Origin of the sequence: Streptomyces sp. SudanB52_2052, assembly GCF_964272415.1 — a bacterium.
In the GTDB taxonomy this organism is placed as follows: domain Bacteria; phylum Actinomycetota; class Actinomycetes; order Streptomycetales; family Streptomycetaceae; genus Streptomyces; species Streptomyces olindensis.
The window spans coordinates 3,516,768-3,740,829 of sequence record NZ_OZ186796.1; the positions used below are offsets into that span (position 1 = coordinate 3,516,768).

The 224,062-nt window shown below is 71.4% G+C and carries 210 protein-coding genes, 4 tRNA genes, 4 pseudogenes and 2 riboswitches (2 of these 220 only partly in view); of the genes and pseudogenes, 67 read left to right on the plus strand and 151 right to left on the minus strand.

Going from position 1 to position 224,062, the window contains the following annotated elements; translation table 11 throughout:
• The 3 genes from ACSUPV_RS15390 to ACSUPV_RS15400 form a co-directional block, all read right to left on the minus strand.
• Positions 1-998: the 5' portion of an ABC transporter substrate-binding protein gene (locus ACSUPV_RS15390; RefSeq protein WP_436947673.1), read on the minus strand. Its footprint begins 559 nt before the window's first position; the window shows 998 of its 1,557 coding nt (coding positions 1-998); it begins with the start codon at positions 996-998; the stop codon falls past the left edge of the window.
• Between the two features lie 167 nt (positions 999-1,165).
• A complete protein-coding gene (locus tag ACSUPV_RS15395; protein ID WP_436947674.1) occupies positions 1,166-2,731 on the minus strand; it encodes a metallophosphoesterase in 1,566 nt (521 codons plus the stop codon).
• 23 nt (positions 2,732-2,754) lie between these two features.
• On the minus strand, positions 2,755-2,994 hold the full coding sequence (locus tag ACSUPV_RS15400; RefSeq protein ID WP_031119868.1) for an SCO4848 family membrane protein: 240 nt from the start codon (positions 2,992-2,994) through the stop codon (positions 2,755-2,757).
• A gap of 91 nt (positions 2,995-3,085) precedes the next feature.
• Here ACSUPV_RS15400 and ACSUPV_RS15405 point away from each other — a divergent pair, with 91 nt between their 5' ends.
• Positions 3,086-4,405 carry a D-alanyl-D-alanine carboxypeptidase family protein gene (locus tag ACSUPV_RS15405; RefSeq protein ID WP_382612926.1) on the plus strand — a complete coding sequence of 440 codons (1,320 nt, stop codon included), beginning with the start codon at positions 3,086-3,088 and terminating at the stop codon, positions 4,403-4,405.
• Here ACSUPV_RS15405 and ACSUPV_RS15410 read toward each other — a convergent pair.
• Genes ACSUPV_RS15410 through ACSUPV_RS15425 form a run of 4 tightly spaced genes read right to left on the minus strand, consistent with a single transcriptional unit; the run spans position 4,353 to position 7,165 of the window.
• Positions 4,353-5,270 (minus strand): YihY/virulence factor BrkB family protein, encoded by a 918-nt coding sequence (locus tag ACSUPV_RS15410; RefSeq protein ID WP_359791217.1) that lies wholly within the window; start codon positions 5,268-5,270, stop codon positions 4,353-4,355. The two genes, ACSUPV_RS15405 and ACSUPV_RS15410, sit on opposite strands and share 53 nt — an antisense overlap.
• Positions 5,258-5,710: a GtrA family protein gene (locus tag ACSUPV_RS15415; protein ID WP_051648246.1), complete on the minus strand. Its 453-nt coding sequence runs from the start codon at positions 5,708-5,710 to the stop codon at positions 5,258-5,260. Before ACSUPV_RS15415 ends, ACSUPV_RS15410 begins: the two co-directional genes overlap by 13 nt.
• Positions 5,707-6,651 carry a decaprenyl-phosphate phosphoribosyltransferase gene (locus ACSUPV_RS15420; RefSeq protein ID WP_031119872.1) on the minus strand — a complete coding sequence of 315 codons (945 nt, stop codon included), beginning with the start codon at positions 6,649-6,651 and terminating at the stop codon, positions 5,707-5,709. The genes ACSUPV_RS15415 and ACSUPV_RS15420 overlap by 4 nt, the downstream gene beginning before the upstream one ends.
• Positions 6,644-7,165 (minus strand): phosphatase PAP2 family protein, encoded by a 522-nt coding sequence (locus ACSUPV_RS15425; RefSeq protein WP_031119873.1) that lies wholly within the window; start codon positions 7,163-7,165, stop codon positions 6,644-6,646. Before ACSUPV_RS15425 ends, ACSUPV_RS15420 begins: the two co-directional genes overlap by 8 nt.
• A 133-nt stretch (positions 7,166-7,298) precedes the next feature.
• Here ACSUPV_RS15425 and ACSUPV_RS15430 point away from each other — a divergent pair, with 133 nt between their 5' ends.
• Both ACSUPV_RS15430 and ACSUPV_RS15435 read left to right on the plus strand, forming a co-directional pair.
• Entirely contained in the window at positions 7,299-8,681 is a 1,383-nt protein-coding gene (locus ACSUPV_RS15430; RefSeq protein ID WP_382612931.1) for an FAD-binding protein, read from the plus strand.
• Between the two features lie 104 nt (positions 8,682-8,785).
• Positions 8,786-9,541 carry a decaprenylphospho-beta-D-erythro-pentofuranosid-2-ulose 2-reductase gene (locus tag ACSUPV_RS15435; protein WP_031119875.1) on the plus strand — a complete coding sequence of 252 codons (756 nt, stop codon included), beginning with the start codon at positions 8,786-8,788 and terminating at the stop codon, positions 9,539-9,541.
• Positions 9,542-9,575: 34 nt separating this feature from the next.
• Here the strand turns inward: ACSUPV_RS15435 and ACSUPV_RS15440 are convergent, their stop codons facing one another.
• Both ACSUPV_RS15440 and trpS read right to left on the minus strand, forming a co-directional pair.
• The gene (locus ACSUPV_RS15440) at positions 9,576-10,157 is read right to left on the minus strand and encodes a 2'-5' RNA ligase family protein (RefSeq protein WP_037757448.1); all 582 of its coding nucleotides are present in this window, start codon (positions 10,155-10,157) and stop codon (positions 9,576-9,578) included.
• 142 nt (positions 10,158-10,299) lie between these two features.
• A complete protein-coding gene (trpS, locus tag ACSUPV_RS15445; protein ID WP_037757798.1) occupies positions 10,300-11,313 on the minus strand; it encodes a tryptophan--tRNA ligase in 1,014 nt (337 codons plus the stop codon).
• A 131-nt stretch (positions 11,314-11,444) separates the two neighbouring features.
• Here trpS and ACSUPV_RS15450 point away from each other — a divergent pair, with 131 nt between their 5' ends.
• The 3 genes from ACSUPV_RS15450 (at position 11,445) to ACSUPV_RS15460 (ending at position 13,735) form a co-directional block, all read left to right on the plus strand.
• Positions 11,445-12,005, plus strand: a complete 561-nt coding sequence (locus tag ACSUPV_RS15450) for an RNA polymerase sigma factor (protein ID WP_359791223.1) — start codon at positions 11,445-11,447, stop codon at positions 12,003-12,005.
• Positions 11,998-12,918, plus strand: coding sequence for a hypothetical protein (locus tag ACSUPV_RS15455; protein WP_436947676.1), 921 nt, complete (start codon positions 11,998-12,000; stop codon positions 12,916-12,918). Before ACSUPV_RS15450 ends, ACSUPV_RS15455 begins: the two co-directional genes overlap by 8 nt.
• Before the next feature lie 136 nt (positions 12,919-13,054).
• On the plus strand, positions 13,055-13,735 hold the full coding sequence (locus ACSUPV_RS15460; RefSeq protein WP_436947678.1) for a hypothetical protein: 681 nt from the start codon (positions 13,055-13,057) through the stop codon (positions 13,733-13,735).
• Positions 13,736-14,122: 387 nt separating this feature from the next.
• Here the strand turns inward: ACSUPV_RS15460 and ACSUPV_RS15465 are convergent, their stop codons facing one another.
• The 3 genes from ACSUPV_RS15465 to ACSUPV_RS15475 all read right to left on the minus strand — a co-directional run bounded on the left by ACSUPV_RS15465 (position 14,123) and on the right by ACSUPV_RS15475 (position 17,288).
• Positions 14,123-15,604, minus strand: a complete 1,482-nt coding sequence (locus ACSUPV_RS15465) for a glycine hydroxymethyltransferase (protein WP_359791226.1) — start codon at positions 15,602-15,604, stop codon at positions 14,123-14,125.
• A riboswitch (ZMP/ZTP riboswitch) is annotated at positions 15,604-15,689 on the minus strand. It overlaps the preceding gene by 1 nt.
• 45 nt (positions 15,690-15,734) lie before the next feature.
• Positions 15,735-16,916, minus strand: coding sequence for a glutathionylspermidine synthase family protein (locus tag ACSUPV_RS15470; RefSeq protein WP_382612942.1), 1,182 nt, complete (start codon positions 16,914-16,916; stop codon positions 15,735-15,737).
• 15 nt (positions 16,917-16,931) lie between these two features.
• Positions 16,932-17,288, minus strand: coding sequence for a hypothetical protein (locus ACSUPV_RS15475; RefSeq protein ID WP_031119884.1), 357 nt, complete (start codon positions 17,286-17,288; stop codon positions 16,932-16,934).
• A gap of 300 nt (positions 17,289-17,588) precedes the next feature.
• Here ACSUPV_RS15475 and ACSUPV_RS15480 point away from each other — a divergent pair, with 300 nt between their 5' ends.
• Genes ACSUPV_RS15480 through ACSUPV_RS15505 form a run of 6 tightly spaced genes read left to right on the plus strand, consistent with a single transcriptional unit; the run spans position 17,589 to position 26,061 of the window.
• Entirely contained in the window at positions 17,589-18,167 is a 579-nt protein-coding gene (locus tag ACSUPV_RS15480; protein WP_436947679.1) for an antibiotic biosynthesis monooxygenase, read from the plus strand.
• Between the two features lie 30 nt (positions 18,168-18,197).
• Complete coding sequence (gene pabB / locus ACSUPV_RS15485; protein WP_436947680.1) at positions 18,198-20,957, plus strand: aminodeoxychorismate synthase component I; 2,760 nt, start codon at positions 18,198-18,200, stop codon at positions 20,955-20,957.
• Positions 20,954-22,477 carry an AMP-binding protein gene (locus ACSUPV_RS15490; protein WP_436947681.1) on the plus strand — a complete coding sequence of 508 codons (1,524 nt, stop codon included), beginning with the start codon at positions 20,954-20,956 and terminating at the stop codon, positions 22,475-22,477. Before pabB ends, ACSUPV_RS15490 begins: the two co-directional genes overlap by 4 nt.
• Before the next feature lie 22 nt (positions 22,478-22,499).
• A complete protein-coding gene (locus tag ACSUPV_RS15495) occupies positions 22,500-24,071 on the plus strand; it encodes a class I adenylate-forming enzyme family protein (RefSeq protein ID WP_382612949.1) in 1,572 nt (523 codons plus the stop codon).
• Complete coding sequence (locus tag ACSUPV_RS15500; RefSeq protein WP_436947682.1) at positions 24,068-25,246, plus strand: FAD-dependent monooxygenase; 1,179 nt, start codon at positions 24,068-24,070, stop codon at positions 25,244-25,246. Before ACSUPV_RS15495 ends, ACSUPV_RS15500 begins: the two co-directional genes overlap by 4 nt.
• 11 nt (positions 25,247-25,257) lie before the next feature.
• Complete coding sequence (locus ACSUPV_RS15505; RefSeq protein ID WP_436947683.1) at positions 25,258-26,061, plus strand: aminotransferase class IV; 804 nt, start codon at positions 25,258-25,260, stop codon at positions 26,059-26,061.
• Between the two features lie 85 nt (positions 26,062-26,146).
• Here ACSUPV_RS15505 and ACSUPV_RS15510 read toward each other — a convergent pair whose 3' ends face one another.
• Entirely contained in the window at positions 26,147-26,614 is a 468-nt protein-coding gene (locus ACSUPV_RS15510) for a carboxymuconolactone decarboxylase family protein (RefSeq protein ID WP_031119893.1), read from the minus strand.
• Between the two features lie 49 nt (positions 26,615-26,663).
• Positions 26,664-28,055, minus strand: a complete 1,392-nt coding sequence (locus ACSUPV_RS15515) for a PLP-dependent aminotransferase family protein (protein WP_359792967.1) — start codon at positions 28,053-28,055, stop codon at positions 26,664-26,666.
• A 47-nt stretch (positions 28,056-28,102) separates the two neighbouring features.
• On the opposite strand from ACSUPV_RS15515, the gene ACSUPV_RS15520 reads away from it, so the two are divergent.
• The 3 genes from ACSUPV_RS15520 to ACSUPV_RS15530 are packed head-to-tail and all read left to right on the plus strand — an operon-like array spanning position 28,103 to position 29,789.
• Positions 28,103-28,630: a carboxymuconolactone decarboxylase family protein gene (locus ACSUPV_RS15520; protein WP_037757424.1), complete on the plus strand. Its 528-nt coding sequence runs from the start codon at positions 28,103-28,105 to the stop codon at positions 28,628-28,630.
• On the plus strand, positions 28,627-29,073 hold the full coding sequence (locus ACSUPV_RS15525; protein ID WP_436947684.1) for a carboxymuconolactone decarboxylase family protein: 447 nt from the start codon (positions 28,627-28,629) through the stop codon (positions 29,071-29,073). Before ACSUPV_RS15520 ends, ACSUPV_RS15525 begins: the two co-directional genes overlap by 4 nt.
• Complete coding sequence (locus ACSUPV_RS15530; RefSeq protein WP_436947685.1) at positions 29,070-29,789, plus strand: isocitrate lyase/PEP mutase family protein; 720 nt, start codon at positions 29,070-29,072, stop codon at positions 29,787-29,789. Before ACSUPV_RS15525 ends, ACSUPV_RS15530 begins: the two co-directional genes overlap by 4 nt.
• 6 nt (positions 29,790-29,795) lie before the next feature.
• On the opposite strand, the gene ACSUPV_RS15535 is transcribed toward ACSUPV_RS15530, so the two are convergent.
• From ACSUPV_RS15535 to ACSUPV_RS15555, 5 genes are all read right to left on the minus strand, one after another.
• Positions 29,796-30,752 (minus strand): ABC transporter substrate-binding protein, encoded by a 957-nt coding sequence (locus ACSUPV_RS15535; protein ID WP_031119898.1) that lies wholly within the window; start codon positions 30,750-30,752, stop codon positions 29,796-29,798.
• Position 30,753: 1 nt separating this feature from the next.
• Positions 30,754-32,703, minus strand: a complete 1,950-nt coding sequence (locus ACSUPV_RS15540) for an ABC transporter permease (protein ID WP_436947686.1) — start codon at positions 32,701-32,703, stop codon at positions 30,754-30,756.
• A complete protein-coding gene (locus ACSUPV_RS15545) occupies positions 32,703-33,773 on the minus strand; it encodes a quaternary amine ABC transporter ATP-binding protein (RefSeq protein WP_051648295.1) in 1,071 nt (356 codons plus the stop codon). The genes ACSUPV_RS15540 and ACSUPV_RS15545 overlap by 1 nt, the downstream gene beginning before the upstream one ends.
• A 32-nt stretch (positions 33,774-33,805) precedes the next feature.
• Positions 33,806-35,338 carry a GMC family oxidoreductase gene (locus tag ACSUPV_RS15550; RefSeq protein WP_031119902.1) on the minus strand — a complete coding sequence of 511 codons (1,533 nt, stop codon included), beginning with the start codon at positions 35,336-35,338 and terminating at the stop codon, positions 33,806-33,808.
• Positions 35,339-35,446: 108 nt separating this feature from the next.
• Positions 35,447-36,967 carry an aldehyde dehydrogenase family protein gene (locus ACSUPV_RS15555; RefSeq protein ID WP_037757413.1) on the minus strand — a complete coding sequence of 507 codons (1,521 nt, stop codon included), beginning with the start codon at positions 36,965-36,967 and terminating at the stop codon, positions 35,447-35,449.
• A gap of 228 nt (positions 36,968-37,195) precedes the next feature.
• Between ACSUPV_RS15555 and ACSUPV_RS15560 the strand changes: the two genes are divergently transcribed.
• A complete protein-coding gene (locus tag ACSUPV_RS15560) occupies positions 37,196-38,092 on the plus strand; it encodes a bifunctional helix-turn-helix transcriptional regulator/GNAT family N-acetyltransferase (RefSeq protein ID WP_031119904.1) in 897 nt (298 codons plus the stop codon).
• An 85-nt stretch (positions 38,093-38,177) separates the two neighbouring features.
• Here the strand turns inward: ACSUPV_RS15560 and ACSUPV_RS15565 are convergent, their stop codons facing one another.
• The 4 genes from ACSUPV_RS15565 to ACSUPV_RS15580 all read right to left on the minus strand — a co-directional run bounded on the left by ACSUPV_RS15565 (position 38,178) and on the right by ACSUPV_RS15580 (position 42,994).
• Positions 38,178-39,167: a malate dehydrogenase gene (locus ACSUPV_RS15565; protein ID WP_031119905.1), complete on the minus strand. Its 990-nt coding sequence runs from the start codon at positions 39,165-39,167 to the stop codon at positions 38,178-38,180.
• Between the two features lie 833 nt (positions 39,168-40,000).
• Positions 40,001-41,272: an XRE family transcriptional regulator gene (locus ACSUPV_RS15570; protein ID WP_382612965.1), complete on the minus strand. Its 1,272-nt coding sequence runs from the start codon at positions 41,270-41,272 to the stop codon at positions 40,001-40,003.
• Positions 41,273-41,658: 386 nt separating this feature from the next.
• Positions 41,659-42,150 carry a DUF3017 domain-containing protein gene (locus tag ACSUPV_RS15575; RefSeq protein ID WP_037757407.1) on the minus strand — a complete coding sequence of 164 codons (492 nt, stop codon included), beginning with the start codon at positions 42,148-42,150 and terminating at the stop codon, positions 41,659-41,661.
• Positions 42,140-42,994: a bifunctional methylenetetrahydrofolate dehydrogenase/methenyltetrahydrofolate cyclohydrolase gene (locus ACSUPV_RS15580; protein ID WP_031119908.1), complete on the minus strand. Its 855-nt coding sequence runs from the start codon at positions 42,992-42,994 to the stop codon at positions 42,140-42,142. The genes ACSUPV_RS15575 and ACSUPV_RS15580 overlap by 11 nt, the downstream gene beginning before the upstream one ends.
• 275 nt (positions 42,995-43,269) lie before the next feature.
• Between ACSUPV_RS15580 and ACSUPV_RS15585 the strand changes: the two genes are divergently transcribed.
• From ACSUPV_RS15585 to ACSUPV_RS15600, 4 genes are all read left to right on the plus strand, one after another.
• Positions 43,270-43,848: a hypothetical protein gene (locus tag ACSUPV_RS15585; protein ID WP_359792984.1), complete on the plus strand. Its 579-nt coding sequence runs from the start codon at positions 43,270-43,272 to the stop codon at positions 43,846-43,848.
• 132 nt (positions 43,849-43,980) lie between these two features.
• Positions 43,981-44,727: an FHA domain-containing protein gene (locus ACSUPV_RS15590; RefSeq protein WP_031119910.1), complete on the plus strand. Its 747-nt coding sequence runs from the start codon at positions 43,981-43,983 to the stop codon at positions 44,725-44,727.
• The gene (locus tag ACSUPV_RS15595; RefSeq protein WP_359792987.1) at positions 44,724-46,328 is read left to right on the plus strand and encodes a protein kinase domain-containing protein; all 1,605 of its coding nucleotides are present in this window, start codon (positions 44,724-44,726) and stop codon (positions 46,326-46,328) included. Before ACSUPV_RS15590 ends, ACSUPV_RS15595 begins: the two co-directional genes overlap by 4 nt.
• A gap of 176 nt (positions 46,329-46,504) precedes the next feature.
• Positions 46,505-47,245: a hypothetical protein gene (locus ACSUPV_RS15600; RefSeq protein WP_037757398.1), complete on the plus strand. Its 741-nt coding sequence runs from the start codon at positions 46,505-46,507 to the stop codon at positions 47,243-47,245.
• Between the two features lie 83 nt (positions 47,246-47,328).
• On the opposite strand, the gene ACSUPV_RS15605 is transcribed toward ACSUPV_RS15600, so the two are convergent.
• A complete protein-coding gene (locus tag ACSUPV_RS15605) occupies positions 47,329-47,892 on the minus strand; it encodes a peptidoglycan-binding domain-containing protein (protein WP_436947689.1) in 564 nt (187 codons plus the stop codon).
• A gap of 154 nt (positions 47,893-48,046) precedes the next feature.
• On the opposite strand from ACSUPV_RS15605, the gene ACSUPV_RS15610 reads away from it, so the two are divergent.
• From ACSUPV_RS15610 to ACSUPV_RS15625, 4 genes are all read left to right on the plus strand, one after another.
• Entirely contained in the window at positions 48,047-48,646 is a 600-nt protein-coding gene (locus tag ACSUPV_RS15610) for an ALF repeat-containing protein (protein ID WP_436947690.1), read from the plus strand.
• A gap of 58 nt (positions 48,647-48,704) precedes the next feature.
• Complete coding sequence (locus ACSUPV_RS15615) at positions 48,705-50,219, plus strand: serine/threonine-protein kinase (protein ID WP_051648293.1); 1,515 nt, start codon at positions 48,705-48,707, stop codon at positions 50,217-50,219.
• A gap of 203 nt (positions 50,220-50,422) precedes the next feature.
• On the plus strand, positions 50,423-50,818 hold the full coding sequence (locus tag ACSUPV_RS15620; protein WP_051648241.1) for a peptidoglycan-binding domain-containing protein: 396 nt from the start codon (positions 50,423-50,425) through the stop codon (positions 50,816-50,818).
• Between the two features lie 151 nt (positions 50,819-50,969).
• The gene (locus ACSUPV_RS15625; protein WP_436947693.1) at positions 50,970-52,700 is read left to right on the plus strand and encodes a protein kinase domain-containing protein; all 1,731 of its coding nucleotides are present in this window, start codon (positions 50,970-50,972) and stop codon (positions 52,698-52,700) included.
• Between the two features lie 114 nt (positions 52,701-52,814).
• Here ACSUPV_RS15625 and purH read toward each other — a convergent pair whose 3' ends face one another.
• Together purH and purN are read right to left on the minus strand one after the other, a co-directional pair.
• The gene (gene purH / locus ACSUPV_RS15630; protein WP_037757386.1) at positions 52,815-54,377 is read right to left on the minus strand and encodes a bifunctional phosphoribosylaminoimidazolecarboxamide formyltransferase/IMP cyclohydrolase; all 1,563 of its coding nucleotides are present in this window, start codon (positions 54,375-54,377) and stop codon (positions 52,815-52,817) included.
• Positions 54,374-55,012, minus strand: coding sequence for a phosphoribosylglycinamide formyltransferase (gene purN, locus ACSUPV_RS15635; RefSeq protein WP_031119921.1), 639 nt, complete (start codon positions 55,010-55,012; stop codon positions 54,374-54,376). Before purN ends, purH begins: the two co-directional genes overlap by 4 nt.
• A gap of 332 nt (positions 55,013-55,344) precedes the next feature.
• On the opposite strand from purN, the gene ACSUPV_RS15640 reads away from it, so the two are divergent.
• On the plus strand, positions 55,345-56,124 hold the full coding sequence (locus ACSUPV_RS15640; protein ID WP_037757381.1) for a hypothetical protein: 780 nt from the start codon (positions 55,345-55,347) through the stop codon (positions 56,122-56,124).
• Positions 56,125-56,137: 13 nt separating this feature from the next.
• Here ACSUPV_RS15640 and ACSUPV_RS15645 read toward each other — a convergent pair.
• Positions 56,138-58,080, minus strand: a pseudogene (locus tag ACSUPV_RS15645) (cell division protein PerM).
• 96 nt (positions 58,081-58,176) lie between these two features.
• Between ACSUPV_RS15645 and ACSUPV_RS15650 the strand changes: the two are divergent.
• Positions 58,177-59,562 carry a sigma factor-like helix-turn-helix DNA-binding protein gene (locus tag ACSUPV_RS15650; protein ID WP_436947696.1) on the plus strand — a complete coding sequence of 462 codons (1,386 nt, stop codon included), beginning with the start codon at positions 58,177-58,179 and terminating at the stop codon, positions 59,560-59,562.
• A 74-nt stretch (positions 59,563-59,636) separates the two neighbouring features.
• Here the strand turns inward: ACSUPV_RS15650 and sucD are convergent, their stop codons facing one another.
• The 7 genes from sucD to ACSUPV_RS15685 all read right to left on the minus strand — a co-directional run bounded on the left by sucD (position 59,637) and on the right by ACSUPV_RS15685 (position 68,936).
• Positions 59,637-60,521: a succinate--CoA ligase subunit alpha gene (gene sucD / locus ACSUPV_RS15655; protein ID WP_037757377.1), complete on the minus strand. Its 885-nt coding sequence runs from the start codon at positions 60,519-60,521 to the stop codon at positions 59,637-59,639.
• Between the two features lie 21 nt (positions 60,522-60,542).
• Complete coding sequence (sucC, locus tag ACSUPV_RS15660; RefSeq protein ID WP_037757371.1) at positions 60,543-61,724, minus strand: ADP-forming succinate--CoA ligase subunit beta; 1,182 nt, start codon at positions 61,722-61,724, stop codon at positions 60,543-60,545.
• 706 nt (positions 61,725-62,430) lie between these two features.
• Positions 62,431-63,738 (minus strand): hypothetical protein, encoded by a 1,308-nt coding sequence (locus tag ACSUPV_RS15665; protein ID WP_436947699.1) that lies wholly within the window; start codon positions 63,736-63,738, stop codon positions 62,431-62,433.
• Positions 63,739-64,032: 294 nt separating this feature from the next.
• Positions 64,033-65,199 (minus strand): VWA domain-containing protein, encoded by a 1,167-nt coding sequence (locus ACSUPV_RS15670; RefSeq protein WP_436947700.1) that lies wholly within the window; start codon positions 65,197-65,199, stop codon positions 64,033-64,035.
• A complete protein-coding gene (locus tag ACSUPV_RS15675) occupies positions 65,196-65,342 on the minus strand; it encodes a hypothetical protein (RefSeq protein ID WP_436947701.1) in 147 nt (48 codons plus the stop codon). The genes ACSUPV_RS15670 and ACSUPV_RS15675 overlap by 4 nt, the downstream gene beginning before the upstream one ends.
• Positions 65,339-67,771, minus strand: a complete 2,433-nt coding sequence (locus tag ACSUPV_RS15680) for a DUF5682 family protein (RefSeq protein ID WP_436947702.1) — start codon at positions 67,769-67,771, stop codon at positions 65,339-65,341. Before ACSUPV_RS15680 ends, ACSUPV_RS15675 begins: the two co-directional genes overlap by 4 nt.
• Positions 67,772-67,805: 34 nt before the next feature.
• Positions 67,806-68,936 (minus strand): ATP-binding protein, encoded by a 1,131-nt coding sequence (locus ACSUPV_RS15685; protein ID WP_359793015.1) that lies wholly within the window; start codon positions 68,934-68,936, stop codon positions 67,806-67,808.
• 145 nt (positions 68,937-69,081) lie between these two features.
• Here ACSUPV_RS15685 and ACSUPV_RS15690 point away from each other — a divergent pair, with 145 nt between their 5' ends.
• Both ACSUPV_RS15690 and ACSUPV_RS15695 read left to right on the plus strand, forming a co-directional pair.
• Positions 69,082-70,437 carry an SWIM zinc finger family protein gene (locus tag ACSUPV_RS15690; protein ID WP_037757778.1) on the plus strand — a complete coding sequence of 452 codons (1,356 nt, stop codon included), beginning with the start codon at positions 69,082-69,084 and terminating at the stop codon, positions 70,435-70,437.
• 130 nt (positions 70,438-70,567) lie between these two features.
• Complete coding sequence (locus ACSUPV_RS15695) at positions 70,568-72,241, plus strand: DUF5691 domain-containing protein (RefSeq protein WP_382617175.1); 1,674 nt, start codon at positions 70,568-70,570, stop codon at positions 72,239-72,241.
• A 125-nt stretch (positions 72,242-72,366) separates the two neighbouring features.
• Here the strand turns inward: ACSUPV_RS15695 and ACSUPV_RS15700 are convergent, their stop codons facing one another.
• Positions 72,367-72,786: a cobalamin B12-binding domain-containing protein gene (locus tag ACSUPV_RS15700; protein ID WP_037767652.1), complete on the minus strand. Its 420-nt coding sequence runs from the start codon at positions 72,784-72,786 to the stop codon at positions 72,367-72,369.
• 533 nt (positions 72,787-73,319) lie between these two features.
• On the opposite strand from ACSUPV_RS15700, the gene ACSUPV_RS15705 reads away from it, so the two are divergent.
• Together ACSUPV_RS15705 and ACSUPV_RS15710 are read left to right on the plus strand one after the other, a co-directional pair.
• A complete protein-coding gene (locus tag ACSUPV_RS15705) occupies positions 73,320-74,186 on the plus strand; it encodes a lipase family alpha/beta hydrolase (protein ID WP_031119939.1) in 867 nt (288 codons plus the stop codon).
• Between the two features lie 182 nt (positions 74,187-74,368).
• Positions 74,369-76,021, plus strand: a complete 1,653-nt coding sequence (locus tag ACSUPV_RS15710; protein WP_436947703.1) for a M23 family metallopeptidase — start codon at positions 74,369-74,371, stop codon at positions 76,019-76,021.
• Between the two features lie 60 nt (positions 76,022-76,081).
• Here ACSUPV_RS15710 and pcrA read toward each other — a convergent pair whose 3' ends face one another.
• Complete coding sequence (gene pcrA / locus ACSUPV_RS15715; protein ID WP_436947704.1) at positions 76,082-78,583, minus strand: DNA helicase PcrA; 2,502 nt, start codon at positions 78,581-78,583, stop codon at positions 76,082-76,084.
• A gap of 306 nt (positions 78,584-78,889) precedes the next feature.
• A riboswitch (cyclic di-AMP (ydaO/yuaA leader) is annotated at positions 78,890-79,043 on the plus strand.
• 8 nt (positions 79,044-79,051) lie between these two features.
• On the opposite strand from pcrA, the gene ACSUPV_RS15720 reads away from it, so the two are divergent.
• Positions 79,052-80,221 carry a C40 family peptidase gene (locus ACSUPV_RS15720; protein ID WP_031119942.1) on the plus strand — a complete coding sequence of 390 codons (1,170 nt, stop codon included), beginning with the start codon at positions 79,052-79,054 and terminating at the stop codon, positions 80,219-80,221.
• Between the two features lie 77 nt (positions 80,222-80,298).
• On the plus strand, positions 80,299-81,243 hold the full coding sequence (locus ACSUPV_RS15725; RefSeq protein WP_436947705.1) for a hypothetical protein: 945 nt from the start codon (positions 80,299-80,301) through the stop codon (positions 81,241-81,243).
• On the opposite strand, the gene ACSUPV_RS15730 is transcribed toward ACSUPV_RS15725, so the two are convergent.
• The gene (locus tag ACSUPV_RS15730; protein ID WP_031119944.1) at positions 81,221-81,574 is read right to left on the minus strand and encodes a hypothetical protein; all 354 of its coding nucleotides are present in this window, start codon (positions 81,572-81,574) and stop codon (positions 81,221-81,223) included. The two genes, ACSUPV_RS15725 and ACSUPV_RS15730, sit on opposite strands and share 23 nt — an antisense overlap.
• 422 nt (positions 81,575-81,996) lie before the next feature.
• Here ACSUPV_RS15730 and ACSUPV_RS15735 point away from each other — a divergent pair, with 422 nt between their 5' ends.
• Positions 81,997-83,064 carry an NlpC/P60 family protein gene (locus tag ACSUPV_RS15735; protein WP_436947706.1) on the plus strand — a complete coding sequence of 356 codons (1,068 nt, stop codon included), beginning with the start codon at positions 81,997-81,999 and terminating at the stop codon, positions 83,062-83,064.
• A gap of 151 nt (positions 83,065-83,215) precedes the next feature.
• Here ACSUPV_RS15735 and ACSUPV_RS15740 read toward each other — a convergent pair whose 3' ends face one another.
• Both ACSUPV_RS15740 and ACSUPV_RS15745 read right to left on the minus strand, forming a co-directional pair.
• Positions 83,216-83,956, minus strand: coding sequence for a LuxR C-terminal-related transcriptional regulator (locus tag ACSUPV_RS15740; RefSeq protein WP_031119946.1), 741 nt, complete (start codon positions 83,954-83,956; stop codon positions 83,216-83,218).
• Positions 83,953-85,245 carry an ATP-binding protein gene (locus ACSUPV_RS15745; RefSeq protein ID WP_037767640.1) on the minus strand — a complete coding sequence of 431 codons (1,293 nt, stop codon included), beginning with the start codon at positions 85,243-85,245 and terminating at the stop codon, positions 83,953-83,955. Before ACSUPV_RS15745 ends, ACSUPV_RS15740 begins: the two co-directional genes overlap by 4 nt.
• 178 nt (positions 85,246-85,423) lie before the next feature.
• Here ACSUPV_RS15745 and ACSUPV_RS15750 point away from each other — a divergent pair, with 178 nt between their 5' ends.
• Together ACSUPV_RS15750 and ACSUPV_RS15755 are read left to right on the plus strand one after the other, a co-directional pair.
• Positions 85,424-86,914: a PspC domain-containing protein gene (locus ACSUPV_RS15750; RefSeq protein ID WP_436947707.1), complete on the plus strand. Its 1,491-nt coding sequence runs from the start codon at positions 85,424-85,426 to the stop codon at positions 86,912-86,914.
• A complete protein-coding gene (locus ACSUPV_RS15755; RefSeq protein ID WP_382617195.1) occupies positions 86,901-87,140 on the plus strand; it encodes a hypothetical protein in 240 nt (79 codons plus the stop codon). The genes ACSUPV_RS15750 and ACSUPV_RS15755 overlap by 14 nt, the downstream gene beginning before the upstream one ends.
• Positions 87,141-87,191: 51 nt before the next feature.
• On the opposite strand, the gene ACSUPV_RS15760 is transcribed toward ACSUPV_RS15755, so the two are convergent.
• Together ACSUPV_RS15760 and ACSUPV_RS15765 are read right to left on the minus strand one after the other, a co-directional pair.
• Positions 87,192-87,722 carry a DoxX family membrane protein gene (locus ACSUPV_RS15760; protein WP_037767010.1) on the minus strand — a complete coding sequence of 177 codons (531 nt, stop codon included), beginning with the start codon at positions 87,720-87,722 and terminating at the stop codon, positions 87,192-87,194.
• Positions 87,723-88,085: 363 nt separating this feature from the next.
• Positions 88,086-89,378: a hypothetical protein gene (locus ACSUPV_RS15765; RefSeq protein WP_051649203.1), complete on the minus strand. Its 1,293-nt coding sequence runs from the start codon at positions 89,376-89,378 to the stop codon at positions 88,086-88,088.
• 292 nt (positions 89,379-89,670) lie between these two features.
• Between ACSUPV_RS15765 and ACSUPV_RS15770 the strand changes: the two genes are divergently transcribed.
• Positions 89,671-90,564 carry a DUF4429 domain-containing protein gene (locus tag ACSUPV_RS15770; RefSeq protein ID WP_436947708.1) on the plus strand — a complete coding sequence of 298 codons (894 nt, stop codon included), beginning with the start codon at positions 89,671-89,673 and terminating at the stop codon, positions 90,562-90,564.
• A gap of 58 nt (positions 90,565-90,622) precedes the next feature.
• Here the strand turns inward: ACSUPV_RS15770 and ACSUPV_RS15775 are convergent, their stop codons facing one another.
• The gene (locus ACSUPV_RS15775) at positions 90,623-91,417 is read right to left on the minus strand and encodes a class II aldolase/adducin family protein (RefSeq protein ID WP_031119952.1); all 795 of its coding nucleotides are present in this window, start codon (positions 91,415-91,417) and stop codon (positions 90,623-90,625) included.
• A gap of 191 nt (positions 91,418-91,608) precedes the next feature.
• Between ACSUPV_RS15775 and ACSUPV_RS15780 the strand changes: the two genes are divergently transcribed.
• Complete coding sequence (locus ACSUPV_RS15780) at positions 91,609-92,082, plus strand: pyridoxamine 5'-phosphate oxidase family protein (RefSeq protein WP_037767001.1); 474 nt, start codon at positions 91,609-91,611, stop codon at positions 92,080-92,082.
• 15 nt (positions 92,083-92,097) lie between these two features.
• On the opposite strand, the gene guaA is transcribed toward ACSUPV_RS15780, so the two are convergent.
• Positions 92,098-93,678: a glutamine-hydrolyzing GMP synthase gene (gene guaA, locus ACSUPV_RS15785; protein WP_031119954.1), complete on the minus strand. Its 1,581-nt coding sequence runs from the start codon at positions 93,676-93,678 to the stop codon at positions 92,098-92,100.
• Positions 93,679-94,033: 355 nt separating this feature from the next.
• Between guaA and ACSUPV_RS15790 the strand changes: the two genes are divergently transcribed.
• A complete protein-coding gene (locus ACSUPV_RS15790; RefSeq protein ID WP_031119955.1) occupies positions 94,034-94,315 on the plus strand; it encodes a chorismate mutase in 282 nt (93 codons plus the stop codon).
• Positions 94,316-94,871: 556 nt separating this feature from the next.
• Here the strand turns inward: ACSUPV_RS15790 and ACSUPV_RS15795 are convergent.
• Entirely contained in the window at positions 94,872-96,014 is a 1,143-nt protein-coding gene (locus ACSUPV_RS15795; RefSeq protein ID WP_436947709.1) for a hypothetical protein, read from the minus strand.
• Positions 96,015-96,228: 214 nt separating this feature from the next.
• Between ACSUPV_RS15795 and ACSUPV_RS15800 the strand changes: the two genes are divergently transcribed.
• Positions 96,229-97,209 (plus strand): LAETG motif-containing sortase-dependent surface protein, encoded by a 981-nt coding sequence (locus tag ACSUPV_RS15800; protein ID WP_037766996.1) that lies wholly within the window; start codon positions 96,229-96,231, stop codon positions 97,207-97,209.
• A 156-nt stretch (positions 97,210-97,365) separates the two neighbouring features.
• Here the strand turns inward: ACSUPV_RS15800 and ACSUPV_RS15805 are convergent, their stop codons facing one another.
• From ACSUPV_RS15805 to ACSUPV_RS15840, 8 genes are all read right to left on the minus strand, one after another.
• Positions 97,366-99,153 (minus strand): GMC family oxidoreductase N-terminal domain-containing protein, encoded by a 1,788-nt coding sequence (locus ACSUPV_RS15805; RefSeq protein WP_037766993.1) that lies wholly within the window; start codon positions 99,151-99,153, stop codon positions 97,366-97,368.
• A 50-nt stretch (positions 99,154-99,203) separates the two neighbouring features.
• On the minus strand, positions 99,204-100,841 hold the full coding sequence (locus ACSUPV_RS15810; RefSeq protein WP_031119960.1) for a succinic semialdehyde dehydrogenase: 1,638 nt from the start codon (positions 100,839-100,841) through the stop codon (positions 99,204-99,206).
• Positions 100,842-100,978: 137 nt separating this feature from the next.
• A complete protein-coding gene (locus ACSUPV_RS15815; RefSeq protein ID WP_436947710.1) occupies positions 100,979-102,754 on the minus strand; it encodes a serine/threonine-protein kinase in 1,776 nt (591 codons plus the stop codon).
• 61 nt (positions 102,755-102,815) lie between these two features.
• The gene (locus ACSUPV_RS15820; RefSeq protein WP_382617207.1) at positions 102,816-104,474 is read right to left on the minus strand and encodes a serine/threonine-protein kinase; all 1,659 of its coding nucleotides are present in this window, start codon (positions 104,472-104,474) and stop codon (positions 102,816-102,818) included.
• Positions 104,475-104,554: 80 nt separating this feature from the next.
• Positions 104,555-105,724: a serine/threonine-protein kinase gene (locus ACSUPV_RS15825; RefSeq protein WP_436947711.1), complete on the minus strand. Its 1,170-nt coding sequence runs from the start codon at positions 105,722-105,724 to the stop codon at positions 104,555-104,557.
• A gap of 92 nt (positions 105,725-105,816) precedes the next feature.
• A complete protein-coding gene (locus ACSUPV_RS15830) occupies positions 105,817-107,502 on the minus strand; it encodes a serine/threonine-protein kinase (protein ID WP_037767024.1) in 1,686 nt (561 codons plus the stop codon).
• Positions 107,503-107,678: 176 nt separating this feature from the next.
• Positions 107,679-110,276, minus strand: a complete 2,598-nt coding sequence (locus ACSUPV_RS15835) for a protein kinase (RefSeq protein WP_436947712.1) — start codon at positions 110,274-110,276, stop codon at positions 107,679-107,681.
• A 153-nt stretch (positions 110,277-110,429) separates the two neighbouring features.
• A complete protein-coding gene (locus ACSUPV_RS15840) occupies positions 110,430-112,535 on the minus strand; it encodes a serine/threonine-protein kinase (RefSeq protein ID WP_436947713.1) in 2,106 nt (701 codons plus the stop codon).
• 171 nt (positions 112,536-112,706) lie between these two features.
• Here ACSUPV_RS15840 and ACSUPV_RS15845 point away from each other — a divergent pair, with 171 nt between their 5' ends.
• On the plus strand, positions 112,707-113,750 hold the full coding sequence (locus ACSUPV_RS15845; RefSeq protein ID WP_436947714.1) for a serine hydrolase domain-containing protein: 1,044 nt from the start codon (positions 112,707-112,709) through the stop codon (positions 113,748-113,750).
• Between the two features lie 86 nt (positions 113,751-113,836).
• Here ACSUPV_RS15845 and ACSUPV_RS15850 read toward each other — a convergent pair whose 3' ends face one another.
• Positions 113,837-115,543, minus strand: coding sequence for a glycerol-3-phosphate dehydrogenase/oxidase (locus ACSUPV_RS15850; RefSeq protein ID WP_037766980.1), 1,707 nt, complete (start codon positions 115,541-115,543; stop codon positions 113,837-113,839).
• A gap of 272 nt (positions 115,544-115,815) precedes the next feature.
• On the opposite strand from ACSUPV_RS15850, the pseudogene ACSUPV_RS15855 reads away from it, so the two are divergent.
• Positions 115,816-117,023, plus strand: a pseudogene (locus ACSUPV_RS15855) (nucleotide sugar dehydrogenase).
• A gap of 385 nt (positions 117,024-117,408) precedes the next feature.
• Here ACSUPV_RS15855 and ACSUPV_RS15860 read toward each other — a convergent pair.
• From ACSUPV_RS15860 to ACSUPV_RS15875, 4 genes are all read right to left on the minus strand, one after another.
• Entirely contained in the window at positions 117,409-118,533 is a 1,125-nt protein-coding gene (locus ACSUPV_RS15860; RefSeq protein ID WP_037766974.1) for a GuaB3 family IMP dehydrogenase-related protein, read from the minus strand.
• A gap of 117 nt (positions 118,534-118,650) precedes the next feature.
• On the minus strand, positions 118,651-120,153 hold the full coding sequence (gene guaB / locus ACSUPV_RS15865) for an IMP dehydrogenase (protein ID WP_031119977.1): 1,503 nt from the start codon (positions 120,151-120,153) through the stop codon (positions 118,651-118,653).
• A gap of 139 nt (positions 120,154-120,292) precedes the next feature.
• On the minus strand, positions 120,293-120,880 hold the full coding sequence (locus tag ACSUPV_RS15870) for a sigma-70 family RNA polymerase sigma factor (protein ID WP_010036508.1): 588 nt from the start codon (positions 120,878-120,880) through the stop codon (positions 120,293-120,295).
• A 487-nt stretch (positions 120,881-121,367) separates the two neighbouring features.
• On the minus strand, positions 121,368-121,979 hold the full coding sequence (locus tag ACSUPV_RS15875) for a response regulator transcription factor (RefSeq protein WP_003948568.1): 612 nt from the start codon (positions 121,977-121,979) through the stop codon (positions 121,368-121,370).
• Positions 121,980-122,359: 380 nt separating this feature from the next.
• On the opposite strand from ACSUPV_RS15875, the gene ACSUPV_RS15880 reads away from it, so the two are divergent.
• Positions 122,360-122,689 (plus strand): WhiB family transcriptional regulator, encoded by a 330-nt coding sequence (locus tag ACSUPV_RS15880; RefSeq protein ID WP_031119978.1) that lies wholly within the window; start codon positions 122,360-122,362, stop codon positions 122,687-122,689.
• An 80-nt stretch (positions 122,690-122,769) separates the two neighbouring features.
• On the opposite strand, the gene ACSUPV_RS15885 is transcribed toward ACSUPV_RS15880, so the two are convergent.
• Complete coding sequence (locus tag ACSUPV_RS15885; RefSeq protein WP_031119979.1) at positions 122,770-123,666, minus strand: LysR family transcriptional regulator; 897 nt, start codon at positions 123,664-123,666, stop codon at positions 122,770-122,772.
• Between the two features lie 80 nt (positions 123,667-123,746).
• On the opposite strand from ACSUPV_RS15885, the gene ACSUPV_RS15890 reads away from it, so the two are divergent.
• Both ACSUPV_RS15890 and ACSUPV_RS15895 read left to right on the plus strand, forming a co-directional pair.
• Complete coding sequence (locus tag ACSUPV_RS15890) at positions 123,747-124,415, plus strand: MOSC domain-containing protein (protein ID WP_436947715.1); 669 nt, start codon at positions 123,747-123,749, stop codon at positions 124,413-124,415.
• 94 nt (positions 124,416-124,509) lie between these two features.
• Positions 124,510-125,283: an SDR family NAD(P)-dependent oxidoreductase gene (locus ACSUPV_RS15895; protein ID WP_031119981.1), complete on the plus strand. Its 774-nt coding sequence runs from the start codon at positions 124,510-124,512 to the stop codon at positions 125,281-125,283.
• Here the strand turns inward: ACSUPV_RS15895 and ACSUPV_RS15900 are convergent.
• Complete coding sequence (locus ACSUPV_RS15900; RefSeq protein WP_436947716.1) at positions 125,252-128,770, minus strand: hypothetical protein; 3,519 nt, start codon at positions 128,768-128,770, stop codon at positions 125,252-125,254. The two genes, ACSUPV_RS15895 and ACSUPV_RS15900, sit on opposite strands and share 32 nt — an antisense overlap.
• Positions 128,771-128,889: 119 nt before the next feature.
• Here ACSUPV_RS15900 and ACSUPV_RS15905 point away from each other — a divergent pair, with 119 nt between their 5' ends.
• Positions 128,890-129,597, plus strand: coding sequence for an ester cyclase (locus ACSUPV_RS15905; RefSeq protein ID WP_031119983.1), 708 nt, complete (start codon positions 128,890-128,892; stop codon positions 129,595-129,597).
• 72 nt (positions 129,598-129,669) lie between these two features.
• Here the strand turns inward: ACSUPV_RS15905 and groL are convergent, their stop codons facing one another.
• The 4 genes from groL to ACSUPV_RS15925 form a co-directional block, all read right to left on the minus strand.
• A complete protein-coding gene (gene groL, locus ACSUPV_RS15910) occupies positions 129,670-131,298 on the minus strand; it encodes a chaperonin GroEL (RefSeq protein WP_037766965.1) in 1,629 nt (542 codons plus the stop codon).
• 115 nt (positions 131,299-131,413) lie between these two features.
• The gene (gene groES / locus ACSUPV_RS15915; RefSeq protein ID WP_031119986.1) at positions 131,414-131,722 is read right to left on the minus strand and encodes a co-chaperone GroES; all 309 of its coding nucleotides are present in this window, start codon (positions 131,720-131,722) and stop codon (positions 131,414-131,416) included.
• 222 nt (positions 131,723-131,944) lie between these two features.
• Complete coding sequence (locus tag ACSUPV_RS15920) at positions 131,945-132,661, minus strand: polysaccharide deacetylase family protein (protein ID WP_436947717.1); 717 nt, start codon at positions 132,659-132,661, stop codon at positions 131,945-131,947.
• Entirely contained in the window at positions 132,658-133,536 is an 879-nt protein-coding gene (locus tag ACSUPV_RS15925) for a polysaccharide deacetylase family protein (RefSeq protein ID WP_037766962.1), read from the minus strand. Before ACSUPV_RS15925 ends, ACSUPV_RS15920 begins: the two co-directional genes overlap by 4 nt.
• A gap of 163 nt (positions 133,537-133,699) precedes the next feature.
• On the opposite strand from ACSUPV_RS15925, the gene ACSUPV_RS15930 reads away from it, so the two are divergent.
• Entirely contained in the window at positions 133,700-134,860 is a 1,161-nt protein-coding gene (locus ACSUPV_RS15930; protein ID WP_436947718.1) for a THUMP-like domain-containing protein, read from the plus strand.
• A gap of 3 nt (positions 134,861-134,863) precedes the next feature.
• Here the strand turns inward: ACSUPV_RS15930 and ACSUPV_RS15935 are convergent, their stop codons facing one another.
• The 4 genes from ACSUPV_RS15935 to ACSUPV_RS15950 all read right to left on the minus strand — a co-directional run bounded on the left by ACSUPV_RS15935 (position 134,864) and on the right by ACSUPV_RS15950 (position 138,959).
• Complete coding sequence (locus tag ACSUPV_RS15935) at positions 134,864-136,138, minus strand: RNA polymerase sigma factor (protein WP_436947719.1); 1,275 nt, start codon at positions 136,136-136,138, stop codon at positions 134,864-134,866.
• Between the two features lie 47 nt (positions 136,139-136,185).
• Positions 136,186-136,542, minus strand: a complete 357-nt coding sequence (locus tag ACSUPV_RS15940) for a YciI family protein (protein ID WP_031119991.1) — start codon at positions 136,540-136,542, stop codon at positions 136,186-136,188.
• 127 nt (positions 136,543-136,669) lie between these two features.
• Positions 136,670-137,725, minus strand: a complete 1,056-nt coding sequence (locus ACSUPV_RS15945) for an LCP family protein (protein ID WP_436947720.1) — start codon at positions 137,723-137,725, stop codon at positions 136,670-136,672.
• 175 nt (positions 137,726-137,900) lie between these two features.
• Positions 137,901-138,959 carry a LacI family DNA-binding transcriptional regulator gene (locus tag ACSUPV_RS15950; RefSeq protein WP_037766950.1) on the minus strand — a complete coding sequence of 353 codons (1,059 nt, stop codon included), beginning with the start codon at positions 138,957-138,959 and terminating at the stop codon, positions 137,901-137,903.
• A 183-nt stretch (positions 138,960-139,142) separates the two neighbouring features.
• Here ACSUPV_RS15950 and ACSUPV_RS15955 point away from each other — a divergent pair, with 183 nt between their 5' ends.
• Both ACSUPV_RS15955 and ACSUPV_RS15960 read left to right on the plus strand, forming a co-directional pair.
• Positions 139,143-141,452: a glycoside hydrolase family 3 N-terminal domain-containing protein gene (locus tag ACSUPV_RS15955; protein ID WP_436947721.1), complete on the plus strand. Its 2,310-nt coding sequence runs from the start codon at positions 139,143-139,145 to the stop codon at positions 141,450-141,452.
• A 10-nt stretch (positions 141,453-141,462) separates the two neighbouring features.
• Positions 141,463-141,999: a hypothetical protein gene (locus ACSUPV_RS15960; RefSeq protein ID WP_436947722.1), complete on the plus strand. Its 537-nt coding sequence runs from the start codon at positions 141,463-141,465 to the stop codon at positions 141,997-141,999.
• On the opposite strand, the gene ACSUPV_RS15965 is transcribed toward ACSUPV_RS15960, so the two are convergent.
• The 4 genes from ACSUPV_RS15965 to tsaB are packed head-to-tail and all read right to left on the minus strand — an operon-like array spanning position 141,950 to position 144,450.
• Positions 141,950-142,207 carry a hypothetical protein gene (locus ACSUPV_RS15965; RefSeq protein WP_037766943.1) on the minus strand — a complete coding sequence of 86 codons (258 nt, stop codon included), beginning with the start codon at positions 142,205-142,207 and terminating at the stop codon, positions 141,950-141,952. The two genes, ACSUPV_RS15960 and ACSUPV_RS15965, sit on opposite strands and share 50 nt — an antisense overlap.
• A complete protein-coding gene (gene tsaD, locus ACSUPV_RS15970) occupies positions 142,204-143,289 on the minus strand; it encodes a tRNA (adenosine(37)-N6)-threonylcarbamoyltransferase complex transferase subunit TsaD (protein WP_031119997.1) in 1,086 nt (361 codons plus the stop codon). The genes ACSUPV_RS15965 and tsaD overlap by 4 nt, the downstream gene beginning before the upstream one ends.
• The gene (gene rimI, locus ACSUPV_RS15975; protein ID WP_051649205.1) at positions 143,282-143,755 is read right to left on the minus strand and encodes a ribosomal protein S18-alanine N-acetyltransferase; all 474 of its coding nucleotides are present in this window, start codon (positions 143,753-143,755) and stop codon (positions 143,282-143,284) included. The genes tsaD and rimI overlap by 8 nt, the downstream gene beginning before the upstream one ends.
• Positions 143,756-143,796: 41 nt before the next feature.
• On the minus strand, positions 143,797-144,450 hold the full coding sequence (gene tsaB / locus ACSUPV_RS15980; protein WP_037766940.1) for a tRNA (adenosine(37)-N6)-threonylcarbamoyltransferase complex dimerization subunit type 1 TsaB: 654 nt from the start codon (positions 144,448-144,450) through the stop codon (positions 143,797-143,799).
• 113 nt (positions 144,451-144,563) lie between these two features.
• Between tsaB and ACSUPV_RS15985 the strand changes: the two genes are divergently transcribed.
• Positions 144,564-145,118 carry a hypothetical protein gene (locus tag ACSUPV_RS15985; protein WP_037767018.1) on the plus strand — a complete coding sequence of 185 codons (555 nt, stop codon included), beginning with the start codon at positions 144,564-144,566 and terminating at the stop codon, positions 145,116-145,118.
• Positions 145,119-145,130: 12 nt separating this feature from the next.
• Here ACSUPV_RS15985 and ACSUPV_RS15990 read toward each other — a convergent pair whose 3' ends face one another.
• The 6 genes and pseudogenes from ACSUPV_RS15990 to ACSUPV_RS16015 form a co-directional block, all read right to left on the minus strand.
• Positions 145,131-145,298 carry a hypothetical protein gene (locus tag ACSUPV_RS15990; RefSeq protein ID WP_359768063.1) on the minus strand — a complete coding sequence of 56 codons (168 nt, stop codon included), beginning with the start codon at positions 145,296-145,298 and terminating at the stop codon, positions 145,131-145,133.
• 199 nt (positions 145,299-145,497) lie between these two features.
• Positions 145,498-146,019: a tRNA (adenosine(37)-N6)-threonylcarbamoyltransferase complex ATPase subunit type 1 TsaE gene (gene tsaE, locus ACSUPV_RS15995; RefSeq protein ID WP_031120001.1), complete on the minus strand. Its 522-nt coding sequence runs from the start codon at positions 146,017-146,019 to the stop codon at positions 145,498-145,500.
• The gene (locus tag ACSUPV_RS16000; RefSeq protein WP_031120002.1) at positions 145,985-147,244 is read right to left on the minus strand and encodes an alpha/beta fold hydrolase; all 1,260 of its coding nucleotides are present in this window, start codon (positions 147,242-147,244) and stop codon (positions 145,985-145,987) included. The genes tsaE and ACSUPV_RS16000 overlap by 35 nt, the downstream gene beginning before the upstream one ends.
• Positions 147,245-147,371: 127 nt before the next feature.
• Positions 147,372-148,538, minus strand: coding sequence for an alanine racemase (gene alr / locus ACSUPV_RS16005; protein ID WP_436947723.1), 1,167 nt, complete (start codon positions 148,536-148,538; stop codon positions 147,372-147,374).
• Between the two features lie 61 nt (positions 148,539-148,599).
• Positions 148,600-149,366 (minus strand): annotated as a pseudogene (locus ACSUPV_RS16010) (L,D-transpeptidase).
• Positions 149,367-149,623: 257 nt separating this feature from the next.
• Positions 149,624-151,072 (minus strand): NAD(P)H-hydrate dehydratase, encoded by a 1,449-nt coding sequence (locus ACSUPV_RS16015; protein ID WP_436947724.1) that lies wholly within the window; start codon positions 151,070-151,072, stop codon positions 149,624-149,626.
• Positions 151,073-151,230: 158 nt separating this feature from the next.
• Between ACSUPV_RS16015 and ACSUPV_RS16020 the strand changes: the two genes are divergently transcribed.
• Entirely contained in the window at positions 151,231-152,385 is a 1,155-nt protein-coding gene (locus ACSUPV_RS16020) for a hypothetical protein (RefSeq protein WP_436947725.1), read from the plus strand.
• A 51-nt stretch (positions 152,386-152,436) separates the two neighbouring features.
• Here the strand turns inward: ACSUPV_RS16020 and ACSUPV_RS16025 are convergent, their stop codons facing one another.
• Complete coding sequence (locus ACSUPV_RS16025) at positions 152,437-153,441, minus strand: BtrH N-terminal domain-containing protein (RefSeq protein WP_031118762.1); 1,005 nt, start codon at positions 153,439-153,441, stop codon at positions 152,437-152,439.
• Positions 153,442-153,572: 131 nt separating this feature from the next.
• Between ACSUPV_RS16025 and ACSUPV_RS16030 the strand changes: the two genes are divergently transcribed.
• Positions 153,573-153,845 (plus strand): hypothetical protein, encoded by a 273-nt coding sequence (locus ACSUPV_RS16030; RefSeq protein WP_031118763.1) that lies wholly within the window; start codon positions 153,573-153,575, stop codon positions 153,843-153,845.
• Positions 153,846-153,861: 16 nt separating this feature from the next.
• Here ACSUPV_RS16030 and ACSUPV_RS16035 read toward each other — a convergent pair whose 3' ends face one another.
• Complete coding sequence (locus ACSUPV_RS16035) at positions 153,862-154,233, minus strand: holo-ACP synthase (protein ID WP_031118764.1); 372 nt, start codon at positions 154,231-154,233, stop codon at positions 153,862-153,864.
• Positions 154,234-154,308: 75 nt separating this feature from the next.
• On the opposite strand from ACSUPV_RS16035, the gene ACSUPV_RS16040 reads away from it, so the two are divergent.
• A complete protein-coding gene (locus ACSUPV_RS16040) occupies positions 154,309-154,965 on the plus strand; it encodes an ankyrin repeat domain-containing protein (protein ID WP_359784879.1) in 657 nt (218 codons plus the stop codon).
• A 101-nt stretch (positions 154,966-155,066) separates the two neighbouring features.
• Entirely contained in the window at positions 155,067-155,426 is a 360-nt protein-coding gene (locus ACSUPV_RS16045; protein WP_359784877.1) for a hypothetical protein, read from the plus strand.
• A gap of 106 nt (positions 155,427-155,532) precedes the next feature.
• Here ACSUPV_RS16045 and glmS read toward each other — a convergent pair whose 3' ends face one another.
• The 3 genes from glmS to ACSUPV_RS16060 all read right to left on the minus strand — a co-directional run bounded on the left by glmS (position 155,533) and on the right by ACSUPV_RS16060 (position 159,291).
• Entirely contained in the window at positions 155,533-157,380 is a 1,848-nt protein-coding gene (gene glmS, locus ACSUPV_RS16050) for a glutamine--fructose-6-phosphate transaminase (isomerizing) (protein WP_031118767.1), read from the minus strand.
• A gap of 97 nt (positions 157,381-157,477) precedes the next feature.
• The gene (locus tag ACSUPV_RS16055; RefSeq protein ID WP_031118768.1) at positions 157,478-158,287 is read right to left on the minus strand and encodes an ABC transporter permease; all 810 of its coding nucleotides are present in this window, start codon (positions 158,285-158,287) and stop codon (positions 157,478-157,480) included.
• The gene (locus ACSUPV_RS16060) at positions 158,284-159,291 is read right to left on the minus strand and encodes a daunorubicin resistance protein DrrA family ABC transporter ATP-binding protein (protein WP_031118769.1); all 1,008 of its coding nucleotides are present in this window, start codon (positions 159,289-159,291) and stop codon (positions 158,284-158,286) included. The genes ACSUPV_RS16055 and ACSUPV_RS16060 overlap by 4 nt, the downstream gene beginning before the upstream one ends.
• A gap of 193 nt (positions 159,292-159,484) precedes the next feature.
• On the opposite strand from ACSUPV_RS16060, the gene coaA reads away from it, so the two are divergent.
• Both coaA and ACSUPV_RS16070 read left to right on the plus strand, forming a co-directional pair.
• A complete protein-coding gene (coaA, locus tag ACSUPV_RS16065) occupies positions 159,485-160,453 on the plus strand; it encodes a type I pantothenate kinase (RefSeq protein WP_436949904.1) in 969 nt (322 codons plus the stop codon).
• Positions 160,454-160,484: 31 nt separating this feature from the next.
• The gene (locus tag ACSUPV_RS16070; protein WP_031118771.1) at positions 160,485-161,417 is read left to right on the plus strand and encodes a DUF389 domain-containing protein; all 933 of its coding nucleotides are present in this window, start codon (positions 160,485-160,487) and stop codon (positions 161,415-161,417) included.
• Between the two features lie 95 nt (positions 161,418-161,512).
• Here the strand turns inward: ACSUPV_RS16070 and glmM are convergent, their stop codons facing one another.
• The 4 genes from glmM to ACSUPV_RS16090 form a co-directional block, all read right to left on the minus strand.
• Complete coding sequence (gene glmM / locus ACSUPV_RS16075) at positions 161,513-162,871, minus strand: phosphoglucosamine mutase (RefSeq protein WP_359784870.1); 1,359 nt, start codon at positions 162,869-162,871, stop codon at positions 161,513-161,515.
• Between the two features lie 165 nt (positions 162,872-163,036).
• Positions 163,037-163,549, minus strand: coding sequence for a 30S ribosomal protein S9 (gene rpsI / locus ACSUPV_RS16080; protein WP_031118774.1), 513 nt, complete (start codon positions 163,547-163,549; stop codon positions 163,037-163,039).
• Between the two features lie 42 nt (positions 163,550-163,591).
• Positions 163,592-164,035 carry a 50S ribosomal protein L13 gene (gene rplM, locus ACSUPV_RS16085; RefSeq protein ID WP_031118775.1) on the minus strand — a complete coding sequence of 148 codons (444 nt, stop codon included), beginning with the start codon at positions 164,033-164,035 and terminating at the stop codon, positions 163,592-163,594.
• A 214-nt stretch (positions 164,036-164,249) separates the two neighbouring features.
• Positions 164,250-164,561 carry a hypothetical protein gene (locus tag ACSUPV_RS16090; protein WP_031118776.1) on the minus strand — a complete coding sequence of 104 codons (312 nt, stop codon included), beginning with the start codon at positions 164,559-164,561 and terminating at the stop codon, positions 164,250-164,252.
• A gap of 74 nt (positions 164,562-164,635) precedes the next feature.
• Between ACSUPV_RS16090 and ACSUPV_RS16095 the strand changes: the two genes are divergently transcribed.
• Positions 164,636-165,505, plus strand: coding sequence for a hypothetical protein (locus ACSUPV_RS16095; protein ID WP_037763675.1), 870 nt, complete (start codon positions 164,636-164,638; stop codon positions 165,503-165,505).
• 41 nt (positions 165,506-165,546) lie between these two features.
• On the opposite strand, the gene truA is transcribed toward ACSUPV_RS16095, so the two are convergent.
• From truA to map, 8 genes are all read right to left on the minus strand, one after another.
• A complete protein-coding gene (gene truA / locus ACSUPV_RS16100; protein ID WP_436947726.1) occupies positions 165,547-166,401 on the minus strand; it encodes a tRNA pseudouridine(38-40) synthase TruA in 855 nt (284 codons plus the stop codon).
• Between the two features lie 144 nt (positions 166,402-166,545).
• Positions 166,546-167,052 carry a 50S ribosomal protein L17 gene (rplQ, locus tag ACSUPV_RS16105; RefSeq protein WP_436947727.1) on the minus strand — a complete coding sequence of 169 codons (507 nt, stop codon included), beginning with the start codon at positions 167,050-167,052 and terminating at the stop codon, positions 166,546-166,548.
• A gap of 167 nt (positions 167,053-167,219) precedes the next feature.
• Complete coding sequence (locus ACSUPV_RS16110; RefSeq protein WP_003966937.1) at positions 167,220-168,242, minus strand: DNA-directed RNA polymerase subunit alpha; 1,023 nt, start codon at positions 168,240-168,242, stop codon at positions 167,220-167,222.
• A gap of 154 nt (positions 168,243-168,396) precedes the next feature.
• Complete coding sequence (gene rpsK, locus ACSUPV_RS16115) at positions 168,397-168,801, minus strand: 30S ribosomal protein S11 (protein WP_003956432.1); 405 nt, start codon at positions 168,799-168,801, stop codon at positions 168,397-168,399.
• Positions 168,802-168,865: 64 nt separating this feature from the next.
• A complete protein-coding gene (gene rpsM / locus ACSUPV_RS16120) occupies positions 168,866-169,246 on the minus strand; it encodes a 30S ribosomal protein S13 (protein ID WP_010036675.1) in 381 nt (126 codons plus the stop codon).
• Positions 169,247-169,444: 198 nt separating this feature from the next.
• Positions 169,445-169,558, minus strand: coding sequence for a 50S ribosomal protein L36 (gene rpmJ / locus ACSUPV_RS16125; RefSeq protein ID WP_004984509.1), 114 nt, complete (start codon positions 169,556-169,558; stop codon positions 169,445-169,447).
• 59 nt (positions 169,559-169,617) lie between these two features.
• Positions 169,618-169,839 (minus strand): translation initiation factor IF-1, encoded by a 222-nt coding sequence (gene infA, locus ACSUPV_RS16130; RefSeq protein WP_003948620.1) that lies wholly within the window; start codon positions 169,837-169,839, stop codon positions 169,618-169,620.
• 242 nt (positions 169,840-170,081) lie between these two features.
• On the minus strand, positions 170,082-170,918 hold the full coding sequence (gene map / locus ACSUPV_RS16135) for a type I methionyl aminopeptidase (protein WP_031118780.1): 837 nt from the start codon (positions 170,916-170,918) through the stop codon (positions 170,082-170,084).
• 234 nt (positions 170,919-171,152) lie between these two features.
• Between map and ACSUPV_RS16140 the strand changes: the two genes are divergently transcribed.
• Positions 171,153-171,539: a hypothetical protein gene (locus ACSUPV_RS16140; protein ID WP_031118781.1), complete on the plus strand. Its 387-nt coding sequence runs from the start codon at positions 171,153-171,155 to the stop codon at positions 171,537-171,539.
• Between the two features lie 123 nt (positions 171,540-171,662).
• Here the strand turns inward: ACSUPV_RS16140 and ACSUPV_RS16145 are convergent, their stop codons facing one another.
• From ACSUPV_RS16145 to ACSUPV_RS16270, 26 genes and pseudogenes are all read right to left on the minus strand, one after another.
• The gene (locus ACSUPV_RS16145) at positions 171,663-172,862 is read right to left on the minus strand and encodes a hypothetical protein (RefSeq protein WP_436947728.1); all 1,200 of its coding nucleotides are present in this window, start codon (positions 172,860-172,862) and stop codon (positions 171,663-171,665) included.
• A gap of 84 nt (positions 172,863-172,946) precedes the next feature.
• On the minus strand, positions 172,947-173,597 hold the full coding sequence (locus tag ACSUPV_RS16150; RefSeq protein WP_031118783.1) for an adenylate kinase: 651 nt from the start codon (positions 173,595-173,597) through the stop codon (positions 172,947-172,949).
• Positions 173,597-174,910: a preprotein translocase subunit SecY gene (secY, locus tag ACSUPV_RS16155; RefSeq protein WP_031118784.1), complete on the minus strand. Its 1,314-nt coding sequence runs from the start codon at positions 174,908-174,910 to the stop codon at positions 173,597-173,599. Before secY ends, ACSUPV_RS16150 begins: the two co-directional genes overlap by 1 nt.
• 236 nt (positions 174,911-175,146) lie before the next feature.
• Positions 175,147-175,602 carry a 50S ribosomal protein L15 gene (gene rplO / locus ACSUPV_RS16160; RefSeq protein ID WP_031118785.1) on the minus strand — a complete coding sequence of 152 codons (456 nt, stop codon included), beginning with the start codon at positions 175,600-175,602 and terminating at the stop codon, positions 175,147-175,149.
• A 2-nt stretch (positions 175,603-175,604) separates the two neighbouring features.
• Complete coding sequence (rpmD, locus tag ACSUPV_RS16165) at positions 175,605-175,787, minus strand: 50S ribosomal protein L30 (RefSeq protein ID WP_003974250.1); 183 nt, start codon at positions 175,785-175,787, stop codon at positions 175,605-175,607.
• A 2-nt stretch (positions 175,788-175,789) separates the two neighbouring features.
• Positions 175,790-176,395 (minus strand): 30S ribosomal protein S5, encoded by a 606-nt coding sequence (rpsE, locus tag ACSUPV_RS16170; protein ID WP_004984517.1) that lies wholly within the window; start codon positions 176,393-176,395, stop codon positions 175,790-175,792.
• A gap of 41 nt (positions 176,396-176,436) precedes the next feature.
• Positions 176,437-176,820, minus strand: a complete 384-nt coding sequence (gene rplR / locus ACSUPV_RS16175) for a 50S ribosomal protein L18 (RefSeq protein WP_031118787.1) — start codon at positions 176,818-176,820, stop codon at positions 176,437-176,439.
• A 3-nt stretch (positions 176,821-176,823) separates the two neighbouring features.
• Positions 176,824-177,363: a 50S ribosomal protein L6 gene (rplF, locus tag ACSUPV_RS16180; protein ID WP_031118788.1), complete on the minus strand. Its 540-nt coding sequence runs from the start codon at positions 177,361-177,363 to the stop codon at positions 176,824-176,826.
• Between the two features lie 23 nt (positions 177,364-177,386).
• Positions 177,387-177,785: a 30S ribosomal protein S8 gene (gene rpsH, locus ACSUPV_RS16185; protein WP_003992367.1), complete on the minus strand. Its 399-nt coding sequence runs from the start codon at positions 177,783-177,785 to the stop codon at positions 177,387-177,389.
• Positions 177,786-177,998: 213 nt separating this feature from the next.
• A complete protein-coding gene (locus ACSUPV_RS16190; protein ID WP_003956452.1) occupies positions 177,999-178,184 on the minus strand; it encodes a type Z 30S ribosomal protein S14 in 186 nt (61 codons plus the stop codon).
• Positions 178,185-178,189: 5 nt separating this feature from the next.
• Positions 178,190-178,747 carry a 50S ribosomal protein L5 gene (gene rplE, locus ACSUPV_RS16195; RefSeq protein WP_031118789.1) on the minus strand — a complete coding sequence of 186 codons (558 nt, stop codon included), beginning with the start codon at positions 178,745-178,747 and terminating at the stop codon, positions 178,190-178,192.
• A complete protein-coding gene (gene rplX / locus ACSUPV_RS16200) occupies positions 178,747-179,070 on the minus strand; it encodes a 50S ribosomal protein L24 (RefSeq protein WP_010036713.1) in 324 nt (107 codons plus the stop codon). The genes rplE and rplX overlap by 1 nt, the downstream gene beginning before the upstream one ends.
• Before the next feature lie 2 nt (positions 179,071-179,072).
• The gene (gene rplN, locus ACSUPV_RS16205; protein WP_003998823.1) at positions 179,073-179,441 is read right to left on the minus strand and encodes a 50S ribosomal protein L14; all 369 of its coding nucleotides are present in this window, start codon (positions 179,439-179,441) and stop codon (positions 179,073-179,075) included.
• A gap of 101 nt (positions 179,442-179,542) precedes the next feature.
• Positions 179,543-179,830 (minus strand): 30S ribosomal protein S17, encoded by a 288-nt coding sequence (gene rpsQ, locus ACSUPV_RS16210; protein ID WP_010036717.1) that lies wholly within the window; start codon positions 179,828-179,830, stop codon positions 179,543-179,545.
• Positions 179,830-180,054: a 50S ribosomal protein L29 gene (gene rpmC / locus ACSUPV_RS16215; protein ID WP_003974259.1), complete on the minus strand. Its 225-nt coding sequence runs from the start codon at positions 180,052-180,054 to the stop codon at positions 179,830-179,832. Before rpmC ends, rpsQ begins: the two co-directional genes overlap by 1 nt.
• Entirely contained in the window at positions 180,054-180,473 is a 420-nt protein-coding gene (rplP, locus tag ACSUPV_RS16220) for a 50S ribosomal protein L16 (RefSeq protein ID WP_004984526.1), read from the minus strand. Before rplP ends, rpmC begins: the two co-directional genes overlap by 1 nt.
• 5 nt (positions 180,474-180,478) lie before the next feature.
• Positions 180,479-181,303, minus strand: a complete 825-nt coding sequence (rpsC, locus tag ACSUPV_RS16225; protein ID WP_030233882.1) for a 30S ribosomal protein S3 — start codon at positions 181,301-181,303, stop codon at positions 180,479-180,481.
• Positions 181,303-181,650, minus strand: a complete 348-nt coding sequence (rplV, locus tag ACSUPV_RS16230; RefSeq protein WP_029380974.1) for a 50S ribosomal protein L22 — start codon at positions 181,648-181,650, stop codon at positions 181,303-181,305. The genes rpsC and rplV overlap by 1 nt, the downstream gene beginning before the upstream one ends.
• Positions 181,651-181,694: 44 nt before the next feature.
• Positions 181,695-181,976: a 30S ribosomal protein S19 gene (rpsS, locus tag ACSUPV_RS16235; RefSeq protein WP_004984529.1), complete on the minus strand. Its 282-nt coding sequence runs from the start codon at positions 181,974-181,976 to the stop codon at positions 181,695-181,697.
• A gap of 12 nt (positions 181,977-181,988) precedes the next feature.
• Entirely contained in the window at positions 181,989-182,825 is an 837-nt protein-coding gene (rplB, locus tag ACSUPV_RS16240; RefSeq protein ID WP_031118790.1) for a 50S ribosomal protein L2, read from the minus strand.
• 38 nt (positions 182,826-182,863) lie between these two features.
• Positions 182,864-183,283 carry a 50S ribosomal protein L23 gene (gene rplW, locus ACSUPV_RS16245; protein WP_031118791.1) on the minus strand — a complete coding sequence of 140 codons (420 nt, stop codon included), beginning with the start codon at positions 183,281-183,283 and terminating at the stop codon, positions 182,864-182,866.
• Positions 183,283-183,939, minus strand: coding sequence for a 50S ribosomal protein L4 (rplD, locus tag ACSUPV_RS16250; protein WP_031118792.1), 657 nt, complete (start codon positions 183,937-183,939; stop codon positions 183,283-183,285). Before rplD ends, rplW begins: the two co-directional genes overlap by 1 nt.
• Positions 183,940-183,943: 4 nt before the next feature.
• On the minus strand, positions 183,944-184,588 hold the full coding sequence (gene rplC, locus ACSUPV_RS16255) for a 50S ribosomal protein L3 (protein WP_010036739.1): 645 nt from the start codon (positions 184,586-184,588) through the stop codon (positions 183,944-183,946).
• A 17-nt stretch (positions 184,589-184,605) separates the two neighbouring features.
• A complete protein-coding gene (gene rpsJ, locus ACSUPV_RS16260; RefSeq protein WP_003948644.1) occupies positions 184,606-184,914 on the minus strand; it encodes a 30S ribosomal protein S10 in 309 nt (102 codons plus the stop codon).
• 441 nt (positions 184,915-185,355) lie between these two features.
• Positions 185,356-185,577, minus strand: a complete 222-nt coding sequence (locus ACSUPV_RS16265; protein ID WP_436949905.1) for a DUF397 domain-containing protein — start codon at positions 185,575-185,577, stop codon at positions 185,356-185,358.
• Between the two features lies 1 nt (position 185,578).
• A pseudogene (locus tag ACSUPV_RS16270) lies at positions 185,579-185,809 on the minus strand (transcriptional regulator); the annotation flags it as partial.
• Positions 185,810-185,958: 149 nt separating this feature from the next.
• Here ACSUPV_RS16270 and ACSUPV_RS16275 point away from each other — a divergent pair.
• From ACSUPV_RS16275 to ACSUPV_RS16285, 3 genes are all read left to right on the plus strand, one after another.
• Entirely contained in the window at positions 185,959-186,285 is a 327-nt protein-coding gene (locus ACSUPV_RS16275; protein ID WP_382618137.1) for an ATP-binding protein, read from the plus strand.
• 293 nt (positions 186,286-186,578) lie between these two features.
• A complete protein-coding gene (locus ACSUPV_RS16280; RefSeq protein ID WP_436947729.1) occupies positions 186,579-187,430 on the plus strand; it encodes a helix-turn-helix domain-containing protein in 852 nt (283 codons plus the stop codon).
• A 52-nt stretch (positions 187,431-187,482) separates the two neighbouring features.
• The gene (locus ACSUPV_RS16285; RefSeq protein WP_037763659.1) at positions 187,483-188,079 is read left to right on the plus strand and encodes a Uma2 family endonuclease; all 597 of its coding nucleotides are present in this window, start codon (positions 187,483-187,485) and stop codon (positions 188,077-188,079) included.
• Between the two features lie 99 nt (positions 188,080-188,178).
• Here the strand turns inward: ACSUPV_RS16285 and tuf are convergent, their stop codons facing one another.
• The 16 genes from tuf to ACSUPV_RS16365 all read right to left on the minus strand — a co-directional run bounded on the left by tuf (position 188,179) and on the right by ACSUPV_RS16365 (position 207,791).
• On the minus strand, positions 188,179-189,372 hold the full coding sequence (gene tuf, locus ACSUPV_RS16290) for an elongation factor Tu (protein ID WP_003992342.1): 1,194 nt from the start codon (positions 189,370-189,372) through the stop codon (positions 188,179-188,181).
• Between the two features lie 156 nt (positions 189,373-189,528).
• Positions 189,529-191,655 carry an elongation factor G gene (gene fusA / locus ACSUPV_RS16295; RefSeq protein ID WP_031118794.1) on the minus strand — a complete coding sequence of 709 codons (2,127 nt, stop codon included), beginning with the start codon at positions 191,653-191,655 and terminating at the stop codon, positions 189,529-189,531.
• 39 nt (positions 191,656-191,694) lie between these two features.
• On the minus strand, positions 191,695-192,165 hold the full coding sequence (gene rpsG, locus ACSUPV_RS16300; RefSeq protein ID WP_003998848.1) for a 30S ribosomal protein S7: 471 nt from the start codon (positions 192,163-192,165) through the stop codon (positions 191,695-191,697).
• A gap of 2 nt (positions 192,166-192,167) precedes the next feature.
• Complete coding sequence (gene rpsL / locus ACSUPV_RS16305; RefSeq protein ID WP_003948652.1) at positions 192,168-192,539, minus strand: 30S ribosomal protein S12; 372 nt, start codon at positions 192,537-192,539, stop codon at positions 192,168-192,170.
• Positions 192,540-192,899: 360 nt separating this feature from the next.
• A complete protein-coding gene (locus ACSUPV_RS16310) occupies positions 192,900-193,421 on the minus strand; it encodes a DUF1707 and DUF4190 domain-containing protein (protein ID WP_436947730.1) in 522 nt (173 codons plus the stop codon).
• Between the two features lie 275 nt (positions 193,422-193,696).
• A complete protein-coding gene (locus ACSUPV_RS16315; RefSeq protein ID WP_037763656.1) occupies positions 193,697-197,596 on the minus strand; it encodes a DNA-directed RNA polymerase subunit beta' in 3,900 nt (1,299 codons plus the stop codon).
• A 93-nt stretch (positions 197,597-197,689) separates the two neighbouring features.
• Positions 197,690-201,175: a DNA-directed RNA polymerase subunit beta gene (rpoB, locus tag ACSUPV_RS16320; protein ID WP_031118798.1), complete on the minus strand. Its 3,486-nt coding sequence runs from the start codon at positions 201,173-201,175 to the stop codon at positions 197,690-197,692.
• A 574-nt stretch (positions 201,176-201,749) separates the two neighbouring features.
• Positions 201,750-202,139, minus strand: coding sequence for a 50S ribosomal protein L7/L12 (rplL, locus tag ACSUPV_RS16325; protein ID WP_031118799.1), 390 nt, complete (start codon positions 202,137-202,139; stop codon positions 201,750-201,752).
• 115 nt (positions 202,140-202,254) lie between these two features.
• Positions 202,255-202,785 carry a 50S ribosomal protein L10 gene (rplJ, locus tag ACSUPV_RS16330; RefSeq protein ID WP_031118800.1) on the minus strand — a complete coding sequence of 177 codons (531 nt, stop codon included), beginning with the start codon at positions 202,783-202,785 and terminating at the stop codon, positions 202,255-202,257.
• 313 nt (positions 202,786-203,098) lie between these two features.
• Positions 203,099-203,932 carry a hypothetical protein gene (locus ACSUPV_RS16335; RefSeq protein ID WP_031118801.1) on the minus strand — a complete coding sequence of 278 codons (834 nt, stop codon included), beginning with the start codon at positions 203,930-203,932 and terminating at the stop codon, positions 203,099-203,101.
• 93 nt (positions 203,933-204,025) lie between these two features.
• The gene (locus ACSUPV_RS16340) at positions 204,026-204,883 is read right to left on the minus strand and encodes a hypothetical protein (RefSeq protein WP_436947731.1); all 858 of its coding nucleotides are present in this window, start codon (positions 204,881-204,883) and stop codon (positions 204,026-204,028) included.
• Positions 204,884-205,012: 129 nt separating this feature from the next.
• Positions 205,013-205,738 (minus strand): 50S ribosomal protein L1, encoded by a 726-nt coding sequence (rplA, locus tag ACSUPV_RS16345; RefSeq protein WP_037763649.1) that lies wholly within the window; start codon positions 205,736-205,738, stop codon positions 205,013-205,015.
• Between the two features lie 77 nt (positions 205,739-205,815).
• Entirely contained in the window at positions 205,816-206,250 is a 435-nt protein-coding gene (rplK, locus tag ACSUPV_RS16350; protein WP_003992325.1) for a 50S ribosomal protein L11, read from the minus strand.
• 170 nt (positions 206,251-206,420) lie between these two features.
• The gene (gene nusG / locus ACSUPV_RS16355) at positions 206,421-207,245 is read right to left on the minus strand and encodes a transcription termination/antitermination protein NusG (protein WP_031118804.1); all 825 of its coding nucleotides are present in this window, start codon (positions 207,243-207,245) and stop codon (positions 206,421-206,423) included.
• 80 nt (positions 207,246-207,325) lie between these two features.
• Positions 207,326-207,610: a preprotein translocase subunit SecE gene (secE, locus tag ACSUPV_RS16360; protein ID WP_030839741.1), complete on the minus strand. Its 285-nt coding sequence runs from the start codon at positions 207,608-207,610 to the stop codon at positions 207,326-207,328.
• 108 nt (positions 207,611-207,718) lie between these two features.
• A tRNA-Trp gene (locus ACSUPV_RS16365) sits at positions 207,719-207,791 on the minus strand.
• 306 nt (positions 207,792-208,097) lie between these two features.
• Between ACSUPV_RS16365 and ACSUPV_RS16370 the strand changes: the two genes are divergently transcribed.
• Together ACSUPV_RS16370 and ACSUPV_RS16375 are read left to right on the plus strand one after the other, a co-directional pair.
• Positions 208,098-209,324, plus strand: coding sequence for a pyridoxal phosphate-dependent aminotransferase (locus ACSUPV_RS16370; RefSeq protein ID WP_037763641.1), 1,227 nt, complete (start codon positions 208,098-208,100; stop codon positions 209,322-209,324).
• A 153-nt stretch (positions 209,325-209,477) separates the two neighbouring features.
• Positions 209,478-210,509, plus strand: a complete 1,032-nt coding sequence (locus ACSUPV_RS16375) for an adenosine deaminase (protein ID WP_359784841.1) — start codon at positions 209,478-209,480, stop codon at positions 210,507-210,509.
• Between the two features lie 316 nt (positions 210,510-210,825).
• Here ACSUPV_RS16375 and ACSUPV_RS16380 read toward each other — a convergent pair whose 3' ends face one another.
• From ACSUPV_RS16380 to ACSUPV_RS16415, 8 genes are all read right to left on the minus strand, one after another.
• On the minus strand, positions 210,826-211,881 hold the full coding sequence (locus tag ACSUPV_RS16380) for a UDP-N-acetylmuramate dehydrogenase (protein WP_037763633.1): 1,056 nt from the start codon (positions 211,879-211,881) through the stop codon (positions 210,826-210,828).
• 120 nt (positions 211,882-212,001) lie between these two features.
• Positions 212,002-213,438 carry an MFS transporter gene (locus tag ACSUPV_RS16385; RefSeq protein ID WP_436947732.1) on the minus strand — a complete coding sequence of 479 codons (1,437 nt, stop codon included), beginning with the start codon at positions 213,436-213,438 and terminating at the stop codon, positions 212,002-212,004.
• Between the two features lie 100 nt (positions 213,439-213,538).
• Positions 213,539-214,105, minus strand: coding sequence for a TetR/AcrR family transcriptional regulator (locus ACSUPV_RS16390; RefSeq protein WP_031118809.1), 567 nt, complete (start codon positions 214,103-214,105; stop codon positions 213,539-213,541).
• Between the two features lie 124 nt (positions 214,106-214,229).
• Entirely contained in the window at positions 214,230-214,658 is a 429-nt protein-coding gene (locus ACSUPV_RS16395) for a MaoC family dehydratase (protein WP_031118810.1), read from the minus strand.
• A gap of 8 nt (positions 214,659-214,666) precedes the next feature.
• On the minus strand, positions 214,667-215,119 hold the full coding sequence (locus tag ACSUPV_RS16400) for an FAS1-like dehydratase domain-containing protein (protein ID WP_031118811.1): 453 nt from the start codon (positions 215,117-215,119) through the stop codon (positions 214,667-214,669).
• Between the two features lie 100 nt (positions 215,120-215,219).
• Complete coding sequence (gene rpmG, locus ACSUPV_RS16405; RefSeq protein WP_003948671.1) at positions 215,220-215,384, minus strand: 50S ribosomal protein L33; 165 nt, start codon at positions 215,382-215,384, stop codon at positions 215,220-215,222.
• A gap of 89 nt (positions 215,385-215,473) precedes the next feature.
• A tRNA-Met gene (locus tag ACSUPV_RS16410) sits at positions 215,474-215,546 on the minus strand.
• A 45-nt stretch (positions 215,547-215,591) separates the two neighbouring features.
• A tRNA-Thr gene (locus ACSUPV_RS16415) sits at positions 215,592-215,664 on the minus strand.
• Between the two features lie 238 nt (positions 215,665-215,902).
• Between ACSUPV_RS16415 and ACSUPV_RS16420 the strand changes: the two genes are divergently transcribed.
• Positions 215,903-217,162, plus strand: a complete 1,260-nt coding sequence (locus tag ACSUPV_RS16420) for an amidohydrolase family protein (RefSeq protein WP_436949906.1) — start codon at positions 215,903-215,905, stop codon at positions 217,160-217,162.
• A 109-nt stretch (positions 217,163-217,271) separates the two neighbouring features.
• Entirely contained in the window at positions 217,272-217,928 is a 657-nt protein-coding gene (locus ACSUPV_RS16425; RefSeq protein ID WP_031118813.1) for an SDR family oxidoreductase, read from the plus strand.
• A gap of 30 nt (positions 217,929-217,958) precedes the next feature.
• On the opposite strand, the gene ACSUPV_RS16430 is transcribed toward ACSUPV_RS16425, so the two are convergent.
• Positions 217,959-218,171 (minus strand): hypothetical protein, encoded by a 213-nt coding sequence (locus tag ACSUPV_RS16430; protein WP_031118814.1) that lies wholly within the window; start codon positions 218,169-218,171, stop codon positions 217,959-217,961.
• 31 nt (positions 218,172-218,202) lie between these two features.
• On the opposite strand from ACSUPV_RS16430, the gene ACSUPV_RS16435 reads away from it, so the two are divergent.
• Positions 218,203-218,391, plus strand: a complete 189-nt coding sequence (locus ACSUPV_RS16435) for an MmyB family transcriptional regulator (protein WP_436947733.1) — start codon at positions 218,203-218,205, stop codon at positions 218,389-218,391.
• A 39-nt stretch (positions 218,392-218,430) separates the two neighbouring features.
• The gene (locus tag ACSUPV_RS16440; RefSeq protein ID WP_436947734.1) at positions 218,431-219,096 is read left to right on the plus strand and encodes an aldo/keto reductase; all 666 of its coding nucleotides are present in this window, start codon (positions 218,431-218,433) and stop codon (positions 219,094-219,096) included.
• Between the two features lie 332 nt (positions 219,097-219,428).
• On the opposite strand, the gene ACSUPV_RS16445 is transcribed toward ACSUPV_RS16440, so the two are convergent.
• Positions 219,429-219,510: transfer RNA gene (locus tag ACSUPV_RS16445), tRNA-Tyr, on the minus strand.
• Positions 219,511-219,729: 219 nt separating this feature from the next.
• Here ACSUPV_RS16445 and ACSUPV_RS16450 point away from each other — a divergent pair.
• Positions 219,730-220,218 (plus strand): YajQ family cyclic di-GMP-binding protein, encoded by a 489-nt coding sequence (locus tag ACSUPV_RS16450; RefSeq protein WP_031118816.1) that lies wholly within the window; start codon positions 219,730-219,732, stop codon positions 220,216-220,218.
• 116 nt (positions 220,219-220,334) lie between these two features.
• Here the strand turns inward: ACSUPV_RS16450 and ACSUPV_RS16455 are convergent, their stop codons facing one another.
• The 5 genes from ACSUPV_RS16455 to ACSUPV_RS16475 form a co-directional block, all read right to left on the minus strand.
• Positions 220,335-220,601, minus strand: coding sequence for a GlsB/YeaQ/YmgE family stress response membrane protein (locus ACSUPV_RS16455; protein WP_030234067.1), 267 nt, complete (start codon positions 220,599-220,601; stop codon positions 220,335-220,337).
• Positions 220,602-220,964: 363 nt separating this feature from the next.
• Positions 220,965-221,357, minus strand: a complete 393-nt coding sequence (locus ACSUPV_RS16460; RefSeq protein WP_031118817.1) for a YccF domain-containing protein — start codon at positions 221,355-221,357, stop codon at positions 220,965-220,967.
• Positions 221,354-222,217, minus strand: coding sequence for a zinc metalloprotease HtpX (gene htpX, locus ACSUPV_RS16465; RefSeq protein WP_359784828.1), 864 nt, complete (start codon positions 222,215-222,217; stop codon positions 221,354-221,356). Before htpX ends, ACSUPV_RS16460 begins: the two co-directional genes overlap by 4 nt.
• Positions 222,218-222,477: 260 nt before the next feature.
• The gene (locus tag ACSUPV_RS16470; RefSeq protein WP_031118819.1) at positions 222,478-224,001 is read right to left on the minus strand and encodes an NADH-quinone oxidoreductase subunit N; all 1,524 of its coding nucleotides are present in this window, start codon (positions 223,999-224,001) and stop codon (positions 222,478-222,480) included.
• A protein-coding gene (locus ACSUPV_RS16475; RefSeq protein ID WP_037763612.1) for a complex I subunit 4 family protein crosses the window boundary here: on the minus strand, positions 223,998-224,062 show its 3' portion. The gene runs 1,510 nt beyond the window's last position; only the last 65 of its 1,575 coding nucleotides appear in the window; its start codon lies off the right edge, out of view; its stop codon occupies positions 223,998-224,000. Before ACSUPV_RS16475 ends, ACSUPV_RS16470 begins: the two co-directional genes overlap by 4 nt.

Genomic DNA, 224,062 nt, shown 5'->3' on the forward strand with positions numbered 1-224,062 from the left:
GCGGTGTGGCCGGTGAGTCCGGCCGGGATCAGCGAGTACAGCGGGTCGACCGTCCCGTCGTACACGGTGGCGGCCAGCCGTTCCCGGTCGATGAGCCAGGCCATCGCCTGCCGGACCTTCGGGTTGTGCAGGGGCTTGCCCGCACGGGTGTTGAAGTACAGGTTCCGGGTCTCGGAGCCGTCCGCCTCGAAGACGCGCTGCGTGGGGTCGCTGGGGTTCAGGTCGGCCAGCACCCGCGGCGGCAGCTGCCGGGTGGCGACCTCGATCCGCTTGTCCTTCCAGGCGGTGTCCAGGGCGTCCGGGTCGCCGTAGTAGCGCAGTTCGACGGGCCGGTCGGCGCCGCCCTTGACGGCGCCCTGGTAGTGCCGGTTGGGCGCGAGGACCGCCGCCTTGTCCTTCGTGTACGAGGTGAGGGTGTACGGGCCCGTGCCGTCGACACCGTCGCCGGTGCGCAGCTTGCCGGCCGGGTAGGCGGTGCGGTCGACGATCGAGCCGGCGCCGGTGGCCACCTTGAACGGGAACGTGGCGTCGGGTGAGGACAGGTGGAAGGTGACGGTCATGCCGTCGGCGTCCACGGAACGCAGGGTCTCCAGCAGGGGCGCCGGGCCGACGGGGGACTTGATGCGCAGGATCCGGTCGAAGGAGTACTTCACGTCCTCGGCGGTCATCGTCCGGCCGCTGGGAAAGGTGAGGCCGGACCGCAGTCGGCAGCGGTACGTGGTCAGGTCGCCGCTCGTGAAGGAGCAGCTCTTCGCCGCGTCGGGCACGGGTGCGGTGCCGCCCGGCGCGAAGGTCAGCAGCGACTGGAAGACGTTGCTGAACAGGGCCCAGGAGCCGGCGTCGTAGGCACCGGCCGGGTCGAGTGAGGTGACGGCGTCCGTCGTGCCGACCGAGATGGTGCCGCCGTCGTTCTTCGACGGCACGAGCTGCCAGGCTCCCACTCCCACGGCCGCCAGGACGAGCAGCCCCGCGAGTATCCGCATGCGAACCGATCGCATCGGCCCTGTCCTTCCCCGGGCCCTCGGGCCCCTGTGCGTACGCCACACCCCTTCGTGGCGGCCTCACCCAATCACAGGTGTTTGACCCGGGGGAAGAGAGATCTGCCGAGTTGGGAAAGACCTTACCGATGGGCGGTTCGGTCCGTTTTCACAGGGTTCCCACAGCGTCAGGCCTGCTTCGACGCCAGCTCGATCAGCGTGACGTCCGAGGGGGCGCCGACCCGGGTGGGCGGACCCCAGGCGCCGGCGCCGCGGGAGACGTAGAGCTGGGTGTCGCCGTAGCGTTCCAGGCCCGCGACCGTGGGGTTGGCGGCGGCCGCGAGGAGGTTGCCGGGCCAGAGCTGGCCGCCGTGGGTGTGACCGGAGAGCTGGAGGTCGACGCCGTGCTCGACGGCGTCGTGGATCTGGACGGGCTGGTGGGCGAGGAGCACGCACGCGCGTGCCGTGTCCCGGTCGCCGAGGGCCCGGGCGAAGTCGGGGCCCTGCCCCTCGTCCTCGCCCGCCACGTCGTTGACTCCGGCCAGGTCGAAGTACGGCATCTCCCTGCGGGCGTTCTCCAGGGGGGTCAGGCCGAGGCGCCGGACCTCCTCGACCCACTGTCCGGCGCCGGAGAAGTACTCGTGGTTGCCGGTGACGAAGTAGGAGCCGTGACGGGCCTTCAGCTGGGCCAGCGGTGCGGCCGCGGGTCCGAGGTCCCGCACACTGCCGTCCACCAGGTCGCCGACGACCGCGATCAGGTCGGGCTGGGTCGCGTTGATCGTGTCGACGACCTTCTGGGCGAAGCCGCGGCCCAGGACCGGGCCGAGGTGGACGTCGCTGACCACGGCGATCCGGTATCCGTGCGCGGCGCGCGGCAGCTTGGCCAGCGGCACCGTGACCCGCTTCACCTTCGGCCCGCGCAGCACGCCGTACGTGCCGTAGCCCACGGTGCCGACGGCGGCGGCCGCGGCGGCACCGGCGACGACGCGGGAGACGAAGAGACGGCGGGAAGGATGGGAGGGCCCGGACGCGGGCGACGGCGAGGGCGCGGGGGTGGCGAGCGGCTCGGCCGAGCCCTGGGGGGCGGCGGGCACGGGCTCCGGCTGCGGAGGGGGCGCGGTGGCGGAGGCGACCGCGGCGCCGGACCCACCGGCACCGGTCTCCGCACAGGCACCGGCACCGGCACCGGAGGCACCCACACCGGCACCGACACCGCACGCGCCCGCACCCACCTGCGATCCGGCTGCCGCCGGGACGGCCGCTTCCCCGGGCGCGCCGGCGTCCACCAGGCCGTCGGCCGCTCCCACGGCGGCGGGTGCGGCCGGGGCGGTGCCCGGCGTGTCGGCGGGCCGTGTGCCGGTGTCCGGCTCCCCCGGAAGGCTCCGCTTGTCCGGCTCTCCCGGAAGGCTCCGCTCCGACGCCCGCGTCTTCGCCCGCCGTTCCAGGAACCACCGCAGCAGCGGCCGGACGACCTCGCCCGCCAGCACCCCGAGGAACAGGTATATCGACAGGGCCAGCCACAGGAAGCCCGGCCAGGCCAGGACCTGCTGGAGCCAGAAGGGGGCGCCCGAGCGCTCGGCGACCAGGGCCGTGATCGCGAGGGTCCAGCCGCCGGCGACCAGCACGGCGCCCAGGCGGCGGGTGAGCCCAGGGCCCCGGGTCGTGTCGCGGAACAGGCGGCGCCACACATACCAGTTGGCCGTCACGAGGACGGCCAGGACGAGTGTCGCGACGAGTACGAAAACGATGGCCACGGTGTCGTGTCTCCCGATTGCCGTTATGACGTCCGGCGCAGTGCGCGCAGACCACGCAACCCGATGGCCCCGATGGCCGTCCCCAATACGAAGGAAACGACGGCGAGCAACAGGTGCACGTAGAAGTAGGCCGTGGGATGACCGTCGTCGAAGGCGAGCCCGCTGCTGTCCTTGACAAGGTTCTTGACGAAAGTGATCCAGATGACCCAGCTCCACACCCCGAAGGCGAGCAGGAACCAGGAGACGGGGCGGCTGAGCTTCATGAGTCCAGTATCGCCAGAGCCTGTCCGGTTCCGTTCGCGGGGTGGGGCCGGAGGCGGGACTTCCCTGCGTACGGCATGTACGTTTCCGACCGTGCCCGCTCCGAAGAAGACCGCCAGGCGATCCCTGCTGGTCACCTCCGCCGCCCTGTCGTCCCTCGCCCTGGCCGCGCCCGCCGCCGTCGCCGCCCCGAGCCCCTCGCCGAGCCCTTCGGGCAGCCCGTCGGCGAGCCCCTCGGCCACTCCCCCGGCGTCGATGTCGACCGTGGGCGGCGCCCGGCTCGGGCAGCCGGGCACGCAGGTGAACCTCGCGAGCGGTGTGCCGGTGCTGCCGAAGGACGTCAGCGCCCGCTCCTGGATCGTCGCCGACGCCGAGACCGGTGACGTGCTGGCCGCGCACAACGCGCACTGGCGCCTCGCCCCGGCGAGCACGCTGAAGATGCTGTTCGCGGACACGCTCCTGCCGAAGTTCCCCCGAACCGCCAAGCACAAGGTCGCCCCCTCCGACCTGGCGGGCATCGGCTCGGGCTCCAGCATGGTCGGGATAAAGGAGAACGAGACCTACACGGTCCACGACCTCTGGCTGGGCGTCTTCCTGCGCTCCGGCAACGACGCCGTGCACGTGCTGTCCGCGATGAACAAGGGCGTCGAGAACACCGTCAGGGAGATGAACGAGCACGCCGAGGAGCTCCAGGCCCTCGACACGCACGTCGTCAGCCCGGACGGCTACGACGCCGAGGGGCAGGTCTCCTCCGCGTACGACCTGACGCTGATCGCCCGCTCGGGGATGCAGAAGAAGGACTTCCGCGAGTACGCCTCGACGGTCACCGCGAAGTTCCCCGGCGAGACCAAGAAGGACAAGAAGGGCAAGACGGTCCGCAAGTCCTTCGAGATCCAGAACACCAACCGGCTGCTGGCCGGGGACTCGGACGTCCCCGTCTACCAGGGCATCGCGGGCGTCAAGAACGGCAACACCACCAACGCGGGCGCCACCTTCACCGGCGTCGCGGAGCGGAACGGCAAGGTGCTGCTGGTCACGGTCATGAACCCGGAGAAGGACGAGCACAACGAGGTCTACAAGGAGACCGCCCGGCTGTTCGACTGGGGTTTCAAGGCGGCCGGGAAGGTGCAGCCGGTGGGCGAGCTGGTCCCGCCGAAGAGCGCCGCGCAGGCCAGTGCCCAACCCGGCGCGAACCCCTCCGGCGAGGCCGGTGGCTCCGGGGACGGCGGCAGCGGCACGGCCGGGACCGGCGCCAAGCCGGTGGCCAGCGCCCCGGCCGCGGACGGCTCCAGCGGCATCGGGGTCGCGCTCGGCATCACCGGGGGTGTGCTGGTGCTGCTCGCGGGCGGCGCGTTCCTGGTCAACCGCCGGTGGCCGCTGCCGGATCTGGTGCGCCGCCGGACTCGCCCGTGACGCCCGGGAGTTCGTCCTGCTTGCTCTGCGTCGCCGTCCAGGAGGCGCAGAACAGCACCAGCTTCGAGGTGAAGTTGATCCACAGCAGCAGCGCCACGGGCACACCGAACGCGCCGTACATGCTCTTCGCCGCCACGCCCTGGAGGTAGCCGCTGAGCAGCAGCTTCAGCAGTTCGAAGCCGACCGCGCCGGTCAGTGCCGCCACGAACAGGCGGTGGCGCGTCGGCTCGACGCCGGGCAGCAGCGTCAGCACGTAGAGCAGCAGCAGGAAGTCGGCGAGGACGGCGACCAGGAACGCGGCGACGTGCAGCAGGGCCCCGCCCCAGCCGCCCTCGTCGATGCCGAGCTGGCGGGTGATCCAGCCGATCATCGCGGAGGCGACGGCGGAGGCGGCGATGGTGACGAGGAGCGCGCCGCCGAGGCCGATCAGGACTCCCGCGTCCTTGGCGTACCGCAGGACGGGGTTCTCCTCCTCGTCGGGCAGCTCCCACACCGCGCGCAGGCACTCGCGCATGGAGCCGGCCCAGCTGATGCCGGTGAACAGCAGCACCGCGCCCGCGATCAGGCCGACCGTGCCGGCGTTGTCCACCAGTCCGGCGATGTCCAGCTGGTCGGAGATGCCGGGCACCTGCTCGGCGAGCTTGTCCTGCAGCGTGTCCTGCTGCTCCGTGCTGAGCGTGGCGGCGGCGATGGTGACGGCCACGGTCAGCAGCGGGAACAGCGCCACGAAACTGGTGAAGGTCATCGCGGCGGCCAGCCGCGTCCACTTCACGCGGTCCAGCCGCTCGTACGACCGCCACGCGTGGGTGATCATCAGCCGCTCCGCCCACGGTCCGACCACCGGGAGCCTTTTCAGCCAGTCCATGATCCGACTCTGCCCTCCGCCCGGAACACCCATGTACGGGTACCCCAGAACCGCAGGACCGTGGCAAGCGCCATGCCGACGACCGCGCCGGAGACGGTGTCCGCGCGCTGGGAGGTGAGCCCGAGGCCGTAGTGGCTGACGGCGAGGCAGAGCAGCTGGACGGCGGCCCCGGCGAGGTTCACCGCGAAGAACACGGCGAACGGGCGCAGGCCCCGGACCGGCGCGGTCCGGTAGGGGCCGAGGGCGTTGCCCGCGTAGGCGACGGAGCAGGCGGCCACGAAGGACAGGGCCTTGGCGGTGAGCGGGTCGAGTGCGGCGGGGCCGCGCAGGTACGTGAAGAGGGCCAGGTCCACGGCGTAGGCGAGGAGGCCGGCGGCGGCGAAGCCCAGCAGCTCGCGGCGGCCGGGGACGGTGGGGCGCGGCCACGCGCGCGTGGTCACCAGTTGGCCACCGCCAGGCCGTACATCGCCATCCACGCCAGGCCGATGAGGGCGAGCGCCCGGTCGCGCAGGACGACGTCCTCGGGTTCGCCGGCCGTGCCGCGGTCGGCGAACACGGCGTACCTGAGGATCGCCAGGATGAAGGCGACCATGGACAGTTGCCGCCAGGGCAGCACGCTGGTGTGCGGGACGCCGCCCTCCTCCATGGCCCACAGGCAGTAGCCGAGGACGGCGACACCGGCCGCGAGCTGCCAGACGAAGCGGAGGTAGCCGGTGGTGTACTCGGTGAGCAACGCGCGGGTGGCGCCCCCTTTTCCGGCCATCTGCACGGCCTCCGAGTAGCGCTTGGCCGACACCATGAACAGCGCGCCGAACCCGGTCGTGATCAGGAACCAGCGCGAGAGGGGAATGCCGAGGGCGAGTCCGCCGACCATGGCCCGCATCAGGAACCCGGTGGTGACGACGGCCAGGTCGACGACGAGGACGTGCTTGAGGCTGATGCAGTAGGCCAGTTGCATGGCGAGGTAGGCGGTCAGCAGGGCGGCGACGGCCGGGCCGCACAGGCGGGCCGCGGCGCAGGGCGCGAGGACGCCGAGGGCGCCGCCGACGGCGTAGGCGACGGGCACGGGGACCTGTCCGGCGGCGACCGGGCGGTGCCGTTTGACGGGGTGGGCGCGGTCGGCGTCGGCGTCGCGGGCGTCGTTGACGAGGTAGACGGCGGCGGCGCAGGCGGTGAACAGGACGAAGACCAGGGCGAGTCGGGTCAGGGCGTGCCGGGTGAAGAGCTCGCCCGCGGCGGCCGGGGCCGCGATCACGAGGACGTTCTTGACCCACTGCCGGGGGCGTGCGGTCCGGACGAGGCCGGCCAGGACACCGCCGCCGCGGGAGGGCGCGGACGGCTCCTCGGGGGCGCGCTGCCGCAGGATGGCCGTCTCACTCATGGCGGGCGCCTCCCTTCACCCAGCGGGCGCCCATGCGGGCCGTGAGTGCGCCGAGGGCCGCACCGGCCGCGACGTCGGAGGGGTAGTGGACACCGACGACGAGCCGGGAGACGCACACGGCGGCGGCGAGCGGCGGGACCGCGCGTGCCCCGAGGGCGCCGAAGGCCACGGCGGCAGCCGCGGCGGAGGTGGCGTGGGAGCTGGGGAAGGAGTGCCGGCCGGCGGTGCGCACCAGGGGTTCGACGTGCGCGGGGCGCGGGCGGCGCACGATCCGTTTCACCCCCATGCTGACGAGGTGCGCCCCGGCGGTGAGGGCCGTGCCGCGCAGCCAGGCGCCACGTCTCCTGCCGTCGACGGCGGCTCCGGCGAGCCCCGCCGCCAGCCACAGCGCCGCGTGCTCCCCCGCCCAGGACAGGGCGCGTGCGGCACCGGCCACGCGCGGGTCGGTGCCGCACGCCCTGAGCGCCGAAACGATCCGGTGGTCCATGTCGTGCAGGTCGTCGAGGTCGTCCATGTGGACTCACTGTTCACGCCCACCTGGCCCGAACTCCGGCAATATTGAGCGACATCCCATTAATCACCCGTTTCGGGGAGGGATGCCATGTTCTCGAACTAATAGCTCACACCAGGGCGATACGGTCACCGACATGTCTGCCGACATCGATTCCGCCCCGGACGTCATGGGCTTGGACCACACCACCGTCACCGGATGGGGACGCACCGCCCCCACCGCCGCCCGGCTGATCCGCCCGCGGACGTACGAGGAGGCCGCCGCGGCCGTCCGGGAGTGCGGGGCCCGCGGCGGGATCCCCCGGGGCCTGGGACGGGCGTACGGGGACGCCGCGCAGAACGCGGGCGGGGCCGTGCTCGACATGACGGGCCTGGACCGCGTCCACGCGATCGACGCCGACGGCGGCACCGTGCTGTGCGACGCGGGCGTCTCCCTGCACCGGCTGATGGAAGTGCTGCTGCCGCTGGGCTGGTTCGTGCCGGTCACCCCCGGCACGCGCTACGTCACCGTCGGCGGGGCGATCGGCGCCGACATCCACGGCAAGAACCACCACGTCTCGGGCTCCTTCGCCCGGCACGTGCTCGCCCTCGAACTGCTCACCGCGGACGGCGAGATCCGCACGGTGATCCCCGGCACGCCCCTGTTCGACGCCACCGCGGGCGGCATGGGCCTGACCGGGGTGATCCTCACCGCGACGATCCGGCTCCAGCCGGTGGAGACCTCGTTGATGTCGGTCGACACCGAACGGGCGGCGGACCTCGACGACCTGATGGCCCGGCTGGCCGCCACCGACCACCGCTACCGCTACTCGGTCGCCTGGATCGACCTGCTGGCCCGGGGCGCGGCGACCGGCCGCGCGGTGCTCACCCGCGGCGACCACGCGCCCCTGGACGCGCTCCCCGCCCGCCTGCGCCGCGACGCGCTGTCCTTCCGCACCTCCCGCCTCCCGTCCGCGCCCGCCCTCCTGCCCGAGGGCCTGCTCAGCCGCACGACCGTGGGCCTGTTCAACGAGCTCTGGTACCGCAAGGCCCCCCGCGCCCGGGCCGGCCGACTCCAGCGGATCTCCGCCTTCTTCCACCCCCTGGACGGCGTGCCCCACTGGAACCGCGTGTACGGCCAAGGCGGCTTCGTGCAGTACCAGTTCGTCGTCGGCTACGGCCAGGAGGACGCCCTGCGCCGCATCGTGCGCCGCATCTCCGAACGCCGCTGCCCGTCCTTCCTCGCCGTCCTCAAGCGGTTCGGGGAGTCCGACCCGGGCTGGCTGTCCTTCCCCGTGCCGGGCTGGACGCTGGCGCTGGACATCCCGGCGGGCCTGCCCGGCCTCGGCGCGTTCCTCGACGAGCTCGACGAGGAGGTCGCCGCCGCCGGCGGGCGCGTCTACCTCGCCAAGGACGCCCGGCTGCGCCCGGAGCTGCTCGCGGCGATGTACCCGCGCCTCGACGACTTCCGCACCCTGCGCGCCGAACTGGACCCGCACGGGGTCTTCGTGTCCGACCTGTCCCGCCGCCTCGGTCTCTAGGGGGTGTCCGCAAAGTCCCGTCGTCCGCCCGGAGGGCGGGGGGCAGGCGCGACTTTGCGGACACCCCCTAGGCACCGGAAACCAGGCAACCCCTAGGAGCTGTCATGAAGGACGCCTTCGGCCTCCCCCAGTCCCTGCTCGTCCTCGGCGGTACGTCCGAGATCGCGCTGGCCACCGCCCGCCGGCTGATCGCCCGCCGCACCCGCACCGTCTGGCTGGCGGGCCGCCCCTCGCCCGCGCTGGAGGAGGCCGCCGGGCAGTTGCGCGGACTTGGCGCCGACGTGCACACCGTCGCGTTCGACGCGCTCGACCCGGCCTCCCACGAGGCCGTGCTCGGCAAGATCTTCGCCGAGGGCGACATCGACATGGTGCTGCTCGCCTTCGGGTTGCTCGGCGACCAGGCCCGCGACGAACGGGAGCCGGAGGCGGCGGTGCGGGTCGCGCAGACCAACTACACCGGCGCGGTCTCGGCGGGCCTGGTGTGCGCCCGCGCGCTCCAGTCCCAGGGGCACGGCTCGCTGGTCGTGCTGTCGTCCGTCGCGGGCGAGCGGGCCCGCCGCGCCAACTTCATCTACGGCTCCAGCAAGGCCGGCCTGGACGCCTTCGCCCAGGGCCTGGGCGACGCGCTGCACGGCACGGGCGTGCACGTCATGGTCGTCCGCCCCGGCTTCGTCCGGACCCGCATGACCGCCGGCCTCCCCGAGGCGCCCCTCGCCACCACGCCCGAGGCGGTCGCCACGGCCGTGGAACTGGGACTGCGCCGCCGCTCGGAGACGGTGTGGGTACCGGGCGCGCTGCGCGTGGTGATGTCGGCACTGCGGCATCTGCCGCGGGGGGTGTTCCGGCGGTTGCCGATCTGAGAGGGGGGTGGGTGGGTGCGGACCCGCCGGCGGATCAGCGCGTGGGGACCGAGCCCCGTTCCACGCGGCCGGCCTGGGGCGGGACCACCGAGCCGCCGCCGAAGGTGAACTCGCGCAGCTTGCGCCACACTCCGTCGGCGCCCTGTTCGTAGAGGGCGAAGCCGGTGCAGGGCCACTCGGCCTCGTAGCCGGCGAGTTCCTCGAAGGCGCGGTCCATCGCCGCCTCGTCGATGCCATGGGCGACGGTAACGTGCGGGTGGTACGGGAACTGCAGTTCGCGCGCGACCGGCCCGGCGGGGTCGCGGACCTGCTGCTGCAACTCGGTGCAGGCCTCGGCGCCCGCGACGACCCGGACGAACACCACCGGCGACAGGGGCCGGAAGGTACCCGTGCCGGACAGCCGCATGGGGAACGGCCGGCCGGCCGCGGCGACCTCGGTCAGATGGGCCTCGACGGCCGGCAGGGCGGTCTCGTCGATCTCCGTCGGCGGCAGCAGGGTGACGTGCGTGGGGATGCCGTGAGCCGCGGCGTCGCCGAAGCCCGCGCGCAGCTGCTGGAGCTCGCTGCCGTGAGGCTCCGGGACCGCGATCGAGACACCGATCGTTACGGTCCCCACATCGTCTCCTGTCGGTTCAGTTAACGGGCCGCTGATACGACCACCCGGTTATCGACTGTACGGCCACGACCCGGTTACAGGCAGGCGCAACCGGAGTGATGTACAGCGCTGTGCGGTGGTACGGCTGCGCGCGGGAGCGGGTTCAGTGCTTGGCGGGCAGGAAGCCGACCCTGTCGTACGCCTGGGCGAGGGTCTCCGCGGCGACCGCGCGGGCCTTCTCGGCGCCCTTGGCCAGGATCGAGTCGAGCGTCTCGGGGTCGTCCAGGTACTGCTGCGTGCGCTCCCGGAACGGCGTCACGAACTCGACCATGATCTCGGCGAGGTCCGTCTTGAGCGCGCCGTACATCTTGCCCTCGTACTCCTGCTCCAGCTCGGCGATCGACTTGCCGGTGAGCGTGGAGTGGATGGTGAGGAGGTTCGACACGCCGGGCTTGTTCTCCGCGTCGTAGCGGATCACCGTGTCCGTGTCGGTGACCGCGCTCTTGACCTTCTTCGCGGTGGCCTTCGGCTCGTCGAGGAGGTTGATGAGGCCCTTCGGCGTGGACGCCGACTTGCTCATCTTGATCGACGGGTCCTGAAGGTCGTAGATCTTCGCCGTCTCCTTGAGGATGTACGGCTTCGGGACGGTGAAGGTCGGGCCGAAGCGGCCGTTGAAGCGCTCGGCGAGGTCGCGGGTGAGCTCGACGTGCTGGCGCTGGTCCTCGCCGACCGGGACCTCGTGGGCCTGGTAGAGCAGGATGTCCGCGACCTGGAGGATCGGGTACGTGAACAGGCCGACCGAGGCGCGCTCGGCGCCCTGCTTGGCGGCCTTGTCCTTGAACTGGGTCATCCGGCTCGCCTCGCCGAAGCCGGTGAGGCAGTTCATGATCCAGGCGAGCTGGGCGTGCTCGGGGACGTGGCTCTGGACGAACAGCGTGCACCGGTCCGGGTCCAGCCCCGCGGCCAGCAGCTGGGCGGCGGCCAGGCGCGTGTTCGCGCGCAGGTCCTCGGGGTCCTGCGGGATGGTGATCGCGTGCAGGTCGACGACCATGTAGAACGCGTCGTGGGTCTCCTGCAGGGCCACCCACTGGCGGACGGCGCCGAGGTAGTTGCCGAGGTGGAACGAGCCGGCGGTGGGCTGGATGCCGGACAGCACGCGGGGACGGTCAGAGGCCATGCTCACCATTCTCTCAGGTCCCGGAGGGCGATCCGGAACTGGTCCGAAACAGGGGGGAACCGATCCGTGCCCGGCGGTGTAACAAGCATGTGAGGACGCGGGAGGGGGGCCGCATCGTCGATGAGGCCGCGGTGATCGCACGCGTACGCGCCGGAGAGCCGGAGGCGTACGCGGAGCTGGTGCGGGCGCATACGGCGATCGCGCTCCGCGCGGCCACCGCGCTCGGGGCGGGGTCTGACGCGGAGGACGTGGTGCAGCAGGCCTTCGTCAAGGCGTACTGCGCGCTGGGCCGGTTCCGGGACGGCATGGCGTTCAAGCCGTGGCTGCTGGCGATCGTGGCCAACGAGACGAGGAACACAACGCGGACGGCCGCGCGGCAGCGGACCCTCGCCGTCCGCGAGGCGGCGCTGACCCAGGCCGAGCCATTGATACCGGAGTCGGCGGACCCGGCCGTGGCGACGGTGGAGGCGGAGCGCCGGGCGGCGCTGCTGGCCGCCCTGGAGAAACTGAGCGAGGAGCACCGACTGGTCGTCACCTACCGGTACCTGCTGGAGATGGACGAGCCGGAGACGGCCCAGGCCCTCGGCTGTCCCCGCGGGACGGTGAAGTCGCGCCTGAGCCGCGCCCTGCGCAAGCTGGCCAGGCTGCTGCCGGACTTCCGGCCTCGGGAGGGGGGTGAGGAGAGTGAGTGACGGACGGGGCGCGCACAGCGGCGACGACGAGCGGTTCCACGCCGCCGACGGCGAGGCTTGCCGCCGGGCGGAAGCCGCCCGGCTGCGGGAGGAACTGCGGGCGCTGGGGCGGTCGCTCGACGCGCCGGGCGGCGCGGGTCCGGAGTCGATGGCCGAGCGGGTGCTGGCGCGGATACTGGCCGAGCAGGTGCCGGTTCCCGTGCCCGAGCCACCCGGGGTCCGGGAACGGCTGCGGTCGGTCCGGCTCTGGGCGCGAGCGCGGTGGCGGTCGCTGACGGCGACGCTGTGCGGGCTGCTGGCCGTACTCGCGCTCACGCCCCCGGTGCGGGCCGCGGTGGTCGACTGGTTCGACTTCGGCGGGGTCGAGGTGCGCTACGACCCCTCGGCGGTGCCCAGCCCCGGCGCCGAGGTGCCCGGCTGCGGACGACCGGTTTCCCTCGCGGAGGCCGAGCGGCGGGCGGGGTTCACTCCACTGGTCCCCGAGGGGCTGGGGACGCCGGACGCGGTGACCGTGAGCAGCCGGCCACAGGGCCGGGTCCTGATGACCCTGTGCTGGAGCGAGCAGGGCCGGACGATACGTCTGGACGAGTACCGGGCGCGTCTGGACACCGGCTTCGTCAAGCGCGTGCGTGAGCAGCCGACGTGGGTGGCGCTGCGCGGTGATCCCGAGAGCGGCGACGTGCGGGACTGGGCCCTGTGGTTCCCACGGCCCCACCTGCTGAACTTCTGGCTGGTCGAAACCGACGGCGACCGCTACACACGCGAGGAGCGGACGGCCGGGCCGACCCTGCTGTGGACCTCCTCGGGCGGCGACGGTGGCGTCACGCTGCGGCTGGAGGGCGTCGCGTCGAAGGCGCGGGCCGTGGAGATCGCGAGGTCCGCCGCGGCTCCGCTCGGTGAATCCCGCGAGTAGCGCGGAGGGGGAACCCGGTCGGGCCGGGCGGTGTACCAGAAGTGACGGGCGGCTCGGGGCCGCGCGGATCGTCTGGTAGGGGGCTCGGATGGGGCAGGGCAAGGGCAGGGGCAGGGGTCGTGGGCTGATCGCAGGGGTGGGAGCGTTGGTGGCGGCGCTGGCGCTGCTGGTGTGGGGCGCGGCTCCCGCCTCGGCCGGGGGGCCGACCAGCGTCCTCGTGGTCTCGCCGGGGAGCGAGGAGGCGGCTGCCCTGTACTACGACGACGCGGAGTACCAGCAGCTGGAGCGGCTGCTCGGCAGCGCGGTGACGGGCACCCGCGGCAAGCCCTCGGAGGCCGACCTGGCCTCCGCCCGGCGGTTCACCGTCACATGGATGGTGCACGACATCTCGCCGTGGCGCGTGGACCAGATCTTCTCCGCGAGCGAGAGCGGGGAGACGTGGATACACACGGCGGCGAACCTGCCCCGGGCGGTGGACGGCCGCTGGCACCGTGCCGAGCGCCCTGACGAACTGCGCGCCCTCCTGGAAGAGCTCGGCGTGACGGGCAGGGCACCCGACGGCACGGGATTCACCGACGTCATGTCTGCGCCCTGGGCCACGGCAGGGCAGGAGCCCGCCGCTCCGGAGCCTGAGGCGACCACGGCCCGGGCCAAGGAGCCCACGGCCGACGACGGCGCGGACTGGTGGTGGGTGCTGGCCGGCGCGACGGGCGGGGCGGTACTGGCCCTCGCCTTGCGGCCGCTAGCCGTACGGATCCCGTTCCCTCGACGGGAGCGGGCCACCGGGGAGCCGAAACAGGAGCTGCTCGATGCGTGAGGCCGGGTGCGGGCGGAACAGGGGGCCTTCGATGTTCCGCACCGGTGAGGGTGTGCGGGCGCGGCTGAGGCCGGGGTGGAGGGATTGCCTCTCGGTGCTGCTGCCGCCAACGTGGCCTGCCCCGCCATGCCCTGCCCCACCCGTGCCCGACCGGAGTACCGGTACCGGTCCGCCGCAAGTGGGTCCGGCCCGGTCGACAGCGGTGTCTGGTGGGCGGCCGCGGACCTGCCCCTGGGGCTCGGCGGCAGTCATGTCCTACGCCGCGCGGCGGCCCGGCGCGAAGCCGGACCGCCGCCACGGAAGGAGCCACGACATGAGCTGATCGACGTGGGATCCCTGACGTCGGTGAGCGCGTCGAGATCCCGCCCGCGATGAGCCCGGCGGGTCTCAGCCGAGGTCGATCTCGGGGTAGAGCGGGAAGCCCGCCACCAGGTCCGTCGCCCTGCGGGAGATCTCGTCGGCGATCTTCGGGTCGAGGACGTGAGCCGCCTTGGAGGGGGCGCCCGACTTGGTCGTGCCCGGCTCCGTGGTGGTGAGGACGCGGTCGATCAGGCCCGCGACCTCGTCCATCTCCGCCGTGCCCAGGCCGCGGGTGGTGAGCGCGGGCGTGCCGATGCGGATGCCCGAGGTGTACCAGGCGCCGTTCGGGTCGGCGGGGATCGCGTTGCGGTTGGTGACGATGCCCGACTCGAGGAGGGCGGCCTCGGCCTGGCGGCCGGTGAGGCCGTAGGAGGAGGCGACGTCGATCAGGTTCAGGTGGTTGTCCGTACCGCCCGTGACCAGCGTGGCGCCGCGGCGCATCAGGCCCTCGGCCAGCGCCCGGGAGTTGTCGACGATGCGCTGGGCGTAGTCGCGGAAGGACTCCTGCCGGGCCTCGGCGAAGGCGACGGCCTTGGCGGCCATGACGTGCGGGAGCGGGCCGCCGAGGACCATCGGGCAGCCGCGGTCGACCTGGTCCTTCAGGGAGTCGTCGCACAGGACCATGCCGCCGCGGGGGCCGCGCAGGGACTTGTGGGTGGTGGTCGTCACGATCTGGGCGTGCGGGACCGGGTCGAAGTCGCCGGTCAGGACCTTGCCCGCGACCAGACCCGCGAAGTGGGCCATGTCCACCATGAGCGTGGCGCCGACCTCGTCGGCGATCTCGCGCATGATCCGGAAGTTCACCAGACGGGGGTACGCCGAGTAGCCCGCGACGATGATCAGCGGCTTGAACTCGCGGGCGGAGGTGCGCAGGGCCTCGTAGTCGATGAGGCCGGTGGCGGGGTCCGTGCCGTAGGAGCGCTGGTCGAACATCTTGCCGGAGATGTTCGGGCGGAAGCCGTGGGTGAGGTGGCCGCCGGCGTCCAGGGACATGCCGAGCATGCGCTGGTTGCCGAAGGCGCGGCGCAGCTCCGCCCAGTCGGCCTCGGAGAGGTCGTTGACCTGGCGGACGCCGGCCTTCTCCAGGGCGGGCAGCTCGACGCGCTGGGCGAGGACCGACCAGAAGGCGACGAGGTTGGCGTCGATGCCGGAGTGCGGCTGGACGTAGGCGTGGCGGGCGCCGAAGAGCTCCTTGGCGTGCTCGGCGGCGAGGGACTCGACGGTGTCGACGTTGCGGCAGCCGGCGTAGAAGCGGCGGCCGATGGTGCCCTCGGCGTACTTGTCGCTGAACCAGTTGCCCATCGCGAGGAGCGTGGCCGGGGAGGCGTAGTTCTCGGAGGCGATCAGCTTGAGCATCTCGCGCTGGTCGGCGACCTCCTGGCCGATGGCGTCCGCCACGCGGGGCTCCACGGCGCGGATCACGTCGAGGGCGGCGCGGTAGGCGGTGGAAGCGGTGGAGAGGGGCTCGGCTGGCATGTGGGACCTCCGGACGTTGCGTTCAGCGTTCACGGTACGGCCCAGGCGCACGACCCTGTTCGGCTGGGCCGCTCCCCGATGGTTCGTCCATCCCAGCGCGCCAGTCACGGCCCTCGGTCAGCCTACCGGGTCGCCCTTCGGTGACGGGTGCGGGTTTCGGCCCTCAGAGGATCACATGCGGCAGAAACCGAGCGTACTCGTCCGTGATCAGGCCCGAGCTCTCTCTGATGCCCAGGCCCGCCGACTCGTTCTCCACGACCCAGGCGCCGAGGACGACGCGGTTGCCGTCGAAGTCGGGGAGGGGGGCGAGTTGCTGGTAGCAGCAGGGTTCGTCACGCGGGGCGGGGTCCGTGCCGGGCTCGTGGATCGTGACGCCCGCGCCCTCCCGGCCGAGGAGGGGCTTGGCGACCCAGCCCGTGGCGGTGAGGTCCCGGGGGCCGTCCAGGTAGGCCGGGAGGAGGTTCGGGTGGTCGGGGTAGAGCTCCCAGAGGATGGCCAGGAGTGCCTTGTTGCTGAGAAGCATCTTCCAGGCCGGCTCTATCCACAGGGTGGAGCCCGTACCGCCGCCGTTGTCGAGGGTGTCCAGGACGTGGCCGGCGAAGCGGTCGGTGGTGAGCCACTCCCAGGGGTAGAGCTTGAAGATGCTGCGGATGAAGCGGAGGCGCTGGTCGACGAAGCGGCCGGAGAGGCGGTCCCAGCCGATCTCCTCCATCGAGATCCACTCGGTCGCGAGCCCGGCCTGCTCGGCCGTCTCCTTGAGGTAGGCGACCGTCATCAGGTCCTCGCCGAGTTCGTCGGCGGAGGAGTACGCGAAGTACAGGGGGTTGCCCGGCGGGAGGAGGGCGGACTGCTTCGTCCAGGCGTCGATGAGGCGTTCGTGGAGGGAGTTCCACTGGTCGGCGCCGGGGAAGCGCTCCTCCATCCAGAACCACTGGGGCGACGCGGCCTCGACCAGTGAGGTGGGGGTGTCGGCGTTGTACTCCAGGAGCTTGGCCGGGCCGGTGCCGTCGTAGCGGAGGTCGAAGCGGCCGTAGACGGAGGGGAGTTCGGCGCGGCGCTGCCAGGCCTCGGCGACCGCCCGGGCCACGCGGGGGTCGGTGATGCCCAGGTCGGCGAAGCGGTCCTCGGCGACGATGTGCTCGGCCGCCGCCAGGCACATGCGGTGGAGGTCCTCGACCACCTCCTCCAGGGCCTCGATCTCCGGGAGGGTGAAGACGTAGTACGCGCTCTCGTCCCAGTAGGGGCGCAGGGAGTCGTCGGGGTAGCGGGTGAGCGGGTAGATCAGGCCCTGTTCCTCGACGGTCTGCTGCCAGCCGGCGCGGGGCTCCGTGGTACGGCGTTCCATCTGCGTGCAGCCCGGTCAGCCGCCGCCGCTGCCGGAGCCGGAGCAGCCGAAGCCGCCCCGGTCGACGGCCTCGCTGCGGCTGAAGGTGCCGTGGTCGGCGTAGCCGCCGCTGACGTCGGCGTCGTAGTACCAGTCGGCGTCCACGGCCCCGGTCCTGCCGGTCTTCTTGCGGGCCTTGCCGGTGGTGGAGCCGGAGGAGGACGTGCAGTTCTTGTCGGCGACGATCTTGTAGCCGTTGATGTAGTCGTAGCTGTCCCGGTCCACACAGCGGCGGTCCGGGTCGGAGCCGCACGCGGACAGGGCCGCCGCGAGGACGCCCATGCCGCCCAGCACCACCGTGCTCGAACGCAGTCGTCGCCGTGTTTCCGCCATGTCCGTGTCTCCCCGTGGTGTCCCCGTGTGCACTGCCGAGCGGACAGCCTAGAGAGCGGTGGGAGCGGGCGTGCAGGAGGCCCCCGTCTGCCGCTCTCCCTCACCGGCGATTTGTGAAATTTGGAGTCGTGTGGGGTTTTGGTGTGGTGTGGGCTTTTGGCGCGGCGGCGGGGGCGGCCTGATCACGGTGGTGTGACCGCAAGTGCTTTCCCGGCTACATAGGGCCTTCACCTTCCGAACAACCGGAAAATTGTTTGTTGAATCTTGAACGCGGAGGGAGCGCTTTCCGTAAGGGACGGCGTGACCAGTAATCCCGTCACGGTCACCGTGGCCTATCACGTGACGCCGGGCCGTGCGGCCGACTTCCACTCCTGGGGGTGGGCCCTGCTGGGCGCGACCGCGCGGCAGCCGGGATTTCTGGGGGGTGGGGTACTTGTCGACGGAGGGGCGGAGTGGCATGTCGTCTATCGCTTCGCCAGCGAGGGTTCGGCCCTGGCCTGGGAGAAATCGTCTTCCCGGGCACAGTGGGACGCCCGGCTGGAAGGAGTCGCCCAAGAGGCCGAGCGCAGACGGGTGCGCGGCGCCCGGGCCTGGTTCGACGCGCAGACCCTGACGCCGGCGCCGCCTGCTCCGCCGTCGAAATGGAAACTTTGGTTCGTGAATATGAGCGCGGTTTTTCCGCCGGTGCTCCTGTTCAATCTGACGGTGCTTCCCTATCTCGGTGACCTCAATGCACTGCTGCGCACGCTGTTGTTGTGTCTGTGTGTGACGGCCCTTGTCACCTGGATTCTCATGCCGCGGCTCCAGCGTTTCTTCAGGAAATGGCTGTATCCGTCGCTCCAGGCGCTGCGCGGACGGCACAAACGCCGGGCCACCTAGGCCCGCGAACGAACAGAGGGAGGTGGGCGGGTGAAGACCCTGCTCATCGACAATTACGACTCGTACACGTACAACCTGTTCCAGCTGATCGCCGAGGTCAATGGCGAGGAGCCGGTGGTGGTCCGCAACGACGTGCCCGTCGACGACCTGCCGGATCTCCTGAAGTTCGACAACCTCGTGGTGTCCCCCGGCCCCGGACACCCGGGCGACGCGCGGGACTTCGGCATCGCGGCCAGGGTGCTCGCCACCTGCCCGGTGCCCGTGCTGGGCGTGTGCCTGGGGCATCAGGGCATCGCGCTCGGGGAGGCCGGGATGGTGGGGCCGGCCCCGGAGCCGCGGCACGGGCATCTGTCGACGGTCCGGCACGACGAACGGGATCTGTTCCGGGGCCTGCCGCAGCACTTCACCGCCGTCCGCTACCACTCGCTGGCCGTGCGCGAGCCGCTGCCCCAGTCGCTGGAGGCGACCGCCTGGGCGGAGGACGGCGTCCTGATGGGGCTGCGGCACCGCAGCCGGCCGCTGTGGGGCGTGCAGTTCCACCCGGAGTCCGTCCTCACGGAGTACGGCCACCGCATGCTGGTGAACTTCCGGAACCTGACCGCCGAGCGGGCCGGCAAGCTGCGCGCGAAGAACACGGCGGTGCCGTCCCACGAGCGTGCGCTGCGCCGACCCGGGGTGCCGGAGTGCGACGCCGGGGTCCGGCGGCCGGGAGCCGGGGCGGTCGTCGGGGCGGGGCCGGTCGCCGCCGGGAACAGGGCCGTTCCACGGCCTGCGGCCGCTGCGGCCGTGTTCCAGGTCGCCGCGGTCTCCCAGGGGGCGGTGAGCAGGCCCAGCGGGGCGGTGGCGCACGGCGGGGGCGTGGCGCACGGCGGGGGCGCGGCGCTCGGCGTGGCTGCCAGGTCCGACGGGGATGCCTCGACCGGAGGGGCTGCGGCGCCCGGCGGGGATGCGGCGCCCGTCGGGGATGCGGCGCCCTGCGGGGATGCCTCGACCGGAGGGGCTTCCCCGACCGACGGGACTTCCCCGGGCGACGGGGCCGTTTCGGTAGCCGGACACGCCTCGACCGACGGGGCCCTCCCGGGAACCGGACACGCCTCGGCCTACAGGGCCGTTCCCACGGCCGCGCAAGCCTCGTCCAGCAAAGCCACCCCCACAGCCGGACACGCCTCCCCCAGCAAGCCCGCCCCCGCCCCCGGACAAACCTCACCCGTCAAGCCCTCCCCGGCACCCGGGGCCGTCCCGGGGCGTGTCGTGTCCTCCGCCGCCATTCCCCGGCCCCGCCGCCCCGGCCGTGTCGGGTACCGGCTGCACAGTCGTCGGATCACCGGTGCCGTCGACACGGAGGCGGTGTTCAGTCGGATGTTCGCCGGGGCGCCGCGTGGGTTCTGGCTGGACAGTTCCCTGGTCGAGCCGGGACGGTCGCGGTTCTCGTTCCTCGGGGACGGCAGCGGGCCGCTCGCCGAGTTCGTGCGGTACGACGTCGGCACCGGGCGCTGCGAGATCGAGCGGGCGGGGCGACCGGTGCGGAAGGTCTCGGCGAGTGTCTTCGACTACCTGAAGCGGCAGTTGACGAACCGTCGCGTGGACGCCACCGGGCTGCCGTTCGACTTCACCGGGGGCTACGTCGGCTACTTCGGCTACGAGATGAAGGCCGACTGCGGGTCGCCCAACCGCCACCGCTCCCCGGCCCCGGACGCCGCCTGGCTGTTCGCCGACCGGGTCATCGCGGTGGACCACCAGGAGGGCTTCACGTACGCCGTCTGCCTGGCCGAGGACACCCCGCAGGCGGCCCGGGAGGCCGCCGACTGGCTGGAGGGCGCGCTGGCCGACCTCAGCTGCGTGGCGGCGGAGCGGCCGCCCCTGCCCGTGCCGCCGGCCCCGGCGGACCCCGGCGCCACCGAGCCGTGGCTGGTGCGCGACCGGGCCCGGTACCTCGCGGACATCGAGGCGTGCCGGCGGGAGCTGCGGGCCGGCACCAGCTACGAGGTCTGCCTGACCAACGCCGCCCGGCTGCCCGCCCCGCCCGACGCGTTCGAGTTCTACCGGACGCTGCGCCGCGACAACCCGGCGCCGTACGCGGCGTTCCTGAGGTTCGGGGAGCTGGAGGTGGCCGGCTCCTCGCCCGAGCGGTTCCTGCGGATCGGCCGGGACGGCACCGTCGAGGCCAAACCCATCAAGGGGACCGCGCCCCGGGGCGACGGCCCCGCACAGGACGCCCGGCTGCGGGACGCGCTCGCGTCGGACGCCAAGACGCGCGCCGAGAACCTGATGATCGTGGACCTGCTCCGCAACGACCTGGGACAGGTCTGCCGGACCGGGTCGGTGCGGGTGTCCAAGCTCATGGCCACGGAGACGTACGCCACGGTGCACCAGCTCGTCTCGACCGTGGAGGGCAGGCTGCGCCCGGGCACGGACGCGGTGGACTGTGTGCGGGCCTGCTTCCCGGGCGGCTCCATGACCGGTGCGCCCAAGCTGCGCACCATGGAGATCATCGACTCGCTGGAGACCGAGGCCCGGGGCGTCTACTCGGGGGCCCTCGGCTTCTTCGGGTGCGGCGGTGGCGCCGATCTCAGCATCGTGATCCGGACCGCCGTGGTCGCCGGCGGTGAGCTGCACCTGGGTGCGGGCGGTGCGATCGTCCTCGGCTCCGATCCGGAGGCGGAGTACGAGGAGATGCTGCTGAAGACGGCGGCCCCGATGCGGGCCCTGAACCAGCACACGGCCGACCGGATGCGGTGGCAGGCCCCTCCGGGCAGCCGGGCGGGGGCGGCCGAGGAGGCCCGGCGATGACCAGTCCGCAGGTCGCGCCGCACCCGGCCGAGGCCGAGGCGCCCGGGAATCTCGCGGCCCAGCTGGCCGGGCTGGCCGAGCGGCGCGGCTGGGGCGGGCGGGCCGCCTTCCACCAGGGCCACCGGTCCTGGACCCACGGGGAGGTGCACGACCTCGCGGCTCGGGCCGCGACCGTGCTGGCCGGGCACGGGGTCCGGCCCGGCGACCGCGTGCTGCTGGCGCTGCCCGACTCCCTCGCCTGGGTGACGGCGTTCCTTGCCACCGCCCGCCTGGGCGCCGTGGCGGTCCTGATCAACCCCGAACTCCCGGCGGCCGACCACGTGTTCCTCGCCGAGGACACCGGGGCCGTGCTGTGCGTGACGGGCCCGGGTCTGGAGGAGCGGTTCGCCGGCCGGTCACGCCTCGGCGCCGACCAGCTGATGGCCCTGGCCCCGGCCACCGCGCCCGCCCCCGCCCACCAGGTCGACGCGCGGACCCCGCTCTACGTGCAGTACACCTCCGGCACCACGGGCCGCCCCAAGGGCGTCGTGCACACGCACGGCGATCCGCGGACGTACCACGACCTGATCGGCCGACGGGTGCTGCGGATCACCGCGGACGACGTCACCCTGTCGGTGTCCAAGCTGTTCTTCGCCTACGGCTTCGGCAACGCCTTCGTCTTCCCGCTCTTCTCGGGCTCGTCCGCCGTCCTGGTGGACCGGCGCCCCACCCCCGCGACCCTCGACGAACTCGTCGCCCGGCACCGGGTGACGCTGCTCTACTCCGTGCCGTCCGCGTACGCCGCCCTGGTGGCCGAGCGGGGCAGCGGACACGAGGGGTGCTTCGCGTCGGTGCGGGCGGCGGTGTCGGCCGGGGAGAGTCTGCCGGAGCCGCTGGCCGAGCAGGTGGGCGCGCTGCTCGACGCGCCGGTGCTGGAGCAGATCGGCTCCACCGAGGCCGGGCACGCGTTCTGCGCCAACGGCTTCGCGCACCACCGCCCGGGCACGGTCGGCCGTCCGGTGCCCGGCTTCGAGGTGGAGCTGCGCGACCGGGACGGGCGCCCGGTGCCGGACGGCGAGGAGGGCGAGATGTGGGTGCGCGGGCCGACGGTGACGCCCGGCTATCTGAACCGGCCCGAGGAGACCGCCCGGACCCTGGTGGGCGGCTGGCTGGCCACGCGGGACCGGGCCCGCCGCGAACCGGACGGCACCTACCGGCATCTGGGACGCGTCGACGACATGGAGATGGTCGGCGGGATCACCGTCTCCCCGCTGGAGGTGGAGGCCGTGCTGCGCGGTCATCCGGCGGTGCGGGAGGTGGCGGTCGCCGCTGTCCCCGACGGGCGGGGCGCGAGCCGGCTGCGGGCCTTCGTGGTGCCGGTCGGGCCGGTGCGGGACGGGCTGGCGGACGAGCTCATCGCCCTGGCGCGGGAGAACCTGGCCGCGTTCAAGGTCCCCCGCAGCGTCAGCTTCGTCCCGTCGCTGCCCCGCACGGCGACCGGGAAGCTCCGTCGCCTGCTGGTCCGCCGGGGCGCCTGGTGAACCTCTCGGAAAGGAACGACCCATGAGACAGCCCCTGTTCGCCGACCGCGGTTTCTATCTGGGACCGGTCTTCCGGCGCGCCGCCGACCGGCACGGGGCCGTCTTCGTCACCCTCGACCGGCCGCTGGACGTCGCCCCCGCCCTCGGGGTCGACCTGACCTACACGGTCCTGGCCGAGCTGGTCGAGGAGCTGTCGGGGCGGCTGTGGGAGGCGGGGGTGCGGCCCTCGGAGCAGGTCGTCGTGCACAAGGCGGACAACGTCGACATCATGCTGCTGACCTGCGCGCTCTCCCGGATCGGGGCCGTGCCGGTGCTGCTGTCGCCGGCGCTGGCCCCCGCCGTGGCCGGGCAGCTCCTCGCACGGCTGCGCCGGCCCTGGCTGATCACCGACGGCGCGACGCTGGACGGACTGCGGGGCGTCGACCTGCCCGGGCTCGTGCGGCGGACGCTGACCGTGGACGACGCGCCCGGGGCGGAACCCCTGGCGCGGCACGCCGGCGCCGAGCCGCCCCCGCCCGTCCGGCTCCACCCCCGCGAACCCGCCCTGATCACCCACAGCTCGGGCACCACGGGCGTGCCCAAGCTGGCCGTGCACTGCGCGCAGGCGATGTGGAACCGGCTCGTGCCGCAGCAGGCGATGGGCTGGCCCACCCGGGGCGAGACCGCGGCCCTGCACATGTCGTTCGTGCACTCGCGCTTCTATCATCTGCTCGGCGTGCTGCTGTACTTCGGCAGCCCGCTCGTGCTGATCACCGACCCGGACCCGGCCGCGGTGGGCCCGCTGCTGGTCCGGCACCGGCCCGGCATCGTGGAGACGCACCCGAACACGTTCGTGCTGTGGGAGGAGCTGGCCGACGCGCCCGGCGCCCCGCTGTCCCGGGTCCGGTCGTACGGCTCGACGTTCGACGCGATCCATCCGCGTACCGTGCGGCGGCTGCTGGACGCGTCACGGCGCCGTACGCCCTGGCTGGTCCAGCTGTACGGGCAGAGCGAGACGGGTCCGGTGGCGTTCCAGGTGGTGACCCGGCGCAGTGCCGCCCGCGCGGACGGCCGCCGGGTCGGGTTCGGGATACCCGGTTTCACCCGGGTCCGGGTCACCGACGCCGAGGGCAGACCGGTCCCGCCGGGCACACCGGGCCGGATCGAGGCCCGCACCCGGGGCCGGATCCTCACCTACCTCGGCATGCCGGAGCGTTACGACCGTCAGCTCACCGACGGCTGGTGGGAGATGGGCGACATGGGCCACCGCAGCCGCCTGGGCGCGCTGTACCTGATCGACCGGGAGATCGACCAGATCGACGCCGTGCACAGCAACCTGGAGGTCGAGGACGCGCTGATGTCCCGGCTGGAGGAGCTGCGCGAGGTCGTCATCGTGCCGGGCGCGGACCGGGAGCCGGTGCCGGTGGTGTGCGTGCGCGGCGAGCGGCCCCTGGACCCGGAGCGCTGGCGGCGGGCCACGGCGGACCTGCCGGTGATGGCCGAACCGCGGCAGTGGCGGTTCGAGGACCTGCCGATGACCGCCACGTGGAAGGTGAAGCGGGTGGAGATCGCCCGGATGCTGGCCGGTACCCGGGCCGAAGGCGCCCGGGCATGACCCCGGTCCTGGTCGTGGGCGCCGGACCCGTGGGCCTGTCGGCCGCGCTCGGGCTGCGGGGGCACGGCCTCCCGGTCGTTCTGCTGGAGGCCGATCCCGAGGACCGGGAACGGCCGGGCAGCCGGGCCCTGTTCGTGCACCGGGAGACCCTCGCCCTGCTGGACGCGATGCTGCCCGGCCTCGCGGCGGAGATCACCGCGTACGGGCGGACCTGGCACACCCGGCGCACCCTCTACCGGGGGCGCGAGGTCTACGCCCGCACCTACCCGCCGCCCTCCGGCCCGCCGCCCTTCACGAGCCTGCGGCAGACGGACACCGAGCGGTTCCTGCGGGCCGCCTGCGAGCGGACCGGGGTGGAGTTGGTGTGGGGGGCGCGCGTGGCGGGCGTGCACGCCACGTCGAGCGGGGTCCGGCTGACGGGTGAGGACGGGCGGGTGTGGAGCGGCTCCCACGTCGTCGCCGCCGACGGGGCCCGCTCCACGGTCCGGCGCGAGCTGGGCATCGCGTTGGAGGGCACCCACGGCGAGGGCTTCCACGTCGTCGTGGACGTCGCCGACGTCCCGGGCGCCGAGCTGCCGCTGGAGCGGGTCTTCCACTACGAGCACCCCGGGGTCGGCGGGCGCAGTGTGATGCGGGTGCCGTTCACCGGGGGCTTCCAGGTCGACCTGCAGTGCCGGGACGACGACCGGCCGGAGGCGTACGGCACCGAGGAGGCCGTACGGCGGTGGCTGCCCGCGGTCGTCGGGGACGGCTACGGCGACCGGATCCTGTGGGTGTCGACGTACCGCTTCCTGCGCAAGGTGGCGGCCTCGTTCACCGATCCGCGGGGGCGGGTGCTGCTGGCCGGCGAGGCGGCGCACCTGTTCCCGCCGTTCGGGGCGCGCGGGATGAACAGCGGGATCGCGGACGCGGCGGCGGCCGCCGAGGCCATCGCCGCGGGGACCGGCGAGGCGGTCGCGCGCTTCGCCGAGGTGCGCCGCGCGACGGCCCTGTTCAACAGTGCCGCCGCCGGCACGGCCCTGGACCATCTGCGGCCGCGCCGCCGGATCGTGCGGGTCCGGCAACGGGCCGCGGCGGCACTGGCGCCGGTGCTGCCCTGGTGCGGATCCTGGCTGGAGCACGCGCCGTACGGGCCCCGGCGCGGGGCACCGGCCGTCGCGGGCCGCACGTACTGAAGGAGGAACTGGTGGAGACCGGACCGGTGGTGGCGGAGGGCCTGTGGACGTGGACGGCGGGCCGTGGCCTGGCCCCTGCCCCCGACCAGGCGGCAGGGGGACGGCTGCTGGTGGCGGACTCCTGGCTGCTGCGCGACGGCCGGGTGCGGGCCTACGCCCGGCACCGGGAGCGGTTCTCGCGGTCCTGCGCGGACTGCGGCGGGCCGGAGCCGGGCCGACTCGCCGCGTTCTGGCAGGACGTGACCGCCGTACTGCCGCGCTCGGGTGAGTGGTTCCCCCGGGTGGAACTCGCCGCCGGGTCGCTTCAGTTGCGGCTGCGGCTGCGGCCCGCGCCGCCGCTCGGCGCGGGGGTCCGCCTGTGGGCGGCGGGGCAGTCCGATCCGCGTACCGTGCCCCGCCGCAAGGGCCCGGACCTGGACACCCTGGCCCGGGTGCGCCGCCGTGCCAGTGGCGAGGGCGCCGACGAGGCGGTGCTGATCGCGCCCTCGGGCACGGTGCTGGAGTCGGCCACGGCCGGTGTCCTGTGGTGGGAGGACGACACCCTGTGCCTGCCGCCGCCCCGGCTGCCCGTCCTGCCGAGTGTGACCGCCGGGCTGGTCCAGGAGCGGGCGCTGCGCTCCGGGATCCGCATCGCGCACCGCGAGCGGACCGTGGCCGAGCTGGACGGCCGTGAGGTGTGGCTGGTGAACGCGCTGCACGGCATCCGGCCCGTGACGGAGTGGATCGGACGGCAGATGCGGGTGCCTCCGGCGGAACGGGCCGGGGAATGGCGGGCGTGGCTGGACGGAATGATGGAGCCGCTGCCGATGAGCTGAATCACGGGGAAACAGAAAAGCCGGGTCGGAATTCCCACCCGGCTGTTTCCCGATGCCTGGTTCAGTTTTCCGGCACCTGCCTGATTCAGTTTTTCGGCACCATGCGCGTCGCTATCGCGATCCGGTTGTACGCGTTGATGACGGTGGCCGCCCAGATGAGGGCCGCGAGCTGCGTCCCGTCGAAGACCTCGGCCGCCTCGGCGTAGACCGCGTCGGGGACGCGGCCGTCGTGGACCAGCGTCACCGCCTCGGTCAGCGCCAGCGCGGCCCGCTCGCGTGCCGTGAAGAAGGGCGTCTCCCGCCAGGCGTTCAGGGTGTGGAGGCGCTGCTCGGTCTCGCCCGCGCGGCGGGCGTCCTTGGTGTGCAGATCCAGACAGAACGCGCAGCCGTTGATCTGCGAGGCGCGGATCCTGACCAGTTCCAGCAGCTCCGGTTCGACTTTGGCGTCCTGCGCCGCGGAAACCGCGGCGGCGTGCAGGGAGCCCATTGCGGCGGAGACGTCGGGGGTGATTTCCTTCAGGGCGACACGCGACAGGGAGGGGATTTCGCTCATGGGGCGACCATATCCTTCCTGCGGCATTCCGGAGGGTGAATTCGCGTGATTATCCGGGGAGTACCGCGCACAGCGCGTCCAGCGCTCCCGACCAGGCGTGGTCCGGCGGTGTGCCGTAACCGACGACCAGGGCGTCGACAGGCTCGGCGAGCGCGCCGGGGCGCCGGTACTGGGTGAGTCCGTGGACCGCGAGGCCCCGCCAGCGGGCGGCCTGGACCACCGACTGCTCGGTGCCGGGCGGCAGCCGCAGCAGGACGTGCAGGCCCGCCGCGATGCCGGTGACGCGGGCCTCGGGGGCCCGGGCCGTGACGGCGGCGACCAGGGCGTCCCGGCGGCGCCGGTAGCGCAGGCGGGTCGCGCGGACGTGCCGGTCGTAGGCGCCGGACGTGAGGAACTCGGCCAGCGTCAGCTGGTCCAGCACCCCGCAGGTGTCGACGCCGCCCTTGGCCTCGGCGACCTGCTCGGTCAGGTCCGGCGGCAGCACCATCCAGCCCAGCCGCAGCCCGGGTGCGAGGGACTTGCTCGCGGTGCCCAGGTAGACCACCCGGCCGGGGTCCAGGCCCTGGAGCGCGCCGACGGGCTGCCGGTCGTAGCGGAACTCGCCGTCGTAGTCGTCCTCCAGCACCAGCCCGCCGGTGCGCCGTGCCCAGTCCACGACGGCCGCGCGGCGGTCGCGGTGCAGGGGCACGCCCATGGGGAACTGGTGGGCCGGGGTGAGCAGGACGGCGTCGGCGGCGGCCGGCCCGACCGGGTCCGTGCCCAGCCGGTCGAAGGGCAGCGGCACGATGTCCAGGCCTGACGTGGTCAGGAGCCTGCCGTGCACGTCGAGGCCGTACGACTCGACCGCGACCGTCCGTGCCCCGCACGCCCGCAGGGCCGTGCCGAGCAGCTTCAGGCCGTGGGCGAACCCGGCGCACACCACGATCCGTTCGGGGTCGGCGCGGACGCCCCGGGCCCGGGAGAGGTAACCGGCGAGCGCGGTCCGCAGCTCGGGGCGGCCGCGGGGGTCGTCGCCGTAGTCCAGCGCGTGGTGGGGGGCGGCGTTGAGGGCGCGCCGGGACGCCTTGAGCCACTCCGCGCGCGGGAAGGACGCGAGGTCGGGGCTGCCGGGGCGCAGGTCGTAGGCGGGGCGGGCGCGGGCCCGGGGGTGGGGTGCCGTGCCGGTGGGCGGGACGACCTCGCGCTCGGCGACCCGTGTCCCCGAGCCCTGCCGGGCCGTGAGCCAGCCCTCGGCGACCAGGTCGGCGTAGGCGTCGGCGACCGTGTTGCGGGCGATGCCCAGGTCGGCGGCGAGCGCGCGGGAGGAGGGCAGCCGGGTGCCGGGGGCGAGCCGGCCGGAGCGCACCGCCTCGCGCAGGGCGTCCGTCAGCCCCCGGCGCAGGCCCGGCCCGGTCGGCTCCACGTGCAGGTCGATGCCGAGAGTGGCCCACGGTTCCGCCATGGAAATGGACCATACTCCTGGGCTGCTTCCTTCCTAGGGTCGAGGTCATGACGACGCATACCGAGGAAACGGCGACCACGAGGACCGCGACGAGCGGGGAGTACGCCCCCGAGCGGCCCGCCCGGCTGGAGTGGGCCAGGCACGCGCCCGAGGTGTACCAGGCGATGATCCGGCTGGAGACCGCCGTCCGTAAGAACCTGAACCACACGCTGTACGAGCTGGTGAAGATCCGCGCCTCGCAGCTCAACCACTGTGCCTTCTGCATCGACATGCACACCAAGGACGCCCTCGCGACGGGCGAGAGCGTCGAGCGGATCATGCAGCTCAGCGCCTGGGACGAGTCGCGGCACTTCTACACGGAGAAGGAGCTCGCGGCGCTGGAACTGACGGAGGCCGTGACGGTCCTGACGGACGGTTTCGTTCCGGACGAGGTCTACGAGAACGCGGCCCGGCACTTCGAGGAGGCGGAGCTGGCGCACCTGATCGCCGCGATCACGACGATCAACGCCTGGAACCGGTTCGGGGTGACCTGCCGTATGGCGCCGGGCCACTACCAGCCGGGCCAGTACAAGTGACGCCCCGGACCCGGCTGCTGGACCCCGAGGTCGCCCGGGCCCTGTCCACCCTGAGCGCCACCACGAAACAGGGCCTCGGCGACCCGGCCCTGGCCGAACTGGTCGTGATCCGCGCCTCACAGCTCAACCACTGCGCGTTCTGCCTCGACATGCACCTGGCGATCGCCCGGCGGCACGGCGTGCCCGAGCGGCAGCTCGATCTGCTGGCCGCGTGGGAGGAGGCGGGGGACGTCTTCGACGAGCGGGAGCGGGCCGCGCTGGCGCTGACGGAGGCGGTGACCGTGCTGACCGAGGGCTTCGTGCCGGACGAGGTGTACGAGCGGGCCGCCCAGCACTTCGACGAGGTCCGGCTCGCGCACCTGATCGGGCTGGTCGTCGCCATCAACAACTGGAACCGGGTGATGGTGAGCCGCCGGATCCCGCCGGGGGGATACACGCCATGAGCGAAGCCGACACGTTCCGAGCCCTGCACCACCACCGGGCGCCCAGCGATCCTCTCGTCCTGCCAGGGCCCTGGGACGCGGCCAGTGCCCGGGTGTTCGCCGAGGCGGGGTTCCCGGCGCTCGCCACACCGAGTGCGGGGGTCGCCGCCTCCCTCGGGTACGAGGACGGGCAGGTCCCGGCCGACGAGATGTTCGCCGCGGTCGCCCGGATCGTCCGGGCCGTCGACGTGCCCGTGTCGGCGGATGTCGAGGGCGGGTACGGGCTCGCGCCGAAGGAGCTGGTGGAACGGCTGCTGGAGGCGGGGGCAGTGGGCTGCAACCTGGAGGATTCGGCGGGCGGGGTGCTCAAGGACCCGCGCGCGCACGCCGTCTGGCTGGCCCGGGTGCGGGAGGCGGCGGGTGACCGGCTCTTCGTCAACGCGCGCGTGGACACCTTCGCCTGCGGGGTCACCGACCCGGAGCGGGCCATCGAGCGGGCGGCGCTGTACGTCGCCGCGGGGGCCGACTGCGTCTACCCGATCGGCGCCCCGCCCGACGTGCTGCCGCTGCTGCGGGCCGGGATCCAGGGGCCGATCAACGTGGGGGCCGGGACCGACGAGGGCCCCTCGCCCGCCGAACTCGGCGCGCGAGGGGCCACCCGGATCACCTTCGGGCCGGGACTCCAGCGGCGGGCCACCCGCGCGCTGCGGGAGATCGCCGCCGGCCTGCGACGGTAGGGACGCTCAGGACAGCCACTTCTTCCACGTGGACTTGTGGCTGTCCACCCACTTCTTCGCCGCGTCCTCCGGCGACATCTTCTGTTCGGCGATCATCAGGGAGACCTCGTTCTGGTCCTCGGTCGTCCACTGGAACTTCTTCAGGAAGGCCGCCGCCTTGCCGCCGTCCTCGGCGAAGTCCGCGTTGAGGTACTTCTCCAGCGGCGTGTGCGGATAGGCGCAGGCGACCTTCTCCGGGTCGGCGTCGCAGCCCTCCTTGTACGGCGGCAGCTTCACCTCGGTCATCGGGACCTTCTTGAAGAGCCACTGCGGCGCGTACCAGTAGGTCAGGAAGGGCTTCTTCTCCTTGGCGAACTGCTTGATCTGCGTGATCTGCGCCGCCTCGGAGCCCGCGAACACCACCTGGTAGTCCAGCTTCAGGTTCTTCACCAGGGCCTTGTCGTTGGTGACGTAGGACGGCGAACCGTCCATCAGCTGGCCCTTGTCGCCGCTCTCGGGGGTGCGGAAGAGGTGGGAGTACTTGTTGAGGTTCTTCCAGTTCGTGATGTCGGGGTACTTCTTGGCGAGGTACGTCGGGACGTACCAGCCGATGTGGCCGGTGACGCCGAGTTCGCCGCCGCGGGCGATCGTCTTCTTGTCGTCGACGTACCGCTTCTCCTGCTCGGGGTGGCCCCAGTCCTCCAGGAGCGCGTCGACGCGGCCCTGGCTGAGGGCGTCCCAGGCGGGCACCTCGTCGACCTGGACGGTGTCGACGCGGTAGCCCAGTTCGTGCTCCAGGATGTACTGGGCGACGGCCACGTTGGCCTGGGCGCCCACCCAGGACTGCACGGACAGGGTCACGGTCCTGGCGCCCTGGGCGTTGGCGAAGGGCGAGGCCTGCTTGGTCATGTCGGCGGCACCGCAGCCGGTGAGCAGCGCCAGGGAGCTCACCGCGGCGATCGCGGCGGTCGTACGGACTCGCATGTCACGCTCCCTTCTTCGCGCGGCGTTCGGTGGGCTGGGTCACCCGGTCGAGCATCAGGCCGAGGCAGACGATCGCCACGCCGGCCACCAGACCGGTCGCCAGATCGCCCTGGGCGAGGCCGAAGACGACGTCGTAGCCGAGTGCGCCACCGCCGACCAGGCCGCCGATGACGACGACGGCGAGGACCAGGACGAGGCCCTGGTTGACGGCGAGCAGCAGGGCGGGGCGGGCCAGCGGCAGCTGGACCTGCCGCAGTTGCTGCCAGCTGGTCGCGCCGAGGGAGCCGGAGGCCTCCAGCGCGGCCGGGTCGACCTGGCGCAGGCCCTGGGTGGTGATGCGGACGACGGCCGGCAGCGCGTAGACGATCGCGGCGGCGACGGCCGGGGCGCGGCCGACGCCGAACAGGGCGACGACCGGGATCAGGTACACGAACTGCGGCATCGTCTGGAAGACGTCGAGGACCGGGCGCAGCGCCCGCTCCAGGCGGTCGCTGCGGGCCGCGGCGATGCCGACGGCGAAGCCGACGACCAGGGTGACGGCGACGGCCGCCAGGACCTGGGAGAGGGTGTCCAGGGACGGCTTCCACACGCCGAGGACGCCGATCGCGGCCATGGCGAGGACGGCGGTGAGCGCGGTGCGCCAGGTGCCGATCACCCAGGCCAGGGCGGCGACGATCAGCAGCAGGGACCACCAGGGCAGCCCCTGCAGGCCGTCGCGGACCGGGTCGAGGACCCAGGTCGTGAAGTGTCCCGCCCAGTCGGCCGTGCCGCCGATGACGGGGACGCCCGAGTAAAGGTGCGCGGTCATCCAGTCGACGGCGCGGTTGACCGGCTCGGCGATGTTGACGATCCAGGCGTCGGACCAGTCGAGGCGGCCCGCGAGCCGTCCGGCGACCGCCACGGCGACGACACCGGCCAGGGCGAGGAGCCCGCCGAGCCGGCCGCCGGACGCCGGTTCGGCGCCGAGCCTGTCGCCCGCCGCGCCGGTGACGCGGTCCAGGACGACGGCCAGCAGCACGATCGGGATGCCGGCGGCGAGCGCGGCGCCGATGTCGACCGAGGCCAGGGCCTGGTAGACGCGGTCACCGAGGCCGCCCGCGCCGATGACGGCGGCGATGACGGCCATGGACAGCGACATCATGATCGTCTGGTTGACGCCGAGGAGGAGTTCCTTGCGGGCCAGCGGGATCCGGGCGGTCAGCAGGCGCTGGCGTGCGGTGGAGCCGAGCGACGCGACGGCCTCCAGCACCTCCTTGTCGGCGCCGCGCAGCCCGAGCGAGGTCAGGCGGGCCATCGGCGGGGCGGCGTAGATGACGGTGGCCAGGACGGCCGCCGGGACGCCGATGCCGAAGACGAGGACGACCGGCAGCAGGTAGGCGAACGCCGGCATGACCTGCATGGTGTCCAGGACCGGGCGCAGCGCGCGGTCCATCCGGTCGGACAGCCCGGCGGCGAGCCCGAGCAGCGCGCCCACCACGACCGACGCGAGGACCGCGACGACCATGAGGGCGAGGGTCTGCATGGTCGGCACCCACATGCCGAGCAGGCCGCAGGCGAGGAACGCGGCGGCCGTGCCGAGTGCGAGCTTCAGGCCCGCCACCCGCCAGGCGACCAGGGCGCCCAGGGCCGTGACGCCCGCCCAGCCGATGGCCAGGAGGGTGAGGTAGACGGCCCGGACGGCGATGACGACGACGTTGCTGACGTGGCCGAAGAAGTACAGGAACAGCGGGTGGCTGTCGCGGTTGTCGATGATCCAGTCGCTGGCCTTGGCGAGCGGCTCGGAGAGGTCGACGGTCAGCGCGCCCGGCCAGGTGCCGCTGGCCCAGCGGGCGTCGGCCAGGGGGACGAGGATCGCGGCGGCCAGCGCGAGCAGCAGCAGCTTGCGGACGGCCGGGCGCTTGAGCAGTCCGGGCAGGCCGAGTCGGGGCGGATTCGCGGTGATGGTCGCCATCACACCGCCTCCTTGGGCTGGTCCGTGCCCGGCGGGGCGGGGTGCTCCGTGCCGGCGACGACGCCGAGGAGGGTGTCGGAGTCGACCATGCCCACGCACCGGCCCTGGTCCATGACCCGGGCCGGAGCGCCGGCGCGGGCGACCGCCTCGATGGCCTCGGAGACCGTCGCCTCGGGCCGGACCGCCGGTCCGCTGCCGTCCAGTTCGGCCGTGGGGCGGCGCATGGCGGTGCGGACGGTCATGACCTGCTCGCGCGGGACGTCCCGGACGAACTCGCGGACGTAGTCGTCGGCGGGCGCGCCGACGATCTCCTCGGGCGTGCCGAGCTGCACGACCCTGCCGTCGCGCATCAGGGCGATGCGGTCGCCCAGCTTGAGGGCCTCCTGGAGGTCGTGGGTGATGAAGACCATCGTGCGGCCCTCCTCGCGGTGCAGCCGGACGACCTCGTCCTGCATCTCGCGCCGGATCAGCGGGTCGAGCGCGCTGAACGGCTCGTCGAAGAGCAGGACCTCCGGGTCGACGGCGAGGGCGCGGGCGAGGCCGACGCGCTGCCGCTGGCCGCCGGAGAGCTGCCCGGGGCGGCGGTGCTCCATGCCTTCCAGCCCGACCTTGGCGACGACCGCGGCGGCCCGCTCGCGCCGCTCGGCCTTGCCCATGCCCTGGATCTCCAGGCCGTAGGCGACGTTGTCGAGGACCGTGCGGTGCGGCAGCAGGCCGAAGTGCTGGAAGACCATGGCGGCGCGGTGGCGGCGCAGTTCGCGCAGCCGGGAGCGGTCCATGGCGCGGACGTCCTCGCCGTCGATGGCGATCGTGCCGGCCGTGGGCTCGATCAGCCGGGTCAGGCAGCGCACGAGCGTGGACTTGCCGGAGCCGGACAGGCCCATGACGACGAAGACCTCGCCCTTGCGCACGTCGAAGCTGACGTCCCGGACGGCGGCGGTGCAGCCGGTGCGGGCGCGCAGCTCGGCGGCGTCGAGGGCGGTGAGTTCGGGGTCGCCCGGGACGCGGTCGGCCTTGGGGCCGAACACCTTCCACAGGCCGTCCACCGAGAAGACGGGGGTGGTGTCCATGGTCTGCTCCGTCGGGGGTTCGAGGGTCGCGGTCACTTGGCACCACCACCGATCAGCTCGGCGGCGCGCTCGCCGACCATGAGCACGCCGATCATCGGGTTCACGGTGGTCATGGTGGGGAACACGGAGGCGTCGGCGACGCGGATGCCCTCCAGGCCGCGGATGCGCAGCTCGGGGTCGACGACGGCGAGGTCGTCGTCGGGTGCGCCCATCTTGCAGGTGCCGGCCGGGTGGTAGACGGTGTGCGCGACCTTGCGGGCGTACTCGCTCAGTTCCTCGTCACCGGTGACGTCCGGGCCGGGGCAGACCTCGCGCTTGAGCCAGCCGGCCAGCGGCTCGGTCCTGGCGATCTCGCGGGCGATGCGGATGCCGTCGACGAGGGTCCTGCCGTCGTAGTCGTCCTCGTCGGTGAAGTAGCGGAAGTCCAGGGCCGGCTTGACCTCGGGGTCGGCGCTGGTCAGGTAGAGCCGGCCGCGGCTCTTCGGCTTGGGGATGTTCGGGGTCATGGAGACGCCGAACTCCGGCCGCCGGTAGCCCAGTCGCTCCGGGTTGTCCGTGAAGGGGATCTGGTAGAAGTGGAACATCAGATCGGGGTGCGGCAGTTCGGGGTCGCGGCGCACGAACAGGCCCGCGTCGGAGTCCATCGCGGAGTTCTCCGGGATGGGGCCGTTGGTCTCCCACACGATGACCGACTCGGGGTGGTCGAGCAGGTTCTCGCCGACGCCCGGCAGGTCATGGGTGACGGGGATGCCGAGCTTCTCCAGGTCGGCCTTGGGGCCGATGCCCGAGTGCATCAGCAGCCGGGGCGAGTCGACGGCACCGGCGCACAGCAGGACCTCGTTGCGGGCCCTGACGAGGATCTCCTCACCGTCCTTGGTGCGCACATGCACGCCCTCGGCGCGGTTGCCGTCGAGCTGGAGCTTGTACGCCCAGGTCTCCAGCAGGATCGTCAGGTTGGGGCGCTCGTCCATCACCGGGTGCAGGTACGCCACCGACGCCGAGGACCGCTTGTTGTTCTCGGGGTGGTAGGCGAGGTCGAAGAAGCCGACGCCCTCGGTGAACGGCTTCTTGTTGAAGCCCTCCACGCGCGGCACGCCGAGCGCCTCCTGGGCGGCGTCGACGAAGTCGCGGGCGATGGCGTTCCGGTCCTTCTCGTCGACCGGGACGATGTTGTTGAGCAGGCGCGCGAAGTACGCCTCCATCTGCACCGCGCCCCAGCCCTTGGCGCCGGCGGCCTCCCACTCGTCCCAGTCGGCGGGCAGCGGCTTGAAGGCGATGAGGGTGTTGTGCGAGGAGCAGCCGCCCAGCACGCGGGCCCGGCTGTGCCGGATGTGCGAGTTCCCGCGTGGCTGCTCGGTGGTGGGGTAGTCGTAGTCGAGCTCGCCGCCCAGCAGGCCCATCCAGCGGCGCAGGGTCAGCACGTCGTCGCGGCCCACGTCGCTGGGGCCGCCCTCGATGACGGCGACGGTGACATCGGGGTTCTCGGTGAGACGGGAGGCGATGACGGAACCGGCGGTTCCGCCGCCTATCACGACATAGTCGTACTCATGACTGGCGTGGGACATGGCGTGCTTGCTCCAGTGGGGATGAAGTGGACGAGCTCGGGGGACGGGGGGCGTCGGCCCGGGGCGCGGGGGTCGCCCCGGGGCGGGGTTCGGCGGCCCGAAGGGGGGTCAGCCCGCGAACCAGCGCACCGGCTTCGGCGCGAGGTTCTGGTAGACGTGCTTGGTCTCCCGGTACTCGGCGAGACCGGCCGGGCCGAGCTCGCGGCCCACTCCGCTCTTGCCGAAACCGCCCCATTCCGCCTGCGGCAGATAGGGGTGGAAGTCGTTGATCCAGATCGTGCCGTGGCGCAGCCGGCCGGCGACGCGGCGGGCGCGGCCCGGGTCGGCGGTCCAGACGCCGCCCGCGAGGCCGTACTCGGTGTCGTTGGCGAGGGCGACGGCCTCGTCCTCGGTGCGGAAGGTCTCGACGGTGAGGACCGGCCCGAAGACCTCCTCCCGCACGACGCGCATCTCGCGGTGGCAGTGGTCGAGGACGGTCGGCTCGTAGAAGTAGCCGTTCTCCGGGCGCTGCGGGGACGGTGCGGGGCGCTTGCCGCCGGAGCGCAGCACCGCGCCCTCCTTCAGGGCGGACTCGACGTACATCTCGACCTTGGCGCGCTGCTGCTCGGAGACCAGCGGGCCGCACTCGACGCCCTCCTCGGTGCCGCGGCCCAGGCGGATCTTCTCGGCCCGGCGGGCGAGTTCGGCCACGAACCGGTCCCGCACCGACTCCTCGATGATGAGGCGGGCACCGGCCGAGCAGACCTGGCCGCTGTGGATGAAGGCGGCGTTGAGGGCCTGGTCGACGGCGGTGTCGAAGCCCTCCTCGGTGGCGCAGGCGTCGGCGAAGACGACATTGGGGTTCTTGCCGCCGAGTTCGAGGGCGACCTTCTTGACGGTGGGCGCGGCGGCCTGGGCGACCTTGGTGCCGCTGACCAGGCCGCCGGTGAAGGAGACCAGGTCGACGTCGGGGTGCTCGGACAGCCGCGCGCCGACCGAATGACCGGGCCCGGTGACGATGTTGGCGACCCCGGCGGGCAGACCGGCCTCGACGAGCAGGTCGATCAGCGCGATGGTGGTCATCGGCGTGATCTCGCTGGGCTTGACGACGAAGGTGTTCCCGGCGGCGAGGGCGGGGGCGATCTTCCAACTGGCCTGGAGCAGCGGGTAGTTCCAGGGCGTGATCATCGCGCAGACGCCGATGGGCTCGTGCACGACGACGCTGTGGATGTCGGGCGAGCCCGCGTCCACGACCCGGCCGGGGGCCTCGCCCGCGACCAGGTCGGCGAAGTAGCGGAAGGCGTCGGCGACACAGTCGATGTCGACGCGGCCCTCCTCGACGGTCTTGCCCGCGTCCCGGGCCTCCAGCAGGCCCAGCTTCTCCCGGTCGCGCACGAGGAGGTCGGCGACGCGGCGCAGCAGCGCGGCCCGCTCGGTGACGGGGGTGTGCGGCCACGGCCCCTCGTCGAACGCCCGCCGGGCGGCGGCGATCGCCAGATCGGTGTCCTTCTCGTCACCCTCCGCGACCACGGCGAACGGCAGGGCGTCCGCGGGGTCGAGGATCTCGCGCGTGGCGCCGGAGACGGCCGCACGCCACTCCCCTCCCGCGTGGATGGTTTCGCGCGCCTGAAGTTCGGTACTTTCCGCCATGATCGCTTTTCGCCTTCCGTTCCTGATCAGCGCCTCTGTGTCACACACGTGTCATCAAGAGACCGAGTGCGCCTGCCCTACGCCCCCCGATGCATGCGCGATCCATGGCCGAAAGTGCGCTGTGTCACGGGAGATGCGGACAATCAGGGGCAAAAAACCCACTGATCCAAGGGGTGGTGCGCCGCAGACGGTCGACTCACCAGGTTCCTTTGACTAAAGTCAAAGAATATGGAGCCAGTGTCGACGGAGCAGGTGGCGGCCTTCCGCCGGTTCAACCGCTACTTCACACGCCGGATCGGTGTGCTGAACGACCACTACCTGGGGCAGGACCGCCCGCTCGGCGAGGCCCGGCTGCTGTTCGAGATCGCCGAGAGCCCGGCCGGTGTCTCCCTGCGCGAGCTCCGGAGCCGGCTCGGCCTGGACGCCGGGTACCTCAGCCGGATGGCCAAGGCCCTCCAGGCCCAGGGCATGGTCCGGCTGCGCACGCACCCGGACGACAACCGACTGCGCATGATCGAACTGACCCCGGCCGGCCGCGTCGAGGTCAAGGAGCAGAACCGCCGCGCCGACACCCTCGCCTCGGACGTGCTGAAGGGGCTGACCGCACCCCAGCGGCAGCAGCTCACCGACGCGATGGCCACCGCCCGGCGGCTGCTGCGCCTCGCGGCCATCACCGTCGAGTGGGTCGACGGCCACGCCCCGGACGCCCGCGCCTGCCTCGACGCCTACGCCGCCGACCTCGACGCCCGCTTCCCGGAGGGCTTCGACAAGGCGGACCTGGTCCGCCCCGAGCAGGTCTCCGGGGACGCGGGCGCGTTCTTCGTGGCGTACGAGGAAGGGCGGCCGGTGGGCTGCGGGGCGCTCAGGCGGCTGGAGCCGGGCATGGGCGAGATCCGCCATGTGTGGGTGCACCCGGACGCCCGCCGCCTCGGCCTCGCCCGCCGGCTGCTCGCCGCGATCGAGCGGGAGTCCCTGCGCCGGGGCTGGCACGTCGTACGGCTCGACACGCACGCCGTGCTCACCGAGGCGCGGGCGATGTACCGGGCGTGCGGCTACCGGGAGATCCCGGCGTACACCGACCACGTCTACGGCCAGCACTGGTTCGAGAAACGGCTGACCGGCTGACCCGGCTCCCGGGCGGGAAAGCCCGCAGGCCCCGTACCGGACGGAACCGGTACGGGGCCTGCGCGGCGATGCGGAGAGACTCCGGTCAGATGAGGCCGAGGCCGCGGACCGCCTCGCGCTCCTCCTCGAGCTCCTTGACGGAGGCGTCGATCCGGGCGCGGGAGAACTCGTTGATCTCCAGGCCCTGGACGATCTCGTACTTGCCGTCCTTGCAGGTGACGGGGAAGGAGGAGATCAGGCCCTCGGGGACGCCGTAGGAGCCGTCGGACGGGATGCCCATGGAGACCCAGTCGCCCTCGGCGGTGCCGTTGACCCAGGAGTAGACGTGGTCGATGGCGGCGTTGGCGGCGGAGGCGGCCGACGAGGCGCCACGGGCCTCGATGATGGCGGCGCCGCGCTTGGCGACGGTCGGGATGAAGTCCTCGGCCAGCCACTTCTCGTCGTTCACGACCTCGGCGGCGTTCTTGCCGGCGACCGTGGCGTGGAAGATGTCCGGGTACTGCGTGGCGGAGTGGTTGCCCCAGATCGTCAGCTTCTTGATCTCGGAGACCGGGGTACCGGTCTTCTTCGACAGCTGGGTCAGGGCGCGGTTGTGGTCCAGGCGGGTCATCGCCGTGAACCGCTCGGCCGGTACGTCCGGCGCGGCGGCCTGGGCGATGAGGGCGTTGGTGTTGGCCGGGTTGCCGACGACCAGGACCTTGATGTCGTCCGCGGCGTGGGCGTTGATGGCCTGGCCCTGCGGCTTGAAGATGCCGCCGTTGGCCTCCAGCAGGTCGCCGCGCTCCATGCCCTTGGTGCGGGGGCGGGCGCCGACGAGCAGACCGACGTTGGCGCCGTCGAAGGCGACGTTCGGGTCGTCCGTGATGTCGATGCCCTGCAGGAGCGGGAACGCGCAGTCGTCCAGCTCCATGGCCGTGCCCTCGGCCGCCTTCAGCGCCGGCGTGATCTCCAGGAGGCGCAGCTTCACCGGCACGTCCGCGCCGAGCAGCTGACCGGAGGCGATGCGGAAGAGCAGGGCGTAACCGATCTGGCCGGCCGCGCCGGTGACGGTGACGTTCACGGGAGTGCGGGTCATGGCGTTCTCCGTATGACAGCTGGCGGTGGGGCCGGGTTCCTGCCCCGGACGTTTGATCGATCTCTCGGCGTCAAGAGATCCATCCAGCGGTCAGGCTATCGCGCATCCGGGATCCCGGAGGGCCGGGTCGGTGTGGCCCACCCCACAGCACCCTCGGATGCCCGCGCAAAAGGCGGCCGCCCGTCCGGGAGAGAGGGACGAGGCGGCCGCCTGGGGGGAACCGACCGTGCCGGAATCCCGTGGGGGTACCGTTCGCGTGCCCGCGATTCCCGGCGGCATGCCTCCCTGTCGGAAATTCGTCCCGGACCGAGCACTTGGGGCTTCGCCCCCGGCTCCGGCTCCACGGGGCGCACTCCGGATCCGGCTGCCCGTGGGGCGCACTCAGGATCCGGCTCCGCGTGAGGCTCGCCCCGGGCCCCGGATCCGTGGGGCTCGCCCCGGCCGGGCTCGTGGAAGCTCGTTCCCGACCCGGCTTGTGGAAGCTGGCCCCCAGCCCGCTCGCAGGGTTCGTCCCGGGCCGGGCTCGTGTATCCGGTTCCGCAGGGCTCACTCCGGGTCCGGATCCGCGGTGCTTGCTCCGGGTCCGTCTCCGCGTGGGGCTCGCCCCGGGCCCGGATCCGTGGGGCTCGCCCCGGGCAGGATCCCTGGGGCTCGCCCCGGCCGGGCTCGTGGAAGCTCGCCCCCGGCCCGGCTCGTGGGTTCGTCCGCGGCCCGGCTCTGGAAACGCGTCCCCGCCCCGGCTCTGGTAACTCGTTCCCGACCCGGCTCGTGGATTCGTCCCCGCCCCGGCCCGTGCAAGCTCGACCCCGGCCCGGGCCGGCGTGCCGCCCGGGCTACTCGGTGCAGCCCTGCTGTCCGGACGCGAGCGTGGCGCAGGCCTTGGCGTCGGCGGCGGTCTTCACGGCGACCATCGGGGTGTACGCGATCGTGTCCCCGGCCGTCGTGATGCTGCCGCCCTGCTTCGCCTTGCCCGCGCTGACCTCGATCTCGTCGCCCTGCGCCGCCTGGGTTATCCGGCCCCAGGCCGCCTTGCAGGTCTCGCTGTAGCGGACCTCGACGACGGTCGTGCCGACGGTGGCGGTCTGCGCCGTGGTCACCAGGTCACCACTGCACCCCATGCTCTCCGCGTCCTTGCCGGTGCAACTGTCGCCGCTGCACTTCACGCCGGGCGGCAGATCGGGATCGGTGCTGGCGGTCGGCGCGGGCGGCTTGGCGCTGCCCTTGTTCTCGTCGTCGCCACCACCGGTGAGGTAGAACGCGCCGGCGATCACCACGAGCACGCCCACGACACCCGCGAGGAACGTCCCGGTCCGCCGCTTGCCGGCGGCGCCCCCTCCGGCACGGGCGGGCACGGCGTCCCGCGGGGGTTCGCCGTACGAGCCGACTCCGGCGCCCGGCGTCCGGGCGGGACCGCCCGGCGATCCGGCGGGGACCGCGGAGCCCGGGCCGGACCCAAATCCGCTGCCGGCGGGGCTTCCGGGGCCCGAGGCGGGCGTGGACCCGGTACCGGCGGGGCGTCCGCCCGTCGGCGAGGGGCCCTTGTACCCGGCGATGCCCCACGAGTTGACCTCGCTCGCCCCGCCCCGGACACCGTCCTCCCGCACGCCGGCGCCGGTGGAGTCCTGGACCTCGGGCGCCGTCGGCTGCGGCGGCACGGTCGGGGCCACTCCGGCCGGACCAGCGATGCCCGGCGTGACCGTGGCGCTGCCGCTCCGGCGGGCCGTCCCGCCGCCGGAGGAAGCCGTCTTGCCGTCGGCCGAGGAGCCGCCGAAGTCCTGCCCGCCGAACTCCCCGAGCGCGGCGCGCGCCTGGGAGATCCGGATGGCCTCCATCGTCATGTCGTGCCGCATCTCCGAGCGGCTCCAGGCGCGCTCGGCGAGCTCCCACATGGTCGTCAGGTGCACCGGGTTGGTCCCGGTGACCTCGGCCAGGGCGACGATCGCGCCCTTGGGCGCGAGCAGCCGGCCGTTCAGGTAACGCTCCCACGACGTCTTGCTGTAGCCCGTGCGGTCCGCCACCGACGCGATACTCAGACCGCTGCGGTCCACGAGTCTGCGCAACTGGCTGGTGAACTCCCTGATCTGTGGATCGAGCTCATCCGGCAAGGCCCTCCAACGAGGCATTGCTTCCCCCCTCTTCCCCCCGGTTCGTGCTGTTATGTCCCGCGCTGTACGCCCCGCGCGCGGCGGCCTTGGCCGAGTCCCCGTTGTGGCTACCCACAGGGATGCGCCCACTCAGGATCTCAGTTCCCTGACCGGGGGCGCACAGGAGCACGGGGACCGCGCGCGCTACACCCTGGACCGTCCCGATTGTCCACGCCAACGCCGTGTCGCACCAGTTCGTGCGAAATCGGAAGGAGGACGTACCGGAACCGTCACTTCCGTGCCACAGCGCACTGACAGCCGTTGAACAGGAAGTTCGCGGTGCACAAGGGTGGGTCGTGGGCGGCGGCCCGTCCTTCCTCGGGGGAGAGGACGGACCGCCGTCCTCGTCATTCGCTGGTGACCGTGAAGTGCAGCGTGTCCTTCAGGAACGGGATCTGCAGCCACGGCCTCGGCTGCGCCATCAGCGCCAGCATGACGATCACCAGGCCCAGCACCCCGTACGTGACGATGTCCGTGAAGCGGGAGCGGACGGCGAGCATGCCGACGTCCGGCAGCAGCCAGCGCAGCACGCCGCCGCCGAGCAGGGCAATGCCGATCAGCAGCGTCCCGAGCCGGAACTGGTCGAACGCGGTCACCAGCAGGCCCACTCCGGCCAGGCCGAGCACGGCGAGAACCGGCCACTGCCGCGCGGGCGCGGGCGCGTCACCGGAGGCGGCCCGGCCGCCGCCCTCGGGCCGCGCGGTGTCCTTGGTGAACAAGGGGAACCGCCGGGTGACCCGCCGCGGCCGCCCCTCGGCGTCGGGCGCGCTGACGGGGTCCCGGACGGTGATGTCCTCGGACGCGTCCTGCCCGCTGGGAGCCTGGTGCTCAGCCGACACTGCGCTCCGCCGCCTCCACCACGTTGACGAGCAGCTGGGCACGGGTCATCGGGCCGACCCCGCCGGGGTTCGGCGAGATGAAGCCGGCGACCTCGGCGACGTCGGGGTGGACGTCGCCCACGATCCTGCCCTCGGCGCTGCGGGAGACGCCGACGTCGAGGACGGCCGCGCCCGGCTTGACGTCCTCGGCGCGGATCAGGTGGGCGGAACCGGCCGCGGCGACGATGATGTCCGCGCGCTTCAGGTGCGCCGACAGGTCACGGGTGCCGGTGTGGCACTGGGTCACGGTTGCGTTCTCGCTGCGGCGCGTGAGCAGCAGCGGCATCGGGCGGCCGATGGTGACGCCGCGGCCGACGACGACGACCTCGGCGCCCTTGATCTCCACGCCGTACTGCCGCAGGAGGGTGAGGACGCCGTTGGGGGTGCAGGGCAGCGGCGCCGGCTCGTTGAGGACGAGGCGCCCGAGGTTCATCGGGTGCAGGCCGTCCGCGTCCTTGTCGGGGTCCATCAGCTCGAGGATGCGGTTCTCGTCGATGCCCTTGGGGAGCGGCAGTTGCACGATGTACCCGGTGCAGGCCGGGTCCTCGTTCAGCTCGCGCACGACCGCCTCGATCTGCTCCTGCGTCGCCGTGGCGGGCAGCTCCCGCTGGATGGAGGCGATGCCGACCTGGGCGCAGTCGCGGTGCTTGCCGGCGACGTACTTCTGACTGCCGGGGTCGTCCCCGACGAGGATCGTGCCGAGGCCGGGCGTGACGCCCTTCTCCTTCAGCGCCGCCACGCGGGCGGTCAGATCGGACTTGATCGCGGCTGCGGTGGCCTTGCCATCGAGAATCTGGGCGGTCATGGGCCCATCCTCGCGGATGACCCGCCCGTCGTTCCAATCCGGCCGCAATCCGGGCACCGCGGGGCCCCTCCCCCCGTATCCGCTCATGATCAGCGATGTTGCACTTGCACAACACATCGGGAATGCGGCTGGACAAGCCACTCAGTGGTGAAGAACGATGACCTGACAAGTGCCGCGGGCAGCTCAACGGGGGGACGGTCGCAATCTGAAGAACTCTCCTCCACGCGGATGCCACGCGTCGTCCCCGCACTCGGAACAACGGAGGAAAGTCCGCCATGAGCTACGGCGACCCGAACAATCCCTACGGCGCTCCCCAGGGGCAGCAGCCGCAGCAGCCGGGCTACGGCTACCCGCAGCAGCAGGGGCAGGCGCCGGGTTACGGCTACCCGCAGGCCCCTCCGGTCTCCCCCTACGGCGGTCCCCCGGCGCCGACCACGATGCCCGGCTCGGTGAGCGCGGCCCGCGTGATGATGTGGGTGATCGTCGGCCTCCAGGTCCTCGGCGTGGTGCTCTTCGCCTTCGCCGCCGCGGCCCTGAACGCCGCGAAGGACGACGAGTCCCTCAGGGACAACACCGCCTTCCAGGACCTGGTCGGTGATTCGACCGGCGTGATCTGGGGCTACGTGGTGTTCGGCGTGGCCTGGCTGGTGTTCGCGGCCGTCCTGGCGACGAAGTTCAAGAACGGCGGCAACGGCGCCCGGATCACCATCCTGGTCTTCGCCATCATCACGGCCGTCCTCGGCATCTACCCGTTCGTCATCGTGGGCCTGGTGCACACCATCCTGGCCATCCTGGTCGCGGTGTTCGTCGGCAACGCGAACGGCAAGGCCTGGTTCAACCGCCCCCGCTACTGAGCGGAGCCGGTCGACCGGACCGGTTCACGCCAATCACATCCAAGGGCCGTGTCTCACCCGTACGAGGGGGGCACGGCCCTGGTGCGTCGCCCTAGTCTGACGGTGGTAGCTGTCAGGCACGGGGAGAGCACCTTGTACAGCATCATCGTGGTACCTCCGCCGACCACGGAGGACGAGCGAAACCGACCCCAGATCAGACTCGCGCCCGGCGAACGCCTCACCTTCGGCCGGTCCGCGCACGACAACGACCTCCGCATCGCCCACGACGGAGTCTCCCGCCGGGCCGGTGAGATCACCGCGCAGGGCGCCTTCTGGATCCTGAGCAACCTCAGCCGCGAGCAGACCTACGTCGTGGAGAACCCGGAGGGCGCGGGCGAACACGTCAAGGTCGCGCCCGGGCGGCTGGACGCCCCCATCCCCTTCGAGTTCTCGCGGATCGTGCTGCCCGCCGCCGGCGACCTGCTGCCCCTGGAGGTGTGGGCGCCGCGCCACGACTACCTGAGCGGCACGGGCGGCCTCGACGGCGCCACGACCGCGCCGGCCTTCTCCGTCGACCGCACCAAGCGGTACTTCGCGGTCCTGGCCGCCCTGTGCGAACCGCGCCTGCGCGGCACCCCGCACGCGCCGCTGCCCACCGTCGACCAGGTCGCCGACCGACTGCGCCCCACCTGGCCGGCCGCGTCCCGCACGTCGGTGCAGTGGAACATCGACTACCTCGCCGTGAAGCTGCGCCTGAAGCCGGGCCCGGAGAGCGCGGATCCCGGCCCGCGGCTCAACGGCAAGAAGGAGTCCCTGGTCTCCCTGGCGCTCCGCTTCGACCTGGTCCGGGAGGACGACCTCGCCGTCCTGGCCGCCCCGCCGGGCCGGGTGACCCGGTGACCGAGCCCTACGCCGTGCCCGTGCCGAAGGGCTACCGGGTCGGCGTCTGGGAGGTGCGCGAGCCCATCGCGACCGGCGCCTTCGGCAGTGTGTACGCCGCCCGGCGCGCCGGTGACGCCCCCGGGCGGGGAGAGGGCCGCTCCCGTCCTCGCGCGGGCGAGCCGGAGCTGCCCCGGACGGCGGCCCTGAAGTTCCTGCCCACCGGCACGGCGACGCCCCGCAGGCTGAACCATCTGCGCGAGCTGATCGAGCGGGAGGTCGAGCTGTACCGGCGGCTGAGGCATCCGCGGCTGGTGCGGATGTACGAGACGCTGACGGTCGACGACCCGGACCGCCCGGAGCTGGACGGCGCCACCGTCCTCGTCCTGGAGCGGGCGCAGGGCTCCCTGTCCGCGCTGCTCACGGCCACGCCCCGCCCCGCCGCAGGGCCCGCGCTGCTCGCGCAGATCTGCGAGGGGCTGGCCCAGCTGCACAGCGCCGGCTGGGTGCACGGCGACCTGAAACCGGCCAACGTGCTGCTCATGGAGGACGGTTCGGTCCGCCTCGCCGACTTCAACATGGCCGCCGAGCTGGAGGGCACCCACGCCTACACCCCGGCCTTCTCCACGCCCGACTACACCCCGCCGGAACTGCTGTGGACCGAGATCGGCGAACGCGGCCGCCGCATCCGCCCGTCCGCCGACGTGTGGGCCTTCGGCGTCCTCGCCCACCTCGTCCTCACCGACTCCTTCCCGCTGCCCGGCGCCACCCCGACGGCCCGGCGCGACGCGGCGGCGGCCTACGCCCGCGGCACCGACGAACTGCGCCTGTCGCCCGACCTGCCCGAGGCCTGGCGGGAGATCGTCCGCGGGTGCCTGACCCGCACCCACACGGACCGCATCACCACCGATGCCCTGCTGCGCCGCGTCGAGGCGGCCACCGGCACGGGCCATCTCCCCTTCCGCCTGCCCCGGTTGCGCCCGCCCCGCCACCGCCTCCGCCGGCTGTCCCTCGCCGCGGCCGCTGCGGCCATCGCCACCGCCGCCCTGGCCTACGGCATCGGCGTCCGGGGCGACGACGCCCCGGGCGGCGGCAGCGGCGGCTCCGGCGCGACGGCGAACGTCTCCGCCGCCGCGTACGGCGCCGCCGAACTCCGCACCGACCGGGGCGTCCCGCCCGCCTACCGGCTGCTGATCGTCGAGACGGCGCACGACTGCGACCAGAAGGACGTCACCCCGGTGCTGATCGCCGCCATGCTGAAGGTGGAGAGCGACTTCGACCCGGACCTCGCCGACCCCGCCAACGACGAGTACGGCATCGCCCGCTGGACCCCGCGCGTGCTGCGCTGGTGGATGAACGAGGACGGCACCCCCGGGGAGACCGTCCCCCAACCCCCCTTCCCGCCCGCCGAGTCGATCCCGGCGATGGGCCGCTACCTGTGCTGGATCGCCCCGCGCCTGCACGAGGAACTGCCGGGCGACCGGCGGGTCCTGATCGCCGCGGCCTACCGCAGGTCGTACCGGACGGTGAACGCGGCCGGCGGCGTCCCCCCGGACGTACGCGCCTACGCCGACCGCGTCGCCCACTACCTCAAGGAGTACGCCCCGCCCGGGAAGAGGTGACCCTGAGAGGTCTGGGGTTCTCCGCCGCCCGGACCCCGGTCATCTTTCACGAACCCTTCACAGACGCGCTGTATCAGGCGCGATGCTTCGTACTCGTTCGAATACGTCCCATACCCTGCCCTTCGTCGGACAGGGGGCCGCATCCCCTGCCGTCACTGGAGGAGGGGGATGGCTCCATGTACAGCGTCATCGTCGTGCCGCCGACGGGCGGCAGCGCGCAGGGGCAGGTCAGGATCGCCCCGGGGGAACGGCTGGCGTTCGGCAGGGCCGGGACGGACGGCGGACTCACCATCGACCACCCAGGAGTGCCCCGGGTCGCCGGAGAGATCACGGCACACCGGTCCTTCTGGCTGCTGAGCAACCTCAGCGAGGACCAGACCTACGTGGTGGAGAACCCCGAGGGCGCCGGAGAACACCTCAAGATCGCGCCGGGCCGGCTCGAAGCGCCCGTGCCGTTCGAGTTCGCGCGGGTGGTCCTGCCCGCCGCGGGTGACCTGCTCAGCTTCGACGTCTGGGCCCCGCGCCACGCCTTCCGCAGCGCCGACCGCCAGGGCCTGGCCGGCCCCGTCACGGCGCCGGCGTTCGCCCTGGACCGCACCAGCCGGTACTTCGCGGTACTGGCCGCCCTGTGCGAGGCCCGGCTGCGCGGTGAACCGCACGCGCCGCTGCCCGCGGTGGAGCAGTTGGTGGAGCGGTTACGGGGCGTGTGGCCGACGGTCAGCCGGTCCGCCGTGTACTGGAACATCGACTACCTCGCGCTCAAACTCCGGTTGCGCCCCGGCCCCGACACCGCCACGCCCGGCCGCCGCGTCAACGGCAAGAAGGAGTCCCTGGTCTCCCTCGCGCTCCGCTTCGACCTGGTCCGCGAGGACGACCTGGTGGTGCTGGCCGCCCCGGCCGGAGAGGTGGTCCGATGACCGGCCGGTCGTACGCCGTCCCCGAGCGCGCTGCGCGAGAGCGGCACGGCGTGACCTGCCCGGGCCGGGGGCTGTTCTCCCTGTCAGCCGCAGGAGTGGTACTTGTACCCCGCCTGGCGCGAGTCGTCCTTGCGGTCCGGGAAGACGTACTTCCCGTCGGTGTTGCGGCTCAGGTCGAAGCTGTGCTTCTTGCCCTCGTACCTCAGATACAGCGTCCTGTTGCTGCTGGTCGACCCACCGGTCCGGTACATGTGCTTGTTGGCCCGGCTGAGGGTCTTCTCACCGACGATGCCGTCCGCGCTGACCCCCAGCTTCTTCTGCAGGTCCATGGTGGCGTAATGGGTGCGCCAACCGAAGTACCCGTCGATGTGCGACTTCTCGAAGATCTTGTTGTCGTAGTGCGTGGCGTAGGCCCCCTCTGCCCAGAGGATGCGCTGCCACAGGCACGTCGCGTTGGAGTCCCGCCAGGGGGACAGGTGGGACAGCTCGCCCTCGTCGTCCCAGTCGTCGGAGAACCTGTCGTACCCCCGCACCCACCCGTCGGACACCGCCGCCGAGGCAGGCGATGCCGCCAGTCCCAGCGAGGTGGCCATGGCTGCTCCCATGACCGCCGCGATCGCCCGTGAACGCTTCCCGTGAAAGCTCATGTGCTCCCCCCTCGTGTCGTGTTCGCCATCCGCATGGTCACCCCTGGGGTGTGCCGGGGGACCCTGAAAAGATCCAGGGTCGGTCACGGGCGCATGGATGATGAACACACGACCCTTCAACTGTCCGTATGACGTACCCGAGGAAGGTGCACACATGAGACCGACCCGTACCGCCCTGACCATCGTGGTCACCACCGCCCTTGCCCCGGCGCTCCTGATGACCGGCCCGGCCTTCGCCGCGGAGTCCGTCGCGTCGTCCGCCGTCACCGTGGCGAGCGCGGCCGGTTCCGACGACGACGACCTGTCCGACGACGACGTCCGCGTCGCGATCATGCGGATCATCGGCGACCCGAACACCGGTGGGGCCGTGTACGCCGCCGCGCAGCAGGCCATGGACGGAACCATCGACGACCAGCGGTACTTCCTGGAGACGGGCCGCTGGATCGCCCAGGCCGAGGACGATCGGGTCGCCGTCGCCCGTATCCTCGCCTCCGCCGACCCGAAGACCGACAGAGCGGTCATCCGGGAGGCCAACGAGGCCCTCGACGCCAATACCCCGCAAGCCCTGCGCGCCTTCCTGGAGACCGGCTACCGCCTGGCCGTCGCCGAGGACGACCGCGTCCGTGTCGCCCGCATCCTCGCCGACCCGACGATCAGCGACGCGCTGCGGGCCGCGGCGGAGGACGCCATCGACGGGACGCCGGAGGAGTTGCGGTACTTCATCGAGGTGGGCCAGTACGAGGTGGACGGCTAGGCCGTACTTCTGGAACGCCCTCGCTCCGCCCTCCGTTGGCGGGGCAAGGATGGTCCTCATGTCCGAGGGAGGGGACGGATTCGTGCACAGCGCGTCCGGACAGCAGCCGCACGCGGTGCCCGTACCGCGGGGCTACCGCGTAGGCCACTGGGAGGTGCGGGAGCCTCTCGGGTCCGGCGCCTTCGCGACCGTGTATGCGGGCCGGCCGACCGGCGAGGCGGATCCGGCCCTGCCGCGCCGAGCCGCCCTGAAGTTCCTGCCCACCGGCACCCGCACCCCACGCCAGCTGCGCCATCTACGCGAACTGGCCGAGCGCGAGGTGGAGTTGCTGGGCCGACTGCGCGCGCCCCGCCTCATCCGCATGCACGAAACGCTGACGGTCGACGACCCGGACCACCCGGAGCTGGACGGCGCCACCGTCATCGTCCTGGAACGGGCCGAGGGCTCCCTGGACGCCGTACTGGAACACGACCCGACACCCGAGTCGGGCCCGGCCCTGCTGGCCCAGGTCTGCGAGGGCCTGCACCAGTTGCACCACGCGGGCTGGATCCACGGCGACCTGAAACCGGCCAACGTACTGCTCATGAAGGACGATTCGGTACGGCTCGCCGACTTCAACATGGCCGCCGAACTGGAAGGCACCCACGCCTACGCACCCGCCTTCGCCACACCCGACTACACCCCGCCCGAGCTGCTGTGGCCCGAGGTCGACGAACGCGGCACGCGCATCCGTCCGACCGCCGACATCTGGGCCTTCGGTGTCCTCGCCCATGTCGTCCTGACCGGAGAGTTTCCGCTGCCGGGCGGGACGACCGAGGGGCGCGTCGACGCGGCGATGCGTTACGCACGCGGCACGGACGAACTGCGCCTGTCCCCTGAACTGCCCGAGGACTGGCGGGAGATCATCACCGACTGTCTCGCCCGCACACACGCCGAGCGCACCACCGCGGCGGCACTGCTGCCCCGCGTCACGAAGGCCGCGGGCGTCACCCCACCGGCCCGGCTCCCCCGACTGCGCCCCCGCTTCTGGCAGCGACGCCCCGTACTCACGGCGACGCTCACCTTGGCCCTGCTCATCACGACGACGTCGGCGGTCTCGGCCTACCGTCATGTCACCACGGACGATGGAACGCCGGTGTACGCGGCCCTGCCCAGAGAGCGGGCGTTCCCCACCAATGCGCGCGGCGAAGTGGTCTACGGCTACCACCGCTGCCCGGAGGACAGCGTCTGCTTCTTCAGCGAGCACAACGGCAACGGCGACATGTGCGTCTGGCAGGGCGACGACCCGGACTGGCAGTCGGGCGAGGACACCTGCACCTGGGCCGCCGACGCCCCGGTGCGTTCGATCTTCAACAACATCGACGACAGCCATGAGGAGAGTGCCGTCGCCTACTTCCGGGGCACCGACTTCTCCCCCGCGGACGCGGACCGCCGCCGCCTGGCGCAGCGCACCGGGTGCAGCGCGGTGAACAGCATGGGAAACCTGGCGGGCACGTATGCGCCGCGCTCGCACCGGCTGATCGACAGTTGCTCGTCGTTCACGGCGGTGGTGGATGTCCTGACGCCGTGGTGAGGGGTCCGGCCACAGCGACTTGGTGAGCCTCTCCCCTGACGACCCTGGAACATTTCAGGTTCATCCGCGGCCTGCCCCCACCCATGATTGCGGCGCGGACAAGCCAGAAGAGGCCCGCACGGCATAGGGAGAGCCACATGATCCAGAACCGCATGCTCCGCACCAGGGCAGCAGTCTTCGCAGGAGTCCTTACAGCAAGCCTCATGGGCGGTGCGATCGCTGCCGCACCGGCCACGTCCGCCGCCTCGTATCCGACGTGCAACGGCGTCAAGACCGTGAAGGCCGGCGGGACGGACACCGTCAAGCAGCCGTACCACAAGGGCAGCGACACCAGGAACTGCATCCTGAAGTACGGCAACGAGAGCTCGGCCGTCAAGGAGCTTCAGTTCAACCTGCTCCACTGCCACAACCTGAGCACAGGCGGGCTCGACGGCATCTACGGGGACAAGACACGTGAGGCCGTCGAGGCGGTGCAGAGGGACGCGAAGATCGACGTGGACGGGATCTACGGCCCTGACACCCGCAAGGCGATGGACTGGTACTTCTACCGGAACGGCGACCCCGGGCGCAGCTGCCTGCCCGGTAGCTTCATCGGCTGACCGGCCCCGCCCGCCATCGCACAGCCCCACTGCGCCCCCGCCTCGTTCCCGCCGCATCCAGGACGCACCCGGCGCCGGGACGATAGCCTCTCAACAACCAACTGGCTCGGTATGAGGGCACGTTGAGAAGGAAAGCAGGGCGGGGGGACCCATGACGGACCAGTCACCCGGGTCGCCGTACACACCGGTGTACGGCGGCACCGCGCTGCCGCAGGCGGGTGCCACCCCGCTGCGCCCCGCCGACCCCGGCCGCATCGGGCCCTATCTGCCCCTCGGCCTCCTCGGCAGCGGCGGCATGGGCCGCGTCTACCTCGCCCGCCCCGCCGACGGCGCCCCCGGCCTCGCCGCCGTCAAGGTGATCCGCCCCGAGTACGCCGAGGACCACCGCTTCCGGCGGCGTTTCGAGCGGGAAGCCGCCCTGCACGTCCGGGTGCGTACAGCGCGGGCGCCCCAGCTGCTCGGCACGGGATTCGACGACTCCCTGCTATGGATGGCGACGCAGTACCTGCCCGGCCTCAACCTCGCCGACGCCGTCCGCGAGTGCGGCCCGCTCGACGTCGCCGGGGTGTGGCGGCTGGTCGGTGATCTCGGGCAGGCTCTGGCAGCGCTGGCGGACGCCGGTGTGGTGCACCGGGATCTCAAGCCGTCCAACGTGATCCTCTCCCAGCAGGGCGCGCACATCATCGACTTCGGTATCGCGCGGGCCACCGACAGCAGCGTGATCACCTCGACCGGGAACCGGGTCGGCACACCCGCGTTCATGGCGCCCGAGTACCTGCGCGAGGGCCACTGCGACACCGCGTCCGACGTCTTCTCCCTCGCGGGAAGCCTGATCTACGCGGCCACGGGGCGCGCCCCTTTCGGTGACGGGACGGGCGTCGACGTGATGCACCGTGTCGCGTTCGAGGCACCCAAGTCCGAGGTCATGGCCGGACTCGCGGCCCGGGACGCCGGACTGGCCACGCTGCTTGCCGCCTGCCTCTCCAAGGATCCCGCCGACCGCCCCCTGCCTCGGCAACTGACCGAGGCCGCAGAGGCAGCCGGGGACCCCCACGCCGCCTCCTGGCACGAGCCGCTGGACGGCCGACTGCTCGCCCGACAGCAGGCCTGCGCCGCACTGGAACGATTCACCCTCCCGAAGGCCGCTCACGAGACCGTCCAGTTACGCGGACCGGCCCGGGGCACAGCAGGTCCTGCCGCCGGCCCTGACCCCGAGCAGAGTCCCGCGCGGGACGGCGGCGGGCGCACGAAACGGAAGGTGCACCTCGCCGTCGCAGCCGGTCTCACCGTGTGCGCCGTCTTTGCAGGAACCTTCTTCCTCTCCCGGCCGTCCGTCGGCGACACCGCCTCGGCCGTGCCGACAGCGGTCGCCACCAGCACCGGCGACGACGCCCGGACCTCCCCTCCGCCCGGTTCCTCCACATCACCCCCCGGCGAGGAGGAGAAGCAAGGCGCGTCGGGGGCGCGGGCGGACGAGGCGGCAACCGCTCCGAGGCCGGACGGGGGCGAAACCCGAGCCGAACCCAGCGCCGAGGCCTCCGGCGCCTCGGATGGTGGCGAAGAGGGCGGGGGCAGGGACGGAGGCGACCCGACCGCCGCACCCACCAGGACGGCTACCGCCCCCGGCGCCCCTCCCTGGATCTCCCGGTGCACGTACTACTCCGGCACCGAGCTCACCGTCCGCGGCGACAAGGGGCAGCGCGTGGTCCAGGTGCAGTGCATGCTCACCCAGCGCGGCCTCAAGGTCGGCGACGCGGGTGTGGACGGGCAGTTCGGCGGTGCCACGCAAGCCGCCGTCAAGAGGTTCCAGAGGGCCAAGGGCCTCTCCGCGGACGGCGAGGTGGGACCCGACACCTGGGCGGCGCTGCGGAGTTCGACGTAGCTCGACGTAGGCAGGGTGCCGGTTCAGTCGGGCCCGTGTTGCCAGCGGAAGGGCGCGAGGCCCGGGCCCGCCGGCCGACGACCGGCGGGCCCGTCCCTGTCATGGTGACGCGGCTCAGTGGAAGAAGTGCCGCGTCCCCGTGAAGTACATCGTGATGCCGGCCTTCCGCGCGGCCTCGACGACCAGCTCGTCACGGACCGAACCGCCGGGCTGGACGATGGCCCTGACGCCGGCGGCGCCCAGGACGTCGATGTTGTCGGGGAACGGGAAGAACGCGTCCGAGGCGACGTAAGAGCCCCGGGCCCGCTCCTCCCCGGCCCGCTCCACCGCCAGCTTGCAGGAGTCGACGCGGTTGACCTGGCCCATGCCGACGCCGACCGAGGCACCGTCCTTGGCGAGCAGGATCGCGTTGGACTTCACGGCCCGGCACGCCTTCCAGGCGAAGGCGAGCTGCCGCAGCTCCTCGGCGTCCAGCGCCTCGCCGGTCGCGAGCGTCCAGTTCGCCGGGTCGTCGCCGTCGGCCTGGAGCCGGTCGGTGACCTGGAGCAGCGCGCCGCCGTCGATCGGCTTGACCTCGACCGGGGCGGAGGGGCCGTCGGGGCAGCGCAGGACACGGATGTTCTTCTTCTTGGTGAGGGCCTCCAGCGCGCCGTCCTCGTAGTCCGGCGCGACGATGACCTCGGTGAAGATCTCCGCGACCTGCTCCGCCATCTCCTTGCTGACCGGGCGGTTGACCGCGATCACGCCGCCGAACGCCGACAGCGGGTCGCAGGCGTGCGCCTTGCGGTGCGCCTCGGCGACGTCCGAACCCACCGCGATACCGCACGGGTTGGCGTGCTTGATGATCGCGACGCACGGCTCGGCGTGGTCGTACGCGGCACGGCGGGCGGCGTCCGTGTCGGTGTAGTTGTTGTACGACATCTCCTTGCCGTGCAGCTGCTCGGCCTCGGCGAGGCCGCCCGTGCCGGAGACGTAGAGCGCGGCGGGCTGGTGCGGGTTCTCGCCGTAGCGCAGGGTGTGCTCGCGCTCCCAGGTGGCGCCCAGGAAGTCGGGGAATTGCGACTCGTCGACCGGCGCGTAGGAGGAGGCGAACCAGGAGGCGACGGCGACGTCGTAGGCGGCCGTGTGCTGGAAGGCCTCCGCGGCGAGCCGCTTGCGGGTGGCGAGGTCGAAGCCGCCGTCCTGGACGGCCTTGAGCACATCGGCGTACCGGGCCGGGCTGGTGACGACCGCGACCGAGGGGTGGTTCTTGGCGGCGGCGCGGACCATCGAGGGGCCGCCGATGTCGATCTGCTCCACGCACTCGTCGGGCGAGGCGCCGGAGGCGACGGTCTCGCGGAACGGGTAGAGGTTGACGACGACGAGGTCGAACGGCTCGACACCCAGCTCGGCGAGCTGCCGCTGGTGGTCCTCCAGCCGCAGGTCGGCGAGGATGCCCGCGTGCACGCGCGGGTGCAGGGTCTTCACCCGGCCGTCCAGGCACTCGGGGAAGCCGGTGAGTTCCTCGACCTTGGTGACGGGGACGCCGGCAGCGGCGATCTTCGCGGCGGTGGAACCGGTGGAGACGAGCTCGACCCCGGCCTCGTGGAGCCCGCGCGCGAGGTCTTCCAGACCGGTCTTGTCGTAGACGCTGACGAGCGCCCGGCGAAGGGGCCGCTTGTTGCTCTCGGCGGTCACTGGATAACTACCTTTCGTCCCTCAATGCGATAGCCGTTGCGGGCGAGCCGCCCCACGACCTCGACGAGCAGCCTTCGCTCGACTTCCTTGATGCGCTCGTGGAGAGCGCCTTCGTCGTCCTCGTCCCGGACCTCCACCACGCCCTGCGCGATGATCGGCCCGGTGTCGACGCCGTCGTCGACGAAGTGGACGGTGCAGCCGGTGACCTTGGCGCCGTACGCGAGCGCGTCCCGCACGCCGTGGGCTCCCGGGAAACTGGGCAGCAGGGCGGGGTGCGTGTTGACGAACCGCCCGCCGAACCGGGCCAGGAACTCCTTGCCGACGATCTTCATGAACCCGGCGGAGACGACAAGGTCGGGCTCGAAGGCGGCGACGGCCTCGGCGAGGGCGGCGTCCCACTCCTCGCGGGTTCCGTGGTCCTTGACCTTGCAGACGAAGGTCGGCAGCCCGGCGCGCTCGGCGCGGGCCAGCCCCTCGATGCCCTCGCGGTCGGCGCCGACGGCCACGACCTCGGCCCCGTACTCCTGCGCGCCGGTGGCGGCGATCTCGTCGAGCAGCGCCTGCAGGTTGGTGCCGGATCCGGAGACCAGCACGACGAGGCGCTTGGCGCGCGGGGCCACGGGCTTGGCGGCCACGGTGGTGGGCCTTTCTCGGGGGAGCGTCTGTCCAGGCGGCCGGACCTCGGCGTATGTGCCTTGGCGTATCACGCTTGGCGTTTGTACATTCATACGAATGCTTCGCGCCCCCGGATACGGGGAAGCCTACGAACCGGCCGACCGTCAGCAACGATACCGGCACACCGGACGGCCCCCACGGGACGGGGGCCGGGCCGGGGGGTAGCGTCTGGGCGGAGCCGGTTCGGGAACGCCGTCCGGACGCGGTGCGTTCAGGAGGTGTCGGACCCGGGCCCGACATCGTTCAGTTCTGTCCACTCATTCCTCCTCACCTACGGGAAGACGCTCACTTGATGCCGGACCGCAGCCTGCGACTCCTCACGTTCCCCCAGCTGTCGCCACAGGGAGGGGAGCGCGGCGCCGTGCTGCTGCGGGAGCGCCCCAGCTCACCGCCCGACGCGCCGTCGGACGGCGGCGACCGGGACGGGCGGGGGCGCGGCTCCCAGGAGGACAACCCCTTCGCCCCGCCGCCCGAGGGCACGCCGGACCGGCCCTGGCAGCCGCGGCGGCCGTCCGGCGACGACGCGCAGGACGGCGGGGAGCGCGACCGTTCGCCGTGGGGCAGCCAGTGGAGCGACCGCCAGCCCGGCCGCTCCCAGGGCGGCTTCGGCGAACGCCCCCGCGGCGGCCCCGAGGGCCCGGGCGGCCCCCAGGGCGGCGGCCCGAACATGCGCTGGGACCCCACGGACCCGGCCCAGCGCCGCGCGCGCTACGCCCTGCTGTCGGGCATGTGGGCCTTCTTCTTCGCCCTCTTCAGCTGGCCGTACGTGGCGCTGCTGCTGGGCGCGCTGGCCCTCTACTGGGCCATCAGCTCCCTGCGCGCCAAGCCCCGCAGGCCCGACCCGGACTCCCCGGCCCCCGAGCAGCAGGGCCGCCCCCAGACGACGGCGGCGGTGAGCGGCCTGGTCACGGCCTCGCTGGCCATCGCCCTGGTCGCCGCGACCTTCACCGCCCAGCTGGTCTACCGCGACTACTACACGTGCACGAACGACGCCCTCACGAACGAGGCGAGGCAGTCCTGCTCGAAGCTGCTGCCGGAGGAACTGCGCGGGGTGCTGGGGACGAACGGCTGACGCCTCGCGCACCCTAGGGGCGGCCCTGCCCGGAGGCGGGGGTGTCGGGGTTGTCGGGTGGGGGTGCGGTGGTTCGAGGGCGCGGCTCCGGGGCGGCCTGCGTGGGCGGCAGGGAGTCGTGTGGTTCCCGTGGCCGGTCGGACGGCAGCAGGAAATCGTAGGACTCGAAGTCCGTGTCGTCCTCGTCCCCGAGGCCGTACAGGGCGTCGTGGTCGAAGGGCGCGTAGGGGACGTAGGGCGTGTCAGGCGAGCCGGGTGTGTCCGGCTCGGGCTCCGGAGGGCGGGGCGGCGTCTTCTCGTCCGCCGATGAGGCCTCGACCCGGTGATGCCCAGAGGCCCCGGTACGCCCAGGAACGCCGGCATCCCCGGCGACTCCGGCACCCCCCGCGACTCCGGTGATCCCGGCGACTCCGGCGATCCCGGCGACTCCAGGGCGCCTGAACCAACCCCGGCCCCGACGCGGCCCGGTCCGCAGCCGCCCGTCCCGCTGCGTGCCCTCGGCCGTGTCCTCCCGCTGCCTGCCGATCGTCGGCTCCGCCGACCGGGGCGACCGGCATCGCCAGGCCCGTACCCCGACCGCCGTCGGGATCGCCACCAGCGCGAGCCAGGCCAGTGTCGCGGCGCCCACCTGCCACCACACCGGCCCGAAGCCGGCCAGGACGGCGGCCCCGAGCGGTCCGCCCGCCAGCGCGGCGAGCCCCGCGAGCACGGCCGCGCAGAGCACGGCCGTGAGACCGGCGGCACGGGCGGTGCGCCCCACCGACCAGACCACGGCACGCCCGCCGCCCGGCCTCGTCCCCCCGCCGCCCGGCCTCGTCGCCCCGCCCTCCGGCTCGGCCGCGCCTTTCGCGACCATCCAGCCGACGACGGCGCCCGCGACCACCGGCACGGCCCCGGCCGCCCAGTTCACCGGCGCCCCCTCCCCCGCCTCCGGCACCGCCGCCAGCAGCGGGAACGGCGGCAGCAAGGGAGCCGGCGCGGAGGACAGCGGGCTGACGACATGACCGGTGCCCAGGGCGAAACCGGGGCCGAGGGCGTAGGCGGCACCCCACACCGCCGCGTTCGGCAGCAGGGCCGCGCACAGCAGCAGCACCGCGAACCGCCCCGACCACGCCTCGGTCAGCCGGAGCAACGACGTCTGGGCCGCCGTACCGTGCCCCACGAGCGACACCGCCACGAGCAGCGCGCCGCCCCCGACCAGCACCGCCAGGCCGGCCCCCGCCGCCCGGGCGACGACACCCGGGCGGCCGTGCGGGCCGAGGACCAGCGGCCGTACTCCCGCCGGCAGCACGCCCAGCAGCCGTCGCAGCGGCCCGCCCGGACGGCCGTACGCCGACCACACCCCCGCTCCCGCGGCCACGACCGCGACCAGTGACACGGACACCCCCGTCCACACCCACGACGGCCGCAGCGCACCGCCCGCGGCGTACAGGGCCGCGGGCGCGGCGACGGCGAGGTAGCCGAGGACGACACCCGTCCAGGCGGTGCGGGCGGGAACCAGCGGCGGCCCGTCGCCCGCCCCCGCGGCGTCACCGAAGCCGTCGTTCTCGTAGCAGGCGTTCCCGGCGAAGTCGTCGTCCTCGCCTCCCGGGCCGCCGTCCGTGGCGTCCCGCGCGGCCCGGTGCAGCAGCCACACGGGCAGCGCGAGCAGCAGCAGCGGGGTGACGCCGACGGGGCGGGGACGCCGGAGAACGTGTCGGTGCGGACCAGTTCGGCTCCGTGGGCCAGCAGCCACAGCGCGGCCGCCACGTGCAGCGCGCCGCCGGGGCCGCTGTCGGGATACGGGGAGCTGATCCAGAGCATCATCACGAGCACGGCGAACGAGGCGAGCCCCAGGCCCGCCGCGACCGCACCGCCCAGCAGGCCGCCGGCCAGTCCGGGCGTACGGTCGCGCATCCGCGTGAGCAGGGGTGACGACGGACGTCGGCGAGCGGTCATCTCGATCACGCCCGCCATGCTCCCAACGACACGCGCTTTCCCGTCGTAACAGGCGAACCACCGCTGTGTCGCTCAATATACGTTTATGTGCTTTTCTGTTCGGAGGGGCGCCCTGTGACGCAGAGCCCTGCCATGCCGCTCCCCCCGCCGAAGGAACGCCGACGCCTGCGTGAGGCCGCCTCGCTGACGCGGGCTCAGCTGGCCTCCCAGGTGGGTGTCACCAGCGAGACGGTGCGCGGATGGGAGACCGGCCGCGTCACGCCGCGCGGCCGGAAAGGGGAGAAGTACGCGAAGTTGCTGAACTCCCTGGAAACGGGAGGGGAGCTGACTCCGCTTCATGCCGGTGCCGCCGATCCCTACGATCCGACACCCGACGAGGTGAAGTCCCGCCGCCCCCGCGGCCGCGCCCGCACCCGCGCCCGTGCTCAGCACGGGACTGCCGCCACGACGGAACACGGCCGGGCCTCCACGGCGGAGCGCGGCCGGGCCTCCACGGAGGAGCGGCGCCGGGCCTCCACGACAGGGCCGCGCCGTACCGCCGTCGCCGAGTCGGGCCGGGGACGCGCCTCGGCAACCTCCGACCGGTTCCACGGCCCGGCCTCGGTCCCCGTCCTCGACCGAGACCGTCCCCCGACGCTCGACCGGCGCACCGCCGCCCCCGGCCGGGCCGCGGGGTCGCGGCGGCCGGATGACGAGACCGGCGCCCTCACGCCGGACCAGGCCTTCGACGCGCTGTACGCCTTCTGCGCCCCCGCGCTCGTCCGGCAGACCTACCTGCTGACCGGGCGCCGGGAGCTGGCCCGGGAGGCGGTGGAGCGGGCGTTTCAGATCGCCTGGCAGCGCTGGCCCGAGGTGGCCCGTGACCGCGACCCGGCGAGTTGGGTGCGCGCGGCGGCGTACGAGTGCGCGCTCTCCCCGTGGCACCGGTTCCGTCCCCGCTACCGGCACTCCGAGCCGCCCCCTGCCGACCCGTTCGACCGGGCCCTGCTGGACACCCTGCTGAAGCTGCCGCCCTCGTACCGCCGCACGCTGCTGCTGTACGACGGCGTCGGGCTCGGCCTGCCCGAGACCGCGGCGGAGACCGAGGCGAGCACCCGGGCAGCGGCGAACCGGCTGGCGCACGCGCGTGAGGCCGTCGCCGAGCGGCTGCCGGAGCTGGCGGACCCGGAGGTGCTCCACTGGCGGCTGGTCGAACTGGCCTCCATCGAGCGGCTGCGCGCCGCCAAACCACTGGTGGTGCGGCGGGGCGGGGAACGCCGGGCCCGCTTCTGGACCCGGGCCGCCATCGCCTTCACGGTCGCCCTGATCGGCACCACGGCCCTCACTGTCCGCACCGCCCCGACGCGCTACGAGCCGCCCGTACCGCCGGGCGAGACGGTCCAGGGCGTGCCGCCACCGGTCGCGCCCGGGCCGCTGTCGGAGTCGGAGCGGGAACTGCGGGCGAAGCTGCGCGAGGCGGAGCAGAAGGGGCCGGAGCGGCTGATGCCGCAGCCGCGGTGACCGCAGTACGAGCCTGACATGGCGGTGGGCCCGCCCCCTGGCAGGGAGCGGGCCCACGGTCGGCCTGAGTGGCGTCAGCCGGCGAGGATCTCGCGGGCCAGCTTGGCCGTCTCGGTCGGCGTCTTGCCGACCTTGACGCCGGCGGCCTCGAGGGCCTCCTTCTTCGCGGCGGCCGTGCCGGAGGAGCCGGAGACGATGGCGCCGGCGTGGCCCATGGTCTTGCCCTCGGGCGCGGTGAAGCCCGCGACGTAGCCGACGACCGGCTTCTTCACGTTCTCCTTGATGAAGGCCGCGGCCCGCTCCTCGGCGTCGCCGCCGATCTCACCGATCATGACGATCAGGTCGGTGTCGGGGTCGGCCTCGAACGCGGCGAGCGCGTCGATGTGCGTGGTGCCGATGACCGGGTCGCCACCGATGCCGACGGCGGAGGAGAAGCCGATGTCCCGCAGCTCGTACATCATCTGGTACGTCAGCGTGCCGGACTTCGAGACCAGGCCGATGCGGCCCGGCTTGGTGATGTCGCCCGGGATGATGCCGGCGTTGGACTGGCCCGGGGTGATGAGACCGGGGCAGTTCGGGCCGATGATCCGGGTCTTGTTGCCCTTGGACACGGCGTAGGCGTAGAACGCGGCGGTGTCGTGGACGGCGATGCCCTCGGTGATGACGACCGCGAGCGGGATCTCGGCGTCGATGGCCTCGACGACGGCGGCCTTGGAGAAGGCCGGCGGGACGAAGAGGACGGACACGTTCGCGCCCGTCTTCTCCATCGCCTCGGCGACGGTGCCGAAGACCGGGATCTCGGTGCCGTCGACGTCGACGGTCGTGCCCGCCTTGCGCGGGTTCACGCCACCGACGATGTTCGTGCCGTCGGCCAGCATGAGCTTGGTGTGCTTCATGCCCGTGGCACCGGTCATGCCCTGGACGATGACCTTGCTGTCCTTGTTGAGGAAGATAGCCATGGCTGTGTAGTCCCTCGTCCCTTACTTCGCAGCAGCCGCGAGCTCGGCGGCCTTGTCGGCCGCGCCGTCCATGGTGTCCACGCGCTGTACCAGCGGGTGGTTGGCGTCGGAGAGGATCTTGCGACCCAGCTCGGCGTTGTTGCCGTCCAGACGGACGACGAGCGGCTTGGTGACGTCCTCGCCCTTGTCCTTGAGCAGCTGCAGCGCCTGGACGATGCCGTTGGCGACCTCGTCGCAGGCGGTGATGCCACCGAAGACGTTGACGAACACGGACTTGACGTCCGGGTCGCCGAGGATGATCTCCAGGCCGTTCGCCATGACGGCGGCGGAAGCGCCACCACCGATGTCGAGGAAGTTGGCGGGCTTGACGCCACCGTGCTTCTCACCGGCGTAGGCGACGACGTCCAGGGTGCTCATGACGAGACCCGCGCCGTTGCCGATGATGCCGACCTCGCCGTCGAGCTTGACGTAGTTGAGGTTCTTGGCCTTGGCGGCGGCCTCGAGCGGGTTGGCCGCGTCCTTGTCCTGGAGGGCCTCGTGCTCCGGCTGGCGGAACTCGGCGTTCTCGTCCAGGGAGACCTTGCCGTCCAGGGCGATGACGTCCCCGGAGGCGACCTTGGCCAGGGGGTTGACCTCGACCAGGAGGGCGTCCTCCTTGATGAAGGTGTCCCACAGCTTGACCAGGACGTTGACGACCTTGTCGGCGACCTCGGCCGGGAACTTCGCGGCCTCGACGATCTCGCGGGCCTTGGCCTCGGTGACACCCTCGTTGGCGTCGATCGGCGTCTTGGCGACGGCCTCGGGGCGGGTGGCCGCCACCTCCTCGATCTCCATGCCGCCCTCGACGGACGCGATGGAGAGGAAGGTGCGGTTGGCACGGTCCAGGAGGAAGGAGACGTAGTACTCCTCCACGATCTCCGGGGCCGTCTCGGCGATCATCACCTTGTGGACCGTGTGGCCCTTGATGTCCATGCCGAGGATGTTGGTCGCGTGCTCGACCGCCTCGTCGGGGGTGGCGGCGAGCTTGACGCCACCGGCCTTGCCACGGCCGCCGACCTTCACCTGGGCCTTGACGACGGACTTGCCACCGAGGCGCTCGGTGGCTGCGCGGGCCGCCTCAGGCGTGTCGATGACTTCACCGGCCAGCACCGGTACATCGTGCTTGGCGAAGAGGTCCCTCGCCTGGTACTCGAACAGGTCCACGCGCTTCCGTCCCTATCAGTGATCTCGCGGTTCGTTGTCTGCGTGGGCGTGCCGCGAGGGCAACGTGACGTCCGCTGTCTGTCACAAGGGAGGCGCACACGGTGTCCGAGCGCGCGGCATGTCCGTCTCGCAGGTTATCGCTGCTTCCGGGGGGCCTCTAAATCGAGGGTCACACCTGAGCGGTGATACCTGTCACATGATGCCGCCCTCTCTGGCACGGCGTGCCGGGGTGAGGGGCCTCACCGGGCTGGGGTTGACCCGGTGAGGCCCGCCGAACACCCCCGAAGGAGCACAAAGGCCCTGTTCAGGCCTGGCTCGTGCGGGGTGCGGGGTGGCTGGTCCCCACCCCGATGGGGACCAGCCACCCCCATCCACGAGGTTCGGCCCGACCGACCGACGGCTTTCGGCTGTCCGGGCCTGGTGCCTCGCGGAGCTTCCGGGGTGGCGGGGTGCGGGGGCACCCCTGGGTGGGTGGTGCGGAGGTTTGTGAGGGGCTTGTGCTTCACGGGTGGGTGCCGGGACCTCGCCGGTACCGGGAGTTCGCCGGTGTCCGGGCCTCGCTGGTGCCGGCGTGGGCTCTTCCCGTGCCGCCGTGGGGGCGATCCGGGCAAGCGAGGGCCGGTGGGACGGCCGACGGGGCTCCACAGACGGGGCGCGACTCCCCCGTGCGCGGTTCCGCGACGGGGTGCGACGGTCCGGCCGCGCGTTAACCGGGGAAGACGCTTACGTCCCGGTGTCTGTCCCGGGTCCCGTCGGCGTAGGAACGGGTCGCGGCCCCGGGGACGAGCCTCAGCGGGGCGCGCTGATCCAGGGTGACGGCGTGCATGTCGCCGTGACGCGGGGTGCTGTTGTCCGCCAGGGCCCGGTTGCCGAGCGCGCCGTCGGGACGACCGCCGGGCCCGTGCTCGACGGGGGCGTGACCGACGCGGGCGGTCCGGCCCACGTGGTCCTGGTCCGCCTGCCCGGCGCGGAGACCGCGGTGCTCGACTCCGTGTGCCGCGGCACCCGCGTCCGCAGGCTGCGTCGCCTCCGACCGCTCGGCGGGGGCGTGCACGCCGGACGGCGACGAGGCCGACTCCCCCGGTTCCGGCTGAACCCCGGCGTGGACGGGAAGGTGGCGGCTCGGCAGCGCCGGGCGACTGGGGAGCCAGGCAGAGCCGGGCTCTGCCGGGACGGCGACGCCGTCATCGGGCGACGCGGGGGGCTCTGGGAGTTCCGGCGGGCCCAAGGGATCCAGTGGGTTCAGAGGGTCCAAGGGATCCAGCGGGTTCGGCAGGTCTGGCAGCTCCGGCGGGTTCAGGAGGTCCGGCAGCTCCGGCGGGTTCAGGAGGTCCGGCAGTTTCGGCAGGTCGGGGAGTGTGGGCAGATCGGGGAGTGTGGGCCGGTTGGGGACGGTGGGCCGATTGGGGATTGTGGGGGGTGCCGGGCGCAGCGGCGCCTCGGGGAGCGTGGGCGGCAGCGCCACGTCCGGGAGTGCGGGGAGCTCGGGCAGCGCTGATGACGCGGCGGTCTCGGGCAGCACCGGCCGAGTCGGCAGCTCGGACAGGGTTGGGAGCTTGGGAAGCGCCGCCGACGCCGGCAGCTTGGGTAGCGCCGCCGGCGCCGGGGAGCCGGGCAGCTTGGGCAGCCCGGGCGGCTTCGGCTGAGCCGGCGCCGACACCCTCGCCCGCGCGTCTGCCCGGTCCCCCCTCACCACATGGTCCACCGCACCGGCCTCCCGCGCGCCCCACTCCCCCGTGCCCCGCTCGCCCACGGCCCGGCCGTGATGAACGGTGCCCGCCCCGGACACGATGTGAAGAACCGCCGATCCGCTCCGCCCGGCCGCGCTGTTCGCCGAGGCACGCGCACTGTTCGCCGAGGCACGCGCACCGTCCGCCGCATGCGCCCGCTCCCCGCACAGCAGCCCGATGAGGAGCACCCCTCCCACCAGCAGCCCCGCCTGGAGCGCACGCCACCCGGCCGCGGTGCGCAGCATGCGCAGCGCGGTACCGGGCAGGGCTGCTGACCAGGTCAAGAGGGGGAGCTTCCTCCCGTGCGACGGAACAAGTGCGGAACGCAGCACGCGTTACGGGCAACGAGTCGGCACAACGCGGTACTGCCCGGCGCAGCGCGACGCACCGCCGAGCAGGCGACCGATCCTCGCACGGGAGTGCGGAGGTTGCGCAAGCCCTTACCTACCGATGGGTCGTCATGTCCCTTTTGCTGCTGCGAGTCGGGCGATGACCCATCGAGAAGCCGTCACTCGTACCTGACTGCCCGTCATGGCGCTGACCCGTGTTCCACGGGAGTCCCCCTGGCCCCCGCTCCGTCACGCCGCGTCCGGTATCGGCAACGGCCGCTTCTCGATCGCCGCCGCCATCACCTCCGGGAAGAGGTCGGGCGTGCAGGCGAACGCCGGTGCCCCCAGCGCGGCGAGCGCGGCCGCGTGCTCCCGGTCGTACGCCGGTGCCCCTTCGTCCGAGAGCGCCAGCAGCGTCACGAACTGCACCCCCGACGCCTTCATCGCCGAGACCCGCTTGAGCATCTCGTTGCGGATGCCTCCCTCATAGAGGTCGCTGATCAGCACGACCACCGTCTCCGCGGGCCGGGTGATCTGCGACTGGCAGTACGCGAGCGCACGGTTGATGTCCGTACCGCCGCCGAGCTGCGTCCCGAACAGGACGTCGACCGGGTCGTCGAGTTGGTCCGTGAGGTCGACGACCGCCGTGTCGAAGACGACGAGTCGCGTGGAGATCGTCCGCATCGAGGCGAGCACCGCCCCGAACACCGATGCGTACACGACCGATGCCGCCATGGATCCCGACTGATCGATACAGAGGATGACCTCCTTCTTCGTGGACTGGGTCGCCCGCCCGTACCCGATGAGCCGCTCGGGCACGATCGTCCGGTACTCGGGCAGGTAGTGCTTGAGGTTGGCCGCGATCGTGCGGTTCCAGTCGATGTCGTGGTGGCGGGGCCGGTTGATGCGGGCGCTGCGGTCGAGCGCGCCGGTGAGGGTGGCCCGGGTGCGGGTGGCGAGTCGCTTCTCCAGGTCCTCGACGACCTCGCGCACGACGGCCCGTGCCGTCTCCTTCGTCGTCTCGGGCATCGCCTTGTTGAGCGACAGCAGCGTGCCGACCAGGTGCACATCGGCCTCCACCGCCTCCAGCATCTCCGGCTCCAGCAGGAGCGTGGCGAGTCCGAGCCGGTCGATGGCGTCGCGCTGCATGACCTGGACGACCGAGGACGGGAAGTACGTCCGGATGTCCCCGAGCCAGCGCGCGACGGACGGTGCCGAGGCCCCGAGTCCCGCCGAACGGTCCCTGCCGCCCTGCGCCTTGCCGTCCTTCTTGCCGTAGAGCGCGGTGAGGGCCGCGTCCATCGCCGCGTCCTGCCCGGACAGCGCGCATCCGGTGCCGTCCGCCGCGTCGCCGCCGAGCACCAGTCGCCATCGCCGCAGCCGCTCCTGCGCCGGGTCGGTCGCCTCGGCCGTCATCCGTCGCCTCCCCCGCGCAGCCGCTCCCACAGGGGGATCACCGGCACGGTCGTCGTCGGCCGGGCTTCCGCCCGGGCCCCGCTCCTGACGGTGTCCCCCTCGTCGGCCCTCGTCGTCGGTTCTCTCAGTCCGTCGGTCGTCATCCCGCCACCCCCGTCAGGTCCTTCTCGATGTCCTCTTCGTCCAGCCCGAGCAGCAGCCGCACCACCGGCAGCACGGCGTCCGCGCGTGCCGCGTCCGGTTCGGCCGCGAAGCCCGGTATGCCGGTACCGGCGGCTGCCGCACCTCCCCCGGCGCCGGGTCCGCGCCGGACCAGTTCGCCGAGAGTCCGGCGGATCCCGGGCTCGTACGCCGAGAACGTCCGCCGCAGCAGGGGCAGCACGTCCGTGAACCCCTCCGCCGGCACACCGGTCAGCCACGCGTCCACCAGCCCGAGCAGCCGTTCGTCGTGCACCAGGAGCATCCCGCCGCCGGAGCCCCCTCCGACGAAGCCCTCGATCCACGCGGCCGCGTCCGCGGGCGGCGTGCCCGGTGACAGGACGAGCCCCATCAACCGCGCCGCCTCGTCCTGCGCCAGCTCCCCGTCGTCGAGCAGCAGCCGCACGGCCCGCCCCCGGATCACCCCGGGCACGGTGTCCCGCCCGGCCAGCACCCGCAGCACCGACTGCCAGCGCGCTCTCAGGTGACCGTGTCCCGCTGCCGGGGCATCGCCCAGGAGCGCCACGGCTCCGTGCACCGCGTCCACGTGACGCCGCATCTCCTCGGCCGCGTCCGCGTCGAGGGCGGCGCAGGCCGGGGGCAGGCCGACGAAGACCCGCTCGGCCAGGCCGGCGGCGACCTCCCCCAGGGCCTGCGTGTCCGTGCCGCGCACATCGCCGTAGCGCAGGGAGCGGACCAGCGCCGGAAGCGCCTGGGCGAGGTGGCCGACGTCCGTGTCGAGGGCCGCCCGGTCGGCGAGGACGCGCATCACGGTCGGCAGCGCGTCGGGCAGTTCGGCCAGCAGGCAGCGCTCGGCGAGCGCGGTGACGTCGGCGAGGCCCTCCGCGGCGACGGCGTCGGCCTCGGCCTTGGCCGTCGCGGCGGACAGTACGGTCGTCCCCCACACCCCCGCCTCGGCCACCCGTACGGACAGCTCGGGCTCCCAGCGCAGCCGCCACGTCTCCCGGAACGTGCCCGTACTGCCCCGCGAGGCGGCCGGTTCGCCCCAGGCGACGCCGAGCAGCCGCAGCCGGTGCAGCAGCCTGCTGCGGGCCGAGTCGGTCTCCTTGCGGAGGTCGAGTTCCAGCTCCCGTTCCAGCGCCTCCGGTTTCAACCGCAGTCTGCGCTGGAGCCGGGCGAGGTCCCGCTGCAACGGAACCGCCGGCGCCGTCGAGGGCACCTCCCCCAGCACGTCCCCCACGACCAGCCGGTCCCGCACCAGGGCCAGCGGCACGTCCGAGCCCTCGCACATCACCGCCCGCACCGCGTCGGTCGTCTCGCTCAGGCCGGGCAGCGGACGCCCGCGCATCGCGGCGAGCGTCTCGGCCAGCCGCACCGCCTCGATGACGTGCGCGGAGGAGACGATCCGGTCCTCGTCGCGCAGCAGCCCCGCCACCTTCGTCATCCACCGCTCCACCGGCCGGTCCGGGGCGCTGAACAAGTGCCCGTACCAGCCCGGCGAGTCGATGCCGGCTCCGTACCCGCTGGTCCGGGAGAGCCTGCGGTGGGTCCACGGCACCCACGTCATGTCGGTCTTGACCTTGGGCAGCCCTTTGAGCAGCGCCTTGTCGGCGGCGACGGTCGCCTTCTGCCGCAGGGCGGGCACGTGCCAGGCTCCGCAGACGACGGCCACGCCGTCCTCGAACTCGCGCTGCGCGGCCCGCACCTGGAGCCGCATGTACGCCTCCCGGACCAGGTCCCGGTCGTGTCCCCCGCTGCCGTAGGTCTCCCGCAGGGCGCCCATGGCCTCCTCCAGCGCGGTGAACGGCGCGAGCGCGTCCCCCTCCCCCACGCCCCGGTGCTCGACCACGTCCTCCCACCAGCGCTCCGGGTCGTCGTAACCGGCGGCCTCGGCGAGCACGCCGAGCGGATCGATCCGAACGTCGGCGGAGCCGGGGGCGGTGTCCGGGCCGGAGCCGGGGCCGTTGTCGCCCTCGCCGTCCGCCGATTCCGCGTCGAGAGGGGACTCCCCCTCCACTCCCGCCTCGTCCTCCTGCCTCCCCCAGGCCAGGGTGTGCGTGGCCGGCAGGTCGATGAACCGGGCCGGGACACCCCGCTCCAGGGACCAGCGGAGGGCGACCCACTCCGGGGAGAACTCGGCCAGCGGCCAGAACGCCGAGCGGCCGGGCTCGTCCACGGCGTGGGCGAGCAGGGCGACCGGTGGCCGCATCTCCTCGTCGGCGGCGAGTGGGATCAGCGCGTCGGCCTCGGGCGGCCCCTCGATCAGCACGACCTCGGGTCGGGCCTCCTCCAGGGCCGCCCGCACCGCCCGCGCCGAACCCGGCCCGTGATGCCGCACCCCGAGCAGCACCGGCACGGCCCCGAGCCCCCGGCCCGCCGCACTTTCCGCAGCTGTCACTTGCTTCCCTCCCATCCCCTGTCCCGCGCCCGCGACCACCCCGCGTTGCTCACACGCTCACCTCGCGGCAGGCCCGGTAGAAGTCCTTCCAGCCGTCGCGCTCGCGGACGACGGTCTCCAGGTACTCCTGCCAGATGACGCGGTCGGCCGCCGGGTCGCGGACCACCGCGCCGAGGATGCCCGCGGCGACATCGCCCGGCCGCAGCACGCCGTCGCCGAAGTGCGCGGCCAGGGCGAGTCCGTTGGTGACGACGGAGATCGCCTCGGCCGTGGACAGCGTGCCGCTGGGCGACTTCAGCTTCGTCCGGCCGTCGGCCGTGACCCCGTCGCGCAGTTCCCGGAAGACCGTGACGACCCGGCGGATCTCGTCCAGGCCCTCGGGCGCGGCCGGCAGGTCGAGCGAGCGGCCGATCTGGTCGACGCGACGGGAGACGATGTCGACCTCGGCCTCGGGGCTCTCCGGCAGCGGCAGCACGACCGTGTTGAAACGGCGGCGCAGGGCGCTGGACAGGTCGTTGACCCCGCGATCGCGGTCGTTGGCGGTGGCGATCAGGTTGAAGCCGCGGACCGCCTGCACTTCCTGGCCCAGCTCCGGGATCGGCAGCGTCTTCTCCGACAGGATCGTGATGAGCGTGTCCTGCACATCGGCCGGGATGCGGGTCAGCTCCTCGACGCGGGCGGTCATGCCCTCCGCCATGGCCCGCATGACCGGGCTGGGCACCAAGGCGTCCCGGCTCGGGCCGTGGGCGAGCAGCTGCGCGTAGTTCCAGCCGTAGCGGATGGCCTCCTCCGGGGTGCCGGCGGTGCCCTGTACCAGCAGCGTGGAATCGCCGCTGACCGCCGCGGCCAGGTGCTCGGACACCCACGTCTTCGCCGTGCCCGGCACGCCGAGCAGGAGCAGGGCGCGGTCGGTGGCGAGCGTGGTGACGGCGACCTCGACGATGCGGCGCGGGCCGACGTACTTCGGTGTGATCAGGGTGCCGTCCGGCAGTGTGCCGCCGAGCAGGTATGTCGCGACCGCCCACGGCGACAGCTTCCAGCGGGCCGGACGCGGACGGTCGTCCTGCGCGGCCAGCGCGGCGAGTTCACCGGCGAAGGCGTCCTCGGCGTGCGGTCGCAATGCCTGGGCCGATCCCGTCTCCCCCGCTTCGACGGGCGTCGGCTCAACGGACACAGTCATGGCAAAGTCCCCCTCCAGCTCGGCCGGTTCGGATCTGCCGCCAACGTTGCACCACACCACTGACAATGCGTTCTGACCTGCGGAAATGGCGCGCCGAGGCCGTTCGCGGACCCGATTGTCAGTGGTGGGATCTACCTTCGACGACATGACTCAGCAGGGGGTGCGCTGGACCGCGGACCAGGTGCTGGCACTGGCGCCTGACGCCGCATCTCGCAAAGCGGGAAGCAAACTCGGAGCGGCGGGGCCGTGGTCCGAGGCGGGGAGTTCCGACGAGGGGACGGTGTGGGGGCTGTGCAAGGGCAGCGGAAGCAAGCCGTATCAGACGGTCGTGGACATCGCGGACGCCTCCGGGCCCGCGTACAAGTGCAGTTGCCCCAGCCGCAAGTTCCCGTGCAAGCACGCGCTGGGGCTGCTGCTGCTCTGGGCGAGCGGGGACGGGGCGGTACCGACGGCGGAGGTGCCGGAGTGGGCCGGGCAGTGGACGGAGGGGCGGCGCAAGCGCGCGGCGGAGAAGAAGGCCGAGGAGAGTTCGGGTTCGTCTCCGGCGTCCGCTGATCCGGAGGCGGCGCGGCGCCGGGCGGAGCGCCGGGCCGAGCGGGTCACGGCGGGCGCGGCGGAGCTGGAGCAGCGCCTGACGGACCTGTTGCGCGGGGGCCTGGCGTCGGCGGAGCAGTCCGGTTACGGCCTGTGGGAGGAGACGGCGGCCCGCATGGTCGACGCCCAGGCACAGGGCCTGGCCGCCCGTGTGCGGGAGTTGGGGGCCATACCGTCCACCGGCCCGGGCTGGCCGGTGCGGCTGCTGGAGGAGTGCGCGCTGCTGCACCTCCTCGGCCAGGGCTGGCTGCGCCGCGAGCGGCTGCCGGACGGCCTGGCCGCCACGGTCCGTGCCCGCATCGGCCTGCCCACCTCCGCGGACGGCCCGCCGGTCCGGGACCGCTGGCTGGTCCTCGCCCAGTACGACACGACGGACCCGCGCCTGACGACCCGCCGGATCTGGCTGTACGGCGCCGACTCGCACCGCACGGCGCTGCTCCTCTCCTACGGTGCCGCCGGCCGCGCCCCGGAGCTGGCGTTGCCGGTGGGGCTGGCCCTGGAGGCCGAGGTGTCCGCGTACCCGGGTGCCGGGCAGCTGCGGGTGTCCCTGGGCGAGCAGTTCGCACCGCCCGCGCCGGCGGCGATACGTCCGCCGGGGCTGACGACGTCGCAGGCGGCGGCCCGTTACGGCGACGCCCTGCGCGACGACCCGTGGCTGGAGTCCGTCCCGGTGACGCTGGACCGGGTCGTCCCGACCCCGGACGGCGACTCCTGGCAGCTGGCGGACGCCGACGAGGACGCCGCGCTGCCGCTCACTCCCGCCGCGCGTTCCCGTCCGGGCCTGTGGCGGCTCGTCGCCCTGTCGGGCGGTGCCCCGGTCAGGGTCTTCGGCGAATGCGGTCACCAGGGCTTCACACCGCTGACGGCCTGGCCCGAGGGCCCGGGCGACGCGGTGGCGCTGTGCTGACCCGTCGATCGCCCGGCCTCCTCCGGCAGATCCGCCCTTCTCGCAGATCCGCGAATCTTTCAGGCATCACGGGACAACCGGTAAGGGTGAGCCTTCAACCACCCCCGGGCGTCCCACGGAAAGGAAGCTCATGACCCGGACCTCCGCTCCTGTGGACGCGCCCGTCACGGGCGCCTGGGAGGGGCTCGTCACCACTGCGCTGCTGGGCACGGACCGGCGCACCCCGCCGGGCACCGCCCCGGGGCCGGACGCACCGGTGGCCCTGCTGGACGCGGCGGCCGTGGCGACCGTACGGCGGCGCGCCGGTCTGCGTCCGGCGCGGGCGGCGGAGCGGCCGCAGCCGGCCCCGGAGGACCCGCGTCCGCCCCTGCCGGCGGCGGCCGCACGCAGACTCGCGATGCTGCTGGCCGACCGCCCGGGCGCGTCCGCCGGCGGGCGGCGGGGCACCGCGCCCGATCTGATGGAACTGCTGCCCCAGTGGCTCGCGGCGGCGAACGCCCGTGGTTTCGCGCCGCCCCCGCAGGCGCTTCCCGCACTGCTGGACGCGGCCCGGGGGCGTACGGACCTGCGCCCGGCTGCGCTGGAGTTCGCCGGGCCGCGGGCCCTGTGGCTGGCGCGGCTGAACCCGGACTGGCGGTTCGCCCTGCGCTCGACACCGGGCGGCGGAGCGGCCCTGCCGCACCTCGAGGACGACGACAGGGTTCAGCAGCTGTGGCAGGAGGGCCTGTTCGCCGAACGGGTCGCCCTGCTGTCCGCGCTGCGCTCCCGCGAACCGGCCGCCGCACGCGCCCTGCTCGAGACGACCTGGGCGACGGAGCGGGCCGAGGACCGCCTCATGTTCCTCGACTCCCTGCGCACGGGCCTGACCCCGGACGACGAGCCGTTCCTGGAACAGGCCCTCGCCGACCGCAGCCGCAACGTGCGGGCGACGGCGGCGGAACTGCTGTCGGCCCTGCCCGGTTCGGCACTCGCCGCGCGGATGGCGGTCCGGGCAGCGGCCTGCGTGGCCATCGACCACACGCACTCCACCGGGTCCGCGCAGGACACGCGAACCTCGCGAACCTCGGAGGGAGCCCCCACCCCGGCGATCGTCGTCGAAGCGCCGCACGAGTGCGATCCGGGCATGGAGCGCGACGGCGTCGTGCCGAAGGCGCCTGCGGGGCGGGGCGAACGGTCGTGGTGGTTCGGCCAGTTGCTCGAGGCGGCGCCGCTCGGGACCTGGCCACGGCGGCTGGGCGGGCGAACCCCGAAGGAGATCGTGGCGCTGCCGGTGGCCGACGACTGGCAGGGCGAGCTGCACGCGGCGTGGTGCCGGGCCGCGGTGCGCCAGCGCGATGCCGAGTGGTCGCGCGCGCTGCTCGGCGAGCCCTCGGCACCGGAGGCGGGCGGTCCGGGTGCAGTCTCCCTCGCCGAGCGCGCCAAGCTGCTCGGCACGCTCGGCGCCGCCGAACGGGCCGAGTGGGTGGCCGGCTTCATCGCGACGCACGGTCTGTCCGAGGCCTTCCAGCTGCTCGGCGTGTGCGCGGTGCCGTGGGCTCCGCCGCTCGGCCGGGCCGTGGTGGACGCGCTCAACATCGCTCGGGACGCGGGGAGTTATCCATGGAGTTTCAGCGGAGTCATGGGCCTGGCGGAGCGCTGCCTCGACCCGTCCGAATCCGGCCGCCTCGACGCCCTGCTGGCCGTACCGGACGAACCGGAGAACGCGTCGCCGGGTGCCGGTGGCTACTGGGCGGAGGCTTTCCAGCGCCTGGTCACGACACTGCGTTTGCGCGCGGCGATGGCAGAGGAACTGAGCGCGCCATGACGGCCGTCGGCCCCACCGGCGGCCGGGTACCGGCCGCAGCACCGCACCCGCACCCGCCCACAGCAGCCAACGCCCCGAACAACACGGTCAGCTTCTCGAAGCGCTCCGGCCGAACCGCCGGAGGCCTACGCCTCGGCCGGCTGGCGGCGTACGTTCGCCCGGACCCAGTCCACGATCGACGCCGTCGTCGCGCCCGGCGTGAAGATCTCCGCGACGCCCTTCTCCTTCAGCAGGGGAATGTCCGCCTCGGGGATGATGCCGCCGCCGAAGACCAGAATGTCGTCCGCGTCCCGCTCCTTGAGCAGCTCGATCACCGCCGCGAACAGCGTGTTGTGCGCGCCGGAGAGGATGGACAGCCCGATCGCGTCGGCGTCCTCCTGGATCGCGGTGTCGACGATCTGCTCGGGAGTCTGGTGGAGCCCGGTGTAGATGACCTCCATACCAGCGTCGCGCAGGGCCCGCGCGATCACCTTGGCCCCGCGATCGTGGCCGTCGAGCCCCGGCTTGGCCACCACTACGCGGATCGGACCGGCTGCCACACCCATCACTGCCTCCATGAAGCGTCTACATCCATCCGTTCCGACAAGTACCGCACACATCGGACACGCCGTACATGCCGCACACACCGCACAGGTCCACCACGAACCACCCGGGCAAGTGAACGAACGTTATCTCCAGGATCCCGTAACCGGCAGTTTCGCGGTGCGGACCGAGGGGGAAATCACACGATGGGACAAGCGCAAGGGGAGCCGCAAGGAGGTCGCCGTACCGCCGCGCCACCCACCACGCACCGCGGCGGTACGGCACTTCGGCGAAGGCACACAGGGCACGCAGCACCAGCACCGCACGCACAGCACGCAGGGCAGGCACGGCGCAACGGCGGGGAGCCCCCTCACCTCACCGACGAGGGAACCCGTCGCACCACGGGCGTCACAGACGCCACACGCCGCGCACAGCTCCCGCAGCTCACGCGGCTCACGCCGCCCGCGCGGTCATCGCCGGCCGTCTTCGCAGCAGCTTTCCACGAGAGCACACGGGGGACGGAGCCGTCCTCCCGCGTGCCGACAGGAGGTCGGCCATGAAGGTCACCAGGGCTGCTCTGCCCTTTCTTCCGTTCTGCCAGCGCCTGCTGCCGAGCCGGCTGGCGGGACTCTCCATGGCCCTCCTGAAGGCCACCGCCCTGGAGATCGCGATCCTGGCCGGGCATCTCCTCCTCTACCCCTCCGGCATCACCCAGGAGCGACGAGCCCCCGCCCCACCCCTGCCCGCCGGGGACGGCACCGCCCAACTACCCACCCAGGCCAAGCCCCCCGTCGTCCTGCTGCACGGCTTCATCGACAACCGCTCGGTCTTCGTCCTGCTGCGCCGCAGCCTCGCCCAGCACGGCAGGCAGCAGATCGAGTCCCTCAACTACTCGCCCCTGACCTGCGACATACGCGCCGCGGCCGAGCTGCTGGGCCGGCACATAGAGGAGATCTGCGAGCGCACCGGAGCCCGCCAGGTCGACGTCGTCGGGCACAGCCTCGGTGGCCTGATAGCGCGTTACTACGTGCAGCGACTCGGCGGCGACACGCGCGTCCGGACGCTCGTGACACTCGGCACGCCGCACTCCGGCACCCGAGTCGCGCCACTGGCCGACGCGCACCCCATCGTGCGCCAGATGCGCCCCGGCTCACCGGTGCTCGAGGAGCTCACTCGGCCCGCCCCTGGCTGCCGTACGCACTTCGTCAGCTTCTGGAGCGACTTGGACCATGTGATGGACCCGCTGGAGACGGCCTGCGTCACCCATCCCGATCTGTCGGCGCAGAACGTACGGGTGACCGGCATCGGCCACCTCGCCCTACCCGTGCACCCCGCCGTCGCCAACGGAATACGGCAGGTCCTCGACACGGCCCGCCCGGGCGAACCGTCCGCCGGGCGCACCGACGGCCTCACGGTGGCCTGACACCGGCCCGGTCCGCTCGCCTCGTCCACCACCCGGTCGGGCGACAGTCGGCGCCACCCCGTCACAGACGGCTCACAGACTCGTCATACAGACGAAGGACCGCACCGCAGCACCCACCAGCATCGAACAAACCTCGAACACAGAGCCAAACCCGCGTCCGCAGTCCGCCGAAACACGGCCGAATGCCCGTTTCCTGCGCGCGCGAAACCTGCCGAAGATTGTCGTGCCCGCGTACCGCCGGGTACAGTCGCCGCACTGCTCTGGCAGCCCCTGTTGTCGAGGCGAAAGAGAAGTTGGTGAACGACCGTCACCCGTCGGGGACCATGACCCCGGCTCCGGCTTCCGACGCCGCCTCGGCGCACTACGCGTCATACGGCACCCAGGAAGCCCAGTACGGCGACTTCACCACGTACGGCGACTACGCCGCCACCGGTTTTGACCCCGGTACGGACGGCTCCGGTTTCAACGCCACCGGGCACGCCACGGCAAGCTTCGCCACGGACCCCCTCTTCGGCGACATGCCGGGCAGCGGCCACGACACGGGCACGTACGACACCGGCCACTGGCCCACGGGCGCGCACGAGAACCCGCACTACGACGGCTACACGGCCCAGCACCACGCCGCCTACGACACCGGCGTCTACGACACGACCTCCTGGACGGCCGAGCAGCAGCCGCTGTCGGCCATCCCGCCGCAGGCCACGTCCCCCGACAGCACCGGGCAGTGGGACAGCGGCGCCTGGCTCCAGCCGGACCAGTCCGGCAACCCCGCCGACCAGACCCAGCAGTGGGAATGGGGCACGCAGGCCTTCGACACCGGCACCTACGACGCCACGCAGTGGAACTCCGACGGCGCGGCCACCGCCCCGGCCCCCGACGGGTACGAGCACCACGGCGAGGCCTTCGACCAGCACGAGACCGCGACGTTCGAGCAGGTCTCCTACGACGAGTCCGCCGGGGCCGCCTACCACGACCCCGCCACGGACGGCGGTGAACCGGCCGCCACCGGCGAACTCCCCACCGTCGCCCCCCTCCTGGACGGCCAGGAAGAGGTCAGCCCGGCCCCTGGCTCACGCGCCGCCGCGCGCGCCGGGTCCCGTTCCCGGCGCCGTACGCCCCCCAAGCGCTCGGCGCTGCTGACCATCGCGGTGCCCTCTGCCTGTGTGATGGGCGTCGCCGGGATCGCCGCCGCCTCCGTCGGCAGCCTCACCGACGACGGTGCCGCGGAGGCGCACACCACCGCGGCGGACGCGCAGCCGGTGAAGCCGGCCGCCGCCAACAACAAACTGGACACGCAGCTGCAGAGCCTCGCCGCCGGCGCCGACGACTTCGCCGACCGGGCCAGCCGTACGCAGGAACGCATCGACCTCAAGGCCCAGCAGGCGGCCGAGCGGAAGCGGGCGGCGGAGGAGGCGGCCCGCAAGGAGCGGCTGCGGCCGAAGTTCGCCCTGCCGGTCGCGCAGCACGGACTCAGCGCCTACTACGGCCAGTCCGGCATCAACTGGATGTCCCTGCACACGGGCATCGACTTCCCCGTCTCGTACGGCACGACCGTGATGGCCGCGACCGACGGCACCGTGCGCACCCAGTGGAACAGCGCCTACGGCAACATGATGATCGTGACCGCGAAGGACGGCACGGAGACGTGGTACTGCCACCTCTCCACGTACACGGTGCCCTCCGGTACGACCGTCAAGGCCGGCGATCCGATCGCGCGCTCCGGCAACTCCGGCAACTCCACCGGCCCGCACCTGCACTTCGAGGTGCGCCCGGCCGGCGGCTCGCCGATCGACCCGCTGCCGTGGCTGCGCAGCCACGGCATCAACCCGACGTAACGTCCCGGCAGCCCCCGCCGGTCGAGCGGGCGGGGGCTCACCAGAGGTCACTTCACAGCCCTACAGCTTCTCCACCGGCGCGTACCGCAGCAGCAGCCGCTTCGGCTTCGTGTCGCCGAAGTCGATCGTGGCCTCGGCGTTCGCGCCCGTCCCCTTGACCGCGACGACGGTCCCGAGCCCGAACTGGTCGTGGGTGACCCGGTCCCCCACGGCGAGCGACACCACCGGCTTCTCGGCGGCGCGACGCGTGGCGAAACCGGACGCGCCCGATGCCGACGACCGCGAGCGTGACGAGGACAGCGAGGACGCCACCGCCGAGACCGGCCCGGAGGACGCGGGCGCGGTCGCTCCCGTCCGCTTCCACTCCACGTGGGCCGCGGGAATCTCCTCCAGGAACCGGGAGGGCGGGTTGTACGACGGCTGACCCCAGGCGCTGCGCAGCGTGGCCCGCGTCAGGTACAGCCGCTCGCGGGCGCGCGTGATGCCGACGTAGGCCAGGCGCCGCTCCTCCTCCAGCTCCTTGGTCTGGCCGAGGGCGCGCATGTGCGGGAAGACGCCGTCCTCCATGCCGGTGAGGAAGACGACCGGGAACTCCAGGCCCTTGGCCGTGTGCAGGGTCATCAGTGTGATGACGCCGTCGCCGTCCTCCTCGTCCGGGATCTGGTCGGAGTCGGCGACCAGCGCGACCTGCTCGAGGAAGTCGGCCAGCGTGCCCCCCGGGGCGGCGGCCCCCGCCGTCTCCGCGCCCTCGCCGCGCTCCTGCTCGAACTCCATGGCGACGGCGGCGAGTTCCTGGAGGTTCTCGATCCGGGTCTCGTCCTGCGGGTCGGTGGAGGCCTGCAGCTCGGCGAGGTATCCGGTGCGCTCCAGGACGGCCTCCAGCACGGTGGCCGGTCCGGCGCCGGACTCGACGATGGTCCGCAGGTCCTCCATCAGCGTGTTGAACCGCTTCACGGCGTTGGTGGAGCGCGCGGCCATGCCGTACGCCTCGTCGACGCGCTTGAGCGCCTGCGGGAAGCTGATCTTCTCCCGCTGGGCGAGGGCGTCGATCATCGCCTCGGCGCGGTCGCCGATGCCCCGCTTGGGGACGTTGAGGATCCGGCGCAGCGGCACCGAGTCCTCCGGGTTGGCCAGGACGCGCAGGTAGGCCAGGACGTCCCGGACCTCCTTGCGCTCGTAGAAGCGGACGCCGCCGACGACCTTGTAGGGCAGGCCGACGCGGATGAAGACCTCTTCGAAGACACGGGACTGGGCGTTCGTGCGGTAGAAGACGGCGACGTCGCCGGCCTTGGCCTCGCCCGCGTCCGTGAGGCGGTCTATCTCGTCGGCGACGAACTGCGCCTCGTCGTGCTCGGTGTCGGCGACGTAGCCGGTGATCCGCGCGCCCGTGCCCGCGTTGGTCCACAGGTTCTTGGGGCGGCGGGACTCGTTGCGCTCGATGACCGCGTTGGCGGCGCTGAGGATCGTCTGCGTGGAGCGGTAGTTCTGCTCCAGCAGGATCGTCGTCGCGTCCGGGTAGTCCTCCTCGAACTGGAGGATGTTGCGGATCGTCGCGCCGCGGAAGGCGTAGATCGACTGGTCGGCGTCGCCCACCACGCACAGCTCGGCGGGCGGGATCTCGGCCTCGGGCGGCACGTCGACGGGGTGCTCGGAGGTGCCGACCAGCTCGCGGACCAGGGCGTACTGGGCGTGGTTGGTGTCCTGGTACTCGTCGACCAGTACGTGCCGGAAGCGGCGGCGGTAGTGCTCGGCGACGTCCGGGAAGGCGCGCAGCAGGTTGACCGTCGTCATGATCAGGTCGTCGAAGTCGAGGGCGTTCGCCTCGCGCAGCCTCGACTGGTACATCGCGTAGGCCTGGGCGAGGGTCTTCTCGAAGCCGTCGGTGGCCTGGGCGGCGAAGTCCTCCTCGTCGATCAGCTCGTTCTTCAGGTTGCTGATCTTGGCGCTGAAGGACTTGGGCGGGAAGCGCTTGGGATCGAGGTCCAGGTCGCGGCAGACCAGGGCCATCAGGCGCTTGGAGTCGGCGGCGTCGTAGATCGAGAACGAGGACGTGAAGCCGAGCTTCTTCGACTCGCGCCGCAGGATCCGCACGCACGCGCTGTGGAAGGTCATCACCCACATCGCGTTGGCGCGCGGGCCGACGAGCTGCTCGACGCGCTCCTTCATCTCGCCGGCGGCCTTGTTGGTGAAGGTGATCGCGAGGATCTGGCCCGGGTGCACGTCCCGCTCGGCGAGCAGGTGGGCGATGCGGTGCGTGAGCACACGGGTCTTGCCGGAGCCGGCGCCGGCCACGATGAGCAGCGGGGAGCCGGAGTGGACGACGGCGGCGCGCTGGTTGTCGTTCAGCCCCTCCAGGAGGGCGGCGGTGTCCACGGCCGGGCGCGGGGCGCCGTCGCGGTAGTAGGCGTCCCGGTCCGGCGGCGCGTCGAACTTCCCGCCGAACAGATCGTCCGGGATCGACTCCGGAGCGTGATCGTCCTCGGGCGGTGGCGGGGGCTCGTCCGCAGGGCCCCGCTGGGCCTGGAGGTCCGCCAGGAAGCTGTCGTCAAAGAGGCTGCTCATCGCTCTCCGAGTCTAGGGCGCCCCACTGACAGCCCGCCGCCGCCCTGAGAACATCGCCGAAACGGCCCCCCTGTCACCCTCCAGGAGCGCACGATCACAGCCCGCAGCGGAGCGGCAAAAGCGGATGACTCGTGACCAAACTCCATCATCCCATCACTCTCAGCAATGGTCTCGAGTGAGGTCACGAAAATGTATCGGGCATATCACCCATCAACCTTCACAGAGGCCACACGAGTTGGCTACCGTGCGGGCAGGCCGTACGACCCCCACCGGCGAACGTCGCCGGGCCGCGCGGCCTCCGCCGAGTCCGGTGCGCCGCCGAGCAGCCGGAGCCGGGGACCCACCGAGACCTTGGGGTGAATCGGCCCGACTCCCCTAGCGGAGCAGGCCGTAGGGCAACCCTTCCGAGATACCCGCCCGAACCCGACAGCTAACCCGGTAGGCGGAACATGGAAGGAGTCGCCTCCCTTGGCGTCGCACCGCAAGTCGCGTCCTACGGGTACGCGCGTGGCAGGCATACGGACCCCCGCCCTCGCAACGGCGGCCCTCACCTCCGTGGCCCTGCTGTCCCAGTCGGCCAACGCAGCCCCCGACGCCGACGACAAGCCCAGCCTGGAGGAAGTCGAGAAGAAGGTCGACGACCTGTACCGCCAGGCCGAGTCGGCGACCGACAAGTACAACGCGGCCAAGGAGAAGACCGCGAAGCAGCGCAAGCGCGTCGACACCCTCCTCGACGACGTCGCCCAGCGCACCCAGAAGCTCAACGAGGCGCGGGAGGAGCTGGGTTCCTTCGCCGCCGCCCAGTACCGCACCGGCGCCTCCGCCCCGGACACCGCGACGTTCCTGCTCGCGGACACCCCGCAGGACTACTTCGACCAGACCCAGCTGATGGACCGGATGACCGGCCGTCAGAAGGTCGCGGTCGACGACTACGTCACCCAGCAGTCCGAGACGATGAAGAAGCGTCAGGAGGCCACGGAGAGCCTCGCGACGCTCACCGAGTCCCAGGGCGACCTGAAGACCGCCAAGGCCACCGTCCAGCGGAAGCTCGCCGACGCGCGCGAGCTGCTCTCGCAGCTGACCGCCGAGGAGAAGGCGCGGCTCGCGGCGATCGAGAAGGAGAAGCAGGAGGAGGCCGCCCGCAAGGCCGCCGAGCTGGCCCGGGAGCAGGCCGAGCAGCAGCAGGCCCAGGAGGAGGCCGCCCAGCAGCAGGAGAGCGGCTCCTCGGCGTCGGGCTCCGGCACCTCCACCTCGACGGCCCCGGCCGACTCCTCGTACGCCACCAAGGCCGAGAAGGCCCTCGCCTTCGCCCGCGCCCAGATCGGCAAGCCGTACGTGTGGGGCGCCGTCGGTCCCGGCTCCTACGACTGCTCCGGCCTCACCCAGGCCGCGTGGAAGGCGGCGGGGGTGACCCTGCCGCGCACGACCTACGACCAGGTCAACGCCGGCACCACGGTCCCGCTCTCCCAGGCCCAGCCCGGTGACCTGGTCTTCTTCTACGACGACGTCACGCACGTGGGCATCTACATCGGCAACGGCATGATGATCCACGCCCCGAAGCCCGGCACCTACGTGCGCGAGGAGTCGATCTACTACGACGGCGAGTCGTCGATCCACAGCGTGGTGCGGCCCGCCTGAGAAGTCCCGGACGTTTTTGAGGGGCACGCGCGCGTGCCCCTCTCGTCCTGTGCGCGGCGCTCTCTAGCATCGGCGCTATGTCCGACCCCTCCCCGTCTGTCACCTTGTGGGCGATGTACGCCCTGACGACCGGCACCTTGTCGGTCAGCCTCGACTCGGCGGGGTACGAGGTCCTGTCCCGGATCGCCCTCGTCCTGGCCTGCGCGGGCGGACTGGGGGCGGTCGCGCACGCCCTGCTCCTGCCGCCGCGGCCGGACTGGCGGAGGGATACGGCGGCGGCGCTCACCTGGGTGGCCGCGACCGCCGTCGCCGGCACCGGCTTCGCCGCGGCCGGCCTGCAGCGCCCGGCCGCGGCGCTGCTGGCGCTCGCCGCGCCGCTCTGGGCCGTGTCGCTCGTCGCGGCGGGCAGGGAGCGGCGCGGGACCGTGTTCCTGCGCTGTGTGGCCACCCAGGGCCTCGCCGCGCTCGGCGCCACACTCGCCGCCGCCGAGTCGGCGGCCTGGCTCGCGCACGCGGCCCTGACGCTGTTCTGGCTGGGGCTCGTGCTCTACTGCCTCGCCCTGTTCCGCTTCCAGCCGCGACAGGTGGCCGAGGGACCCGGGGATCACTGGCTCCTGGGCGGCGCGCTCGCCGTCTCAGCGCTGGCCGGGGCCAGGCTGATCAGCGCCGACAGCGACCGTCTGTACCTGTGGAACGACGACGACCACGCCGTCCTCACCAGGACCACCGTCACACTGCTCGTGCTCACCGCGGTCTGCTGCGTCGCCCTGTTCACGGCCGAACTCTTCTGGCCCCGGCGCCAGTACGACGTGCGGCGCTGGGCGACCGTCTTCAGCGCGGTCGGGGCGGCGGCCGCCGCCCTGGCGGTCGCGGCCGCCCTCGACGCCCCCTGGCTCGACGTCCTCGGGGAGGCGCTGCTGTGGATCGCCGTGGCCGCGTGGCTGGGATGCACGGCCTGGACGATCACCTCGGTCCGGACCGGCGTGCGGACAGGACGGGTCAGGTCCAGAGCACGGCGATGAAGACGTTCGCCGCGGTCAGCAGCCCGACCAGGCCGAACAGGCCCTTGTCCACCTTCTCGTCGTCGCGTTTGACGTAGACCAGGCCGAGGATCACGATCAGCAGGGCCAGCTTCACGCCGATCTTGATGTTGTTCACGGACTGGTCGTCGGCCTGGTTGAGACCGACCAGGATCACACCGGTGACCAGCATCGTCAGCGCGCCGTGCAGCATCGCGGGGGTGTAGCGGGCGGTGCCCGCGCCCATCGCCTTCATCTGGGTGAGGAAGCCGCCCAGGAGCGCGGCGATGCCGATGATGTGGAGACCGACGAAGAGGTGGATGAGTACGTCCATGAGGCCGGAGCCTAATGAGGACCCCGACGCCTTCCGACACCGGCCCATCGATGCATATATGCGGCCCCATACCACCCCATCACCGTCACTCGCCCACGAATCGACGCATCGGTCATCACGCTGAGTTAAGCCGACGACGTCTGAGCCGGATCACGGTCGCATACGGTCACCGCCGGTCCTCTCGGGACAGTTCCGCGCACCCGCCACCGGCCCGGGACGGCGCGGTTTAGCGTCCTCCACCAGGTGACCGGCTCCCCACCGCCGCCCGGGCCAGGGGCGGCAGTCGGGCACCACCGCCGAGAAGGTCCGGCGGCGGTCCGCTCCCCCTGTGCGGGCCGTCGCCGGACGCGCAGGCCGCCCGTCCGCTCCCCCAGGCGGCCGTACGCACCCAGCGGCGGTCGAGGAAAGGACGTGGCCTCCAGGTGGCAGCGCACCGCAAGCCCCGACAGCGCTCGGCGAGCGGCAACACGGCCCGTACGGCCGCCACGATCGCACTCGCCGGCGCGGCGACCGCGACGGGCTTCGACGGGACCGGACACGCCGAACCACAGCTCTCCCCCGGCCAGGTCAAAACCAAGGTGGACAAGCTGTACCAGGAGGCGGAGGTCGCCACCGAGAAGTACAACGGTGCGAAGGAGAAGGCCGAGGCGGCCGGACAGCGCCTGAAGGACCTCCAGGACCAGGCCGCCCGCACGAACGAACGGCTCAACTCGGCCCGCGAAGAACTGGGTTCGGTCGCCGCAGCGCAGTACCGCGCCGGCGGTCTCGACCCCGCTGTGCAGCTCGCCCTGTCCGCCGACCCGGACCGCTACCTGGAGAACGCCGAGTTCGTCGAGCGGGCCGGCAACCGGCAGAAGGCGGCCGTCGGCCGCGTACGCAAGCAGCTCCGGGAGATCGAGCAGCTGCGTGGGGCCGCCCACATCGAGCTGGCGTCCCTGAAGTCGCGGCAGGCGGAGCTGAAGCGGCACAAGAAGAGCATCACCGGCAAGCTGGGCTCCGCGCGGCAGTTGATGTCCCGGCTCAACGCGCAGGAACGTTCCAGGCTCGGGGAAGCGCCGGGCACCGAGCGCGCCTCACGCTCCTCGACGGTGCCGCGCGACCTTCTGACCGCGCCCGGATCCGCCACCGCGCAGGCACCCAACGCCCGGGCGGCCGCCGCCGTCTCCTACGCCTACCAGAAGCTCGGCAGCCCCTACGTCTGGGGCGCGACCGGCCCGAACGCCTTCGACTGCTCGGGCCTCGTCCAGGCCGCGTACCGCGCCGCGGGCGTCTCCCTGCCCCGCACGACGTACTCCCAGATCGACGCCGGCCGCCGTGTCTCCCGCTCCGAACTCCTCCCCGGCGACCTGGTGTTCTTCTACGCCGGCATCAGCCACGTCGGCATCTATGTGGGCAACGGCCGGATGATCCACGCCCCGAACCCCTCCGCGCCGGTACGGGTCGCCCCGCTCGACGAGATGCCGTACGCGGGTGCCACACGGGTCGTCTGACCGGCGGCGGCAGCACCGTGGCGCCGTCCCGTCCCGTCCCGGCTCGGCTCGGCTCGGCTCGGCTCGGCAGCACTGTCGCGCCATCCCGGCCCGGCAGCGCCGTCGCGCCGTCCCGGCCGCTCCCGCCGGTTTCAGGCCGCCCCGGCCCCCGTCACACCAGCCGGCGAGCCGTCGCCCAGCGCGTCAGCTCGTGCCGGTTGGAGAGCTGGAGCTTGCGGAGGACCGCCGAGACATGCGACTCGACCGTCTTCACGGAGATGAACAACTGCTTGGCGATCTCCTTGTACGCGTATCCCCGGGCGATGAGCCGCAGCACCTCGCGCTCGCGCTGGGTCAGGCGGTCCAGGTCCTCGTCGACCGGCGGCGCGTCCGTGGAGGCGAAGGCGTCGAGAACGAACCCGGCCAGTCGCGGCGAGAAGACCGCGTCGCCCTCCTGGACACGGAAGATGGAGTCCACGAGGTCCGTGCCGGTGATCGTCTTGGTGACGTACCCACGGGCCCCGCCGCGGATCACGCCGATCACGTCCTCCGCCGCGTCCGACACGGACAGCGCGAGGAAGCGGACCGGCTGCTCGGAGTCCGCCATCAACGGGGCACAGCGGCGCAGCACTTCCACCCCGCCGCCGCCCGGCAGGTGCACGTCGAGCAGGACTACCTCGGGCCGGGTCGCGGTGATGACCGTGACCGCCTGGTCGACGTCCGCGGCCTCGCCGACGACCTCGACACCGGTCTGCTCGGTCTGCCCGATCTCGGCCTGGACGCCCGTACGGAACATGCGGTGGTCGTCGACGAGGACCACGCGCACACGACGCCCGGTGCCGCCGCCCGACTCCGCGGGCCCGGCCGCCTCCGCCGATCCCGCCGTACCGTTCGCCTCGGTGGGGTCGCTCATGACGTCTTCTCCGCCCTCTCCATCTCCAGCTCGACCTCGGTGCCGCCGTCGGGCACCGCGCGCAGTCGCGCCGTGCCGCCGTTGCGCTCCATGCGGCCGATGATCGATTCTCTGACACCCATCCGGTCGGCGGGTATCGAGTCGAGGTCGAAGCCGGGGCCTCGGTCCCGGACGGACACGAAGACCGTCTTCCCCTCGACCTCGGCGTAGACCTGTACGGCGCCGCCCTCGCCACCGTACTTGGCGGCGTTCACCATTGCTTCGCGCGCGGCCTGCATCTGCGCGCCGATTCTCTCGTCGAGCGGGCAGTCGCCCACGACCACGACCTCGATGGGCACACCGTGCTTGTCCTCCACCTCGGCCGCGTTGCGCCGCACGGCGTCCGCGAGGGTCGTGGGTTCGTCGGCCTCGTCCTTGCCGGTGCCCTCCGGCTTGTAGAGCCAGGTGCGCAGGTCGCGCTCCTGGGCGCGGGCCAGGCGGCGCACCTCGTTCGCGTTCTCCGCGTTGCGCTGGATCAGGGTGAGGGTGTGCAGCACCGAGTCGTGCACATGGGCGGCGACCTCCGCGCGCTCCTGGGCCCGGATGCGCATCAGACGCTCCTCGGAGAGGTCCTGCGTCATGCGCACCAGATACGGCCCGGCGAGCAGAGTTATCCCGACGAGGACCGCGAGCGCCGCCTGGAGGACCGACCCGAGATGAGCGGCGGAGCCCTGCAGGACGAAGATGCCGGAGACGCCGGCCGTCACCAGCAGGACACCGCCCACCGAGCGCAGCAGCGTGACCGTGCGCCGGCGGCGGCCGACCTCGACCCAGCGGGCCCGGCGGGCGTTGTCCGCCTGCCGCCAGACCAGGGCGACGCCCGCGCCGACGAGGACGGTCGGCCAGAGGTACGCCCTGGCGCCGCCGCTGAGGTTCACGTTGCCCACGAAGACCATGGCCACCACGACCATGAGGAGCAGGGCCACTATCTGGCCCTTGTCGGGCCTGCGCGTGACGAGTCTGCGGCGACCGTCCGGCGAGGTCTCCGTCGTGACGAGGGAGGGCGGCTTCTGCGCCTCGACACCGCCGACGCCGAGCGGGACGAAGAACCAGAACGCGGCGTACAGCAGCGCACCGAGGCCGTCGGCCATGAACAGGCCGATGAAGACGAGCCGTACCCAGACCACGGGCAGCCCGAGGTGACCGGCGAGGCCTCGCGCCACCCCGCCCAGCCAGCGTCCGTCGCTGCTGCGGTAGAGCTTGCGCGGCGGCCGCGGTTCGACGAGTGGCGCTGCTGCGGCTTCCGACATGCCATTGATGGTCACATGTGCGGGAGGCCGGAGCATCAGGGTCGATCCCGGAGACGCCCCTGATCTCCGCGGACCGGTCCGTCGAACGCTTCCCGAGCCGTCACTCAGGGCCGATATCAGGGTCCGGCCAGGGTCGTTCCGACTGCCGCCGCGCCGCCGCGCCCGTCACCATGGACCCATGACCGATCACGAGCACGCCGCGACGGGTCCGGGACCCGGCTCCGGCCCGCGCCCCGCACCGGGCGCCGGGCCGCAGGATGCCGCGCCCGCCGCGGGCCCCACCGCGCCCCCGCGCGCGCACGGGCATGCGGACGCGGGAGAACAAGGAGGAGCACCGGACGCACCCGACGCGGCCGACCCCGCTGCCGGCCCCGCCGCGGAAGCCGCCCCGGCCGGCCCTCCCCACCGGTTCCGCCGCGACCGCCGCCACAAGACCCTGGCCGGCGTCTGCGCCGGACTCGGGCGGCAGTGCGACATGGACCCGGTGATCTTCCGCATCACCCTCGCCGTGCTCTCCGCCACCGGCGGTCTCGGCCTCCTGTTCTACGGCTTCGCCTGGCTCTTCGTCCCCTACGACGACGAAGAGCAGAACGAGGTGCGCAAGCTCCTCACCGGCCGGGTCGACGGTCAGGCCCTGACGGCCGTGCTGTTCGCGCTGGTCGGCTGCGGCGTCTTCCTGACCATGCTGAACAACGGCGGGGTGCTGACCTTCGCCGTCGTCCTCTCCCTCCTCCTCGCGGGCGCCGGCTACTGGTCGCGCCAGCGCGGCGCCCCCAGCCCCGACCCCCTCGCCGCCCAGGCGGCCGCCGACGCCCCACCGGAGCCCCAGGCCCCGCCGGTGCCTGCCGCCTTCCCCTCCTGGTGGCGCGACCCCATCGTCAAGGACGGCACCCACATCGGCGGCACGGGCTACCTCTGGGGCCCCCGTGACTCCCGCGACCTCGACGTGGCGGCGGCCATCAACATCAGCCTCGGCACCCAGCCGGGCGCCCGCGAGGACATACCCGCCCCGCACACCAGGCCGCCCAAGCCGCGCGGCCCTCGCTGGATCGGCGGCTGGGTCTTCCTCCTGGCCCTGCTCGCGGGCGCCCTGGGCACGAGCCGGACCTGGGACGGGCACCCGCTCGGCACCAGCCTCCAGACGGGTCTGTCCTGCGCGCTCGCCGTCCTGGGCCTGGGCATAGCGGTCAGCGCCTTCCTGGGGCGGACGGGGGCGGGCTCCATCTTCCTGGCGATCATCACGGCCGGCCTGCTCGCCGGCTCGGCGGCCCTGCCCAAGGACATCGGCACGCACTGGACGCGCACGACCTGGCAGCCCACCGCGGTGGCGGACGTGCGGGAGCAGTACGAGCTGGGCGCCGGAGTGGGCACCCTGGACCTGACCCGGCTGGACGTGCCCGAGAGACAGACGGTGACGACGCGCGCCGACGTGGGCGTGGGCCAGGTCAAGGTGCTCGTGCCGGAGGACGTGACGGTGCGGCTCAGCGTCGACGTGGGCGTGGGCGACCTCCAGCTGCCGGGTGACGACAAGAAGGACGTGGACGTGAAGCCGGGCCAGCACAAGCAGATAACCCTCTCCCCCGCCAAGGGCGTCAAGAAGTCCGGCACCATCGACCTGGACCTCCAGGTCGGTATGGGACAGGCGGAGGTGACCCGTGCTGCGTCATGAGTTCCAGCCCGGGAAGCTGGTCACCGGGGCCGTCCTCATCCTGGCGGGCGTCCTCTATGCCGGTGACGCGGGCGGCGCCTGGGAGACGCCGTGGTTCGTGGCGATCCCCCTCGTCACGGGCGGACTGTGCCTGGCGGGCGCGGTGGCGTTCGTGACGGGCCGCGTACGCCGACGCCGCGGGGCGGGCCGCACCACGGACGGACCCGGCCCGGACCTGGCGTCGTAGCCCGGGCGCGGCCACGTAACGGTGAGGCAGGGCGAGCCGCAGCCCGTCGCGCTACCGGTACCCGGCCCTTCGTTGCCGTCGCCGGGCCCGCAAGGCGGCGTCCAGGGACAGCAGAGGGGCCCCCGCCAGGATGAGGGGGATCCAGGCCATGAGGTAGGCGAGGTCGTTGCCGTAGTAGTACGGGTCGGAGGCCCAGCTCACCGTCAGCCACAGGCTGAGGGAGATCAGCGCGCCGCCGAGTGCGGCCAGCCGGGCGAGCAGGCCGAGGAGGGTGCCGATGCCGACGGCCAGTTCTCCGAAGGCGATGGCGTAGCCGAAGCCGACGGGGTTCTTCAGGGAGAGGTCGACCAGGGCGGGAATGGCGGAGGAGTCGCGGACGGCACGCATCATGTCGCCGATCGATCCGGACCCGGCCTCCTTCATGAAGGCACTGTCAGTGATCTTGTCCAGGCCGGCGTAGATGAAGGTGACGCCGAGGAAGATGCGGAGGGGAAGGAGGGCGTAGCGGACGGCCGTGTCCCGCCAGTCTCCTCCGCCGCCGGAGTGGGGGGTGTGCGTGTCCGTTCTCATGCTGTGAGTCATCGCTGCGTAGCCGCCTCTCGCCCGCCGGTGCCGAGACCCCCTCAACAGACCATACGTACGACAAACCGACCCGGCTCAATCCTGTGCGTCCCGACTTTTCCGAAGCGCACCGGGTGTTCACAGCTGAGCGAGACGCGCCCGCACGCCGCGGGACGGCGCAAGGGGACGTGTCGGGGGGTGTCCGCCCGCAGCGGTTGGCGCGTCAACGAACAGTCTCGGCGTCCGACCTCATCGCGCCGTTCCGAGGACGGACACCCTTCGGCGCGGCCCCGACCCACAGCCCGGCGCAGGCGAAGACGCGCACCCCAACCCAAGCAGCCACGGGCCGCCGCAGGCGTCCCGCCCCACCACCGGAGGCACCCGTCACTCCGTCACATCCACCACGTACCGGTTCGTCTCCACCCCCGCCGCGGTAACGACCTGCACCTCCACCCGCCCCGGCTCCACATCCGCCGGCACCGGCACCGTCAGCAACGTGTCCGTCGGATTGCGGAAACCGCCGGGCACCGGCACCAGAGGCACATGAACATGCACCGGCCCCACCCGCACGACCATCCGGGCCAGCCGATCGGCCGCCTGTGCCCCCGGCGGCACAAAGCCCGCACCCCGGATCTCGATGTCGTCCCCCGTACGGATCGGGGCGTCCAGGTCCCCCGCCTCCCGCGCCCGCACGACGGAGAGGATGACCGGGCGTCCGCCCTCCGCGTACTTGCCCGCCAGGTACGTCGCCGCCGACACCAGCACCACCACCGCCAGCCCCCACGGCAGGTCCGGCAACTGGTCCGGCCGCCTGGCCAGCCGTACCGCCGCGAAGACCAGGGCGACCCCGCTGATCACGACGTACTGGATGTCGGCGAAAGTGCCCCGCCCGGAGTCGTCGGTCAGCAGGTCGGCGGCGCGGGGCCGGTCGGCACGCACCTTCTGCAGCCGCTGCCCCAGGACCCGCAGCCCGACCACCCGCCGCACGAGGACGGCGATCCCGCACACCACGGCGAGCACGGTCACGACCCCGGCGCCGCGGGCGAGTTCCAGCCCGGAGATCAGCGCGTCCCGTTCCCGGTGCCGGGAGACGGCGGCGAGCCGCCCGGCCAGCACGAGCACCGAGTACGCCACGAAGAGCACCCATGCGGCGGCGACCGTACGGGAGGTGGACAGACGGTTGTCCTCACCGATCACGGGCGCCAGCGCACCGCCCTTCGCCCGGTGGAACCACGACGCCGCGGTCAGCGCACCCGCCACCACCAGCGCCGCGGCCAACCCGGCCGTCCGCGCCGACGTCCAGCCCGCGCCGACCGCGGTGAGGGCCTGCCCGAGCAGCAACAGCACCACGACGGCCCACACCACACCCGCCGTGCGACGCCACAGGCCGGTCAGCCAGGCCTGGCCCTCGGCCCGTCCGCGTTCGGCGACGAGTTCCGCGGACTGCGCGAGTTCCTCCGACACCCACTGGCGGGAGGCGGAGGCGGAGTGGGCCACGGCGGCGGGCAGCCCCTGCCCGGCCGCGAACTCGTCACGGCGACGCAGGAACGCGGCGACGGCGCGCCGATGCCCCTCGCGCGCCCCGTGCGGGCAGTCCCCGCAGGCGCACCCGCCCTCGTGGGATTCACCCGGGCCGACGCCGTGGCCGGACGCGTGACCACCCCCGTGGCCAGGCACGTGACCTGCGGCGTAGCCGCCCGTGTACCCGCCCGCATAACCACCGGCACGCGCACCCGCGTACACACCCGCATCCCCGCCGCCCTGCCCCGTCTCGCGCACCGCCACGCCCGACGCCCGCCTTCCCGCGACCCAACCACCGCCGGTCTTCCGGACCCCGGAAACACCGCTGTGCAACTCCCGTGCGACGAGGACGAATTGTGCCCTATACCACCCAGTCCGCGTCCGCCCTCTCTGGCCAACACGGGTGAAGTTCGGCGTGCCGTGTTGACCTGGCTGCGAGAATTCCCCTATGGCCGAGATCATCCAGCGTGACGGGACCTGGGCCTTCGACGGCAGCACGGTCCGGATCACGCCCGGTCTGCACCGGTCCGTGCCGCTGTTCCGGCAGACGTACGGCGAGATCGCGGTGCCGCTGGAGGCGGTCGCGGGGGTCGTCCTGGAACCCGAACGCAGGCGTGGCCGGCTCCGGTTGCGGCTGCGCGAGGGCGCCGACCCCCTGCTCCAGGCCACGGGCGGCCGGCTGCCGGACGCGGCGGATCCCTACCGGCTGTCGGTGGAGGTCGACCGGACGGGGGTGGCCGAGTACGTCGCCGAGGAGATCCGCCGCGCGCTGCTCCTGGAGCGGATACCGAAGGAACCGGCGCAGGCGTATCTGCTGCCCGGCCCGCCGGTTCCGGTCTCGGTGCGCTCCTCGGACGGGACGGTCTCCTTCGACGGCTCACAGGTGCGGATCGACTGGAGCGACACCTCCGAGCGGGTCAAGCGCGCCACCGGCCCGCGCATCATCGACCTGGGCGACCTGGTGCGGGTCGAGTGGCTGCCGAACTCCGGCCACGAGGACGGTTTCCTGCGCTTCGTGACGCGTGAGACGGTGTTCTCGAAGCTGCCCCCGGAGAAGGACCCGTACGCCCTGGACCTGTGGGGCAGCACCCGCCGCGATCTGCTCACGGCGCTCGTCGCCACGGCGGTCACGGCCCGGCTGCCGCACCCGTCGTCCCGGGCCCCGGCAGAGAGCGACGCGAGCGGTCACGCCTCCCGCCCGGCACCCGCCCTGCCCCGCACCGCCGACCACCACGACGTGCTGCTCCGTCGCCTGCGTGAGTTGGGCGAGTTGCACCGGGACGGCGTGCTCACGGACGAGGAGTTCGCACGGACGAAGGCCGTGGTGCTGCGCGGCTTCTGACTCCGCCGGCACCGGACAGCACCGTCCCTTCCCCGCGACCTGATCCGAACGACGGGCCCTATCCCAGCAGGTCCGGCTCACTCCGGCAGACGTCCTGCCACATCGGCTGGTAGTTGATCCACGCCACCAAGTCGCCACCCAGCTGCTCGCGCGTCGCCACCGCCATCCGGTGGTCGATGCGGACCGGCCGACCGGCCGCCTGCGCCGTCAGCTGCACCTGGCAGGACCGCTCCATGGACACGAACCACCAGGCCGCCGCGTCCACCGAGTCGCCGACGGTCAGCAGCCCGTGGTTGCGCAGCACGAGCGCCTTGCGGGAGCCGAGCACGGCCGCGATGCGCCGCCCCTCCTCGGCGTCGACGGCGACGCCGGTGTAGGTGTCGTAGAGGGCGTGGTCCTCGTAGAAGGCGCAGCTCTCCTGGGTGATCGGCTCCAGCAGGTCGCCGAGGGCCGCGAGCGCCCGGCCGTGCACGGAGTGGCAGTGGGCGACGGCGACCACGTCGGGGCGGGCGGCGTGGACCTGGGCGTGCACGGTGAACGCCGCCTGGTTGACGTGGTAGCCGCCCTCGACGACCTGGCCGTCCTGGTTGGCGAGCACCAGGTCGCTCACGGTGACGTGCCGGAAGGGCATTCCGAACGGGTTGACCCAGAAGCAGTCGCTGTACTCCGGGTCGCGGGCGGTGATGTGCCCGGACACGCCGTCCTCGAAGCCGAGCCGCCCGAAGATCCTGAGGGCGCCGGCGAGCCGCTCCTTGCGGTGCCGGCGCTCGTCCTCGACCGACTCGTGCATCGGCGGCATCGCGAACCGCAGTCGGTCGGTGGGCAGCGGCAGGGGCGGGGTGGGCCCGTGCATAGGTCCTCCAGCGCTGGTTCTTCGTAACGGGGCGGAAGCTACCGCCGGTCGGCCCGCGAAGGACAGAACCGTTTCGTAAAGACGAAACGAGCGCCCCTCCGAGCACCCTGCACACTCCCTTGTGCCCCCGGGCTCCCCGACCCCACGAATAGCCGACAGAAGATGTCCGGTTTCGGCGCCAGACTCTCCGTATGACAGCGAACTGGGCGGCTTTCGCCACCGCCGAACCGGACCTGGCCAGTACCGTCGAGAAGCGCTTCGGCGCCTACACGCACCACATCCTCGCCACGCTCCGCAAGGACGGCTCGCCCCGGACGAGCGGTCTGGAGGTGCGGTTCCTCGGCGGCGAGCTGTGGCTCGGCATGATGCCGAACTCCCTGAAGGCGCTCGACCTGCGCCGCGACCCGCGCTTCGCGCTCCAGACGAACCCCGGGGAGGGCACCGGCATGGGCGGCGGCGACGTCCGGATCAGCGGCCGGGCGTACGAGGTCGACGACGTGGAGACGAAGGCGGGATACGTCGAAGAGGTGGAACCGCCGGAGCCGTTCCACCTCTTCCGCACCGAGCTGACGGAGGTCGTGAGGACCTCCATCGAGGACGACACCTACCTCGTCGTCCAGATCTGGAAGCCCGGCGAGCCCTTGCGCACGATCAAGCGCACCTAGCGGCGACCCAGAGGATCACTCCCACTCGATCGTCCCCGGCGGCTTCGACGTCACGTCGAGGACGACGCGGTTGACGTCGCGCACCTCGTTCGTGATGCGGGTGGAGATCCGGGCGAGGACGTCGTACGGCAGGCGCGACCAGTCGGCCGTCATGGCGTCCTCGGAGGAGACGGGGCGCAGGACGATCGGGTGGCCGTAGGTGCGGCCGTCGCCCTGGACGCCGACGCTGCGGACGTCCGCGAGGAGGACCACCGGGCACTGCCAGATGTCCCGGTCGAGGCCGGCCGCCGTCAGCTCCTCGCGGGCGATGGCGTCGGCCTCGCGCAGCAGGTCCAGGCGCTCCTTGGTGACCTCGCCGACGATGCGGATGCCGAGGCCGGGGCCGGGGAACGGCTGGCGCTGGACGATCTCCTCCGGCAGGCCGAGTTCCTGGCCGACCATGCGGACCTCGTCCTTGAACAGCTTGCGCAGCGGCTCGATCAGCTTGAACTCGAGGTCCTCGGGCAGGCCGCCCACGTTGTGGTGGGACTTGATGTTGGCGGTGCCGGTGCCGCCGCCGGACTCGACGACGTCCGGGTAGAGCGTGCCCTGGACGAGGAACTCCACCGCGGGGCCCTGGTCGGCGATGATCTCGGCCTGGGCCTGCTCGAAGACGCGGATGAACTCGCGGCCGATGATCTTCCGCTTCTCCTCGGGGTCGGAGACCCCGGCCAGCGCCTTGAGGAACCGCTCCTCGGCGTCCACGACCTTCAGCTGCACGCCGGTCGCGGCGACGAAGTCCTTCTCGACCTGCTCGGTCTCGCCCTTGCGCATCAGGCCGTGGTCGACGTACACGCAGGTCAGCTGGGAGCCGATGGCCTTCTGCACGAGGGCAGCGGCGACGGCGGAGTCCACGCCGCCGGACAGGCCGCAGATGGCGCGCCGGTCGCCGACCTGCTCGCGGATGGCGGCGACCTGCTCCTCGATCACGTTGCCCGTGGTCCAGGACGGGGTGAGGCCCGCGCCCCGGTAGAGGAAGTGCTCCAGCACCTGCTGCCCGTGCGTGGAGTGCATCACCTCGGGGTGGTACTGGACGCCGTAGAGCTTCTTCTCGTCGTTCTCGAAGGCGGCGACCGGGACGACGTCCGTGGAGGCCGTGACGGAGAAGCCCTCGGGGGCGGCGGAGCAGGCGTCGCCGTGGGACATCCAGACGGCCTGCTCGGCCGGGGTGCCCTCGAAGAGGGTGGAGGAGGACTTGGCCACGTGCAGGTCGGTGCGGCCGTACTCGCGGGCGCCGGTGTTGTCGACGGTGCCGCCGAGGGTCTGCGCCATCAGCTGGAAGCCGTAGCACATGCCGAAGACGGGGACGCCGGCCTCGAAGAGCTCGCGGTCGAGGCGGGGGGCGCCCTCCTCGTAGACCGACGAGGGGCCGCCGGAGAGGATGATCGCCGCGGGGTTCTTGGCGAGGATCTCCTGGACCGGCATGGTGCTCGGCACGATCTCGCTGTAGACCCGCGCCTCGCGGACGCGACGGGCGATGAGCTGGGCGTACTGCGCGCCGAAGTCGACGACCAGGACGGTGTCGGCGGCGTTGGCAGCGGGAGACGCTGATGACACGAGGTGCCTTCCGGCGGTGGGGCGGGGGTCTTGTGCCACCCGATTCTACCGAGGTGCTCGTGGGCAGCGTCCCGGCCACGGATCGTCCGGGCTCCGGCCCCGTTCCGGCCCCCGGCGTCTCACCATGCGAACCCGTTTGGACACCGCACCGGCCCCGGGCATACTGAGCCCCATGCTCACGCACCCGACCTTCCGCTTTACCTATGGCACCCGGCCCGCCGGCTGCCATGGTCGTGCTGCTTGAGCAACTGACAAGCGACTTCCCAGGCGCCCCGGGCCGACAAGGCCCGGGGCGCCTGTCGTCGTCCGGGCCCTGTCGCCTCGGGGCACCCCTTGACGACGAGGAGCCCCTCCCATGACCGCCATCGACGTGACCGGCGCCCGTACCCCCGAGGCCGCCGACGTGATCACCGGCGCGCGCGAGCGGATCGACGCGCTCGACGACCGGATCATCGGCCTGATCCAGGAACGGGTGGCCGTCTCCGCCGTCATCCAGGAGGCCCGGATCGCCTCCGGCGGCCGGCGCGTGAACCTCTCCCGCGAGATGGAGGTGCTCGGCCGCTACAGGGAGGCGCTGGGCAAGCCGGGCACGGCGCTCGCGATGACGCTGCTGGAGCTGTGCCGCGGCAAGATCTGACCGCGCCGCCCGGGGAATCCGCGTTCGCGGGACACACCTCCGTACCGCCCTCACCCGTACGGCGCGTGACCGCCCCCCGGGCCGCCTCGCTGGTCCCGGTGTCCGTGCCAGCCAGGCGCGGGCCCGAGAGAACCACGCGTGGCTCACTGGAGCGATGAGACGTACGGATCGTGCCGTGCGTCGTGGGACCTCGCTCCAGGGATGTGACCGGACGGCAGGGGACAGCAGCCCGGTCACCCAAGAGAACGGTCGGCTCCGGGGACGCCCGGGGCCGACCGGCGGACCTTGCAAAAATGCACAAGGCTGGGTCAAACGGTTGCGGGCGCCGCGTTCATCCAGCACGATGCGTACACAGCCCAAGTCCCTCGGCGGGCACCCGCATTGCCCGACTGCCAGAGGTCGAGACCAGCGGCGCAACCCCCCGGCGCCGCTTCCAGGCACCGGCGCTGCCCTGACGTCGGTGCTGACGAGAAGAAGGGCCCCGCGGCTCCACCCCGCGGGGCCCTTCGCTCTGCTCACCGAGCCCCTCGCTCTGCTCACCGAGCCCTTCGCTTGCTCAGGTGCGGGTCACCGTCCCGCAGTCGCCGTCGTCGCCGTCGTCGATGTCCTTGCTCCGGTCGTACGGGTCCGTCGCCGGACCGCTCGGGTCCGCGCCCGTCGGGGTGCGCGACGAGAACTCCGGGTGCAGGTAACCGTCGTAGACGAAGCAGGACGAGTTGCCGATCTCCTGGTCGTACTCCAGGAGCAGCAGTCGGCCCTGGGTGACCTGGTACCGCGCCGGGTCGGCGAGTTCGACCTCGACGACCCGGCGCACGATGGTGCGGGTGACCTCGGTGGGGCCGTCCGCCCGCACGACGGGGTAGACGAAGGTGTAGTCGGCGCGCACCGCCACACCCCCGTGCGTTCCCTTCTCGAACGTCATGCGCCCGCGCGTCTTGATCACGTCGCCGACGGGTCGCACCTCGTCGGGGTCGAAGCGGCTGAACAGCGTCACCGGGTCGTGCTCGCGGCTCGGGGAACGCAGGGCGGTGTCGAGTTCGTCGAGGAGCTTCGGCTGCTTGGGGTCGAGCACGGCCAGCGCGGGCCCGGGGCGTCCGCCCCGCACCGTCTTCGGGTCGAGGTTGGCGCCGACCAGCAGCTTCTTCGTCAGCTTCAGCGCCTGTTCCACGCGGTCCGCGGGGACCGAGCCGACGGCCTTCGCCGCGGGCAGGACGATGCCGGCCTCGCCGTCGGCCCAGCGCAGGGCTGGGGAACCCGCGAACGGCTCGTCCAGGGTGGGGGTCTCGGGGTCCGGCCCCGCGGGCGGGGCGGTCGGCGCCGTGGTCTCGGCGGGCAGGGGCGAGGCCTCGGCGGCCTGGGACTCCCCGGTGCCGAAAGGGTCGCCGGGCAGCAGCGACGGCTTCAGGGCCACCACCGCCACGGCGACGGCGACGGTCACACCGAGGGCCGTCCACAGCTTGCGCCGCCGGGCCGCACGGCCGTTGATCTCCTGCCAGGCGGGGCCGGTACGCCACCCGGGAGGCACCTCGCCCCGGGCCTGCTGCCCGCGCAGCCGCTCGGTCACCATGCGCGCCCGCGCGGACGGCCCCTTCGGGGCGGAAGAACGGATGTCGCGCTCGGTGTCGCGGGTGAACTGCTCCCAGACGTCGTCGGGGATCTGCGAGGCCGACGGCTGATCGTCGGACGGCTTTTCAGACACGGGGTCCAGATCTAAGCCGGTGGCAAGCGCCTTCACAAGAAGGTCTTGAGTGTGACTCAGCCCACATAAGAATTCTGTGAATGTCAGCGCAACCATTCACAGGTTTCACGGATCAAACCTCGCGAACCAAGGGCCACACCCGCGCCCCACACGCGGAGGCCTCCCCCAACGTTCGTACCGCACCCCGCGGTACGCCGGACTTTCCGAGGTCTTCATGAAGCTTCGCCGCGCCATGGCAGCAGCGGCCGCCACGGCGGTCATAGCCCCGGTGGCACTGCTCGCGGCACCGGCCGCGTACGCGACCGACGAAACGACGCCCACGCCGAGCGCGTCGGTGAGCGAGTCCGCTCCCGAGACGTCTCCCTCGCCGTCGGTGAGCGAGTCCGCTCCGGAGACGTCGCCGTCGCCGAGCGCGTCCGCGAGCGAGTCCGCTCCCGAGACGTCGCCGTCGCCGAGCGCGTCCGCGACCGAGTCCTCCCCGTCGCCCTCCGCGTCGGAGCCCGAGGAGTCGGAGTCCCCGGACCCCGAGCCCTCGATCTGTGAGGACACCAAGGTCGACGTCAGCATCTCCGGTCTGCCCGGCAAGATCGCGGCGGGCAGCGGCTGGCACAAGTTCTCGCTGAACGTGCTCAACAACTCCGACTCGACGCTGAACGACCTCGACTTCTTCGCCGGGGCCTCCCCCGACAAGAACGGCGAGGAACTGTTCTCCAGCAAGCAGGTCCAGCTCCAGGCCTGGGACCCCCAGGACAAGATCTGGGTCGACCTCAACGAGGGTGGCTACGCGGTCGGCTACGTCGGTTACACCGACGAGCTGAAGCCCGACTACGAGGTCAACATCCCGCTGCGCCTCAACGTCAGCAAGTCCGCCCCGGTCGGCGCCGGCTTCTCGCTCGGCGCGACGATCTACGGCGACAACGACGCCGAGTGCACCGGCTTCGGCGACGTGTCGTACAAGTTCCAGATCGTCGCCGCCGGCACGGACACCGACGGCACCAAGCCGCAGGAAGGCGGCAAGGCGCCCGTCACCGACGAGAAGCCGAGCGGCAACACGCCGGAGGTCACCGGCAGCCTCGCCGAGACCGGCTCCAGCTCCGCCCTGCCGATGATCAGCCTCGTCGGCGGTGCCGCGGTCGTCGCCGGTGCCGGCGCGATCTTCGTGGTGCGTCGCCGCAAGGCCGGCGCGGAGGCGTAAGACGCAGCGCCCCCGCAAGGGGCGACGCCAAGCAGAAGAGGGACCTGCGCTCGGAGGGGGGTGCAGGTCCCTCTTCTGCTGTCCGCCGACGGTCAGTTCCTCGGCTTCCGCCGTCCGCCGCCGGTCAGTTCCTCGGCTTCCGCCGTCCGCCGCCGGTCAGTTCTTCGGCGGCACCGACGGCAGGCCCAGGAACGGCAGCCGCAGCGCGCCGAACGCCTCCGCCGGGACCGCCGGGGACTTCGGCTCGACCGGCTGCAGACGCTCGTAGGCGGCGCCCTGCTTCGGCCGCGGGTCGGGCTCGCCCTTGTTGGGCCAGTACGACATCGCCCGTTCGGCCTGGGCCGTGATGGTCAGGGACGGGTTGACGCCCAGGTTGGCGGAGACCGCGGCGCCGTCGACGACCGAGATGCCGGGGTGGCCGTAGAGGCGGTGGTACGGATCGATCACGCCGGTCTCGCGGGAGGAGCCGATCGGGCAGCCGCCGAGGAAGTGGGCCGTGAGCGGGGTACCCATCAGTTCACCGACGTTGGAGCCGGCGAAGCCGTTGATCTCGGCGGCCAGCGCCGACGCGCTCTCCGTGGCGGCCTTGATCTGCTTCGGGTTGGGGGCGCCGTGGCCCTGGCGGGCGGTGAGCAGGCCGCGGCCGGCACCCGACGGCTTCAGGTACGTCGTCAGGGAGTTGTCCAGCGACTGCATCACCAGGCCGATGATGGTCCGCTCCGACCAGCGGCGGTTGGACAGGGAGCGCAGCACCAGCCAGGGGTGTTTCGCCGCGTGGGCGAGGAAGCCCAGGACCCGTGAGGTGCCCGAGTTCGTCCCGGCGTAGGGGACCTGGAGGATGGACAGGCCGCCCATCGAGTTGGAGCCCTTGCCGTAGCGGACCGGCTCGATGTGGGTGCTGGCGTCGGGGTGGATGGAGGACGTGATGGCCACGCCCCGCGTGAAGTCGACCTTCGGCGCGCCGTGGGCCTTGCGGTAGCGCCGGTCGTCGGTCTGGGCGCCGACCAGGGCCTCGGAGTTGGTGCGGGTCAGCTCGCCCAGCCGGTCCGAGATGTACGGCAGCTGGCCGCCCGCCTTCATGCGGTGCAGCAGGGTCTGGGTGCCGTAGGTGCCGGCGGCCAGGACGACCCGGCGGGCCGTGTAGGTGCGGCCCTTGCCCTTGCGGCGGTCGTCGGTGGGGAGGGTGGCGACCGCGTACCCGCCGCGCGAGTCGTCGGTGACCGAGACGACCGTCGTCAGGGGGTGGACGACCGCGCCGGCCTTCTCGGCGAGGTACAGGTAGTTCTCGTTGAGGGTGTTCTTCGCGCCGTGGCGGCAGCCGGTCATGCACTCGCCGCACTCCGCGCAGGCCCTGCGGGCCGGTCCCGCCCCGCCGAAGTACGGGTCGGGCACCTCCTGTCCCGGCTCGGCCTTCACCGTGCCGTCGGCGTCCTCGCCGTCGCCGAAGAAGACGCCGACGGGCGCGAGGTGGAAGGAGTCGCCGCAGCCCATCCGCTCGGCGGCCGCCTTCAGATGGACGTCGGACGGGGTCATGGTCGGGTTGAGCCGTACGCCGAGCATGCGCCGGGCCTGGTCGTAGTACGGCTTCAGCTCCTCCTGCCAGTCCGTGATGTCACGCCACTGCGGGTCCTCGAAGAACGGTTTCGGCGGGACGTAGAGGGTGTTGGCGTAGTTGAGGGAGCCGCCGCCGACGCCCGCGCCCGCCAGGACCATGACGTTGCCCAGCAGGTGGATGCGCTGGATGCCGTACATGCCGAGTTTCGGGGCCCATAGGTAGTTCTTGAGGTCCCAGGAGTTCCTGGGGAGGGTCTCGCGGGTGAAGCGGCGGCCGGCTTCGAGGACGCCTACCTTGTAGCCCTTCTCCGTGAGGCGCAGGGCGGTCACGGAGCCGCCGAAGCCGGAACCCACGACGATGACGTCGTAGTCGTAAGCGTCCTGAGGCACGTGTTCTCCTCGTCGAGTGTCCGTGCGGGCCGGTGGTGGAGGAAGGGCGTCTACCGGAACCCGAACGCCTTCATCAGGCGGAGGCTCCTGCTCATGAACCGGGCGTACTTCTCGTCGTCCATGCCCAGGGAGGGGGCCATCGGAAGGACCCGCTGGTGAGCGACCGTCTGGGCCTCGGTGTACTTGAGGATGCCCTCGGAGCCGTGGCGGCGGCCGAGGCCGGAGTCCTTCATGCCGCCCATGGGCGACTGGGCGCTGCCGTACGCGGGGGCGTAGCCCTCGTTGATGTTGACCGTGCCGGTGCGCAGGCGGGCGGCGACCTCATGGCCGCGCCGGGCGTCCTTCGTCCAGACCGAGGAGTTCAGGCCGTACGCCGTGGCGTTGGCGCGCTCGATGGCCTCGTCCTCGCTCTTGAAGCGGTAGACGGAGACGACCGGGCCGAAGGTCTCCTCCGTGCAGACGGACATGTCCGTGGCGACGCCGTCGAGGATCGTGGGCTCGAAGAAGTACGGGCCGATGTCCGGGCGTGCCACACCGCCCGCGACGACTGTCGCTCCCTTGGCGACGGCCTCCTCCACGTGCCGGGTCACGGTCTCCAGTTGGCGTTCGCCGACCAGGGAGCCCATGTCGGCGCCGTACGCCAGGGACCTGCCGAGGCGCATCGCCTTGGTGCGGGCGGCGAAGCGCTGCAGGAAGGCGTCCGCGATCGACTCGTGGACGTAGAGCCGCTCGATGGAGATGCAGAGTTGGCCGGCGGAGGAGAAGCAGGCGCGCACGGCTCCGGCCGCGGCCTTCTCGATGTCGGCGTCCTCCAGCACCAGCATGGCGTTCTTGCCGCCGAGTTCGAGGGAGACGCCGACCAGCCGGGCGGCGGCGCCCTGGGCGACCTCGCGGCCGGTGCGGGTGGAGCCGGTGAAGGAGACGTAGTCGGCGTGCCGGACGACCTCGGGGCCGACGACCGGGCCCTCGCCGAGCACGACCTGGAAGACGTCGGCGGGCAGGCCGGCCTCGATCAGCAGGTCACGGGCCCAGAGGGCGGTCAGGCAGGTCTCCGTGTCGGGCTTCATGACGACCGCGTTGCCCGCGACGAACGCGGGGAGCGCGTCGCCGACCGACAGCTCCAAGGGGTAGTTCCAGGGGGCTATCTGGCCGACCACGCCACGGGGGTGGCGCAGTTCGGTGACCTTCGTGAGGGTGGGCATGGCACCGGCGTGCCGCTTCGGCCGGAGGTAGGCGGAGGCCCTGCGTCCGTAGTGCCGGGCGGCGACCGTGACGGCCTGGACCTCCTCGTGGGCGTGCAGGCGGGCCTTGCCGGTCTCCAGCTGGATCAGGTCGAGCACCTCGGCCTGGCGCTCCAGCACCAGGTCGTGGAAGCGGAGCAGGACGGCGGCGCGCTGCCGCACCGGGGTCTGCGCCCACACGGCCTGGGCGGCGCGGGCCAGTTCGAAGGCCCTCGCCACGTCCTCGGGCGTCGACTCGGGGAGGTCGGCCAGCTTCTCACCGGTGAACGGCGTGTGATTGGCGGTACGACCGGAGCCCACCACGCCCTTGGTGAGCTGGGCGACCAGCTCGGGCGTCACCACGTCGGCGGCGGTGCGGGCGCCCTCCGGGGCGGGGGCGAGGGGGTTCGTACCGGTCTGTGCCGTGCCGGTCTCTGCCGTCTTCTCGGCGGCCTGCGCGTCCGTCATGAGGCGCAGGGTATGCCGCGGCGGAGCCTTTGGGTACCCGTCGGTAATACGGCTTCACCGACTGCACACACGACGCCAGTGGCTGCTGGCAACAAACGTGCTGATCAGGGCGTGGGGCGGTGACAGACCGGTGTGATTCAGCCTTCGACGATTCCGAGGCGGTCCCGGGCGCCCTGGAACAGCGAGGTGCCCTCCTGCTCCTCCGGCGTGCCCTTGGGCATGTCGACGCGCAGTTCGTACATGCGGCCGTCGTCGGTGCGGATCATGACCTGCATGACCCGCCGGGTGTCCTCGTCCTGCTGGTAGGTGGTGTCGGCGATGGCGGCGTCGTAGGCCTGGACGCTGGTGCGGGTGTACTGCGTGCGGGCCTTCTCGCCCCAGGTGGCGTGCGCCTTCCGGGCCTCGTCCATCGGGGAGCCCGGGGCCCGGTCCCAGAGGAGGAGGCGGACCTGGACGGTGCCGCCCCGCGCGTCGCCGTAGAGGGCCATGCGGGGCTGGTCGGTCGCGCTGCCGGCTTCGGCGAGCCGACGGTAGTCGGCGGGGAGGTGGAGCACCGCCGACAGGTCCGGCTCGCGGTGCGCGGTCCACGGGCCGCCGGGGCCGGGGGCGGTGGGGGCCGGCGTGGTGCCGGCGGGGTGTTCGGTGGTGTCCGCGTTGCTGGTGTCGGCGAGATGGGTGGCCGTCCCGAGGCCACCGACGAGCAGGGCGCTCAGCAGGGCGAGGGGGCCGGGGCGGAGGAGGTGGTGGTGCTTCGCCTGTGCCGTCGTTCCGTCCGCGAGTCGCGGCGTGCCGGTGTCCTCCGCCGACTCCGGTATGTCCTCGGCCTCCTGGACCCGCTCCGGCACCGGCTCGGTCACGGAACGCCACTCCGGCACCGGCTCGGTCTCGGGCCGCCGCCCCGGCACCGACTCCGTCACGGGCCAACGCCCCGTCACCGACTCCGTCTCCGGCCGCCGCCCCGGCACCGACTCCGTCACGGGCCGCCGCCCCGGCTCCCGCTCCGTCTCCGACCGCCGCCCCGTCACGGCCTCCAGCGCCTTCGCGACCTCCTCGGCGTCCGGCCGCTGTTCGGGGTCCCGCGCCAGCAGCCGTACGATCAGCGGCCCGAGCGGTCCGGCCTGCTCCGGTTCGGGCGGCTCGGCGGCGAGGATCGCGGCGAGCGTGGCCTCCGGCGTGGTCCGGCGGAACGGGGACGCGCCCTCCACGGCGGCGTACAGCAGGACGCCCAGGGACCACAGGTCGGAGGCGGGCCCGGCGATCCGGCCGGACACCCGCTCGGGGGCGACGAACTCCAGCGAGCCGACGGACTCCCCACTGGCCGTCAGGGAGTCCTCGCCCTGCACATGGGCGATGCCGAAGTCGGTGAGGACGACGCGCCGGTGCGGGCCCAGCAGCACGTTGGCGGGCTTGACGTCCCGGTGCACGATGCCGACGGAGTGCGCGGCGCGCAGGGCGCCGAGGACCGCGAGGCCGATACGGGCGGCTTCGGGCACCTCGACGGGGCCGCGCCGGAGCGTCTCGTGCAGGGACTCGCCCCGGACCAGCTCCATGACGATCCAGGGGAGTCCGTCGAGCGCCTCGGCCGCGTCGAGTTCGTCGGGGCCCGTGGGCCGCGGGCGGTCGTCCGGCCGCTCCGCCTCGACGACCACGTCGTGGATGGTGACGGCCGAGGGATGGTCGACGCGGGCGGCGGCGCGGGCCTCGCGGTGGAGGCGGTGGGCGGTCCTCCGGTGGTTCTCGTCCTCCGGTTCCCCGGGCAACCGGGGCTGTTTGACGGCGACTTCGCGCTGGACGAGCTCGTCACGGGCCCGCCAGACGGTGCCCATCCCGCCGGAGCCGATACGCTCGATCAGCCGGTACCGCCCGCCGACCAGCCGGCCCTGGGCGCCCAGCCCGCCCCCGTCGTTGCTCATGCCCCATCAGTACCCTGCGAGGCACGGGCTTGTCGACGCGGGGCGGTGCCCGGGCGCCGGTTCAGGTCCCGTCGATGTCCAGGTTCGCGATCGCCGTCCGCGCCACCTCGCGCCCGCGGTCCGTGAAGTCGCCCTTCCCCGGGTAGCTGACGGTGAGTTTGTACATGTCGCCGCCGGAGGTCCGGTAGTAGAACATCCGCAGCTCGCGGGGGCGGGGGTTCTCGGTGTCGTCGGTGTCGTAGACGACGGTGTTCTCGGCGGCCTTCTTCCCCCGGTAGGTGGTCACCTTGGGGTCCGTGTCCGGGTTCTCCGGCATGTCCAGGTTGTAGTTGCCGCTGTCCTTGAACTTGCTGTCGTCGTCGTACATCTCGGCGGCCGCGGAGCCCGCGATGGCGCTGCCGGTGTCCTCCGCCTTCCTGTCCAGGGTGAGGCCGATCCAGATGCTGCCGCTCCAGTCGGTGTACGTGACCCAGTGCCCCTGGTCCGTCTGCCGGTCGGGCACGGTCCGCTGGTAGCCGTCGGGGACCGCCAGCGACGCGGCGAGGTCCTTCTCCTGGCGGACCTTCCAGCCCTCGGGCAGCGGCCCGGCGAACGGGTCCGCGACCACCAGGTACGCCGTCACCGCGGCGGCGACGACCGCCGCGGCGAGCCCCGCCCACGCCGGGCGGCCGAGCCGGACGCCCCGTCCGCCACCGCCCGCGCCGGGTGCCCGGTCGGCCTGTGCGGCCTGGGTGGGCGGCTCGGCGGGCGGGTTGGCGGCCGATTCCAGCAGGGCACGCACCTGCGCGGCGTCCGGTCTGCGGGCCGGGTCCTTGTGCAGCAGGCCGTTGATGGCCTCGGCGAGCGGGCCCCGGGCGGACATGGGCGGAGCGGGCGTGGCGTTGAGGACGGACTGGAGCGTGGCGGGGGTGTTGCTGCGGCGGAACGGTGAGACGCCCTCGGTCGCCGCGTACAGCACCACGCCCAGGGACCACAGGTCGCCCGCCGGGCCCGGGCGCTGGCCCAGCACGCGCTCGGGCGCGATGTACTCGGGGGAGCCGACGAAGCCGCCCGTGTCGGTGAGACTGGTCTCGCCCTCGATCTGGGCGATGCCGAAGTCCGTGAGGACGACCCGGCCGTGCCGGCCGAGCAGCACGTTGTCCGGTTTCACGTCGCGGTGCAGGATGCCCGCGGCGTGCGCGGCCTCCAGCGCGCCGAGCACCTCCAGGCCGATCCGGGCCGCCTCGCGGGCGGGCAGGGTGCCCTCCTGGAGCGCGTCGCCCAGCGAGCGGCCCCGCACGAGCTCCATCACGATCCAGGGCCGGTCGTCGACGACCGCGACGTCGTGGACGCCGACCACGGCCGGGTGATCGAGCCGGGCCGCGGCACGCGCCTCGCGGCGCATCCGCTCGAAGGCGTTGGCACGTTCGCGCTCGGGAAGGTGCTCGGGGACGCGGGGCTCCTTGACGGCGACCTCCCGGTCCACCGTCTCGTCCTTGGCCCGCCACACCGTGCCCATGCCGCCGTGTCCGAGCTTGGCGATCAGCCGGTAACGCCCGGCGATGAGGCGCCCGGCCCCGGGATCCGTGGCGGTCGCCACCGCCGCGGCCGGCTGGGGCGGCACGACCTGGGTGGGTGTCGCGTACGGATTACCGGGTACCGGTTCCGGCGCCTTCGGCGGTTGCAGAACAAAACTCGTCGGCTCGTCGGCCTCGGCTCGGGCTCCCCCATCGCTGCTCATGGGCTCATCCCTATCGCGCCAAGCGCTTCCGTTTCCACCACGGACGCGAGCAGTCACAGACCCGTGACTTCGGAGGCCGCCTATCCGCGCCCGGAGGTGCTGGGGGTGGCGGACCGGGTCGCGGGTGTCTCGGGTGCCGAACTCGTGGGCACGGGGCCGCCGTCGCCGTCGCCCTCGCCCCTGAGCAGCGCCGCCGCGGAGACCCCCGCCCCGGCCATCGCGGCGACCAGCAGCGCGGCGACGAGCACCCGCCGCGTGGGCTGCCGGAGGAACGGCTCCTCCCGCGGGTCTCCCGGGACGGGCCCGTCCGCCGCCGACCCGGCCGGTTGCCGGTCCGCGCTGTCCTGCGGCGGTGCGAAGGACCGTGCGCGCGGCGCGTCCGTCGGCACGTACCCGGGCGGCGGCGCCTGCGGCGTACGGCCCGTGTCGCGGAAGGCCCGCAGCATCCGCTCCGCCCGGTCCGCGTCCAGCCGCCGGTCCGGATCGCGTTCGAGCAGACCGCGTACGACGGGCAGGAGCGGCCCGGCCTGCACGGGCGGCTGGATGTCGCCGACCACGACCGCGTGCAGGATGCCGCCCAGCGAGTCGCGGTGGAACGGCGATTCCCCGCTCAGGGCCGCGCACAGCAGCGCGCCCAGCGACCACAGGTCGGACTCGGGCCCGGTCCGGGCCCCGGACATCCGCTCGGGCGCGGTGTACTCGGGCGAGCCGACGAAGGAGCCGTTCTCGGTGAGCGTGGGGGCGCCCTGCACCTGGGCGATGCCGAAGTCGGTGAGGACGACCCGGTCGGTGCCGGTCTCCAGCAGGACGTTGTCCGGTTTGAGGTCGCGGTGCAGGACCCCGGACGCGTGGGCGGCCCGCAGCGCGCCGAGCAGGGCGATGCCGATGCGCGCGGCCTCGGCGGCGTCGACCGGGCCGCTGCCGGCGAGCCGGTCGGCGAGCGAACCGCCCTCGATCAACTCCATGACGATGTACGGGCGTTCCTCGTGCTCGACGACGTCGTGGACGACGATGATGTGCGGATGGCTCAGCTGGGCGACCGCCCGGGCCTCGCGCAGCGTGCGGTCCCGCTGCCGGCGTGCCTCGGCCGCCGAGAGCGTTTCGTCGTAGGGGAGTTCCTTGACGGCCACGCCCCGGCCCAGCAGTTGGTCGGTCGCCCGCCAGACCACGCCCATGCCACCGCGCCCGAGCCTCTCCTCGAGCCGGTAACGGCCCGCGATGACACGCATGTTGTGCCTCTCGGTCCCCATACGGCCATCATGCCCCACCGGACGGGACCGCTCCGGGGCGGCGACCTGCGGGTGGCCGAAACCGACGGCCCCGGGTCAGAACCCCGGCCGCGTCAGGAGGTCTTCTCCTGCCAGCCTTGCAGCAGCGAGGTGAACTGCTTGCGGGCCTTCGCCCAGTCCGACGCCGGCGCGGACATGTAGAGGGCGTACTCGGTGCCGTCGCGGGCGATGTACGTCTCCTCGATGGCGCGGCGCGGCCCGGGGAACTTCGTGTCCTTCGCCTGCGCGGTCCAGGTGTACTCCCACACGGCGCTCTCCCGGTCCCGGTAGATGCTGCGCTTCAGCGTGAGGCGCTGGTAGTGGACCAGATCCTTGAGCTGCTGTTCCAGGTCGAGCTGGTGGGCGTACGGGTCGCCGAAGTCCGGGGAGGTGTCCACGGCGATCCGGACGAAGTGCCGCCCGCCGTCGGGTGTGTAGTCGATCTGCTTGAGCTCGCCCTGCGGTCCGAAGGGCTGACGCTTCCAGCCCTTCGGCAGGTAGAGGCTGAAACCGGCGGGGTCGTCGCGGCGGGTCCAGCCGGCGGGCACGGATCCGCCGGGGTGTGCCGTGCTCTGCGGGGCGACGGTCGAGCCGGACTCGGCGCCCGGTGTCTGCCGGCCCTCGTGCCACTGCTGCAGCACCACGGCCGTGCCTCCGCCGATGATGGCCGCGAGCGCCACGACGAGGGCGAGCGTGCGCAGTCGGCGGCGCCGTCCCGGGCCGCCGGGCCGCGGCCCGGTCGCCGTCGGGGCGGCCAGGGTGGGGTGGCCCGCCGGAGTGCCGGCCGTGGGTGTCCCGGCGGCCGGGGTGCCGGCCAGCGGCGGGAGCGGCGTGCGGGTGTGGGACGCCGAGTGGGAGCCGGCCGGGCCGGTGCCGCTGTGGGCCTCCTGGTACGGCGACGTCCCTCCGTACTGCGTCGGGACGTAGGCCTGCGCCGCGTTCGGCCGTCGTCCCTCCGCCGCCTCGGCGAGCATCCGCTCGGCCTCGGAGGGGTCGGGCCGGCTCGCGGGATCCTTGCGGAGCAGGGCGGTGATGACGGGCGCGAGCGGACCGGCGTGCCGGAGTTCGGCGGCCTCCTCCTCGACCACCGCCTGCATGGTGGTCAGCGGGGTGGTGCGGCGGAACGGGGACCGGCCCTCCACCGCCGTGTAGAGCGTCGCACCGAGCGCCCACAGGTCGGAGGACGGGCCCGGGTCATGGCCGCGCACGCGCTCGGGGGCCAGGTAGTCGACCGAGCCGACGACCTCTCCGGTCCGGGTGATGGTGGTGTCGCCCTCGATCTGGGCGATGCCGAAGTCGGTGAGCAGGACCCGTCCGTCGCGGCCGAGCAGGACGTTGCCCGGCTTGACGTCACGGTGCAGGACACCGGCGGTGTGCGCGGCGCGCAGGGCCCGCAGCACCCAGAGGCCGATGCGCGCCGCCTCGCGCGGCTCGACGCGCCCCTCCTCCTTGACCGCGTCGGCCAGCGAGCGGCCCTCGACCAGCTCCATCACGATCCACGGGCGGCCGTCGTGCTCCAGCACGTCGTGCACGGTGACGACGGCGGTGTGGCTGATCCGCGCGGCCGCCCTGGCCTCCGCCCGGGTCCGCGCCAGCAGGATCGCCTGCTCGCTCTCGGAGACGTAGAGGGCGGCCGTCAACTCCTTGATGGCCACGGACCGGTGCAGCACCTCGTCATGTGCACGCCATACCCGACCCATGCCGCCACTGCCGATGGAGTCGGCCAGCCGGTAGCGGCCCGCGACGAGCAGGCCCTGCATCTGATTCACGTTGCCCCGCAATGGTCTTGACAGGGTCAGCGTAAGGACCCGCTCCTCCTCAGGGAACAAGCGGGGTACCACGGTGACCGCACTGTGACGGTTGTGCCCTGTGGGACATTGAGGGAACAGTGAGGCGAACGTCGGCGCCCGACGGACACCTCAGAAGATCATTTAGATCATTTCGTCGCCCGGTACGTCGCCGCCGCCTGCTCGTACAGCCGCGTCACCTCGTCCCGCTCGGACTCCGGTCCGCGCACCTGGACCACGTGGTACCGCCCGTCGACCAGCATCGCGAGATTGCGCACATACAGCTCGCCCCCGTCCTCGCCGGTCCAGGTGAACTGCCCCTCGGCCATGGTCCGGCCACCGACCTCGATCGTCTTCAGGCCCGTGGAGGTGGCCCAGCTGGAGTCGCGGTACGGCTGCAACTCGCGCTGCCGCTCCCGCTGGTAGGCCATCGGGTCGCTGCCGTACTCCGACGCGCTGTCCCGGCCCGGTACGACGATGAGCTCGAAGTCGCCCTTCGCGTAGACGACCTGGCCGTTTCCGTTCCCCGGGGTGCGGTCCCAGCCCTTGGCCACGGCGACCTGGAAACCGGCCGGGTCCTTGCGGAGGGTGAAGCCGTCGCCGACGTCTGGACCAGTGGTCTGGGTCTCGCTGGAACCGGCCGACGTCGACGGGCTCTTCTCCGGCCCGGGCGACGTCTGGTCGGGGCGGGGCTCGCTACTGGCGTCCGGCTCGGGCGCCTGGCTGACCTCGCCGGCGGCACCGGTGCGGTCCGCGCCCTCCGCGCCGCCGGTTCCCGACTTGGGCATGAAGAGCGCGGCGTAGGCGATCGCGGCGGCCATCGCGAGCAGGACCAGCAGGAGCAGGGTGCGGCCGAGGCGGTGCGGCGAGCGGGACTCCTTGGCCCGCTTGTGCCGCCCGTGGTGCGCGGGCAGCCCGGCCCGCCGCCTGCGCACGAGCTCGCCCCGGCGGCGTACGACGGGCAGTCGGCTGGCGTCGGCGGGGGGCGCCGGGACCACGTGCAGCCCGGCCTCCGGCTCCGGCGCCGAGCGCACCAGCGACCGCAGCCAGCCGCGCAGTTCCTCGAAGTCGAGTCGCTCGGTCGGGTCCTGACGCAGCAGCGACTCCACGACCGGCCGGAGCGGCCCGCACTCCTCGGCGTACGCGGGCGGTTCCGCGCACACCATCTGCACCAGCTCGGCCGTCGACTCCTCCGGGTAGGGCGCGTGCCCCTGCACGGCCCGGAAGAGCAGCGCGCCGAGCGCCCACAGGTCGGTCGCCGGGCCGATCGGAGCGGCCAGCTGCCAGTTCTCGTGGACGGGTCCGGCCTGCTCCGGCGCCCAGCGCTCGGTCACCGGCCCGACGACCGCCATCCGCGCCTGCCGGGCCCGCTCGGCGGCCAGGGCCGTGGCCGGACCGCGCCGGGGGGCGGGGGTGTGGGCGACCAGGTCGTCCCACCGGGTGGTCGCGGAGCTGTCCGAGGCCGGGGGGAGGGCCGCTTGCTCCCGGTCCTGCGCCGGGGGCGCGTCGCCCGTTCCGCCGCGTGGCGTGGCGCCGTGCCAGGCCGTCGTCCGGGGGCTGCCGCCCACGCCGTAGGGGTCGGCTATCCGCCCCGGCGGGGCCGCCTCGGGTCCCGTGCCCTGACCGGGGATGTACGGGGACTGCGCCGAGCCGTTGCCGTGCGGCGCGGGCCCGCCGTCCGGGGCGGGGCGGGCGCCGGGCAGCGCCGCCCGGCCGTTCTGCTGCGCCTCCTGGACCCGGGCGGCAGCCCGGGCACCCGCCCGGTAGGCGGCGATCGCCCCGGCGCGCGCGGCCCGCGGGTCCCCGCTGTCGTCCACGCTGCGACGCGCCGGAACGGCCGGTCCCCCGCCGGTGTCGGCTCCGGCCGCCGGCAGCCCCCTGGCCTCCCGTGCTTCTATGGCGGCCCGTCGCGCGGCCTCGGGATCCCCCGAGCCACCGATCCCACCGGGGCCACCGGGGCCACCGATCCCGCCAGGGCCACCGACATCGGCCGGACCGCCGGGCCCGCCGAACCCGGCCGGACCACGCCCGCCGGCCGGACCGCCCACGCCGTTGACCAGTCCGGCGGAACCACCGGACCGCCCCGGGCCCCCGGCCGGTTCCTCCCCTTGCTCGGACTCCTCGAAGGCGGGAGGCGGCACCGGGTCGTACCCGCACAGCGCCTCTTCCGCCGCTCCCACCGCCAGCCCGGTCAGCATCACCCGGCCGTCGTCGCAGACGAGCACCGTCCGCGCGGTGATGTTCCGGTGCACCCAGCCGTGGGCGTGCAGCACCCGCAGCGCCATCAGCACGTCGGAGGCCACCTCGGCCGCCCGGTACGGCGTCAGCGGCTTCTCGGCGAGCAGCGCCGCCAGCGGGCGCGCGGCCACCAGCTCACTGACGATCCACAGCGAACCGCCCTCGGCGAACACGTCGAAGACCTGGTCGAGCCGGGGATGGTCGGGGATGGCCGCCGCGGCCTGCGCCGCCTCGACCGCGCGTCGCACCACCGGATCCGGGGGCCGCCGGGTGCCCGGCCGCGCGCCGGGCCGCCGCGCGCCCCCGTCCCGTGCCGTGAAGCCGTCGGGCAGGCCCTCCGCGTCGAGGACCTCCGCCTCGACCACCTCCGGCAACGGGACCTGCCTGACCAGGACTTCCTGCCCGCTGTAGGTGTCGAAGGCCCGGGTCTCGGTGAGTTGGTACTCGTCGGACGGCGGCAGCGGCAGGCGGTAGCGGTCGGCGAGTACCCGTCCCGCATAGTCGTCCACGTTGCCTCCCCCGGCAGCCTGGTCGGTCACATCCGTTCGCCCCACGGTCCGTTCCGGCTGCGTACGGTCCGCAAACATTTACGATACGTGCCGCAGGCAACCCGCATCGTGGGGATGCCAGATCTCACTCCCCAAACCCGGGGCGGCTCATGCTCAGGACTTGGGTTCGAAGGTCTTGGTCAGCGTCCGCCAAGTCCCCTTGCGCAGCTCGCCGTCCCAGTCGGCCGCCTTCGCCGTGTACATCAGCGCGTAGCCCTGCCGGTCGTCGACGACGAAACCACGGTCGATGGTCCGGTACTCGGTGCCGCTCTCGACGTAGGTGAACTCCCAGTCGGCCGTGTTCCATCCGCGGTAGTCCACCTGCTCTATTCGGATCCGCTTGTACTGGGCGCGCTGCATGTAGCGCTCCTGGTTCTTCCAGTCCGCCACCGGGTCGCCCTTGGGCGAGGACGTCCAGGCGATGAGCAGCTTCTGCCCGTCGGGCCCGGTGAACCGGTCTCCGGCCGCGCCCGTGGAGCGGTACTTCCACCCCTTCGGCAGCCCGATCGAGTACCCCTGCTTGCCCTGATGGGTCGACACCTCCGAGGTGCCCCCACCACCGGAGCCGCCCGAACCGCCGGAGCCGGCTCCGGCGCCGGACGAGCCGCTCGGCGTGCTGTTCGAGGCAGGTCCCGAGGGCGCCGGCTGGGTCGCCGCACCGTCCGTGCGTGTGCCGTCCTTCTCGTCGCCCTTGGTGTCGGCGCTGCCGGACGCGGTGGCGGCGGTCCTGCCGCCGCTCCCGCCGGCCGCTCCCTTCGAGCCGTTGTCGTCCCCGCTGAGCGCGATGGCCAGGACGGTCCCGATGACGGCGAGCACCACGACCACCGCGATGATCATCAGGGTCCGCCGCGGCACCACGTCGGTGAGCGGCGCCCTGGGCACGGGCCGGGGCGGCAGGTCCGGCGGCGGCATCACGGGCCACCCCGAACTACGGCCACCGCTCGGCGTCTTCGCTCCCTGGGCACCCCGCTCGCCGGCCCCGGCCGCGGCACCCGAGGCCGCCGCCGCACCCGACTGCGCCCCGGACGCCTCCGCGGTCCCGCTCCGCGCCGCCCCGCCCTTCGAGCCGAAGGAGCCCGAGCCCGAAGAAGCCGAACCAGCAGAGGCCGAGCCGGAAGAGGCCGGGCGGGAAGAGGCCGGGCCGGAAGTGCTCGATCCGGCCTCGGACTCGGCGGAGGCGGCGGCCGTTCCCGCCGCGGCCTTGCGCACGGAACGCAGCGCCCCGCGCAACCGCTCCCCGGCCTCCTCGCCCCGCTTGCCCGCGGAACCCGAGCCCTTCCTGCCCGAGGACCCGCCCGGCTGCGCCGGCAGCGGCACGACCTTCGTCGCGTCCAACGGCTCCGCCTCGGACGGCTCCGGCGCGTGGATGACCGCGTTCAGCAACGCCCGGGCGCCCGCGTCGTCGAGCCTCTTGGCCGGGTCCTTGGTGAGCAGCCCGTGGATGACGTCCTTCAGCGGGCCCGCGTTCTTCGGCTCCTCCAGCGGCTCGGTCATCACGGCGGTGAGGGTCGCTATGGCCGACCCCTTGTCGTACGGCGGGGTGCCCTCCACCGCCGCGTACAGCAGCCCGCCGAGCGACCACAGGTCGGCCGCCGGCCCGGGCTTGTGCCCGCGCGCCCGCTCCGGGGAGATGTAGGAGGGCGCGCCGACGAGCATGCCGGTCGAGGTGATGGACGGGTCGCCCTCGACCTGGGCGATGCCGAAGTCGGTGAGCACGACCCGGCCGTCCTCGGCGATCAGCACGTTCGACGGCTTCACGTCGCGGTGCAGGATGCCCTCGCGGTGCGCCGACCGCAGCACGTCCAGGACGGCGAGCCCGACCTCCGCGGCACGCTTGGGCTCGAGGAGGCCGTCCTCCCGGATGACCTCGGCGAGCGACTTGCCCTCGACGAGCTCCATCACGATCCAGGGCCGGTCGTCCTCCTGGACCACGTCGAAGACGGTCACCGCGCTGTTGTTGCGGATCCGCGCGATCGCCTTGGCCTCGCGCAGCGTCCGCGTGATGAGCCGCCGCTTCTCGTCCTCGTCGATGTTCGACGGGAACCGCAGCTCCTTGACGGCGACCGTCCGCCCCAGCGTCTCGTCCTCGGCCCGCCAGACCGTGCCCATGCCGCCGCGGCCGAGCACCTTGCCCAGCCGGTAACGCCCCGCGAGGAGACGCTCCCTGTTGTCCTGACGAGTGTCCTGACGAGATGTGCCCGCCCGCTCCGCCTCCGACATGCGTCCCCTCATACAACCCGCCCTGACAGAGCCTCCATTGTCTCTCACCCGACAAGTGCCCAGCGCCCAGGGGGCCCCTGGCGGGCGGGCACCGGCCCGCCCGCCCGGAACCCGGGTGCGGCCCGCCGCGCGCCGCCTTGCATGATGGGCCCCGATCAGGGAGGAGCCCGCATGCCGCCGTTTCGGACCTTGCTGGCCCTGCCTGTGTCCGTAGCCCTCCTCGGCCTGCCCCCGGCCGACTCCTCGGCTCTCTCGGCGCCGCCCACGGACTCCGTGCTGCCGCTGCTCGTGACCGAGGGCAGGGTCCCCGCCGCGGCCCTGCTGGCCCGGGAGGGAACCCTCACCCACTATGCCCACGCCGGGTCGGGAATCGCCCGGTCGGACCACTTCCGCGCGGGCAGCATCACCAAGACGTTCATCGCCACGGTCGTGCTGCAACTGGCCGCCGAGCACCGGCTGTCGCTGTCCGACACCGTGGAGCGGCACCTGCCGGGTCTGGTCCGGGGAGCGGGCAACGACGGCCGCGCGCTGACCCTGCGTTCCCTGCTCACCCACACCAGCGGCCTCTACGACTTCACCGCGGCCACCGACGGCACCGCGCCCGTGACCGCCCGTCAGGCCCTGCGCATCGCACTCACCCACCCTCCGGCCGCACGCGGCCGCTTCTCCTACTCGAACACCAACTACGTCCTGCTCGGCCTGGTCATCCAGCAGGTCACCGGTCACCCGTACGCCACCGAGGCCGAACGCCGCATCATCACTCCACTGGGCCTGACAGGCACCTCCTTCCCTGGCTCCCGCTCCTCGCTGCCCGCTCCGCACGGCCACGCCTATGCCTCCGACGGAACCGACGTCACCGATCTCGACCCGCGGGTGGCCGGAGCCGCGGGCGAGTTGGTGACCACGCTCGCCGACGTGGACACCTTCTACGGGGCCCTGCTCGGGGGGCGGCTGCTGCCCCCGCGCTGGCTGCGCGAGATGCTCGACACCCGTGCCGCACACGGCGCGTACGGCATGGGGCTGTTCCCCGAGAAGCTTCCGTGCGGCACGACCGTGTGGGGGCACAACGGGCACATATCCGGCAGCTATGTGCGCGCCGCCGCCAGTGCCGACGGCCGGCGTGTCCTCACCTTCCGCGTGAACACGGACGCGATCGCAGATCCCGGCCTCGAACCCGCGTTGCTCGCGGCCGAGTTCTGCCCCCGCGTCTCGTAGAACGACCGGGCCCCGAACGAAGATCCCGCTTCCCTACACCCGTTCGAGTGACATAGGGAACGAGCCGACAGGGCCCCCGCAGCCGCCTACAACGGCACGATGTCCGGCGCCCCCAGCCGTGCCGCGTCCGCCGTCAGGTCGTCCGGCTGCCGCTGCGACTCCCGCTCGGCCTCCACCCGCTTCTCGTAGTGCTGGACCTCGCGCTCGATCTGGTCCTTGTCCCAGCCGAGCACCGGCGCCATCAGCTCGGCGGCGTCGCGCGCGCTGCGCGTGCCGCGGTCGAAGGTCTCGATGGAGATGCGCGTCCGCCGGGTCAGCACGTCGTCCAGATGCCGCGCCCCCTCGTGCGAGGCCGCGTAGACGATCTCGGCACGCAGGTAGTCGTCGGCCGCCGGCAGCGGCTCGCCCAGCGACGGGTTCTCGGCGATGAGGTCGAGGAGTTCCTCGGCCATCGCCCCGTACCGGTTGAGCAGGTGCTCCACGCGCACCACGTGCAGTCCGGTCCGGGCGGCGATCCGGGCCCGCGCGTTCCACAGCGCCCGGTAACCCTCGGCACCGAGCAGCGGCACCTCCTCGGTGACGCACTCGGCGACCCGCATGTCGAGGCCGTGCACCGCCGCGTCCACCGCGTCCTTGGCCATGACCCGGTACGTCGTGTACTTGCCGCCCGCCACGACGACCAGCCCGGGCACCGGATGGGCGACGGTGTGCTCGCGCGACAGCTTGCTGGTGGCGTCCGACTCGCCGGCGAGCAGCGGTCGCAGGCCCGCGTAGACACCCTGGACGTCGTCCCTGGTGAGCGGCACCGCGAGGACCGAGTTCACATGTTCCAGCAAATAGTCGATGTCCGCGCTGGAGGCGGCCGGGTGGGCCTTGTCGAGGTCCCAGTCGGTGTCCGTGGTGCCGACGATCCAGTGCCGGCCCCAGGGGATGACGAACAGCACGGACTTCTCCGTGCGCAGGATCAGCCCGGTCGTGGAGTGGATCCGGTCGCGCGGCACGACCAGGTGGATGCCCTTGGACGCCCGGACGTGGAACTGGCCGCGCTCCCCGACCATGGCCTGCGTGTCGTCCGTCCACACGCCGGTGGCGTTGACGACCTGCTTGGCGCGGATCTCGTACTCGCCGCCCCCCTCGACGTCCTGCACCTTCGCGCCGACGACCCGCTCGCCCTCGCGCAGGAAGCCCGTCACCCGCGCGCGGTTGGCGGCCTTCGCGCCGTACGCCACCGCCGTGCGCACCAGGGTCGCCACGTATCGGGCGTCGTCCATCTGGGCGTCGTAGTACTGCAACGCCCCCACCAGCGCGTCCTTCTTCAAGCAGGGCGCCACCCGCAGGGCGTGATTGCGCGTCAGGTGGCGGTGCATCGGCAGGCCCCGGCCGTGCCCGCGCGCCATGGACATGGCGTCGTACATCGCGACGCCCGACCCCGCGTACAGCCGCTCCCAGCCCTTGTGCTGCAACGGGTACAGGAACGGCACCGGCTTCACCAGGTGCGGGGCGAGCCGCTCCAGCAGCAGGCCGCGCTCCTTCAGGGCCTCGCGGACGAGCGCGAAGTCGAGCATCTCCAGATAGCGCAGGCCGCCGTGGATGAGCTTGCTGGACCGGCTGGAGGTGCCGGACGCCCAGTCCCGCGCCTCGACCAGGCCTGTGGACAGGCCCCTGGTCACGGCGTCGAGCGCGGTGCCCGCACCGACCACGCCGGCACCCACGACCAGCACGTCCAGCTCGCGCTCGGCCATCGATGCGAGTGACTCGGCGCGCTGCGCCGGCCCGAGTGTCGCTGTCCTCACCGCTGCCTCCCGCTCATCGGTCGCGCCGGCCGCACCCTGCGGGCGCAGCCCCGTCCGTATCCCCCATGCCCAAATTCTGACCGGGTTGCCCGACTTCAGCCACCACGGGCCCTCAGCCTGTGGACAACGGTCACGGAACACTCACCGAAACTCGGCCAGCCAATCCCGCATATCGGTCATATTTACTCCTAGTCTGACATTGCGCTCGCCCGTCCTGTCCACAGGGCTTGCGCACCTGTCCCACTTCGGCTATCGGGAAGGACGGCCACGCCATGCCCGCAGATCTCGCCGTCATCGGACTCGGCCCGTACGGCCTGCCCCTGGCCCAGGCCGCCGTCGCCGCCGGCATCCCCACCCTGGGGTACCGGACCGGCCCCGAGGCCGGCTCGCTCAGCCCCGCCGAACTGCGCCGGATGCTCTCGGGGGGCTTCCGGCCGACCACCACCCCGGCCGAGCTGGGCCGGGTGCGCACGGCGGTCATCTGCGCGCCGACCCCGCCGGGTGCGGACGGTGACCTGGACCTGAGCCGCCTGGAGGCCGCCGCCCGGACCCTGGCCGAGCACCTGCGCCCGCACACCACCGTGATCCTCGAGTCCCCTGTGTACCCGGGACGACGGAGGAATTCCTCCGTCCGCTGCTCGAAGAGGGTTCCGGCCTGCGCGCGGGCCGTGACTTCCACCTCGCGTACTCCCCCAGCCGCGTCGACCCCGGCAACCGCGACGTCACGCCCGCCACCACCCCGAAGGTCATCGGCGGCCTCACCCCGGCCTGCACGGAGTCGGCCGCCGCGTTCTACGGCAGGCTGACCGACAAGGTGGTACGCGCGCGTGGACTCAGGGAAGCGGAGACCGTGCAGCTCCTGGAGACCAACTACCGGCATGTGAACATCGCCCTCGTCAACGAGATGGCGGTCCTCTGCCACGACCTGGGCGTCGACCTGTGGGACGTCATCCGCTGCGCGGAGACCAAGCCGTTCGGCTTCCAGGCCTTCCGCCCCGGCCCCGGTGTGGGCGGCCACTCGGTCCCCCAGGACCTGACCGCGCGCGGCGGCCGCGGTCTGCGCATGGTGGAGCTGGCCCAGCAGGTCAACAGCCGCATGCCCGGCTACGTCGTCCAGCGCGCGGCCACGCTCCTGAACGAACACGGCAAGTCGGCCCGGGCCGCGCGCGTGCTGCTCCTCGGCGTCACCTACAAGCCCGACCTCGCCGACCTGGAGGGCACCCCGGCCCAGGAGATCGCCCTGCGCCTGATGGAACTGGGCGCCTCGGTCAGCTACCACGACCCCCACGTCCCCGCCTGGAGCGTCCTCGACCGCCCCGTCCCCCGCGCGGACTCCCTCTACGAGGCCGCCGCCGACGCGGACCTGACCATCCTTCTCCAGCAGCACCGCACGTACGACCTCCAGGGCCTGTCGGTGAAGGCCCAGCTGCTGCTGGACACGCGGGGGGCGGCACCCATGGGGGCGGCGCATCGGTTGTGAAAGGGGGCGCGTGAGGTGCGTGCCCCCATGGGCTGGTGGCATGCGAGCACGGCCCGGGTACCTTACGGAAACAAGGTGGAGCCCACCGCAGTGGTCGCTGCGGCAGGCTCCTGGATGGATCACGGAGTGTCCGCCCCTAGTCCTCTTGGGGGCGGACACTCACCATCCGAAAATCCGCAAGATCCACCTCCTCCGGCACTGCACCATCCGAAGACGGAGTCGGTCCCAGCGGGTGGGCTTGCGGTGGCGTCCCATGGGCGCCCCCTTCCACGACGCCGCCCATTTCCCCCCGTGGCAACACGCGCCCCACCAACGCCAGTTGGGCCAGCAAAAAGGGCCCGGCCACTCCCCCGAGTGACCAGGCCCTTCTCCGCGTCGGGACCGATTACCGCCGGTGCTGCGAGTCCGCCACCGTCACCTCGACCCGCTGGAACTCCTTGAGCTCGCTGTAGCCGGTCGTGGCCATCGCCCGCCGGAGCGCGCCGAAGAGGTTCATCGAGCCGTCGGGCGTGTGGGACGGGCCGGTGAGGATCTCCTCCAGCGTGCCGACCGTGCCGAGGGCGACCTTCTTGCCGCGGGGCAGCTCCTCGTTCACGGCCTCCATGCCCCAGTGGTGGCCCTTGCCCGGACCGTCCGTCGCACGGGCCAGCGGGGAGCCCATCATCACCGCGTCCGCGCCGCAGGCGATCGCCTTGGGCAGGTCGCCGGACCAGCCGACACCGCCGTCCGCGATCACGTGCACGTACCGGCCGCCGGACTCGTCCATGTAGTCGCGGCGGGCGGCGGCCACGTCCGCGACCGCCGTCGCCATGGGGACCTGGATGCCGAGCACGTTGCGCGTGGTGTGCGCGGCGCCGCCGCCGAAGCCGACCAGCACACCGGCCGCGCCGGTGCGCATCAGGTGCAGGGCCGCGGTGTACGTGGCGCAGCCGCCGACGATCACCGGGACGTCCAGCTCATAGATGAACTGCTTCAGGTTCAGCGGCTCGTGCGAACCGGAGACGTGCTCCGCCGAGACCGTCGTACCGCGGATGACGAAGATGTCCACGCCCGCGTCCACGACCGCCTTGGAGAACTGGGCGGTGCGCTGCGGGGAGAGCGCGGCAGCGGTGACGACGCCGGAGTCGCGCACCTCCTTGATGCGCTGCCCGATCAGCTCCTCCTTGATGGGGGCCGCGTAGATCTCCTGCAGGCGCCGGGTCGCCGCCTCGGCGGGCAGCTCGGTGATCTCGTCGAGCAGCGGCTGCGGGTCCTCGTAGCGCGTCCACAGGCCCTCGAGGTTCAGCACGCCGAGGCCGCCGAGCTCGCCGATGCGGATGGCGGTGGCCGGGGAGACGACCGAGTCCATGGGGGCGGCCAGGAACGGCAGCTCGAAGCGGTAGGCGTCGATCTGCCAGGCGATCGAGACCTCCTTCGGGTCCCGCGTACGGCGGCTGGGGACGACGGCGATGTCGTCGAAGGCGTACGCCCGGCGGCCGCGCTTGCCGCGCCCGATCTCGATCTCAGTCACGTCTGTGGCCTTTCCCTGATGCGTTTCAGCGTCTTCCAGTATCGCCGACGGGCACGACGAGGGCGGCCCCGGATGCTCCGGGACCGCCCTCGGGTACGCCTCACGCGCGCGTGCGCGTCACTTGGTGCTGTAGTTCGGCGCCTCGACCGTCATCTGGATGTCGTGCGGGTGGCTCTCCTTGAGGCCCGCGGAGGTGATCCGGACGAAGCGGCCCTTGGACTCCATCTCCCCGATGGTGGCGGCGCCCACGTAGCCCATGGTCTGGCGCAGACCGCCGACGAGCTGGTGCAGCACGTTGGCCAGCGGACCGCGGTAGGGCACCTGGCCCTCGACGCCCTCGGGCACGAGCTTGTCGTCGGAGGCGACCTCCGCCTGGAAGTAGCGGTCCTTCGAGTACGACCGGCCTTGGCCGCGGGACTGCATGGCACCGAGGGAGCCCATGCCGCGGTACGACTTGAACTGCTTGCCGTTGATGAAGAGCAGCTCGCCCGGCGACTCCTCACAGCCCGCGAGGAGGCTGCCCAGCATGACCGTGTCGGCGCCGGCGGCGAGCGCCTTGCCGATGTCGCCGGAGTACTGCAGGCCGCCGTCGCCGATCAGCGGGATGCCCGCCGGACGGGCAGCGAGGGACGCCTCGTAGATGGCGGTGACCTGGGGGACGCCGATGCCGGCGACCACGCGGGTCGTGCAGATCGAACCGGGGCCCACGCCCACCTTGATGCCGTCGACACCGGCGTCGATGAGGGCCTGCGCGCCGTCGCGCGTGGCGACGTTGCCGCCGATCACGTCGACGGAGACGCTGGACTTGATCTTCGACATCCAGCTGAGGGCGTTGCTGTTGTGGCCGTGGGAGGTGTCGACGACCAGGAAGTCCACCCCGGCCTCGGCGAGGGCCTGGGCGCGCTCCATGGCCTCGGGGCTGGCGCCCACCGCGGCACCGACGAGCAGCCGGCCCTCGGCGTCCTTGGCGGCGTTCGGGTACTTCTCCGCCTTGACGAAGTCCTTGACGGTGATGAGGCCCTTGAGGACGCCCGCGTCGTCGACCAGCGGCAGCTTCTCGATCTTGTGCTTGCGCAGCAGCTCCATGGCCTCGACGCCGGAGATGCCGACCTTGCCGGTGACCAGCGGCATCGGGGTCATGACCTCGCGCACCTGACGGGAGCGGTCCGTCTCGAAGGCCATGTCCCGGTTGGTGACGATGCCGAGCAGCTTGCCGGCCGGGTCGGTGACCGGGACGCCGCTGATGCGGAACTTGGCGCACAGGGCGTCCGCCTCGGCGAGCGTGGCCTCCGGGTGCACCGTGATGGGGTCGGTGACCATGCCGGACTCGGACCGCTTCACCAGGTCGACCTGGTTGACCTGGTCCTCCACGGAGAGGTTGCGGTGCAGGACGCCGACGCCGCCCAGACGGGCCATCGCGATCGCCATGCGCGACTCGGTGACCTTGTCCATGGCGGCGGACAGCAGGGGGATGTTCACCCGGACGTTGCGGGAGATGCGGGACGAGGTGTCGACCGCGTTGGGCAGCACCTCGGATGCGCCCGGCAGCAGCAGCACGTCGTCGTAGGTCAGCCCGAGTGTCGCGAATTTACCGGGCACTCCGTCGACGTTGGCAGTCATGACACCTTCCCCAAATGGCCTTGATCGGTGCGGATGTCCATGCTAACGGGAAGCAGGGCTGTCTCATTCCACGGTTCCGGCCCGCACCGGGCTTCGTATGTTCGTACGGAAGCGGCGCACCGCCTGTTCAATGAAGGGGCTACTGCTCGGCCAGCGCCCGCAGCCGGCTCAGTGCCCTGTGCTGCGCCACCCGGACCGCCCCGGGTGACATTCCCAACATCTGGCCCGTCTCCTCGGCCGTGAGCCCCACCGCGATCCGCAGCAGCAGCAGCTCCCGCTGGTTCTCGGGCAGGTTGGCCAGGAGTTTCTTGGCCCACTCCGCGTCGCTGCTGAGCAGGGCGCGCTCCTCCGGGCCCAGCGAGTCGTCCGGCCGCTCGGGCATCTCGTCGGACGGGACGGCCGTCGAGCCGGGGTGGCGCATCGCCGCGCGCTGGAGGTCGGCGACCTTGTGGGCGGCGATGGCGAAGACGAACGCCTCGAAGGGGCGCCCGGTGTCCCGGTAGCGGGGCAGTGCGAGGAGCACCGCCACGCAGACCTCCTGGGCGAGGTCCTCCACGAAGTGCCGGGCGTCGCCCGGGAGGCGGGACAGGCGGGTGCGGCAGTAGCGCAGCGCCAAGGGGTGGACATGGGCGAGCAGATCATGCGTGGCCTGCTCGTCCCCGTCGACGGCGCGGTGGACGAGCGCGCCGATCGCCCCTTGGGCATTGACCGCCTCGTCGTCGCGCATCGGTCCATGGTGCCTTGCGGCCGCCGGGTCCGTGGCACCGCGCCCGTTGTTGTGCACCGAAGCGTTATGAGCAGGTGCGCCGGAACTCATCCCCTGCGCCCTCCCCTTCCGCTCGACCGACTCGTCCCCGAGGAACTCCACACCCTCAAGGATGCGGCATCCGCGGCGAAACGAGCAGCGGGCACCCGACGGACCCCCGGCCCGACCCCGCCCACCTGGCTTTCCGTGCCCTCACCGCGACCGCCACGACCTGCGCGGTCGCCCATGGGGCCTGCCGTTCGGATCATCTCGGGGGCGTGGGTCGTCAGCCGCACCCTCCCGGGCTCTCGACCTCGCCCGGGCGGGGACGGGACCCCACCGGCGGTGCCGTCGGCCGCCGGCTTCCGCACACGCGCGTACGGCTCGCGCGGGGGCATCCGCGTGCCCCCGCTCTCCGGCCCGCGCCGGATGCCGCGTGCCGAAACCGGCCCGATCCAAACGACAGGCCCTAGCGCACCAGACCCCACCGGAAGCCGAGCGCCACGGCGTGGGCCCGGTCCGAGGCGCCGAGCTTCTTGAACAGGCGCCGGGCGTGCGTCTTGACGGTGTCCTCGGAGAGGAACAGCTCGCGGCCGATCTCCGCGTTCGAACGGCCGTGGCTCATGCCTTCGAGCACCTGGATCTCACGCGCCGTGAGCGTGGGCGCGGCGCCCATCTCGGCCGAGCGCAGCCGACGCGGGGCGAGCCGCCAGGTCGGGTCGGCCAGGGCCTGCGTCACCGTCGCGCGGAGTTCCGCGCGGGAGGCGTCCTTGTGCAGATAGCCGCGGGCCCCGGCCGCGACCGCGAGGGCCACGCCGTCCAGGTCCTCGGCGACGGTGAGCATGATGATGCGCGCACCGGGGTCGGCGGACAGCAGCCGCCGGACCGTCTCGACGCCGCCCAGTCCGGGCATGCGTACGTCCATCAGAATCAGGTCCGAGCGGTCGGCCCCCCAGCGGCGGAGGACTTCCTCGCCGTTGGCCGCCGTCGTCACGCGCTCGACGCCGGGCACGGTCGCGACCGCGCGGCGGAGCGCCTCTCGGGCAAGCGGGGAGTCGTCGCAGACGAGGACGGAAGTCATGGCCGCCCTCCGCAGCTGATGCGCGTCACCTTGAGCCTCCAGGCTGGTACGAAATCGTCACCTGTGCGGTCGACCGTCTCGGACGCCTGCCCGAGCGCTTGTTCCTTCAACCGCCTCGCACTCTCAACGACGGTCACTCGAAAGAGTTACGGGGCCGGCTGCCATCTTCGGCACTCTACGTGAGGGGGCGGACACGGTGCAGACATGCGCAACAGACCCTCGAACTTTCATCACAACCTATGCCCCATTCAGACCCTTTTCTTCCGCTTTGGCAGTGTCTGGAGCTAGATTCGCAATGAGTCATATTTTCATCTCCTTAGATCGTAGTTGTACGGTCATGGACACCGGATCCGCCAAGAACGGCTACAAGGGGTCACGTAATGGCAGATTTCTCCCGCCTTCCCGGACCGAACGCGGACCTGTGGGACTGGCAGCTGCTGGCTGCCTGTCGTGGGGTGGACAGCTCGCTCTTCTTCCATCCGGAGGGCGAGCGCGGTGCGGCTCGGAGTGCTCGCGAGAACTCGGCCAAAGAGGTCTGCATGAGGTGCCCGGTGCGTGCCGAGTGCGCTGCCCACGCGCTGGCGGTGCGTGAGCCGTACGGCGTGTGGGGCGGACTGACCGAGGACGAGCGCGAAGAGCTGATGGGGCGGGCGCGCAACCGGCTGGTGTCGGCGTCGACATCCGGCGGGCACGCCGCCTCGAACAACTGAAGGAACGTTTCTGCGAGACAGGCACGCGTACGCGTGCCCTTGGTTTTTGGCGTGCGGTTTTCGGCGTGGCTGAGCCGCCGCTAGCGACGGGCGGCCCGTGTCAGCTGGTCCAGGGTCGCCGCCACCGCCGGGACCTGCGCGAGGTCGGGCAGGGTGAGCGCGACGATCTCCCGCCGCACCGCCGGCTCCAGCGTCACCGTGCGTGCGCCCCGGGGCCGTACCGACTCGACGGCCAGCTGGGGCAGTACGGCCACGCCGAGTCCGGCCCCGACGAGGCCGACGACCGCCGGGTAGTCGTCGGTGGCGAAGTCGATGCGCGGGGTGAACCCGGCCGCCGCGCACACCTCGACCAGCTGCCCCCGGCAGCGCGGGCAGCCCGCGATCCACGACTCCTCGGCCAGTTCCCCGATGGCGACGGACTCCGCGCCCGCCAGCCGATGCCGTTCCGGCACGAGCGCGACGAGCCGGTCGGTCAGCAGGGGCCGTACGACGAGGTCGTCCCACTCCCCGGCGCCCGCCGCCCCCTCGTAGCGGAAGGCGAGTGCCACGTCGCAGTCGCCCTCGCGCAGCAGGCCGACCGACGCGGGGGGCTCGGCCTCCTCCAGGGAGACACGGGTGCCCGGGTGCGCCGCGCGCAGGGCGGCGAGGGCCGTGGGCACGAGCGTGGAGCTGCCGCTGGGGAAGGAGACGAGCCGGACCCGGCCCGCGCGCAGCCCGGCGATGGCGGCGACCTCCTCCTCCGCGGCCGTGAGCCCGGCGAGGATCCCGGCGGCGTGCCGGACCAGGGCCTCGCCGGCCTGGGTCAGGCGCATCTCGCGTCCGGTGCGGATCAGCAGAGGGGTACCGACGGACGTTTCCAGGGCCTTCATCTGCTGGCTGACGGCGGGCTGGGTGCAGCCCAGCTCGCGGCCCGCGGCGGAGAAGGAGCCGGTGGCCGCGACGGCGCGCAGGACGCGGAGGTGACGAGCTTCGATCACGCTTCGAGGATAAGTGACCCTTTGGCGATGTTCCGAATAATGCGTCGACGCTTTGAGGTCCGGTCCCCTACCGTGCGGACATGAAGCTTCTGTCGGTGAATCTGGGCCGTGCCAAGGCTGTGCCGTACACGGACAATCCGGAGGGTGTGACCGGGATCGACAAGCAGCCGGTGGCAGGGCCCGTGCGGGTGTCGGCGCCCGGGCCCAAGGGCATCGGCGGCAGCGGACTGGCCGGGGACGCGGTGTGCAAGCTGGAGCACCACGGCGGCGACGACCAGGCGGTGTACGCGATGGCCCGCGAGGACATGGACGAGTGGGAACGCGAGCTGGGCCGACCCCTGCCCGACGGCGCGTTCGGCGAGAACCTCACGACGTCGGGCCTGGACGTGTCCGGCGCGCTGATCGGCGAGCGCTGGCGCATCGGGCCCGAGGTGGTGCTGGAGGTCACCTCCGGGCGGATCCCGTGCCGTACGTTCCAGGGCCATCTGAGTGAGAAGGGCTGGGTGAAGCGGTTCACGCGGCGCGGTGCGCCGGGGGCGTATCTGCGGGTGATCGAGCCCGGGGAGATCCGCGCGGGCGACCCGGTCGAGATCGTCCACCGGCCGGACCACGACGTGACGGTGGCCCTGCAGTTCCGGGCGGTGACGACCGAGCGGACGCTGCTGCCGCGGCTGCTGGCGGCGGGCGAGGCGCTCCATCCGGAGCTGCTGAGGACCGCGCGGGAGTACGAGGAGAAGTACGGGGCCTGACGGCGGCTCACCACGCCGGTCTCCACGGACCCTTCACCACGGACGGCCCCTCTGGGCAGCGGACCTGCACAGTCCAGGTCACTAACCTTCTGCCATGACAACGGCTCTGATTACGGGATCGACGGCAGGCATCGGAGCCGCGTTCGCGCGGCGACTGGCGGCCGACGGGCACAACCTGGTGCTGGTCGCCCGCGACACCAAGCGGCTGAGGGAACAGGCGACCGAGCTGCACGACCGGCACGGCATCGAGGCGGAGGTGCTGACGGCCGACCTCGCCGAGGACAAGGGCATCGAGGCGGTGGCCGACCGCCTGGGCGACCGCAAGAACCCCGTCGACCTGCTGGTCAACAACGCCGGCTTCGGCAACAAGGGCCGTTATCTCGAGGTCCCCATGGCCGACGAGCTGCGGATGCTGAAGGTGCACTGCGAGGCGGTGCTGCGGCTGACGTCGGCGGCGACGGAGGCCATGCGGGAGCGCGGCCGCGGCGGCGTCGTCAACGTCGCCTCGGTGGCCGCGTTCGTGCCGCGCGGCACCTACGGCGCCTCCAAGGCCTGGGTCGTGCAGTTCACCCAGGGCGCGGCCCGCGACCTGGCCGGCAGCGGCGTACGCCTGATGGCGCTCTGCCCCGGTTTCGTCCGCACCGAGTTCCACGAGCGGGCCGGCATGGGCACGGACAACATCCCGAGCTGGATGTGGCTCGACGCGGACAAGCTGGTGGCGGCGGCGCTGCACGACCTGGCGCGCGGCAAGACGCTGTCGATCCCGGACCCGCGGTACAAGGCACTGATGGGGGCGGCGAAGCTGGTGCCGCGGGGGGTGCTGGGGGCGGTTTCCTCTAAGACGGGGCGGAAGTACGGGCCGCAGTAGGCGCGGGACGGAAGGCATCGACGAGGAACGGCACGGCTGAGGGCTCGAGATGCAGCACGGCGGGGAGAGCCTCCTGCCACCCTCCGTGCCGGAGTGCGTGGACGGCGAGAACGCGACCTCGGGACGGATCGACCACGGGGACGAGGGCCACGGCGGTTTCGGCGTAGTCGTCGAGTGGCCTGACCCAGTTCAGGGCGGCCGCGGTTTCGCCGGCTTCGGCGAAGGCCTGGGCGAGTTCTCTGCGGGCCGCCTCATGGGCATCGCCCTTCGGGATGCTGCGCACGAACCACCTGGCCTCGTCGTACAGCCCCGCGTCCACGAGGGCGCGCACCATGCGCCAACCGGTGATGATGGCGGTACCGACCTCGCGACGACGCAGCGCCTCACGGGCCACGGCTCGGGCTGGGCCCCACTCCCCGAGAGCGGCCCAGGCCCCTGACACCTCCACCAGGACCAAGGCCGACGAGGGCGCCTCCCCCAGGGCGGGGCTTCCGTTCGCCGGTGGGAGATCGGCCAGCAGGGCGCGCGCCTCGTCCTCGCGTCCGTTCAGGGCCAGGGCACGGGCGGTCCTCGCCCGCGCGGAGATCCGCGAGGGACCGTGCCGTACGGCGGACGCGTGGTCCGCCGCCCTGGTCGCATCACCGCGCCCGGCCAGCGCTACCGCCATCTCCGCCAAGAGGTCGTCCTCGTACGGACCACCCCTCGCGGCCCGTACCAGTTTGGCGGCCCGGTCGTCCTGACCCGCTTCCACCCAGGCTCGCGTGACCGCCGCCCATGCCTCCACCCCGGCCCGTCCGGGCGGCCCGGACGCACGGAGCAGGGCGTCGGCACGCTTGGTCTCGCCGGCCCGCACCAACGCGAGCACGACATCGCCGAGCTCTTCGTCGTATCCGTACCCGCTGTCCGGTTCAGCGGTCGAGGGAGCCGCTGTCGGCGCGTCCTCGATGCCGGCCAGGACCTCGCGAGCGGCAGCGGTGAAGCCGGCGTCGGCCAGGGCACGGGCCACACGGGCGCGGTCCGACACGGAACGCCGCGCCATGGCCTCCCGGCGAGCCCGGTCCTCGACCCGGGCCAGGAAAGCCGCCGCCTCCTCCCGGTGCCCGGACCGCGCCCGGGCGACGGCGCCGCGCGCGAGCGAGTCGAGCTTGTCATGGGAACCGCTCGACTCCGCGAGGGACTCCGCCTCCCTCAGTCGCCCGGTCGCGGCGCAGCCCTCTGCCGCCGAAGCCAGCACCTTCGCACAGGTGGTCGCCGAGCCGACACCGTCGGCGAAACGCCGCACTCGATCGACTTCGCCACGGCGGGCGAGCGCGTCCGCCAGGAGGCAGGCGGCCTCGGAGATCTCGTCGCCGGACTGGCCCTTCAGTATCGCTTCCGCGTGGTCGAGGTCACCCCGCCGGACCAGCCCGGTGGCCAGAGCACGGCCGATCCGCTTCCGGAGAACCCCCTTGTCATCGGGGATCTGGAGCCAGTCGCTGAGTACGTCCCACCGTCCCCCCTCCACCAGTGCGCAGAGATAGTCGTCGGCGTCCGCGGCGGCTTCGGCGAGGCCGGCGGCCCCGCCCGCGAAGCCCGACCCGGGCGCGGGAGCGTTGTCCAGCAGTGCCTCCGCTTCCGCCGGCCGGCCGGCGTCCCACAAGGCGAGAGCGAGGCGCAGCACCGTGCTGCTCGGTGCCTCGTCCCCGGCCTCCCGCACAGCGTCGTAAGCCGCCTCGATCTGTCCTCGCGCGAGCGACGAGGTGACGAGTGACCGCAGGCAGGCCGACCGGTGCGACGGGTTCGTCTGTGCGACGACCACCGCCCGTGCCCGATCGTGGTCCCCGTGCTCCACCCAGGTCCGGACGATGCGCGGCGCCGGCTGGGCGTCGGAGAACGGGTGGGCACTGATCCGCAGGGCGTCCGCCCGTTCGCTCAGGCCGACGGCGACGAGGGCCCGGTGCACGACGACGGAGCGCTCGGTCGCGAGATGCCAGGACGCCTCCCTGCTCAGTGCCGTCTCCGCCGCGCCCGCCAGTTCCCTCGCCTGTTCGGTCAGACCCTGTTGCGCCAACTCGTGCGCCACCAGGGCCAGCGCCGGCGTCCGGTGCATCGGCGCCAGACCGCGGGCCACGGCCTCCGCACGGGACGGCTGCCCGAGGGCGGCCCAGGCCCAGGCGAAGGCCGAGGTGAAATCGTGGCTTCGGCCCTTGATCGCGTCCCTGTGAAGGCACAGCTTGAACAGGGAGAGAACAAGTCCCGGGGCGGGGGGAGCCGCGGCGTCCCCGGTCTCCGGGACGGCTCCGGAGGTGATCGCTTCGGCGAGCAGCCGCTCCGCGGCATCGATCTCCTCCAGTGCCGCACCGTCCGCACCCGTCACGGCGAGCATCCGGTCGTGACGGGTGGTGTCGAGCGCGCAGCGCACCGCGCGGGTGAGGTCGCCGAGATCCAGCACCCTCTGGAGGTATCCGCGCAGCAGGTAGTCGGGGGTCTCCGGCGGCCAGCCCCGTGCGCGCCAGCCGTCGGCCCAGACGTCCAACCTGCCTCGGAAGCGGGCCAGTTCGGTGTCACCGAGCATCTCCAGGGCCCGGGACTGCAGGCCCTCGTGCGCGAGCAGCCACGTGTGCGCCCGGATGCGGAAGGTCCTTCCCGCATACGTGCTCAGTGTGTCCCGCACGTCGTAGCGAGCAGCTCCGGTGAGTTCCGTCAGGTCCTCCGTCGTCAGGCCACCGTCCGCCGCCGTCACCAGCGCCAGCAGCTCGTACGCCAGTCCCCCGGTCTCCCGCAGCCGCTTCAGCTCGCGTTCCGCCTCAGCACGCACCAGCTGGGCGTACGGCGACGGATCCAACCTCCGTACGACGGCCTGACGGAGCGGATGCTGCGGGGGGACGTCGCTCGGCAACGGTGGGTTCAGGCGGCCGGTGACCAGCACCCGCATTCCGGCCTCCGGCCGGGAGGGCAACAGGGCGGCGATGCTGTGCGCCGCGGAACCCGTGGTGACACCGCGGTCCTCGTCGAGACCGTCGAGCAGGAGGACGAGGCGCTCCCCGCGTCGCGCGCAGGCCCGGGCCGCTTCCCGGTACAGGCGGAGCAGATGGCCGCGCCGTGTCTCCTCCGTGAGCTGCGGCAGACCTTCACCGACCAGGTCGGCCAGCTGCTCCAGCACATTGACGGCATACGGGCCGACATGGTTGTACCCGCCGTCGCGGGCCGTGACGAAGAAGGCGACGACACGTACGCCGGGGGGCGGATGGAGTGCGAACCAGGACATGAGGGCGCTCTTGCCCGCCCAGGCCTCGGCTCTCCACCAGGCGTACGCCGGGCCCGAAGCGGCGGTGCAGAAGGCGGCCAACTCGGCCAGCTCGCGTTCGCGACCGACCAGTTCGGTCGGCACGATCTCGCGGATGTGCTCCCAGTACGCCGAGCGCGGGGGCGATGCGAGGAGGAACTGGTTGACGACCTGGTTTCCGTCCCCCGTGACGGCGGCGCCGACGTTCCCCGTGACGGTCACCGACCGCTTCCCCCACCACCGCATCCCGTCATGATGCCAAAGGGCCGGGAGGCGACGAGCGGCTCCCGTTGGGACAATGGTGCTGTTCAGCCGGACCCAGGGGAGCCGGAGGCGAGGCCATGACCTTCGTACAGCTCATCGAATGCAGGACCAGTCGGCTCGACGAGATGAACCGGCTGATGGACCGGTGGGTCGAGCAGACCAAGGGGAAGCGGACCGCGACGCACAGTGTGGTGGCGAAGGACCGGGCCGACGCCTCGCACATCGTGGAGATCGTGGAGTTCCCGTCGTACGAGGAGGCCATGCGGAACTCCGGGCTGCCGGAGACCGACCGGATCTTCCAGGAGATGGTGGCGCTCTGCGACGAGGAGCCCACCTTCACGGATCTGGACGTGGTGCGGGACGAGCAGCTCAACGCGGCCACCGCGCGCCGGTTCTTCGAGCTGGCGCCCGGCCGGGGCGACGCGCCCCCGCTGAACGACGTGTTCATCGAGGGTTACCACGACCACGACCCCGCGAACGTGCAGGACGTCATCGGGCTGGACGCGGTGCGGCGCGAGCTGGAGGTCTGGCGGGGCGGGTTCGACTTCTCGTTCACGGTCGAGGACCAGGTGGCGCAGGGTGACCGGGTGTGCACCCGGTGGACCTGGCGGGGCCACCACAAGGGCGAGTTCCTCGGGATCCCGCCGACCGGGAAGGACGTCACCATGACCGGGACGGTCATCCACCGCTGCACGCCGGACGGGAAGATCGCCGAGGGGTGGTGGCAGTACGACCGGCTGGGGCTGATGCAGCAGCTCGGGGCGCTGGATCCGCTGGAGCTGTGACCCTGCCCGGGCACGAGGAAAGCCCCCGTTCCGCGCGAGGCGGGACGGGGGCTTCCGGCAGAGGTCGGTGCCTCAGTGGGCGTGGCCGTGGCCGTGGCCCGCGGCGGCGGCCGGCTCCTCCTCTTCCTTCTTCTCGACGACCAGGGTCTCGGTCGTGAGGAGGAGGGAGGCGATGGAGGCGGCGTTCTCCAGGGCGGAGCGGGTGACCTTGACCGGGTCGATGACGCCGGCCTTGATCAGGTCGCCGTACTCGCCGGTGGCGGCGTTGTAGCCGTTGCCCTTGTCGAGCTCGGCGACCTTGGAGACGATGACGTAGCCCTCCAGGCCGGCGTTCTCGGCGATCCAGCGCAGCGGCTCGACGGCGGCCTTGCGGACCACGGAGACACCGGTGGCCTCGTCGCCGGTCTTGTCGAGGTTGCCCTCCAGGACCTTGACGGCGTGGACCAGGGCGGAGCCACCACCGGAGACGATGCCCTCCTCGACCGCGGCGCGGGTCGCGGAGATGGCGTCCTCCAGACGGTGCTTGCGCTCCTTGAGCTCGACCTCGGTGGCGGCACCCACACGGATGACGCACACGCCGCCGGCCAGCTTCGCGAGGCGCTCCTGGAGCTTCTCGCGGTCCCAGTCGGAGTCCGTGGTCTCGATCTCGGCCTTGATCTGGGCGACGCGGCCCTGCACGTCGTCCTTCTTGCCGGCGCCGTCGACGATGGTGGTGTCGTCCTTGGTGACGGTGACGCGGCGGGCGGAGCCCAGGACGTCCAGGCCGACCTGGTCGAGCTTGAGGCCGACCTCCTCGGAGACGACCGTGGCGCCGGTGAGGACGGCCATGTCCTGCAGCATCGCCTTGCGGCGGTCGCCGAAGCCGGGGGCCTTCACCGCGACGGCGTTGAAGGTGCCGCGGATCTTGTTGACGACGAGGGTGGACAGGGCCTCGCCCTCGACGTCCTCGGCGATGATCAGCAGCGGCTTGGAGGAGTTGGACTGGATGACCTTCTCCAGCAGCGGCAGGAGGTCCGCGATGGCGGAGATCTTGCCCTGCGTGATGAGGATGTAGGGGTCGTCCAGGACGGCTTCCATGCGCTCCTGGTCCGTCACGAAGTACGGCGACAGGTAGCCCTTGTCGAAGGCCATGCCCTCGGTGAAGTCCAGCTCCAGGCCGAAGGTGTTGGACTCCTCGACGGTGATGACACCGTCCTTGCCGACCTTGTCCATCGCCTCGGCGATGAGCTCGCCGACCTGCTGGTCCTGGGCGGACAGCGCGGCGACGGCGGCGATGTCGGACTTCTCGTCGATCGGGCGGGCCGAGGCGAGCAGGTCCTCGGAGACCGCGGCGACGGCGGCGTCGATGCCCTTCTTCAGGGCGGCCGGGGAAGCGCCGGCGGCGACGTTCTTCAGGCCCTCGCGCACGAGCGCCTGGGCGAGCACGGTCGCGGTGGTCGTACCGTCACCCGCGATGTCGTTGGTCTTGGTCGCCACCTCCTTGACCAGCTGGGCACCGAGGTTCTCGTACGGGTCCTCGACCTCGACCTCGCGGGCGATGGTCACACCGTCGTTGGTGATGGTGGGGGCGCCGAACTTCTTGTCGATGACGACGTTGCGGCCCTTGGGGCCGATCGTCACCTTGACCGTGTCGGCAAGCTTGTTGACGCCGCGCTCGAGGGCGCGACGGGCGTCCTCGTCGAACTTCAGGATCTTCGCCATGGGAGCGTGAGCCCTCTTCCGGAATCTGAGTCAAAGGCACTGCGCCCCGGGCGCCCGGCTTCTTATGTGTCGCGGGGGGCCAGGGGCGCAGCTCAAAGCAGTGTGCTGGGGTGAATTACTTCTCGACGATCGCGAGGACGTCGCGGGCCGAGAGGACGAGGTACTCCTCGTTGTTGTACTTCACCTCGGTGCCGCCGTACTTGCTGTAGAGCACGACGTCGCCGACCTTGACGTCGAGCTCGACGCGCTTGCCGTCCTCGATACGGCCCGGGCCCACGGCCAGGACGACGCCCTCCTGGGGCTTCTCCTTGGCGGTGTCCGGAATGACCAGGCCCGAGGCCGTGGTCTGCTCGGCGTCCAGCGGCTGGACCACGATGCGGTCCTCGAGCGGCTTGATGGCAACCTTGCTGGCGGTCGTCACGATCCGACCTCCCCCTTCGGAGATCTCACGGGGTTAACTGTCTGAGGTGGCGACCAGGTGGATCCGTCGTCGCGGGTGCCGGACCTGCCCGTCGCTGTGTTGGCACTCTCCTTCGTCGAGTGCCAGAGCCGAGACTATGACCGTGATTAGCACTCGGTCAAGCGGACTGCTAATTGCCGACGGCGCGTCGGCCAGGTGAGTTCTCCGCGCGGGGTCCGCGGCCGCCTACAGGTAGTCCTCCAGCCGTCCCACCCGCAGGCCCTTCCCCTCGATCTCCCGCAGCAACCGCACCGTCCGTTCCGTCAGGGTCAGGGACGCGTCGCCGGACGGCACGGAGACGATGTCGCCGGGGCGCAGACCGGGCCCGCCCCGCCGGTAGGTCAGGTCGCCGTCGGCGCCCAGGGAGGCCCGCCAGAGCACGACCGTCGTGATGCCGCAGTCGGCGGCGGCGCGCAGGGTCGTGGCGTCGTAGGTGCCGTAGGGCGGGCGGAAGAGGCGGGGGCGGATGCCGAAGCGGGAGTGGAGCTTGTGCTGCTGGCCGCAGATCTCGGCGCGCTGGCCGGCGTAGGGCAGGCCGCGCAGGGCGGGGTGGTCGAGGGTGTGGTTCTGGACGGACGCGCCGACCGCGCGCAGCCGGGCGAAGTGGCCGTAGCCGGGTCCGACGACGCTGTCCGTGAGGAACATGCTGACCGGGAGCCGCCGTTCGCGGACGAGGCCGACGAAGCGGGGGTCGCGTTCGGCGCCGTCGTCGTAGGTGAGGAAGACGACCGGGTCGCGGGTGGGGACGTGGTCCACGACGGGCGGGAGGGGATGGCTCGCCGCGGGGAGCGGGTCCTGGGCCCGGCCGTCGGCGGTGCCCGGGCGCTGGTCCGCCGCGCCGGCGCAGCTGGCCAGCAGGATGACGCCCGCGCACAGGGCGGCGGCGGCCGGTCGCCGCCTCACAGGTAGTCCTCCAGCCGTCCCACCGCGTATCCCTCGGCCGTGACCTTGTTCAGGAAGCGGCGGACCATGTCCGGCATCGTGCCCTTCCACTGCTCGGGGCCCCGGAAGTGGGTGAGGACGATGTCGCCCGGGCGCAGCTCCCGGTCCGCCTCGCGGTACTCCCAGCGGTCGGCGAAGACCTCCTCGTTCCAGAGCGGGACGTGGGTGATGCCGCAGGCCTTGGCGGCGCGCAGGGTAGCCCGGTCGTAGCTGCCGTAGGGCGGGCGGAAGAGGCGGGGGCGCTTGCCGAACCGCTTCTCCATGTAGCGCTGCATGCCGCAGATCTCGCGCTTCTGCGCCCGGTACGACAGGCCCGGGAGATAGGGGTGGTGGAGGGTGTGGTTGTTCAGCACGACGCCCCTGGCCTGCATCTTCCGGAAGTAGCGGGGGTTGTCCTTCACCAGGTAGCCGCTGAGGAACGCGGTGTACGGGACGTCCAGGTCGCTCATCATCCGCAGGAACGCCCGGTCCTTCTCGGCGCCGTCGTCGATGGTGAGGAAGACGACCTTGTCCCGGGTGGGGATCCTGGTGAACACGGGCGGGAGGTCCGACTCCCGGTGGCCTGCCACCTCGAAGCCCTCGCGGGTCCTGATCCTGGGCTTGCTCTCGGGGGGTCGCGAAGCGGTCAGCGGGACGTTCCTCAGCCCCCAGCGGTGCGCGGCGGCGACCCGCGCGGCGTGCGCGGCGCCCAGTTCGGAGGCGTACGAGTCGAGCGCGCGGGCCGGGGGCGCGTCGAGGGGCTGCTGTCCGCCGGCCGGGGTGACCTGGTCGCTGCCGCCCTGCGCGCACCCGGAGGCGATGGCGGCGAGGGCGAGCACGGCGAGACCGGCCCGCACACGGCCAGATGCCCGGCTTTTGTCATTTAGTACGACTGCTCGCATGGTGCCGGATCCTCGCAGCCGGGCCCGGCGAACCCGCCCCGACACCGCGGCCGGCGGCCCACCATCCACCGACTGGCCCACACGCCTCCCCCGTGCCGCCGTGGCCGACAATGAACCGGTGAACGACCTCGCCCTCCTCCTCACCCCAGAAGGCCGCGCCCTCCTCGACGAGGTGCGCGACACCGACCCGGCGCGGGAGCTGGCCGTCGCGACCCGGCTGCGCCGCGAGCACCCCGCCGAGCTGGTGTCGGCGGCGCTCGGCCAGGCGCGGCTGCGGCAGCGGGCGGCGGTGAAGTTCGGGGCCGAGGACGCGGGGCGGATGTTCTTCACGCCGAACGGGGTGGAGCAGTCGACCCGGGCGAGCGTGGCGGCCTACCGGGCCCGGCGCATGGCCGACTCGGGCGTGACCTCGGTGGCCGACCTGTGCTGCGGCATCGGTGGGGACGCGATCGCGCTGGCGCGGGCCGGGATCCGGGTGCTGGCCGTGGACCGGGACCCGCTCGCGGCCGCGGCGGCGCGGGCGAACGCCGACGCGCTGGGGCTGGCCGGCTTGATCGAGGTGCGGGAGGCGGACGTCACGGAGGTGGACACGGCCGGCTACGACGCCGTCTTCGTCGACCCGGCCCGGCGCGGCGGCCGCGGCCGGATCTTCGACCCCGAGGCGTACTCGCCCCCGCTGTCCTGGGCGGTGTCCGCCGCCCGCCGGGCCCCTCACGCCGCGCTGAAGATCGCCCCGGGCATCCCGCACGAGGCGGTCCCCGAGGACGCCGAGGCGGAGTGGATCTCCGACGGCGGCGACGTGAAGGAGGCGGTGCTGTGGTTCGGCACCGAGCCGGGCGCGGTACGCGCCACCCTGCTGCCCGGCCCCCGCACCCTGCTCTCCCGCGCCCTGCCCGATCCCCCGGTCCGTCCGCCCGGCCGCTACCTCTACGAGCCCGACGGCGCCGTCATCCGCGCCCACCTGGTCGCCGAGGTCGCCGACCAGGTCGACGGCGGCCTGCTCGACGCGACCATCGCGTACGTGACGGCCGACGCGCCGCGCCCGACGCCGTACGCCACGGCCTACGAGATCACCGACCACCTCCCCTTCAACGTCAAGAAGCTGAAGGCCCTGCTGCGGGAGCGGCAGGTCGGCACGCTGACGGTGAAGAAGCGGGGCTCGGCGGTCGAGCCGGAGGAACTCCGCAAGAAGGTCAAGCCGCAGGGCCCGAACGCGGCGACGGTGTTCCTGACCCGGGTGGCGGGGGCACCGGCGATGCTGATCGGGCACCCGGCCTGACGTTCAGGGCTGTTCCGCGGCCCGCCGCAGCAACAGCTCCCTCTCCCTCTCGTTCCTCGTCAGTGACGCCGCCCGTGCGAACTCCGCGCGGGCCTCCGTCGTGCGGCCGAGGCGGGCGAGGAGGTCGCCGCGCACGCTGGGGAGCAGGTGGTAGTCGCGCAGGGCGGGCTCCGTGGCGAGGGCGTCGACGAGCGTCAGGGCCGGGCCCGGGCCCTCGGACATGGAGACGGCGACCGCGCGGTTCAGTTCCACGACCGGGGACGGGGAGCGGGCGGCCAGGAGGCCGTAGAGGGTGGCGATGCGGGACCAGTCGGTCTCCTCGTACGTGTGGGCGTGCGCGTGGCAGGCGGCGATGGCGGCCTGGAGGGTGTACGGCCCCGGGGCGCCGGAGGCGGTGGCCTCGGCCCGGCCCAGTGCGGCGATCCCGCGGGCGATGAGCATGCGGTTCCAGCGGGAGCGGTTCTGGTCCTTGAGGAGGACCGGTTCGCCGGAGGGGCCCGTGCGGGCGGCCGTGCGGGACGCCTGGAGCTCCAGGAGCGCGGTCAGGCCGTGCACCTCGGGTTCCTTCGGCATCAGGGCCGAGAGCACCCGGGCCAGCCGCAGGGCGTCCTCGCACAGGCCCGGGCGGAGCCAGTCGTCGCCGGCCGTGGCGGCGTAGCCCTCGTTGAAGATGAGGTAGATGACGTCGAGGACCGAGCCGAGGCGGGTCTCGCGGTCGGGGCCGTAGGGGACCTCGAAGGCGATGTTGCGGGTCGCCAGGGTGCGTTTGGCGCGCACGATGCGCTGGGCCACCGTCGCCTCCGGGACGAGGAAGGCGCGGGCGATCTCGGCCGTGGTGAGGCCGCCCAGGAGACGCAGGGTGAGGGCGGTGCGGGCCTCGGTGGACAGCACCGGGTGGCAGGCGGTGAAGACCAGGCGGAGCAGGTCGTCGTCGATGTCGTCCGGATCGGCGGGTTCCTGTGGCGGGGTCGTGTCCGGCAGGGCCCGGCCGATCTCCGCCAGCTTGCGGGCGTAGTTCTCGCGGCGGCGGACCAGGTCGACGGCCCGGTTGCGAGCGGTGGCCATGAGCCAGGCACCCGGGTTGTCGGGCACGCCGTCGCGCGGCCACTGCTCCAGCGCCGCGACGAGGGCGTCCTGCGCGAGTTCCTCGGCGATGCCGACGTCCCGGACGACACGGGTGACGCCGGCGATGATCCGGGGCGACTCCATGCGGAAGACGGTCTCGATGGCCTGGGCGGTCCGGGAGGTGCCGGGGCCGGCGGTGGGCTGCGGTGTCACAGCCCACCATCAGACACCCCTGGCACCTCCCCGCCAAGCGGGGCCGGTCAGCCCTCGGCGATCTGCCGGACCTCCGCGGTGATCGTCCAGTAGTCCTCGTGCAGGGACAGGAACCGCTTGGTCCACTCGATCGCCTCGGCCTTGTCCTTGCACTGGCTGATCGAGTAGCCGCCGATGACCTCCTTGGTCTCGGTGAACGGCCCGTCGGTGACGGACAGCTGCCCGCCCTCCCAGGTCACCCGGGTGCCGTCCGAGGTCGGCGTGAGCCCGGCCGTGTCGAGCATGACCCCGGCCTTGGTGATCTCCTCCAGCAGCTTGCCCATGCGCTCCTGGAGCTCGGGGCTCGGGCCCTCGGCGGGGGCGTTCTTCTCGTCGATGCGGATCAGGGTGAGAAAGCGCGGCATGGTGACTCCTCGGGTCTGCGGAGCGGGTTTCTCCCCGCTCTCACCCCTGCGTCGATCGGGAGACCTCCGGATCGACACGCTCGCCGGACTTTTTCCCGGATATTTTTCCGGCGGGCATCTGCGCAGGTCAGCGCAGCGACTCCCACAGTTTCCGGGCCTCCGGCTGCTCCGCCACCACCCGGTTGGGGTCCGACGGCGCCCGCACCACCGGCATGGTCACCGTCGTCACGCTGCTCGCGGACAGTCCTCGCAGGCTCTGCCCGAACCGGGTCAGCTCGCTCAGGGAGTCCAGGCCCGTGTCGGTGGTGAGGCCGGCGGTCACCGCGTCGGCGACCCGGTAGAGCTTCGCCGGGTCGGTGAGCAGGTCCTGGGCGGCGATCTGCTCCAGCAGGGCCTTCACCAGTTTCTGCTGGAGCCCTATGCGGCCGAGGTCGCTGCCGTCGCCTATGCCGTGGCGGGTGCGGGCCAGGGCGAGGGCCTGGGTGCCGTTCAGGTGGTGGGTGCCGGCCTTCAGGCGCAGATGGCTGTCCTCGTCGGCGATGTCCTCGTCCGTGGTGACGGTGACGCCGCCGAGCGCGTCGACCAGCTTCGCGAAACCGGAGAAGTCGATCTCCAGGTAGTGGTCCATGCGGACGTTCGTCATCGACTCGACCGTCTTCACCGCGCAGACCGGACCGCCCACCGCGTACGCGCTGTTGAACATGGAGTGGTGGGCGACCGCCGTCGACCCGCCGGACGGGCGCGGGCAGGACGGGCGGGTGACGAGGGTGTCGCGCGGGATGCTCACCACCGTCGCGCTGGTCCGCCCGGCGTCGAGGTGGACGACCATCGCCGTGTCCGAGCGGGCGCCGGCGCTGTCGCCGCCGCCGAGCCGCTGGTTCTCCCTGCCGCTGCGCGAGTCCGAGCCCAGGACCAGGATGTTGAGGGCTTCGCCGGGCAGCGCCGGGGCCGAGGGCGACGGCATGCTCAGCGGCCTCGGCGGGCGGTTGTCGCCCAGCGCGTTGTCGATGTCGACGCCGGTGATGTTGTCGTTGAGATGCCAGTAGGCCCAGCCCGCCGTCCCGAGGCCCAGCACCAGCGCACCCGCCAGGGCGAGGCCGGCGATCCTCAGGGCTCTCGTCCGCCGGCCCGCCTCCCTGCCCTCGTCCCCGTTCCCGTCGAGTCCCGTCACGGACAGGAACATAAGTCCGAATTATTACGAGCAGGCTCCCCCGGCCGATTTTCTTCGGAAATTCTCAGACTTCCCGGCCTCGGGCACCCCAGGGCCGCCCCGCCCCGAAAGTTTCGGCGGTGTAACCGATTGACTTCGGTGCAGTGTGGAGGGGCTCGCATCACCCGTCAATACAGCAACAGGCCTTTCACGCGGGGGTCGCCGTGCTGCTGCGCACCACCAGGCTCGTCGCCAGTTCCACCCGGGTCGCCGCGGGGGCGTTCTCGTCCCGCCCCAGGTCCAGGACCAGCCGGGCAGCCGCCTCGGCCATCTCGGTCAGCGGCTGCCGCACGGTCGTCAGCGGCGGCCCGACCAGCGGGGCCACCGGCAGATCGTCGAAGCCGACCACGCTCAGGTCCTCGGGGATGCGTAGCCCCAGCTCGCGCGCGGCCTCGTACAGCCCGAGCGCCTGGAGGTCGTTCCCGGCGAAGACGGCGGTCGGCCGGTCCGGGCGGCGCAGCAGTTCCAGGCCCAGCCGGTAGCCGGCCTCGTGGTGGAAGTCGCCGCCCGCGATCAGCGCCGGGTCCACCGGCAGCCCGGCCGTCTCCAGCGCGGCCCGGTAGCCGTCGATGCGGGCGCGGCTGCACATCATCTGCGACGGCCCGCTGATCGCGCCGATCCTGCGGTGCCCCAGCTCGACCAGGTGCCGGGTGGCCGCGAGACCGCCCTGCCAGTTGGTGGCGCCGATCGACGGCACGTCGGCCCCCGGGTCGCCGGCCGGGTCCATCACCACGAACGGGATGGAGCGGCTGGTCAGCAGCGCGCGCTGGGACTCGTCGAGCCCCGACAGGACCAGGACGACGCCGTGCGGCCGGCGCGCGGCGACCTGGTCGGCCCAGGTCCGCCCGGGGGTGAGGCGCCCGGCGCTCTCCGACAGCACGACACTCAGCCCGGCGTCCCGGGCCACGTTCTCCACACCCCGGATGACCTCCAGCGCCCAGGCGCTCTCCAGCTCGTGGAAGACCAGGTCGATCAGCGGCGAGCGGGTCGCCTCCGCACGCCGCCGCCGGTAGCCGTGGGCGCGCAGCAGTTCCTCGACGCGGGCCCGGGTGGCCGGGGCGACGTCGGCCCGGCCGTTCAGGACCTTCGAAACAGTCGGCGCCGACACGCCGGCCTCACGGGCGATCTCGGCGAGCGTCGCGGTCTGCGCGGTGCGCCCCTGCGTCCGGGTTTCCGTCCGGCTTTCAACCGGCTCCGGGGATGTCATGGCGGCGATCGTATCCCTGCGGGCCCCCTTGACGAAGTCCTCGTAGCCCCATAGGTTCCCGGAACATTCGACATGCATATCGAAACATTCGAAGAAGCGGGTGCGGGAAGCGGCCGTCGGCACGGTTCACGCGCTCGTCAGCACCGTTCGTGAGAGGGCCGTCCGTCCACCGACAGGAGCTTCATGACCACCGCGCCCTGGCGTGACCCCGCGCTGCCCGCCGCCGCCCGCGTCGACGACCTGCTCTCCCGGATGACCCTGGAGGAGAAGACCGCCCAGCTGTACGGCGTGTGGGTGGGCGCCTCGGCGGACGGCGGCGGAGTCGCTCCGCACCAGCACGACATGACCGTCGAGTACGACTGGGACGAGCTGATCACCCACGGCCTGGGGCAGCTCACGCGCTCCTTCGGCACCGCCCCCGTGGACCCGGCGCTGGGCGCGCAGGCTCTGGCCCGCGCCCAGCGCCGTATCACCGAGGCCGGCCGCTTCGGCATCCCGGCGATCGCGCACGAGGAGTGCCTGGCCGGCTTCACCGCCTGGCGGGCGACGGCCTACCCGGTCCCGCTGGCCTGGGGCGCGACCTGGGATCCGCCGCTGGTCGAGGAGATGGCCCGGCGCATCGGCGACGACCTGCGCGCGGTCGGCGTCCACCAGGGCCTCGCGCCGGTCCTGGACGTCGTGCGCGATCCGCGCTGGGGCCGGGTGGAGGAGACCATCGGCGAGGACCCGTACCTGGTCGGCACGATCGCCACGGCCTATGTGCGGGGCCTGGAGTCGGCCGGGATCGTCGCCACGCTCAAGCACTTCGCCGGGTACGCCTCCTCGGCCGGAGCCCGCAACCTCGCCCCCGTACGGGCCGGTGTCCGCGAGTTCGCGGACGTCACGCTGCCGCCGTTCGAGATGGCGGTGCGCGAGGCCGGGCCCCGCTCGGTGATGGCCGCGTACACCGAGACGGACGGCGTCCCGGCCTCCGCCGACCCCGAGCTGCTCACCCGGCTCCTGCGCGAGGAGTGGGGCTTCACCGGCACGGTCGTCGCCGACTACTTCGGCATCGGCTTCCTGCACACCCTCCACCGCGTCGCCGGCACCCCGGCCGAGGCGGCCCACGCGGCGCTCGCGGCCGGCATCGACGTCGAACTGCCCACGGTCAAGTGCTACGGCCCGCCGCTGCTGGACGCCGTCCGCGCGGGGCAGGTCCCCGAGGAACTCGTGGACCGGGCGGCCCGCCGCGTGCTGCTCCAGAAGTGCGAACTGGGCCTGCTCGACGAGGACTGGAACCCCGAGCCGGCCGCGAAGGTCGACCTGGACTCCACGGGCAACCGGATCCTGGCCCGCCGCCTGGCCGAGGAGTCGGTGGTCCTGCTCGACAACCCCGACGCCCTGCTCCCGCTGGCCCCCGACACCCGGATCGCGGTGGTCGGCCCGAGGGCGGCCGACGCCCTGGCCATGCTGGGCTGCTACTCCTTCCCGTCCCACGTCCTCACCCACCACCCCGAGGTTCCGACGGGCATCGAGATCCCGACCGTCCTGGACGCCCTGCGCACCGAACTCCCCGACGCCAAGGTGACGTTCGCGCAGGGCTGCGACGTGACGGACCCGGACACCTCGGGCTTCGAGGAGGCCATCGCCCGCACCGCCGAGGCGGACGTGTGCGTGGCGGTCCTCGGCGACCGGGCGGGCCTGTTCGGCCGCGGCACCTCGGGCGAGGGCTGCGACGCGACGGACCTGGCCCTGCCGGGCGTCCAGGGCGAGCTGCTGGACGCGCTGGTCGCGACCGGCGTCCCCGTGGTGCTGGTGCTGCTGACCGGCCGCCCGTACGCCCTCGGCCGCTGGCACGGCCGGCTCGGCGCGGCCGTCCAGGCATTCTTCCCCGGGGAGGAGGGCGGCCCGGCGGTCGCGGGAGTGCTGTCGGGCCGCGTGAACCCCGCGGGCCGCCTCCCGGTGAGCGTGCCGCGGGAGCCCGGCGGCCAGCCCTGGACGTACCTCCAGCCGCCCCTCGGTCTCGCGGGCGAGGTCAGCAACCTCGACCCGACGCCGCTGTACCCCTTCGGCCACGGTCGCTCGTACACGACGTTCGCCTGGGAGGACTTCACCGGCGGCGAGCGCACGGAGATCGGCACGGACGGCACGTACGACCTCTCCGTGACCGTCCGCAACACGGGCGACCGCGCGGGCGCGGAGGTCGTCCAGTTGTACCTGCACGACCCGGTGGCCTCCGTGACCCGGCCCGATGTGCGCCTGATCGGCTACCAGCGCGTGGAGCAGGCGCCGGGCGAGGCGAGCCGGGTGACGTTCCGGTTCCACGCGGACCTCTCGGCGTTCACCGACCGTACAGGTCGCAAGGTGGTCGAACCGGGCGCCCTGGAACTACGGTTGGCCGCGTCCAGCACAGACGTACGCCACACGGCGCACCTCACGCTCACGGGCCCGGTCCGGGTCACCGGGGGCGACCGGCGGCTGCGGTGCGAGGCGGAGGTGTCGGGGGTGGGGTGACCCTCAGGGGGTGGCGGTGGACAGGCTGGTGCACCACGAGGTGCGGGCCGTGCTGTCGGTCCTGGCGGCTCTTGCCGTGGCCCTGACGGTACTGGGTCTCGTGCGCGGGTTCTCCGCACCGGACAGGCCCGGCGCCCCGGCGCTGTACGTCGGCGCCCTGCTCGCCCTCCTGGTCGTGTGGACCCTCCTGAAGGCGACCCGGATCAAGTGGCTCGGCCATGTACGGGAGTTCGAGAAGGCCGTCCCCACCGAGGACCTCGACGTCGTCGTGCCCACCGACCGCTTCCTGCGCGACCGGCCGTTCAGCCCGGGGCTCTTCGGGCTCTACCTGGTCTTCGCGCGGCCCGTGTCCTTCTGGGAACCCTGGGCGGTGGGAGTGCTCCTGTGGTCGCCCCTGGAGTGGCTGGGCCAGGCCGCGCTGGTCGCCCACTGGGAGCGCCGCAACGGCCTGCTGCTGTGGCGGGGCCACGTCGGCGGCAGGCCGTGGGAGCTCTCGGTCAGCCGACGCCCAGCGACTCGAACCGCCACCGGTGCACGGCCCGCGTGACCAGCTCCCCGTCCGGCTCCGGCAGCTCGGGCAGCTCCGCGTCGTAGGGCGCGTCCCACCAGGTGATGACGAGGACCCGGTCCTGCGGAGCGCGCAGGGTCTCCCGGCGCAGCGGCTCGGCCGGGAGGTCCTGGGCGCGGGCCCAGGCCAGCAGTTCCTCGCCCCGCCCGGGCACGGCCCGCGCCTCCCACATCAGCGCGACGGTCACGAGTAGAGGTTCTCCTTGCTGACCTCGTGCACGTGGTCGTGTCCCGGCACGTGCGGCTCCGTCACCGGCAGCGAGGAGTCCGCCGGCAGGTCCCAGCCCGACGCGGCGCGGTTGCGCGCGACCATCTCGGCGCCGAGCGCGGCGACCATCGCGCCGTTGTCCGTGCACAGCTTGGGCCGCGGCACCCGCAGCCGGATCCCGGCCGCCTCGCAGCGCTCCTGGGCCAGGGCGCGCAGCCGGGAGTTGGCGGCCACGCCGCCGCCGATCATCAGGTGGTCGACGCCCTCGTCCTTGCAGGCCCGGACGGCCTTGCGGGTCAGCACGTCCACGACCGCCTCCTGGAAGGAGGCCGCCACGTCCCGCACCGGCACCTCCTCCCCCGCCGCCCGCTTGGCCTCGATCCAGCGCGCCACGGCCGTCTTCAGCCCCGAGAAGGAGAAGTCGTAGGCCGGGTCGCGCGGGCCGGTCAGGCCGCGCGGGAACGCGATCGAGTTCGGGTCGCCCTCCTTCGCGTACCGGTCGATGACCGGGCCGCCGGGGAAGCCGAGGTTCAGCACCCGGGCGATCTTGTCGAAGGCCTCGCCGGCCGCGTCGTCGATGGTGGCGCCCATCGGGCGGACGTCGGAGGTGATGTCCGAGGAGAGCAGCAGCGAGGAGTGGCCGCCGGAGACCAGCAGCGCCATCGTCGGCTCGGGCAGCGGGCCGTGCTCCAGCTGGTCCACGCAGATGTGGGAGGCGAGGTGGTTCACGCCGAAGAGGGGCTTGCCCAGCGCGTACGCGTACGCCTTCGCCGCGGAGACGCCGACGAGCAGGGCCCCGGCGAGACCGGGACCGGCGGTGACCGCGATGCCGTCGAGGTCGCGGGCGCTGACCCCGGCCTCCTTCAGCGCACGGTCGATGGTGGGGACCATCGCCTCCAGGTGGGCGCGGCTCGCGACCTCCGGGACGACGCCGCCGAAGCGGGCGTGTTCGTCGACGCTGGAGGCGACGGCGTCGGCCAGCAGCGTGGTGCCGCGGACGATGCCGACGCCGGTCTCGTCGCAGGAGGTCTCGATCCCCAGAACGAGGGGTTCGTCAGCCATGGATCTCGGTTCCTTGTACGGAGTTCTCGGGGGCGGTCAGGCGCATCACCAGGGCGTCCACGTTGCCCGGCTGGTAGTACCCCCGCCGGACCCCGATGGGCTCGAAGCCGAAGCGCTCGTACAGCTTCTGCGCGCGCACGTTGTCCACGCGGCACTCCAGCATCACCTCGGCGCACTCGAAGGCGGTGGCCGCGCGCAGCAGTTCGGCGAGCAGCCGCGCGCCGAGGCCGGTGCCCCACAGGTCGCGGGCGACGGCGATGGTCTGCACGTCGGCCTGCTCACCGGAGGAGACCAGACCGGCGTACCCGACGATCCGGGAGCCGGCCTCGGCGACCACGTACCGCCGATTGGCCTCGGGCCCGCGCGCATGGGCCAGCTCGGACCAGAACATGCCCCGCGACCAGGCGTCGTCGGGGAACAGGTCCCGCTCCAGCTCCAGCACGGGGTCGATGTCCCACCAGCGCATCTCGCGCAGCACGCACGTCTCGGGATCGGTCACGGGCTCGGTCACTTGGGGGTGACCACCTTGTAGTTCTTGGGGACCTGGGCGTCGGGGCGGCGCAGGTAGAGCGGCCGCGGCGCGGGCAGCTCCTCGCCGGCCGCGAGCCGCTCCGCGGCCAGCCGGGCCAGGGCCGCGGCGGACACGTGCTCGGGCTCGTGCGCCTTCGGGAAGGTGTCCGGGTAGAGCAGCGCGCCCGCGCCGACCGCGGGCAGGCCCGCGACCTGCTCGGCGATGTCGGCGGGCCGGTCGACGGCCGGATCGGTGACACGGGTGCGGGAGTCGGCGTAGCGGGCCCAGTACACCTCCTTGCGGCGGGCGTCGGTCGCGACGACGAACGGGCCCTCCAGGTCGGCGGCGTAGGCGAGGCCGTCCAGCGTGCACACGCCGTGCACGGGGACGCCGAGCGCGAGCCCGAAGGTGTCCGCGGTCATCAGACCGACCCGCAGCCCGGTGTAGGGGCCCGGGCCGATCCCGGCGACGATGCCCGTGACGGCGTCCAGCCGCAGGCCTGCCTCGGCGAGGACCCGGTCGATCGCCGGCAGCAACAGTTCCCCGTGCCGCCGCGCGTCCACCTGACTTGACGAGGCGATGACGTCCTCGCCGTCGTGCAGGGCGACGGTGACAGCGGGTGTGGCGGTATCCAGAGCGAGCAAGAGCACGCAAACAGCCTACGGCTCCCCGGGGCCCGTGTCGGACGTACCTGCCGGGCCGTCACCTGCTGCTACCGTCACCTTCCGTCACGACAGGGACGTACGACGTGAGGTGGGTGCCGGTGGCAGTCAGCAGCTCGGGAATCGTGGCCGGGCTCACCGCCGCGGCCCTCGCGACGGTCGGCTACCTCGCCCACCGGGCCGCGGAGACCGTGCCGGCCGGTCTCGGCCGGGCACAGGCGGGCGTCTCACCGGCGGTCGGCGCCCCGAAGGCGCCCCAGGTGAAGCGGGACCCCGCCGCGCTGCCCCCGGGGTCCGGCAAGGGCGCGCGGGTGGTGTACTCGCTGCGCGGCGACCGCGTGTGGCTGGTCGGCGGGGACGAGACGGTGACGCGGACGTTCGAGGTCGACCCGAGCGTGGTGGATCCGGCCCCGGGCAGCTACACGGTCACGTCCCGCTCGAACGCGGTCACCGGCTCCGACGGCGTCCCGGTCGAGCACGTCGTGCGCTTCACCAGCGTGGACGGCGTGGTCATCGGCTTCAGCGCGGCCGTGGACGGCTCGACCGCCGCACCCGACCCGAAGGTGCGCACCGGCGGCATCCGCGAGTCCCGCGCGGACGGCGACGCGATGTGGACGTTCGCGACGATCGGCCGCAAGGTCGTGGTGGTCCGCTGACCGCTCACGGTCCTAGGCGGCCTCGCGGTGGTCCTCCACCGGCTCGGAGAAGTCCGGCTCGGGAGCGCGCGGCGGCGTGGAGATCAGCGCCGCGGCCTCGCCCGCCGCCAGCAGGTCACGCATGGACACCCCGGCGACCGCGAACGGCAGCGGCTGCCCCTTGCTCTCTGTAGCCGACATGGACGCCTCCTGAAAGGCCGGGGGCGGACGTAGTTAGGTACACCTAACTACGGACTGGATACCATGTGACCACGCCCCGGACGCCGAACGCAACATCTTGCCGACGTCTTGTCGGAACGTTCATCAAAAGACCGCACACCGGGAAACCACACCCGCCCGGCACGGCCGCCAGGACCTGGTGGACGGCGGGCGGCCGGGCTCAGGCGGCGAGCACGCTCAGGTCCGTGGCGGCCCAGCGTTCCCCCAGACCGGTGACCGTCATGTGCCGGACCTCGTCGGTCGTGTCGCCCACCGCCCGGTGGATGACGACCTGGAGCCGGTCCTCGGTCAGCTCCTCGACCTTGCCCTCGCCCCACTCCACGACGACCACGGACTCGGGCAGCGAGACGTCCAGGTCCAGGTCCTCCATCTCGTCGAGACCGCCGGAGAGCCGGTAGGCGTCGACGTGGACCAGCGGCGGTCCTTCGCCCAGGGAAGGGTGCACCCGGGCGATGACGAAGGTCGGCGAGGTGACGGCCCCGCGCACGCCGAGCCCCTCGCCCAGCCCGCGGGTCAGCGTCGTCTTGCCCGCGCCGAGCTCCCCGCTCAGCATCACCAGGTCGCCCGCGCGCAGCAGTTTCGCGAGCCGGCGGCCCAGCTCCCGCATCTGCTCGGGGGACGTGACGACGATCTGGACGGATCCGGGCTCAGCCGGGTTGTGCGGTGCTGCTGGTGCTTCCATAGCCCTTCACGGTAGCCCCTGCGGGCACGGCACCCGTGCGGGTGAGCAGGTCGGCGAGGCGGTCGGTGACCACTTCCGGGTGTTCCAGCATCACCAGGTGCCCCGCGTCCGGCACCAGCACCAGTTCCGCGTCCGGCAGCAGATCGGCGATCGCCTCGCTGTGCTCACTGGGCGTGACCAGGTCCTGCACACCGGCCAGGACGAGGACCGGCAGGTCCGCGAAGTACGCGAGCGCCTCGGTCTTGTCGTGGTCGTTGAACGCCGGGTAGTACTCGGCGACGACGTCGATCGGCGTGCTCTCGATCATGCGCTCGGCGAACCGGGCCACGGCCGGGTCGACGTCCCGGGACGCGAAGGAGTACCGCTTGATGATCCCGGCGAACAGGTCCGCGGTGGCCCGGCGCCCCTTCTCCACCAGCTCGGCCCGCTGCCCCAGCGCCTTCAGCACCCCGGGCAGCACCCGCCGCACCGCGTTGACGCCGGCGACCGGGAGCCCGTAGTTGACCTCGCCGAGCCGCCCCGACGACGTCCCCACGAAGGCGACCCCGACGACCCGCTCGCGGATCAGCTCCGGGTACTGGTCGGCCAGCGCCATCACCGTCATGCCGCCCATGGAGTGCCCGACGAGCACGATCGGCCCCTCGGGCACGGCCGCGTCGATGACGGCCTTCAGGTCGCGGCCCAGCTGCTCGATGGTGACCGGCTCGTCGTCCCGGTTCTGGGCGACGCCCCGCCCGGACCGGCCGTGGCTGCGCTGGTCCCAGTGCACGGTCCGCACGACGCCCCGCAGGGCCGCCCGCTGGAAGTGCCAGGAGTCCTGGCTGAGGCAGTAGCCGTGGCTGAAGACGACCGTGACGGGCGCGGGTGCCTTGCGGCCGAAGAGCCGCCGGCGGCGTGAGCCGATGGCCGGGGCGGCCTCCGGGTCGAGGTCGTCGACCTCGTAGTACAGCTCCGTGCCGTCGTCGGCGAACGCCTTGCCGGGCATGCCGCGCAGCGAGCCGTAGGGGCCCGCCGAGTCCAGGGCGAGCCGGGCCTTCTGGCGCATGCCCCGGCCCACGGTCATCCGCTCCAGGGCGACACCGGCGGCCGCGCCCGCGGCCACCACGCCTATCGCGACGCCGGCGATGCCGGTCGCCCGGCGCCAGCCGCCCGCCGCCCCCGCGGCGGAGGCCGCGACGGCCGCGGAGGCGACGTCCGCGACGACCTCCGCACTGCTCTCGCTCACGTACCGCTCCTCTTCGCCGGGCTGCCGATCGGGTGACTCACTGGGTCGGATGATGCCGTGTGGCTGGTGTTGCTGCTGTTACCCGGGTGCCTTTCGTTCCCCGGGTGACCAGTCCCACTGGTTCGAGTTACCCGTCCTGTTCCTCATTCACATAGACGCGGGGAACGCGCGTTCCGATCCGGGTCACGATCTCGTAGGCGATGGTTCCGGCCGCCTGCGCCCAGTCCTCGGCGGTGGGCTCCCCACGGTCCCCGGGCCCGAAGAGAACGGCCTCGGCGCCCGGCGCGGGCGCGTCGCCGCCCAGGTCGACGACGAACTGGTCCATGGCGACCCGCCCCGCGATCGTCCGCCACTTGCCCTCGACCAGCACCGGGCCGGCCGAGGAGGCGTGGCGCGGGATGCCGTCGGCGTAGCCGAGCGGGACGAGGCCGAGGGTGGTCTCCCCGGGCGTGACGTACCGGTGCCCGTAGCTGACGCCGTGCCCGCCCGGGACCTGCTTGACCAGGGCCAGCGAGGCCGACAGCGTCATCACCGGGCGCAGTCCGAAGTCGGCCGGGGTGCCGAGCTCGGGGCTGGGCGAGATGCCGTAGGTGGCGATGCCGGTGCGGACCAGGTCGAAGTGGCTCTCCGGGAGGGTGAGCGTGGCCGGCGAGTTGGCGATGTGCCGGACCTCGGGCCGGACGCCCTGCCGCTCGGCGTGCGCGACCATCTCGCGGAAGCGGTCGAGCTGGGCGGCGATGGAGGGGTGGCCGGGCTCGTCGGCACAGGCGAAGTGCGACCACAGCCCCGTGACGCGCAGCAGCCCCTCGGACTCGGCGCGCAGCGCAGCGCGGACCAGGTCGGCCCAGTCGCCGGGCGGGCAGCCGCCCCGCCCGAGCCCCGTGTCGGCCTTGAGCTGCACGCGAGCGGGCCGATCGGCCCCCCGGGCGGCCCGGGTGACCTCCTCCAGGGCCCACATCCCGCCGACGGACACGTCCAGATCGGCCTCGATCGCCTCGCGCCAGGGCCCGCCGGGCGTCCACAGCCAGCACATGATGCGGCCCGGCAGCCCGGCGGCCCGCAGGGCGAGGGCCTCCTCGGGCGTGGCCGTGCCCAGCCAGCTCGCCCCCGCGGCGACGGCGGCGCGGGCGCACGGCACAGCCCCGTGGCCGTACGCCTCGGACTTCACCACGGCCATCAGGGCAGCGCCCGGCGCGTGGGCGCGCAGGGCCCGCACGTTGGCCCGCAGGGCGGCCAGGTCGATCTCGGCGCGGGCCCGCAGGGTCGCGGTCCGCGGGGCTGTTCTCTCGCTCATCGCGCCCAGTGTCTCAGAGGGCCCCGACACCCCCGAGGCAGCGGGCCCGCCAGCAGGTCGCCTACGTCCCCGGCCGCCGCCCCCACACGAACACCCGGTCGCCCTTCTTCAGCACGCCCCACAGCCGCCGGGCGTCACCCACGGTGAGGTTCACGCAGCCCATCGAGCCGACGCCGGTGTGCAGGCTGCCGTAGACGCCGTGGAAGGCCTGCCCGCCGCTGAAGAACCGGGAGTACGGCATCGGCGTGTTGTACAGCGTCGACCAGTGGTTCTTGTGCCGCCAGTAGATCTTGTGCCACCCGGCCCGCGTCCGGTACCCGGCCCGCCCGCTGCGGATGGGCGCCGCCCCGAACACGACCGTCCTGCCCTTCTGCACCCCCATCAGCTGCCAGCTGAGATCCACGCAGGTCACCGGCCCGGCGAACCCGATGGCCGGCTTGATCCCCTGCCGCACCTGGAACGCCCGGATGGCCCGGCAGTCCGCCGCCGACTGCCTCCCGTCCACCCGCAGCCCCAGCCACCGCTCGACCTGCCGCTGATACGGCCCCGCCTTCCGCGTACAGCTCACCTGCGCGACCGCCTCCCCAACGGCACGTACTCGACGAGCGCGTACGTCCCCGGCACCGCCCGGCGCGGCTCGACGGCGTCCTCCTCGGCCGACGGCGCGTACACCACCGGCGCCAGCGCCTGGTCGGGCGTGTCCACGGACCAGGGCTGCGCCGGCCCCGGCGCGACCCCCGGGACCAGCTCGCCCAGGGGCCCGGGAGCGGGCGGCACGGAAGCGGCACCGGCGACACCGACGGGCAGCGCGGCGACGAGAGCGAGCAGGAGGGCGAGGGCACGGCCGGTGGCGTCCGGGGGCCATACGATCAGAGAAACGCGCGCCGCAGGAGCCGCCGGGTCGCCGCGCGGCAGGGGTCACCCAGAGGCATCAGCCCACACCAGAGGCTGCCCGGGCCCGCTCAGCCACATTCAGCCCGTCCGGCGCTTGAGGACGAGGCCGTTCAGGCCGAAGCGGGGGTCTGGGGGCGGCAGCCCCCAGAGGTCACCTCAGCGGGGGCCTGGGGCCGCCCCCAGACGTCACCTCACCCCAGGACATTCCGCCAGGCCTCCGGAATCGCCGCCGCCACATCGTGCGCCCCCACCGGCGCCCCCTCCGCCGCCAGCCGCCCGGCGAGCCCGTGCACATACGCCCCCGCACTCCCCGCGTCCACCGCCGAGAGCCCCGCCGCCAGCAGCGATCCCGCCAGACCCGACAGCACGTCCCCGCTGCCCGCCGTGGCCAGCCAGGACGTCCCCGTCGGATTCACCCGCACCGCCCCGCCCCCCGAGTCGGCGACCAGCGTCGTCGATCCCTTCAGCAGCACCGTCGCCCCGTACTGCCCCGCCAGCTCCCGCACCGCCGCCAGCCGGGCCCCCTCGACCTCCCCGCGCTCCACCCCCAGCAGCGCCGCCGCCTCCCCGGCGTGCGGCGTCATCAGCGTCGGCGCCCGGCGCCCCCGTACGACCCCCGCGTCCGCCAACCGCAACCCGTCCGCGTCGATGAGCACCGGCACCTCCGCCGCCAGCACCTCCCCCACCGTCGCCGCGTCGTCCCCGGCCCCCGGCCCGACGACCCACGCCTGCACCCGCCCCGCGTGCTTCGGCCCCTGGTCCGACACGAGCGTCTCGGGAAACCGCGCGATGACCGCGTCCGCGGCCGGCCCGACGTACCGCACGGCCCCGGCCCCGCCCCGCAGCGCCCCGGCGACCGCCAGCACGGCGGCCCCCGGGTACCGCGCCGACCCGGCGGCGATCCCGACGACCCCCCGCCGGTACTTGTCGCTCTCCGCCCGCGGCACCGGCAGCAGCCGGGCCACGTCCACGTGCTGCAACGCCTCCAGCTCCGGCTCGACCGGCAGCTCCAGCCCGATGTCGACCAGCCGCACCGACCCCGCGTACTCCCGCGCCGGGTCGATGAGCAGCCCCGGCTTGTGCGTCCCGAACGTCACCGTCAGATCGGCCCGGACGGCGGCGCCCCGCACCTCCCCGGTGTCGACGTCGACCCCGCTCGGCAGGTCGACGGCGACCACGGCGCCCCGCGACCGCTCGGCCGCGGCGGCCAGCGGCACCGCGTCCGGCCGCAGCCCGCCCTTCCCGCCGATCCCGACGATGCCGTCGACGACGAGATCGGCCCGCTCGACCAGCTCCTCGACCCCACCGGCCCCGACCGCCTCGCCGGCCCCCACGGCCCGGCCCCCGGCCCGCCGCAACGCCGCGAGCCCCGCCGCATGCGCCCGCTCCGGAGCGAGCAGCACCGCCGTGACCCCGGCACCGCGCCGGGCCAGCCGGGCCCCGGCGAACAGCGCGTCACCTCCGTTGTCGCCGCTGCCGACCAGCAGGACGACCCGGCTGCCGTACACCCGCCCCAGCAGGTCGGCGCAGGCCGCGGCGAGCCCGGCGGCGGCGCGCTGCATCAGCGCCCCCTCCGGCAGCCGCGCCATCAGCTCCCGTTCGGCGGTCCTGACCGTCTCCACGCTGTACGCACTCCGCATGCGGTCGAGTTTCCCGTACGACCGCCCGGCCACTCCCCCGCATCCCGCGCAACTCCGGTCCGTGTCGCATCCATTGACGCTTTGCCGTCCCTTTGCCAGACTCCCGGCGCGCAGAAAGCGCTTGCACACCCCCCACGTTCGACGAAACCGAGGCCCTCATGGGACGCAGAGCCGCATTCCTCGCCGCCGCCGGTGCCACCGCCCTCCTCACCGCCGCCGGCACCCTCACCGCCCCCGCCACGGCCGCCCCCACGCGAGCGCTGGCCTGCGGGGACGGCTCGTACCAGGCCGAGGCCGTGCAGAGCGGCAGCAACTGGACCGCCCGGCGCGGCGGCAGCACGGTCTACACCGGCACCGACATGCGCGCCGCCGTCCAGGCGGCGGTCAACAGCCTCTCCGCCGGGCGCACGTCGAAGGAACGGGTCGTGGTCCGCGGCTCGGGCTCGATCTCGGCGGGCTCCCGCATCTCGCTCCCGAGCTACACCGTCCTCGACGTCTGCGGCACCATCAACGTCACCGGCACCGGCTCGGGCGACCAGGCGCCGGTCTACTCGCGCGGCACCCGTGACGTCGAGGTCCAGAACCTCAAGCTCACCGGCACCCCGCTGTACGGCATCTTCCTGCGCAACGTCCAGAACGTGGTGCTCGGCCAGATCGACATGCGCCTCTCCCGGGGCCTGGGCGTCCGCATCGACAACCGCGGCGACACCAGCCAGTGGACGCGCAACGTCCGCATCGACAACGTCTACGTCTCCGGCGCGTCCAGCCACGCGGTCGAGACCTACGGCGTCGACGGCATCACCATCGGCACGGTGACGGCCCGCAACGTCGGCGAGTCGGGCCTGCTCCTCAACCAGACCATCAACGCCAACGTCACCAAGGTGGACGCGGAGAACGCGGGCACGGGCACCGGCTACGCCGCCTTCCGCATGGCCAACCGCAACGGCCGGGTCGGCAGCGGCTACCCCACCAACATCCGGGTCGGCGAGGTGATAGCGCGCGGCGGCGGACGCGGCGTGTTCTGCGTGTCGGAGAGCGGCGGGGCCGTCATCGACAAGGTGACGCTCTCCAACACCGGCAACAACTCGGTCCTGATCGAGAACTGCTACAACGTCAACCTCGCGGCGCACAGCGGCACGATCACGGGCGGCGGCGAACTGCGGCTGGCCGCGCGCTCGGAGTTCCCGAACAACAGGGACATCACCATCCAGAACCTGACGGTCACCAACTCGTCCATCCGGGAGAGCCCCTGTGGCGAGAACACGACGTTCCGCAACATCACCCGGGTGAACAGCAGCCAGTCGATCTGCTGACCGGGCCCGGCCGCCCCGGAGCCTCCGCCCTGCCCGGCGCAGGCTCCGTCCTCACCCGGCGGAGGCTCCGTCCCCGAGGAGGCTCAACGCCCGCATGGCGTCGCGCTCCACGCGCGCGATGTCCCCGAGGACGGCGCCCGCCTCCACGAGGCACCGCTCGTCCCCGGACGTACCGGCGCGCGCGACGAGCGCGGCGACGTCCGTCCACAGGCCGGCCGCCTCGGCGTACAGCCGGTGACCGGTGCGCAGGTGCCGGCTGTCGAGCGATGCGGCGCACTCGGCGAGGAAGTCGCGGTAGAGGTTCCGGAACAGGGCGCCGCCGGTACCGGCCTTCTCCATCAGGGCGGCGGCCTGCGGCAGGTCCCGCCCGGGGTCGTCGGCGCGCCGGAGCCAGGTGCGCACGAGCTTGCCGGCCTTCTCGATGCCCCGGTGGCCGAGGTTGGCGATCGGCGGGTGGAGGAAGGCGTGCGCGCAGGCGGTGACGGCGGGCACGATCCCCGCCTCGGGGGAGGGCGCGTTCTCCGGGACGGCGAGCGTGAAGGACCGGTGCCTGGCGGTCATCGGCCCGCGCGCGGCCCTGGCCCGGGCGAGACTGTCCCGGCTGGTGGAGACCGCTCCGCCCTGCTGCTCGGTGTCCACCAGGAAGGCGTCGCGCTCGTCGTATCCGTACAGGGCGACGACATGCCCGCCGAAGTGGACCTTCGAGGTGAAGTAGTCCAGGTGGTGGCTGTCGAGCTGCAGTCCGACGGGCCGCCCGGCGTCCACCGGGCCCGCGACGTTCTCCCAGGCCCGGCGTGGGGACGAGGTCTCCCTGACGAGCAGTTCCAGGCCGAGCCGGTCCGCGAGGTTCCTCGTGAGCTCGAACGGCTTCACCCGTCCCCCGAGGAACGGGAAGTCCATGGCCTTGCCGTCCCAGTAGACGAAGGAGAGGCCGGAGCCGAGGCCGAAGAGCATGGGCTCCGACAGATCGAGCCCTTCGTGCCGCAGCAGCACGCCCAGGGCCGTCGTCTCGCAGTGCTGCGTCCCGCGCGCCTCGACGCCTTCCACGGTCGTCATACCGCGCCCTCCCGGACGGGGACGGTGAGCAGGGTCATCGATTCCTCCTGCGGGGTTTCGGCCGGGCCGCGGCCCTGCGGCGGTATGCTCGACGTACGATTTGAACTTGTTCAAAAGTAGGGGGAACGAGCATGTCCGGATCCACCGCACCCACCGGCACCGACACACCCGCCACCGCCCTCGGCCCCACGTCCCTCGTCCTCGGCGCCTTCTCCGCAGCCGGTACCTGGGCGTTCCTCATCCCATGGACGGTGATCGCCGGGGCGCTCGCCATCACCTTCGGGGCGATGGGCGTCCACCACGCCCGCCAGGGCACGGGCCGCATGTGGACGGCGGCGGCCGGTACGACCCTGGGCACGGTGGGCCTCCTCGGCACGGTCCTGCTCCTGTGGGGCATGGCCTAGAACCGGAGGAAGCCGCTCACCCCTCCGCGATCACGACGGCGGAGGCCACCCCCGCGTCATGGCTCAACGACACGTGCCAGGACCGCACCCCCAGCTCGGCGGCCCGGGCGGCCACCGTCCCGGCCACCCGCAGCCGGGGCTGCCCACTGTCCTCGACGAACACCTCGGCGTCGGTCCACAGCAGCCCGCCCGGAGCGCCGAGCGCCTTGGCCAGCGCCTCCTTGGCGGCGAACCGCGCGGCCAGCGAGGCGACACCCCGCCGCTCCCCGCTGGGCAGCAGCAACTCCCGTTCCAGGAAAAGCCGCTCGGCCAGCGCGGGCGTGCGCTCCAAGGACGCCGCGAACCGATCGATCTCGGCGACGTCGATCCCGACCCCGATGATGCTCATGCCCAGCACCCTACGGTCCTGCCGGGGCGTTCCCCGCCCGCACCGCCTCCCCGCCCGCCGCCTAGCATGATCGGCATGGAATGGGACGGCCTCACCGACCGCGGGCGCTACAACGACTGGTACCTGAAGGAGCGCGACCGGTTCGCGGACCTGGCCCGGGACGCCGACTGGGACGGCGTGTTCGGGGAGCTGGCGGAGCATCCCGAGCGGGTCAACCTCGCCCGCCCCGGCAACCGCAGCGGATTCGCGCCGCTGCACCAGGCCGCCTGGCACGGCGCCGGCATCGGGGTCGTCTCCCGGCTGATCGCGCACGGCGCCTGGCGCACACAGCGCACCCGGGACGGACGGCTCCCTGTGGACATCGCACGGGATCGGGGCCACACGCAGCTGCTGGAACTGCTGGAGCCGGTCGCGGTCCGGCAACTCCCCGCCCCCGCCGACGCGTTGGAGCGCCACTTCCACGCAATGCTGCGGGAGCGCACCGGCAGCTGCTTCGACGAGATCGAGCACCTCCTGCCACCACTGGCCCCTCTGACGGAGGGCATGGACGTGCGGATCTTCTTCCGGGTGGTCGGCATGATGGGCGGCTTCCACTACCGCCTGCACGCGGACATGGTGCACGTGCACGGCAGTTCGCGGATGGACTCTTACCTCGGGGACTTCTACCAGGTGACCCCGGACGGCTGGACCAAGCTCCCCTTCAGCCCGAAGCCACCGCTGCCCTGGACCTAGCCGTATGCCGAGCCCCCGATCTTGAACTCCCCCTCCCCCTTGTACAGTTCGCGATGACCGCGATGTGCAAACGGCATCGCACGCAACGGGAGGAAACAGCTTTGCAGTTGAAATCTCTGGGCTCCGCACTGACCACTGCGGCCCTCGTGGCCACGGCCTTCACCGGCGCCGTCGCCACCGCCGGCACCGCCACCGCGGCGACGAAGCCGGACTGCAGCAGCGCGCTGGTCAACGTGAAGCCCAAGGCGACCGTCAACCTCCGCAGCGCGCCCAAGACGAGCGCCACCGCTGTCGGCACCTGGAACAAGGGCCAGAAGGGCGGGGTCTGCTTCGGCGACCGCAAGCCCACCACCGGTGGCAGCTACAAGGCCTGCGGCAAGAAGAGCAACAAGTGGTACTTCGGCGGTCCCAACAGCACCAGCAAGGAAGGCTGGGTCCCGGCGACCTGCCTGCCCATCTGAGTCGGAGCGGCTGAGGCCTGACCGGCTGACCGAGGGGGGCGAACGGAACCGAGCCGTTCGCCCCCTGTTCACGCGCCGGGCACGGCGGCGCGCTCGCTCCCCCGCCTCACTCCACCGTCACCGACTTGGCCAGGTTCCGAGGCTGGTCCACCTCGTTCCCCCGCGCCGTCGCCAGCTCGCACGCGAACACCTGGAGCGGCACCGTGGCCACCAGCGGCTGCAGCAGGGTCGGCGTGGCCGGGATCCGGACCAGGTGGTCCGCGTACGGCACGACCGCCTCGTCCCCCTCCTCCGCGATGACGATCGTCCGTGCCCCCCGGGCCCGGATCTCCTGGATGTTGGACACGATCTTGTCGTGCAACACGGACCGTCCCCGGGGCGAGGGGACGACCACGACCACCGGCAGATCCTCCTCGATCAGCGCGATCGGCCCGTGCTTCAGCTCACCCGCCGCGAACCCCTCGGCGTGCATGTAGGCGAGTTCCTTGAGCTTCAGCGCTCCCTCCAGGGCGACGGGGTAGCCGACGTGCCGCCCGAGGAACAGCACCGTGTTCTTGGAGGCGAGCGTGCGCGCCAGCTCGCGGACGGGCTCCATGGTGCCGAGCACCCGCTCCACCGCGCCGGAGATCGACGACAGGTCCCGGATCACCGCCCGGATCTCGTCGCCCCACTTGGTGCCCCGCACCTGGCCCAGGTACAGCGCGACCAGGTAGCAGGCCACGAGCTGCGTGAGGAACGCCTTGGTGGAGGCGACGGCGACCTCCGGCCCGGCGTGCGTGTACAGCACCGCGTCAGACTCGCGCGGGATCGTCGAGCCGTTGGTGTTGCAGATCGCCAGCACCTTGGAGCCCTGCTCGCGGGCGTGCCGCAGCGCCATCAGCGTGTCCATGGTCTCGCCGGACTGGGAGATGGCGATGACCAGGGTCTGCGCGTCCAGGATCGGGTCCCGGTAGCGGAACTCGCTGGCCAGCTCCACCTCGCACGGGATCCGCGTCCAGTGCTCGATGGCGTACTTGGCGATCATCCCGGCGTGGAAGGCCGTACCGCAGGCGACGACGACGATCTTGTCGATCTCGCGCAGCACCCGCGGCGGGATCCGCACCTCGTCCAGGGTCAGCGAACCGGAGCCGTCGATCCGGCCCAGCAGGGTGTCGGCGACCGCCTTGGGCTGCTCGGCGATCTCCTTCAGCATGAAGTAGTCGTAGCCGCCCTTCTCGGCGGCCGAGGCGTCCCAGTCGACGTGGTAGGAGCGGACGTCGGCCGGGCGGCCGTCGAAGCCCGTCACGGTCACGCCGTCCCGGCGCAGCTCCACCACCTGGTCCTGGCCCAGCTCGATCGCGGAGCGCGTGTGGGCGATGAACGCGGCGACGTCCGAGGCGAGGAAGGCCTCGCCCTCGCCGACGCCCACCACCAGCGGGGAGTTCCGCCGGGCGCCGACGACCACGTCGGGCTCGTCGGCGTGCACCGCGACCAGCGTGAACGCGCCCTCCAGCCGTCGGCACACCAGTCGCATCGCCTCGGCGAGGTCCGCGCAGGAGGAGAACTCCTCGGCGAGCAGATGCGCCACGACCTCGGTGTCGGTCTCGGAGGACAACGCGTGCCCCCGCTCCTCCAACTCGGCCCGCAGGGCGGCGAAGTTCTCGATGATGCCGTTGTGCACGACGGCGACGCGGCCCGCGTTGTCGATGTGCGGGTGGGCGTTGGCGTCCGTCGGGCCGCCGTGGGTGGCCCACCGGGTGTGGCCGATGCCCGTCGCGCCCGTCGGCAGCGGCCTGCCGTCCAGTTCCTTCTCCAGGTTGAGGAGCTTGCCGGCCTTCTTGGCCGTCGCGAGCCCGCCGTCGGCCAGGACGGCGACACCCGCCGAGTCGTAGCCCCGGTACTCCAGCCGCTTCAGCCCGGCCATCACGACCTCGAGCGCCGACTGCGGCCCCACGTATCCCACGATTCCACACATGGGCGGCAGCTTAGGGTCGATTCCCGTGCCGAACGGGCCGTTGCGTGCCCGAAATCGGAAATTCCCACCGGGGTACGAACAGCTCGGTGCCCCGCTGTCAGACCTTCGCGCGATACGCCCTCATGGCCAGCGGATAGAAGACGAGGGCGATCCCCGCCGCCCAGACCAGGGACCACAGCACCGGTTCCGCCACCGGCCCGCCGAGCAGCAGCCCGCGGAAGGCGTCGGACAGATGCGTGACCGGGTTCACGTCGCTCCACGCCTGGAGCCAGCCCGGCATGGTGTCGACGACGACGAACGCGCTGCTGGTGAAGGTGATCGGGAAGATCAGGGTGAAGGCGAACGCCTGCACCTTCTCCGCGTCACCGGCCAGCATCCCGATCAGCACGGCGCTCCACGACACGGCCGCCGCGAACACCACCACCAGCAGCACCCCGAGCAGGAACCCGCCGAAGCCGCCCGTGACGCGGAAACCGAGCGCCAGTCCGAGGCCGATCATCAGCAGCATCGCCCACACGTGCTTGGCGAGGTCCGCAGTGATCCGCCCGATGAGCGGGGCGGAGCGGGCGATGGGCAGACTGCGCAGCCGGTCGAAGACGCCCTTGGTGAGGTCGGTGTTGAGGGCCATCGCCGTGTACATCGTCATGAACAGGGTGTTCTGCACGATGATCCCGGGCAGCGCGTACTTCAGGTACGCGTCGGGCGACCCCGCCATCTGCCCGCCCAGCACATAGGTGAAGAGGAACACGAACATGATCGGCGTGATGCTGTAGTCGACCAGTTCGAGCGGGTTGTGCTTGACGGCGACCAGGCTCCGCCAGGCCATGGTGAAGGTCTGCCGCAGTCCGGCCAGGGCGGGCACCCGGCCCGACCCCGTGACCGGGGCGGTGATCGTGGTCGCGGTCATGACCGGCTCACCGCCTTCTCCAGCTCGCCGTCGTCCCGGACGGCCGCGCCGCCGTCCTCCTGGGGGTCGCCCGGTTCGGCCCGGTGGCCGGTCAGCGCGAGGAAGACCTCGTCGAGCGAGGAGCGGCGCAGGGCCAGCTCGCCGACGGCGATCCCCTCCCGGTCCAGCGCGCGCACCACGGCCGGCATCAGCTCCGGGTCCTTCACCGGGGCGGTGACCGTCTCGCCCTCGATCCGGGCCTCGGAGCCGGCGGCCCCCGCCACCAGCGCGTGCGCCCGTTCCAGGTCCTGCCCGAGGATCGGCCGCAGCTCCAGCACCTGCCCGCCGACCTGCGCCTTCAGCCGGTCGGGCGTGCCCTCGGCGATCACCCGGCCCTTGTCGATCACCACGATGTCGTCGGCGAGCACATCGGCCTCGTTCAGGTACTGCGTGGTCAGCAGAGCGGTCGCCCCGTCCGCGATCAGGCCGCGCAGCAGGTCCCACAGCTCACCGCGGCTGTGCGGGTCGAGGCCGGTGGTCGGCTCGTCGAGGAAGAGGATGCTGGGCCGGCCGACGAGGCTGGCCGCGAGGTCCAGCCGCCGGCGCATGCCGCCCGAAAAGGTCTTCGCGGCCCGTCCCGCCGCGTGCGTCAGCTGGAAGCGCTCCAGCAGCTCACCCGCCCGCGCCTTGGCCTCCCGCCTCGGCAGCCCCAGCAACCGCCCGATGAGCAGCAGGTTCTCCGTGCCGGTGAGGTTCTCGTCGACCGCCGCGTACTGCCCGGTCAGCCCGACCAGGGAGCGCACCACCCCGGCCTCCCGGACCACGTCGTGTCCGGCCACCCTGGCCCGGCCCCCGTCGGGCCGCAGCAGCGTGGCGAAGATCCGCACCGCCGTCGTCTTCCCCGCACCGTTGGGACCCAGCAGCCCGAGCACCGTGCCCTTGCGGGCCGCCAGATCGACACCGGCCAGCGCCTCGGTCTCCCGGAACCGTTTGACCAGGCCTTCCGCCTCTATCGCATACGTCATGGGTCACCCCTCGGGGTCGGTGGACCCCGGGCTGGGCCCACCCTCCCCACAACTGTGACGCACGCCACTGACATTCCATCCCTTGGCCGGATTTCTCCCCCAGGGAAGGCCTGAAAAGCCCGCGTGACGGATCCCACCTCACCGTCCGTTCGTACGCCCGTAACAATGGACTGTGATCTCTCCGGTCTCCTCGATGCCCCGGAGCGCCCACCGGCCCCGCCCGGAGGCGACTCCCTACGTCGACCTCACCCGAGCCGAGTGGAGCGCGCTGCGCGACAAGACGCCGCTGCCGCTGACGGCCGAGGAGGTCGAGAAGCTGCGCGGTCTCGGCGACGTCATCGACCTCGACGAGGTGCGGGACATCTATCTCCCGCTGTCGCGGCTCCTCAACCTCTACGTGCGTGCCACCGACGGCCTCAGAGGGGCGCTGAACACGTTCCTCGGCGAGCAGGGCTCCCAGTCCGGCACCCCGTTCGTCATAGGCGTCGCCGGTTCGGTCGCCGTGGGCAAGTCGACGGTGGCCCGCCTCCTCCAGGCCCTGCTCTCGCGCTGGCCCGAGCACCCGCGCGTCGAGCTGGTCACCACCGACGGCTTCCTGCTGCCCACCAAGGAACTCCAGGTCCGCGGCCTGATGTCGCGGAAAGGTTTCCCCGAGTCCTACGACCGCCGGGCGCTGACCCGCTTCGTCGCCGACATCAAGGCCGGTAAGGACGAGGTCACCGCCCCCGTCTACTCCCACCTGATCTACGACATCGTCCCCGACAGGCGGCTCACGGTCCGCCGCCCCGACATCCTGATCGTCGAGGGCCTGAACGTCCTCCAGCCCGCCCTGCCCGGCAAGGACGGCCGCACCCGGGTCGGCCTCGCCGACTACTTCGACTTCAGCGTGTACGTCGACGCCCGCGTCGAGGACATCGAGCAGTGGTACCTCAACCGCTTCCGGAAACTGCGCGCCACCGCCTTCCAGAACCCCTCCTCGTACTTCCGCAAGTACACGCAGGTCTCGGAGGAGGAGGCCCTCGACTACGCCCGGACGATGTGGCGCACGATCAACCGGCCCAACCTGGTCGAGAACATCGCCCCCACCCGCGGCCGCGCCACGCTCGTGCTGCGCAAGGGCCCGGACCACAAGGTGCAGCGGCTGAGCCTGCGCAAGCTGTGAGATCCGGCGGAAGGCCGCTTAGATGGTCGCCATGCTCCATCTGCGCCTGATCACTCCGCACGAGAAGACCGACGACGTGGTGCGGCTGATCGAGAAGACGGTCGGCACCACGCACCTCGTCGTGCTTCCGGACTGCGCCCGCGACCCCGCCGGGGACGTGGTGATGTGCGACGTGGCGCGCGAGGCCGGCGACGACCTGCTCGCCGGGCTGCGGGAGCTGGGCCTCGACACCAGCGGTTCCATCGCCGTCGAGTCCATCGACCTGTCCCTGTCCGAGCGGGCCGAGAAGGCCGAGGCCGACGCGCCCGGCGAGGGCGCGGACGCGGTCCTGTGGGAGCACCTGACCGACGCGACGCACGAGGAGTCGACGCTCTCCGTCACGTACCTGGCGTTCATCACGCTCGCCACGATGATCGCGGCCTGCGGCGTGGTCCTGGACAACGCGATCCTGATCGTGGGCGCCATGGCGGTGGGCCCGGAGTTCGGCCCGCTCGCCGGCATCTGCACGGCGATCGTCCGCCGCCGGCCACACCTCGCCGCGCGCTCGCTGATCGCCCTGCTCGTGGGTTTCGCGGCGGCGATGGCGGTGACGGTCGGCTTCAGCCTCTTCATGGACGCGGTCGACCTGTTCAGCAAGGACCTGCTGAGGGCCGACCGCCCCAACACCGGCTTCATCTACGCCCCCGACTGGTTCTCCTTCGTCGTGGCGGTCCTGGCCGGCATCGCCGGCACCCTCTCCCTGACGTCGGCCAAGTCGGGCGCCCTGGTCGGCGTGGCCATCTCCGTGACCACGGTCCCGGCCGCCGCGAACGCGGCCGTGGCCCTGAGCTACGGCAACATGAAACAGACCTGGGGCTCCACGGAGCAACTCCTGCTGAACCTGCTGGGCATCATCCTCGCGGGCACGGCCACACTGGCGGCCCAAAGGTGGTTCTGGTCCGGACAACGCAAGAACACGCCCTGAGGAGCAGCTCCCTCAGGGGCGCGGGGAACTGCGCGACCAGCCACACACAACCCGCAGCCCGCCCACCACAGAACCCCCCACCCCAGACCCGCTCATCACCCCAGCGCGGACTTCACCGCATCGGCCAGCCGCCCGGCGACAGACCGAGCCTGCTCGATATCCGCCGCCTCGACCATCACCCGCACCAACGGCTCGGTCCCGGAGGGACGCAACAGCACCCGCCCCGTAGCCCCGAGCTCCCGCTCGGCATCGGCCACCGCCGAAGCCAGCTCCGCGGACGTCTTCACCCGCGACTTGTCCACGTCCGGCACATTGATCAGCACCTGCGGCAGCCGCTCCATCACGGAGGCCAGCTCCCGCAGCGAACGCCCGCTCCCGGCGACCCGGGCGGCCAGCAGCAGCCCGGTCAGCGTGCCGTCCCCGGTCGTCGCGTGGTCGAGGACGATCACGTGCCCGGACTGCTCGCCCCCGAGGGCGAACCCGTGCTCCTTCATCTCCTCCAGCACGTACCGGTCGCCCACGGCGGTCTGCACCAGCCGGATGCCCTCGCGCTCCATGGCCAGCTTGAAGCCCAGGTTGGACATCACGGTGGCCACGACCGTGTCGGACCGCAGCGCGGACTGCTCCCGCATGGCGAGGGCGAGCACGGCGAGGATCTGGTCCCCGTCCACCTCCTCGCCGGTGTGGTCCACGGCGAGGCACCGGTCGGCGTCACCGTCGTGCGCGATGCCGAGGTCGGCCCCGTGCTCGAGGACGGCGGCCTTGAGCAGGTCCAGGTGGGTGGAGCCGCATCCGTCGTTGATGTTGAGCCCGTCCGGCTCGGCCCCGATCGTGACGACCTCGGCACCGGCCCGCCGGAACGCCTCGGGCGAAACCCGGGCGGCGGCGCCGTGCGCCTCGTCGAGGACGACCTTCAGCCCTTCGAGCCGGTTCGGCAGGACGCCCAGCAGGTGCTCGACGTAGCGGTCGAAGCCCTCGCCGTACTCGCGCACCCGGCCCACGCCGGCACCGGTCGGCCGGTCCCACGGGGCGCCGGTGCGGTGCTCCTCGTAGACGGACTCGATCCGGTCCTCCAGCTCGTCGGCGAGCTTGTGACCACCACGGGCGAAGAACTTGATGCCGTTGTCGGGCATGGCGTTGTGGCTCGCGGAGAGCATCACGCCCAGGTCGGCGCCGAGCGATCCGGTCAGGAACGCCACCGCGGGCGTCGGCAGCACACCGACCCGCAGGACGTCCACGCCGGCGCTGGCGAGGCCCGCGACCACGGCGGCCTCCAGGAACTCCCCGGACGCGCGCGGGTCACGCCCGACGACCGCCGTCGGCCGGTGTCCCTCGAACGTGCCCGCCTCGGCCAGTACGTGCGCCGCGGCCACGGAGAGGCCCAGGGCCATCTCCGCCGTCAGATCCGCGTTGGCGACACCGCGCACGCCGTCCGTGCCGAAGAGTCGTCCCACTGTGCTGTCCTCCGAATTGCTGAAGAGAATGCGGCTCACATCCCCAAGTACATCCCTGAGACTGTCCGGGGGCGGTAGGGGTTGTGTAAACGAACCGCCCCGGCAGCACAGTCCGTGCCGCCGGGGCGATCGTTGCGAAGCCAGTCGCCAGGACAGGCGACGCGATTAGCGCTTGCTGTACTGCGGAGCCTTGCGGGCCTTCTTCAGACCGGCCTTCTTGCGCTCGACCGCACGGTCGTCGCGGCGGAGGAAGCCGGCCTTCTTCAGCGGGCCGCGGTTGTTGTCCACGTCGGCCTCGTTCAGCGCGCGGGCGACACCGAGACGGAGCGCACCGGCCTGACCGGAGACACCGCCACCGGCGATGCGGGCGACGACGTCGTAGCGGCCCTCGAGCTCCAGCACCTTGAAGGGCTCGTTGACTTCCTGCTGGTGCACCTTGTTCGGGAAGTAGTCCTCGAGGGTGCGACCGTTGATCTTCCACTTGCCGGTGCCCGGGACGATCCGGACGCGGGCGATGGCGTTCTTGCGACGGCCCAGGCCGGCGGCCGGCTGGGGCTCGCCGAAGCGGGACGCCATGGACTCCGAGGTGTACTCGCCCTCCACGGGCACCTCGGACTCGGTGGTGTAGCTGTCGATGTCAAGCTCTTCGAGCGGCTGCTCGGCAGTGGTCTCGGCCACGATTCTCCTCAGATTCTCTTCAGTCTTAGGGGGTGGCCGGACTTACTGCGCGACCTGGGTGATCTCGTACGGCTGCGGCTGCTGCGCGCCGTGCGGGTGCTGGTCACCCTTGTAGACCTTCAGCTTCGAGAGCATCTGACGGCCCAGGGAGTTCTTGGGGAGCATGCCCTTGACGGCCTTCTCGATGGCCTTCTCGGGGTTCTTGTCAAGCAGCTCGTCGTAGCGGACGGAGCGCAGACCACCCGGGTAGCCGGAGTGGCGGTACGCCATCTTCTGGGTCCGCTTGTTGCCGGAGAGGTGCACCTTGTCGGCGTTGATGATGATGACGAAGTCACCAGCGTCGACGTGCGGCGCGTAGATCGGCTTGTGCTTGCCCCGCAGAAGGGTGGCCGCGGTGGAGGCGAGACGGCCCAGGACGACGTCCTGAGCGTCAATGACGTGCCACTGGCGCGTCACATCGCCGGGCTTGGGGCTGTACGTACGCACGGTTCGTAGCCTTCGCTTCGAGTGAATGGTCCTGAACAGGTCACCGAAACGATCACGACAGCCTTGACCGCACTGCGGTGACGCAAACCGCGTGCTGGTCGCTGGTCATCGGCCCGGTGGACCGGTGTAAGGGCCCGTCCCGTGAGAATGAGCAAGCCAATACACAACGAACAAGCAGAATACCGGGGTGTTCGACAAGGGTCAAAACGCGGGATCACCGCCCCCGGTCGGCCACGGACAGGCACAGGACGGCACACACGGTGACGGCTCTCCGCAGCGTCCGCCGCCGCACCGGCCGCACGAACGGCGCCACCGACGACAGCACCACGTCGGCGCACATCCCGGCTCCCCACCGCAGCAGGGAACCGCCACCGCGCGGGCGACGGGACGCCCGCACCACCCCGACCAGGACCGACGGCCACACCCCGAGTCCGGCCGGCAGCCACGCCGACAGGCACACCAGCAGCACCACAGCCGGCAGCAGTCGCCCCAACCACCCGCAGATGTCGCCTTTGCCCGTTGTCATGGGAGGAACGCTAGGGGCTCCGGGGTCGCTCGGGGCGGACCAGCACACCCCATGTCCCGTCTAAGATGCGCCCCATGAGCTTTGGGCAGGGGGGACCTCAGTCCCAGTGGGATCCCTGGAAACCGCAGTCGCAGCAGCCGTGGAACAGCGGCGGCGGCCAATCTCCGGACTGGGCCGCGCTCGCCGAGGCGTCCGAGGCCCGCAACAAACGACGCCGGCTGCTGCTGGTCGGCGGTGGCGCGCTCGCCACCGTCGCGATCGGTGCCGCCGTCGCCGTGGCCGTGGTCTCGGCGGGCGGCGACGACCAGGCGAACAACCCCGCCTCCCTGCCCTCCGCGGACATCCCGAGCGGCTCGCCCTCGGCCCCGTCGTTCGCCCCGACCAGCGCCCCGCCCCCGCTGGACCCGAAGGACTTCATCTCCAGCGCGAAGAAGGACAAGGCCCCGCTCAGCCCGGACACCCTCTTCCCCGGTACCCAGCTGACCATGGCCGGGACGTTGTACAAGAAGGGCCCCACCGCCGACACCAGGAACTGCGCCTCGGCGACCGGCGGCACGCTCCCCAAGGCCCTCACCGGGAACGGCTGCACCCGCCTGATACGTGCCACCTACTCCAAGGACGGCATCGCCGTGACGGTCGGTGTGGCGGTCTTCGACACCGAGGCCCAGGCCGCCAAGGCCAGGAGCCAGACCAACAAGAGGAGCTTCGTGAAGTCGCTCTCCGGCGGCGGCGTGAAGCCCTTCTGCGAGTCCGGCTTCTGCCGCACGACCGGCAACTCCTACGGCCGCTACGCCTACTTCACCAACGCCGGCTTCACCAACGGCAAGGACGTGACGCCCCAGGACACCGCGGTCTTCAAGGCCGGCAACGACCTGGCCCAGTTCACGATCGACCAGATCCACCGCCGCGGCCAGGTCCAGGCGTCCGCCGCCGCCGACCAGTAGGCCTCAGCAGCACCCCACCGCCTCAGCAGCACCCCACCGCCTCAGCAGCACCCCGCCGACGGCAGCGACCGCTTGTTCCGCGCCTCCTTGTTGCGCGCGGCGAGCAGTTCGTCGGCCGGGTAGCCGACCTCCTCCAGCGTCAGGCCGTGCGGCCGTACGACGTGCACGGCGGAGTCCCGGACGCCGGCGTCGAGCACCTTCCGGGGCCAGTCGGCGGGGCGGTGTCCGTCGCCTACGAACAGCAGCGCCCCGATGAGCGAGCGCACCATGTTGTGGCAGAAGGCGTCGGCCCGCACGGTCGCGGTGATGATGCCGTCGCCGCCCTTGACGAGACTCAGCTCCTGCAGCGTCCGGATCGTCGTCGCGCCCTCCCGCTTCTTGCAGTAGGCGGCGAAGTCGTGCTCCCCGAGCAGCCGCCGCGCCGCCTCGTTCATGGCGTCGACGTCCAACGGCCAGTCGTGCCACAGCACATGGTTGCGCAGCAGCGGGTCGACGCCCCCGGGGTTGTCGGTGACCCGGTACGCGTATCGCCTCCAGACCGCCGAGAAACGGGCGTTGAAGCCACTGGGCGCCTCCCTGAGGGCCCAGACCCGCACGTCCCGGGGCAGCCGCCCGGCGAGCCTCTTCAGGAGCTTCTGGTGGTGCTCGGCCCACACCTCACGCGGCAGGTCCACATGCGCGACCTGCCCCCGGGCGTGCACCCCGGCATCGGTGCGCCCCGCCACGGTCAGTTCGTACGTCTCCCGCGACCGCGTCACGGTCCGCAGGGCGTCCTCGATCTCCCCCTGCACGGTCCGCCGCCCCCCGGCCTGCTTGGCCCACCCGGAGAACTCGCTCCCGTCGTACGACAGATCGAGCCGTACCCGGACATGACCGGGTGCCACTTCCTCACTCACCCCTGGATCCTCTCACCAACGCAAAGACGGGCCCGCCCCCTCGAAAGGGAACGGACCCGCCAACGCCCTCGAAGGGGCGCGGGGAACTGCGCGACAAGCCACCACGAACCCGCGGCCGCCCACGCTCAGCCCCCGGGCAGACGCTCAGGCGTCCTTCGACTCCTCGGCGGGAGCCTCGGCCTCGGTGCCCTCGTCGGTCTTGGCCTCCGCGGCCTCGTCCTTCTTGAGGGCGTCTTCCTTGACCGCGCGCTTGGTCGCGGCCTCGGCCTCGCCGGTCGCCTCCTGCGCCACCGTCAGACCCTCGACCAGCTCGATGACGGCCATGGGCGCGTTGTCGCCACGGCGGTTGCCGATCTTGGTGATGCGGGTGTAGCCACCCGGACGGTTCTCGTAGCGCGGGCCGATCTCGGTGAAGAGCGTGTGGACGACGCTCTTGTCCGTGATGACCTGGAGCACCTGACGGCGGTTGTGAAGGTCGCCCTTCTTCGCCTTGGTGACCAGACGCTCGGCGTACGGCCGCAGCTTGCGCGCCTTGGCCTCGGTGGTGGTGATACGACCGTGCTCGAACAGCGACTTCGCGAGGTTCGCGAGCATCAGCTTCTCGTGCGCGGCGCTGCCGCCCATACGGGCACCCTTGGTGGGCTTCGGCATGGTGTTTCTCCTAGGTGTCTGCCCCGGCCGTATCAGGTACCGGGGTCAGTATCTGAGCAGACGGTTGTCTGTCAGAGATCCGGGGTTCTTTTCAACTCCGGAAGGGACCGCGCCCCGTAAGGGGCGCGGGGAACTGTGCGACCAGCCACAACGGACCGGCAGCCGAATCAGTACTGCTCGGTCTCCACGAAACCGGCGTCAGCGTCGTCATCGGCACCGAACGCGTCCGCCGCAGCGGTCGGGTCGAACCCGGGAGGCGAGTCCTTCAGCGCCAGGCCCATACCCGCCAGCTTCGCCTTGACCTCGTCGATCGACTTCGCACCGAAGTTACGAATGTCGAGGAGGTCGGCCTCGGAACGAGCGACGAGCTCACCCACGGAGTGGATGCCCTCACGCTTGAGGCAGTTGTACGACCGAACGGTGAGCTCGAGCTCCTCGATCGGCAGAGCAAGATCCGCGGCGAGCGCAGCGTCCGTCGGGGACGGACCCATGTCGATGCCCTCGGCGTCGATGTTCAGCTCGCGGGCGAGACCGAACAGCTCGACCAGGGTCTTACCGGCGGAGGCCATGGCGTCACGCGGACGCATCGCCTGCTTCGTCTCGACGTCGACGATCAGCTTGTCGAAGTCGGTGCGCTGCTCGACACGCGTGGCCTCGACCTTGTACGTGACCTTCAGAACCGGCGAGTAGATGGAGTCGACCGGGATACGGCCGATCTCCTGGCCGACCTGCTTGTTCTGCACGGCGGAGACGTAACCGCGGCCGCGCTCGACCGTCAGCTCCATCTCCAGCTTGCCCTTGCCGTTGAGCGTGGCGAGGACGAGGTCGGGGTTGTGCACCTCGACACCGGCCGGGGGCGCGATGTCGGCGGCGGTGACCAGACCCGGGCCCTGCTTGCGCAGGTACATCACGACCGGCTCGTCGTGCTCCGAGGAGACGACCAGCTGCTTGATGTTGAGGATCAGGTCGGTGACGTCCTCCTTGACGCCCGGCACGGTGGTGAACTCGTGCAGGACACCGTCGATGCGGATGGACGTGACCGCCGCACCCGGGATCGAGGAGAGGAGGGTCCGGCGCAGGGAGTTGCCGAGGGTGTAGCCGAAGCCCGGCTCCAGCGGCTCGATCACGAACCGGGAGCGGAACTCGTCGACGACCTCTTCGGTCAACGAGGGACGCTGAGCGATCAGCATGTGTGGATCAGATCCTTCAGTCGGGGGCGCCCGCTATTTGACGCCCGACTTGAACCGTCCCCGACAGAAAGGGACGGGTACTGCAAGGGTACGGGCGATACGGCCCTTTTACGGAGCCGTACCGCCCGAAAACCGTGAACCCGAAGGCGACGCGTCAGACGCGGCGGCGCTTCGGCGGACGGCAGCCGTTGTGCGGGGTCGGGGTGACGTCCTGGATGGAGCCGACCTCGAGGCCCGTGGCCTGCAGGGAGCGGATGGCGGTCTCACGACCGGAACCCGGGCCCTTGACGAACACGTCGACCTTGCGCATGCCGTGCTCCTGGGCGCGGCGGGCGGCCGACTCGGCGGCCATCTGCGCGGCGAACGGCGTGGACTTCCGGGAGCCCTTGAAGCCGACGTGGCCGGCGGAGGCCCAGGAGATCACGTTGCCGGACGGGTCCGTGATCGAGACGATCGTGTTGTTGAACGTGCTCTTGATGTGCGCGTGGCCGTGAGCGACGTTCTTCTTTTCCTTGCGGCGCACCTTCTTGGCAGCGCCCTGACGTCCCTTGGGGGGCATCTATAACTCCTACGGGAGGTGGTCGGTCCTGCAGCGAAGACCGCTGACGAGCGTCCGCTGAGGACTACTTCTTGCCCGGCTTCTTCTTACCGGCGATGGCGCGACGCGGGCCCTTGCGGGTGCGGGCGTTGGTGCTGGTGCGCTGACCGCGGACGGGCAGACCGCGGCGGTGACGCAGACCCTGGTAGGTACCGATCTCGACCTTGCGGCGGATGTCGGCCTGGATCTCGCGACGGAGGTCACCCTCGGTCTTGATGTTGTTGTCGACGTACTCGCGGATCGCGACCAGCTGCTCCTCGGAGAGGTCACGAACACGGGTGTTCGGGTCCACGCCGGTGGCGGCCAGCGTCTGCTGGGAGAGGGTCCGGCCGATGCCGAACACGTAGGTGAGGGCGATCTCCACGCGCTTGTCGCGCGGGATGTCAACACCGGAAACGCGTGCCATTCAATGGCTCCAGTTACTTGTCGGAGGTCTTCCGCAGAACCGACTCCCAGCCGCCGTACCAGGTACGAACTGGGTCCCCGGCCTCCGAACCGGGGGTGTCAGACGGACAGCCGTCCGCCTGGATCCTGCGTATGAACATATTCAGCTTGCGTCGCGCGAAACTCTGCGATGGATGCAGAGGGAGCGATCGATCGTGCGTCAGCCCTGGCGCTGCTTGTGGCGCGGGTTCTCGCAGATGATCATGACCCGGCCGTGACGGCGGATCACCCTGCACTTGTCGCAGATCTTCTTGACGCTCGGCTTGACCTTCATGGGTGTGAGGTTCTCCGGGTCAGTGCCACCACCCCGGGAAGCCGGGGCACAGGCAAGATCTACTTGTAGCGGTAGACGATCCGCCCACGCGTCAGGTCGTACGGAGACAGCTCCACCACGACCCGGTCGTCAGGGAGGATGCGGATGTAGTGCATACGCATCTTGCCGCTGATGTGTGCCAGGACCTGGTGGCCGTTCTGGAGCTCGACCTTGAACATGGCGTTCGGCAGAGACTCGACGACAGTGCCCTCGATCTCGATGGCACCTTGCTTCTTGGCCACGCTTCGCCCTTCGAATCGACTACCTTGATCGACTCCGTGCGAGCGCATGCAGGCATGCGGGTACACAAGAGCCGACGAGTCAGTCTACGTCAGGCCCCTCGGAAACACGAATCGAGACAGTCTGCCCGGATCACAAGAGCTTTAAGCGCGCCCCGTAAGGGGCGCGGGGACCTGCGCGACCAGCCCCCAAGCAGCTGCAGCCGCCATCCGGCCCGACCGCCCTCCCCGAAGGGCGTCGGCGCTCAGCCCAGCGGGTCCGGCGCCGCGGTGATCCCCAGCTCGGCGAGCTTCGCCTTCCCCCCGTCGGGAGACGTCAGCACCAGCGGCCCCTGCTCCGTCAGCGCCACCGAGTGCTCCCAGTGCGACGACCACGTACCGTCCGTGGTGACGACCGTCCAGTCGTCCTCCAGGACCTCCGTCTTCGGCGTCCCCAGCGACACCATCGGCTCGATCGCGAGGCAGAACCCGGGCACCAGCTTCGGCCCCTTGCCCCGCCGCCGGTCGACATAGTTCAGCAGGTGCGGGTCCATGTGCATCTCGGTGCCGATGCCGTGCCCGCCGTAGTCCTCGATGATCCCGTACTTGCCGCCGCCCGGCTTCGGCTGGCGGCGGATGTACGTCTCGATCGCCCGGGAGACGTCGACCAGGCGGTTGCCCTGCTTCATGGCCGCGATGCCGGCCCACATCGACTCCTCGGTCACCCGGGAGAGCTCGATCAGCTCCGGGGCGTGACCGGAGCCGACGAAGGCGGTGAAGGCCGCGTCGCCGTGCCAGCCGTCGATGATCGCGCCGCAGTCGATGGAGATGACGTCCCCGTCCTTGAGGACGACGTCGTCGGAGGGGATGCCGTGGACGACGACCTCGTTCACGGACGTGCAGATGGTCGCGGGGAAGCCGCCGTAGCCGAGGAAGTTCGGCTTGGCGTCGTGCTCGGCGAGCACCTTGCGGGCGACCTGGTCCAGATCCTTCGTCGTGGCCCCGGGGACGGCGGCCTCACGGGTCGCCGCGTGGATGGCGGCGACGACCAGCCCCGCCTCACGCATCTTGGCGATCTGCTCGGGGGTCTTGATCTGCACCATCTGGGCTGCCGCCTCCTGCCGCGGGTTTACGTGAACCCCTCCACGATACGCGTCCACGCGAGCCGAAGCCGGGGCACCGGGGCGCAGTCACACCTGCACCCTCAGCAACAAAATCGTTGACGAACCCAACCAGCCACTCTAGCCTCGCAGTTGCCACCCGGCGATGTCGGGTCGAGCACTCAGCTCCATACATTCCGGACCGGATACACGGTCCTCAAAAAACGGGGGGTACAAGTGATCAAGAGAGCTCTGTCCCGCATGGCCGCGGCCGGTGCCGTCGCCGCTCTGATCGGCTTCACCGCGGCCTCGCCCGCCATGGCCGACGACGAGGGGCCCCTCTGGTACGGCAACCGGGGCACGGTGACGTTCAACGACGATGGTGACGACATCACCGTCTGCGACAAGCTGGCTGACGGCTACGGCGTCACGGGGTACCTGGAGCGACTCAACAGCAGTGGCACCGGCCTGGTGTGGGTCATCAAGGAAGACGACGGCGGAGACGCCGGCTGCGACCGCTCCGACAACGGCTACGACATGATAGGCAACATCTCGCACGGCCTGGCCATCTGCTGGAACGGCAGCGGCTCCTGCGTCCGCTCGGACTGGTACTTCGACGAGTAGGCCCGTTCGGCACCGAGAGCTCAGCTCCGGCCGGTGCAGACGATCAAACGATTCGTCTGCACCGGCCGGAGCTTTTGGTGTGGCCGGTCCCAGGTGCGCATCCACCTGGGACCGCGGCGACGGTCAGCGCCTGGTGAAGACCGGGTTCCAGCGGCCGGCGTAGTCGACCTGGGCTTTGCGGAAGCCCGAGAGCGGTGTCACCTTGTCGTCGTCCAGGCTGACCAGGACCAGCTGGTTGCGGAACTCACCCTTGCCGGGCTGGCACTGGCCGGGGTCGCACCGCCAGGCGATGAGGTGGGTGTTGTCCGCCCACGCGAGAAGCTGCTGTCCGGGTACGACCGCGCTCCGCTTGCCGGTCTTCGCGTCCAGAACCGCGGAGACGATCTGGCCGTCCTTGCTCCCCGCGAAGCCGCCGGTCACCAGTTTTCCGTCCGGGGACGTAGCCACCGGCGGAAAGATCTGATCGGTCTTCTGCTGCGGAAGCGACTTCAGCCTGCCGTTCACGTCGTAGTAGTTCCTGCCCGGCCGGTCGAGCCTCTGCTCCCACAGCGTCTTGCCGTCACGGCTCCAGGTGAAGTCCTGACGCCCGGTGCCGGCCATGGCCGCGAGACTGTCCTTCTTGGCCGGCCGCTCACTGAATGCCGCCCGGCCGGAGTCGACATCGATGACATAGAAGCCGGTACGGCTCTGCTTCGGCCCCGGCATCTCCTGACCCTTGCCACCCCCCGACGCACGTTCCACACGCACCGGCGCGTCCTGGAAGAGGCCGTCCGGGTGGTGGTTGTACGTCGTCGCCACCAGGCGCTCGCCGTCCGGCGAGAACTGCACACCGCCCACGCCCTTGTCGACCTCGATCCAGCGTTGGACCTTGCCCGTGGACAGGTCCATCAGGCCTATGCGTTTGACGGGCAGATCGCCCTCCAGCACCGCGGCCGTCTTCATCCCGGGAGCGACATCGAGCCAGGCCCAGTCGGTCTTCTCGTACCGCTTGGTCGCGGTGTTGTACAGAGTCCACTCACGCGCGTTCACCGCGTCCCCGCCCGGCTGCTGCACGAGCTTCGTCGTGTAGTACGCCGAGACGGCGACCTGCCCTGCGGCTATCAGCTCGCGCGGCGGGGACTGGTCCGGACGGGCCACCACGTCCGGGGCCTCGGACTGCGCTTCCGGGTCACCGCCCGTCAGGGCCAACGACGCCCCGATGACTGCGGCGACCACGACGACCACGGCGACCACCAGGCTGCGACCCCTGCGGCGGAGCAGCGACGGCTGCTCCCGCTCGGTGGAATCGTCGGGCCGTGGCAACTGTTCGAGCTTGATGGCCATACCTCCTCGGCAGAGCACTTTCGGGGTCCCCAAGAAGCAAGGCAGCGGCCCCCGTCGGGGGCCGCTGCCTTGCTTTGCGAGCTGTTACGAACCGGGTAGCGCCGACATGGCCCGCTTCGTGACGTCCGCCACCTTCCCCATCGCGGAGACCGTGGTCACCAGGCCCTGGGCCTTGTAGTAGTCGATGATCGGCTCGGTCTGCGTGTGGTAGACCTCCAGCCGCCGACGCACCGTGTCCTCACGGTCGTCATCACGTTGGTAGAGTTCACCACCGCACACATCGCACACGCCCTCCGCCGCAGGCGGGTTGTAGGTGACGTGGAACACGTGCGCCGAGTCGTTGCGGCAGATCCGCCGGCCGGCGATCCGCTTGACGACCTCGTCCTCGGGGACCTCCAGGTCCAGCACCGCGTCGATCTTGATGTCTGCTTCACGCAGCATCTCGTCGAGCGCTTCCGCCTGGGCGACGTTCCGCGGGAAGCCGTCGAGGAGGAAGCCCCCGACCGCGTCCGGCTGCTGCATACGGTCGCGCGCCATGCCGATGGTGACCTCGTCGGGCACCAGCTGTCCCGCGTCCATGTAGGACTTCGCACGCAGCCCGAGCTCTGTGCCCTGGCTGATGTTCGCGCGGAACAGGTCGCCCGTGGAGATGTGCGGGATCGACAGGTTCTTGGCGAGGAACGCGGCCTGCGTTCCCTTACCGGCACCCGGCGGCCCGACGAGGACGATACGCATCAGCGGAGGAACCCTTCGTAATTGCGCTGCTGGAGCTGGCTCTCGATCTGCTTCACCGTTTCGAGGCCGACACCCACGATGATCAGGATGCTGGTCCCTCCGAACGGGAAGTTCTGGTCTGCTTCGAAACCAGCCAACGCCATCGTCGGGACAAGAGCGATCAGACCCAGATACAGCGAACCCGGCCAGGTGATCCGGTTGAGCACGTACGACAGGTACTCAGCGGTCGGTCGGCCAGCCCGGATGCCCGGGATGAAGCCACCATACTTCTTCATGTTGTCCGCGACTTCCTCGGGGTTGAACGAGATGGCCACGTAGAAGAAGGCGAAGAAGACGATCAGGAGGAAGTAGAGGGTGATGTGCGCCGGAGCGTTCGGCTTCGCGAGGTTCTGTTCGATCCAGGTCTTCCAGTCGGCGCTGCCACCGGCGAACTGCGCGATCAGTGCCGGGATGTAGAGCAGCGACGAGGCGAAGATCACAGGGATGATGCCCGCCTGGTTGACCTTCAGCGGAATGTACGTCGACGTGCCGCCGTAGGACCTCCGGCCGATCATGCGCTTCGCGTACTGCACCGGAATACGCCGCTGGGCCTGCTCGACGAAGACGACCAGGCCGATCATCACCAGGCCGATGGCACACACGATGCCGAACTCGATCCAGCCGCCGGCCAGGGAGCCCTGCGTCTTGATGGCCCACAGCCCTGCCGGGAAGGTGGCGGCGATCGAGATGAACATCAGGATCGACATGCCGTTGCCGATGCCGCGGTCGGTGATGAGCTCACCGAGCCACATCACGGTCGCCGTACCGGCGGTCATGGTGATGACCATGGTGACGGTGACGAAGATCGACTGGTCGGGGACGATCTGGCTGGCCACCGGGCAGCCCTGGAAGAGGGCGCCGCTGCGGGCGGTGGCGACGAGGCCGGTGCCCTGGAGGATGGCGAGCGCCACGGTCAGGTACCGGGTGTACTGCGTGATCTTCGCCGTGCCGGACTGCCCCTCCTTCTTGAGAGCTTCCAGACGCGGGATCACCACGGTCAGCAGCTGAAGGATGATGCTCGCCGTGATGTACGGCATGATGCCGAGCGCGAAGATCGTGATCTGCAGCAGCGCGCCACCACTGAACATGTTGATCAGGCCGAAGATGCCCGAGGTGGCGTTCGCCTGGTCGACACAGGTCTGAACTGCCCTGTAGTCGACGCCGGGGATCGGAATGTGGGTACCGATCCGGTAGATCACGATGATGCCGAGCGTGAAGAGCAGCTTCTTGCGCAGGTCGGGCGTCTTGAACGCCCGGGCGAACGCGGTGAGCACGGTGCCTCCTGCGACCCCCGCGCAACTGCGTCAAGGGTGACGGTCTTGAGGTTCGACGAATAGGTAACGGTCAACTGCCGCTCAGAGTGCCCGAAGTGAAGCACCCTGTGAAAAGAGGGCAGTGCAAGCCACCTTACCGGCGAGACTGCCGCCCTAGGAACGACCAACCGGGGATACCCCATTTTGTGGGGTATCCCCGGTCGGGACCGCTCAGGTCATCGAGACGCCTGTGAGGTTCAGACGAGCTCGGTGACGGTGCCGCCGGCGGCGGTGATCTTCTCCTTGGCGGAGCCGGAGACGGCGTCGACCGTCACCTGCAGCGCCACGGAGACCTCGCCCTGGCCGAGCACCTTGACGAGGCTGTTCTTGCGAACGGCGCCCTTGGCGACCAGGTCCTCGACCGTGACCTCCCCACCCTCGGGGTAGAGGGAGGCGAGCTTGTCCAGGTTCACGACCTGGTACTCGGTCTTGAACGGGTTCTTGAAGCCCTTCAGCTTCGGGAGGCGCATGTGGAGCGGCATCTGGCCACCCTCGAAGCGCTCCGGAACCTGGTAACGGGCCTTGGTGCCCTTGGTACCACGACCGGCCGTCTTACCCTTCGACGCCTCACCACGACCGACACGGGTCTTGGCGGTCTTGGCGCCCGGGGCGGGACGGAGGTTGTGGATCTTCAGCGGGTTGTTCTCCGCCATGATCAGTCGACCTCCTCGACCGTCACGAGGTGGCGGACGGTGTGCACCATGCCGCGGAACTCGGGACGGTCCTCCTTGACGACCTGCGTGTTGATCCCCTTGAGACCAAGGGAGCGCAGGGTGTCACGGTGGTTCTGCTTGCTGCCGATGTAGGACTTGACCTGCGTGATCTTGAGCTGTGCCATGATCACACACCCGCCCCGGCACGAGCGCGCAGCAGAGCCGCGGGGGCGACGTCCTCCAGGGGCAGACCGCGGCGGGCCGCGATCTCCTCGGGACGCTGCAGGCCCTTCAGGGCCTCCACGGTCGCGTGCACGATGTTGATCGCGTTGTCGGAGCCGAGCGACTTCGACAGCACGTCGTGGATACCGGCGCACTCGAGCACGGCACGCACGGGACCACCGGCGATCACACCGGTACCCGGCGAAGCCGGCTTGAGCAGCACGACGCCAGCAGCCTTCTCACCCTGGATCGGGTGCGGGATGGTGCCCTGGATGCGGGGGACCTTGAAGAAGTGCTTCTTGGCCTCCTCAACACCCTTGGCGATGGCGGCCGGCACCTCCTTGGCCTTGCCGTATCCGACACCCACGGTGCCGTCACCGTCGCCCACCACGACCAGCGCGGTGAAGCTGAAGCGACGACCACCCTTCACAACCTTGGCGACGCGGTTGATCGCGACGACGCGCTCAACGTACGCGGTCTTCTCGGCGGCAGCTGCGCCGCCGTCACGGCCCTTCCGGTCCCGCCGCTCGCCGCCACCGGCACCGCCACCGCGGCGCTGGGGTCCAGCCATTGGAATTACCTCTCTCTGTCTCCGCTAGCTACGGAACCGACTCAGAACTTGAGTCCGGCTTCGCGGGCGGCGTCTGCCAGGGCGGCGATGCGCCCGGCGTACTGGTTGCCACCACGGTCGAACACGACGGCCTCGACACCGGCGGCCTTGGCGCGCTCGGCGACCAGGGCACCGACCTGCTTGGCCTGCGCGGACTTGTCGCCCTCGCCACCGCGGATCGACGCGTCCAGGGTGGACGCCGACGCCAGGGTGTGGCCCTTCAGGTCGTCGATCACCTGCGCCACGATGTGGCGGTTGGAGCGGGTCACGACCAGACGGGGACGCTCCGCCGTACCGTTGATCCGCTTGCGGATCCGGATGTGACGGCGCTTGATCGCGGCGCGCTTGTAGGCGTCGCCCTTCAGGATCTTCTGCCCGTATGCCATGGCTTACTTACCCGCCTTTCCGACCTTGCGGCGGATGACTTCGCCCTCGTACTTGACGCCCTTGGCCTTGTACGGGTCGGGCTTGCGCAGCTTGCGGATGTTGGCCGCAACCTCGCCGACCTTCTGCTTGTCGATGCCCTCGACCGAGAATCGGGTCGGGGTCTCCACCTTGAAGGTGATGCCCTCGGGGGCCTCGACCAGGATCGGGTGGCTGTAGCCCAGGGAGAACTCCAGGTTGGAGCCCTTGGCCTGGACGCGGTAACCGACACCGCTGATCTCGAGCTTCTTGACGTATCCCTGGGTCACACCGGTGATCATGTTCGCCACCAGCGTGCGGGACAGGCCGTGCAGGGCCTTGCTCTGCCGCTCGTCGTTCGGGCGGAGCACCTGGAGGGTGCCGTCCTCGCCCTTAGCGATGTCGATCGGCGCGACAACGGTGTGGGTCAGTTCGCCCTTGGGGCCCTTGACCGAGACCGTACGGCCGTCGATGGTGACGTCCACGCCGGCGGGAACCGGGATGGGGAGCTTGCCGATACGCGACATTGTGTCTCTCCTCCGTTCCCGAATTACCAGACGTAGGCGAGGACTTCCCCACCCACGCCCTTCTTCTGCGCCTGCTTGTCGGTCAGGAGTCCGTGGGACGTGGAGATGATGGCCACGCCCAGGCCGCCCAGAACCTTCGGCAGGTTGGTGGACTTCGCGTACACCCGGAGACCGGGCTTGGAGATCCGCTTGATGCCCGCGATGGAGCGCTCACGGTTGGGGCCGAACTTCAGCTCCAGGACGAGGTTCTTGCCGACCTCGGCGTCCTCGACCTTCCAGCCCGTGATGAAGCCCTCCTGCTGGAGGATCTCCGCGATGTGCGACTTGATCTTCGAGTGCGGCATCGCCACGGAGTCGTGGTACGCCGAGTTCGCGTTCCGCAGACGCGTCAGCATGTCTGCGATCGGATCAGTCATGGTCATGAATTGGCCTTCGGCCTCTCTCGCCGGGGTTTCCTGGTGCGCCATCCCTCTCCCCGATCCGAGACGGGACGGGTGCGGCGCGGTGGACCTACGGCGTAGTAAGTCTTAAGGGCGGCGGCAGACGCCCAACCCCACAAGCCTAAGGCATGTGGGCTGGACGTCCTGCCGCCCCAGATGCTTACCGAGAGCCCTGCGAATCCCTTTTTAGGGGGATTACCAGGAGCTCTTGGTCACGCCCGGCAGCTCGCCACGGTGAGCCATCTCACGAAGGCACACGCGGCACAGGCCGAACTTGCGGTACACGGAGTGCGGACGACCGCAGCGCTGGCAGCGGGTGTACGCACGCACGCCGAACTTGGGCTTGCGGGCAGCCTTCGCGATCAGAGCCTTCTTCGCCATCTCGCTCACGCCTCCTTGAAGGGGAAGCCGAGGTGACGGAGGAGCGCGCGGCCCTCAGCGTCGTTGGTCGCCGTGGTGACCACGGTGATGTCCATACCCCGGACGCGGTCGATCTTGTCCTGGTCGATCTCGTGGAACATGACCTGCTCCGTGAGACCGAAGGTGTAGTTGCCACGGCCGTCGAACTGCTTGGGGGACAGGCCGCGGAAGTCGCGGATGCGCGGGAGCGCCAGCGACAGGGTGCGGTCCAGGAACTCCCACATGCGGTCGCCACGGAGCGTGACGTGGGCACCGATCGGCTGACCCTCACGCAGCTTGAACTGCGCGATGGACTTGCGGGCCTTGGTGACGGCCGGCTTCTGACCGGTGATCGTGGTGAGGTCGCGGATGGCGCCCTCGATCAGCTTGGAGTCGCGGGCGGCGTCGCCCACACCCATGTTGACCACGATCTTGACGAGACCGGGGATCTGCATGACGTTCTCGTACTTGAACTCGTCACGCAGCTTGCCCGTGATCTCCTCACGGTACTTCTGCTTCAGACGCGGAGTGGTGGTGGTAGCCATCAGATGTCCTCACCCGTCCGCTTGGCAACGCGGATCTTGTTGCCTTCGTCGTCGAAGCGGTAACCGACGCGGGTCACGACCTTCTTGCCGTCCTTCTCCACGACCAGCTGGACGTTGGAGACGTGGATCGGCGCCTCGGTGGTGACGATGCCGCCGGCCTGCGAACCGCGAGCCGTCGGACCGGCCTTGGTGTGCTTCTTGACCCGGTTGACACCCTCGACCAGGACACGGTCCTCGCGGGGGAAGGCCGCGATGACCTTGCCCTGCTTGCCCTTGTCCTTACCGGTGATGACCTGGACCAGGTCGCCCTTCTTGATCTTCATGCTCACAGCACCTCCGGCGCGAGGGAGATGATCTTCATGAACTTCTTCTCGCGCAGCTCACGGCCGACCGGGCCGAAGATACGGGTGCCACGAGGGTCGCCGTCGTTCTTCAGAATGACGGCGGCGTTCTCGTCGAAGCGGATGTACGAGCCGTCCGGACGGCGGCGCTCCTTGACGGTGCGAACGATGACCGCCTTGACGACGTCACCCTTCTTCACGTTGCCACCGGGGATCGCGTCCTTGACGGTGGCGACGATGACGTCACCGATACCCGCGTAGCGGCGACCGGAGCCGCCGAGCACACGGATGCAGAGGATCTCCTTCGCACCCGTGTTGTCGGCGACGCGCAGTCGCGACTCCTGCTGGATCACGTCTATCTCCTGGTTGTCTGCCGGTTCCCGGGGCGGGTGCGCCAGTGCACACCCGCCCCGAGCCTGGCGGAACGATTCCTAGGGAGTCCCCCTAGGAGGGATTACTTGGCCTTCTCGAGGATCTCGACGACGCGCCAGCGCTTGGTCGCGGACAGCGGCCGGGTCTCCATGAGGAGGACGCGGTCGCCGACACCCGCGGCGTTCTGCTCGTCGTGGGCCTTGAGCTTGTTCGTACGACGGATGACCTTGCCGTACAGCGCGTGCTTGACGCGGTCCTCGACGGCGACGACGACGGTCTTGTCCATCTTGTCGCTGACGACCAGACCCTCACGGGTCTTGCGGAAACCGCGGTCCGTCTTGGTCTCTTCAGTCACGTTGCTCTCGCTCATCAGGCGCTCTCCACCGTCTCGATGCCCAGCTCGCGCTCACGCATCAGGGTGTAGATCCGCGCGATGTCCTTGCGGACGGCCTTGAGCCGACCGTGGTTCTCGAGCTGGCCCGTCGCCGCCTGGAAGCGGAGGTTGAACAGCTCTTCCTTGGCCTCGCGGAGCTTCGCCAGAAGCTCCTCGTTGCCCAGCTCGCGCAGCTCGGACGCCTTGGTACCGGCCGACATCACGCTTCACCTGCCTCGCGCTTGACGATCTTGCACTTCATCGGCAGCTTGTGAGCCGCACGGGTCAGGGCCTCGCGCGCGATCTTCTCGTTGGGGTACGACAGCTCGAACATCACGCGTCCGGGCTTGACGTTGGCCACCCACCACTCCGGCGAACCCTTACCGGAACCCATGCGGGTCTCGGCCGGCTTCTTGGTGAGGGGGCGGTCCGGGTAGATGTTGATCCAGACCTTGCCGCCACGCTTGATGTGGCGGGTCATGGCGATACGAGCGGCCTCGATCTGACGGTTCGTCACGTACGCCGGGGTCAGCGCCTGGATGCCGTACTCGCCGAACGCAACCTGCGTGCCACCCTTGGACATGCCGTTGCGCTTGGGGTGGTGCTGCTTGCGGTGCTTGACCCTACGGGGGATCAGCATGTCGGTCAGGCCTCCGTTCCGGTGCTCTCAGCCGGAGCGGCGGACGCGGGAGCCTCGGCCTTGGGGGCCTCGGAACCAGCGGCCTGCTGCGGCTTGCGACCGCGCCGCTCGCCACCGCGGCCACCACGGGCCGGGCGGTCGGCGCCACCGCGGGCCGGGCGGTTACCCGCACGGGCGGCAGCGTTCTCGGCGCGGACCTCGGCGATGTTCTTGACGTCGCCCTTGTAGATCCAGACCTTCACACCGATGCGGCCGAAGGTCGTCTTGGCCTCGAAGAAGCCGTAGTCCACGTTCGCGCGGAGCGTGTGCAGGGGCACGCGGCCCTCGCGGTAGAACTCCGAGCGGGACATCTCGGCGCCGCCGAGGCGGCCACCGCACTGGATCTTGATGCCCTTGGCGCCGGCCTTCATGGCGGACTGCATGCTCTTGCGCATGGCCCGACGGAAGGAGACGCGGGAGGAGAGCTGCTCGGCGACGGCCTGGGCCACGAGCTGAGCGTCGGTCTCGGGGTTCTTGACCTCGAGGATGTTCAGCTGGACCTGCTTGCCCGTGAGCTTCTCGAGGTCGCCGCGGATGCGGTCGGCCTCGGCGCCACGGCGGCCGATGACGATGCCCGGACGCGCGGTGTGGATGTCCACACGCACACGGTCACGGGTGCGCTCGATCTCGACCTTGGAGATGCCGGCGCGCTCCATGCCGGACGTCATCATCCGACGGATGGCGACGTCTTCCTTGACGTAGTCCTTGTACAGCTTGTCGGCGTACCAACGCGACTTGAAGTCGGTCGTGACACCGAGCCGGAACCCGTGCGGGTTTACCTTCTGGCCCATTACCGGGTTCCTTCCTTGCTGCTGACGACCACGGTGATGTGGCTGGTCCGCTTGCGGATCCGGTAGGCGCGGCCCTGGGCGCGCGGACGGAACCGCTTCAGGGTCGGGCCCTCGTCGACGTACGCCTCGGAGACGTACAGGCTGTCGACGTCGGTGTGGTCGTAGTTGTGCGCGGCGTTGGCGATGGCGCTGTCCAGCACCTTGCCGACCGGCACGCTCGCGGCCTGCGGGGCGAAACGCAGGACCGCCTGAGCCTCCGTGGCGTTCAGGCCACGGATGAGGTCCACCACACGGCGGGCCTTCATGGGCGTGACGCGGATGTACCGCGCCTGGGCCCTGGCTTCCATGGTTGTCCCTTCGATGTTTGTCATGGTCATTCGCACCCCGCTGACTAGCGGCGCTTCGACTTCCGGTCTTCCTTGACGTGGCCCCGGAAGGTGCGGGTCGGCGAGAACTCGCCGAGCTTGTGGCCGACCATCGACTCGGTGACAAACACCGGGATGTGGGTCTTGCCGTTGTGCACCGCGATCGTGTGGCCGAGCATGGCCGGGACGATCATCGAGCGGCGGGACCAGGTCTTGATGACGTTCTTGGTGCCGGCTTCGTTCTGGGCGTCCACCTTCTTGATCAGGTGGTCGTCGACGAAGGGCCCCTTCTTCAAGCTACGAGGCATCTCAACCCGTCCTTAGCGCTTCTTGTTCGTCTTGCGGCGGCGGACGATGTACTTGTTCGACGCCTTCTTGGGCGAACGAGTACGGCCTTCCTTCTTGCCCCACGGGGACACGGGGTGACGACCACCGGAGGTCCGGCCCTCACCACCACCGTGCGGGTGGTCCACCGGGTTCATGACCACACCACGGACGGTCGGGCGGACGCCCAGCCACCGCTTGCGGCCCGCCTTGCCCCAGTTGATGTTGCTCTGCTCGGCGTTGCCGACCTCGCCCACAGTGGCGCGGCAGCGGACGTCGACCAGGCGGATCTCACCGGACGGCATGCGCAGGTGGGCCATCTGGCCCTCCTTCGCGAGCAGCTGCACGGAGGCGCCGGCGGAGCGGGCGAACTTCGCGCCGCCGCCGGGACGCAGCTCGATGGCGTGCAGCGTGGTACCGACCGGGATGTTGCGCAGGGCGAGGTTGTTGCCCGGCTTGATGTCGGCCCCGGGACCGTTCTCGATGCGGTCGCCCTGCTGCAGGCCGCGCGGCGCGAGGATGTAGCGCTTCTCGCCGTCGGCGTAGTGCAGCAGCGCGATGCGCGCGGTGCGGTTGGGGTCGTACTCGATGTGCGCGACCTTCGCCGGCACGCCGTCCTTGTCGTGACGACGGAAGTCGATCACGCGGTAGGCGCGCTTGTGGCCACCACCCTGGTGGCGGACGGTCACACGACCGGAGTTGTTACGGCCACCCTTGCTGTGCAGGGGGCGGACCAACGACTTCTCCGGCGTGGACCGCGTGACCTCGACGAAGTCGGCGACGCTGGCACCACGACGGCCAGGAGTCGTCGGCTTGTACTTGCGGATACCCATTTCTCAGTCCTCGTCCGATTCCGGACGATCCTGACCGCTTACGCGGTCGGACCGCCGAAGATGTCGATACGGTCGCCCTCGGCGAGGGTCACGATCGCGCGCTTGGTGGACGCACGCTGGCCGAAGCCGGTGCGGGTCCGCTTGCGCTTGCCCTGGCGGTTGATCGTGTTGACCCCGGTGACCTTGACCGAGAAGACCGACTGGACGGCCTCCTTGATCTGGGTCTTGTTGGCACGCGGGTCCACGACGAAGGTGTACTTGCCCTCGTCGAGCAGCGCGTAGCTCTTCTCGGAGACGACCGGCTTGAGCAGCACGTCACGGGGGTCCGTGAAGGACTTGCTCAGCGGGGTCTCGACGGTGTTCTTGCCCTCGGCGGCGTGGCGACGCGCCTTGGCGACGCGAGCGGCCTTGGCCTTCTTCGCCGCCTTGGAGGCGATTGCGGGGTGACGGATAGCCATCAGACCTCGCTCCCTTCGGTGTCATTGGCCTTCGGGCCCGACACGAAGGACTCGAAAGCGGCCTTGGTGAAGACCACGTCGTCCGAGACGAGAACGTCGTACGTGTTCAGCTGGCCCGGCTCCAGGATGTGGACCTGGGGCAGGTTGCGGGCGGACAGCCACGCGGCCTCGTCGGCGCGGTCGACGACCAGGAGCAGGTTCTTGCGCTCCGAGATCTTGCCGAACAGCGTCTTGGCGGCCTTCGTCGACGGGGTCTCGCCCTCGACGACGCCGGAGACGACGTGGATGCGGTTGTGGCGGGCCCGGTCGGTGAGGGCGTGACGCAGGGCGGCAGCCTTCATCTTCTTCGGGGTCCGCTGCGAGTAGTCACGCGGCACGGGACCGTGCACGACGCCACCACCGGCGAACTGCGGCGCGCGGGTCGAACCCTGACGGGCGCGACCGGTGCCCTTCTGGCGGTACGGCTTCTTGCCACCGCCGCGGACCTCGCCACGGGTCTTGGTCTTGTGCGTGCCCTGACGGGCCGCGGCCAGCTGCGCGACGACGACCTGGTGGATCAGCGGAATGCTGACCTTCTCGACGTCGAAGATCTCCGCGGGGAGCTCGACGGAACCGGCCTTGTCGCCCGCCGGCGAAAGGATGTCAACAGTGCTCATTACCTCAGGCCCCCTTGGCCGCGGTGCGGACCAGGACGAGGCCGCCGTTCGGACCGGGAACCGCGCCCTTGATGAGCAGCAGACCCTTCTCCGCGTCAACGGCGTGGACGGTCAGGTTCTGGGTGGTGACCCGCTCGTTGCCCATGCGACCCGCCATGCGGAGGCCCTTGAACACACGGCCCGGGGTGGCGCAGCCACCGATGGAACCGGGGGAGCGGTGCTTGCGCTGGGTGCCGTGTCCGGCGCCGAGGCCACGGAAGTTGTGGCGCTTCATGACACCGGCGAAGCCCTTGCCCTTGCTCTTGCCGGTCACGTCGACCTTCACGCCGGCCTCGAACACCTCAGCGGTGATCTCCTGGCCGAGCGTGTACTCGGAGGCGTCCGCGGTGCGGATCTCGACGAGGTGGCGACGGGGGGTGACGTCGGCCTTGGCGAAGTGGCCCTTGAGGGGCTTGTTCACCTTGCGCGGGTCGATCTCGCCGAAAGCGATCTGGACGGACTCGTAGCCGTCGACATCGTTCGTACGGACCTGGGTGACGACGTTGGGGCCGGCCTTGACGACGGTGACCGGGACGACGCGGTTGTTCGCGTCCCACACCTGCGTCATGCCGAGCTTCTCGCCCAGGATGCCCTTGATCTGCTTAGCCATCTCTCAGATCACCGGCCTCAGAGCTTGATCTCGATGTCGACACCGGCCGGGAGGTCGAGTCGCATCAGAGAGTCAACGGTCTTGGGGGTGGGGTCGAGGATGTCGATCAGGCGCTTGTGCGTCCGCATCTCGAAGTGCTCGCGCGAGTCCTTGTACTTGTGCGGCGACTTGATGACGCAGTACACGTTCTTCTCAGTGGGCAGCGGCACCGGGCCCGCGACCGACGCACCAGTGCGGGTCACCGTCTCGACGATCTTCTTCGCCGAGGAGTCGATGACCTCGTGGTCGTAGGCCTTGAGCCGGATGCGGATCTTCTGTCCCGCCATGGCTACTCAGTAGTCCTGTCTCTCTTACGCTCTGGAACCCGGTGGATTCCTTCTGCTGCCTTCGTTCCTCCGACCCACGCGGTCGGGCGTGTCGCGCTCCCGCTGACACAGATGTCCCTTGTTCGAACATCCCTGCGGGATTGCACACGGCCCTGCCGGAACCGCGAGCCGGGGGCGGAAGGCCCACCGGGTGCCTGGCCGGTGCCGCGCCCACGCTTCCCGGAAGATTCCCGTACGTCCGCCCCAGTGCTGCCGTAGTGGCAGTTAGGACGACGAGTACTGTGGGACTCGCTTCCGGTCCCCCCGGCGGGAGGCGCGCAGCATCAACACTCGACCGAGCAACTCGGACAGTCTGCCATACGGGGCAACGCCGACGCCAATCGAGCCGGAGAGAATACCCCGGGGGTGACGAAGGTCAAACCAGGGGCTCGTTTGATCCGTTCACTCGATCACTCGTGCGCCCATCGTCCCATTACGGCCCGTGACCTCGGAAACGAAGCCGGCCCAGGTGGCGGGTGAGAGGGCCAGGCGGGGGCCGTGCGTGTGCTTGGAGTCGCGGACGTGGACGGTGTGGGGGGTGGCTATGGCGATCTCGACGCGGGAGTCGCCGTCAGGGCCACTGCTGTAGCTGCTCTTGAACCACGCCGGTTCAGCGTTGCGGATGCAACAGCCCGTTGATGCTGATGCTTTCGTACACCCCGATCTCAACAGCCTGCCCCTCCAACTTGGCCAGCTCCCGCACCTTCTTGGGATACCGAACCTTCTTCACGTCCTCCCAAGCCGCCGCGATGAGCCCACCCGCCCCCAGCACCTCGTCGGCCGTGACGAGGTACTCCTGCCGGGGAATCCGCTTGCCGCCCTCGATCTTGTAGACCAGGTCCTCCCCGTATCCCAGTCCGCCTCGCCCTTGAGCCGTGCCTCAGGCGCCCTACCCGTACGCCCGGTCCGGACAGCCCGGACACCACTGGACAAGCTCCGGACAATCACCCTACGCACCCGCTGAGTCACTGTTCACAGTAAGCAGTGACCGCCACGCTGAGGGTTGTGAAGCAGAAATCCCCCGAACAACTGTGCTCCTGGGGCCTGCCGTTGGACCCGGCGGCACAGCTCATCGCGGAGTTGTCGACCAACGCCGCAACCCACGGCCGCGTCCCGGGGCGCGACTTCCGCCTGCTTCTCTACGTCGTGGCCGACACCCTCCGCATCGAGGTCACGGACACCTGCGACGACCGACTGCCGACGCTCCGACGCCCCACCCCGGATTCGGAGTCCGGCCGCGGCCTGCTCGTCGTCGACACCCTCGCCGACCGCTGGGGCGTCACCCCGGGCCTGCCCCCGCGCAAGACCGTCTGGGCGGAACTCACCCGGTGACTCCAAGCTGACCGGCAGCCGGCCGAAGCACCGGAACCCAACACCTCACGCTCCGGTGCCGCGAGCGGTCTCCCTCAAGGACCACGAGGAGGAAAGAACCCCCACCAAACCCCACCCCTCCCGCCCAGGCCGCCGCCTCACTCGCGCGGGTGAACATCGCCAACTCGGCTGGATTCCCGGGCCCTTGCCTGCCCTACGCTCAGCGCAACACAACCGCAGACATGCGACGGCCCCCGCCGGGACGGCAATCCCAGTGCGAGGGCCTGACCACCGAGGAAGAAAGCCCCTTCCTGATGGATACGCAGAACCCTAGCGTGCCCTCGCGCGCCCACGCCCGGGTTGCCGGTAAGAAGCACCCGAACCGGCACCCCCACACCGGCCTGGTTCACGACAACACCCGCCACACCACCCGCTTCACGGTGATCGGCAACCACCTAGCCCAGCACGCGGAGCTGTCACTGCTCGCGATCGGGCTGGGCGTGCACATCCAGTCGCTCCCCGCGGGCGCCCGGGTCGACATCAAGTCCCTCGCCGCCCGCTTCCCGGAGGGCACGACCCGTATCGCCGCCGCCCTGCGCGAACTGGAGGCCCACGGCTACCTGCGGCGCGTACGCGAACGCGTCCCCGGCGGCCGGATCGTCACCCGCACGATCTCCTGCAACCAGCCAGGTCACAGCGGCGCTGGCGCTCCCCGCCCGGCCCCGGGGAAACGGACGAGGCCGCCCGGCGGGAAACCCCTCCCCGCCGTACCGCAACCGGCCTGCCTCTCCCCCGTCCTCCTCCGGCAGGCCACGGACCTCCTCGCATGCCTCCACCGCGACGACACCCGCCTCCTTCTTTCCTCCCACGACGCCGCCCTTCTCGCCCCCGGCGTCGCCGCCTGGCTCGAACGCGACGTCTCCCCCGCCGCCGTACGCCACGCCCTGACCACCGACCTCCCACCCGGGGCCCTGCACCGCCCGGCCGCCCTCCTGGCCCACCGCCTCACGGCCCAGCTGCCGCCCCCTCCCCCGTTCCGCGCACCCGCACCACCGCCGGTCACCCGGCACCCCCTACAGACATGTGACGGCTGCGACCGGGCCTTCCGCGCACCAGCCCCCGGCCGCTGCCGCGATTGCCGATCACGTCTCCTGGAGGCCGCTTAGCATGAAGGCAACGATCCTTGCCCCTGGGCACAGACGACGAGGAGCGAGCGCCATGACCATCGCCCCGGACAACCCGCGGCAGGGCACCTCCCACCTGTACCGGGCCATGCGCGACTTCGTTCAGTCCGCGGACGACGACCTCCCCGGCAAGTTCGAGATCACCAAGGAAGGGATCGTCCTCGACATGATGTCGCCCATGAAGCCGCACGAGCTCACCGTGCTGCGCGTCCGCAAGCGCCTGGAAAAGGTGATGCCGGACGAGATCGTGGCGCACACGGGTGAGCCCGACGTGGAGGACGAACCCGAGGGCATCATGCGCCGGCCAGACGTCATGGTGATCGCCGAGTCGGAGATGGAAGGAGAGGGCTCGTTCGACCCCCGGTCGCTCGTCGCCGCCGTAGAAGTCGTCTCCCGCTCCAACCCGGACAACGACTGGGTCACCAAGATGCGCGACTACCCCCTCATCGGCATCCCCGTCTACGCCGTCTTCGACCCCCGCACCGGCACGGGCACCGTCCTCACCGACATCCACAGCACACCGAACGGCCCCCGCTACGCCACGCGCAAGGACTTCGTCTACGGCGAGGACGTGACGATCGCCGACTGGACGATCGCGACGGACGGCCTGCCCCTCTATCCACAGGAGTGATCCGGCACCCCGGACACAGCAAAGGGGCCCGCACGACCGAAGTCGTACGGGCCCCTCCGAGCCACTCAGGTCAGTGGACCCTCAAGCCAGTCCGAAGACTCACTTGTTGATCTTGGTGACCTGGCCGGCGCCCACGGTCCGACCACCCTCACGGATGGCGAACTTCAGGCCCTCCTCCATGGCGACGGGCTGGATGAGCTCCACCTTCATCTCGGTGTTGTCACCCGGCATGACCATCTCGGTGCCCTCGGGGAGGGTCACCACGCCGGTCACGTCCGTCGTACGGAAGTAGAACTGCGGACGGTAGTTGTTGAAGAACGGCGTGTGGCGGCCACCCTCGTCCTTGGACAGGATGTAGGCCTGCGCCTCGAACTCCGTGTGCGGCGTGACCGAGCCCGGCTTGATGATGACCTGGCCGCGCTCGACGTCCTCGCGCTTGATGCCACGGAGCAGCAGACCGACGTTCTCACCGGCCTGGCCCTCGTCGAGCAGCTTGCGGAACATCTCGATGCCGGTGACCGTGGTGGTGGTCTTCTCCGGCTTGATGCCGATGATGTCGACGGTCTCGTTGACCTTCAGGACACCACGCTCGATACGGCCGGTGACGACCGTACCGCGACCGGTGATCGTGAAGACGTCCTCGATCGGCATGAGGAACGGCTTGTCGACGTCGCGCTCCGGCTCCGGGATGGCGGTGTCGACGGCGTTCATGAGCTCGAGGACGGAGTTGCCCCACTCCTTGTCGCCCTCGAGGGCCTTCAGAGCGGAGACCTTGACGACGGGAACGTCGTCGCCCGGGAACTCGTACTCGGAGAGCAGCTCACGGACCTCGAGCTCGACGAGCTCCAGGATCTCCTCGTCGTCCACCATGTCGGCCTTGTTCAGGGCGACGACGATGTACGGAACGCCGACCTGGCGGGCCAGGAGCACGTGCTCCTTGGTCTGCGGCATCGGGCCGTCGGTGGCGGCGACCACGAGGATGGCGCCGTCCATCTGCGCGGCACCCGTGATCATGTTCTTGATGTAGTCCGCGTGACCGGGGCAGTCGACGTGGGCGTAGTGACGCGTCTCGGTCTGGTACTCGACGTGCGCGATGGAGATGGTGATACCGCGCTGGCGCTCCTCAGGAGCCTTGTCGATCTGGTCGAAGGCCGAGGCCTCGTTCAGGTCCGGGTACGCGTCGTGCAGCACCTTGGTAATGGCGGCCGTGAGGGTCGTCTTACCGTGGTCGATGTGACCGATGGTGCCGATGTTGACGTGCGGCTTAGTCCGCTCGAACTTCGCCTTCGCCACTGGGGTCCTCCTGTGGAGTGGTTCTGGTACGCCTTACTCATCGGCGCCAGGTGATCTTTGCTGGAAAGCCCGGGCCCCGGGGCATTCTCACCACGATTGCGGCGGAATGCCCCTCAAGGCTCCGGAGTCAAGCCTACGGCGTGTAGACGCGGTGCGTTACTCGCCCTTGGCCTTCGCGATGATCTCCTCGGCGACGTTCCGCGGAACCTCGGCGTAGGAGTCGAACTGCATGGAGTAGCTCGCACGGCCGGACGTCTTGCTGCGCAGGTCGCCGACGTAGCCGAACATCTCCGAAAGGGGCACGAGGCCCTTCACGACGCGGGCACCGGCCCGCTCCTCCATGGCCTGGATCTGACCACGGCGGGAGTTGATGTCGCCGATGACCTCACCCATGTAGTCCTCGGGCGTGGTGACCTCGACGGCCATCATCGGCTCGAGCAGCACGGGGCTGGCCTTGCGCGCGGCCTCCTTGAAGGCCTGCGAACCGGCGATCTTGAACGCGAGCTCGGAGGAGTCGACCTCGTGGTAGGCACCGTCGAGCAGCGTCACGCGGACACCGGTCATCTCGTAACCGGCGAGGATGCCGAACTGCATGGCCTCCTGCGCACCGGCGTCCACCGAAGGGATGTACTCCTTCGGCACACGGCCACCGGTCACCTTGTTGATGAACTCGTACGAGGCGTCGCCGCCCTCGATCGGCTCGATCGCGATGATGACGCGGGCGAACTGGCCGGTACCACCCGTCTGCTTCTTGTGGGTGAACTCGACCTTCTCGACGGCCTTGCGGATCGTCTCGCGGTAGGCGACCTGCGGCTTGCCGACGTTGGCCTCGACCTTGAACTCACGGCGCATGCGGTCGACCAGCACCTCGAGGTGCAGCTCGCCCATACCGCCGATGATGGTCTGGCCGGTCTCCTCGTCCGAGTGGACCTGGAAGGACGGGTCCTCCTCGGCCAGGCGCTGGATCGCGACGCCCAGCTTCTCCTGGTCGCCCTTCGACTTGGGCTCGATGGCGACCTGGATGACCGGCGCCGGGAAGTCCATGGACTCCAGGATCACCGGGTTCTTGTCGTCGGACAGCGTCTCACCGGTGGTGGTCTGCTTCAGGCCCATGACGGCGACGATGTCGCCGGCGCCCACCGACTCGATCTCCTCACGCTTGTTGGCGTGCATGCGGTAGATCTTGCCGATGCGCTCCTTCTTGCCCTTGACGGAGTTGAGCACCTGCGTGCCCGACTCCAGGCGGCCCGAGTAGACCCGGACGAAGGTGAGCTTGCCGAGGTGCGGGTCGCTCATGATCTTGAACGCGAGCGCGGCGAGGGGCTCCTCGTCCGACGGCTTGCGCGCGATGACCTGCTCCGGGTCCTTGACGTCGTGGCCCTCGATGGCCTCGACGTCGAGCGGGGTGGGCAGGTAGCGCACGACCGCGTCGAGCAGGGGCTGGACGCCCTTGTTCTTGAACGCGGTGCCGCAGAACACGGGGGTGACGGTGGTGCCGCCGCCCTTGCCGGACGCGATGGTGATGCGACGGATCGCGGCGTAGAGCTGCTCCACGGTGGGCTCGGTGCCCTCCAGGTACAGCTCCATCAGCTCTTCGTCGTTCTCGGCGACGGCCTCGAGCAGCTTGCCGCGGTACTCCTCGGCAGCCTCGGCGTGGGTGTCCGGGATGTCGACGGTGTCGTACATCTCGCCCTTGGTCGCCTCGGCCGACCAGACCAGGGCCTTCATCGTCACGAGGTCGATGACGCCCTTGAAGTCCGCCTCCGCGCCGATCGGCAGCTGCATGACCAGCGGCTGCGCGCCCAGGCGGTCGGAGATCATGTCCACGCAGCGGTGGAACTCGGCACCGGTACGGTCCAGCTTGTTGACGAAGCAGATGCGCGGCACGCCGTAACGGTCGGCCTGACGCCACACCGTCTCGGACTGCGGCTCGACACCGGCGACGCCGTCGAACACCGTCACGGCACCGTCGAGCACGCGCAGGGAGCGCTCCACCTCGACGGTGAAGTCGACGTGACCCGGGGTGTCGATGATGTTGATGGTGTAGTCGTCGCCCTCGAGCGGCCAGTGACAGGTGGTGGCAGCAGAGGTGATCGTGATGCCACGCTCCTGCTCCTGCTCCATCCAGTCCATGGTGGCAGCGCCGTCGTGGACCTCACCGATCTTGTACGAAACGCCGGTGTAGAACAGGATCCGCTCGGTGGTGGTCGTCTTGCCCGCGTCGATGTGGGCCATGATCCCGATGTTGCGGACCCTGGCCAGGTCAAGCGAAGTGGTAGCCATAAGGCTTCAGTCTTCTCTCGGTCTCGATGGGGTCTGCGACTACCAGCGGTAGTGCGCGAAGGCCTTGTTGGACTCGGCCATCTTGTGCGTGTCCTCGCGCTTCTTCACAGCGGCGCCCAGGCCGTTGCTGGCGTCGAGGAGCTCGTTGAGCAGACGCTCGGTCATGGTCTTCTCGCGACGGGCGCGGGAGTAACCGACGAGCCAGCGCAGCGCCAGGGTGTTGGCACGGCCGGGCTTGACCTCGACCGGAACCTGGTAGGTGGCACCACCGACACGGCGGGACTTGACCTCGAGGGTCGGCTTGATGTTCTCGAGAGCGCGCTTCAGCGTGATGACCGGGTCGTTGCCGGTCTTCTCGCGCAGGCCCTCCATGGCGCCGTAGACGATGCGCTCGGCGGTGGAGCGCTTGCCGTTCAGCAGCACCTTGTTGATCAGGGAGGTCACCAGAGGAGAGCCGTAGACCGGGTCGATGATGACCGGGCGCTTCGGGGCGGGGCCCTTACGAGGCATTCTTACTTCTCCTTCTTGGCGCCGTAGCGGCTGCGGGCCTGCTTGCGGTTCTTGACACCCTGGGTGTCGAGCGAGCCGCGGATGATCTTGTAGCGAACACCCGGCAGGTCCTTCACACGGCCGCCGCGCACGAGCACGATGGAGTGCTCCTGCAGGTTGTGTCCCTCACCCGGAATGTAGGCCGTGACCTCGATGCCGCTGGTCAGACGCACACGCGCGACCTTACGGAGGGCCGAGTTCGGCTTCTTCGGGGTGGTCGTGAACACACGCGTGCAGACGCCACGACGCTGAGGGGAACCCTCGAGTGCGGGCGTCTTGTTCTTCTCGACCTTGTCCTGCCGGCCCTTGCGGACCAGCTGCTGGATCGTAGGCACTACTTCTCCGGTTTCTGTGTGCCGATGGGTACAGCTAACCTGGAACGTCGCCGACCCACGCGGTCGGGTGTGTCGAATCCCGCGGACTCCCGCCGCCAGGCAGAATTAAGCGCAGATTACGGTGGCCGGTATCAGCTCGCCGTGCGGTTGAAGGCACGCACGGGAGCCAGGGCACACCCCAGGCACAAGGTCTGAGCGTACCTATCGCATTCGCTGCGGTCAAAACAAATGGGCGCCGCCCGCATCGCCAGGCGGGACATGTCAAGACCCTCGGCCGTTGTCGATCTTCAATTCAGTGGCGGCTGTCCGATTTGCACATATTCCTCGCACGCATTCCTCGCATGCGTGTCCTGCGCATGATCAGCCGGCCGCGATGGACACCACGGTGAGCAACACCAGGACGAGTGCCCAGCCTGCCGTGGACAACCATCCGAGTACGAGCCCGGTCAGCGCGAGCCCGTCCCCCAGCTCCCCGCGGCTGCGGATCTCGGCCCGCGCCACATGCCCGAGGACGACGGCCGGGATCCCGGTCAGCCCCATGCTCGGCACGCACAGCAGCCCGCACACCGCGGCGGCGACCGCCTTCCCGTTCGTCTGCGGCCGCGGCACCGGCAGGAACGCCGGCGGCACGGACACGGCCGGCACCGACTGCGGCAAGGGCCCCTGGGGCAGATCCGCGACGAGCAGCGCCAGCTCCCCCACGGTCCGCGCGGCATACGCCCGCGCCACCCGCTTCTCGAACTCCGGGTGCTCCAACCGCCCCTCGCCGTATCCCGCTCTGAGCACGTCCACGGCCCGCTCCCGATCGGCGTGCGAGGCCAGCATCGACGGCACCCTGGCCCCCTGCCAGGGCTGCCAGGACGGATAGGGCGGCTGCGACACGGAGCACCTCCCCGGAACCGGAGTCCTTCCATGATGCGCCGATCCGGGGCTTTCCCGCACCGGGGCGTCAGCGGCCAGGGGTGAAGCGTCGGCCAGGCGGCGCCCGCCGCCGCCGGTGCGCCCGGGAGCGCTCCGCGGGGCCGCGGAGAGGCTCGGCGGCCCCGAAGCCCGGAGCAGGGCGTACGAGACTCCTCGCACCGCCCCGCCCCCTCGCCGCGGGAACGCCGAAGGGCGGCCACCCCAAAGGATGGCCGCCCTCCGTTCAAGCGACTCGCTTACTGGTTGTACGGACCGTAGTCGTAGTCCTCCAGCGGAACGGCCTGGCCGGAGCCCGTGCCGAACGGCGAGTAGTCGATGTCGTCGTAGCCGACGGCCGAGTACATCGCGGCCTTGGCCTCCTCGGTCGGCTCGACCCGGATGTTGCGGTAGCGGGACAGACCCGTACCGGCCGGGATGAGCTTACCGATGATGACGTTCTCCTTGAGGCCGATGAGCGAGTCGGACTTGGCGTTGATCGCCGCGTCCGTGAGGACTCGCGTCGTCTCCTGGAAGGACGCCGCCGACAGCCAGGACTCCGTGGCCAGCGAGGCCTTGGTGATACCCATGAGCTGCGGACGACCGGAGGCCGGGTGACCGCCCTCCTGGACCACACGACGGTTCTCGTGCTCGAACTTCGAGCGCTCGACCAGCTCGCCGGGCAGCAGCTCGGCGTCGCCGGACTCGATGATCGTCACGCGGCGGAGCATCTGCCGGATGATGATCTCGATGTGCTTGTCGTGGATCGACACACCCTGCGAGTTGTAGACCTTCTGGACCTCGCCGACCAGGTGGACCTGGACGGCACGCTGGCCCAGGATGCGCAGCACGTCGTGCGGGTTGGTGGCACCCACGGTGAGCTTCTGGCCCACCTCGACGTGCTCGCCCTCGCTGACCAGGAGTCGGGCGCGCTTCGAGATCGGGTAGGCCGTCTCGTCGCTGCCGTCGTCCGGGGTGATGACGATCTTCTTCGTCTTCTCGGTCTCCTCGATGCGAACGCGGCCGCTCGCCTCGGAGATCGGGGCGACACCCTTCGGGGTACGGGCCTCGAAGAGCTCGACGACACGCGGCAGACCCTGGGTGATGTCGTCACCGGCCACACCACCGGTGTGGAAGGTACGCATCGTCAGCTGGGTACCGGGCTCACCGATGGACTGGGCGGCGATGATGCCGACCGCCTCACCGATGTCGACCAGCTTGCCGGTGGCCAGCGAACGGCCGTAGCACATCGCGCAGGTGCCGACGGCGGACTCGCAGGTCAGGACCGAGCGGGTCTTGACCTCCTCGACGCCGCGGGAGACGAGCTCCTCGATGAGGACGTCGCCCAGGTCGGTGCCGGCCGGGGCCAGCACCTGCCCGTCGACGACGATGTCCTCGGCGAGGCAGCGCGCGTACACGGAGGTCTCGACGTTCTCCGTCTTGATCAGCGCGCCCTCGGCGTTCCGGTCGGCGATCTTCAGACGCAGACCGCGCTCGGTGCCGCAGTCCTCCTCGCGAATGATGACGTCCTGGGAGACGTCGACCAGACGACGCGTGAGGTAACCCGAGTCGGCGGTACGCAGAGCGGTGTCCGCCAGACCCTTACGGGCACCGTGCGTGGAGATGAAGTACTCCAGCACGGACAGACCCTCACGGAACGACGCCTTGATCGGACGCGGGATCGTCTCGTTCTTCGCGTTCGACACCAGACCACGCATACCGGCGATCTGACGCATCTGCATCATGTTGCCTCGTGCACCCGAGTTCACCATCATGAAGATCGGGTTGGTCTTCGGGAAGTTGTCGTTCATCGCCTCGGCGACCTCGTTGGTCGCCTTGGTCCAGATCGCGATGAGCTCCTGCGTGCGCTCGTCCTTGGTGATCAGACCGCGCTCGTACTGCTTCTGGACCTTCTCGTCCTGCGCCTCGTAGCCACGGACGATCTCCTTCTTCGCCTCGGGGACGACGACGTCGGAGATCGCGACGGTGACGCCGGAGCGGGTGGCCCAGTAGAAGCCGGCCGCCTTCAGGTTGTCGAGCGTCGCCGCCACGATGACCTTCGGGTAGCGCTCGGCGAGGTCGTTGACGATCTCGGAGAGCTGCTTCTTGCCGACCTCGTAGTCGACGAACGGGTAGTCCTCGGGCAGCAGCTCGTTGAAGAGCGCACGGCCCAGCGTGGTGTTCAGCCGGAAGCTGTCACCCTGCTGCCACTCGGGCTCACCCTCCTCACGCGCCGGCGGGGTCCAGCCGCGCGGCGGGATGGTGCCGACCGGGAAGCGGACGTCGATCTTCGACTGGAGCGACAGCTCGCCCGCGTCGAAGGCCATGATCGCCTCCGCGACCGAGGCGAAGGAACGGCCCTCGCCCTTGAGGTCGCGCATCTCGCCGTCGGTGGTGAGGAAGAACAGACCGAGGACCATGTCCTGGGTCGGCATCGTCACCGGACGGCCGTCGGCCGGCTTGAGGATGTTGTTCGAGGACAGCATCAGGATGCGGGCCTCGGCCTGCGCCTCCGCGGACAGCGGCAGGTGCACGGCCATCTGGTCACCGTCGAAGTCCGCGTTGAACGCGGTGCAGACGAGCGGGTGGATCTGGATGGCCTTGCCCTCGACCAGCTGCGGCTCGAAGGCCTGGATGCCGAGGCGGTGCAGCGTGGGCGCACGGTTCAGCAGAACCGGGTGCTCCGCGATGACCTCTTCCAGCACGTCGTACACGACCGTGCGGCCGCGCTCGACCATGCGCTTGGCGCTCTTGATGTTCTGCGCGTGGTTCAGGTCGACCAGGCGCTTCATCACGAACGGCTTGAAGAGCTCCAGCGCCATCGCCTTGGGCAGACCGCACTGGTGCAGCTTCAGCTGCGGACCGACGACGATCACGGAACGCGCGGAGTAGTCCACACGCTTACCGAGCAGGTTCTGACGGAAGCGACCCTGCTTGCCCTTCAGCATGTCGCTGAGGGACTTCAGCGGGCGGTTACCGGGACCGGTGACCGGACGGCCACGGCGGCCGTTGTCGAACAGCGCGTCCACGGCCTCCTGGAGCATGCGCTTCTCGTTGTTCACGATGATCTCGGGCGCACCGAGGTCGAGAAGGCGCTTCAGGCGGTTGTTCCGGTTGATCACACGGCGGTACAGGTCGTTCAGGTCGGAGGTCGCGAAGCGGCCACCGTCCAGCTGCACCATCGGGCGGAGGTCCGGCGGGATGACCGGCACGCAGTCGAGCACCATGCCCTTGGGGCTGTTGCTGGTCTGCAGGAACGCGGAGACGACCTTCAGGCGCTTGAGCGCACGGGTCTTCTTCTGGCCCTTGCCGGTACGGATGATCTCGCGGAGCTTCTCGGCCTCCTCGTCGAGGTCGAAGGACTCCAGGCGCTTCTGCAGCGCCGCGGCACCCATCGAGCCGTCGAAGTACGTGCCGAAGCGGTCACGCAGCTCGCGGTAGAGCAGCTCGTCGCCCTCCAGGTCCTGGACCTTGAGGTTCTTGAAGCGGTTCCACACCTCGTCGAGACGGTCGATCTCGCGCTGGGCGCGGTCGCGCAGCTGCTTCATCTCGCGCTCGGCACCCTCGCGCACCTTGCGGCGCACGTCGGCCTTGGCGCCCTCGGCCTCCAGCTCGGCCAGGTCGGTCTCGAGCTTCTTGGCGCGGGCCTCCAGGTCGGCGTCGCGGCGCTGCTCGATCTGCTGGCGCTCGACGGAGACATGGGCCTCCAGCGAGGGCAGGTCGCGGGTGCGGCGCTCCTCGTCGACGTACGTGATCATGTACGCCGCGAAGTAGATGACCTTCTCCAGGTCCTTCGGGGCCAGGTCGAGCAGGTAGCCCAGACGCGACGGAACGCCCTTGAAGTACCAGATGTGCGTGACGGGAGCGGCCAGCTCGATGTGGCCCATCCGCTCACGGCGCACCTTGGCGCGAGTCACCTCGACACCGCAGCGCTCACAGATGATGCCCTTGAAGCGGACGCGCTTGTACTTGCCGCAGTAGCACTCCCAGTCCCGGGTCGGACCGAAGATCTTCTCGCAGAAGAGTCCGTCCTTTTCGGGCTTGAGGGTGCGGTAGTTGATGGTCTCGGGCTTCTTGACCTCGCCGTGGCTCCACTGACGGATGTCGTCAGCGGTGGCCAGACCGATCCGGAGCTCGTCGAAGAAGTTGACGTCGAGCACTATGCGTCAATCCCTCTCAGGGTTGTAAGTCTTTGGTCTGAAACGGGGGTCCTGGGGCCGGGGACCTGCGAAGCGCAGGCCCCCGGACTCCCGTCAGACCTCTTCGACGCTGCTCGGCTCACGCCGGGACAGGTCGATGCCGAGCTCCTCCGCAGCGCGGAAGACGTCCTCGTCGGTGTCACGCATCTCGATGGACATACCGTCGCTGGACAGCACCTCCACGTTCAGGCAGAGAGACTGCATCTCCTTGATGAGCACCTTGAAGGACTCGGGGATGCCGGGCTCGGGGATGTTCTCGCCCTTGACGATGGCCTCGTAGACCTTCACGCGGCCGGTGACGTCGTCGGACTTGATGGTCAGCAGCTCCTGGAGGGCGTAGGCGGCGCCGTACGCCTCCAGCGCCCACACCTCCATCTCACCGAAGCGCTGGCCACCGAACTGGGCCTTACCACCCAGCGGCTGCTGGGTGATCATGGAGTACGGACCGGTCGAGCGGGCGTGCAGCTTGTCGTCGACCAGGTGGTGCAGCTTGAGGATGTACATGTACCCGACCGAGATCGGGTCCGGGAACGGCTCGCCGGAGCGGCCGTCGAACAGCCGGGCCTTGCCGGACGGGAGCACCATGCGCTCGCCGTCGCGGTTCGGGATGGTGTGGTTCAGCAGACCGGCCAGCTCGTCCTCACGGGCACCGTCGAAGACCGGCGTCGCGACGTTGGTCCGCGGCGGGACCTGGTCGGCGTCGATCGCCTGCAGACGCTGCGCCCAGTCCTCCGCCAGGCCGGAGACGTCCCAGCCCTGGCTGGCGAGCCAGCCGAGGTGGATCTCCAGGACCTGTCCCGGGTTCATTCGGGACGGCACACCCAGCGGGTTGAGGATGATGTCGACCGGGGTGCCGTCCTCCAGGAACGGCATGTCCTCGATCGGCAGGATCTTCGAGATGACGCCCTTGTTGCCGTGGCGGCCGGCGAGCTTGTCACCGTCGGTGATCTTGCGCTTCTGCGCGACGTAGACGCGCACCAGCTGGTTCACACCGGGGGGAAGCTCGTCGCCCTCCTCGCGGTCGAAGACGCGGACGCCGATGACCTTGCCGGTCTCGCCGTGCGGCACCTTCAGCGAGGTGTCACGGACCTCACGGGCCTTCTCACCGAAGATCGCGCGCAGCAGGCGCTCCTCGGGGGTCAGCTCGGTCTCACCCTTCGGGGTCACCTTGCCGACGAGGATGTCGCCGGCGATGACCTCGGCACCGATACGGATGATGCCGCGCTCGTCGAGGTCGGCGAGGACCTCCTCGGAGACGTTCGGGATGTCCCGGGTGATCTCCTCGGGGCCGAGCTTGGTGTCACGGGCGTCGACCTCGTGCTCCTCGATGTGGATCGAGGAGAGGACGTCGTCCTGCACGAGGCGCTGCGACAGGATGATCGCGTCCTCGTAGTTGTGACCCTCCCACGGCATGAACGCCACGAGCAGGTTCTTGCCCAGCGCCATCTCGCCGTTCTGGGTGGCCGGACCGTCGGCCAGGACCTGGCCCTCGATGATCCGGTCGCCCTCGTTGACGATGACCTTCTGGTTGACCGAGGTGCCCTGGTTGGAGCGGGCGAACTTGGCCAGGCGGTACGTGATGTACGTGCCGTCGTCGTTGGCGGTGGTGATGTAGTCCGCGGAGACCTCCTGGACCACACCGGGCTTCTCGGCCTTGACCACGTCGCCGGCGTCGACCGCGGAGCGGTACTCCATGCCGGTGCCGACGAGCGGGGACTCGGACTTAATCAGCGGCACGGCCTGACGCATCATGTTCGCGCCCATGAGGGCACGGTTGGCGTCGTCGTGCTCCAGGAAGGGGATCATGGCGGTCGCGACCGACACCATCTGGCGCGGCGAGACGTCCATGTAGTCCACGTCCTCGGGGCCGACGTAGTCGACCTCGCCGCCCTTGCGGCGGACGAGCACGCGGGCCTCGGCGAAGCGGAGGTCGTCCGTCAGCGGCGCGTTGGCCTGCGCGATGACGAAGCGGTCCTCCTCGTCGGCCGTGAGGTAGTCGACCTGGTCGGTGACCTGGCCCTCGAACACCTTGCGATACGGGGTCTCGACGAAACCGAACGCGTTCACGCGGCCGTAGGTGGCGAGCGAGCCGATCAGACCGATGTTCGGGCCTTCGGGGGTCTCGATCGGGCACATGCGGCCGTAGTGCGAGGGGTGCACGTCACGGACCTCGAAGCCGGCCCGCTCACGGGACAGACCACCCGGGCCGAGCGCGGACAGACGCCGCTTGTGCGTCAGACCCGACAGCGGGTTGTTCTGGTCCATGAACTGCGACAGCTGGCTGGTGCCGAAGAACTCCTTGATGGAGGCGACGACCGGCCGGATGTTGATCAGGGTCTGCGGCGTGATCGCCTCGACGTCCTGGGTCGTCATCCGCTCGCGGACGACACGCTCCATACGCGCCAGACCCGTACGGACCTGGTTCTGGATGAGCTCGCCGACGCTGCGCAGGCGGCGGTTGCCGAAGTGGTCGATGTCGTCGGTCTCGACGACCACGGAGGTGCCGTTGTCACCGACCGTCTCGGTCTCGCCGGCGTGCAGCTTCACCAGGTACTTGATCGTCGCGATGATGTCCTCGACGGTCAGGATCCCGGCGTCCAGCGGGGTGTCCGTGCCCAGCTTCTTGTTGACCTTGTAGCGGCCGACCTTGGCCAGGTCGTAGCGCTTGGGGTTGAAGTACAGGTTCTCCAGCAGCGTCTGCGCGGCCTCACGCGTGGGGGGCTCGCCCGGGCGCAGCTTGCGGTAGATGTCGAGCAGCGCGTCGTCCTGGCCCTGGGTGTGGTCCTTCTCCAGGGTGGCGCGCATGGACTCGTACTCGCCGAACTCCTCGAGGATCTGCTCGGTGGTCCAGCCGAGCGCCTTGAGCAGGACGGTGACGGACTGCTTGCGCTTGCGGTCGATGCGCACACCGACCATGTCGCGCTTGTCGATCTCCATCTCCAGCCAGGCACCCCGGGACGGGATGATCTTGGCGGAGAAGATGTCCTTGTCGGACGTCTTGTCGATGGAGGAGTCGAAGTAGACACCGGGGGAACGGACCAGCTGCGACACCACGACACGCTCGGTGCCGTTGATGACGAAGGTGCCCTTGTTGGTCATGAGCGGGAAGTCGCCCATGAAGACCGTCTGGGACTTGATCTCGCCGGTCTCGTTGTTGGTGAACTCGGCCGTGACGAAGAGCGGGGCCGCGTACGTGAAGTCGCGCTCCTTGCACTCGTCGATCGAGTTCTTCGGCGGCTCGAAGCGGTGGTCCCGGAACGTCAGCGACATCGACCCGCTGAAGTCCTCGATCGGGGAGATCTCCTCGAAGATCTCCTCGAGCCCGGACTTGGTGGGGACGTCCTGACCGTTCTCCAGAGCCTCCTCGACCCGACTCTGCCAGGCCGTGTTGCCGAGCAGCCAGTCGAAGCTCTCGGTCTGCAGCGCGAGCAGGTTGGGAACCTCGAGAGGCTCCTTGATCTTTGCAAAAGAGATGCGCAGCGGGGCGGTGCTGGCGCCGTTGTTCGTATTCGCGGTCGAGGCGTTGCGCGAGGCGGCCAAGAGGGGGTCCTTCCGAGGGCTCGGACTCACTACGCGCGTACCGGCCCCTCTCCCGTACACGGAGACAAGCTGGGCCGACGGGGCCGAAAGGCCTGGTCGGACGTGGTCTTGTCTCGATGCTCGGGCGAGGGCAGACCCCTGGTGACGGGCAGGGGACAGCTAACAGGCAGCGCAAAGGGTCAGTGTAGCCACTCGGCACACTGATGTCCAGTCCGGGTTGTCAGACCCGTGTTGACCCTCGTTGTTCCGCTCCTGCGACAAGGCCCTGCCCTCAACGCACGTTGATACTGCCCTCTTCGTCGCCGATCCATGCCTCGGATTCGGATCGTTGTGACGACGCGTCCTGAGAATTGCGCGCTGCGTGCGGTTCGTCAAGGCCCCCCTGCCCGAACCGGGGCCGTCCCAGAGACACGACGAAGATCACCATACCCCCCGCCACCGGGGGTGCAAGGCAACCGTGGCCGGACCCCTGAAACGCCGAAGAGCGACCACCCGGATGGATGATCGCTCCTCGGCGCTTACGCGTTACACGTCCAGGGGGACGTGTCGTGGATCCTGGCGGATCCGGGAGGTCTTACTTGACCTCGACGGAGGCACCGGCGCCCTCGAGGGCCTCCTTCGCCTTGTCGGCGGCCTCCTTGTTGACCTTCTCCAGAACCGGCTTCGGCGCACCGTCGACCAGGTCCTTGGCCTCCTTCAGGCCCAGGGAGGTGAGCTCGCGCACGACCTTGATGACCTGGATCTTCTTGTCACCGGCGCCGGAGAGGATGACGTCGAACTCGTCCTTCTCCTCCGGGGCCTCGGCGCCGGCGGCGGCACCGGCACCACCGGCGACGACGACCGGGGCGGCCGCGGCGGCGGTGACGTCGAACTTCTCCTCGAACGCCTTCACGAACTCGGAGAGCTCGATGAGGGTCATCTCCTCGAACTGCGCGAGCAGGTCTTCCTGGCTGAGCTTCGCCATGATTGGCGGTCCTTCCACTAAATCGGCAGGTGCCGGATGTACATGTGAGGCGGGCGTACGTGTGGCCCGCTACGGTCGCCGCGTTCAGGCAGCGGCGGCCGGGATGCGAGCCGAGTTACTCGGCACCGCCCTGCTCGTCCTGCTTGGCACGGAGCGCGTCCACGGTGCGGACGAGCTTCGACGGCAGCGCCTGGAAGACGGAGGCAGCCTGGGACTGCTTCGCCTTGAAGGCACCGGCCAGCTTGGAGAGCAGAACCTCGCGGGACTCGAGGTCCGCAAGCTTCTTGATCTCATCGGCGGACAACGCCTTGCCGTCAAGGACGCCGCCCTTGATGACCAGGTTGGGGTTGTCCTTGGCGAAGTCACGGAGACCCTTCGCCGCCTCGACCGGGTCACCGGTCACGAAGGCGACGGCCGACGAACCGGTGAAGAGGTCGTCGATCGTGGTGATCCCGGCCTCGTTGGCCGCAATCTTGGTCAGCGTGTTCTTCGCCACACGGTACTGAGCGTTCTCACCGAGTGAACGGCGCAGCTGCTGGAGCTGAGCCACGGTGAGACCGGTGTACGCGGTAACGACGGCGCCGTTGGAGTTGCGGAACTTGTCCCGCATCTCCTCGACGGCATCGACCTTGTCAGGCCTCGCCATGAGCCTCGGCCTCCTTCCGGGTGATTCGGACCGCGCGGACCCGAAGGAGGACTGGGGAAAACGAAACGCCCCGGCGCAAGCGCACGGGGCGTAGCTCGACCGGTTTCACGCACGCACGGGGGCGGCGGACTCCGGGAGCTTCTCCTGTGTCACCTGCGCGGGCCGTCCGCCGTTTCAGCGGATCCTTCGGCCACCGCGCCCTCGTCCGAGCGCGCGGTAACGACCAGCGGTCTTTGGCTTCTGTAGGAGGGTACGGGAACGAATCGCTGTCAAGCAAATCCGCCCGTACGACGGATCGGAGGGACCGGACGGATCAGCTCGCCTCGAGGTCCTTGAACAGGTCGGCGAGGTCGGCGACGTCCTTGGCGGGCGGCGCCTTGATCTCCACCGGCTTGTTGTAGTCGAGGAAGGTGATGGTCATGTCGAGCGGGCCCTTGTCGGCGTCGCCCTTCATCCGGAACTGCTTGGTGCGGTCGTCACCGTCGACCCACATGTCCATCGTGAGCTTGTCGATGCCCATCTTCTCGTACTGCTTGACGCTCTTTTCGCGCCGCTCGCGGGTCTCCGCGTCCTCCTTCTTCAGGGAGGCGCGCAGGTCGGCGAGGGTGACCGTGCCGGTGTAGTGGGTCGTCTCGACGCCGTCGACCTTCTCGGAGCCGACCTTCTTCACGTCCTTGGCGCCCGTGAGGAAGGTGGACTCCGCCGCCGGGTTCTGCTCGGCCTGGCTGGTGGAGCCCAGCTGGTCCAGCTCCTTGCCGGCGTCGGAGCCGGACAGGTCGAACTTCATCCAGGTCTTGCCGTCCATCTCCTTGGCCATCTCGGCTCCCCCACCGATGTACATGGCCTTGTCGACGAGACGGATCTCGGTCTCACCGGCGGTGGCCGCCTGGCCGGACGCCGAGACCTTCATGCTCATGGCGATCGTGGGCTTCAGGCGCATGGACGCCTCGCCCTCGACCTTGCCGGACTCCGGCGCCGTACCGCTCATGCGGTAGTGGAGGGACGTGATGTCCTCCGTGTTCTTGGCCGCCTTGGCGACGGCGGCCGCGGGCGTCATCTCCGGAGACTGCTCGGATCCGCAGCCGACGGCACCGGCGGCGAGAATCAGAGCGCCCAGGCCGGCGGCAGGTATGGATGTCTTTCTCATTGATTCCCCCCAAGGAATACATGCTTGCTGCACAGCAAGGCGGCGAGCCTATACCAGAGGGGCACAAGTGATCTATCCGCATTCTCGGGGAGGTCAGGGCGTACCGGTCCGCTTCCGCATCAGGTCCTCGAAGTCCCCGGTGTCGGACAGTGGAGGCCGCTCGGCCCGGACCCGCACGCCGTAGTCGCCGTAGTGGGCGGTCTGGGTCATCGGGCCCGTCGCCATCCGGGCCTTCTCCACCTTCTTGACGAGCAGGTTCCGCTTGTCGATCCAGATGTCGACGGTCTCGGTGGTGACACCGGCCTCGGTGAGCTGCTTCCGCAGGGCGGTGTCGGTGACGTCCGCCGCCTCGACGGTGCCGGACCAGTGCGTGGCGGGCCGGCCGCGCACGGTCTCCTCGCCGACCTTCCGGACGTCCTCGGAGGCCAGCAGGAGCTTCAGGGTCTGGTTGGGCGTGCTGGAGCGCATTCGGTCGCCGAGGTGGGTCCCGGAGCCGCCGGCCAGGGCCCCCAGGTCGTCGTAGGCGTACCTGATCCAGTTCTTGCCGCCGGTCTGCTCGGCGAACTTCTCGCCCATGCGCGCGTAGTAGGCGTCGGGCAGGTAGCGGGCCTCCATCGAGGTGCTGCCGAGCCGCCGCATGGTGTCGGCGACGGTGCCGCCGGTGTACGTGATGGTCAGGGTGCCGGTGATGCCGTCGCCCCAGCCGAGGGTGCCGTCGGCGGTCATGGACATCAGGGAGCCCATGGTGGTCGTGGACTCGACCCGGGCGGAGCCGGCCCGCTCGGTGGCGCGCTCGGCGGAGCGCAGGGCGGTCTGGGAGCTGCCGCGCGGGGCGCGGGTGTCCTCGCCGGGGCGGTCGGCGGGGTCCGGGGAGGTGCAGGCGGCCGACCCCGCCAGCGCGGTCACCAGCGCGAGCACCAGACCCGCTCGGCGCACGGTCGTGCCCTGCATACGTCCCCCCGTTCCCATCCGGTTCCCGCACGTTAACCCAGGCCGCGGACGCGCGTACCCGGAAAAGGGAACGGGCCCCGCACCTGTGAGAGGTGCGGGGCCCGTGACCGGTTGGGTGAGCCTGAAGGCTCAGACCGCGGCCGGGTCCTCCTCGACGAGGAGGTTGCGGGTGCGGTTCGGGTCGACCGGAATGCCGGGGCCCATCGTGGTGGTGATGGCGGCCTTCTTGATGTAGCGACCCTTGGCGGCGGACGGCTTCAGACGGAGGATCTCCTCCAGCGCGGCGCCGTAGTTCTCCACCAGCTTGCTGTCGTCGAAGGACACCTTGCCGATGATGAAGTGCAGGTTCGCGTGCTTGTCGACACGGAACTCGATCTTGCCGCCCTTGATCTCGGTGACGGCCTTGGCGACGTCGGGGGTGACGGTGCCGGTCTTCGGGTTCGGCATCAGACCACGCGGACCGAGCACGCGGCCGAGGCGGCCGACCTTGCCCATGAGGTCCGGGGTGGCGACGACGGCGTCGAAGTCCAGACGACCCTTCGACACCTCGTCGATCAGCTCGTCGGCGCCGACGATGTCGGCGCCCGCGGCACGCGCGGCCTCGGCACGGTCGCCGGTCGCGAAGACCAGGACCCGGGCGGTCTTACCGGTGCCGTGCGGGAGGTTCACGGTGCCACGGACCATCTGGTCGGCCTTGCGCGGGTCGACACCCAGACGGAAGGCGACCTCGACGGTGCCGTCGAACTTGGTCGTGGAGGTGTCCTTGGCGAGACGGACGGCCTCGAGCGGGGCGTAGAGCTTCTCCCGGTCGACCTTGGCGTCCGCAGCGCGAAGGGACTTGCTGCGCTTGCTCACTACTGCTCCTGTGGATTCTTAGGAGTCGTGGTCCGGGCCGAGCAGGCCCTGCCACTTCTGCTGATGGAGGTTGGGGCTCAGCCCTCGACCGTGACGCCCATGGAACGGGCGGTGCCGGCGATGATCTTCTCGGCGGCGTCCAGGTCGTTGGCGTTGAGGTCGGGCATCTTCGTGGTGGCGATCTCGCGGACCTGGTCACGCGTGATCTTCGCGACCTTGGTCTTGTGCGGCTCGCCGGAGCCCTTCTCGATGCCCGCGGCCTTCAGGATCATCTTGGCGGCCGGCGGGGTCTTGGTGATGAAGGTGAAGGAACGGTCCTCGTAGACCGTGATCTCCACCGGGATGACCCAGCCACGCTGCGACTCGGTCGCGGCGTTGTAGGCCTTGCAGAACTCCATGATGTTCACGCCGTGCTGACCCAGCGCGGGGCCGACCGGCGGGGCCGGGTTGGCGGCACCGGCCTGGATCTGGAGCTTGATGAGCCCCGTGACCTTCTTCTTCTTGGGAGGCATAGCTCTCCGGGTCCTTTCGATTCGGGTCCTGCCAGCGCCCGGGGACCACCCGGATGCAGGCATACCGCACAACGATAACGGGTATAGATGCGCGGCCAAAAACCGAGCAGGTCAGACAAGCGCCGGAGCGTTCGCCTGACCTGCGCGGAAGCGGTGAGTCCGGAAGAGGACTAGTTCTTCTGGATCTGGTCGAAGGAGAGCTCGACCGGCGTCTCGCGGCCGAAGATCTCCACGAGGCCCTTGACCTTCTTCGAGTCGGGGTTGATCTCGTTGATGGTCGCCTGCAGCGTGGCGAACGGGCCGTCGGTGACGGTGACCGAGTCGCCGACCTCGAAGTCCAGCACCTGGACCTCGACCTTGCGCTGCGGAGCGGGCTTGCCCTCGGCCTCGGCGGCCTCACGGGCGGCCTTCTCCTCGGCCTCCGGGGCGAGCATCTTGACGATCTCGTCCAGGGTCAGCGGGTACGGGTCGTAGGCGTTGCCCACGAAGCCGGTGACGCCGGGGGTGTTGCGGACGACACCCCAGGACTCGTTCGTCAGGTCCATGCGGACCAGGACGTAGCCCGGGAGCTTGTTCTGCTTGATCGTCTTGCGGTCGCCGTTCTTGATCTGGACGACCTCTTCCTGCGGCACCTCGGCCTGGAAGATGTAGTCCTCGACGTTCAGCGAGACGGCGCGCTGCTCCAGGTTGGTCTTCACGCGGTTCTCGTAGCCGGCGTAGGTGTGGATGACGTACCACTCGCCGGGCAGGACCCGCAGTTCCTCGCGGAGCTTCTCGATCGGGTCCCGGTCGTCCTCGGGCTCTTCCTCGGCCTCGTCCGCGACCTCTTCGGTCTCGGTCTCCGCCTCGGCGGCGTCGTCGTCCGCGACGGCGTCGGCAGCCTCGACCTCGGCGGAGGTCTCGGTGTCCTCGCTGTCCGCGCCCTCGACGATGTCGAGCTCGTCCTCGACGGACTCGACCGGCTCGATGGCGTCGTTCACGTTCGGGTCAGACACGGTGGCTGCTTCTTCCTGGATACATGGGGGTGGAACATGCGAAAGGAGCGCCGGGTACCTCGGCGCTCTTCGCTGGCGACTCAGCCGAACACGTACTTGGCGGCGTTGCTGAGCCCATAGTCAATCACGGTGACCAGGCCGATCATGATGACGACGAAGATGATCACCACGGTCGTGTACGTCGTGAGCTGGTTGCGGGTCGGCCAGACGACCTTGCGCAGCTCCGCGACGATCTGGCGGTAGAAGAGGGCAAGCCGCTTCAGCGGGCCCTTCTTGCCGCGCTTGCCGCCCTTGCGGGTCTTCTTGGACTCCGGCGCCTCATCCTGGGCATCAGGCATGTCGATGGAGCCCACGGCGTCCGTCACTCGTCCTCACCTGATTCCGGGTCGTGGCCGTGCCGCGCCCGGTCTGAGCCGCACGGCGGTGCATTGCTGTACGTACATGCGCACACATCCTGGCGAAGGTGTGTGTAGCAGGGCCGGAGGGACTTGAACCCCCAACCGCTGGTTTTGGAGACCAGTGCTCTACCAATTGAGCTACGACCCTTTGTGTGTCCCCCAACGTACCGCATCCGTCCGGATGCTTGGTGTGCACCGAACGGGCGCGGCCTGCGGGAGGCCAACGAGGTGAGAGTGTACGTGGTCCACGGCCGGTCGTCGAACAGAAAGGACCGCGGGAGGGGCTCGTTGGCGGAAGATCGCCTGGGGAGAGGGCGTCCGCTGTGGGGATATCGACTGAAGATCGCCCTGGCCGCAGGGGCGATCCGGACTGTTGTTCAGGGGTTTGCCCGGCGTTGTTCAGTCTGTGAAACCCCCGTGCCGCCCACGTTTCCTGTCTGAAACGATGGGGCCCATGAGCGCTGCAACCCCTCCCACCGAGCGCCGGGTCTCCGCCCGAGTCGGCGCGATCTCCGAGTCCGCCACCCTCGCCGTGGACGCCAAGGCCAAGGCCCTCAAGGCCGCCGGGCGGCCGGTGATCGGCTTCGGCGCCGGTGAGCCCGACTTCCCGACCCCGGACTACATCGTCGAGGCCGCGATCGAGGCCTGCAAGAACCCGAAGTTCCACCGCTACACGCCGGCCGGTGGCCTGCCCGAGCTGAAGGCCGCGATCGCCGCGAAGACGCTGCGCGACTCGGGCTACGAGGTCGACGCCTCGCAGATCCTTGTCACCAACGGCGGCAAGCAGGCCATCTACGAGGCCTTCGCCGCGATCCTCGACCCGGGCGACGAGGTCATCGTGCCCGCGCCGTACTGGACGACGTACCCGGAGTCGATCCGGCTGGCCGGGGGTGTCCCGGTGGAGGTCGTCGCCGACGAGACGACCGGCTACCGGGTGACCGTCGAGCAGTTGGAGGCGGCCCGTACGGAGAAGACGAAGGTCGTGCTCTTCGTCTCGCCGTCGAACCCGACCGGCGCGGTCTACAGCGAGCAGGAGACCGAGGAGATCGGCCGCTGGGCCGTCGAGCACGGCCTGTGGGTGCTGACCGACGAGATCTACGAGCACCTCGTCTACGGCGACGCCTCCGCGGTGTCGCTGCCGGCGGTGCTGCCCGAGCTGCGCGACAAGTGCGTCGTGGTCAACGGTGTCGCGAAGACGTACGCGATGACCGGCTGGCGGGTGGGGTGGATCATCGGCCCGAAGGACGTGGTCAAGGCCGCGACGAACCTGCAGTCGCACGCCACGTCGAACGTGTCGAACGTCGCGCAGGCGGCCGCGCTGGCCGCCGTCTCCGGCGACCTGGACGCCGTCGCGAAGATGCGTGAGGCCTTCGACCGGCGCCGCAAGACCATCGTGCGGATGCTGAACGAGATCGACGGCGTGGTCTGCCCGGAGCCGGAGGGCGCGTTCTACGCGTACCCGTCGGTGAAGGCGCTGGTCGGCAAGGAGATCCGGGGCAGGCGGCCCCAGGACACGGTCGAGCTGGCCGCGCTGATCCTGGAGGAGGCCGAGGTCGCGGTGGTGCCGGGTGAGGCGTTCGGTACGCCGGGGTACCTGCGGCTGTCGTACGCGCTGGGTGACGAGGACCTCGTCGAGGGCGTGAGCCGGATCCAGAAGCTGCTGGCGGAGGCGCGGGACTGACGTCCACTTCGCCGGCCCCCGGCCCTGGGGCACATACCGAATTCGGTATGTGCCCCATTTGTTTGTGCGAGCAGGACCAGGAATGTGTGCGAGCAAGACCACTAAAGGGGAAACCGCTACCGGGACGGCTGAGGCGTACGGCAGGATCCTGGGATGGAGCGTGTACGTGATGTCTCTGAGCTGCCGAAAGCCCATCTGCACCTGCACTTCACCGGTTCGATGCGGCCCTCGACCGTGCTGGAACTCGCCGACAAGTACGGCGTGCGACTGCCCGACGCGCTGACGGACGCGCTGGTCGGCGGTGAGCCGCCGAGACTGCGGGCGACGGACGAGCGGGGCTGGTTCCGCTTTCAGCGGCTCTACGACGCGGCGCGCTCGTGCCTGCGGGAGCCGGAGGACATCCAGCGGCTGGTGCGGGAGGCCGCGGAGGAGGACCTGCGGGACGGGTCGGGGTGGCTGGAGATCCAGGTCGACCCGACGTCGTACGCGCCTCGGCTGGGGGGTCTGATCCCGGCGCTGGAGGTCATCCTGGACGCGGTGGAGACGACGTCGCGGGAGACGGGGCTCGGGATGCGGGTCCTGGTCGCGGCGAACCGGATGAAGCATCCGCTGGACGCGCGGACGCTGGCGCGACTGGCGGTGCGGTACGCGGACCGGGGCGTTGTCGGCTTCGGCCTGTCGAACGACGAGCGGCGGGGCATGGCGCGGGACTTCGACCGGGCGTTCGGCATCGCGCGGGAGGCCGGGCTGCTGTCGGCGCCGCACGGGGGTGAGCTGGCCGGGCCGTCGTCGGTGCGGGACTGTCTGGACGACCTGGGTGCGAACCGGGTGGGACACGGGGTCCGGGCGGCGGAGGATCCGCGGTTGCTGAAGCGGCTGGCGGACCGGCAGGTGACGTGCGAGGTGTGTCCGGCGTCGAACGTGGCGCTGGGGGTGTACGAGAAGCCGGAGGACGTGCCGCTGCGGACGCTGTTCGAGGCGGGGGTGCCGTTGGCGCTGGGCGCGGACGATCCGCTGCTGTTCGGGTCGCGGCTGGCCGCGCAGTACGAGATCGCGCGGTTGCATCACGGGTTCACGGACGCGGAGCTGGCGGAGCTGGCGCGGCAGTCGATCCGGGGGTCGGCGGCGCCGGAGGGGGTGAAGGAGGAGTTGCTGGCGGGGGTGGATGACTGGCTGGTGTCGTAGTGCTGCGGCGGCCTGTGCGGGTGCGGTGGGGGTGCGCGCCTTCGCCTTCCCGCCGGGTGGTGGGTCGGGGCCGCGCCGGGGGGTCTCCGTCCTCGGAACGGCGCGATCGACTTGCGTGCCGACTGACTCCCCGTTGACGCGCCAACCGCTGCGGGCGGGGCGCCCGTCCCGCCTAGCTGCGGGCGATCGTGCCGCTGAGGGCGGCACGGGTGGGCGGTGGGGGTCCCCCCTGCTCGAGCGAAGCCGAGAGCTTGGGGGAGGCACCCCGCGCCGCCGGGTTGCGCGCCCACCCGGCTCCAGCGGCAACGCCGGGCAGCTACAGGCTGACCCCGACTGTCACCGGCTCGTTCACCAGCGTGATCCCGAACGCCTCCCGGACCCCGGCCACGACCTCACGGGCCAGGGCGAGGAGGTCTTCCGTCGTCGCGCTCCCCCGGTTCGTCAGCGCCAGCGTGTGCTTCGTGGAGATGCGCGCCGGACCGTCGCCGTAGCCCTTGGTGAAGCCCGCCTTGTCGATCAGCCAGGCCGCGGAGGTCTTGGTGTGCCCCTCGCCGGCGGGGTACGCGGGAGGCTCCACCCCCTCGCCGAGCCGCGCCTGCACGCGCGCGCGGAACACCGCGAAGTCCGCGTCCGTGAGGATCGGGTTGGTGAAGAAGGACCCGGCCGACCAGGTGTCGTGGTCCTCGGGGTCCAGGACCATGCCCTTGCCGGCGCGCAGCTTGAGCACCGTGTCACGGGCCGAGGCGAGCGGGACGCGGTCGCCGGCCTCCACGCCGAGCGCCCGGGCCGTCTCGGCGTACCGCAGGGGCGCGGAGAGGCCGCCGGCGTCCTCCAGGGCGAAGCGGACGCGCAGGACCACGTACCGCTCGGGGTCCGACTTGAAGCGGCTGTGACGGTAGGAGAAGGCGCAGTCCTCGTTGGCCAGGGTGACCGTCTCGCCGGTCCGGCGGTCGTATGCCACGACCTCGGTGATCGTCGAGGAGACCTCCTGGCCGTACGCCCCGACGTTCTGGATGGGGGTCGCGCCCGCCGAGCCGGGGATGCCGGCCAGGCACTCGATGCCGGCCAGGCCCGCCTCGACCGTGCGGGCGACGGCGTCGGTCCACACCTCTCCGGCCGCGAGCTCGAGCTTCGTGCCGTCGAGGGAGAAGCCCTTCGTGGCGATGACGAGGGCCGTGCCGTCGAAGCCCTTGTCGCCGATGACCAGGTTCGAGCCGCCGCCGATGAGCAGCAGTGGGGTGCCCGCCTCGTCGGCTGCGCGGACGACGGCGATCACCTCGTCGTCGGTCGTCGCGGTGATCAGCCGGGTCGCGGGGCCGCCCAGCCGGAAGGTGGTCAGCGGGGCGAGGGGGGCGTCGTGGAGTTCCTGCACGGGCTCAAGAGTACGAGACGGCACTGACGGCGCCGGGCACGCGTGCGTGCGGCCCCGTTCGCGGGGAACGGGGCCGCACGCGCGCGTGGTGGCTTCCAGGGCAGAGGGATCGGCTGAGGGTCAGCGGGCGGCCGTCTCCAGTACGGGTGCCGGTTCCACCGGGGCCGGCTCTCGTTCCGTGCGGCGGCGGGTCGGTATCAGCAGGGCCGCGACGCCCGCGAGGGCGACCACCGCGGAGCCCGTCACCAGGGCGGGCCGCATGCCGTCGACGAAGGTCTGGCCGGTCTCGTAGCCGCCCTGGGCCGCGAAGATCGACGCCATGACGGCGATGCCGAGCGCTCCCCCGACCTCGCGCAGGGCGTTGTTGGCTCCGGACGCGATGCCCTGCTCCTGGGGCCGGACGCTGGACATGACCAGGTGGGAGGCGGGCGCGAAGAACAGGGCCATGCCGATGCCGCTGATGATCAGGGCGGGCAACTGGGCGGCGTAGGAGGCGTCCGCCGTGGCCACGACCGCCATGTAGCCGAGGCCCAGGGCCTGGAGGAAGAGGCCCGCTGCGACGACCGGGCGGCCGCCGACGCGGTCGGCCAGGATGCCGGCGATCGGCGCGACGAGCATCGGCATGCCGGTCCAGGGCAGCATCCTCAGGCCCGCCTCGGTGGGCGAGTAGCCGAGGACGCCCTGCATGTACTGGCTGAGCAGGAAGATCGAGCCGAACATGCCGAGGAACATCAGCAGGCTCGCCGCGTTGATGCCGGAGAACGCCCGGGAGCGGAACAGTCGCATCGGGAGCATGGGGTTCTTGGCGCGGGCGCTGTAGAGGACGAAGCCGGTCAGCAGCGCCGTACCCGCGAACAGGCCCGTGAGGACCAGGCCGCCGGTCCAGCCGTCGGCGGGGCCGCGGACCAGGCCGTAGACGATGCCGAACAGGCCGCCGCTGGCGAGGAGGGTGCCGGGGATGTCGAGCGGGGCTCCGGTGCCGTGGGACTCGGCGAGACGGAGGCGGGCCAGGGGCAGCAGGGCCAGGCCGAGCGGGACGTTCAGCCAGAAGATCCACTGCCAGGAGATGTGTTCGGTGAGGGTGCCGCCGACCAGTGGCCCGGAGGCGACGGCGAGTCCGTTGACGGCTCCCCAGATGCCGTAGGCCATGCCCCGCTTGGCGGCGGGCACGGCCGCGGTCAGCAGGGTGAGCGTCAGCGGCATCATCACCGCGGCTCCGGCGCCCTGCACCGCGCGGGCGGCGATGAGGGAGTCGATGCCGGGCGCCAGGGCCGCCGCCGCCGATGCCCCGGTGAAGACGGCGAGTCCGGCGAGGAAGAGGCGGCGGCGGCCGAAGCGGTCGCCGAGGGCCGCGCCGAACATCAGCAGCACGGCGAAGGTGAGCGTGTAGGCGCTCACGGTCCACTCCAGGTCGTGCAGGGCCCCGCCGAGGTCCTCGCGGATGGAGGGCAGGGCGGTGGTGACGACGAGGTTGTCCAGGGCCGCCATGAACCCGGCGACGCTGGTGATCACGAGGGCCCAGACGGCTCCCCCGCGGCGTGCGGTCTGCTGTGACATCGCTCCCCCAGGAGTGTGTGGTGTCTCTGCGATGATCGATTAGTTATTGATTACTAACTTTCGCGGACATCGAAAGGCGCAGCGCAGGCGCCTTCACAGGTCAGTGCTGCAGCCCCTTGGCGCGCGCCGAGGGGTACATGCCCTCCCAGACGCGGTGCTCGGGCGGGAATCCCATGGCGACGAGGCAGTTGATGAGCATCCCGTACGCCATGAACTGCGTCGTCTCGGCGGCGTCGGCCCCGAGCGGCAGATGGACGGTGTCCCACAGCCGCATCCAGCCGGCCCGCACCGACTCGCCGAACTCGTGGTCGCCCTCTTCCTCGGCGGCCTTCACGGCGACGTACATCTGCATCTGCATCAGGAGCCGCTCGGGCCGCTCCTCGATGACCTTGGTGTAGGCGTTCCCCATGGCGTGCAGGGCCTCTTCGCCGTGCAGGCCCTCGGATGCCTCCGCGAAGGTGCGGATGGTGTCCTCCACACAGCGCTCCGCCGCCGCCAGGAAGATCGCCTTCTTGCCCGGGAAGAGCCGGAACAGGTACGGCTGCGAGACCCCGACGCGCCGGGCGATCGCCTCGGTCGACGTGCCGTGGTAGCCGCCGCGGGCGAACTCGGTTGTCGCCGCGCGGATGACGCTCTCGCGTCGCTCCTCCGCACTCATCCTGACCATGCGGCTAAGTTAGTGCTCAATCACTAACCAAGTCAAGCGCAGGTCCATCCATCCCCCTCCACCGACACGTAAGGGGCGCCCCGCAATGAAGAGCGCCCCTTACCTCGGTACCTCGTGTCCGGCCTCAGGCCAGCCGTACGACCGCCCGCGACATGCCCAGCACCTTCTGCCCGGCGCTGGTCGCCGTCAGGTCCACGCGGACCGTGTTGTCGTCGAGCTTGGCCGCGACCTTGCCGCTGACCTCGATCTCGGCGCCCTTGTCGTCGTTGGGCACGACGACCGGCTTGGTGAAGCGGACGCCGTACTCGACGACCGCGCCGGGGTCGCCGACCCAGTCGGTGACCACGCGGATCGCCTCGGCCATGGTGAACATGCCGTGCGCGATGACGTCCGGCAGGCCGACCTCCTTGGCGAACTTCTCGTTCCAGTGGATGGGGTTGAAGTCGCCGGAGGCACCCGCGTACTGGACGAGGGTGGCGCGGGTCACGGGGAAGGTCTGCGCGGGCAGTTCGGTGCCGACCTCGACGTCGGAGTAGGAGATCTTCGCCGTCATGTGATCGCTCACGCCTCCTCGGCCGCGCGGGCCACGAGCTTGGTCCAGGCGGTCACGACGTGCTCGCCGGCCTCGTCGTGGACCTCACCGCGGATGTCCAGGATGTCGTTGCCCGCGAGGGACTTGATCGCCTCGATGGTCGAAGTGACCGTGAGCCGGTCGCCGGCGCGGACCGGACGGCGGTAGGCGAACTTCTGGTCGCCGTGCACCACCCTGCTGTAGTCCAGGCCGAGCCGGGGGTCCTGGACGACCTGGCCGGCCGCCTTGAAGGTGATCGAGAACACGAAGGTCGGCGGGGCGATGACGTCCGGGTGACCGAGCGCCTTGGCGGCCTCCGCGTCCGTGTACGCCGGGTTGGCGTCCCCGACCGCCTCGGCGAACTCGCGGATCTTCTCCCGGCCCACCTCGTACGGCTCGGTGGGCGGGTACGTCCGCCCCACGAAGGACTGGTCGAGCGCCATGGCCCGGCACCTCCTGGTTGCGCTACTGAACGGTACGAGTCATTCAACGACGCGAGGCCGCCCCCGATCACTCGGGAGCGGCCTCGCGTACGAGCCTGTTTTATCGCGTCTCGCGGTGCGCGGTGTGCGCGTTGCAACGCGGGCAGTGCTTCTTCATCTCAAGACGGTCCGGGTTGTTACGCCGGTTCTTCTTGGTGATGTAGTTCCGCTCCTTGCACTCCACGCAGGCCAGCGTGATCTTCGGGCGGACGTCGGTGGCAGCCACGTGAGTGCTCCTTGACGAACGGATTGATTCTGATTAACGCAAGAAGAGTAGCCGATCGAAGGACCGACCCCGCAATCGGCTACTGAGAGTAGCGGTGACCGGACTTGAACCGGTGACACAGCGATTATGAGCCGCTTGCTCTACCGACTGAGCTACACCGCTTTGATGTGGTCGGTCCCGCCTCGCGACGGGAGCCGTTCACACCAGAGCCCCAAAACGGAATCGAACCGTTGACCTTCTCCTTACCATGGAGACGCTCTGCCGACTGAGCTATTGGGGCGAGCGATGAAGACATTACACGGTCCGCCGCCGTTCACCCAAATCCGTTTCGAGGCGCCCCGCCCGCGCGCCCGGACCGTCCTCCCAGCCGGCCCGTGCGTGCCTCCCTTCCCGCACGGCGGACCACACCGGTACGACTATTGCGCTCCTCCCCGCGACGGGCGGGAGGCCGTCCTAGGCTCGACTCACTCTGAGTGATCATGCGTCCTCGCGTGCGCAGCCCGAGCCCCTGGAGCGCGATGCCCGACAGCCAGCCGCAGCCACCCCAGCCCTCGTCGTCCTCGCCGGGTCCGGCCGACGCGTCCTCGCTGCTGCTGTGCGGGGCGCGGCTCACCGACGGCAGGACGGTGGACGTACGGCTGGGCGGTGGGCGCATCGAGGCCGTCGGCACGGCCGGCAGCCTGGCGGCGGGCGGCACGCGCGCGTGCGGGGCGCGGGTGGACCTCAGCGGCTACCTGCTGCTGCCCGCCCCGGCCGAACCGCACGCGCACGCAGACACCGCCCTGTCGGCAGACGCCGAGGGGCCGGTCTCGTACGAGCCCCAGGACGTCCAGCGCCGGGCGACCGAGGCCGCGCTGCTCCAGCTCGGGCACGGCGCGACGGCGGTGCGGGCGCACGTGCGCGTGGGAGACGTCCAGGGGCTGGGCGCGCTGGCGGCGGTGCTGCGGGCGCGGCGGGCGCTGCGCGGGCTCGCGGAGCTGACGACGGTGGCGATGCCCCGGGTGCTGACCGGGGTGGCCGGGGCGGACGGGCTGGCGGTGCTGCGGGACGCGGTGAAGATGGGCGCCTCGGTGGTGGGCGGCCGGCCCGACCTCGACCCCGATCCCGCGGGGTACGTGGAGGCGGTCCTGGAGGTGGCTTCCGAGCACGGCTGCCCCGTCGACCTGCACACGGACGCGGGGGATCCGGCGCGGCTGGCCCGGCTCGCGGCCATGGCGGGCGGGCTGCGTCCCGGGGTGACGCTCAGCCCGTGCGGGGACCTCGGCCGACTTCCGTCCGAGGTGGCCTCGCGTACGGCCGACCAGCTGGCGGCGGCCGGGGTGGCGGTGGTGTGCCTGCCGCAGGGCGGCTGCGGCGGTGTCGACCGGCGGGGGGCGGCTCCCGTGCGGCTGCTGCGCTCGGCCGGGGTGCGGGTGGCCGCCGGGAGCGGGGCGTTGCGGGACGTGTCGAACCCGGTGGGGCGCGGTGACCCGCTGGAGGCGGCCTTCCTGCTGGCCTCGCGGTACGGGCTGGCGCCCGAGGAGGCGTACGACACGGTGAGCTCATCGGCGCGGGCGGTGCTGGGGCTGCCCGAGGTGCGGGTGGAGGCGGGTTTCCCGGCCGAGTTGCTGGCGGTACGCGGGGACCGGCTGGCGGGGGCGCTGTCGCTGGCGTACAGCAGGGTGGTCGTGCACCGGGGGCGCGTGGTGGCGCGGACCAGCGCGGTGCGGGAGTACTGCAGCTCGACGGCCTCGGTGGAGCTGGGGCTGCCACGGCAGGGGCGGGGCGAGGTGTCGTAGGGGCCGTGGCGGGGGGCGTACGGGTCATGGCCGGGGGCCGTAGGGGCCGTGGCGGGGTGTGGTCCAAGTCGTGCGGCGGACGGGGCTGTCCGGGCGTACGGTCGAAGGCATGCGCATTGTCATCGCTGGTGGTCATGGTCAGATCGCGTTGCGGCTGGAGCGGTTGCTCGCCGCGCGCGGGGACGAGGTAGCGGGGATCATCCGCAAGGCCGAGCAGGCCGACGATCTGCGGCAGGCCGGTGCGGAACCGGTCGTGCTCGACCTGGAGTCGGCGTCCGTGGACGAGGTCGCGGAGCGGCTGCGGGGCGCCGACGTGGCGGTCTTCGCGGCAGGCGCGGGCCCGGGCAGCGGGGCGGCCCGCAAGGACACGGTGGACAAGGCCGCGGCGGTCCTCTTCGCGGACGCGGCGGTGAAGGCGGGCGTGCGGCGCTTCCTGATCGTGTCGTCCATGGGGGCCGACCCGGAGCACGAGGGCGACGAGATCTTCGACGTGTACCTGCGTGCCAAGGGTGAGGCGGACGCGTATGTGCGCGGCCTGGACGCCCTGGACTGGACGATCCTGCGCCCCGGCCGGCTCACCGACGACGCAGGCACCGGCCTCGTCCGCCTGGAGGCGCACACGGGCCGGGGGCCGATCCCGCGTGAGGACGTGGCCGCCGTCCTGGCCGAGTTGGCGGACACTCCCGCGACGGCCGGGCTCACCCTGGAGCTGATCAGCGGTTCGGCGCCGGTGTCGGTGGCGGTGAAGTCGGTGGCGGGGAACTGAGGTTCGGGGCGCCCCGCACAGCGGGAGCGCCTAGAACAGGGGCAGTTGGCCCGGGAACTCCGGCACCGCGTAGCCGTCCAGGGACGGTTGCTCCGGGCCGGGGCGGGCCTGGCGGCGGGAGCCCGGGCACGAGGTGAGTTCGCCGTGCTCGCGGGCGCCGGGCGGGTCGTGCCGCGCGTACCGCCCGGCGACGACGGCGATCTCTCGGCGGCACTCGGGGCAGGCTCTGCGGCGGGTGGACATGGGGTCAGTGTGCCGCGCCGACGGGCCGGGCATGCCTCTCCGTCCTGAGCTGGCGCTGGTCCACGAGACCCTCGACCTGCCCGGCGACGAGGGCCTGTCCCTCACCGTCTACAGCGCCGATCCGGGAACGCCGACCGCGGACGCCCTGCGCCTCCTCGCCAGTTGGGCGGCCCCGAACCACGAGACCGAGCCCGCTGCACGGGCCGACACCGAGCACTGACACCGGGCACTGACACCGGTCGGGTTCCTGCCCTACCAGGTGCACCGGCCCTCCCCCGACACCGACATCTCCGAGACGCTGGGCGCCCTGACGGACCTGGTGCGCCAGGGCAAGGTCCGCTACCTCGGCTCGTCCACCTTCCCCGGCAGTCAGATCGTCGAGGCTCAGTGGGCCGCTCACGACCGGCGCCTGGAGCGGTTCGTGTGCGAGCAGGCGCCGTACTCCATGCTGGTGCGCGGCATCGAGGCCGACGTCCTGCCCACCGCCGCCCGGCACGGCATGGGAGTGATCACCTACAGCCCGCTGGCAGGCGGCTGGCTCTCCGGCCGCTGGCGCCAGGACGCCGACCTGCCGACCCCCTCCCCGGCCCGGCAGCGACTGGCCGACCGCTTCGACATGTCCCTGCCGGTCAACCAGCGCAAGCTGGAGGCGACCGAGGCTCTCGCCCGGCTGGCCGAGGACAACGGCATGACGCTGATCGAGATGGCCATCGCGTTCACACTCAACCACCCCTCGGTCACCTCCGCCCTCATCGGCCCGCGCACGCTGCAGCACCTTCGGACGCAGTTGCCCGCGGCCGACGTGACCCTCGACGCCGCGGTCCTGGACCGCATCGACGAACTCGTCACGCCCGGCACGGTCATCAACCCGGCCGACAGCAGCTTCGTCAATCCGGCCTTGCAGCCGGAGGCCCGCCGACGCTGACGGCACGCCCGGGCGAGCACCTTTATGATCTTCGTCACGCCGCGCTGTCCACCGGGCCCGGTTCCGTTGCCGAGCCGCCGCTTGTGGCCGAGCGGGCCGGTGTCCGCGGCGTGGCTGTGCCGTCCCCCGTGGACGCCGGATCCGGAAGATCCCGAAGGGGCTGCGACGAGGCGGCGAAGGCGGAGTTCCAGGAGCGCGCCCGCACGGGCACGGCTGATCACCGTGGACGTGACGCCCCTCCGCCGAGAGGCTCGCAAGGTGATCTCACGACCGCATGACGAAGGGCCCGTGACCTGCTGTATTCGCAGGTCACGGGCCCTTCGTTTCCCGTGTGGCGGCGCCAGGATTCGAACCTGGGAAGGCTGAGCCGGCAGATTTACAGTCTGCTCCCTTTGGCCGCTCGGGCACACCGCCGGGGTAGCTGCCCGGCGAGCCGCTTTCCGGCGGCGCTCCGTGGCAACGACGTAAACAATACCCGATGCGCAGGGGTGCTTCGCCACCCGATTGATCGGCGCCCGGAGGGCGGGGGGTGGCTAGGCTTGTCCGGATGCGGCCAGGGACCTGAACGGGCCCGGCGGCCGCCACGTACGCCGGTACGCACGACACGCACCCCGATACAAGGAGCCACAGGACATGGCCGACTCCAGTTTCGACATCGTCTCGAAGGTCGAGCGGCAGGAGGTCGACAACGCCCTCAACCAGGCCGCCAAGGAGATCTCGCAGCGCTACGACTTCAAGGGCGTGGGCGCCTCGATCGCGTGGTCCGGTGAGAAGATCCTCATGGAGGCGAACTCCGAGGAGCGGGTGAAGGCTGTCCTCGACGTCTTCCAGTCCAAGCTGATCAAGCGGGGCATCTCGCTGAAGGCCCTGGACGCGGGTGAGCCCCAGCTCTCCGGCAAGGAGTACAAGATCTTCGCGTCCATCAAGGAGGGCATCTCCCAGGAGAACGCGAAGAAGGTGGCGAAGACCATCCGCGACGAGGGCCCGAAGGGCGTGAAGGCGCAGGTGCAGGGCGAGGAGCTGCGGGTCAGCTCCAAGAGCCGTGACGATCTGCAGGCCGTCATCGCCCTGCTGAAGGGCAAGGACTTCGACTTCGCGATGCAGTTCGTGAACTACAGGTAGGCCCGCTCGGGTCCCTGGGCTCCACGCTCTGCACGGGTACGAGGAAGGGTGGGCACCTGCCGGTGCCCACCCTTCTCGCCTGCTGGCCGCGGTCCGTGTGCGCGGTTCCGCGCGGCTCAATCGCGCGAGTGGCCGAACAGGAGGCGGTAGGCGATCAGGAGGACGAGCGATCCGCCGATCGCCGCGGCCCAGGTGGTGCCGTCGTAGAAGTCCTTGGTGATCGGGTGGTCCATCCAGCGGGCCGATATCCAGCCGCCGATGAACGCACCCGCGATGCCGATCAGGGTCGTGCCGATGAGGCCGCCCGGGTCGCGCCCCGGCAGCAGGAACTTCGCGATGGCTCCGGCCAACAGTCCCAGGATGATCCAGCTGATGATGGTCATGCCGTGAACCTGCCCTTTCACGCTGTGCCCGCACTGTCCCGGCCCTGTGATCCTGCTCCCGGATCTCGCTCCCGGCAGGCCGTGCTCGTGCGCCGTACGTCGGGCGTCCCGTGTGCGTCGTTGCCCGCGCGCGGTCACGCCGTCTTGCCGTGTAGGACGTCCCGGGGGTCACCGCCGGTTGCGCTGATCAGCGGGGTGTGGCGCGTGGCTCACCTCCGGCATTCACGGCCGGCATCGGTCAAGGGCCTTGCGGCGTGCCTGCCCGTGCGGGAGGGGAAGTCCGGCCCGGTCGGCGTGTGTTGCGGGTGCCGGCTGTGGCTCGGGGCGGCAACTGCTCGGATACCGGGCTGCCTCGGCGCGGCGTCAGCGCACCGCGAACGGCTCGTCCGTCCGTACGATGTCGCGGCCCAGCGGGAGCAGCGAGACCGGGATCAGCTTGAAGTTGGCGATGCCCAGCGGGATGCCGATGATCGTGACACACAGGGCGATGCCGGTGGCGATGTGGCCGAGGGCCAGCCACCAGCCCGCGAGGACCAGCCACAGCACGTTGCCGACGCAGGACGGGGCGCCCGCGTCCCGGCGCTCGACCGTCGTGTACCCGAAGGGCCACAGGGCGTAGACGCCGATGCGGAAGGCCGCGACGCCGAACGGGATGCCGATGATGGTGATGCAGAGGAGCAGGCCCGCCAGCATGTAGGCGAGGAACAGCCAGAAGCCGCTGAAGACGAGCCATATGACGTTGAGGATGGTCTTCACTGATTCCCACCTGCCATCTTCTCGAGCCGGGCGATGCGGTCCGCCATCGGCGGGTGTGTGGAGAACATCTTCGAGAGGCCCTGACCGGGGCGGAACGGGTTCGCGATCATCATGTGGCTGGCGGTCTCGATACGGGGCTCGGGCGGCAGCGGGAGCTGCTTCGTGCCCAGTTCGAGCTTGCGCAGGGCGCTGGCCAGGGCGAGCGGGTCGCCCGTGAGCTGGGCGCCGGAGGCGTCCGCCTGGTACTCCCGGGAGCGGCTGATGGCCAGTTGGATGAGGGAGGCGGCGAGCGGGCCCAGGATCATGATCAGCAGCATGCCGAGCAGGCCGGGGCCGTCATCGTCGTCGGAGCGCCCGATCGGGATCAGCCAGGCGAAGTTGACCAGGAACATGATCACGGAGGCGAGGGCGCCGGCGACCGACGAGAGGAGGATGTCGCGGTTGTAGACGTGGCTGAGCTCGTGGCCGATGACGCCGCGCAGCTCGCGCTCGTCCAGGAGGCGCAGGATGCCGTCGGTGCAGCACACGGCGGCGTTGCGTGGATTGCGGCCCGTCGCGAAGGCGTTGGGCGCCTCCGTCGGCGAGATGTACAGGCGTGGCATGGGCTGGCGGGCCTGGGTGGAGAGCTCGCGGACCATGCGGTAGAGCCCCGGGGCCTCGAACTCGCTCACCGGGCGGGCGCGCATCGCGCGGAGCGCCAGCTTGTCGCTGTTCCAGTACGCGTACGCGTTGGTGGCCAGCGCTACCAGGACGGCGATGACGAGCCCCATGCGGCCGAAGAAGCTGCCGATGACGATGATGAGTGCGGACAGTCCTCCGAGGAGGACTGCTGTCCTGAGCCCGTTGTGCCGGCGGTGCACGGTACGCCCTCCAAGTGGTGCGGCAGGGGGACCCTTGCTTGCTGTCTCGCGGTGCCACCGGTGTCGTGGTGTCACGTCCAGTGGACCCTCCCGTACTGGTCAACGCCAGGCGAGAGGCACTAGTTCCCTTGTGCGCGCGGGGCCGGCCGTGGACCGTACGGGTGACGGCTGCGGGCGCGCCACGCACGCGTGCGGGACCGAGTGCCCACACGCGCGTGGTGAAAGCGCGACCGGTGTGACCGCGCCGGGTCGGACCGGGGTCAGAAGAGGCCGGTGTCCGTGAAGCGCAGGACCAGCTGGGGCGCCCCGGACAGGGCGATGCCGAGGACGCCGGTCAGGGCGATCGCGGCGGTGAGCGGGGCGGGCACGCGGTGCTTCTCGGGTTCGCCCTCGGGGGCGCGGAAGAGCAGGGCCGTCCACTGGAGGTAGTAGAACAGCGCGATGACGACGTTGACGGCCATGACCACGGCCAGCCAGCCGAGGCCGGCGTCGACGGCCGCCGAGAAGACGGTGACCTTGGCGAAGAGGCCGATGATGCCCGGCGGCAGCCCGGCGAGGCAGAGCAGGAAGAACGCCAGGAGCAGCGCGGACAGCGGGCTCGACGCGTACAGGCCGCGGTAGTCGGCGACGCGGTTGAGGATCTTCGTCCGGCCGACGAGCGCGGCCACGGCGAAGGCGCCCAGGTTCACGGCGCCGTACATCAGGGCGTAGGCGACGGTGGAGCCGATCGACTTCTCGGCGTCCCCGGAGTACGCGGCGGCCGCGATCGGCACCAGCAGGTAGCCGGCCTGCCCGACGGAGGACCAGGCGAGCAGGCGAACCGCGCTGTACGCGCGCGTGGCCTGTTGGCGGAGGGCTCCGACGTTGCCGACGGTCATGGTGAGCGCGGCCAGGGCCGCCAGGGCGGGGCCCCAGACGTCGGCGTACGACGGCAGGGCGACGACCGTGACGAGGATCAGGCCGCTGAAGCCGACCGCCTTGCCGATGACCGACAGGTAGGCGGCGATGGGCAGGGGCGCGCCCACGTAGGTGTCCGGGACCCAGAAGTGGAACGGCACGGCGGCGGTCTTGAAGGCGAAGCCGACGAGGGTGAGGACGACGCCGGTCTGGGCGAGCGTGTGGAGCTGTCCGTCGACGTTCTGGATGCGGTCGGCGATCTGGGTGAGGTAGAGGGTGCCCGTGGAGGCGTACAGGAAGCTGATGCCCATGAGGCTGACCGCGGTCGCGGTGACCGAGGACAGGAAGAACTTCAGGGCCGCCTCCGAGGACCTGCGGTCGCCGTACCTGAGTCCGACCAGCGCGAAGGCGGGCAGGGACGCGACCTCCAGGGCGACGATCAGGGTCGCGAGGTCGCGGGAGGCGGGCAGGAGGGCCGCCCCGGCCGCGGAGGACAGCAGCAGGAACCAGTACTCCCCCTCGGGCAGGCCCTTGCGGGCGTCCTTCAGGGCGGTGACCGACAGGAGGGCCGCGAGGAGGGCGCCGCCGAGCACCAGGAACTGGATGACCAGGGTGAAGCGGTCCGCCGTGTAGCTGCACACGGCCGCGTCGCCGGTCAGGCAGAAGGTGCTGCGGTCGCCGTCCAGGAGGGGCAGCAGCATCAGTGTGGCGGCTGCCAGGCCCGCCACCGACGTCCAGCCGAGGAGCGCCTTGCGGTGCTCGGCGACGAACAGGTCGGCGACCAGGACGACCAGTCCGATGACCGCCGCGAGGGTGGGCGGAGCGATCGCCAGCCAGTCGACGGACTGGACCAGCGACGCGGCCAGGGGCTGGGCCGGGGAGCTCATCGGGTGCCTCCTGCGAGGAGCTGCTGGACGGCCGGGTCGCTCAGGCCGAGGAGGGCCTTGG

What these genes read in the sequence shown, in the direction of transcription:
- ACSUPV_RS15760 (WP_037767010.1), bottom strand. Translation starts at nt 87,722, where the DNA reads ATGACTCACAGCATGAGAACGGACACGCACACCCCCCACTCCGGCGGC.
- ACSUPV_RS16385 (WP_436947732.1), bottom strand. Translation starts at nt 213,438, where the DNA reads ATGTCACAGCAGACCGCACGCCGCGGGGGAGCCGTCTGGGCCCTCGTG.
- rplF (WP_031118788.1), bottom strand. Translation starts at nt 177,363, where the DNA reads ATGTCGCGTATCGGCAAGCTCCCCATCCCGGTTCCCGCCGGCGTGGAC.
- coaA (WP_436949904.1), top strand. Translation starts at nt 159,485, where the DNA reads ATGCCCCGGAGCGCCCACCGGCCCCGCCCGGAGGCGACTCCCTACGTC.
- ACSUPV_RS15585 (WP_359792984.1), top strand. Translation starts at nt 43,270, where the DNA reads ATGAGCTACGGCGACCCGAACAATCCCTACGGCGCTCCCCAGGGGCAG.
- rpsG (WP_003998848.1), bottom strand. Translation starts at nt 192,165, where the DNA reads ATGCCTCGTAAGGGCCCCGCCCCGAAGCGCCCGGTCATCATCGACCCG.
- tsaE (WP_031120001.1), bottom strand. Translation starts at nt 146,019, where the DNA reads ATGGAAGCACCAGCAGCACCGCACAACCCGGCTGAGCCCGGATCCGTC.
- rpmJ (WP_004984509.1), bottom strand. Translation starts at nt 169,558, where the DNA reads ATGAAGGTCAAGCCGAGCGTCAAGAAGATCTGCGACAAGTGCAGGGTG.
- ACSUPV_RS15675 (WP_436947701.1), bottom strand. Translation starts at nt 65,342, where the DNA reads ATGACGACCGACGGACTGAGAGAACCGACGACGAGGGCCGACGAGGGG.
- ACSUPV_RS16280 (WP_436947729.1), top strand. Translation starts at nt 186,579, where the DNA reads ATGGATACGCAGAACCCTAGCGTGCCCTCGCGCGCCCACGCCCGGGTT.
- ACSUPV_RS16055 (WP_031118768.1), bottom strand. Translation starts at nt 158,287, where the DNA reads ATGACCGCGACCACGATCACCGCCCCGGTCACGGGGTCGGGCCGGGTG.
- fusA (WP_031118794.1), bottom strand. Translation starts at nt 191,655, where the DNA reads ATGGCTACCACTTCGCTTGACCTGGCCAGGGTCCGCAACATCGGGATC.
- ACSUPV_RS15990 (WP_359768063.1), bottom strand. Translation starts at nt 145,298, where the DNA reads ATGTCGGCTACAGAGAGCAAGGGGCAGCCGCTGCCGTTCGCGGTCGCC.
- ACSUPV_RS16025 (WP_031118762.1), bottom strand. Translation starts at nt 153,441, where the DNA reads ATGACGACCGTGGAAGGCGTCGAGGCGCGCGGGACGCAGCACTGCGAG.
- ACSUPV_RS15475 (WP_031119884.1), bottom strand. Translation starts at nt 17,288, where the DNA reads ATGGCGGAAACACGGCGACGACTGCGTTCGAGCACGGTGGTGCTGGGC.
- ACSUPV_RS16090 (WP_031118776.1), bottom strand. Translation starts at nt 164,561, where the DNA reads ATGACAACGGGCAAAGGCGACATCTGCGGGTGGTTGGGGCGACTGCTG.
- trpS (WP_037757798.1), bottom strand. Translation starts at nt 11,313, where the DNA reads ATGGCCTCTGACCGTCCCCGCGTGCTGTCCGGCATCCAGCCCACCGCC.
- ACSUPV_RS15895 (WP_031119981.1), top strand. Translation starts at nt 124,510, where the DNA reads ATGACAACGGCTCTGATTACGGGATCGACGGCAGGCATCGGAGCCGCG.
- ACSUPV_RS15580 (WP_031119908.1), bottom strand. Translation starts at nt 42,994, where the DNA reads ATGACCGCCCAGATTCTCGATGGCAAGGCCACCGCAGCCGCGATCAAG.
- rplR (WP_031118787.1), bottom strand. Translation starts at nt 176,820, where the DNA reads ATGGCATACGGGCAGAAGATCCTGAAGGGCGACGCCTACAAGCGCGCC.
- alr (WP_436947723.1), bottom strand. Translation starts at nt 148,538, where the DNA reads ATGAGCGAGAGAACAGCCCCGCGGACCGCGACCCTGCGGGCCCGCGCC.
- rplC (WP_010036739.1), bottom strand. Translation starts at nt 184,588, where the DNA reads ATGGCTAAGCAGATCAAGGGCATCCTGGGCGAGAAGCTCGGCATGACG.
- ACSUPV_RS15510 (WP_031119893.1), bottom strand. Translation starts at nt 26,614, where the DNA reads ATGAGCGAAATCCCCTCCCTGTCGCGTGTCGCCCTGAAGGAAATCACC.
- ACSUPV_RS15820 (WP_382617207.1), bottom strand. Translation starts at nt 104,474, where the DNA reads ATGAGCAGCGATGGGGGAGCCCGAGCCGAGGCCGACGAGCCGACGAGT.
- ACSUPV_RS15840 (WP_436947713.1), bottom strand. Translation starts at nt 112,535, where the DNA reads ATGTCGGAGGCGGAGCGGGCGGGCACATCTCGTCAGGACACTCGTCAG.
- ACSUPV_RS16150 (WP_031118783.1), bottom strand. Translation starts at nt 173,597, where the DNA reads ATGCGTATCGTCCTCGTCGGGCCGCCGGGTGCCGGTAAGGGAACGCAG.
- ACSUPV_RS16110 (WP_003966937.1), bottom strand. Translation starts at nt 168,242, where the DNA reads ATGCTGATCGCTCAGCGTCCCTCGTTGACCGAAGAGGTCGTCGACGAG.
- ACSUPV_RS15685 (WP_359793015.1), bottom strand. Translation starts at nt 68,936, where the DNA reads ATGACTGTGTCCGTTGAGCCGACGCCCGTCGAAGCGGGGGAGACGGGA.
- rplL (WP_031118799.1), bottom strand. Translation starts at nt 202,139, where the DNA reads ATGGCGAAGCTCAGCCAGGAAGACCTGCTCGCGCAGTTCGAGGAGATG.
- guaB (WP_031119977.1), bottom strand. Translation starts at nt 120,153, where the DNA reads ATGACTGCCAACGTCGACGGAGTGCCCGGTAAATTCGCGACACTCGGG.
- ACSUPV_RS15890 (WP_436947715.1), top strand. Translation starts at nt 123,747, where the DNA reads ATGAAGCTTCTGTCGGTGAATCTGGGCCGTGCCAAGGCTGTGCCGTAC.
- ACSUPV_RS15845 (WP_436947714.1), top strand. Translation starts at nt 112,707, where the DNA reads ATGCCGCCGTTTCGGACCTTGCTGGCCCTGCCTGTGTCCGTAGCCCTC.
- rplE (WP_031118789.1), bottom strand. Translation starts at nt 178,747, where the DNA reads ATGGCTACCACCACCACTCCGCGTCTGAAGCAGAAGTACCGTGAGGAG.
- ACSUPV_RS15565 (WP_031119905.1), bottom strand. Translation starts at nt 39,167, where the DNA reads ATGACCCGCACTCCCGTGAACGTCACCGTCACCGGCGCGGCCGGCCAG.
- ACSUPV_RS15520 (WP_037757424.1), top strand. Translation starts at nt 28,103, where the DNA reads ATGACGACGCATACCGAGGAAACGGCGACCACGAGGACCGCGACGAGC.
- ACSUPV_RS15700 (WP_037767652.1), bottom strand. Translation starts at nt 72,786, where the DNA reads ATGGGTGTGGCAGCCGGTCCGATCCGCGTAGTGGTGGCCAAGCCGGGG.
- rimI (WP_051649205.1), bottom strand. Translation starts at nt 143,755, where the DNA reads ATGCGCTGGTGGGACATCGACCCCGTGCTGGAGCTGGAGCGGGACCTG.
- ACSUPV_RS16450 (WP_031118816.1), top strand. Translation starts at nt 219,730, where the DNA reads ATGGCCGACTCCAGTTTCGACATCGTCTCGAAGGTCGAGCGGCAGGAG.
- rplP (WP_004984526.1), bottom strand. Translation starts at nt 180,473, where the DNA reads ATGCTGATCCCCCGTAGGGTCAAGCACCGCAAGCAGCACCACCCCAAG.
- glmS (WP_031118767.1), bottom strand. Translation starts at nt 157,380, where the DNA reads ATGTGTGGAATCGTGGGATACGTGGGGCCGCAGTCGGCGCTCGAGGTC.
- ACSUPV_RS15615 (WP_051648293.1), top strand. Translation starts at nt 48,705, where the DNA reads ATGTCCGAGGGAGGGGACGGATTCGTGCACAGCGCGTCCGGACAGCAG.
- ACSUPV_RS16340 (WP_436947731.1), bottom strand. Translation starts at nt 204,883, where the DNA reads ATGCAGGGCACGACCGTGCGCCGAGCGGGTCTGGTGCTCGCGCTGGTG.
- ACSUPV_RS15940 (WP_031119991.1), bottom strand. Translation starts at nt 136,542, where the DNA reads ATGCCGCGCTTTCTCACCCTGATCCGCATCGACGAGAAGAACGCCCCC.
- ACSUPV_RS15435 (WP_031119875.1), top strand. Translation starts at nt 8,786, where the DNA reads ATGAAGGACGCCTTCGGCCTCCCCCAGTCCCTGCTCGTCCTCGGCGGT.
- ACSUPV_RS16030 (WP_031118763.1), top strand. Translation starts at nt 153,573, where the DNA reads ATGTCCGGATCCACCGCACCCACCGGCACCGACACACCCGCCACCGCC.
- ACSUPV_RS16395 (WP_031118810.1), bottom strand. Translation starts at nt 214,658, where the DNA reads ATGACGGCGAAGATCTCCTACTCCGACGTCGAGGTCGGCACCGAACTG.
- rpsH (WP_003992367.1), bottom strand. Translation starts at nt 177,785, where the DNA reads ATGACCATGACTGATCCGATCGCAGACATGCTGACGCGTCTGCGGAAC.
- ACSUPV_RS15490 (WP_436947681.1), top strand. Translation starts at nt 20,954, where the DNA reads ATGACCAGTCCGCAGGTCGCGCCGCACCCGGCCGAGGCCGAGGCGCCC.
- rplQ (WP_436947727.1), bottom strand. Translation starts at nt 167,052, where the DNA reads ATGCCGAAGCCCACCAAGGGTGCCCGTATGGGCGGCAGCGCCGCGCAC.
- ACSUPV_RS15545 (WP_051648295.1), bottom strand. Translation starts at nt 33,773, where the DNA reads ATGGACACCACCCCCGTCTTCTCGGTGGACGGCCTGTGGAAGGTGTTC.
- ACSUPV_RS15640 (WP_037757381.1), top strand. Translation starts at nt 55,345, where the DNA reads ATGCCGGACCGCAGCCTGCGACTCCTCACGTTCCCCCAGCTGTCGCCA.
- ACSUPV_RS15550 (WP_031119902.1), bottom strand. Translation starts at nt 35,338, where the DNA reads ATGTCCCACGCCAGTCATGAGTACGACTATGTCGTGATAGGCGGCGGA.
- ACSUPV_RS15515 (WP_359792967.1), bottom strand. Translation starts at nt 28,055, where the DNA reads ATGGCGGAACCGTGGGCCACTCTCGGCATCGACCTGCACGTGGAGCCG.
- ACSUPV_RS15745 (WP_037767640.1), bottom strand. Translation starts at nt 85,245, where the DNA reads ATGTCGGAAGCCGCAGCAGCGCCACTCGTCGAACCGCGGCCGCCGCGC.
- pcrA (WP_436947704.1), bottom strand. Translation starts at nt 78,583, where the DNA reads ATGAGCAGCCTCTTTGACGACAGCTTCCTGGCGGACCTCCAGGCCCAG.
- ACSUPV_RS15625 (WP_436947693.1), top strand. Translation starts at nt 50,970, where the DNA reads ATGACGGACCAGTCACCCGGGTCGCCGTACACACCGGTGTACGGCGGC.
- ACSUPV_RS16335 (WP_031118801.1), bottom strand. Translation starts at nt 203,932, where the DNA reads ATGAGAAAGACATCCATACCTGCCGCCGGCCTGGGCGCTCTGATTCTC.
- ACSUPV_RS15555 (WP_037757413.1), bottom strand. Translation starts at nt 36,967, where the DNA reads ATGGCGGAAAGTACCGAACTTCAGGCGCGCGAAACCATCCACGCGGGA.
- ACSUPV_RS16145 (WP_436947728.1), bottom strand. Translation starts at nt 172,862, where the DNA reads ATGGCCATCAAGCTCGAACAGTTGCCACGGCCCGACGATTCCACCGAG.
- rplJ (WP_031118800.1), bottom strand. Translation starts at nt 202,785, where the DNA reads ATGGCGAGGCCTGACAAGGTCGATGCCGTCGAGGAGATGCGGGACAAG.
- ACSUPV_RS16370 (WP_037763641.1), top strand. Translation starts at nt 208,098, where the DNA reads ATGAGCGCTGCAACCCCTCCCACCGAGCGCCGGGTCTCCGCCCGAGTC.
- rplD (WP_031118792.1), bottom strand. Translation starts at nt 183,939, where the DNA reads ATGAGCACTGTTGACATCCTTTCGCCGGCGGGCGACAAGGCCGGTTCC.
- ACSUPV_RS16470 (WP_031118819.1), bottom strand. Translation starts at nt 224,001, where the DNA reads ATGAGCTCCCCGGCCCAGCCCCTGGCCGCGTCGCTGGTCCAGTCCGTC.
- ACSUPV_RS16455 (WP_030234067.1), bottom strand. Translation starts at nt 220,601, where the DNA reads ATGACCATCATCAGCTGGATCATCCTGGGACTGTTGGCCGGAGCCATC.
- ACSUPV_RS16040 (WP_359784879.1), top strand. Translation starts at nt 154,309, where the DNA reads ATGGAATGGGACGGCCTCACCGACCGCGGGCGCTACAACGACTGGTAC.
- ACSUPV_RS16035 (WP_031118764.1), bottom strand. Translation starts at nt 154,233, where the DNA reads ATGAGCATCATCGGGGTCGGGATCGACGTCGCCGAGATCGATCGGTTC.
- rpsE (WP_004984517.1), bottom strand. Translation starts at nt 176,395, where the DNA reads ATGGCTGGACCCCAGCGCCGCGGTGGCGGTGCCGGTGGCGGCGAGCGG.
- ACSUPV_RS15605 (WP_436947689.1), bottom strand. Translation starts at nt 47,892, where the DNA reads ATGAGCTTTCACGGGAAGCGTTCACGGGCGATCGCGGCGGTCATGGGA.
- ACSUPV_RS15425 (WP_031119873.1), bottom strand. Translation starts at nt 7,165, where the DNA reads ATGGACGACCTCGACGACCTGCACGACATGGACCACCGGATCGTTTCG.
- rpmD (WP_003974250.1), bottom strand. Translation starts at nt 175,787, where the DNA reads ATGGCACAGCTCAAGATCACGCAGGTCAAGTCCTACATCGGCAGCAAG.
- tsaD (WP_031119997.1), bottom strand. Translation starts at nt 143,289, where the DNA reads ATGGCTGACGAACCCCTCGTTCTGGGGATCGAGACCTCCTGCGACGAG.
- ACSUPV_RS15670 (WP_436947700.1), bottom strand. Translation starts at nt 65,199, where the DNA reads ATGACGGCCGAGGCGACCGACCCGGCGCAGGAGCGGCTGCGGCGATGG.
- rpsM (WP_010036675.1), bottom strand. Translation starts at nt 169,246, where the DNA reads ATGGCACGCGTTTCCGGTGTTGACATCCCGCGCGACAAGCGCGTGGAG.
- ACSUPV_RS15790 (WP_031119955.1), top strand. Translation starts at nt 94,034, where the DNA reads ATGACCGCCATCGACGTGACCGGCGCCCGTACCCCCGAGGCCGCCGAC.
- rpsS (WP_004984529.1), bottom strand. Translation starts at nt 181,976, where the DNA reads ATGCCTCGTAGCTTGAAGAAGGGGCCCTTCGTCGACGACCACCTGATC.
- rplK (WP_003992325.1), bottom strand. Translation starts at nt 206,250, where the DNA reads ATGCCTCCCAAGAAGAAGAAGGTCACGGGGCTCATCAAGCTCCAGATC.
- ACSUPV_RS16425 (WP_031118813.1), top strand. Translation starts at nt 217,272, where the DNA reads ATGCGCATTGTCATCGCTGGTGGTCATGGTCAGATCGCGTTGCGGCTG.
- ACSUPV_RS15775 (WP_031119952.1), bottom strand. Translation starts at nt 91,417, where the DNA reads ATGCACGGGCCCACCCCGCCCCTGCCGCTGCCCACCGACCGACTGCGG.
- ACSUPV_RS15950 (WP_037766950.1), bottom strand. Translation starts at nt 138,959, where the DNA reads ATGACATCCCCGGAGCCGGTTGAAAGCCGGACGGAAACCCGGACGCAG.
- ACSUPV_RS15540 (WP_436947686.1), bottom strand. Translation starts at nt 32,703, where the DNA reads ATGGCGACCATCACCGCGAATCCGCCCCGACTCGGCCTGCCCGGACTG.
- rpsC (WP_030233882.1), bottom strand. Translation starts at nt 181,303, where the DNA reads ATGGGCCAGAAGGTAAACCCGCACGGGTTCCGGCTCGGTGTCACGACC.
- rpsQ (WP_010036717.1), bottom strand. Translation starts at nt 179,830, where the DNA reads ATGAGCGAGAGCAACGTGACTGAAGAGACCAAGACGGACCGCGGTTTC.
- ACSUPV_RS15535 (WP_031119898.1), bottom strand. Translation starts at nt 30,752, where the DNA reads ATGCGAGTCCGTACGACCGCCGCGATCGCCGCGGTGAGCTCCCTGGCG.
- ACSUPV_RS15710 (WP_436947703.1), top strand. Translation starts at nt 74,369, where the DNA reads ATGCCCGTTTCCTGCGCGCGCGAAACCTGCCGAAGATTGTCGTGCCCG.
- rplO (WP_031118785.1), bottom strand. Translation starts at nt 175,602, where the DNA reads ATGGCGGAGAACAACCCGCTGAAGATCCACAACCTCCGTCCCGCCCCG.
- ACSUPV_RS15870 (WP_010036508.1), bottom strand. Translation starts at nt 120,880, where the DNA reads ATGCGCGACGACGAGGCGGTCAATGCCCAAGGGGCGATCGGCGCGCTC.
- sucD (WP_037757377.1), bottom strand. Translation starts at nt 60,521, where the DNA reads ATGGCTATCTTCCTCAACAAGGACAGCAAGGTCATCGTCCAGGGCATG.
- ACSUPV_RS15695 (WP_382617175.1), top strand. Translation starts at nt 70,568, where the DNA reads ATGACCCGGACCTCCGCTCCTGTGGACGCGCCCGTCACGGGCGCCTGG.
- ACSUPV_RS16285 (WP_037763659.1), top strand. Translation starts at nt 187,483, where the DNA reads ATGACCATCGCCCCGGACAACCCGCGGCAGGGCACCTCCCACCTGTAC.
- ACSUPV_RS15690 (WP_037757778.1), top strand. Translation starts at nt 69,082, where the DNA reads ATGACTCAGCAGGGGGTGCGCTGGACCGCGGACCAGGTGCTGGCACTG.
- ACSUPV_RS15560 (WP_031119904.1), top strand. Translation starts at nt 37,196, where the DNA reads ATGGAGCCAGTGTCGACGGAGCAGGTGGCGGCCTTCCGCCGGTTCAAC.
- ACSUPV_RS15875 (WP_003948568.1), bottom strand. Translation starts at nt 121,979, where the DNA reads ATGACTTCCGTCCTCGTCTGCGACGACTCCCCGCTTGCCCGAGAGGCG.
- ACSUPV_RS15815 (WP_436947710.1), bottom strand. Translation starts at nt 102,754, where the DNA reads ATGAGCAACGACGGGGGCGGGCTGGGCGCCCAGGGCCGGCTGGTCGGC.
- ACSUPV_RS15495 (WP_382612949.1), top strand. Translation starts at nt 22,500, where the DNA reads ATGAGACAGCCCCTGTTCGCCGACCGCGGTTTCTATCTGGGACCGGTC.
- map (WP_031118780.1), bottom strand. Translation starts at nt 170,918, where the DNA reads ATGGTGCAGATCAAGACCCCCGAGCAGATCGCCAAGATGCGTGAGGCG.
- ACSUPV_RS16420 (WP_436949906.1), top strand. Translation starts at nt 215,903, where the DNA reads ATGCCCGACAGCCAGCCGCAGCCACCCCAGCCCTCGTCGTCCTCGCCG.
- rpsK (WP_003956432.1), bottom strand. Translation starts at nt 168,801, where the DNA reads ATGCCCCCCAAGGGACGTCAGGGCGCTGCCAAGAAGGTGCGCCGCAAG.
- ACSUPV_RS15750 (WP_436947707.1), top strand. Translation starts at nt 85,424, where the DNA reads ATGACCGATCACGAGCACGCCGCGACGGGTCCGGGACCCGGCTCCGGC.
- ACSUPV_RS15740 (WP_031119946.1), bottom strand. Translation starts at nt 83,956, where the DNA reads ATGAGCGACCCCACCGAGGCGAACGGTACGGCGGGATCGGCGGAGGCG.
- ACSUPV_RS15905 (WP_031119983.1), top strand. Translation starts at nt 128,890, where the DNA reads ATGACCTTCGTACAGCTCATCGAATGCAGGACCAGTCGGCTCGACGAG.
- ACSUPV_RS16400 (WP_031118811.1), bottom strand. Translation starts at nt 215,119, where the DNA reads ATGGCGCTCGACCAGTCCTTCGTGGGGCGGACGTACCCGCCCACCGAG.
- ACSUPV_RS16390 (WP_031118809.1), bottom strand. Translation starts at nt 214,105, where the DNA reads ATGGTCAGGATGAGTGCGGAGGAGCGACGCGAGAGCGTCATCCGCGCG.
- rplB (WP_031118790.1), bottom strand. Translation starts at nt 182,825, where the DNA reads ATGGGTATCCGCAAGTACAAGCCGACGACTCCTGGCCGTCGTGGTGCC.
- ACSUPV_RS15825 (WP_436947711.1), bottom strand. Translation starts at nt 105,724, where the DNA reads ATGGGGACCGAGAGGCACAACATGCGTGTCATCGCGGGCCGTTACCGG.
- rpsJ (WP_003948644.1), bottom strand. Translation starts at nt 184,914, where the DNA reads ATGGCGGGACAGAAGATCCGCATCCGGCTCAAGGCCTACGACCACGAG.
- ACSUPV_RS15770 (WP_436947708.1), top strand. Translation starts at nt 89,671, where the DNA reads ATGGCCGAGATCATCCAGCGTGACGGGACCTGGGCCTTCGACGGCAGC.
- ACSUPV_RS15780 (WP_037767001.1), top strand. Translation starts at nt 91,609, where the DNA reads ATGACAGCGAACTGGGCGGCTTTCGCCACCGCCGAACCGGACCTGGCC.
- rplV (WP_029380974.1), bottom strand. Translation starts at nt 181,650, where the DNA reads ATGGAAGCCAGGGCCCAGGCGCGGTACATCCGCGTCACGCCCATGAAG.
- ACSUPV_RS16095 (WP_037763675.1), top strand. Translation starts at nt 164,636, where the DNA reads ATGAGCTTTGGGCAGGGGGGACCTCAGTCCCAGTGGGATCCCTGGAAA.
- ACSUPV_RS15945 (WP_436947720.1), bottom strand. Translation starts at nt 137,725, where the DNA reads ATGTTCCTGTCCGTGACGGGACTCGACGGGAACGGGGACGAGGGCAGG.
- ACSUPV_RS16430 (WP_031118814.1), bottom strand. Translation starts at nt 218,171, where the DNA reads ATGTCCACCCGCCGCAGAGCCTGCCCCGAGTGCCGCCGAGAGATCGCC.
- ACSUPV_RS15430 (WP_382612931.1), top strand. Translation starts at nt 7,299, where the DNA reads ATGTCTGCCGACATCGATTCCGCCCCGGACGTCATGGGCTTGGACCAC.
- ACSUPV_RS16190 (WP_003956452.1), bottom strand. Translation starts at nt 178,184, where the DNA reads ATGGCGAAGAAGGCTCTGATCGCGAAGGCTGCCCGCAAGCCCAAGTTC.
- ACSUPV_RS16060 (WP_031118769.1), bottom strand. Translation starts at nt 159,291, where the DNA reads ATGACGTATGCGATAGAGGCGGAAGGCCTGGTCAAACGGTTCCGGGAG.
- ACSUPV_RS15470 (WP_382612942.1), bottom strand. Translation starts at nt 16,916, where the DNA reads ATGGAACGCCGTACCACGGAGCCCCGCGCCGGCTGGCAGCAGACCGTC.
- ACSUPV_RS15880 (WP_031119978.1), top strand. Translation starts at nt 122,360, where the DNA reads ATGGCAGATTTCTCCCGCCTTCCCGGACCGAACGCGGACCTGTGGGAC.
- ACSUPV_RS16015 (WP_436947724.1), bottom strand. Translation starts at nt 151,072, where the DNA reads ATGCGGAGTGCGTACAGCGTGGAGACGGTCAGGACCGCCGAACGGGAG.
- ACSUPV_RS16435 (WP_436947733.1), top strand. Translation starts at nt 218,203, where the DNA reads ATGCCTCTCCGTCCTGAGCTGGCGCTGGTCCACGAGACCCTCGACCTG.
- ACSUPV_RS15420 (WP_031119872.1), bottom strand. Translation starts at nt 6,651, where the DNA reads ATGAGTGAGACGGCCATCCTGCGGCAGCGCGCCCCCGAGGAGCCGTCC.
- ACSUPV_RS15600 (WP_037757398.1), top strand. Translation starts at nt 46,505, where the DNA reads ATGTACAGCGTCATCGTCGTGCCGCCGACGGGCGGCAGCGCGCAGGGG.
- rplW (WP_031118791.1), bottom strand. Translation starts at nt 183,283, where the DNA reads ATGGCTATCCGTCACCCCGCAATCGCCTCCAAGGCGGCGAAGAAGGCC.
- ACSUPV_RS15955 (WP_436947721.1), top strand. Translation starts at nt 139,143, where the DNA reads ATGACCACCGCGCCCTGGCGTGACCCCGCGCTGCCCGCCGCCGCCCGC.
- ACSUPV_RS15500 (WP_436947682.1), top strand. Translation starts at nt 24,068, where the DNA reads ATGACCCCGGTCCTGGTCGTGGGCGCCGGACCCGTGGGCCTGTCGGCC.
- ACSUPV_RS15810 (WP_031119960.1), bottom strand. Translation starts at nt 100,841, where the DNA reads ATGACGGACGCGCAGGCCGCCGAGAAGACGGCAGAGACCGGCACGGCA.
- ACSUPV_RS16070 (WP_031118771.1), top strand. Translation starts at nt 160,485, where the DNA reads ATGCTCCATCTGCGCCTGATCACTCCGCACGAGAAGACCGACGACGTG.
- ACSUPV_RS15725 (WP_436947705.1), top strand. Translation starts at nt 80,299, where the DNA reads ATGTCCGACCCCTCCCCGTCTGTCACCTTGTGGGCGATGTACGCCCTG.
- groL (WP_037766965.1), bottom strand. Translation starts at nt 131,298, where the DNA reads ATGGCGAAGATCCTGAAGTTCGACGAGGACGCCCGTCGCGCCCTCGAG.
- ACSUPV_RS16020 (WP_436947725.1), top strand. Translation starts at nt 151,231, where the DNA reads ATGGGACGCAGAGCCGCATTCCTCGCCGCCGCCGGTGCCACCGCCCTC.
- ACSUPV_RS15400 (WP_031119868.1), bottom strand. Translation starts at nt 2,994, where the DNA reads ATGAAGCTCAGCCGCCCCGTCTCCTGGTTCCTGCTCGCCTTCGGGGTG.
- ACSUPV_RS15680 (WP_436947702.1), bottom strand. Translation starts at nt 67,771, where the DNA reads ATGGGAGGGAAGCAAGTGACAGCTGCGGAAAGTGCGGCGGGCCGGGGG.
- ACSUPV_RS15705 (WP_031119939.1), top strand. Translation starts at nt 73,320, where the DNA reads ATGAAGGTCACCAGGGCTGCTCTGCCCTTTCTTCCGTTCTGCCAGCGC.
- ACSUPV_RS15530 (WP_436947685.1), top strand. Translation starts at nt 29,070, where the DNA reads ATGAGCGAAGCCGACACGTTCCGAGCCCTGCACCACCACCGGGCGCCC.
- ACSUPV_RS15410 (WP_359791217.1), bottom strand. Translation starts at nt 5,270, where the DNA reads ATGGACTGGCTGAAAAGGCTCCCGGTGGTCGGACCGTGGGCGGAGCGG.
- ACSUPV_RS15610 (WP_436947690.1), top strand. Translation starts at nt 48,047, where the DNA reads ATGAGACCGACCCGTACCGCCCTGACCATCGTGGTCACCACCGCCCTT.
- ACSUPV_RS16375 (WP_359784841.1), top strand. Translation starts at nt 209,478, where the DNA reads ATGGAGCGTGTACGTGATGTCTCTGAGCTGCCGAAAGCCCATCTGCAC.
- rpmC (WP_003974259.1), bottom strand. Translation starts at nt 180,054, where the DNA reads ATGTCGGCCGGTACCAAGGCGTCCGAGCTGCGCGAGCTGGGCAACGAG.
- rplX (WP_010036713.1), bottom strand. Translation starts at nt 179,070, where the DNA reads ATGAAGATCAAGAAGGGCGACCTGGTCCAGGTCATCACCGGTAAGGAC.
- ACSUPV_RS15730 (WP_031119944.1), bottom strand. Translation starts at nt 81,574, where the DNA reads ATGGACGTACTCATCCACCTCTTCGTCGGTCTCCACATCATCGGCATC.
- ACSUPV_RS15620 (WP_051648241.1), top strand. Translation starts at nt 50,423, where the DNA reads ATGGGCGGTGCGATCGCTGCCGCACCGGCCACGTCCGCCGCCTCGTAT.
- ACSUPV_RS15800 (WP_037766996.1), top strand. Translation starts at nt 96,229, where the DNA reads ATGAAGCTTCGCCGCGCCATGGCAGCAGCGGCCGCCACGGCGGTCATA.
- ACSUPV_RS15830 (WP_037767024.1), bottom strand. Translation starts at nt 107,502, where the DNA reads ATGCAGGGCCTGCTCGTCGCGGGCCGCTACCGGCTGGCCGACTCCATC.